The sequence below is a fragment of the Citrobacter sp. KTE151 genome, assembly GCF_000398845.1.
GTDB classification, from domain to species: Bacteria; Pseudomonadota; Gammaproteobacteria; order Enterobacterales; family Enterobacteriaceae; genus Citrobacter; species Citrobacter braakii.
Map to the genome: position 1 here is coordinate 346,030 of NZ_KB976063.1, position 230,686 is coordinate 576,715.

Here is a 230,686-nt window from a genome sequence, read left to right on the forward strand (position 1 = left end):
GGTTTGATCTACCGTGACATCAGAAAATTCCAGCGTACCGGACTGCGGGAATTTAATGCCGTCATTGGTCACCAGTTCGACTTTCGCTTTACCGTTTTCTTGCTTCAGCGTGCCGTTGGCCAACTCTTGTTTCAGGCGCAGGAAATCGTTGCTTGACTGCGTCACGTCCACATAGATGGGATCCAACTGCTGAACGGTTGCCAGTGCGGTTGCCTGACCGTTTTGCACCAGAGCGCCTTCAGTAACGGATGATTTACCAATGCGGCCGCTGATCGGCGACGTCACTTTGGTATAAGCCAGATTGATGCGTGCAGTTTCTACCGCGGCTTTCGCGGCGACAACGGAGGCGTTCGCCTGCTGTGCGTCTGCCAGTGCACTATCGTAATCCTGTTGACTGATGTACTTAGTACCCAACAGTTTCTGATAACGTTTGACCGTCAGTTGAGCGATATTTGCTGCGGCTTGTGCTTTTGCCAGATCGCCTTTTGCGCTTTCATAAGCGGCCTGGTAAGTAGCAGGATCAATCTGATAGAGAGATACACCCGCTTCGATGTCACCACCTTCCGTGAAATTACGCTTCAGGATAATACCGCTAACCTGAGGACGAACTTCTGCAATGCGATACGCACTGGTGCGACCCGGGAGTTCGGTTGTTATCTGTAGAGGTTCAGTTTTGAGCGTAACAACTCCAACCTCTGGCATCTGCTGGCCCCCTTGTTGGGCCTGTTTGTCGTCACATCCTGTTAGCGCTAAGCTGCCTGAGAGCATCAGAACGACTGCCAGAGGCGTTAACCCTCTGTTTTTGTTCATATGTAAACCTCGAGTGTCCGATTTCAAATTGATCAATGGCTGAAAGCCCATAAACCCATTGCTGCGTTTATATTATCGTCGTGCTATGGTACATACATTCACAAATGTATGTAAATCTAACGCCTGTAAATTCACTGACCTATGGCACGAAAAACCAAACAACAAGCACAGGAAACTCGACAGCACATTCTCGATGTCGCTCTGCGTTTGTTTTCGCAACAAGGGGTATCATCCACCTCGCTTGCGGAGATCGCAGCAGCCGCTGGTGTCACGCGCGGCGCGATCTATTGGCATTTCAAAAACAAATCGGATTTATTCAGTGAAATCTGGGAGCTAGCAAAACCTAACATTGATGAGTTAGAGACTGAGTATCAGGCAAAATTCCCCGACGATCCACTATCAGTATTAAGAGAAATTTTAATTTACGTTCTTGAAGCTACCGTGACAGAAGAACGCCGACGTTTATTGTTGGAAATTATATTCCACAAATGCGAATTTGTCGGGGAAATGGCCTCAGTTCAGCTAGCTCAGCGCAGTCTGTGTATTGAAAATTACGACCGTATCGAACAAACATTGCGGCACTGCATGAACGCCAACATGCTGCCGGAAAATCTGAACACGCGTCGCGTGGCGGTGCTGCTGCGTAGTTATGTTACCGGAATTATCGAGAACTGGTTATTTGCCCCTGAATCTTTTGATCTGAAAAAAGAGGCTCGGGAATACGTCGCCGTGCTGCTTGAGATGTGTCTTCTCTGCCCAACCTTGCGGGTTAACGTAGCGGAAACCTGTTAACTCTCTGGGTCTGTACCAGGAATTCTCCTGGTCATTTTGCCTCCTGCTATTCTGCCGGTCACAGCCGTGATATTCTTGCCGCTTGACTATTTTCGGTCACTTTTCCGGTTCAGAAACCTTCATTCTCATGACTATGTTGCAGCTCTATAAACGTTCACAGCATCTTATTGCTATTACCATTCTTTTCTTCATTCTATTGCTATCCTGCCAGTCATCTGCATTTGCGCGGGCGCAACAGAGTGGTGAACTGCCGACGAAAGCGGATATTCAGAGCCAGTTAGACACGCTGAATAAACAAAAAGATCTCTCCGCACAGGATAAGCTGGTTCAACAGGATCTCATCGATACCATTGCCACGCTGGATAAAATCGATCGTGTGAAGGATGAAACCGTACAGCTTCGACAAAAAGTTGCCCAGGCGCCGGAGAAAATGCGTCAGGCGACGGATGCGCTAAATTCGCTTAGCGATGTCGATAATGACGATGAAACGCGAAAAACGCTGAGTACGCTCTCCTTACGACAGCTTGAGTCGCGCGTGTCGCAGGTCCTGGATGACCTGCAAAGCTCGCAAAATGATCTGGCCGCTTACAACAGCCAACTGGTATCGCTGCAGACACAGCCAGAGCGCGTACAAAATGCGATGTACACCGCGTCGCAACAGATGCAGCAAATCCGCAATCGACTCGATGGCACCACTGTGGGAGAGGCGGCTTTACGCCCCAGCCAGCAGGTGCTGCTGCAGGCGCAGCAAGCGTTGCTGAACGCGCAGATCGACCAGCAGCGTAAGAGCCTCGAAGGGAATACCGTTTTGCAGGATACCCTGCAAAAACAACGCGATTATGTGACGGCGCATAGTAACCGCCTTGAACACCAGCTCCAGCTCCTGCAAGAGGCGGTGAACAGCAAACGACTGACGTTAACCGAAAAGACGGCACAGGAAGCGGTAACGCCGGACGAAGCCGAGCGTATTCAGTCCAATCCGTTAGTGAAGCAGGAACTTGATGTTAACCATCAGCTCAGCCAGCGCCTGATTGCCGCGACTGAAAACGGCAACAGCCTGATGCAGCAAAATATCAAGGTCAAAAACTGGCTTGACCGCGCGCTGCAATCCGAACGCAACATTAAAGAGCAGATCGCCGTTCTGAAAGGCAGTCTGCTGCTGTCGCGCATTTTATATCAGCAACAACAAACGCTGCCGTCGGCGGATGAGCTTGCCGATATGACCAACCGGATCGCCGATTTGCGTCTGGAGCAGTTCGAAGTTAACCAGCAGCGCGATACGTTGTTCCAGAATGATGCGTTTGTCGCCAAACTGGAAGAAGGGCACAGCAACGACGTTAACCCTGAAGTCCATGATGCCCTGCTGCAGGTCGTGGATATGCGTCGTGAACTGTTGGATCAGCTAAATAAGCAGCTGGGCAACCAGTTGATGATGGCGATTAATCTGCAAATCAACCAGCAGCAGTTAATGAGCGTGTCGAAAAACCTGAAAGAGATCCTCACGCAGCAAATCTTCTGGGTTAACAGTAACCGTCCGATGGACTGGGACTGGATCAAAGCCTTCCCGCAAACCCTAAAAGACCAGTTTAAGTCGATGAAAATCACGGTGAACTGGGAAAAAGCCTGGCCCGCCGTGTTTATTGCGTTCCTGGCAGGGCTGCCGCTGCTGCTTATCGCCGGGTTAATCCGCTGGCGTTTGAAGTGGCTGAAGGATTATCAGGCAAAATTAGCCGCCGCGGTGGGGAACCTGCGCAATGACAGTCAGCTTAATACGCCAAAAGCGATTCTGATCGATCTCATCAGAGCCTTGCCGGCGTGTCTGATTATCCTCGCGGTGGGTCTGATTCTGCTGACTATGCAGCTGAATATTAGCGACCTGCTGTGGGCGTTCAGTAAGAAGATGACCATCTTCTGGCTGGTGTTTGGTCTGTGCTGGAAGGTGCTGGAAAAAGATGGCGTGGCGATACGTCATTTTGGCATGCCAGCGAAGCAGACCAGCCACTGGCGTCGCCAGATTGTGCGTATTAGCCTTGCGCTGTTGCCGCTTAACTTCTGGTCGGTCATTGCTGAGCTGTCGCCGCTTAATTTGATGGACGATGTGCTTGGCCAGGTGGTCATTTTCCTCAACCTGCTGCTGATCGCCTTCCTGGTATGGCCAATGTGCCGCGAAAGCTGGCGTGACAAAGAGTCGCATGGTCTGCGTCTGGTCACTATTACCGTGCTGTCTATTATTCCGATTGCATTAATGGTGCTGACGGCGACAGGGTATTTCTACACCACGCTGCGCCTGGCGGGCCGCTGGATTGAAACGGTCTATCTGGTTATCCTCTGGAATCTGCTGTACCAGACGGTGCTGCGAGGGTTGAGCGTAGCGGCACGCCGTATCGCCTGGCGTCGTGCGTTAGCGCGTCGTCAGAACCTGGTGAAAGAAGGGGCCGAAGGCGCAGAGCCGCAGGAAGAACCGACTATTGCGCTGGAACAGGTTAACCAGCAAACGCTGCGTATAACCATGCTGGTGATGGTTGCCCTGTTTGGTGTTCTGTTCTGGGCCATTTGGTCTGATTTGATCACCGTGTTCAGCTATCTCGACAGCATAACGCTCTGGCATTACAACGGCACCGAAGCGGGTGCGGCAGTGGTGAAAGACGTCACCATGGGCAGCCTGTTGTTTGCGATTATTGCGTCAATGGTCGCGTGGGCGCTGATCCGCAACTTACCCGGCCTGCTGGAAGTGCTGGTGCTCTCGCGACTGAAGATGCGCCAGGGGGCTTCTTATGCGATCACCACGATCCTGAATTATGCCATCATCGCCATCGGTGCGATGACGGTCTTCGGATCGCTCGGCGTCTCGTGGGATAAGCTACAGTGGCTGGCCGCTGCTCTCTCGGTTGGTCTTGGTTTCGGCTTACAGGAGATTTTCGGGAACTTTGTTTCCGGTCTGATTATTCTGTTTGAACGCCCGGTACGCATAGGCGATACCGTGACCATCGGTACGTTCTCCGGAACGGTCAGCAAGATCCGCATCCGTGCCACCACCATTACTGACTTCGATCGGAAAGAGGTGATCATCCCGAACAAAGCATTCGTGACGGAGCGTTTGATCAACTGGTCGCTCTCCGATACCACCACGCGTCTGGTGATCCGCATTGGTGTGGCTTATGGTTCGGATCTGGACAAAGTGAAGAAGGTGCTGTTGCAGGCGGCGACAGAACACCCGAAAGTGATGCACGATCCGGAGCCTGCAGTGTTCTTTACTGCCTTCGGCGCCAGCACGCTGGATCATGAGCTGCGTTTATACGTGCGTGAATTGCGCGATCGTAGCCACACGGTTGATGAACTTAACCGGGCGGTCGATCGTTTGTGCCGTGAAAATGACATTGATATCGCCTTTAACCAGCTCGAAGTTCATCTGCATAACGCGAAAGGTGACACCGTGACCGAGGTTAAGCGTGACATCATTAAAGGTGACGATCCGACGCCTTCGGTAGGTTAACAGAAATAATCATCAGGCCTGCGAGCTTCGATTCATTCGTAGGCCTGATAAGTGCAATGCCATCAGGATTTCAGTTACCGCTCTTTTTAGATAAATAGAGCAGTTTCTTCTCGTAATCCTGCTTCACAATCTCCAGTGCTTTCAGAACTGTTTCAGGCTCCATCTGATTCTCTTCAAGCAGGACAATCAAATCGACGGCCAGTTTGACTTCATCTGGGGCGTTCTCTAATGACATAAATCCTCCAGGGATTAGCGGGTTAAACGCGCCAGCACGTTATCTATTCTTGCCAGTGCATGACGACAGCGTGCCAGTCGTGCCTCGAATGCCTCTACTTCGCGATGCAGTTTTTGCTGTTCTTCAAAGCCCGTAACCTGTGCCAGGCGTTCTTTACGTTCACGCGTCATTTCAACCAGGCGGCGCTCAAACTCCTGGTGTTGAACTCGCTTACGCTGCCAGCGCGCCAGGCCAGGAGAGGCGCTGTCCCACTCCCGGAGCGACCAACTGGCGGTTTCACGTGAAATCGCCTCTAACTGTGAGGCAAGGTGTTCCGTAAGCCAGGTAATTTGTGGTAGTTGTTGCTGTTCAACTGCGCGACGTAGAGCAGTGAGATTATCATCAGCTTCATCCAGACAGGCCTGTAGCAACGTGCTGCGGGTGTGAAACAGATGCCTGTCAAAGCGGGCGCTAAGCGTGGCATGGTGTGCCAGTGGGGCACAACGCTGCCGCAAGCGGTTAAGCTGGTTTTCGAGCGTCTGAAGCAGCATGACGGTTTTCACGACAACACTCCGATGAAAATGAGAACTGTTATGATAAAGTAGCGATTCTCTGTGTTAAGTATTCATATTATGCAACGCATTATTCTAATCATCATAGGCTGGATAGCGGTAGTGTTAGGAACGCTGGGCGTTGTATTGCCTCTGTTGCCGACAACGCCGTTTATCTTGCTGGCCGCCTGGTGTTTTGCTCGCTCGTCGCCGCGTTTTCACGACTGGTTGCTGTACCGTTCGTGGTTCGGCGGGTATCTGCGCCACTGGCAAAAACACCGCGCGATGCCGCCGGGAGCAAAGCCGCGCGCTATTTTGTTGATCCTGGTAACGTTTAGTATTTCACTGTGGCTGGTCAATATGATGTGGGTACGCGGCCTGCTGCTGGTTATTCTCGCTTGTTTACTGATTTTTATGTGGCGGATCCCGGTGATTGATGAAAAACAACAAAAGCAGTAAAGCGCAATAAACGCTGTTGCAATTGTCTCTCACAGCCAGTAAATTCGACCGTTTTCGAGCACAGGCGCAGGTGGTCAAAGGTTAAGCAAATATAACCTTGGCTCTTATACAGACACAAAATCATTCAAGATACGTCGAGGATGAAGTGTATAGTGCGCCGTGAAGTAATACTGTATTAATCAGGCACAAACTTATGACCGCGACTGCACAGCAGCTTGAGTTTCTCAAAAATAGCATCAAAAGCATCCACGATTACCCAAAACCGGGCATTCTTTTTCGTGATGTCACCAGTTTACTGGAAGACCCGAAAGCCTACGCCCTCAGTATTGAATTGCTGGTTGAACGCTACAAAAATGCGGGTATCACTAAAGTGGTTGGTACCGAAGCGCGTGGCTTCCTGTTTGGCGCGCCGGTAGCGTTGGGTCTGGGCGTTGGTTTTGTTCCGGTACGTAAACCCCGTAAGCTTCCGCGTGAAGTTATTGCTGAGAGCTATGAGCTGGAATACGGCACCGATCAACTGGAAATCCACGTAGATGCCATCAAACCTGGTGATAAAGTTCTGGTTGTGGACGACCTGCTGGCAACCGGCGGCACAATTGAAGCGACCGTGAAACTGATCCGCCGTCTGGGTGGTGAAGTGACCGATGCTGCATTTATCATTAACCTGTTTGATCTGGGTGGCGAGCAGCGTCTGGAAAAGCAGGGACTGACCTGTTATAGCCTGATTCCATTCCCGGGCCACTAATTTCGGGCTATCTTATCTCGGCAGATTAATACCGAGACACACAACCTCGCCGTCGCTGCGAGGTTGTGTTAGCATTATCTCCCTGTGAATCCACCCTCCAGCCTTTCAGAGCCTGCCAATGAGTTATCAGGTCTTAGCCCGAAAATGGCGCCCACAAACCTTTGCTGACGTCGTCGGCCAGGAACATGTGCTGACGGCACTGGCGAACGGCTTGTCGTTAGGGCGTATTCATCATGCTTATTTGTTTTCCGGCACCCGTGGCGTCGGGAAAACGTCAATCGCCCGTTTGCTGGCGAAGGGATTAAACTGTGAAACCGGCATCACCGCTACGCCGTGCGGCGTGTGCGATAACTGCCGTGAAATCGAGCAGGGGCGCTTTGTCGATCTGATTGAAATTGACGCCGCCTCACGCACCAAAGTCGAAGACACCCGTGACCTGCTGGATAACGTCCAGTACGCGCCAGCGCGCGGTCGCTTTAAGGTCTATTTGATCGACGAAGTGCACATGCTGTCGCGCCACAGTTTTAACGCCTTGCTGAAAACGCTCGAAGAGCCGCCCGCGCACGTTAAGTTCTTGCTGGCGACTACCGATCCGCAGAAGCTGCCGGTGACTATCCTGTCGCGCTGTCTGCAATTCCATCTTAAAGCGTTGGATGTCGAACAGATTCGCCATCAACTTGAGCATATCCTCAAAGAAGAGCATATCGCCCATGAACCACGTGCGTTGCAACTGCTGGCTCGCGCCGCGGACGGCAGCCTGCGCGATGCGCTGAGCCTGACCGATCAAGCGATCGCCAGCGGCGATGGTCAGGTCTCGACTGACGCGGTCAGCACCATGCTTGGTACGCTGGACGACGACCAGGCGCTCTCGCTGGTTGAAGCGGTTGTGGCTGCGGACGGCGAACGCGTTATGACGCTGGTGAACGATGCCGCCGCGCGCGGTATTGAATGGGAAGCGCTACTGGTTGAGATGTCGGCTCTGCTGCATCGTATTGCCATGGTTCAGCTTTCACCTGCCGCGCTCGGCAGCGATATGGCCGCTATTGAACAGCGCATGCGCGAACTGGCGCGAATCGTCCCGCCAACCGATGTGCAGCTTTACTACCAGACCCTGTTAATCGGGCGCAAAGAACTGCCGTATGCGCCGGACAGGCGAATGGGCGTTGAAATGACGCTGCTACGTGCGCTGGCTTTTCATCCACGCATGCCGCTCCCGGAACCTGAAGCCCCGCGACAGTCTTTTGCCCCGGTCGCACCCACTGCGGTGATGAACCCGACGCAGGTGCCGCAGCAGCCTGCGGCAGCGCAACAGCAACAGAATGTACCGCTCTCCGATGCTACCAGCCAGGTGCTGGCGGCACGCAGCCAGCTGCAACGCGCTCAGGGAGCAACCAAACCAAAAAAGAGTGAACCGGCAGCCGCTTCCCGCGCGCGGCCGGTGAATAATGCTGCGCTGGAAAGACTGGCTTCGGTGTCGGAACGTGTTCAGGCGCGCCCAACTGTCTCTGCGCTGGAAAAAGCGCCAGCGAAGAAAGAAGCGTATCGCTGGAAAGCGACCAATCCTGTTGCAGAAGTCAAAGAAGTCGTCGCTACGCCGAAAGCGCTGAAAAAAGCGCTTGAGCATGAAAAAACGCCAGAACTGGCGGCAAAGCTGGCGGCTGAGGCCATCGAACGCGACCCGTGGGCCGCACAGGTAAGCCAGCTCTCGCTGCCTAAACTGGTGGAGCAGGTGGCGCTTAATGCCTGGAAAGAAGAGAATGGCAACGTGGTTTGCCTGCACCTGCGTTCCACGCAGCGACACCTTAACTCCAGCGGCGCGCAGCAAAAACTGGCCGAAGCATTGAGTTCCTTAACAGGGTCAACGGTTGAATTGACCATCGTTGAAGATGATAATCCAGCGGTGCGCACGCCGCTGGAGTGGCGTCAGGCCATTTATGAAGAGAAACTCGCGCAGGCGCGTGAGTCGATTATTGCGGATAATAACATTCAGACGCTGCGTCGTTTTTTCGATGCGGACCTGGACGAAGAGAGTATTCGCCCCATTTGATCGTCAGCCATTACGGTTTGACGGTCGTCATCCCTTAACGTGATTGAGAGAGAAGCCTATGTTTGGTAAAGGCGGTCTGGGTAACCTGATGAAACAGGCCCAGCAGATGCAAGAAAAAATGCAGCAGATGCAGGAAGAAGTCGCCAAGCTGGAAGTGACCGGCGAATCTGGCGCGGGTCTGGTAAAAGTAACCATCAACGGCGCGCATAACTGCCGTCGTGTGGAGATCGATCCAAGCCTGCTGGAAGACGACAAAGAGATGCTGGAAGACTTGGTTGCTGCGGCATTCAACGACGCCGCGCGCCGTATTGAAGAGACGCAGAAAGAGAAGATGGCCTCTGTTTCCTCCGGAATGCAGCTGCCGCCTGGCTTTAAGATGCCGTTCTGATGCAAACCAGCCCGCTGTTAACTCAGCTTATGGAAGCTCTGCGCTGTCTGCCGGGCGTTGGCCCGAAGTCTGCGCAGCGCATGGCGTTCACGCTACTTCAGCGCGATCGCAGCGGCGGGATGCGTCTGGCGCAGGCGTTAACGAAGGCGATGTCGGAAATCGGCCACTGTGCCGATTGCCGCACATTCACAGAACAGGACGTCTGCAACATTTGCTCGAACCCGCGTCGCCAAGAAAATGGTCAGATTTGCGTGGTGGAGAGTCCGGCGGACATCTACGCCATTGAGCAAACCGGGCAATTTTCCGGACGTTACTTCGTGCTGATGGGACACCTGTCGCCGCTGGACGGTATTGGTCCTGATGATATCGGGCTGGATCGTCTTGAGCAGCGGCTGGCATCTGAGCAAATCAGCGAACTGATCCTGGCGACCAATCCCACGGTCGAAGGCGAGGCGACCGCCAACTATATTGCTGAGCTTTGCATGCAATATGACGTTGAAGCCAGCCGTATCGCCCATGGCGTTCCGGTTGGTGGCGAGCTGGAAATGGTCGATGGCACCACGCTGTCGCACTCTCTGGCAGGACGACACAAGATTAAATTCTGAACAAACGGAGGCCGCGACGGCGGCTTCCGCTTGAAATCCTTCCCGCTTGTCCCCATTTCACCCTCAACCTGTTTTTACCATTGAAAATGGCATTGTTGAGGTAGACCTACATGAAAGGACAAGAAACTCGTGGTTTTCAGTCAGAAGTAAAACAGCTTCTGCACCTGATGATCCATTCTCTGTATTCCAATAAAGAAATCTTCCTGCGTGAGCTTATCTCTAACGCCTCGGATGCGGCAGACAAGCTGCGTTTTCGCGCACTGTCTAACCCGGACCTGTATGAAGGTGACGGTGAGCTGCGTGTGCGTGTTTCCTTCGATAAAGATAAGCGTACGTTGACCATTGCCGATAACGGCGTGGGGATGAACCGTGATGATGTTATCGATCATCTGGGGACCATTGCGAAATCCGGTACTAAATCTTTCCTTGAATCCATGGGATCCGATCAGGCGAAAGACAGCCAGTTGATCGGCCAGTTCGGGGTTGGCTTCTACTCTGCGTTCATCGTGGCGGATAAAGTCACCGTGCGTACCCGCGCAGCGGGCGATAAACCGGAAAATGGTGTGTTCTGGGAATCTGCGGGTGAAGGTGAGTACACCGTTGCCGACATCACCAAAGACGATCGCGGCACCGAAATCACGCTGCATCTGCGCGAAGGCGAAGACGAGTTCCTTGATGACTGGCGCGTACGTTCCATCATCAGCAAATATTCCGACCATATCGCGCTGCCGGTAGAGATCGAAAAATCCGAAGAGAAAGACGGCGAGACCGTAGTTTCCTGGGAAAAGATCAACAAGGCGCAGGCGCTGTGGACCCGTAACAAGTCGGAAATCAAAGACGACGAGTACAACGAATTCTACAAACATATCGCGCACGACTTCACTGATCCGCTGACCTGGAGTCATAACCGTGTGGAAGGTAAGCAGGAGTACACCAGCCTGCTGTACATCCCGTCTCAGGCTCCGTGGGATATGTGGAACCGCGATCACAAGCATGGTCTGAAACTGTACGTTCAGCGCGTGTTCATTATGGACGACGCCGAGCAGTTCATGCCGAATTACCTGCGCTTTGTGCGTGGCCTGATAGATTCTAACGATCTGCCGCTGAACGTTTCTCGTGAGATCCTGCAGGACAGCACCGTCACCCGTAACCTGCGTAGCGCGCTGACCAAACGCGTACTGCAGATGCTGGAAAAACTGGCGAAAGACGACGCGGAAAAATACCAGACCTTCTGGAAACAGTTCGGCCTGGTGCTGAAAGAAGGCCCGGCGGAAGACAACGCTAACCAGGAAACGATCGCTAAGCTGATGCGCTTCGCGTCCACGCACACTGACTCCTCCGCACAAACCGTGTCGCTGGAAGACTACGTGTCGCGTATGAAAGAAGGGCAGGAGAAAATCTACTACATCACCGCAGACAGCTATGCGGCGGCGAAGAGCAGCCCGCACCTGGAACTGTTGCGTAAGAAAGGCATCGAAGTGCTGCTGCTTTCTGACCGTATCGATGAGTGGATGATGAACTACCTGACCGAGTTCGACGGTAAGGCATTCCAGTCCGTAGCCAAAGCTGACGAGTCCATCGACAAGCTGGCGGATGACGTTGACGAATCGGCAAAAGAAGCGGAAAAAGCGCTGACGCCGTTCGTTGAGCGCGTGAAAACCCTGCTGGGCGATCGCGTAAAAGAAGTGCGTCTGACTCACCGTCTGACCGACACGCCGGCCATCGTTACCACCGATGCGGACGAAATGAGCACCCAGATGGCGAAACTGTTCGCTGCTGCCGGCCAGGCCGTACCGGAAGTGAAATATATCTTTGAACTCAACCCGGACCACGTGCTGGTCAAACGCACAGCGGATACCCAGGACGAAGCGCAGTTCAAAGAGTGGGTTGAACTGCTGCTGGATCAGGCGCTGTTTGCTGAACGCGGCACGCTGGAAGATCCAAACCAGTTCATTCGTCGTATGAACCAGTTGCTGGTGTCCTGATAGCCGTAAGGTAATGCCGGATGATGCTAACGCGTGTCCGGCTTACACCATCTCGTCGATCCCTGGCCGGATACGGTGTTTACACCGCGATCCGGCATTTTCTCTCCTCATTTTTAATTTTCCCACCGTTAACCGTTTCAGCGTCGGGCGTCTTCCTTGAGCCAATTGCGTGATGGTGGTATCGTTTAGCGCTTTTTAAAAAATATCGACAACCTTTAAGGGGATTTTCGTAATGCGTATCATTCTGCTTGGCGCTCCGGGCGCGGGTAAAGGAACTCAGGCTCAGTTCATCATGGAGAAGTATGGTATTCCGCAAATCTCCACCGGTGATATGCTGCGTGCTGCCGTGAAATCTGGCTCCGAGCTGGGCAAACAAGCGAAAGACATCATGGACGCCGGTAAGCTGGTGACTGATGAGCTGGTGATCGCGCTGGTAAAAGAGCGTATTGCTCAGGAAGACTGCCGTAATGGTTTCCTGCTTGATGGCTTCCCGCGTACTATTCCGCAGGCTGATGCCATGAAAGAAGCAGGTATCAACGTGGACTACGTTCTTGAATTCGACGTTCCGGACGAGCTGATCGTTGACCGTATCGTGGGTCGTCGCGTACACGCTGCTTCTGGCCGCGTTTACCACATCAAATTCAACCCGCCTAAGGTTGAAGGCAAAGACGACGTGACCGGCGAAGAGCTGACCACCCGTAAAGACGATCAGGAAGAGACCGTACGTAAGCGCCTGGTGGAATACCATCAGATGACCGCTCCGCTGATCGGCTACTACTCTAAAGAAGCGCAGGCGGGTAACACCAAATACGCGAAAGTTGACGGCACCCAGGCTGTGGCTGACGTTCGCGCAGCGCTGGAAAAAATCCTCGGTTAAGTTTTAGTGCAGTCAATGCCGGATGGCGGTGTAAACACCTTATCCGGCCTACGATTTTATGTAGGCCTGATAAGCACAGCGCCATCAGGCAAATTCTCGTCTTACCTTTCACAGCAATTAGTTCTTCTTTATCGCTTTTCCGCTACAATTATCAACAATTTGAATCGATAAGAGGCGGTAATGCGTCAGACGAAAACCGGTATCCTGCTGGCAAACCTCGGCACTCCCGATGCCCCAACCCCCGAAGCCGTTAAGCGCTACCTTCGCCAGTTTTTAAGCGATCAACGCGTAGTCGATACGTCACCTGCGCTGTGGTGGCCGCTGCTGCGTGGTGTGATTTTGCCGCTGCGTGCGCCACGCGTGGCAAAGCTGTACCAGTCAATCTGGATGGAAGACGGTTCCCCGCTGATGGTCTACAGCAAGGCGCAACAGCAGGCGCTGGCACAACGTCTGCCAAATACGCCTGTCGCGCTGGGGATGAGCTACGGTTCACCGTCGCTTGAAAGCGCGGTCGATGAACTGCTGGCAAGCGGAGTTGAACACATGGTGGTGTTACCGCTGTACCCGCAATATTCCTGTTCTACCGTGGCGGCGGTCTGGGACGAACTGGCGCGAATCTTAGCGCGTAAACGCAGTATTCCTGGCATCTCATTTATTCGTGATTACGCTGATGACAGCAGCTACATTGATGCGCTGGCCAAGAGCGCCCGTGATTCATTTGCTCAACATGGTGAACCCGATTTGCTGCTGCTTTCCTACCACGGCATTCCGCAGCGCTACGCCGATGAAGGCGATGACTACCCGCAGCGCTGCCGCGATACCACTCGTGAGCTGGTTTCAGCGCTTGGCTTGCCCCCGGAAAAAGTGATGATGACCTTCCAGTCTCGTTTTGGCCGTGAACCGTGGTTGACGCCATATACCGATGAAACGTTAAAAATGCTGGCGGAGAAAGGGACCCGACATATCCAGGTCATGTGTCCGGGCTTCGCGGCTGATTGTCTCGAAACGCTGGAAGAGATAGCGGTGCAAAACCGGGAGATTTTCCTTGAGGCAGGCGGTAAGCAATATGAGTATATTCCGGCGCTGAATGCCACACCGGAACATATCGAAATGATGGTTAAACTGACCGCAGCCTACCGTTAAAGCTGCGCTCTGAAGTAACGTGCGCCCTCCCGTAACGCATCGTCGGCGGTTTTCATCATCCGCGAATAGTGCAGGAAGGCGTGCAACGTACCGGGGTACATTTTGTACTGGCAGGGCTGCTGATGCGCCTGTAGCGTCTGGAATAATAAGCGGCTATCGTCAATCAGCGGATCAAACTCCGCACCGGCGATAAAACATGGCGGCACGTCGCGCGTCAGGTCGTTATTAAACAGGCAATAGTACGGTGATTCGCGATCGTCGGCGCTACGCAGGTACGCGTTTTCGTACATCTGCAGATCCTCGCGAGTTAAACCATCCCAGGCGCCGCCCATTAGCCGTCGGCTCAGTGAATCCTGCAGGCCGTAAAGTCCATACCACAACAGCACGCCAGCCACCTTGCCGCAGGCAATGTGTTTATCCCGCAACCACAACGCGCTGGCAAGCGCCAGCATGGCCCCGGCGGAATCGCCCGCAAAACCAATATGATTCACATTAAGGGAATAATCGCCAGCGTGCTGATAAAAGTACTGACACACGGCGACAATCTCTTCGATGGCTTGCGGGTAGCGGGCCTCTGGCGCAAGCGAATAGTCGATGCCAATGATCGTGCACTGCGTATAGCGCGCCAGTAAACGCATAATGCGATCGTGGGTATCCAGATTACCGAGAATAAAACCGCCGCCGTGCAGGTAATATAGCGTCGCCTGGCTATGGGGCTGCGGAGTATAAATTCGTGTGGCAACGGGGCCGCATGCGGTGGAAATAACGCATTCTCGGGTATTCATCTGTGGGGCATCGGCATTCCACAGTTGCCGTTCATGAATGTAGTGTTTACGCTGGGCCACAAAGTCATCGGCAGCGGGCCACGGCGGCAAATCTTCACGATGAAAATTCACCACACTTTTCATTTCATCCGAAATGTTGTCGAGTACGGGGATCTTGTTTTCCGGCTTCATAAAGCGCTCCTTGTGAAGGTGAGTTATTGTAGAAATTCATCCCGGATAAACTGCGATCTCACCGTCCGATATTGAAACTCAGCGCCGCATCGCATGCGCAGCGGGGAATGTGCTACCATGCATCGCTCAGCTAACCACCCGTAAAATCGACCATGAAATTTCCCGGTAAACGTAAATCCAAACACTATTTCCCCGTCAGCGCGCGCGATCCGTTGCTGCAACAAATTCAGCCAGAAAATGAAACCAGCGCAGCCTGGGTGGTGGGTATTGACCAGACGCTGGTGGATATTGAAGCCAAAGTTGATGATAACTTTGTAAAACGTTATGGATTAAGCGCCGGGCACTCTCTGGTGATTGCAGATGATGTCGCTGAAGCGCTCTACCAGGAACTGGTGCGTGAAAATTTGATCACCCATCAGTTTGCGGGCGGTACTATCGGTAATACGATGCACAACTACTCCGTGCTGGCGGATGACCGCTCGGTGCTGCTGGGTGTGATGTGCAGCAATATCGAGATTGGCAGCTATGCGTACCGCTATTTATGCAATACCTCCAGTCGTACCGATCTGAACTACCTGCAGGGCGTAGATGGACCGATTGGTCGCTGCTTTACGCTGATTGGCGAGTCCGGTGAGCGTACCTTTGCAATCAGCCCTGGGCATATGAACAAGCTGCGGGCGGATAGCATCCCTGAATCGGTGATTGCCGGAGCGTCCGCGCTGGTGCTGACGTCCTATCTGGTGCGCTGCGAGCCGGGCGAGCCAATGCCGGAAGCGACCATGAAGGCGATCGAATTTGCTAAAAAACACAATGTACCGGTGGTACTGACGCTGGGCACCAAATTTGTCATTGCCGATAATCCGCAGTGGTGGCAGGCATTCCTGAAAGAGCATGTCTCAATTCTGGCGATGAATGAAGAAGAGGCCGAAGCGCTGACCGGCGAAAACGATCCGCTGCTGGCGTCCGACAAGGCGCTGGATTGGGTGGATCTGGTGCTGTGCACAGCGGGTCCGGCGGGTCTTTATATGGCGGGCTTTACGGAAGAAGAAGTCAAACGTAAAACCCAGCATCCGCTGCTGCCTGGGGCCATTGCCGAATTCAACCAGTACGAGTTTAGCCGCGCCATGCGCCATAAAGATTGTACTAATCCGCTGCGTGTGTATTCGCACATCGCGCCGTATATGGGCGGCCCAGAGAAGATCATGAATACCAACGGCGCTGGCGACGGCGCGCTGGCGGCATTGCTGCATGATATTACCGCTAACAGCTATCACCGCAGCAACGTGCCTAACTCCAGCAAGCACAAGTTCACCTGGCTGACCTATTCGTCGTTAGCCCAGGTGTGTAAATATGCGAATCGCGTGAGTTATCAGGTACTGAACCAGCATTCCCCGCGCCTGACGCGCGGTTTGCCGGAACGCGAAGATAGCCTCGAAGAGTCGTACTGGGATCGTTAAATCATGCACATGCCGGATAAGCGATAGCGCCATCCGGCAACGACATCAGCCTGTAACGACCACCTCACCAGCAGGCGGCGTTTCAATCAGTTCCAGCATGGTACGGGCGATTTCACGCTCACCCATGACGACCTGATTGGCGCCGCGTTCGGTAATGTATTCCACCTCGTCGTCATAATGCGCGCGGGCGATAATTTCAATCGACGGGCACTTCTCGCGTGCTGAAGCGACTATTTCACCCGCTTCATAGCCATTGGGAATGGTCAGCAGCAGCCAGCGTGCGCAATCCAGATGCGCCAGATTCATAATTTCTTCGTTGGCGGCATTTCCCAGCACTGCGCGGATCCCGCGCTCGCGCAGTTCATCCACTCGGGTGCGTGAGGTTTCGATAACTACCAGCGGGATCCCCGCAGCCATCAATTTCTCGCCCAGCAGGCTACCGACGCGCCCAAAGCCAACCAGCAGGGCGTGATTGCAGATATCCACCGGAATTTGCTTCTCTTCTTCAATAGCCTCTTCCAGCGTCTGTTCTTCCAGCGTTTCTGTTTTGGCGAGATATTTTTCTAACACCGCGAACAGCACCGGGTTAAGCATGATGGACAGGATCGCCCCCGCCAGCACCAGATTCTGTCCGGCCTGCGGCAGCAGGTTTAACGCCATGCCCAGACCCGCCAGGATAAAGGCAAATTCACCAATCTGCGCCAGGCTGGTGGCAATGGTGAGCGCTGTGCGTTGGGAGTGACCAAACAGGCGCACCAGGAAATAGGCGGCAAGGGATTTACCAAAGATGATAATCGCCAGCGTGCCCAGCACCGCCAGCGGCTGCTGAATCAGAATCATGGGATCAAAGAGCATCCCGACGGAAACGAAGAACAGTACGGCGAACGCATCGCGCAGCGGCAGGGTGTCATGCGCCGCACGGTGACTCAGTTCAGATTCGTTCAGCACCATGCCGGCGAAGAATGCCCCCAGTGCAAAGGAGACATCGAACAGCTCCACTGCGCCAAATGCGATACCTAATGCGAGGGCGAGGACTGATAGGGTAAACAGTTCGCGTGAGCCGGTTGCGGCGCTGCGGGCCATAATCCACGGTACCAGGCGGCGACCGACCAGCATCATAATTGCGATAAACGCCACTACCTTACCGATGGTAATGCCCATATCTACGGCCAGCGAGGCAAAGCCGACATCTTCTTTTTCCAGCATTCCTGCGACGGCTGGCAGGAGAACCAGCGTCAGCACCATCATCAGGTCTTCGACAATCAGCCAGCCAATGGCGATTTGCCCGCGCTGACTGTCAATGAGCTGCCTTTCTTCAAGTGCACGCAATAGCACCACGGTACTGGCGGTTGAAAGACACAGACCAAACACGATCCCAACCATCAGCGACCAGCCCATCACCGCTGAAAGCGCCATGCCCAGCAGCGTTGCCACCGCTATCTGGGCAATCGCGCCGGGAATGGCGATAGACTTTACCGCCATCAAATCCTTCAGCGAAAAGTGCAGCCCCACGCCGAACATCAGCAGGATTACGCCAAGCTCGGCCAGTTCAGGCGCTAACTTGGTATCAGCAACAAAACCAGGTGTAAATGGACCGGCCAGAACGCCCGCTAACAGATATCCCACCAGAGGAGAAATACGTAGTTTATTGGCAATCATGCCTAATATAAAAGCGAGCACAAGGCCGCCGACAATGGTGGTGATAAGCGGGGTGGCGTGATGCATTCCGTCTCCTTTGGTTGCTGTGATAATCCTGAAAACTCAAACGACGAGTAATAGTTTATGACAATTTTGATGTTTTTGTTTGTGAATAATTATTGAATTTTGATGAAAATAGGATTTTAGACGTAAAAAAGCACGGATCGGAAAAGTACAGCGGTATGTGAGAGGCAAAGGCTGATGGCTACTGTAAGTCTGACGGCCAAAATTTACTTTTGGCCGTCAGGAAATCACGCTTTATGTCGGTTATCAGGTAAGAATATGGTCAGTATCCCCAGTAGTGGCAGGAAAGCACATATTTTGTAGACCAAATCGATACTGGTATGGTCGGCAATCAGCCCTAACACCGCGGCTCCCAAGCCGCCCATGCCGAAGGCAAAACCGAAAAATAGCCCAGAAACCATGCCGATATGGCCAGGAAGCAGCTCCTGCGCGTAGACCAGAATGGCAGAAAACGCCGATGCGAGGATAAAACCAATGATCACGGTTAAAATCCCGGTCCATTCCAGCGTTGCGTAGGGTAAAAAGAGGGTAAAGGGTGCTACACCGAGGATAGAGCCCCAAATAACATATTTTCTGCCAATTTTATCGCCCAATGGTCCACCAATCACCGTCCCGGCTGCGACGGCAAACAGGAAGGCAAACAGGTGAAACTGGGCATTTTGTACCGATAATCCGAATTTTTGCATCAGATAAAAGGTGTAATAGCTGCTGATGCTCGCCATATAGAAGTATTTGGAGAAAATCAGCACCAGCAGGATGCTTACCGCCAGTACCACTTTATTCCGTGGTAACGGATTCACGATGGCGACTTTCGGTTTTCCTTTACTCATCCGGTGCTGCGCAGCATACCAACGGCTGATTTGCGCCAGAACGACAATCGCTAATAACGCAGCCAGCACAAACCAGGCCACATTACCCTTACCATATGGCGCGATGATGACAGCAGCCAGTAACGGTCCCAGAGAGCTACCAAAGTTGCCACCAACCTGGAAAATTGACTGGGCAAGACCGTGACGACCGCCGGAGGCCATTCGCGCCACGCGGGATGATTCTGGGTGAAATACCGAAGAGCCGGTACCAACCAGCGCTGCGGCGAGCAGGACCATATGGAAACTGCCGGCCATGGCCAGCAAAACAAGCCCACTCAGCGTGAAGCACATCCCAATGGGCAGCGACCACGGCATTGGGTATTTATCCGTCCAGTAACCCACAACCGGTTGCAGCAGTGAGGAAGCAAGCTGGAAGGTCAGGGTAATCATCCCTATCTGCATAAACGTCAGTGAGAACTCTGACTGCAATAGCGGATAAATCGCCAGGATCAGCGACTGGATCATATCGTTTAGCAGATGGGAGAGGCTGATTGCCCCTAAAATGCCAAATGAGGTGCGTGCTTTAGCAACCGACGCTGACGCGCCAGCCACTGGCTGGGTTGGTTCACTTATTGCCATAGAAAGTCACTTCTGTTTGGGTTGCGATTATGAGGGTAATCTAATTTGTTATTATTACCTGACTAACATACCTGCGGAAGGTGTTTGAAGGAAGTCTCATTTCTGAAAACATTTTCGGCTATTATTTTCAGTAGCTGTAATTTTATGCCCGAACTAATTCGACTTACAGGTAGGCGGCAAACGCGAGAGTCCCGGGAGCTTACTGCATAAGCGACAGGGGGAAGTGAGCGCAGCCAACGCACATGTAATTTGAAGGATAACGGGTATGGCGGTTGATATTGAGTCAGGGAGTGAAATATGAAGTTTTTAAAACGGGGCGTGGCGCTGGCGTTATTAGCCGCATTTGCGCTGGCAGGTCAACCTGCACAGGCGTACGAAAAAGATAAAACCTACAAAATTACCATTCTGCATACCAACGATCATCACGGTCACTTCTGGCGCAGCGAATACGGTGAATACGGGCTGGCGGCACAAAAAACGCTGGTGGACGGTATTCGTAAAGAGGTGGCTGAGGAAGGAGGCAGTGTACTGCTGCTTTCCGGTGGCGACATTAATACCGGCGTACCGGAGTCCGATCTGCAGGATGCGGAACCTGATTTTCGCGGAATGAACCTGATTGGCTATGATGCTATGGCGGTCGGAAACCACGAGTTTGATAATCCGCTTAGCGTATTGCGCCAGCAGGAAAAATGGTCCAAATTCCCGTTTCTCTCGGCCAATATCTATCAGAAAAGCACCGGCGAGCGTTTGTTTAAGCCGTGGGCCATCTTTAAGCGCCAGGATTTAAAAATTGCCGTACTCGGTTTAACCACTGACGATACGGCGAAAATTGGCAACCCAGAGTTCTTTATCGATATTGAGTTCCGTAAACCTGCTGATGAAGCCAAATTGGTTATCCAGGAACTGAATATGGGGGAAAAGCCGGACATCATTATTGCGACCACCCATATGGGACATTATGACAATGGCAATCACGGCTCGAACGCGCCTGGCGACGTAGAAATGGCGCGCAGCCTGCCGGCGGGATCGCTGGCAATGATTGTGGGTGGTCACTCGCAGGATCCGGTATGTATGGCCGCGGAAAACAAGAAGCAGGTTGATTACGTACCGGGTACGCCGTGTGCGCCAGACAAGCAAAACGGGATCTGGATTGTGCAGGCGCATGAGTGGGGGAAATACGTGGGGCGGGCGGACTTTGAGTTCCGCAATGGCGAAATGAAAATGGTTAACTACCAGCTCATCCCTGTCAACCTGAAGAAAAAAGTGACCTGGGACAACGGTAAAAGTGAGCGCGTACTCTACACCCCGGAAATTGCAGAAAATCAGCAAATGCTTTCTCTGCTGACGCCATTCCAAAATAAAGGTAAAGCGCAGCTCGACGTGAAAATTGGTAGCGTCAATGCGCGCCTCGAAGGCGACCGTAGCAAAGTCCGTTTCGTGCAGACCAACATGGGGCATTTACTGCTGGCTGCGCAAATGGCGCGAACCAGCGCTGATTTTGGCGTGATGAGCGGCGGCGGTATCCGTGACTCCATCGAAGGCGGTGATATTACCTATAAGAGCGTGCTGAAGGTGCAGCCGTTCGGTAACATCGTGGTGTACGCCGACATGAGCGGGAAAGAGGTGATTGACTATCTGACCGCCGTGGCACAAATGAAGCCGGATTCCGGGGCCTATCCGCAGTTTGCCAACGTCAGCTTCGTGGCGAAAGACGGCAAGCTTAACGATTTGAAAATTAAAGGCGAACCCGTTGATCCAGCCAAAACCTATCGCATGGCAACGCTGAGCTTCAATGCCACCGGCGGCGATGGCTATCCGCGAATTGATAACAAGCCTGGCTATGTGAATACCGGGTTTATTGATGCGGAAGTGCTGAAAGAGTACGTACAGAAGAACTCACCGCTCGATGCTGGTGCGTATGAGCCGAAGGGCGAGGTAAGCTGGCAGTAACAGGGCAATTTGGGGCATCATTTTATCCGCTCCTCCGGGCCGCCCTTCATGGCGGCCCAATAATCCTACTTATTACCTTATGCTCCGGTTCCTGCGCGCTGGCCGAGTCCAAACTGTCTTCACCCATCACACCCTGTATCGGACGGTTGGGCGCAATCTCGATATAGAGTTGCGCATATATTACTCATTTTTAGTCAATCCTAACGAGAATTGTGTAATCAGTGGATACGATGCCTGTTATGCCCTATGCTATATGTACATGTTTAACGTACTTATAAGGTGTACCATATGAAAACACTGGCAATGACCGAAGCCCGTAAAAACCTGTTCGCGCTGGGGGATGAAGTGGCGCGGGGGGAAACCGTTATTCTCCAGCGTCGGGGCGGTGAGGATCTGGCACTCGTTACCGCGCGGGAGCTAACGGAGCTGCGCAAGGAGCGTAACCAGCGGAAGATTGATACCTTGCTGGGCCGCATTCATCCGTTAATGGTGGAGCTGGCTGATAAATGAATTACAACTTTCTCGCACCGGAGCTGGTGATCCAGTTGCATGACTCCATCCTTGCGATCACTAAAGGGCTACCAGGCGTGAAAGAGCCGGAACTGGTGGAGGCGGTATGTTCCCGCGTCCTCAATCTGGCGCACTATGAAGGCATTGACGACGTTTACACCCTGGCGGCGATGTATCTGGTAGCCATTGCCCGCGGTCACGTCTTCAATGACGCCAATAAGCGCACTGCCGCCGCTGCCGCGCTATTTTTCCTGGCGGATAACGGGATTGATACGCCGGACTTTATGCGTCTGTCGGAGCCTACCGTATTAGCCGCACAAGGTCTTATGACTGTTGATGATATCGCCGCCGTTCTGCGTACACTTTAATGAATTTCAGAAGATAGGGTATATGGTTCAGGTTATTGTTGCGCCTCCCTCAATTTCTCGGGATTGAACATAGCCGGCTGGTGATGAGTGTCAGTCGTCAAACAGCTATTCAAAATATTTAAATCAAACAAGCGCATGAGGCTGAGCCGGAGACTCCGGGAACTTTTGGCGTTACTGCGCACGGTATGAAACATATCTTTCAGCGTAAGGTGAGAGTCGTAGAAAGACCCTACGTTATAGTAGTAGGCGCAATCGCCGTATCACCGGGCAAAAGACAATTAATCACGGCGTGCGATATCGGCGAATTTCGCATCCAGAATTTTCGCCAAATCGCCTGCTGCCAGTTCAATATCCAGCCCGCGTTTGCCACCGGACACATAAATGGTGTCAAACGTCTGGGCGGGAGCGTCGATGAGCGTTGGCAATCTTTTTTTCTGCCCCAGCGGGCTGATGCCGCCTACCAGATACCCAGTGGTTCGCTGCGCGATCATCGGATCGGCCATATCGACCTTTTTGGCTCCCAACGCCCTGGCGACCTTTTTGAGATCCAGTTGACCGGCTACCGGCGTAACGGCAACCGCCAGGTGCTTCATATCGCCATTCACGGCAACCAGTAGCGTTTTGTAGACCTGGTCCGCATTCAGACCTAACTTGCGTACCACTTCGTCACCAAAGTTCGTCTCGGACGGATCGTGATCGTAGGTGTGGATCTGGAAAGAAATTTTGTTTTTTTCGAGTAATTTAACGGCGGGTGTCATAGCAATTTTCCTGGCCCAGACAAAATACGACACAAGCATACGCCTGATGTCTGTCTAAAAAATAGTACCATCTTGCGCAATAGTGTTGGCAGGATGATGACTTTGAGCGACAATCGAACTACACCGATGCTTTAAGCGTCGGGATCATAATAATGATGAAATTCCTCTTTGACGGGCCAATAGCAATATTGGCCATTTTTTTACCGTAACATCTCCGGCAAATTTCCTTCTCCATACAAATGCAGCGCACCAACGGCCACGACATAGTGCCCGGCGGGCACCGCCCTGAGTCGATCGCGCCAGGCCGCATTACGCTGATGCATCAAAACGTCATACAGCGACTGGCTAAAAGTATTGGGTAGAGTGAGTTCGCTATTGCGTGGCGGCGTTTTAAGCCACCAGCCCATCATCTGTTGTAGCAGTCTGGCATTGGTGTGCCAGTGCGTCAGGGTATCGTCCAGCAGAGCCAGTCCGTTATCGGGTAACTGACACAACAGCTCGATTTGGCTGGATGCGCCTTCCAGCTCGATTATGGGTTTATGCACCTGTTTTGCCGCATTCAGAAGTTGGTAATCAATGCCGTATTCTGCCCGCAACCCCAACTGCTGCGCCTGCGTTGCCTGCAAGACCATGGCGATTTGCCACAGCGGCTGTGTAGACAGCAGGGAAGGGGAAATACCCAGCTCGTCGGTGACTTTGTGCAGATTATCTAGCAGCTCTGGGCTGATGCGCTCTTCCAGTGCGGCAAAGGTCGGAAGGTTGGCAAACGGCGCGTCGTCGCCGGAAACATCGGCTTCGACAATGAGCGCATCGGCACGCTGGAGCTTTTTGAGTAATTTGGCAGGCAGAGGCGCCATATCGCGGCTGCCCATGTGAATACTGCCAATCAGATGAAAATGGCGGTTTCCGGGCAAGGAGATGTCGATGGCAGGCCAGGTATAGTGGTTGCCGCATAGCGCGGTGAAAAATGATTTTACCCGGTACAACAGATCCATACGGCCTCCCTAAGTAGACTTCCATGCTAGCGCGTGGTCCTGGAAGGTGCAAATACACTTCATCATTCCCTCAGCCTCTTTATTGGCAGCGAGCAAAAACCCCAGTCACATAGTTGGCTATGCTCCTGGGGTTTTTATACTTGCCGCCTTAATGCAACGCGAATGATTTGGGGCTCCGTTCAGCGCGACATCCGGTAAAGGCTTACTCTTTAGGTTTGAAGCGCAGCAGTCGGTTAGCGTTGCTCACCACGGTAATGGAGGAGAGCGCCATCGCCGCCCCGGCAACGACCGGGTTGAGCAGTGTTCCGGTGAACGGCCACAAAATCCCGGCGGCAACGGGGATACCGATGCTGTTATAGATAAACGCGCCGAGCAGGTTCTGCTTCATATTGCGCAGCGTTGCCCGGGAGATAGACAGCGCATCGGCAACGCCCATCAGGCTATGGCGCATCAGCGTAATCGCGGCGGTTTCAATCGCCACATCGCTGCCGCCACCCATGGCAATCCCTACATCAGCCTGAGCCAGCGCAGGCGCATCGTTGATACCGTCACCGACCATGGCAACCTGACGCCCCTGGCTCTGCAGACGTTTAATCGCCTCGGCTTTACCGTCAGGCAGAACGCCAGCAATCACCTCATCAATACCCGCCTCTTTGGCAATGGCGTTGGCGGTCGTTGGGTTGTCGCCGGTGAGCATCACCAGACGATACCCGGCGCGGTGCAGACGCTGGAGCGCTGCCACGCTGTCGCTACGCAGAGGATCACGTACCGCTAACAGCGCTGCCGCTTTACCGTCAATCGCTAACAGTACCGGGGTTGAGCCTTGGGAAGCCTGAGCAGTGATTTCAGCCTCCATTTCAGTGGTATCTACCTGCTGTTCATTGAGCAGCGCCTGGTTTCCCAGCAGCAGCGTATGACCTTCCGTTTCGCCACTGACGCCTAAACCGCGCAGCGTACGGAAACCGTTGACCTGCGGCAGCGTGACATCACCTGCTTTGTCCAGAATCGCCCTGGCTAACGGGTGGCTGGAACCCTGTTCAAGGGCCGCTGCCAGACGAATTGCCAGCGCTTCGTCGGTATTGCCAAACGTTTTGATGGCGACAACCTGTGGTTTGCCTTCAGTTAGCGTCCCGGTTTTATCAAACACGATGGTATCGAGCGTGCTGGCGCGCTGCAGCGCATCGGCATCACGTACCAGCACCCCAAATTCAGCGGCACGCCCAACGCCGGAAATAATCGACATCGGCGTTGCCAGACCCAGCGCACAAGGGCAGGCAATAATCAGGACGGTGGTGGCGATTACCAGCGTATAGACAATCTGCGGTGCCGGTCCAAAGAAATACCAGATAGCCGCACTGACCAGCGCAATGGCGACCACGACCGGAACGAACACCGACGAGATGCGGTCGGCCAGTTTGCCTATTTCCGGTTTGCTGCTTTGCGCCTGGCGCACCATACGAATAATGCGCGACAGCGTGGTGTGACTGCCAACAGCGCTGGCGCGGAACAGCACGCTACCGTCCTGTACGACCGTACCGGCGTGGACGCTATCGCCTGCACCTTTTTGCTGTGGAATCGGTTCCCCGGTCAGCATGGCCTCATCCAGCCAGGCTTCACCCTGAGTGATTTCGCCATCAACCGGAACGCGGTCACCGGTGGTCAGGCGCAGTAACATTCCAGCCTGCACCTCTGCCAGCGGCACGTTATTTTCACCTTCGTCAGTGACGACGCGTGCGGTCGGCGGTGTCAGATCGAGCAGTTTTTCCAGTGCTTTAGACGAGCGTTGGCGAGCCCGCGCTTCCAGCATGTGTCCGAGGTTAATCAGACCGATAATCATGGCACTGGCTTCATAATAGAGGTGTCGCGCTTCCATCGGGAACCATTGTGGCCAGAGGTTGACGCTCATGGAATAGAGCCATGCCACCCCCGTACCCAGCGCCACCAGCGTATCCATGGTCGCGGTGCCGTTCATCAGGCTTTTCCACGCATTGCGGTAAAAGTGACCGCCCGCGAAAACCATCACGGCAAGCGTTGCCAGACCAATCATCAGCCACAGGCTGCGGTTGTCGTCGCTCACCATCATGTTGTCGCCAATCATGCCCCATACCATGACCGGGATACCCAGGAGCAGCGCGACGGCTGCCTGCCAGCGAAAACGTTTCATGGTTGCCACGGCGGTTTCTTGCTGACGCTCGCGACGCTTAGCATCATCTTCAATCGCTTCTGCGCCGTAGCCCGCTTTTTCAACCGCCTGTACTAAATCTGCGGCGGAGGCACTGCCCATTACCAGCGCAGTGCGTTCCGCCAGGTTTACCCGTGCCTGCGTGACGCCCGGTACACTTTGCAATGCATTTTGTACGCGGGTCACACAACTGGCGCAGCTCATGCCGTTTAACAGCAACTGTTGGCTGTCATCATCAGCCGTAGCTGCCGGAAGCTCGGAAGGGACCGCTGCCAGTGCTTCCGACGGGATTGATGACTCCGTCAGCGGTTTAGCCTTTGGGTGGCTTAACTCCGCGCCGTAACCGGCTTGTTTAATGGTTTCAATCAGCGCTTCTGCGCTGGCGCTCCCGGTAACATGCGCTTCTGTCACGGTGACATCCGCTTGCTCAACGTCCGGACGTTGTTCCAGACTTTCTTTAACGCGTTTTACGCAGTGTCCACAGGACAGGCCGTCCAGGGTTAGATCGATTGTTTGAGACATAACCAACTCCTTTTTTGCAGGATTAACTGACTGTGATAAAGGTTAAACCTTCCAGCAAGGGGAAGGTCAAGGGCGTTTTTAGAAAAGGTGAAAAAAGGGTGTAAAGGGAGAAAAACGGGAACGCCACGTCAGGGGTTCCCGGTCTGTTATTGATTGAGGACGATAATCGGCGTTCGATGCTCCGGTTCATTTATGACCGTGAGATCGGCACCGTACAGCGCGTTCAGCGACCGTTGCTTCAGAACATCCTGCGGATATCCGTTATCAACTATTCTGCCGCGTTCCATCAATACCACACGGTCGGCATAGCGCGCCGCGAGGTTGAGATCGTGCAGGACGCAGCAGACGTTAAACTGCCGTTCACGCACCAGACGACGTAGCAGACGAAAAAGGTGCTGCTGGTGGTGAATATCCAGCGCGGAGGTGGGTTCATCAAGAAACAGCCATTTCGGCCCAGGCTCGGGCTCCCAAAGCTGAACCAGCAGGCGCGCCAGCTGTACCCGCTGTTGTTCTCCTCCCGAGAGATGCCGGTAATCGCGTGCGGCCAGCGTCTGGCAATCACACAATGCCATGATGTACTCCGTTTCATCGCCCGTGTTGCGCGTACGATACGGATGTCTGCCCATGCGAATGACCTCCTGAACGCTAAACGGGAAGGCCATATGACTATTCTGGCGCATCACGGCACGGGTTTTTGCCAGCTCGGTGATTGACCACTTGTCCAGCGGCTTGCCAAACATGCTACAACGCCCACTGTGGGGCTGCAGATATCCCGTAAGCTGACGTAGCAGCGTCGATTTCCCGGCTCCGTTCGGGCCAAGAATCGCGATGATCTCTCCATCAGGTAGCGTCAGGGAAACGTCGTCGGTCAGTCGTCTTCCCTGAATGTGGTAGACCAGATTTTCAGCGACGATCATGACACCCTCCGGCTACGCAGTATTAACCACAGGAAATACGGTCCCCCGATCAGGCTGGTTAACAGGCCAACGGGCATTTCGGCTGGCTGAACAAGTGTGCGGGCCAACGTGTCGGCAATCAGGAGTAAACAGGCACCGGCCAGCGTAGAGCAGGGAATCAACCAGCGATGATCGGCGCCGGTCGTCATTCTGATCAGATGCGGGATCACCAGGCCAATAAAGCCAATTACGCCGCTGACGGAAACCGCAGCGCCAACCAGGAGCGAACTGAGCAACAGTAACTGCTGACGCTTACGTTTGACGTTTACGCCGAGGTAATGCGCCTCTTCATCACCCAACTGCAGTAAATTAAGCGTTCCCGCCATGCAGATGGTTACAACAATGGCTGGAAGAACAAACGTGCTGGCAACCAACAGCGTTGGCCACTGGGCCTGGCCGAGATTACCCATCATCCACAATGTAAGTTGACGTAGCTGCTGCTCGTCGCCCACATAGCTCAGTACGCCAATAGCCGAACCGCACAGGGCATTGATAGCGATACCGGCTAACAGCAGTTGCATCATTCCACCGTGGTTATGACGCTGGCTTATCAGGAAAATAATCGTGCAGACCACCATGCTGCCTGCGACGGCAAAAATCATCTGCTCATACAGCACCAGCACTACGGGGAACGAAAATGGGATAACTATCGCGATGCCGACCATCAGCGCGGAGCCGCTGCTGACGCCAAGCAGGCCAGGATCGGCCATCGGATTGCGAAAAAGTCCCTGCATGATGACCCCTGCCGTCGCCAGCGCAGCACCGACCAAAACGGCCAGCAGCACGCGAGGCAGGCGGATGTTTAACCAGATATCACGATATTCGTCGTTGAATAGAGCGCTGAAGCTAATGTTCAGCGCCCCCTGGCTGGCACCGAAGAGCATCAGAGCAACCAGCAAAAGAGAAAGACCCGTCAGGATGCTGACGGAAGAAAGCGAGTCCTTAAGCACGTAACGCTCCATAACGTCTTTGCGGCGCGGAGTTCCCGCGCCGTGAGGGGTTTACGCGGGTTTCAGTCCCGGCTCAACCAAACTGTAAATCTGGTTATTAAGTGCTGGCGCAGTGGCCAGTTCGTGAATATGCTTCGCAACATCTGCACGCATCACAAAGCCGTGACACTCCTGAGCCTGTATTCGTTGCGCCTGGCCGGTGGCTGCACCGTTCAGCAAACCGCCGGGGCGGAGAATGGCGTAGTCCAGTCGACTGGTTTGTAGCCAGCTTTCAGCCAGCGATTTTTCCCGTACAGCCTGACCAAATGCGGCCTTTGCGCGTGAAGAAAGAAAAGGCCAACTGTCACCGCAGCCGAGTGAGGTCACCAGAATCATGCGCTTGATCTCCGCTTTTTCTGCTTCATCAATGACGGTTCTGTGCGCCAGATAATCCTGGGCGCCGCCCATGGAGGAGATCACCGTGGCATGTTGACCCGCTGCGCGACAGGCACAGGCGGTGACCTGACTATCGCAGGCGTCGCCGATGAAGACCTGCACACCTTTTTCCTGCAACCCAGCAGCGACCTGTGCGTTGCGAACGACGGCAATCACCGGACGTTGTTCCGCCAGTGCGAGTTCAAGCGTTTTCGCACCGACGCCGCTACCACCCGCACCAAAAATGAGCCATGGAGCCATCAGGCATGTTCCTTTAAAGATGAAGACAACGCGTGAAAGGCGCTGACCTGTTCGGCCAGTAGCTGTCGATGTTCATCCCGACCGAGGAAAATTTTGAACATTGCGCTACCCGCCTGGTTAAAGAAGAGAATGGACGTGGTGTCCATTCCCATAAATTTGCGTTCAATCAGGGCAATATGCGTACAGTTTTCTGCCTTGATATGACCGGTCATGCCTTTTTTACCGCGCAGGTTGAAGTAGCCATGACGGTGGAATCCGGAAGGTAATTCACCGGTGAATTCCAGAATGACATCAGCAGTATGGACCAGGGTGGTGACTTTGCCCCATTCGCTGACGGTTTCCCAGACGGTATCAAATTGATCGCCGGAAACCAGCGTCGGGGAGGGGAGGTTTTTCACCACCTCCAGCAGCGTGGTGTTGTACTGGGCAGCGATAGCTTCCAGCGTACCGTCCGGTTCAGTTTTCAAAAAATCCTGTAAAGAGACATGGCTCATAATTCACTCCTGGTATGGTTGTTCTACCGCAATGCGCGGCGCGTTAAGTGCCTGAATAAGTTCATCAAGAGACTGCAAAATATTGCTCGCCCAAAAACGCCCTTCATTGGTCAGGCGCACACAGGTGCTGGCATCTCGCGTCAGTCCTGCGTGATGCCATTGGGTCAGTAGCGGGGTCAGTTTTTGTGCATGAGGCGTCAGTTCATCCAGCGGAACGCGGGCCGTTTCAATGCCCGCCTGGAGAGTGTGTCGCCACTGGAAACCACGCTCGGCGGTACGCATCATCATCATTAGCGGTTTTTTCCCGGCTGCGATAGATTCATGCCATGTCGTCAGATTGCGCTCGACCATCCAGGAATAGCCATTGACTGATCCCCCGGCGCCTGAGCCGAATGCCAGACAGTCCGCTCCCTGTTTAATCAGCAGGTTGTACAGATTGCGTTCACGCGTGGTACACGCCCAGTGGCTGTTGCTGATGCAGCGCCAGCCCGCGCTGTCCATGAAATCGCAACCCTGAAGATAGAGATCGCGACGTTCGGCGGGAGAGGGGACGGTTGTGCGCCCGGTTTCAACTGCTTTGCCAAGCGGTGTATTGGGGATCAGGTTCAGCGCATAAAGATCTACGCCGTCGAGGCCGATGTCACGGGCAATCGCCAGATCGTCGCCCCACAGTTTTGCATCTTGTCCTGGCAGACCAAACAACAGATCGCATACCACGGCGGCACGATCCCGTTTTACCAGCCCCTGCATAAAGGCAATTGCGGTTGGGCCGTCCGAGGTGCGCGCCATTTTCTTGCGGATCCGGCTGTTAAAAGATTGAATACCGATCGAAAACCGATTGGCACCAGCGTCAAGGCAGGCATCAATTCGCGCATCGTCAAAATTGAGCACTCGTCCCTCAATGGTAATTTCGCAGTCCGGCGCCAGCGGTAACTTTTCACGCAGCGCGGTGATGATTCTGCCCAGATCCCGTGCTGACAGCGCTGAAGGCGTACCGCCGCCAAAATAGACGGCGTGAATTGGGGCTGACTGATGTAACGCGCTATCGGCTTCCATCTCGATTTCGCGCAACAGCGCGTTGGTGTAGCGGGCGCAGTGATCTTCTTCGAACCGGTTTTGATAAAAACCGCAGAAAGTACAATGCGTTGCACAAAAAGGGATATGCAAGTACACCAGCCGTTTACGCGGCGGGGTAGGCTGGCTGATAACATCCTGCCAGGTTTGTGACAATAGCTCTTTGGCAATCGGAATCGCCCCGCGCCATGGCATTGTGGCGCGGCGATCCTTAAAGGGCTGACTTCCCTCAAGCGCAAAATGCGCGGTGAGATCCAGCGAGTGTTCAGTTTTCATTCTTTTTTATAAATCCAGTTAGTGAGGCCAGAATTGCTGGTGCAGGGCTTCAACCGCATCGGCGACGCGAGGCCCCATTCCCAGAATCAGCGCCTGGTCTACCGCCACAATGCGCTGATTTTTCCAGGCCGCAGTGTGGGTAATACCGGCAATCGCGCTCAGACGAGCCAGATCGCCATCCACCATTTGCGACGTCACCACGATCACCTCCGGGTTGGCGGCGATCAGCGACTCTGCGCTGTAACTTTTATACTGCGCGTGGGTGGCGACATTTTGTGCGCCCGCAAGGGTCATAATGGCATCGGCAACGCTGCCCTTGCCGGCGACCTGCGGCGCGCTGCCGCCAGCGGAGAGAATGAACATGGCTTTGACCGGCGCATTTTTCGCCGCCACGCTGTGCTGAACACGATCCAGACGTTGATGCAGGCGATTGACCAGCGCTTCACCTTGTTCCGGAATGCGCAGCGTTTGAGCCAGCTCCCGAATGTTGGCGTACATCTGCTCGACGGTGGCCGGTACGCGCGGCAATGTAACGACGTTAACTTTCTGCGCCCGGAGCTGATCCAAAACGATTTGAGGGCCTGCATCCTGCCAGGTGATAAAGCTGTCCGGGTGCAGCGATAAAATGCCCTCGCTGCTTAACTGCTTCCAGTAGCCGATATGCGGGAGTGCGGCAGTTTCAGGTGGGTACGAGGTGGTTTCATCGACGCCAACCACCCGGTTGCCGACGCCCATGGCGTAAATCAGTTCGCTAAGCGAACCGCCCGCCACCACCAGGCGGTCAGCGGACTGGGCGCTGAAAACACAGGCGAGGCTCAGTAAGCCAATCATGAGTTTTTTCATCGTCAGAAATTCCACGCAAAGCCAACAGCGGCATTGAAACCAGCGTCTGGGATAGATTCATGCGCGGTTCTGTAACGCTTGTCGGTCAGGTTGTTGAGCGCGAGGTTGACCTGATACTGGTCCTGCGGACCAAACTCAGTGTTGAATGCGAGGTTTAGCGTGGCCCAGCCTGGGTAGTTTATTTCCGTGGTGCCGGTATTATCTTTGGCGCGGGACGCCGCGCGAATAAAGACATCGGACGTCACGTTAGCGACATTCATCAACCAGGTATGTTTCAGGCCAACGCGCCCGGTCAGCGTGGGTTCGCCGGTATCCCAGGTTTTTATGGTGTTGCCTTCGTATTGACGGCGAATGAGATTACCGCTCAGGTAGGGGGAAACCGCCCAGCCGTTGTATTCTGCAGTTAATTCCATGCCCCAGGTTTTGGCACGATCGATGTTGTCGTAGTAGTAATAGCCGCCGCGGGAAGAGGTGGTGTTGCCGTTGCAAACGGGTTGGCCTGAACAGGCCAGACTGGCGATATAGTCTTTGGCTTCAGAGTAATAAATGGCGCCGTCAATCAGCCACATATTCCCTTTATACCGCGCGCCCAACTCATAGTTATTCGAGTGTTCAGCCTTCAGGTTTGGGTTGCCGTAGGTAACGCTGCCGCCGGCGGATGTCTGCATGAACAACTGAGTAAGCGTGGGGAAGACATAGCCCTGGGCGTATGCAGCCCGGAGTTCAAGATCTTCAAAGCCGGAATAGCGCAGGCTGGTCGAGGTAACCAGTTCATCATCGTGAACGGAATTTCCCCCGGTGGATTGCCAGGTGGTGCCGCTGCTTTGGATAGTTTGCGTATCGTTGCGATTGAGTTTCGAAGACAGCCAGTACTGGCGTGCGCCCACGGTCCACGTCCAGTCATCGGCAAAGCGCCAGTCGTTTTGCGCGAACAGTGAGGTGTTGCTTTGTTCCGCTTCGTTATATGACAGGGTACGGGTTTGCGTATCGAAGAAGCCGGTAGCCGCGGTCTGGCGTGTACTGCCGTCCGTGTCCTGTTTTATTTTATCATGCTGATACTGAGTGCCAATCACCAGCGTGTTGTTAGCCGGAAGGGAGATATTGCCCTGCAGCGTTACACCCTGGGTATATTGTTTGTCGTTGGTATTGGTTTGATTGCTTACCGTCAGCGCTTTAATCATCGGGCTGGGGATAATCTGGGTCGTTTTGACCCGGTTTTCAAATTTGCGCTCTATTGTCTGGGTGTATGCGTCAAAATGGATGTTCTTCAGGTAATCCCCGTCGGCCGCGTAGTCGTAGAAAAGACCGATTTTCTCGCGTTCCAGCTTAGGAATTTTGACGCTAAAGTCGTCGAACTGACCTTCGGGATCGTCAAACCAGGTTTGAGTGGATAGCTTATAACGGTCGAGTGAGAGTCCAATTTTGTGGCGATCGAGGTTGTAACCAAGCCACACTCCCTGGCCGTTATTACGGAAGTTGGTGTCGGGCAATCTTCCGTCAGGTGTATCGCGATCCCCCTGGTCGGAATAGCTGCCATTGATACGGTAGTCAAAGTTACCGATGCTTCCCCAGGCTGCCGCTGACTCTTCCCATCCTGCCGTTGCGGAGTTATAAACAGCCTTAACGCTACCACCCAGAGGCTTATCGCCGCCTTTTTTGGTAATAAAGTTCACGACGCCGCCAATTGCCTGCGAACCGTAGAGGACAGAATAAGGGCCTTTGACCACTTCAATGCGTTCCAGCGCGGATTCGTCAATAAGTAAACCGGCTCCGTAGTTTTGTCCCGCACGTTGGTAGCTGACGACCTGGCCGTCTATCAAAATCAGCACCCGCGAAGAAGCTTCGCCACGGATACGAATTTGTTTCCGACCTGCGAGAGCGTTATCGGTAACTTCGACGCCGGGGATATCTTGTAAATCATCAGCAAGAGAAACGCTGGTGGAATTTTGTAGCGTCTGGCGATCGATAACCTGAATGGTTGCCGGGCTATCCCAGAGACTACTTTCTGTGCGGTTAGCCGTAACGATCACCGTATCTTCGTCGGACGTTGAACCGTGTGTTGGAGAGGTCGCTGCAAAAGTAGCGCCGGACATGCATAATGTCAGGGCTGAAAGAATAAATGGCCTTTGGTTAATCCGTGGCAACATAAGAGAACCTTTATTGAATGTAAATGATCATCATTATCATTCGCGTTTGTATATAAAATTGTTTCCCTTTGTTCAAGATGAAAGGTGCAGAACCGATACATCTTTTGATTTGAGTCAATTTTGCGTGGTCAATAAATGCTGAAATGTGATCTGAATCGGATATAACAATGTGAATTAAAAGGATTTGTGTATCGCTGTGATGGTGGAAAATGCGCGGGGTTCTTGGGTAAAGGATTACGGCAATGTGGGCTATAATGTGGCTCAGTACCAACAAGATCAGCGGGGGAAATGTGAATATTAGCGATGTTGCGAAAAAAACCGGTTTAACCAGCAAAGCGATACGCTTTTACGAAGAAAAGGGGTTAGTGACGCCGCCGCTGCGTAGCGAAAATGGCTATCGCACATACAACCAACAGCATCTGAATGAGCTTACGCTGTTACGACAGGCACGACAGGTTGGTTTTAACCTGGAAGAGTGCGGCGAGTTGGTGAACCTGTTTAACGATCCGGCGCGTCACAGCGCAGATGTGAAAAAGCGTACGTTAGAAAAGGTGGCGGACATTGAGCGCCATATCAGCGAGCTGCAGGCTATGCGCTTGCATTTGTTGGCGCTGGCGGAGAGTTGCCCTGGCGATGACAGCGCCGAATGCCCGATTATTGATAATCTCTCCGGCTGCTGCCACCATAAAGCGAAGGCTTAACGAAGTGGCGGATTAAGCATAAACACCACCGTGCCGCGGTACCACGGTGATTTCTCAAGTTGCGCTTCAGCCTGCGGGTCCCGGCTACCGTTTTGTACCAGCCCCAGCTTAAATGGAATGCGCAGACGACTGAGGGCGGGCAGATACGCCTGATAATTCGGTACCGTGTGACGTCCCTGATAGCTCTGGACCACCAGTTCATCGACCGCCAGCGCGTTCAGCGTGGCGACGTCGCCCGTTTTTGCCCAATCCAGTAGTCCGGTTACGCCAAGTGCAAACTCGGTCGGTAGCCGTTGGCGTAACTGCTGCAGAAAGTGGGCGTAATCGGCAAGCTGATGGGTCGCCGCGTCAAAATCAACCTGCAGGCCGATGACGTGATTCCCGGCCGCTTGCCAGCGTTGCATCAAGCGTATGATGCGCGCCGGGATCTCCTCCGGTACGTCGAGTGTGGTAAAGCGCACGGTCAACCAGATAGAGGGGAAAGTCAGGCGATTAACCGGCAGTCCGAGACGCTGGAACACCACGTTACCTGAACGAACCAGGACTTCGCCCTGATGCAGATAGACTGTTTGTGCGTTTTTCAGCTCGTCACTGGGCTTCACTCCGGACCATAGCCAGAAGGCCGGATGTTCACGGGCGGCGACGATTTCCGCCGCCTGCGCCTGGCCGAGTAGCAGCGCAGTTACCAGTAGTATTTGAGTTTTTGCGCCCACGGACTTCCCGGATACTGCGTTTTCAGTTGGGTGAACCAGCCTTTACGCTGTAGTTTATCTACTTCCTCACCGCCGCACTCGTTAGAGCCTGACGGCGCATAGCACATGATGGCGCGATACAGCGCAAAGCTCTTATCTTCAACCTCTGCTTTTGGCGATGTGATCACCTGCTGGTAGTAGCTTTGCCTGTCGAACTGGCCGAACGGTTTCTTGCGCGAGATTGCTGATTCAAGCACATCGTTGCCGGAACTGTTTTTCCATAAATCAACGTGGGTTTGCGTAGTGCGGAAAAATTCGCCTAAGCAGTTCAGGGCGTGGGCATCATGCGCTTGTTTGCTCAGAACCGTTACCGTTTCATTGAGGCTGCGACAGGTATAACCGCTCTCGGCAGAGTCGCCGTTCCAGTCGAAAATACTCAGATTAACGTCATCAAACGCTTCGCCAATGACCGGCGGCGTAATGGCGCTGGCCAGTTTTCTGTCATTCAGCCAGTCGTCAAAGCGATGCTCAGTGAGATCCCGCACCAGCAGCGTATGCAGGGCGATGGTACGCTCTTCGTTATTAGGACCGTGGACGGCTTGCTGGCGCAGTAGTTCAGGCGTTGCCTGGGTTTTCAGCACCTGCGAGCGAAAGCGCAGGTTGGTTACTGCGCTTTCTGGGGCGAAAATTGCCGCCACGTCGCCGCTATAAACCAGCGTCGCGGCTAGCTTAGCCTGCACATACTGCTGCTGTTCGTTGTCCTGGCTGAGCTTCAGCAATGTCTGCCAGAAATCACGTGCCGTGGTCCATTTCTTCTGGCCCATCAGCGCTTCGCCGTACAGCACCTGTTCGCTGAAGGCCAGCGTATCGTGGGCCGGAAGTTTCTGCGCCGGAGTAACTGCCGAAATAATCGCCGCGTAGTTGCCCGTTGCCAGCCACAGATTCAGCTGCAGATCGCGCCATAGCGGCAGTTTTTGGCTCTGCTCAAACACCGGTTTGCTGGCGTCAAGCTGGGCCTGCGTCAGCGTTGGTTTATTGTTGTTATCCAGGCGCAATGCGCGCAGCAGTTCGATATAGCTGACAAGCGGCGCATCGGGGAAAGCCTCCACCACGGACTGTTCGTAGAACGCCATGCCGTAGACATTATCGTATTCGATGACGATCTCACGCAGTTGCTGTGCGTCAGCCGATTGCTGAAGCGTCTGCTCATACAACCCCGCCAATTGCGGCCACGCCTGTAAATACCAGTTGATACGACGCAGCATACCGTGCGAGGAAGCGGCGTACAGGCCTTGCGGGTAGTGTTGCAGATAGGCTTGCGCCAGCGTCTGAGCCTGAGAAGCGTCCTCGCGGTTAATTTTTGTGATATCAAAATCGCCGTACTCGCCCACGCTGTTCTGGCTGCTTTTGTTCAACGCCGCACGTATCAGCATGTATTGCGCGGTCTCAGCCAGCCACGGACGATCGCTTTTGGCTAGCTGAGCGAAATCCTGTTCGGCGCTGGCATAATCACCGGCATAAAAACTGGCGGCCGCTGCCAGATAGCTTTTGTAGGACTGAGCTGGAGAATCTGCCGGGAGAGTGGCAAGCGATGACTCAATCTGCTCGCGGGTTGCCCCGGATAACAGTCCTGTACGCGCCTGGGCCAGGGCTTGACGCTGATTTGCCGTTAACGTTGAGTCGGCCAGCAGTGCGGCAAAAAACGCGCTGACGCTCGCGGTATTGTTCGAAACATGACGGTTCTCAAGCTCAGCGTCGTTGACGTTTATTTCGTCTGCGCTAATGTTCAGTTCGGCTATCAGTCGGGACAAGGGGCTGTCTTCGGCAGATACCTGCGCTGCGGCTGGCTGCGGGGCAATGTCATCCCACTGCGGATGATACGCAAAATAGAAATCGCGGGAGCGGGTGATGTCCGCCGGCATCGACTGCACCGGCAGAGCAAATGATTTCTCCTGGCTCAGCAGCCGCAGCAGGTTATCACGGCTGTCGTTTTCCGGATTGAAGGTGGGCGTGCCTTTCAGCAGGCAGCTGTCGTCGCTCCATTTGCAGTCTTCCATATCGAAAGAGGCGAATACCTGCGGGGCGGCGACCAATAATGAGCAAAGGGCAAAGGCAAGGGGTGTCTTCCTGACCATAGTCTTATTTCCTGTCTTTTTAGTGTGATACCGCTGTAATAATCAGGGTAATTCCCTCAACGGCAATAACTTCAACCTGCGTTCCGGCGCTCAAATCGTCGCGGGCGCTGACGGGCCATGAGCTGTCGCCGACGCGCATATGTCCGCGGCCATTGACCAGGGCAGTTTCCAGAATAAATCGACGGCCAACCAACTGTTGCCCGCGCTGGTTAAGATGGCTGTCGGCGGGTTTCTGATCTTGTACGCGCCTTGCCAGCCACTTCCACCACAGCCAGGCCGCCAGCAGGGTGAGTACGGCGAACATCGCCCCCTGCCACGCCCAGTCAAGCGGGATAAGCCACACCACCAGGCCGGTAATCACCGCCGCCACGCCGCTCCACAGCAGATAGCCGTTACCGCCCAGCATCTCGGCGGCGAGTAGCAGACCGCCGAGGCTGAGCCAGAAGATGTGTGGGTGCACCAGAATCATCGCTATCATGATTTTTTCCGTTCGCTGGCGCTGTCTTTCACCAGTTCGGCGATCCCGGCAATGGATCCCATCAGGCTGCTGGCATCCAGCGGCATCATCACCACTTTGCTATTATTCGACGAACCGATGTGCTGCAGCGCTTCGGTGTATTTCTGCGCCACGAAGTAGTTCACGGCCTGAATATCCCCGGCGGCAATGGCCTCCGAAACCATCTGCGTCGCGCGAGCCTCGGCTTCTGCGGAACGTTCACGCGCTTCAGCCTGTAAAAATGCCGACTGGCGTTCACCTTCCGCTTTGAGGATTTTCGACTGCTTCTCACCTTCGGCCTTGACGATTTCTGCCTGACGGATCCCTTCCGCTTCAAGAATATAGGCGCGCTTGGTTCGTTCGGCTTTCATCTGCGCGTTCATGGCGTCGATAAGTTCTGCTGGGGGACGCACATCGCGGATTTCAATACGGGTGATTTTAATGCCCCAGGGATTCGTGGCCTCATCAACGATATGCAGCAGGCGCGTGTTGATGTTGTCGCGCTGGGAGAGCATTTCATCGAGTTCCATCGAGCCGAGAACGGTACGAATATTGGTCATGGTCAGGTTGATGATCGCCAGTTCCAGGTTGCTGACCTCATAAGCCGCTTTTGGCGCGTCGATCACCTGAATAAAGCAGACGGCATCGATCGCGACGTTGGCGTTGTCTTTGGAGATGACTTCCTGAGAGGGGATATCAAGCACCTGTTCCATCATGTTGATCTTACGACCGATGCGGTCCATGAACGGTACAACAAGGTTTAAACCCGGTTGCAGGGTTTTGGTGTAACGGCCAAAACGCTCGACCGTCCACTGATATCCCTGCGGGACGATTTTGACGCCAGCACCGACGATGACCAGCGCGACAAAAATGAGAATAGGAATAAAAATGAGCATTGATGAAACCTCCTGTTGTGTTGTCCTTTACTGCCTCATTAGTCAAATTATACCCGATTTATCAGGGTGGGCTCCCCTATAATAAATTACAGGGATAGACTGTCTGCACGAAAGAGGTAAAAAAGGGATTGGTAATGGAAGAAAGCAGCATTCTGCTTCAGTTAAAAAATGTCGCATGGCAGGCAGGGGCGACGCAGGTTCTCAATAACATCTGTTTTAATCTCCGGGCCGGAGAATTTAAGCTGATTACCGGCCAGTCTGGTTGCGGTAAAAGTACGTTACTCAAGATAGTGGCGTCATTAATTAGCCCGACTGCCGGTGAAATTCTCTTTGAGGGCAAGGAGATAAACACTCTTAAGCCTGAAACATATCGCCAGCAGGTCTCTTATTGTGCGCAAACGCCCGCGTTGTTTGGTGACACCGTTTACGACAACCTCATTTTCCCCTGGCAAATCCGCGATAAACGTCCGGATCCGGATGTGTTTCTTGCCGATCTGGCCCGTTTTGAGCTACCCGAATCGATCCTTAAAAAAAATATCAATGAGCTGTCTGGCGGCGAAAAGCAACGCGTCTCATTAATTCGTAATTTACAGTTTCTGCCAAAAATCCTGCTGCTTGATGAAATTACCAGCGCGCTGGATGAAGCCAATAAACGGAATGTGAACGAATTAATTCACCACTATGTTCGCGATAAGAATATTGCTGTGCTGTGGGTGACGCACGACAAAGATGAAATTAATCATGCGGATAATGTCATAACCCTTCAACCGCACGCCGGGGAAATGCAGGAAGTAAGCAATGAACGAGCATAATATTACCAATGAATCACTGGCGTTAGCGATGATGCTGGTGGTGGTCGCGATACTGATCAGCAACAAAGAAAAACTGGCGCTGGAAAAAGATATTCTCTGGAGCGTTTGCCGGGCGGTGGTTCAGCTTATTATCGTTGGCTATGTGCTGAAATATATTTTCGGCGTTAACCACAGCATTCTGACCTTATTGATGGTGCTATTTATCTGTTTCAACGCGGCCTATAACGCGCAAAAGCGCAGTAAATATATTGATAAAGCTTTTCTCTCGTCATTTATCGCCATCACGGCGGGGGCGGGGTTAACGCTGGCGGTGCTGGTTCTGTCAGGCTCTATCGAGTTTACCCCAATGCAGGTGATCCCAATTTCCGGCATGATTGCAGGCAATGCGATGGTTGCGGTAGGGCTGTGTTACAACAATCTGGGGCAGCGGTTTAGCAGCGAACAGCAGCAAATTCAGGAAAAACTCAGCCTCGGTGCGACGCCGAAAGTGGCCTCCGCACCGTTGATTCGCGACAGTATTCGCGCTTCGCTGATCCCGACGATCGATTCAGCGAAGACCGTGGGACTGGTGAGTTTACCGGGGATGATGTCCGGGTTGATCTTTGCAGGTATTGATCCGGTAAAAGCGATTAAGTATCAGATTATGGTGACGTTTATGCTGCTTTCGACCGCCAGTCTGTCAACCATTATCGCCTGCTACCTGACCTATCGGAAGTTCTATAATTCACGTCACCAACTGGTGGTGACGCATTTGAAAAAAAACTAATGGAGTACCGGATGGCGCGGGCCTACGGGGAGATTGTAGGCCCGATTAGCACAAGCGCCATCAGGCAAATGCAGCGGATTAGTACAACAGCGCGTACAGCTGGCGGCGGTATTTCGAGGCCAGCGCATCGCCGGTGCCCAGTGCGGCAAGGATCTCCTGGAAGGTTTTACGTGCCTGACCGTCGGCTGCAGTGAGATCTTTCTTCAGGTGACTGAACAGCAATTCCAGCGATTCCTCGTTACGTCCGACCTGGTGTAACTGAATGGCCAGTTGAGTTGCCAGCGCCGCATCCTGTGGATTGCTGGCGACCTGCTGCTGCAACTGTTGGATTTCAGGCGTATCAGCCGCCTGCTTCAGCAGTTCAATCTGTGCCACCAGCCCCTGATAACGGGTGTCCTGATCCTGCAATGGGATAGTTTTCAGCACCGCTTCGGCTTCGTCAGAACGGTTCAGGGCGATTTGCGTTTCCGCCAGCAGCAGGCCAATTTCGCTGCTCTGGTTGGAGATCTGCCAGGCTTCTTTCAGCAGCGGCAGCGCATCAGCGTGATTGCCAGCTTCGATGAACTCGATCGCCTGGCGCGCTTTCAACTCTTCTTCGCTCGGCAACACTTTCTCCAGCAGCGCGCGAATAACTTCTTCCGGCTGCGGGCCCTGGAATCCATCTACCGGCTGACCGTTCTGGAACAGATAAACCGTGGGGATCGCGCGCAGACCAAACTGGGAGGCGATCATCTGCTCGGCGTCGCAGTCTAACTTGGCGAGAATAAACTGACCGTTGTACTGAGCAACAAGGCTCTCCAGTACCGGCGTTAATTGCAGACAATGCTGGCTGCGCTCAGACCAAAAATAGAACAGGACCGGCGTGGTCATCGACTGTTCAAGGGTCTGCTGGAGGTTCGATTCGTTAATGTTAACAATATTCTGTGTGGACATGGAGTTACTCTCTTTTGTCGATTTCTTGTTACATGGGGGCTGACGCGCGTGCTTCAACTCAACCCTGTAAAATTTTGTCCATTATGCGGCCTGGCAACAGGCGCTTCAGTAGCATAACTGCCCAGGTCACCAGCGTAACCGGATAACGCAGCTTGGGTTTGTCGCTCTCAAACGCATGACGCACTTTGGCGACAACCGCTTGTGGCCCCAGCGTAAAACGCGCGGCAATTCCGGGGTTTTCCACGGGAGCATCGCTCTGGGTCTGGTTGACGTTTTCGGTAAAGCGGGTGCGAATAGGGCCAGGCTCAATCAGGCTGACCTTAATCCCGCTGTGGCGCAGCTCCATACGCAGCGCGTCGGACCAGGCTTCCAGCGCATATTTGCTGGCGGCATAGGCCCCGCGCCCCGGCGTTGAGATCAATCCCATTACCGACGAGGTCATCACAATTCGTCCTTCGCCGTGGGGTAGCATGGCGGGTAACAGGCGCATGGTAAGCTGATGTGCGCCGAAGAAGTTGGCGGAAAACTGCTGTTCCATCTGCTCGCGGCTGATGGTGGGCAGTGGGCCATATACGCCGTATCCGGCGTTGTTAAAGATCCCATACAAACGATTATCGGTCAGGGCGATCACCTCATCAGCCGCGCGATCTACGCTCTCGGGTGAATCCAGATCCAGCAATATGCCGGTGAATCCCATGCTGTTCATACGCGCCACATCGTCAGGTTTGCGACAGCCTGCCAGAATTTGAAAACCCTGGCGCTTTAGCTCAAGCGCGCTTTCCAGACCGATTCCGCTGGAACATCCTGTTATTAAGACCGATTTTTGCATAACTTTACCTGTCAGGATCTCCGTTGTTTTACGAGTCGTGATTTACTAGAGGTGTGAGATGTTGCGCCATCCAGTCGGCAATAAACGGCTGGGCGTCACGGTTAGGATGAATACCATCATCCTGCATCCACTGGGGTTTCAGATAAACCTCTTCCATAAAAAAGGGCAGCAGAGGTATATCAAACTCTTTGGCGAGTTTTGGATAAATCGCGCTAAAGCTTTCATTATAACGGCGACCGTAGTTTGCCGGCAGACGAATTTGCATCAGCAGCGGTTCGGCATTTGCTGCTTTCACATCCTGCAGAATTGTGCGCAGGGTTTGTTCGGTTTGCGCAGGCGCAAAACCGCGCAGACCGTCGTTGCCGCCAAGTTCGACCAGCACCCAGCGCGGCTGGTGCTGCTTCAGTAATGCAGGCAGACGGGCCAGACCCTGCTGCGAGGTGTCGCCGCTAATACTGGCATTCACCACCGGCGTTTTGGTTTGCCATTTATCATTAAGTAGCGCAGGCCACGCGGCGCTGGCGGACATACGGTATCCGGCGCTCAGGCTGTCACCCAGAATTAATAACGTGTCCGCTGCGGCGGCGCGGAAAGTTAACAGGACCAGGAACAGGAAAGGCCAATGCCAGCGGAAAACATTGTTGAAGTTCATCATCTTAAGAAATCCGTCGGTCAGGGTGATCATGAGCTATCCATCCTTACCGGAGTTGAACTGGTTGTCAAACGCGCCGAGACCATTGCGCTGATTGGCGAGTCGGGTTCAGGAAAATCCACACTGCTGGCGATCCTCGCCGGGCTGGACGATGGCACCAGCGGTGAAGTCAGCCTGGTGGGGCAGGCGCTGCACACCATGGATGAAGAAGCCCGGGCACAGCTGCGGGCGCGACACGTGGGTTTTGTCTTCCAGTCATTCATGTTAATTCCGACCCTAAACGCGCTGGAAAACGTCGAGTTGCCCGCGTTGTTGCGCGGCGAAAACAGCGGAAAAAGTCGCGACGGGGCAAAAACGTTGCTGGAGCAACTGGGGCTGGGAAAACGTCTTGATCATCTTCCGGCCCAGCTTTCCGGTGGGGAGCAGCAGCGCGTAGCGCTGGCGCGGGCGTTTAACGGTCGTCCTGACGTACTGTTTGCCGATGAACCGACGGGCAATCTGGACCGCCAGACCGGAGACAAAATCGCCGACCTGCTGTTTTCTCTGAACCGGGAACATGGCACCACCCTGATTCTGGTGACCCATGATTCTCAACTGGCGGCGCGTTGCGATCGGCGTTTACGCCTGGTGAACGGACAGTTGCAGGAGGAGGCATGATTGCACGCTGGTTCTGGCGCGAATGGCGCTCGCCTTCATTACTGATTGTCTGGCTGGCGCTGAGCCTGGCCGTGGCCTGCGTGCTGGCGCTGGGCAATATCAGCGATCGTATGGAAAAAGGGTTGAGCCAGCAAAGCCGTGAGTTTATGGCGGGAGATCGGTCGCTACAAAGTTCGCGTACCGTGCCGAAAGCGTGGATTGACGAGGCGCGACAGCGTGGCCTGAAAGTGGGCGAACAGCTGACCTTTGCCACTATGACCTTTGCCCGGGATACGCCGCAGTTGGCGAACGTCAAAGCGGTGGATGATGTGTATCCGATGTATGGCACGTTGCAAACCAATCCGCCGGGACTGAAACCTCAGCCAGGCTCGGTGCTGCTGGCTCCGCGTCTGATGGCGTTGCTGAACTTAAAAATCGGTGATTCCATCGATGTTGGCGATGCCACGCTGCGCATCGCCGGAGAAGTGGTGCAGGAGCCGGACGCCGGTTTTAATCCGTTCCAGATAGCGCCGCGCCTGATGATGAACATGGCGGATGTCGAAAAAACGGCGGCGGTCCAGCCGGGGAGCCGGGTGACCTGGCGCTATAAATTTGGCGGGACACCGCAGCAACTGGAAGCCTATGAAAAATGGCTGCTCCCGCAGTTAAAGCCTGAACAGCGCTGGTATGGGCTGGAGCAGGATGAAGGGGCGCTGGGGAAATCACTGGAGCGTTCGCAACAGTTCCTGCTGCTGTCGGCGCTGCTAACCCTGCTGCTGGCGGTCGCTGCGGTTGCCGTGGCGATGAGCCATTACTGCCGCAGTCGTTACGATCTGGTGGCTATTCTGAAAACCCTTGGCGCGGGCAGAGCACAGTTGCGCAGGCTAATTGTTGGTCAATGGCTGATGGTGCTGGTGCTGTCTGGCGTGACCGGAGGGTTATTCGGGCTGTTGTTTGAACGCGTGCTGGTGGTATTACTTAAGCCGGTACTGCCCGGCGAACTGCCGCCTGCCAGTCCCTGGCCGTGGCTATGGGCATTAGGCACCATGACGGTCATTTCTCTGCTGGTGGGGTTACGCCCTTACCGTTTGCTGCTGGCGACTCAGCCACTGCGGGTACTGCGTCGTGACGTGGTGGCAAACGTCTGGCCGCTGAAGTTTTATTTGCCGGTGGTATTGATAGTCGTGATTGCCCTGCTCGCCGGACTGATGGGTGGAAGTCCGCTGCTGTGGGCCGTGCTGGCCGGAGCGGTAGTGCTGGCGCTTTTGTGCGGGGTGCTCGGCTGGATGCTGCTCAACGTGCTGCGTGGCCTGACGCTCACCTCGCTGCCGCTGCGTTTAGCGGTCAGTCGGCTGTTGCGCCAGCCGTGGTCAACGCTCAGTCAGCTGTCGGCATTTTCGCTTTCCTTTATGTTGCTGGCGCTGCTGCTGGTACTGCGTGGCGACCTGCTCGACCGCTGGCAGCAGCAAATGCCGCCGGAAAGCCCGAACTATTTTCTCATCAACATTGCCACCGAACAGGTGGTTCCACTCAAGGCTTTCCTGGCTGAGCATCAGGTGATCCCGGAATCGTTCTATCCGATTGTGCGGGCGCGTCTGACGGCTATCAATGAGAAGCCGACCGAAGGCAATCACGATGAGGCGCTGAACCGTGAGCTTAATCTGACCTGGCAGGATACCCGACCGGATCATAACCCGATCGTTGCCGGAAGCTGGCCGCCAAAAGCGGGCGAAGTCTCGATGGAAGAGGGGCTGGCGAAACGGCTGAACGTCAAGCTTGGCGATCGGGTGACCTTTATGGGCGATACCCAGGATTTCAGCGCCACTGTCAGCAGTCTGCGCAAAGTGGACTGGGAAAGCCTGCGCCCCAACTTCTTCTTTATCTTTCCCTCCGGCGCGCTGGACGCTCAGCCGCAAAGCTGGTTAACCAGCTTTCGCTGGGAGAACGGCAACGGCATGCTGACGCAGCTTAACCGCGAATTCCCGACTATCAGCCTGCTGGATATTGGTGCAATCCTCAAACAGGTGAGCCAGGTTCTGGAGCAGGTGAGCCGGGCACTGGAGGTGATGGTGGTGCTGGTTACCGCTTGCGGTATGTTGCTGCTATTGGCGCAGGTCCAGGTCGGAATGCGTCAGCGTCATCAGGAACTGGTGGTCTGGCGCACGCTGGGCGCGGGTAAGAAGCTGCTGCGTACCACGCTATGGTGCGAGTTCGCCATGCTCGGGATGGTCGCTGGACTGGTGGCTGCCATCGGCGCGGAAACCGCACTGGCGGTGCTGCAAACCCGAGTGTTTGATTTTCCGTGGGAGCCAGACTGGCGACTGTGGGTCGTGTTGCCGCTTTGTGGGGCATTGTTGCTCTCGTTATGCGGCGGATGGCTCGGTTCACGTCTGCTAAAAGGCAAAGCGCTGTTCCGTCAATTCAGTAGTTAATTCATATTAGTGATGATTACGCACCGGTTTTTTAAATCGGTGCGTTTTTTATCTATGTAGCACAAATTGATAACTCATTGATATTTAACAGCACAGAACAATAAAAACCCGACAACACGAGTGTATTAATAAACGTTAATATTTGTATGCTGAATAATTGGCAGGCTATCTATCAAGGTACAAATAATGACTATAAAAAAAACGGCGCTGGCGGTATCGATCGGCGCAGCAGTGGCATTAACGACGTTCGCCTCCCAGGCGGAAATCACGGTCCTGAAACAAGATCCACAGGCGGGCAACCCGCTGAGCCGTCTTAACTTCACCGTTGGCGGGAGTATTCGTCCGCAGTTCCAGAATATGGCCGGTGACGATGGTAAGAATGGCTACAAACGTAATGGTTTCGACGGCGGGACGCGTTTCCGCTTCGCCGCTGATTACTATCTGTTTGATGACATCAGTTGGGTGAGTTATTACGAGCTGGGCGTTAACTTCCCGGCAATGTTCAACTGGGATAATCACTATGCTAACGGCGCCAACGATACCACGCGTCGTATGTTGTACACCGGTCTGAAGAGCGCGACCTGGGGTACGCTGACCTTCGGTCAACAGAACAGCATTTACTATGATGTGGTTGGTGCGAAAACGGATATCTGGGACTACGACATGATCGGTCAGGCACCAGGTAACGGTATCAATGGCGACTATGACGGTTCCTATCGTACGCGTAAATCACTGAAGTATAAGAAAACGGTTGGCGATGTTGATCTCTACGCATCTTATCTGTTCAGCGATGATTACAACCCGAACAACGGTCTGCGCTACAAGCGTAAAGGCGGTGGCTCGCTGGGTGTGGATTATCACATCACCGATGACCTGACCTGGGGTACGGCGTGGAACTACACCCGCGCGGAAATGCGTGGCGACACCAGCAAAACCTACGATCAAAACATCGTCGGTACCGCGCTGAGCTGGAAACCGGACAACTGGACCTTCTCGATGGGCGGCGGTTGGTATCAAAACTTCATGACCACCAAAAAAGTCTCTGTTAACGATTACTTTGCCGGTGATGCCTGGGGTCTGGAATACTTCGCGGGTTACACCTTCCCGGTTGGTCAGTATGCGCTGAAATCCGTTCAACCCTACGTTATGGGCGACCGTATTGAATACGTGAATGGTCGTAACTACCTGCGTACCGACAATGGTGTGGGTATCAGCTTCCAGCTGGACTACGGTTTCCGTGTGGATTACGAACACGTCTTCACCTCCAGCACCGACAATCTGGGTGATATGAACCTGGTTCGTCTGCGTTACGACTTCTAAGTCAATTTCCCTGCCAAAACCGGGTAACCAGAAGGTTATCCGGTTTTTTACTATCCTTTGCTGAAAAACACATTAGTACCTTCAACGTACATTCAACGACATATCCCGCAACATCATGAAATAATTTCAAGGACAGCAGGTTGTGATCTGTGTCATGTTAACAATCAGCCTGTTAACAGGCCAACAAGAACAACGCCGCAAGAACGGCGTGAGACATGACACCACAACGTTAAAATGGAGAAATTATGGGATTGCGTCAGAGTTTACGCGTCGCGACCGGAGCGCTGTTACTGGCCTGTGGATTACAACTTGCTCATGCGAACAGTGACCCGCATACCATCGTGTTTGGCGTCGCACCTGGGCCGTACGGCGATATGGTGAAACAGGCCATTGCCCCTACGCTGAAAGAGAAAGGCTATAAGGTAGTGGTGCGCGAATTCAGCGACTACGTGCAGCCGAACATGGCGCTTTCCAACGGCAGTATTGATGCCAACTTGTTTCAGCACTCGCTCTACTTTGACAAATTCACCGCTGATAAAGGACTGAAGCTGAGCAAGCTGATTGTGGTCCCGACGGCCGGGATGGGTTTTTACTCACATAAAATCAAAAGCCTGGATGAGTTAAAAAAAGGGGATGTGATCACGCTTTCCAATGATCCAACCAATCTGGCTCGCGGTCTGCGTTTCCTGCAGTCTATTGGCCTTATTACCATCAAAGACACTATCGATCCGACTAAAGCCTCTGAGCGCGATATCGCCAGCAACCCGAAAGGGCTGGTGTTTAAACCGCTGGAAGCGGCACAACTGCCGCGTACCCTGGACGGTGTGACCGGCGCGCTGGTCAACGGTAACTTTGCTGTGGCGGCAAAACTGGATCTCGCCAGTGCCATCAAGCAAGAGCATCTGGACGAAAATCTGAAAAATATCATAGCGGTACGCAGTGAAGATGCAGATAAACCGTTCGCGAAAGATATTGTGGCGGCGGTGAAATCTCCGGCGTATCGCGCGGTGATCGACGATCCGCAAAATATCTACAGCGCCTTCCAGAAACCGGAATGGATGTCGGCAGCCCAATAATCGCTGCGCACAAGGTTAACAGGGGCAGCGGCGACTGCCCTTTTCGCATTTCTGAGGTGGCTATGATTGAGATAGAAAAGGTTTGCGTGGATTTTAGCGCAGGCCGTGGACCATCAACCCGGGCGGTTGATGACGTCAGCTTGCGCATAGGCGCAGGTGAGATATTTGGCATTGTCGGGACCAGCGGCGCGGGGAAAAGTACGCTGCTGCGCACCCTGAACGCCTTAACGCGACCAAGCCTGGGAAGCGTAAAGGTTAACGGCGTAGAAATTTCCGCGCTGGAAGGGGCGCAACTACGTAAAGCCCGTCAGCGTATTGGGATGATTTTTCAGCATTTTAATCTGATGCATACCCGTACCGTGGCGCAAAACGTCGCTTTCAGCCTGAAGGCTGCCGGATGGGAGCGCAGTAAAATTGCCCCACGCGTCAGCGAAATCCTGACGCTGGTGGGGCTGTCTGACAAGGCAAACCGCTTTCCTGTGCAGCTCAGCGGCGGGCAAAAGCAGCGCGTTGGTATTGCCCGTGCGATTGCCAATCACCCCGATGTGCTGCTGTGTGATGAACCGACCTCTGCGCTGGATCTGGAAACATCGGCCACTATTCTGGCATTGCTTAAGCAGATCAACCAACAGCTGGGGATCACGATCGTGCTGATCACTCACGAGATGAACGTGATCAAATCGATTTGCGATCGTGTGGCGGTGATGTCCGGCGGCAAGGTGGTGGAGTCCGGTGAGGTGTTTGACGTTTTTGCTCACCCGCAGCACGCTTTCACGCAGCAACTGGTGTCGCATACCCTCAATCTGACGCTACCCGAACGCTTGCGCCAGCATTTGCCTGGCCAGTTGCTGAAAATTCTGTTCATCGGCGATTCGGCGGAACAGCCAGTGTTGTCAGAAGTCGCGGTTAAATTTGGTGTGGCGGTGAACATTCTGCACGGCAAAATTGAATATATCGGCGAGCGTGCGCTGGGGATTCTGGTGGTGCAACTGACCGCGCCGCATAACCCTTCTGCGGTGGATGTCGCCGTGGAACATATTCGTCAACGCACGGCACAGGTGGAGGTGATTCGTGGATGATTTATTGCCTGATTTGACGCTGGCGTTTAATGAAACCTTTCAGATGCTAAGCATCTCTACGGTGCTGGCGATTATTGGCGGTCTGCCGCTCGGTTTTCTTATTTTCGTCACCGACCGGCATTTATTCTGGCAAAACCGTTTTGTGTATCTGCTCAGCTCCGTGCTGGTGAATATCATCCGTTCGGTGCCGTTTGTGATCCTGCTGGTGCTGCTGCTGCCGCTCACCCAGTTTTTACTCGGAAATACCATTGGGCCGATTGCGGCGTCGGTCCCGCTCTCGGTGGCGGCAATCGCTTTTTATGCCCGTCTGGTCGACAGCGCACTGCGCGAAGTCGATAAAGGCATTATTGAAGCGGCGGAAGCCTTTGGCGCCAGCCCGATGCGCATCATCTGCACCGTTCTGTTACCTGAAGCGAGCGCGGGTCTGCTGCGTGGGTTGACGATAACGCTGGTGAGTCTGATCGGTTACTCCGCGATGGCCGGAATCGTTGGTGGCGGTGGGGTAGGCGACCTGGCGATTCGCTTTGGTTATTACCGCTATGAAACCCAGGTCATGATCGTCACCGTGGTGGCGCTGATTATTCTGGTGCAGGTCGTGCAGGTGCTGGGCGACTGGCTGGCGAAACGCGCGGATAAGCGCGACAGACACTGATCACTGTGCGTTAAGCCAGTCGGCAACGTCCTGCCATGTGCCGCGAAAGACGACTTTCGCGGCTTTCTTTTCCAGTTGATAACGATACATCGGGTCGTAATACTCGTTGAGCAACGGCACCAGCCAGCCCATATGGGCGTCGGTACTGCCCGTCGCTTGCTGTTCGCGCAGAGCCACGTCGAGCAGGGCCGTCAGCTCGGCAAAACGTTGTAAACCCAGACGGCGGCGAATAGCAAACAGGCCGTGGTGCAGATACTCGCTATACTCCTGCCAGCCCTGACTCTCGCCATAAGCATGGGTAAAATCGTGGTGCATCCGCACGAAATACTCTTCACGCAGTCGCTCCAGACGACGCTCAAAAGGATCGTCCACCACTGCAATAGATGCCTGGGTCATGCGTTCGCGCAGGCATTCGGGCAGATGATTAGCCCCGATCATGCGGCCTTCATCTTCCAGTACCCACAGACGCAGATCCTGACGGCTGTCGGTTCTGAGCATTTCGACCGCCAGCAGGTTTTCAAAACTCGCCTGACTCAGCTGCGGTTCAACGGTGCGACCAAACGAGGAACCGCGATGGTGCGCCAGACCTTCGAGATCCACGCCGTTCGGCTGCTGTTGCACCAGCTGCGTTTTCCCGTTCCCGGTACAGCCGCCAATTAAGACGATCGGCTTTTGCACTAACTCTTCAGTCAGCTGAATCGCCGCCTGACGCAGGGCTTTGTAGCCGCCGTGTATCAGCGGGTAGTCAATCCCGGACTCGTGCAGCCACTGCTGCACAATGTGCGAACGCTGACCGCCGCGCGCGCAGCATAAATAACCCGCAGGATTTTGACGACAGGCATCCAGCCAGGCCTTCATACGTTGTTGGCGAGTCTCGCCGCAGACCAGTTGATGGCCGAGCGTGAGGGCTGCCTCGGGTCCCTGACGTTTATAACAGGTACCCACGGCGGCACGTTCGTCATCGTTCATCAGGGGAAGGTTGATTGCGCCCGGCATTGCGCCTTGCAGAAATTCGACGGGGGCGCGTACATCGATTATAGGCGTACCAGCGAGCAAAATTGCGCGATAGTCCGTTCCATCGTTCATGTGTGATCCTGAAAATACAAAAACAGCAATGGAGGGGATTTTACGCGCCAGAGGAGGGGCCGGGGAAGGATAAAATCAAATCCCCGGCATTAATGGCTTATTTCAGCGTTGACTGCGCCCAGATAATACCGCTGGCATATTCCGGCGGCAGCAGGGGGATAAGCGCTTCCAGCGTCGCGCTAAGACGCGCGGTATCGCTGTCGCTCAGGTTCAGGTGTCCCACCTTACGCCCTTCACGCACCTCTTTGTCATACCAGTGCAGATGCACCAGCGGAAGCTTCAGCCAGTCATAGTTCAGGTCGCTACCAATCAGATTGACCATCACCGAAGGAGTGTTCACTACCGGCGTGGGTAACGGCAGGTTGGTAATGGCGCGCAGGTGCAGCTCAAACTGGCTGATGCTGGCACCGTTTTGCGTCCAGTGCCCGCTGTTGTGCACGCGTGGAGCCAGTTCGTTAATCAGCAGACCTTCCGGGGTGATGAAACATTCCATCGCCATCACGCCGACATAGCCCAGCTCCTGCATGATGGCAGAGAGCATCGCTTCGGCCTGTTTCTGCTGTTTGCCGTTAGCCTGCGGGAAGACCACGCTGGTGCGCAGAATGCCGTCCTGGTGCAGGTTATGGGTCAGCGGATAGAAGACGGTGCTACCGTCGTGCGCACGAGCGCCAACCAGTGAGACTTCACCAGAGAAGTTGATTCCCCGCTCAACGATGCACTCGCCGTAGCAGTCGTCCGGCAGTTGTTCGGTTTCATTTGCGCGCAAACGCCACTGCCCGCGACCGTCGTAACCGCCGACGCGACGTTTCACGATCGCCAGCTCACCGAGTTTGTCGAATACTGCAGGCCATTCGCTTTTATCCGCCAGCAGTTGCCACGGCGCAGTTGCCAGGCCGAGCTTGTCAAAAAGCTGCTTTTGCGTCAGACGGTCGGCAATAATCGGGAAAACGTCGCGGTTGACAAATGCCGGGTGGCGCGCGAGCTCGCGGGTAAGCGCCGTTTCCGGCCAGCGCTCAATCTCAGCGGTGATCACGCTTTGCTGAAAAGGGACCGCTGCTGGTTCGGCATCCAGCCCGACGGGCCAGACCGCAATGCCCAGCGGCTCACCGGCCTGGCGCAACATGCGCCCTAGCTGACCGTTACCGAGTACGCAGACCTGCTTCATGCCGCACCTCGCGGGTCCGGATTCTCCAGCACCTCGTCGGTTTGTGCTTTGCGCCAGTCGTTCAGACGCTGGTGTAATGCTTTGTCGTGTGTTGCCAGAATTTGTGCTGCCAGCAGGGCCGCATTTGCCGCGCCCGCTTTGCCGATAGCCAGCGTTCCGACCGGAATACCGCGCGGCATCTGTACGATGGAGTAAAGGCTATCTACGCCGCTCAGCGCCGCGCTTTGCACCGGGACGCCTAAAACAGGCACCAGCGTTTTCGCCGCAATCATGCCCGGCAGATGCGCAGCGCCACCCGCACCGGCAATAATCACCTGATAGCCGTTCTCTTCTGCGCTTTCAGCGAAGCTAAACAGCTTGTCAGGGGTGCGGTGGGCGGAGACGACTTCAACATGATGCGGCACGTTCAGAATTTCGAAGATTTCGGCGGCGAACTGCATGGTAGCCCAGTCGCTTTTGGACCCCATCACGATGGCGACACGCGCCGGGTTATTGCGGGAAGACATGCGTCTGAAAACTCCTGTGATGCACTACACTCGACTTTTGAGGCCACAGAGAATAGCATAATTCGCCGTCAAGGAAAACGATTGCGCGCTTTACACTTCACCCTTCAGGCAGCCTCTGTAGTTGGCTGCATCTCAATGAGTTTTGTGTAAAGAGGAACTGGATATCTGCGGAATTAAAACGGAAATGCGATCAGTTCAACGTCATCTGGCGTGACTTTGATCATCGACCCTTCGGTGTGCCATGCGCCTAATACCACGCGGAAAGCGGGTTGCTCATTGGCCGTAAGTTCGTGGACTGCCGGGCGGTGGGTGTGGCCGTGAATTAACCACTGGACCTGATGCTGTTCCATCTCGGTGATGACGGCCTGCGGATTCACATCCATGATCGCCAGTGACTTGCTGCTGTTGGCCGCTTTGCTATTGGCGCGCATTTTCGCGGCGATACGTTGGCGAACGAACAGAGGTAAGGAGAGGAACAGCTTCTGTAGCCAGGGTTGATGTACTTTGGCGCGAAACGCCTGATAGCCTGCATCGTCTGTACACAAAGTGTCGCCATGCATGATCAATACCTTGCGGCCATACAGGTTGAGTACTTTTTTCTCAGGCAGCAAGCTCATGCCGCTTTCACGGGCAAAACGTTTGCCGAGCAGAAAATCTCGGTTGCCGTGAATAAAAAAGCAGGGAACGCCGGAATCAACCAGTGATTTTATCGCCGCGGCTATTTCATGATGCAGTGGGTTTGGGTCGTCGTCGCCAATCCAGGCTTCAAACAGGTCGCCGAGAATGTACAGTGCATCAGCTTTTCGCGCATCACCGGCTAAAAAACGCAGAAAACCGGCGGTGATCGCCGGTTCTTCTGTGCAGAGGTGAAGATCTGCAATAAACAGTGTCGTCACGATTACTCGCTGACGGTCACGTTTTCGATGATGACGTCTTCTTTTGGCACATCCTGGTGCATACCGCTGCGACCAGTGGAAACGCCTTTGATTTTATCAACCACGTCCATGCCTTCAACAACTTCAGCAAACACGCAATAACCCCAACCCTGCATGCTTTCGCCGGAGAAGTTCAGGAAGTCGTTGTCTGCAACGTTGATGAAGAACTGTGCGGTTGCGGAGTGCGGAGCCTGAGTACGCGCCATCGCCAGCGTACCACGGGTGTTTTTCAGACCGTTGTTCGCTTCGTTTTTGATCGCTTCTTTCGTGGCTTTTTGCTTCATGCCCGGTTCAAAACCGCCGCCCTGGATCATGAAACCGTTAATAACACGGTGGAAAATGGTGTTGTTGTAAAAACCTTCGCGGCAGTAGTCCAGGAAGTTTTTAACTGTTTCAGGCGCTTTATCATCAAACGTTTTGATTACGATATCGCCGTGATTAGTGTGGAAAGTAACCATTTTTGCATCCTGTTCCGATAGATTGGTGCTTCGACCCCGTGGAGGGTCAGAGTTAGGGGTGTGTTATAGCATAACCGCAAGCTGCGATCACCTCGCAAAGTGTGCTGCTTCCGGTCTAAATTATGGGTATTATACAGACTTTACTATCCACACACGTCTACACGGAATCTTCGATGTTAAAAATCTTTAATACACTGACGCGCCAAAAAGAGGAATTCAAACCTATTCATGCCGGGGAAGTCGGCATGTACGTGTGTGGTATTACCGTTTACGATCTCTGTCATATTGGCCACGGACGTACCTTCGTTTCTTTCGACGTTGTCGCGCGCTATCTGCGCTTCCTCGGCTATAAGCTGAAGTATGTGCGCAACATTACTGATATTGATGACAAAATTATCAAGCGCGCGAATGAAAACGGCGAGAGCTTTGTGGCGTTGGTCGACAGAATGATCGCGGAAATGCATAGCGATTTCGACGCGCTAAATATTCTGCGCCCGGATCTGGAGCCGCGCGCTACGCACCATATCGCTGAGATCATTGAAATCACTGAACAGCTGATTGCCAAAGGTCACGCTTATGTCGCTGATAACGGCGACGTGATGTTCGACGTGCCGACTGACCCGAATTATGGTCAGCTGTCACGCCAGGATCTGGATCAGCTGCAGGCGGGCGCACGCGTTGATGTGGTTGATGTGAAGCGCAACCCGATGGACTTCGTGCTGTGGAAAATGTCCAAAGAAGGCGAGCCGAGCTGGCCGTCTCCGTGGGGCGCGGGTCGTCCTGGCTGGCACATCGAATGTTCGGCGATGAACTGCAAACAGTTGGGCAACCATTTTGATATTCATGGCGGTGGTTCGGATCTGATGTTCCCGCACCATGAAAACGAAATCGCTCAGTCCACCTGTGCGCATGACGGTGAATACGTTAATTACTGGATGCACTCCGGGATGGTGATGGTTGACCGGGAGAAAATGTCCAAATCGTTGGGCAACTTCTTTACCGTGCGTGACGTGCTGAAATACTACGACGCCGAAACCATTCGCTACTTCCTGATGTCTGGTCATTACCGTAGCCAGTTAAACTACAGCGAAGAGAACCTGAAGCAGGCGCGTTCTGCGCTGGAGCGTCTGTATACCGCGCTGCGCGGCACCGATAAGTCCGTTGCCCCAGCCGGTGGCGAAGCCTTTGAAGCGCGCTTCATTGAAGCGATGGACGATGACTTCAATACGCCGGAAGCCTACTCCGTGCTGTTTGATATGGCGCGTGAGGTTAACCGCCTGAAGGGTGAAGATATGGCGGCGGCTAACGGTATGGCTTCGCATCTGCGTAAGCTTTCCAGCGTGCTGGGCCTGCTGGAACAGGAGCCCGAAGCATTCCTGCAAAGCGGTGCGCAGGCGGATGACGGTGAAGTTGCTGAAATTGAAGCGTTAATCCAGCAGCGTCTGGATGCTCGTAAAGCCAAAGACTGGGCGGCAGCTGACGCCGCGCGTGACCGTCTCAATGAGATGGGTATCGTGCTGGAAGATGGCCCGCAGGGCACTACCTGGCGCCGTAAGTAATGATATTGATTGCCGGATGGCGGCTCGCGCCCTGTCCGGCAATCAATGTACGAATGTCGGTCGGATAAGACGCTTGTCGTATCCGGCAAATTAATATTTCCGATACCACCACAGCACACCCATCATCATAACTCCCGGTAGCCATACCCATATCAACTCCGAAATTATCACCTGGTGCCCGTATGGTGTGGCGTAGCGTGATAGCGCAAACGGGGCGACTTTAATCACCTGCCACGGTGCAAAGAAGCGTTCATCCGACCACGGCCACAGCCAGCCGACGCCTTTGCCGCCAGTGGTGACCGAATCCAACAGGCTGTGCGACAGCAGTGAAACCGTCAGAAATAGCCAGCAGCGAATTAAGCCTGCCTTAAACCATCGTCGACCCATCCATATGCAGAGCAGCGGTACCACGAAGGCGAACAGCAGCGAATGGGTAAAACCACGGTGACCAAACACGTTGCCGTAGGCGACGCCAAGCTTAAACGACAGTACGTCGGCATCCGGCAGTATAGCCAGAATGACGCCAGTAAACAGGAATTGCGGGGGGATGACTTTACGCCCGAGACCTAATCCTAAACAGAGTGGAACGGCAGCGTGGGTAACGATTGTTGGCATGATGATCGCTTCGTGTGGAAAAACAACATGCTAACAGTTCACTGTGAAGTGGTGATGAAGTCATTATCTGAAAAGGAGAGAGGAAGTGGCCGGACAGGGGTTAACCTCATCCGGCTCCTAGGATCACGCCACGACGTTAATGCTGTGGCCTTCAAAGCTGACGGTCTGTCCGGCAACGATTTTGCAGCGTTTACGCGTTTCTACCGCACCATCGACCTTCACTAACCCTTCGCCAATAGCAATTTTTGCCTGGGCGCCGCTTTCGCTCCAGCCTTCCAGCTTCAGTAAATCGCAGAGTTCAACGTGTGGGTGTTTACCCAGTGAAAATGTGGCCATCTTAAACGTCCTTTACATCATGATATTCAACACACGCCTGCAGCGTGTTTTCGATAAGTGTAGCGACCGTCATTGGGCCTACGCCGCCGGGTACCGGCGTGATATATGACGCGCGTGCGGCAGCATCTTCAAAGACCACATCGCCAACAACCTTACCATTCTCCAGACGGTTGATGCCGACATCAATCACAATCGCACCTTCTTTGATCCACTCGCCGGGAATAAAGCCAGGTTTGCCGACGGCAACAATCAGCAGGTCTGCATGCTCTACATGGCGACGCAGATCTTTGGTGAACCGGTGGGTGACGGTGGTGGTGCAGCCAGCCAGCAGCAGCTCCATGCTCATCGGGCGGCCAACAATATTCGACGCGCCAATAACGACCGCATTCAGACCGTAGGTGTCGATATTGTAACGCTCAAGCAGAGTCACAATACCGCGCGGAGTACACGGGCGCAGGCGCGGCGCACGCTGGCACAGGCGACCAACGTTATACGGGTGGAAACCGTCAACGTCTTTATCCGGCGCAATACGCTCGAGAACTTTAACGTTGTCGATACCCGCAGGTAACGGCAGCTGGACCAGAATACCGTCGATGGTGGTATCTGCATTGAGCGTATCGATCAGCTCGAGCAGCTCTGCCTCGCTGGTGGTTTCAGGCAGGTCATAGGAGCGGGAGACAAACCCCACCTCGTCACAGGCTTTGCGTTTACTCGCGACATAAATCTGCGAAGCCGGGTTGCTACCTACCAGCACAACAGCCAGGCCTGGGGCGCGTAATCCAGCCGCTAAACGCGCCTGAACTTTTTGAGCAACCTCAGAGCGCACCTGCTGCGCAATCGTTTTACCGTCAATAATCTTTGCTGCCATCAGAGAGAGGATTCCGTCTGTTACGTTAAATCGAAGGGGATGCCGCTATTTTGTCAGAAGCGGGACGTGCTGTCAGTTTTCGTTTGCATTTTTACGTGCGCCAGGGGGCGTCACGATCTGCGAATGGGGTCAGTACAGAGGCTTAAGCCTTGCGGATAATTAATGAGCATGCTAATCAAAATTAACGTGAATGAAACAACTCATCACCCTGGAATTTTCAGGGGTAATGCGCCACAAACCAGTCTGTTACGGTTAATTATGAGGGATTTTACCTCATTCCCACCCAGATTTTTCCTGGGTCCCATTAAGAATTAGCCAGGGTCATTAAAAGGATTTGCAGGTATTTTTCATTAATTGAAATGTTTAATTTATCGCTGTGACGAATAGTCATATTCGCGAGGAATAATTAGTGAATCAAATACTCAGGAGAGTTGGGGTAAAAGGTTAGCTAATTCTCATGCGATATATATCTTTACAGGATGCAGAGATAATTAGCCTGACATTTAATGTCGATAATGATTCAAACGGATCCCGCAGGATGCCGGAGCCGGATGTGTGTAATTCAAGGGAAATCCATGAAACGTAAATTAATGACCTCTTCTGTTATTGCCAGCCTGATGTTAGTCGCCGGTGCAGCGGTTGCAGCCGATCCGGTAAGCGTTAGCGGCGGTACTGTGCATTTTGAAGGTGAACTGGTCAATGCAGCCTGTGCAGTCAGTACTCAGTCATCCGATCAGGTTGTGACGTTAGGCCAGTATCGTACTGCCAGTTTTGCCGCAGTGGGTGACACTACAGCACAAATTCCGTTCTCTATCGTGCTGAACGACTGTGACCCGAACGTTGCCGCAACCGCAGCCGTTGCTTTCTCAGGCCAGTCCGATATTACCAATAACAACCTGCTGGCCGTCACTTCTGCAGACAACGGTACCACTGCAGGCGGTGTTGGGATTGAAATTCTGGACAATACGTCCACCGCGCTGAAGCCGGATGGCGCAACCTTCTCTACCGCTCAGGCGCTGGTAGAAGGGACCAACACCCTGCGTTTCTCTGCGCGTTACAAAGCCACTGCCGCAAGCGCAACGCCGGGTCAGGCAAATGCCGACGCGACATTCATCATGAAGTACGAATAAGCCGTTTTGATTTGCGCAAGGATGACGTTCGCCTCAATGGATGAGGCAATATCCGGGGATGATGAAGGATGCGGCAGATGATAGGGAAAGGCGTGGCGCTGGCGGGAATGCTGTGCGTAATGCCTGTGCTTTCACATACGGTAATACTGGAAAGTGGCCGTGTTCACTTACGGGGGCAGCTCGTCAACGGCGCCTGTACGGTCGCCACTGACAGTCAGGATATGCGGGTGCAAATGGGGCAGTATCGCACCAATGCTTTCTCTGGGACGGGAAGCTTCGCCTCTACCAGCGTACCGTTTTCACTGCGCTTAACGTCGTGCAGCTCCGATGTTTATGACCATGTTGGGATTGCGTTTGCGGGCGTGACGCCAGCGGAAGATCCGCAGGTTTTTCTTGCCAGCGGCGATGCGTCTGCGGCTTCGGGGATTGGTCTGGCGTTATTTGACGAGCGCCAACGGCAAATTATACCGAATGCCCTGCCGCTTCATTATGCGCCGATTATAACGCAAGAGATGACGTTTCATTTCACTGCCCGCTATCGGGCTGTCTCGGAAAATATAACGCCGGGAACGCTTCGCTCAGACGTGTGGTTTACGTTGGTTTATCCCTGATTTATTTCCCAACGATAATCGCATCAAAGGTATTTTTAGCTATGTTTAATTATCTAAAATCAGGTTTTATCCTTTTATTGGCCTTATTTTCTGCTGCCAGTGTTCAGGCTGCCGGAGGCATTGCATTAGGCGCCACTCGCGTTATTTATCCGGCCGATGCTAAACAAACGTCCCTGTCTATTAGCAATAGCGATACCAAAGAACGTTACCTGGTAAATTCATGGATTGAGAATAGCGCCGGCGCTAAAGAAAAATCGTTTGTGGTTACGCCTCCGCTGTTTGTTAGTGAACCCAAAAGCGAAAACACGCTGCGTATCATCTATGCCGGTGAACCGCTGCCCAAAGACCGTGAGTCGCTGTTCTGGATGAACGTCAAAGCCATTCCGTCAGTCAATAAAAACAGCCTTGAGGGCAAAAACGTTCTGCAACTGGCGATTCTGTCACGCATCAAACTTTTCGTTCGTCCGAATAATCTGCCGCAAATCCCGGAAGATGCACCAGGAATGCTGACCTTTTCCCGCTCCGGCAACCACCTGAAAATCAACAATCCGTCAGCGTACTACGTCACGTTGGTCAATCTCAATGTGGGGAAAACGAAGGTCGATAACGTGATGGTTGCGCCGAAAAGCGATGCGCAGGTCCTGCTACCCACGGGCGTTCAGGGCAACGTCACGTTCCAGACGGTCAATGATTATGGCGCTGTGACCCCGGCCAAAACGGTTAGTGTGCGTTGAGATAACGATGAATAAGACAACGTATTTTCCTGGCCTGTTACCGGGGGTTACGCCACCGCTGGCGGGGGTGGCGTTGTCCACGCTGGCGGCGCTCTTTCCCTCTCTAAGCTATGGGGAAAGCTATTTTAATCCGGCCTTTTTATCTGCGGATACGGCAACCGTGGCGGATTTATCACGTTTTGAAAAAGGCAATCACCAGCCTGAAGGCGTTTATCGCGTGGATATCTGGCGCAACGATGAGTTTGTTGCCACTCAGGATATTCGTTTTACTACCAGTGCGGCAAAAGCCGGGGAGAAGTCCGGTGGGCTGATGCCGTGCTTTGGACTCGACTGGGTGAAGCGCCTTGGCGTCAATATCGCCGCGTTTCCGGCACTCAGTAAGGATCCGAACGATACCTGTATCAATCTACCTGAGGCGATTCCTGGCAGCGAGATTGCGTTTGATTTTTCTACCCTGCGCTTAAACGTCAGCCTGCCACAGGCGTCAATGTTAAACAGCGCGCGCGGCTATATTCCACCGGAAGAGTGGGATGAAGGGATCCCGGCCGCGCTGGTTAACTACAGCTTTACCGGCAGCCGCGGCAGTGATACTGACAGCTATTTCCTCAGTATGCTCAGTGGTCTGAACTATGGCCCCTGGCGGCTGAGAAACAACGGTGCGTGGAGCTACTCCAAGGGCGACGGATACCACTCACAAAGCTGGAAAAACATCGGTACATGGCTTCAGCGCGCAATTATCCCGCTGAAGGGCGAACTGGTGATGGGCGACAGCAACACTGGCAACGACGTTTTTGACAGCGTCGGGTTTCGCGGTGCGCGGCTCTATTCCTCAGACAGTATGTATCCCGACAGCTTACAGGGCTACGCGCCTACCGTTCGCGGCATTGCGCGTACCGCAGCGAAACTGACCATTCGTCAGAATGGCTATGTGATTTATCAAAGCTATGTTTCCCCCGGCGCTTTCTCGATAACCGATCTCAACCCAACGTCATCCAGCGGTGATCTTGAGGTCACGGTGGATGAGAAGGACGGCAGCCAGCAACGCTATACGGTGCCGTACTCCACCGTTCCCTTATTACAGCGAGAAGGGCGTTTCAAATATGACGTTGTCGCCGGGGATTTTCGCAGCGGCAATAGCCAGCAATCTTCACCGTTCTTTTTCCAGGGAACATTAATTGCCGGGTTACCAGAGGGCTATACCGCATACGGTGGTACGCAGTTGGCCTCACGTTACACCGCGGTGGTTTTAGGCACCGGTCGAAACCTGGGGGACTGGGGAGCGGTTTCTGTCGATCTCACCCATGCGCGCAGCCAACTGGCGGATGACAGTACGCACCAGGGGCAGTCTTTGCGTTTCTTGTATGCGAAATCGCTGAACAATTTTGGCACTAACTTCCAGCTGTTGGGGTATCGCTACTCAACGCGTGGCTTCTATACCCTCGACGATGTGGCGTATCGCAGTATGGAAGGCTATGAGTACGAATACGACAGTGAGGGCAATCGCCACGACGTGCCCAATGTGACGAGTTACCACAACCTGAGCTACAGCAAAAAGGGCCGTTTCCAGATCAACATTTCGCAGAATCTGGGGGATTACGGATCGCTGTATATCTCGGGTAGTCAGCAGACGTACTGGAATACCTCAGACACCAATACCTGGTATCAACTGGGCTATGCCAGCGGCTGGCAGGGGATTAGCTATTCACTCTCCTGGTCGTGGAATGAATCGGTTGGCATCTCCGACACCGATCGTATTCTGGCGTTCAATATGTCTGTACCGTTCAGCCTGCTGAGCGGACGGCGTTACTCGCGTGATAACGCCCTCGATCGCACCTACGCCACCTTTAATGCCAACCGTAATAGCAACGGACAGAACAGCTGGCAGAGCGGGATCGGCGGTACGTTGCTGGATGGGCGCAACCTGAGCTACAGCGTGAATCAGGGGCACAGCAGCAGCAATGGCTATAGCGGAAACGCCAGCGCCAACTGGCAGGCGGCCTATGGCACGCTGGGCGTGGGTTACAACTACGACCGTGACCAGCATGACTACAACTGGCAGCTCTCCGGCGGCGTGGTGGGGCATGCGGACGGCATTACGCTCAGTCAGCCTCTGGGCGATACCAACGTGCTGATTAAAGCGCCGGGCGCGCAGGGTGTACGGATAGAGAACCAGACCGGCGTTCAAACCGACTGGCGCGGATACGCGGTGATGCCATATGCCACCGTCTATCGCTATAACCGCGTCGCGTTAGACACCAATTCCATGAACAACAATACCGATGTGGAGAATAACGTCAGTAGCGTAGTGCCAACGCAAGGGGCGCTGGTGCGGGCGGCGTTTGATACACGAATCGGTGTGCGGGCGCTGATTACCGCCAAACATGCCGGTAAACCAGTGCCGTTTGGCTCCGTCGTGCGTGAAAACACCAGCGGCGTGACCAGCATGGTGGGTGAAGACGGGCAAATCTACCTGAGCGGCTTGCCGCTAGAAGGCGAGTTGTTGATCCAATGGGGGGAAGGCGCAAACGCGCGCTGCGTGGCGCGCTATGCCTTGCCAGAGGATAGCCTGAAACAAGCGGTAACGCTCACGAACGTGACGTGCGAATCTCCGTCAGCACGACAGGAATAATACGATGAAACGACAAACGGGTTTGTTACTGGGAAGCGCTTTACTGCTGATAGCCCATTCGTCCTGGGCGACGGTCTGCCAAAACTCGAATGGCACGCCAACGGATGTTTTTTACGATCTGTCGAATGTCTTCAACAGTAGTAACAACCAACCGGGACAGGTGGTGACGTTACCGGAAAAATCTGGCTGGATTGGCGTGAATGCCACCTGTCCGGCCGGGACAACGGTAAATTACACCTATCGAAGCTATGTCACTGAACTTCCGGTTCAAAGTACCGAAGGCGGCTTCCAGTATCTGAAGCTCAATGACTACCTGCTGGGGGCCATGAGCATAACCGATAGCTATGCCGGGTTATTTTATCCCCCGCGTAATTACATTCGCATGGGGACTCACCCTAACGTACCTAAGCAGCAGCCTTTTGGCGTGATGGATTCAAAGCTGGTGTTTAAGCTCAAAGTGATCCGCCCGTTTATTAACATGGTGCCGATTCCGCGGCAGACGATGTTCAGCGTCTATGTCACGACCAGTACCGGAGATGCGCTAAGCGTGCCGGTTTATACCATCAGCTACAGCGGCAAGGTGGAGGTTCCACAAAACTGCGAAGTAAACGCCGGGCAGATTGTCGAGTTTGATTTTGGTGATATTGGCGCATCGCTGTTTAGCAAGGCAGGAGCGGGAAACCGGCCTGAAGGCATCAATCCGCAGACCAAAACGGTAGCGATAAAATGCACCAACGTCGCTGCACAGGCCTACTTAACCATGCGTGTAGAGGCCGAGAAAGCCACCGGGCAAATGATGGTATCTGACAATCCCGATTTAGGTTTTATTGTCGCCGACAGCAGCGGTAAACCGCTGACGCCCAATAATCTGTCCAGCACTATCCCGTTTCAACTGGATGATAACGCCGCGGCGAGCGTGGGTATTCGAACATGGCCGGTTAGCGTAACGGGCAATAAGCCTACCGAAGGACCTTTTACAGCCCGTGGCTATCTGCGAGTGGATTATGACTAACAAGCAAACGCCAGCCGCAGGGAAACGCCTGGTAATGGTGTGCCTGCTGACATTCAGCTCGTTGTGCCATGCCGCTTCGTCGCTGGGGGAAATCAATATTGAACTGCGCGGAAACGTGGTGGACTTTACCTGCGCGGTAATTGCCAGCGACAGCAATAAGTCCGTGGAGCTAGGCACCTGGCCGACCAAGCAGCTTCAGACCAGCGGAGATACCACTCAACCGGTCGCGTTTACGCTGAAGCTAGAAGGCTGCCCGCCGGGTTCCGCTTCGATAACGTTTTCCGGAACTCCGGCCCCGGGCACGACGTTGCTGGCGCTTGATGACGCGGTGATGGCGCAAAAGGTGGCGATCGAACTGCACGACAGCGACCGTACACGATTGCCGCTCGAGCAGGCCAGTCAGACGGTGGGGATTGATGAGAACGGCAATGCCACGCTGACCTTTTTCGCAAACTATATCGCGTTAGCTGCTGGGGTTCAGCCTGGCATTGCCAGGGCTGATGCCACGTTCATGATTAACTATAACTAATCAATGCGCTAACAAAACACTCCCGAACGAAATCTCGCCGGGAGTGTTATTACATTAATTCATGCATTTTTGCGTAATCGATCAGCTCAACGATGGTGTGCAACCCGAGCTTGGAGTAGATATTAGCCTTGTGAGCGCTAATCGTTTTATTGCTGAGTAACAACTGCTCAGCAATTTCCTTATTGGATAGCCCGTTTGCCAGATAACGCAAAACGGTAACTTCACGGTTAGAGAGCGGCATGTCATGTAAGACGCCTTTTTGTGCATTTATATTGTTAATGAAATTAAGGGTATCCGAAGGAAAAAAGGAATATCCCGATAAAATCATTTTTACCGCATTGTAGATATCATTGAGATCCTTTCGTTTACTGACAAACCCATTTGCACCGGCCCGGATAGCACGCCCGGCATAAAATGACTCGGATTTTGAGGACAGAAACAGTACCCGAGTTTTCTCCTGCAATGACTTTATTCTTTTGAGTAATGTAAACCCATCAGAACCAGGCAGTTCAATATCCAGGATGACAAGATCGACCGGGTACGTGCGCAGGTGTTCTATTGCCGTACGGCTGTCATCGGTTTTCAACACTACCTGAATATTACTGTTTTTCTCGAGTAGTACTTCTATCGACATTCTGACAATAGGGTGTTCGTCCATAATGATAACGGATGCTGGTTTCATTGTTGTATGCCTCAAACTGTTTGCGTATCTTGCGAATTTGATAAAACATCAGGCGTTATAATATTGTCAAATAGCCAAGAATTGTTCTGAGGGAGAGCCGAATAAATATTATTTCATCCTTGTTTATTCGGTTGTTCTTCTGCAGAACAATGAATTTGTGGAAAATCCATTTCACACCGGGAAAACTAACAATTAATCAGGAAACTGTGGGGATTATACCTGCTCTGCTCATTCGGAAAAGACTTACAACATCCTGGTTGTTAATGTCAGTTAGGATATTCTGAAAGATCCAGATGTGTTAATGACTATTGGTATTATTTATCTGTGGTTCGAATTATGGCAGATTGAAAATTTTTTTTTAAACAGTAAAAACGACACAATAAACCAATTGTTTAGGTTTTGTTAAGGCTGCAATAGGACTATTTTTTATTGAAATGCACAGGATCAGTAAGGTTAAGTGTGAGTGTGCCTCCAGGCATAATACCAGGAATAGTTGTAAATATTAAATATTTGTAAAAATTAGATCTTTTTTCTTATTAAAGAATAAGTAATTTCCTAAAAAATCTTATAGCACAATGAGTTATGTTGTTAAATTAAATGGAGAGAGGTAACGTTGAGGCGGTGTATCAGATGCAAAAAGCGCTGCCTGCTGGGTAATCCAAGGCGCGTAATCAACTGGTTCAGGCGATAGATGATGCGGTGGTAGGGTTGTGCCTGTAACAATGCAATCTTTTTTAAGGAGTTACCCTGTAATAGTAAGGTAATCAGCTCCCAGTCGAGCTGATTTATGCGCCTGGAATGAATATAGTTAAGAACCGGAGATAATAAGGCATGGCGCATCTCGGGGAGGCGCAAATTGCGTGGCAAGATATAAAATGGACCGGACAGTGAAATAAATGTAGTGAGGTCTTCATCGCGACTGGAAAGCATTATGAAGATTTGGATGTCATTATGCTTCTTAATTAGCTGGCGCAGGCTTTCAAGTATATCGAAATAAGGGATTGTTAAGCTTTCAATGTCAATCACTAACTGGCTAATTACCGGCTCTTGCATGCTGAGCAAAGTCGATTCAACGCTCTGGAAGATCGCCGTGCGAGTACCTGAGAATAAATGTCGACTCAGCGCATAGGCCAGATAGTAGTCTGTCGTAATTATCGCCTGAGATATAGTGCCGTCCGGTAAGGTGTATTCGAGTTTTTGCGCCAGATACTCGATCCGGTCAAATACCTGTGAGGTACAGTGGGGAAATTGCCAGCTACAGTTAGCGTTTCGTATACGGCGATAGCGGTCCCGGCGTTTTGCACTGTGCATCCTTTTCCATTCCATTTCTGTTGCGGCAGGTCTGGATAAATTGCTGACTACAGGCATCCCTGAACCAAACTTTTGTCAGCGCAAAGGTGAGTTGACTTGTGCCGTTGGGTTTCAGTGCTTCAACAATCATCAGACTGGCAATTGCGTACTCCATCAGAATAATCTGCCGGAAGTTTTCTGATGTCTTACTCAATGCCCAAAAGATCGTTTTATCCAGTTCAACCTCTCTCTGAGATTAGATAAAATATTACCGGGTGTGTCTTTCTGTTACCCCGGAAATAGTATGGCCGGATTATTCTCGCAGCCTGAAGCCAGGTACAGTAGGAGCCGATGCTTAATCGATGATGAGATATTTCTCAATAAAAATTAGGCAGAGATACCCCGTCTAATTTTGCAGAAAGTTCAGATGTGCGCGGATGTATCTTAAGAATTGCTGATCGTTTTTCACATGCAGCTTTTTCATAATGCTGCGGCGGGTCGCTTTGGCCTGGATATCACTGACTGAGAGCAGATGAGCCGTTTCGGATAACGTATACCCGCTGGCGAGAAACATTAAGAACTGGCGTTCTTCGATAGAAAAGTTGCGGGTGGTGCAGTAATGGCAGATAGTCGCGGGCACGCTAGTGCGCAGTGCGCGTTTTTGCAGGATGAGGACCAGTTTTTTGGTTATCTCGTCGACGTCATCTTCCCGATAAATCAGTGGCAACATGTACAGGCAGGGGCGGAACATCAGCTTATCTTTGTCGTTTTTGCTACAGATGACCACCCGGTGTTGGCGCCTGGTGTGGACAGGAACCATGTAACAATCGGCGCTGAGCCAATCTTCATCCAGTGAGATAAACGCGATTTCCGCGCGATCGATATCTTCGACAGGTAAAAAGCTAATCTCCTGATGCCACTGATTTGCCAGATGGGAGATGATGATTTTCAGTCCATGTTCGAAGTGACTGTTTTCTTCCTTGATGGCGATACTTAACATTAAAGAGTTCCTGACCACTGGAGAGGGGATAAAGGAATGTTAAGCAAAATCATAAATATTCTAAATACATGTATCCCTAAATCTGACGTTTTGCGGGCTGAGTTGTTACCAGGTGATTTCCTGGATACCTTTGAACGAGCAGAAAAAATCAACATTCGTACACTTCGCCAGCAACCGAAACAAAAGGCATTGACTCAGCAAGCGCTGACCGTATAATTCACGCGTTTCATCTGCATGAAGTAATCACTTCGCAATGCGCCCTTAGCTCAGTTGGATAGAGCAACGGCCTTCTAAGCCGTAGGTCGTAGGTTCGAATCCTACAGGGCGTACCATTTCAACGTCACTTCTGATGTTCAGCTTCGGCTAATCGCGACAAATTTTCTTTTGCCAACCACATTTCCACTTCTGTAAGACTTAGTTGTACTTCCTCTCTGAGTGAAAAATCAGCTAGCGGCTGCTGTTCAAGCGCTGCGCACATCCTGCTGGCAGAACGCATCCCCATGCTGGCGCAGCTGCTTTTTAGCTGATGTGCCAGACGTTTTATCTTCTCGTACTCACATGTTGCGCGCGCTGCGTCAATCTCATCTAATACAGGAAGGCTGTGTTGCTTAAAGAGCGCTAACCATTCGTGCACCTTTTGCCATCCCATTAGCTGGATATCCCCGGCTAATTGCTGGGTATCTAACCGTTGGTTGTCATTTTCTAATGCAACCGGGAGAGGGGCGTTACCGTGCAGATAATGGGTAATGAGCCGACTGAGTTCATCCTGGGGAACCGGTTTTTGAATAACGCCGAGAAACAGGGTGCTGGTTCTTTGGCTTAGCGTTTCGTCGATGACGTGTGCGCTAAAGCCTATTAGCTTTAACGTCGGAAACTCGCGGGTTAACTGTTGCGCCAGCGTGATGCCGTCGATATCCGGAAGATCAAAATCAACCAGCGCGGCATTATACTGGGCGTCTTGCTGCAGTATGGTGAGCGCCGCAGCCGCACTGTCGGCAGCGGTGACCTGAGCGCCATTGAGGGTGAGCATTTCTGTACTGATGCGCTGCGTGAGGGGGTTATCCTCGATTAGCAGTAAGCGTAAACCCTGTAACGATATGGCACGTGGAACGGATTTAGCTACCGGCATCGCGCCAACCCGTAATGGCAGACGCAGACGAAAGCAGCTTCCGACTCCCGGCGTACTGGTGACGCTCAGTTTTCCCTGCATCGCCTGCGCAAGGCTGGCACTGATAGTGAGTCCAAGCCCGGTCCCCCCACGTTTACCGCTAACCTGAACAAACGGCTGAAAAATATCGCGCTGATGGACAGGGTCAATCCCGCATCCCGTGTCCTCAACCTCAATATACCAGTCCTGGTCTTTACATCGGCTACGCAGGGTGATGTGTCCGCGATCGGTAAAGCGCAGCGCGTTGTTTAATAGGTTAGTTATGATTTGCCGAATGCGGCGCGGATCGCCGCGTAGGGAGTCGGGGACATCGTCGGCAAAATCCGTAACCAGCACGACCGGGCGACCCACAACGCGACCGTGCATGAGCTGAAGCGTACTTTCCAGCAAGGGTCTTGGCTCAAAAGGTTCATCGCCGATCGCCACATTTTTTCCGCCCGCTTCGATGGCGGAATAGTCCAGGATATCGTTGAGGATGGTCAGCAGAGACTCGCCAGAGTCGGTGATTGCGCGCAGATTCTCCTGATGCTGCGCCAGAGCGGGATTGTCTGAGAGCAACTGCGCAGTGCCGAGGATCCCATACAGCGGGGTGCGTATTTCATGGCTCATGGCGGCCAGAAACGCCGATTTTGCCTGGTTGGCTTTTTCGGCTTCTGCCCGCGCCTGCCGGTGTTCAGACACCATAGAACGCAGTTCGGCGGTGCGAGCTTTTACCTGAGCGGCCAGATGTTCGCGATGGCTATTAAGGGCGTGAACGCTGCCGCGAAAGGCGTCCATTAACCGACCGATGGTATCCAGTTCGCGAACGCCCGCTGTTTCCGGAAATGGGGAGTCAATATCACCTTCAAGCAGACGCTGTAACGCCTGGGTTTGCTGCGCCAACGGACGCGTGACCGAGCGGTAAACTACGCGCCAAAGAATGAGAATTAACAAGCACAATGACACCGCACCTAACAGCAGCAGCAGCATTTGCCCGCGCTGGCTGGCCTGTTTGAGATGCGCCAGCCCGGTCTGATTGCGTTGGCCAATGATTTCTACCAACTGACTCACTTCGCTACTGAAACGGGTAAATTGCTCGATATTGTTCTGCGATAAGATCTGTAAGCGGGTGGTGATGTCATTATCCTGACGATGCAGGGCCAGCAGATCGACATAACGGCTTATCGAATTTACAGCGCCGGCAACCTGGGTGCGTACCACCGGATCTTCAATGCGTATTTGTCGGCGGTGAAGCACTCTGACGGCGGCATTAAGCTGGGTTTCCAGCGCTGCAAGGTTATTCTGCGCCTGGTTATTCCCCAGATTCATCACCATTTGCTGCACGCGTAGCGCGCTCAGGCGCAGTTCATTCATCTGGTTATAATATTCCAGATCGATATCGATAAGCCTGTCGAGAGCGTGTTCTGCCGCCTGCCCCTGATGGCTCTCAATCAAATCATAAATGCTTGCCTGCGTAGCGCCCGCCGAGGTGGCGGCATTACTGGCCTGACCGCGCGCCATTTCGGCAACGTCGGCGGTAGCCTCAACAATATGTTGGCTGAGCTGTTGCTGCCGATCGCGCAGTTTCAGACGTTCGCCAACCAACTCCCCCTGATGGCTTAACGACTGGGCGATCTCTTTTTCCTGTTGTTCAATGGCCGACGTGTCAAAGCCCTGCTCACGCAGGGTTTTCAGTAATGCGGTTATTTTCAGGCTTTGGGCGGTTAACATACGCCCCTGAGCCAGCCACATATTTTCATTATCTGCGGTGGTCAGATTCTGCGCGGAAAACAGTTCCCAGGCGCTGGCTTCGCTGAGCTGGCGCGCCATGTCCATGGTCGGGATCAGCGCCTGGGTATTGGCCTGTTCAACTTGGCTGACAAAACGCAGGTTATACCAGCCTACCAGCGTACTAATGAGGGTCAGTGCCGCCATCAGCCCGAAGCCTATCCACAGTCGTTTGGTCAGAGATAAATTCACTGTCGGGTCGCCACAGATTAAAAAGGTTGAGTCCAAAAGAGGAAAGCAACTAGGATAAAGCCTTATCAATGTTGAGGCTATCATGCGCGTATTGGTTTTCCTGCTTATCACACTTTTTCCCGGCTTAGGTCACGCGACCGGGTCCGCACTGCTGCGCTGGCAGGATACCCAGCAGGCAGTGCCGGAGCCGCTAACGGACGTTACTGCGAACAAAGTCTGGAAACTGTGTGCGCTGTATCCCAGCCTGAAGGATTCCTACTGGCTTTCCGTGAATTACGGCATGCTGGAGGCGGCGAAAAAATACGGCGTAAGCCTGAAGGTGCTCGAGGCGGGAGGGTATCGCCAGTTCGACACGCAAAAATCACAAATCGCTCAATGCCAGCAATGGGGCGCGGATGCCATTTTGTTGGGCAGCAGCACGACGACTTTTCCGGATTTGCAGGCACAGGTTGGCACGCTACCGGTTATCGAGGTGGTGAATGCTATCCATGACGCAACGGTAAAAGCCCGGGTTGGGGTTCCGTGGTTCCAGATGGGTTATCAGCCAGGCCGCTATTTGGTTAAGTGGAGCGCGGGCAAACCGCTAAAGGTCTTATTATTGCCAGGACCTGATGACGCCGGGGGCAGTCGTGAGATGGTGGCCGGATTCCGTCAGGCGATTGCCGGCAGTCAGGTGCGCATCGTGGATGTGGCGTTGGGCGATAATGATATTGAAATACAGCGTAACCTGTTGCAGGAGATGCTTGAGCGTCACCCGGATGTTGACGTGGTGGCCGGTACGGCAATTGCTGCGGAAGCGGCAATGGGGGAGAAGCGCAATCAGGGCGCGCCGTTAACTGTCGTCTCTTTTTATTTGTCGCATCAGGTGTATCGCGGGCTTAAACGCGAAAGAATCATTATGGCTGCCAGCGATCAAATGGTCTGGCAAGGTGAACTGGCGATTCAGCAGGCTATCAGAGTATTACAAGGACAACCGGTGCCGGAAAATATCAGTCCGCCGATCCTGGTGCTCACCCCGAAAAATGCCGACAGTCAGCATGTAAAGTGCTCGTTGTCACCCGGCGGATTCCGTCCTGTTTATCTGTATCAGTACACGTCAGCCGCTAAAAAATAGCCTTCCCCGTGCTGTGTCACCAGTAAATCAGCCCGCAGCTTGTGGCGTAAACGGCGGATCAGTACGTCCACGGTGCGTAAGTCCGGATTGTCTACCCGTCGCGCCGAAAGCATGCGCAGTAAACGTTCGCGACTGAGAATTTCCCCCGGATTGGTGACAAACGCGACCAGCATTTCATACTCGGCGCGGGTGAGTTTGATTGCCTCGTCGCCCAGTTCCAGAGTATGACGGGAGACGTTCAGACAATACCCGGCAAACTGATAGCAGTTGTCTTTAGCCTCCGGTCGCGCCTCGCGGGCAAGGTCGATACGCCAGAGTAAATTTTTCACTCTCACCACCAGTTCACGTAGCTCCAGCGGTTTGGTGACATAATCATCAGCCCCCATTTCCAGGCCAACGATACGGTCAATTTGGTCACTACGACCCGTTACCAGGATGATCCCCACCGTTGAGCGTTCACGCAGGGCGCGGGTCAGCATTAAGCCATTTTCATCCGGGAGATTGATATCTAACAGAATAAGATCGACAGAGTGTTGTGACATGATTTCACGCAGGCCGGCTCCGCTGGCTGTGACCGAGACGTGATAACCTTCCTGTTCAAAATAAGCCTGTAATCGTGCCTGGGTAACGGGTTCATCCTCAACAATGACAATGTGATGCGACATCCTGGTTGTTGTCTCTTTCTGTTCATATCTGTTCATATTGTGCCGTAAGCCATTCATCCTGACCAGTGTTGCCGTTCACATTTGCGAAATAAGATCCTTTGTAACTAAACCATATATTTACAGGGGCTATTATGCGGAAACTATGGAGGGCGCTGCTCAGACCGAGCGCACGTTGGTCAGTGTTGGCGCTGGTCGTCATCGGGATGGTGGTCGGTATCGCGCTGATCGTCTTACCGCACGTTGGCATTAAATTAACCAGTTCAACCGAATTTTGCGTGAGCTGCCACAGCATGCAGCCGGTTTATGAAGAATATAAACAGTCTGCGCATTTTCAGAATGCCTCCGGGGTACGCGCAGAGTGTCATGATTGCCACATTCCATCCGATATCCCTGGCATGGTGAAACGTAAGCTGGAGGCCAGCAACGATATTTACCAGACCTTTGTTGCCCACTCTATTGATACTCCTGAGAAATTCGAAGCCAAACGTGCCGAGCTGGCGGAGCGCGAATGGGCGCGAATGAAGGAGAACAACTCCGCGACCTGTCGTTCCTGTCATAACTATGATGCGATGGATCACGCGAAACAGCATCCTGAAGCTGCGCGTCAGATGAAGATTGCGGCCAAGGACAATCAATCCTGTATTGACTGCCATAAAGGTATTGCGCATCAGCTTCCCGATATGAGCAGCGGTTTCCGCAAGCAGTTTGACCAATTACGCGCCAACGCAAACGACGATGGCGATACGCTCTATTCCCTGGACATCAAACCTATTTATGCCGCCAAAGGGGATAAAGAACCTGCGGGCTCACTGCTGCCTGCTTCTGAAGTAAAAGTGTTAAAGCGTGACGGCGACTGGCTGCAAATTGAGATTGTGGGCTGGACCGAGAGTAACGGGCGTCAGCGCGTGCTGGCGCAATTGCCAGGTAAACGCATTTTTGTGGCCTCCATTCGTGGCGACATCCAGCAGCACGTGAAAACCCTGGAGCAAACGACCGTCGCGGAAACGAACACGCAGTGGAGCAAGCTGCAGGCCACCGCCTGGATGCAGAAGGGCGATATGGTTAACGACATTAAGCCAATCTGGGCTTATGCCGACTCGCTCTATAACGGAACCTGTAACCAGTGCCACGGCGCACCTGAGAAAGAACACTTTGACGCCAACGGCTGGATTGGCACGTTGAACGGCATGATTGGATTTACCAGTCTGGATAAACGTGAAGAACGTACCTTACTGAAATATCTGCAGATGAATGCCTCTGACACCACGGACAAGCCGCATGGCGATAAGGGAGAAAGCAATGAAAAATAACGATCTCTTTCAGGCATCTCGCCGTCGTTTTCTACTGCAGTTGGGCGGCTTGACCGTCGCTGGTATGTTAGGACCTTCGCTGCTCACACCGCGCAGCGCCAACGCCGCAGAGGTGCAGGGAACTGGCGTCAAAGAGGGGATCCTGACCGGATCTCACTGGGGGGCAATCCGCGCCACCGTGGTTGATGGGCGTTTTATTGAAGCCAAACCGTTTGAGCGTGATAAGTACCCGTCAAAAATGATCGCCGGACTGCCGGATCACGTGCATGGCGGGGCGCGTATTCGCTATCCAATGGTCCGCGTCGACTGGTTGCGTAAACGCCATCAGAGCGATACCACGCAGCGTGGAGATAACCGCTTTGTGCGCGTTTCGTGGGATGAAGCGCTGGACTTCTTCTATCAGGAGCTGGAGCGAATTCAGAAGACCTATGGCCCGAGCGCGCTGCTGACGGCCAGCGGTTGGCAATCAACCGGCATGTTCCATAACGCCTCGGGGATGCTGGCGCGCGCCATTGCGCTGCACGGCAACAGCGTAAGTACCGGGGGCGACTATTCCACTGGTGCTGCCCAGGTGATTCTGCCCCGCGTGGTCGGGTCAATGGAGGTATATGAACAGCAGACCTCATGGCCGCTGGTGCTGAAAAACAGCAAAACGATTGTGTTGTGGGGTTCCGACCTGATTAAAAACCAGCAGGCGAACTGGTGGTGCCCGGATCATGATGTTTATGAATACTACGAACAACTGAAAGAAAAAGTGGCGCGCGGCGAGATCTCGGTTATCAGTGTTGATCCGGTCATCACCTCGACGCACGACTACCTGGGCCGCGACAAGGTTAAACACGTCGCTGTGAATCCGCAGGCCGATGTGCCGCTACAGCTGGCGCTGGCGCACACGCTTTATACCGAGAAGCTCTACGATAAGCATTTTCTCGATAACTACTGCGTAGGGTTTGAGCAGTTTCTGCCTTATCTGCTGGGGGAAAGTGACGGACAGCCTAAAGATGCCCAGTGGGCGGAAAAAATATGCGGGATTGATGCCGATACGATTCGTGAACTGGCGCGGCAAATGGCGGGCGGAAGAACGCAGATTATTGCCGGCTGGTGCGTCCAGCGTATGCAGCACGGGGAACAGTGGGCGTGGATGATCGTGGTGCTGGCCTCAATGCTTGGACAAATCGGCTTACCCGGCGGTGGCTTCGGCTTTGGCTGGCACTACAACGGCGCGGGCACGCCAAGCCGCAAAGGGATTATCCTGAGCGGTTTTTCTGGCTCCACCACCGTACCTCCTGTGCATGACAGCACTGATTATAAGGGGTACAGCAGCACCATCCCGATCGCGCGTTTTATCGATGCGATTCTTGAGCCGGGTAAACAAATTAACTGGAACGGCAAAACCGTCAAGTTGCCGCCATTGAAGATGTGCGTTTTTGCCGGGACCAACCCTTTCCATCGTCACCAGCAGATCAATCGTATTATTGAGGGCTGGCGTAAGCTGGAAACCGTTATCGCCATCGATAATCAGTGGACCTCGACCTGTCGATTCGCTGACATCGTATTGCCCGCGACGACCCAGTTTGAGCGTAACGATCTTGACCAGTATGGCAACCACTCCAACCGCGGCATTATCGCCATGAAACAGTTGGTGCAGCCGCAATTTGAAGCACGTAATGATTTCGATATTTTCCGCGATCTCTGCCGCCGCTTTAATCGTGAAGAAGCCTTTACCGAAGGGCTGGATGAGATGGGTTGGCTGAAACGGATCTGGCAGGAAGGAAGCCAGCAGGGGAAAGGGCGCGGCGTTCATCTCCCCGCTTTTGACGTTTTCTGGAATCAGCAAGAGTACGTTGAGTTCGAACATCCGCAGATGTTTGTACGTCATCAGGCATTCCGCGAAGACCCCGATCTTGAGCCGCTGGGCACGCCGAGCGGATTGATCGAAATTTTCTCGAAAACCATTGCCGGTATGCAGTATGACGACTGCCAGGGGCATCCGATGTGGTTTGAGAAAATCGAACGCTCACATGGTGGACCCGGGTCGCAGCGTTGGCCACTGCATCTGCAATCTGTTCACCCTGATTTCCGTCTGCACTCGCAGCTTTGTGAATCTGAAGCGCTGCGTAAGCATTATGCGGTAAGTGGTAAAGAGCCGGTGTTTATCAACCCGCAGGATGCCAGCGTCAGGGGGATTCGCAACGGTGATATTGTCCGTGTCTTTAACGCACGTGGACAAGTACTGGCCGGGGCGGTTGTCTCCGATCTCTACTCGCCAGGCGTGGCGCGTATTCATGAAGGTGCCTGGTACGACCCTGATAACGGCGGAGAAACTGGGGCGCTGTGTAAATACGGCAATCCAAACGTATTAACAATCGATATCGGTACGTCTCAACTGGCGCAGGCGACCAGCGCTCATACCACGCTGGTGGAAATTGAGAAATATACCGGCAAGGTGGATAACGTGACGGCGTTTAGCGGCCCGATAAAAATGGTGGCGCAGTGCGAATATGTTCCGGCGGAGAAGGTATCGTCATGATAAAACACTCTTCCCTTACAACAGAACAGATGGCCTGCGTTTACGCCTGGCTGGCGCAGTTGTTTTCCCGGGAACGGGACGATGACAGCCTGGCACTTTTGCAGTCCAGCGAAATGGCTGAGTGGTTCGCGGTGCTAAAAGGTGAACCGTCGCTTGAAGCGGAAGTCCTTCAGCTGGAGGAGAAAATTGCTGCGCTTCAGGTGCGTGAGGACGCAACCCTCGAACTGGCGGCTGATTTTTGTAGCCTGTTTCTGATGTCGGAAAAACACGCGGCGTTACCCTATGCGTCGGCCCACCTTGAAGGAGGGCCGAATTACGGGGTCATTAAACGATTGTTAGCCGATGCTGGTATGCAGGTAAGCGAAACGTTTAGCGAGTCAGCCGATCATCTGGCAATTTTTATCGAACTGCTGAGTCATCTGCATTTTTCTCTGGGAGAGTCCGGGCTTAGCCGCCAGCGTATTGATGCGCTGCGCAGAGAAACGCTGGCGGGGCTGTTACGCTGGTTACCGGAATTCACCGCCAAATGCCGCCGCTATGATGACTTTGGTTTCTATGGCGCGCTGAGTCAGCTGTTGCTGGCACTGGTCAGGCTGGATATTCAGAACTGAGTGATGGCCTAAGCCATAGAACAACGGGAATGCATTCGCTCTAATGCTTGTCATTTTAACTAAAATGAATGGCCGTAATGAGTAACTGAGAGTGGGACATCCGGAGGCAATGAATCTGTTGCCTCCGGTATATTGCTACATTTACCACTGAGGTGAACGGAACCCTGAGCAAGCATCACATGTTCTCAAGAATGCTTAACTTATAAACGTTAGTGCAAATTCGCCCCAATTTTGACCCTATCACCGCACAACCAGCACGGGACATTTTGCATGGCGTACTACGGCAGCCGCCGTTGAACCCAGCAGATAAGTGCTAAAACCAGGCTTATGTGAGGCAATAACAATAAGCTCAGCGTCTACCGCCTCCGCCAGTTTGAGGATCTGATCCTTCGGCGGGCCGTAAACGACGTGAGTCTGACTCCTGCCTGCAGGAATATTGAACTGCTTAATAATCTCTTCGAGTTTTTCGCTGGCCTTGGCCTGCAGACCGCTTCTGTCCGGGAATTCTGTTGAGTAAGCCAGCCCCAGCGAGGCATAGAACGGAACGGTAGGAATAACGGCTAAAAAGTGGACCTTAGCGGTTTTGGCATGCGCCAGGACCTGTGGAACAACATGGCGGGTTAAATCGGTTTCAGAGATATCAATGGGCACCAGAATTGAGCGATACATATTCACTACCTCCTGTTTGTTTACCTCTACCCAGAGTGTAGCGAAAATCGAATCTGTATAATAAGTGACCAGATCAAGGTTGCATGCATAAATGCGCGTCAATGATAGGTGTGTGTCACAAGTCTTGTCGTGAATGTATATCTGAGCACAACCACAAGAGGGGTATCTTCATTAATACGTGTTATCTCGTAATAGAAAAGGGTTCGTTTTTATGTTTTTTCATTATATATTTTATTATATAGCGGCTATTGCCAAGGGCATAATTTTAATGCCATTCAGCACTCACCAAACTTTTATTCTGACGTTTCCATAATTAATGGTTAATTAAACCTTGGATTTGGTTTAATTATCTGAATTTAAAAAGGTATTTTATATTTAATTTCGTTCGTATTAATTATGCGAGCGCCTTCAAACTTACCCACATGCTGATTCTCATTTCCCTCTGCGTTTGATGAATATCAATAAGTAGCCGCGTTAGGGTAATTATTGCCTACCTATTAAAGGGTATTCATCTTGTGGGAATAAAAGATGAGAAAAATAAATAAAACCATCCTCGGGACGATGCTGCTGTGCATTGTTCTTGGTACTGTTATCGTTTTGGCAGGGCAATGGACGTTGCACAAAACCTCAAGCACGGAATTCTGTTTGTCGTGTCATACGATGCAGGCACCGTATGAGGAATATACCGGTTCGGTTCACTTTCAGAATCAGAAAGGTATTCGTGCAGAGTGTGCTGATTGTCATATCCCCCAGGGCGGCCTGGATTATCTGGTGGCTAAACTGCGGGCCTCAAAAGATGTTTATCATCAGTTCATAACCAAAAAAATCGATACCCCAGAAAAATTTGAAGAACACCGTCTGGAGATGGCGCAAACCGTCTGGGCACAGCTAAAAGCGAGCGATTCTGCGACCTGCCGTAGCTGTCACAGCATGGACGCGATGGATCTTGCCGCACAAAGCGCGGAGGCCCAGAAAATGCACAAAATGGGCATTGAGGAAAAGCAAACCTGTATTGATTGCCACAAAGGCGTCGCCCATTTCCCACCTGAAATAAAAATGGATGACAGCGCGCTCAAAGGGCTTGAAGCGCAGTCCGCCTCCACCCCTGCTTCGGCAACAGAGCTTTATGCCGTAAGCAACACCGCGCTGGGCGATTTGGGAACCGTTTACCCGGCAACAAAAATGCAGGTTCTGAAAACAACGGACAATACGCGACAGGTCGAGATTCGCGGTAGCCAGATGCAGGGAAATGAACAGGTCATTTACTACGCGGCAGGACAGCGTTTGATTCTTGCCAGCCTGAGTGAAAAAGGTCAGCAATCGCTGAAGATCCTCTCCGACTGGAAAAAAGATGATTACGGCAATGTGTGGCGAGATGTCGTGCTGCAGGGTGAATGGAGCGGTTCCGCTCTCGCCAGCCGTGAACCGATGTGGGATTACGCACGCAAACTCGACAATGTGTACTGCGCGGGCTGCCATGCGCCAATTCCGGCGAATCATTTCACGCTCAACGCCTGGCCTTCAGTAGCAAAAGGGATGGGCGCTCGCACCAATATCAGTGAAAACGAACTGGATATCCTGAGCCGTTACTTCCAGTACAACGCTAAAGACATGAACAAATAAGCGATAAATCAGGAGAAATCATGAAACTCACAAGACGTGACTTTATTAAGACGGCTGGCGCGGCAACCGGGACAATGGCGATTTCTTCGGTGATCCCAATGCCGGCCTGGGCCGAAGGCCAAAATGGCGGAGCGATTCTGACGGCAGCGCGTTGGGGCGCGGTATACGTGGAAGTAAAAGATGGCAAAGTGGTTTCCTCAAAAGGCGCGTTGCCTAAAACGGTGCCGAACTCGTTACAGCAAACCGCGCCGGATCAGGTCCATACCAATATCCGCGTAAAATATCCGATGGTGCGCAAAAGCTATCTGGAAAACCCGGGTAATGCGGATGGTAAACGTGGAAGCGATCCTTTCGTGCGGGTTAGCTGGGAGCAGGCACTGAAACTGATACATGAGCAGCATAGCCGGATCCGTAGCAGCTATGGCCCGGCTTCGATATTTGCTGGTTCTTATGGCTGGCGCTCCAGCGGCGTTCTGCATAAAGCGCAAACCTTACTGCAACGCTATATGAGCATGGCCGGTGGTTACGCAGGTCATACCGGAGATTATTCAACCGGTGCCGCGCAGGTGATCATGCCTTACGTTGTGGGATCGGTTGAAGTCTATGAGCAGCAAACCACCTGGCCGATGGTGCTTGAGCACAGTCAGGTCGTGGTGCTGTGGGGGATGAACCCGCTCAATACCCTCAAGATTGCCTGGAGCAGCACGGATGAACAGGGGATTGAATACTTTAATCTGCTGAAGAAATCAGGGAAAAGCGTCATCGCCATCGATCCGATGCGTTCCGAAACCATTGAGTTCTTTGGTGATAATGCGACCTGGATTGCGCCACATATGGGGACCGATGTGGCGATGATGTTAGGGATCGCCCATACGCTGGTGAAGAAAAATCTCCATGACAAAGCCTTCCTGGAAAAATACACCACTGGATATCCGCAGTTTGAAGAGTATTTGCTCGGCAAGAGCGACAAAATAGAGAAAACCGCCGAGTGGGCTTCCGGCGTGTGCGGCGTGCCTGCGGAGCAACTGGAGAAGCTGGCGGAAATTTTCTCCAGCAATAAAACCATGCTCATGGCGGGTTGGGGGATTCAGCGCCAGCAATACGGTGAGCAAAAACACTGGATGCTGGTGACTCTGGCGGCGATGCTGGGGCAAATTGGTACCGAAGGCGGTGGTTTCGGGTTCTCTTATCACTATTCCAACGGCGGTAACCCAACGCGTACCGGGGGAGTATTGCCAGCCATCTCCGCCCAAATTGAGGGTGGGTCATCTGCGGGTAACGACTGGGCGGTTTCCGATGCGGTGATCAGCCTGCCGGTAGCGCGAATTGTCGAAGCGCTGGAAAATCCAGGCGGCAAATATCAGCATAACGGTAAAGAGCAAACCTTCCCGGATATCAAAATGATCTGGTGGGCGGGCGGCGCTAACTTTACCCATCATCAGGATACTAACCGTTTAATCAAAGCCTGGCAGAAGCCTGAACTGGTTGTCATCTCTGAGTGCTACTGGACCGCAGCGGCCAAACATGCCGATATAGTCCTGCCGATAACCACGTCGTTTGAGCGCAACGATCTGACCATGACCGGTGATTACAGTAACCAACATCTGGTGCCGATGAAGCAGGTCATTGAGCCGCAGTTTGAAGCACGCAGTGATTTTGACGTATTTGCCGATCTGGCGGAGATGCTCAAGCCTGGCGGTAAGGCGGTCTACACCGAGGGCAAAGATGAAATGGCGTGGCTGAAGCAGTTCTATGATGCCGCACAAAAAGCCGCCCGCGCCCAGCGTATCGCCATGCCTCAGTTCAACGCGTTTTGGCAGCAAAACAAACTGATCGAAATGCGTGAGAATGAAAAGAATAACAAATATGTACGCTACGCGGATTTCCGCAGCGATCCGGTGATGAATGCGCTTGGAACGCCGAGCGGTAAGATAGAAATCTACTCAAAAACGATTGAAGGCTATCAATACAAAGATTGTCCGCCGCATGCGTCATGGATTGAACCCGACGAATGGAAAGGAACTGCGGATAAAGATCAACTGCAGCTGCTGACGGCGCACCCGGCACATCGTCTGCATAGTCAGTTGAACTACGCTTCGCTGCGCAAAGAGTACGCGATTGCCAATCGTGAGCCGGTAACGATTCACCCGGATGATGCGAAAGCCAGAGGTATTGCCGAAGGCGATCTGGTACGCGTATGGAACGCGCGTGGACAGGTGCTGGTGGGGGCACACATCAGTGACGGTATCAAACCGGGAATTATCTGTATCCATGAAGGCGCATGGCCAGATATTGAGAACGGTATCTGCAAAAATGGCGGCGCGAACGTGCTGACGGCGGATATCCCAACCTCAAGGCTGGCGAATGGCTGTGCGGGGAATACCAGCCTGGTATACGCAGAGAAATTCACCGGCGAAGCGCCAAAACTCACCGTCTTTGATGAGCCAGCAATCGTCACTCTGTAATGATGGTTGAAAAGCGGGGGCCGTAAGGCTCCCGCTTTTTATTGCTGGTATGGCAATGTCTTATCGCCGTTACTCTGCCAACACAATCACATCTCCCGTTGCCGGGGCGTCAGTTCCCGGTAGCCACAATCGACCCCACGAACCGGTGCAATGACAGCCGAGTAGTTTTTCTGGTTGTTGTTGCTTAATAAATTGTCGGGTTCGCCATAGCTTAGCAGGGGAGGCGGTGCGTAAATGGAACCCACCGACGAGGGCGTAAATTTGGTTAACGCCGGTGATGTTTTGGCAATGGCGTACGATATTCTCTATTCCCCGATGCCCGCATCCGGTAATGATGACTAACCCGCGATCAGATTTATAGATCAATACGCCTTCGTCGCTGATGTAATCCGGTTGAGGTGTTTTCTCGCTAATAACGCCATAGGCCTGTGGAGTGGCGACACTAATTTCCCCGGACCACAAAAATCGATCGCTGATCGCCAACGGTTCACGGGTATATTCCATGATTAGTCGAGAGTAGTCGTTATCACGCGAGAGTTTTTTTATTTTTCTTGGCGTTCCCGCCAGGGTTATTGAGGCGTACCGTTCGCAGGCTATTTGGGGATGGCAAATGATACGACTGTTATTCGCCAGCCATGGCACGCCGCCACAGTGATCGTAATGGCCGTGCGAAAGAACCACGGCGGTCAATTGCGTCAGGTCTACGCCCATTTGCGCGGCATTAAGTATGAAGCTGTCGTCCGGGCCGGTATCAAATAGTATGGTGGTGGTTTCATCCTGAACTAACAGACTTAATCCAGGCTTTACCCGTAATGATTTATCTGCGCTCGCAGCGCGCCTGTTTTCAAGCAATACCGTGAGGGTTAATGCCATGCCTGACTCCAGTATTAAAACGGCATACTGTAATACATGACCGTTGAGAGCGCTGTGATCGCAGCGCTCTTTGTGCTGACTTAGCGGTGATAGTAATGGCCGTCATCATCGGAGTGATGGTGACTATGCCGCCACGCATGCTGGTTCTTCCTTTGCTCGCGCTCCTGGCGTTCATGCTCTTTATCACGGTTGGCTTCACGGTTTTTGTGATTAGCGATCGCCGTGGCAACTGCTGCGGCCCCAATACCAGCAGCGGCTGCAGAAAGATAAGGATGTTCGGCACAGCCCGACAGACTAGCCATAATAACCAACGTGGAAATCAGTTTTTTCATTGTGGCGGTATCCGTTACTCGCGCACAATTTTGCCAGCATTCCCGGCATCGCTGTCATTCCAGCTACCGCGACCATTCGTTTTAATGGTGTAAGTGGCATAGCCGACACGGAAGGTCATCGTATCCTGATAGGTATTTACGTCACGCACTTCATTACCATTGACGTACACGCTGGAACCCTCGACGTGAATATCAACGCTGCGTTGACCATTGGCAAATTTGGCTACGTAATTTCCGCTGAATTTGCCGTAAATATCGGCATTATCGTGGTTATCCCGGTCAGCGGTATTTTGCTGCTCTTCACCATGACGATGATGACGGCTCTGCTGGCTGTTGCCGTTCTCAATAAAGCCATGATCGCGGTTCCACTGAGAGGATTTATTGATATCGCAGCCATTGAGTTCACTCATTTGTGTACAACCTGAATGTTCATACTTTTTCTGCATTGCCGGGGTAATTGCGCATGCTGTTGTGGCCGTTGTCAGGCCGAGGACAAAGAGGGTCAGCAGACGTTTTTTCATTTTTTTGCTCACTATCATCATTAAGTTTATTTATAGGAATACGAACTGTTCGAATGTCATGTTTACGACGACGGCAGTCTCCCATTAAATATTAATGACGCATACCAGGGGGAATCCTAATTTATATTAATGGTGAGGGTGTGGGGGCTGTAATATGCAACATTACAAGCAGGTGAATTACGTAGTTTATACAAGTGAGATAAAACGCTTAATTATATTTACTTTTTAATGAAGTGTTTAAAGAAATATTAATATTGACATTAACGGCAGGAACGCAGGCTTGTAAATGTACAGGCCTGCGTGGCGCGTTTTGTCCGCAATATTCATACATAGCGTATTGATGGACATTTTATTCAACACAGGACAACGTTACCCTTGCGCGGGGATCTGTGCACGGTGCTGCCTGGCCTGAACCTCATGAGCATATGAATGACCGTTATTCACTGACTGATGAACGACCATCGCTTTTTCATGTTTATTCATTTGTGAAAAGGGGCGAGCCTGGGATGGCGTTGACGTTGAATTATTCGTCTGTGCGACGTGTTCTTGCGCCATTTGTTGATGTGCAGGGGCACTGCTGTTATTCATCATTTCATGGGCTGCTGCGGCCTGCTGATGCATTTTGGGTGTGTCTGCCGCATTAACGCCAGCTGAAATAAAAAACGCGATAGCGAAAAAAGAGGATATCTTATTCATCATATTTCTCCTGTTTGGGTTTACGGAAGAAATTATAATTGATGAGGGCTGTCAGCGGCGTGACAGGACTATGACGGTTATGTCAGAGAATCGGTGATGATATATATCGTTCATACTTCAAGCTGCATATGCGCTGGCTGCGCTCGTTCACCCCAGTCATTTACTTAAGTAAGTGACCGGGGATTACCTCTCTTGCCGCCTTCCTGCAACTCGAATTGTTTAAGGTATAAACGCCATTACCATAAATTACATCGCATGCTTGGGCAGCGTCAGAATAAATCGGGTGGCAAGCTGATCGGATGTCACCGAGACTTTCCCCTGATGGGCGATAACAATCGATTTCACAATCGCCAGGCCAATACCGCTGCCTTCGCCTTTACGCTGTCGCGAAGGGTCAACCCGATAAAAACGATCAAATAGCCGCGATAGATGCTGTGGGGGAATGGGGGGGCCGGGATTTTCCACGACTATCTGGACCAGGCCATCCGCCTCTTTCACCCGCACGGTTACCGACTCGCCTTTTGGCGTGTAGCGCATGGCATTTGAAAGCAGATTACTCATTGCCCGGCGTAGCATTAACGGATCGCCTGAAACCCAGCATGCGCGTCCTTCAAAACGTAAGCCCACCTCGCGCTCTTCTGCCCAGGCTTCGAAAAAGTCGAACACTTTACCAACCTCATCGGCCAGATTAAGCGCTGTCTTTTCCGGGATAAGCTGATTGTTGTCTGCCTGCGCCAGAAACAGCATGTCGCTTACCATTTTCGACATACGACCAAACTCTTCAAGATTGGAATACAGCACGTCTTCCAGCTCTTTTTGGCTACGGGTTTGGCTGAGCGCAATTTCCGTTTGTGTGACCAGGTTGGTTATTGGCGTGCGGATCTCATGGGCAATATCTGCCGAGAAGTTCGACTGACGTTTAAATACATCCTCGATGCGTTCGATCATGTGATTAAACGAACTTACCAGTTGTTCCAGTTCAATAGGGACCGCTTGCGGATCGAGGCGCACATCAAGATCTTTTGAGGTGATATTTTGGATGCGCCGACTGACATTACGGATCGGTTCATGGCCTTTATACACAGCGAACAGCACGATAAATACAATCATCATGCTAATCAGCGATGCCGTCATAATCAGTTTGTTTTTCAGGTCGTTAATATAGTGCAGATGAAAATCGATCGATAACGCCAGATACAGCGTATACGCCGCTTTTCCATCAGTCAGCTTTCCTACCGGTAGGCGAATCATTCGCCAGTTAGACGACGTTTTTTGTCCGTGAATATGTTTGGACGTTTGCAGTGTTGGGCCGGATATAATAAAAACATCGCTGGCATGGGCATTTTTATCCGGTCTTGCGCTGGCGATAAATTGCCGGAGATCCGGCGCATTTGGCGAATGAAAAATGGCTTTCTGCTTACTGTCTTCCAGAGAAATAATGACGTTCGAGTAGCCCTCAACCACGTTTTTTAGCGTTTCCAGACGGCGTGATTCCGGCTCGTTGGGTTGGTTAATAATCCTCTCCAGCGTGGCGCTGATCTCTTGTAAATCATTGATGTCCTGCTCGGCGAAATGGACCTTCACGGAGTGGATCATTATCCATGCAAAGGCGAAAAATGAAGCGATCGTCGCCAGACTGATAAAAAAGGTCAGTCGTGTCGCCAGCGAAAAAGGGCGCCGCCATCGTTTACTGGGCATCAGGAACCTCAAGCATATATCCCACGCCGCGTACGGTCTGAATCAGTTTCGGCTCAAAATCGTTATCAATTTTGGCGCGCAGACGCTTAACGGCGACGTCGATGGCATTGGTATCGCTGTCAAAATTCATATCCCAGACCTGGGAAGCGATCAGTGAGCGGGGTAAAACTTCCCCTTGATGACGCAGGAAAAACTCAAGCAGCGTAAACTCTTTGCTGGTCAGGGTAATACGCGTCCCGCTGCGGGTGACTTTTCTGCTGACCAGATCGACCATTAAATCCGCGACCTGAAACTGGCTTTCGACAATCACCGCCGCCCCGCGGCGCAGCAGCGTTCTGACCCGCGCCAGCAGTTCGGCGAAGGCGAACGGTTTGACCAGATAATCATCAGCGCCTAATTCCAGACCTTTAACCCGATGTTCGATGGTACCCAGCGCGGTGAGGAGAAGAATGGGCATCCCTTTGTTAGCGGAACGCAGCATCCGTACGATATCCCAGCCGTTTACATCCGGCAGCATGATGTCGAGTATGAGCAGGTCGTAATCGCCGGTCATCGCCAGGTGGTACCCGTTCAGGCCGTTATCCGCTAAATCCACGACAAAACCCGCTTCCGTCAGGCCTTTCGTCAGGTATTCACCGGTTTTTTTCTCATCTTCGACTATCAACACCTTCATCGCATTCTCCTTCTCACACGGGTTGTGCGGACTTTCAATTCTAGGGAAGCGGGATCGGATAGCAATCGGTTATTGGGAAAATGACAGTTTTGTCATTTTCCTGTCACCGCTTAAACAGAGTCACTTCGTTAAAGTACAACGCTATAAATTCCTACATTTTTTAGGGCCATCAGTCCGGTCAGGACGAGAAGAACTATGAGCAAATTTAAGCTTCTTACCCTCAGCGCTGTATTCGTTCTCGCCGGTTGTTCATTGGCGCCGGACTATCAGCGTCCGACATTGCCTGTGCCGCAGCAATTCTCCTTAAGCCAGAATGCCCTGGTTTCTGCACCGGTGGGATATCAGGACACGGGCTGGCGGAGCTTCTTCGTTGACTCTCAGGTAAAGGCGCTGATTGGCGAGGCGCTGGTCAATAACCGCGATTTACGTATGGCAGTGCTAAAAGTTCAGGAAGCGAAAGCGCAATATGGCGTCACGGACGCTGACCGCTATCCGCAAATCACGGCAGGTTTCAGCGGTACTTACAGCGGCAAATTAAAAGGTGATAGCAGCACCGATCGTGAATTCGAAGCTGGACTCAATCTCAGTTTCGATCTGGACTTCTTTGGTCGGCTGAAAAATATGAGTGAAGCTGAGCGACAGAATTTCTTTGCCAGCGAAGAGGCGCGTCGGGCGGTACACATCTCATTAATCTCCAACGTATCGCAAAGTTATTTCAATCAGCGTCTGGCTTATGCACAACTGCAAATTGCCGAAGAAACGCTGCAAAACTATCAGCGTTCTTACGCTTTTGTTGAGAAGCAGTTGCTGACCGGAAGCACCAACGTACTGGCGCTGGAACAGGCGCGGGGCGTGATTGAAAGCACGCGCAGCGAAATCGCGAAGCGTAAAGGTGAACTGGCGCAGGCGAACAACGCGCTGCAACTGTTGCTGGGTACGTACGGGAAATTACCCAACGACCAGATGCGCAGCAGCGGGGATATTAAACCAGTAACGCTGCCGCCATCGCTCTCGTCGCAAATCCTGTTGCAGCGCCCGGATATTTTGGAAGCTGAACACGGATTAATGGCGGCGAATGCCAATATCGGCGCCGCACGGGCAGCGTTTTTCCCGTCGATTACCTTGACCAGTTCGGTTTCCAGCAGCAGCAGCGATCTCTCCAGCTTATTTAATGCGACCAGCGGCATGTGGAATTTTGTCCCCAAAATAGATATTCCCATTTTTAACGCCGGACGTAATCAGTCCAATCTCGACCTCGCTGAAATTCGCCAACAGCAGTCGGTGGTGAATTACGAACAAAAAATTCAGAACGCGTTTAAAGAGGTGGCGGATGCGCTGGTGTTGCGCCAAAGCATTGCCGATCAAATTAGTGGTCAGCAGCGCTACCTGACGTCATTGCAAATCACCTTACAACGCGCCAGAGCGCTTTATCAAAATGGTGCGGTTAGCTACATCGAAGTACTGGACGCTGAACGTTCTTTATTCTCTACGCAGCAATCGCTGCTCGATCTTAATTACGCCCAACAGGTTAATGAAATTAAGCTGTTTGCTGCCTTAGGCGGCGGTTGGGTGGAGTAATCCTTAATATTAACTTTTCAGGAGCATCAAGTATGAATACTACCGCCAAAGCCGTGTTGTTTAGCTTTTTCTCTGTGGTCATGTTTAACGCTCAGGCCAATGAGCATCAGCATGGCGAGATGATGAACATGCAGCCAGCGGCCCAACAGGAAGACGTCATTAGCGCCACCGGGGTGATTGAAGCTATTGATAAAGAAAGTAAAAAAATCACGATCAAGCATGATCCCATTCCCGCGGTGAACTGGCCTGCCATGACGATGCGTTTTACGCGGGTTGCCGACACCAAGGCTGACGATATTAAACCCGGCGATAAGGTTGCGTTTACGTTTGTTCAGCAGGGAAATATCTCTGTGTTACGCGATATTCACATCAGTAAATAACGTTCTCGCTGGTCTCTTTTATTCTTGCCCGGATTCTTCGAAATTCGGGTGAGACTATCGCGCAATGGAAATCACTATGGCGTCTTTAAATATTAAAAATACCGCGCTTATTCTCGCTGGCATGATTGTCGTTGGGGTTATTTCTGTCGGTATTTATACTTATTATTCATCAGCAAACGTAACGGCTGAAACCGGGCAGGCTTCGCAAAAAGAAGCCAGAAAAGTGTTGTTCTGGTATGACCCCATGTACCCGAACACGCGCTTTGATAAGCCGGGTAAATCACCGTTTATGGATATGGATCTGATCCCGAAATATGCCGATGAAGAGACCGCGAGCGCGTCAGCGCCTGGCGTGCGTATCGATCCTACTCAGACCCAAAATTTGGGTCTGAAAACAGAACCTGTGCGCCGTGGCCCGCTGCACTATGCGCAAACTTTCCCGGCTAACGTTAGCTATAACGAATACCAGTTTGTTATTGTCCAGGCTCGCTCCGCAGGCTTTATCGAAAAGGTTTACCCGCTAACCGTGGGCGACAAAATTAAGCAAGGTGCGCCGCTTATCGATCTGACGATTCCCGACTGGGTTGAGGCGCAGAGCGAATATTTGTTACTGCGGGAGACCGGCGGCAGCGCGACACAGGTGGAAGGGATTCTGGAGAGATTACGTCTGGCCGGTATGCCGGAAGCGGATATTCAGCGCTTAAAATCGACGCGTAAAATTCAGACCCGCTTTACCCTGAAAGCCCCTATTGATGGGGTGATTACCGCATTCGATTTGCGTACCGGCATGAACATTTCCAAAGACAATGTGGTTGCGAAAATTCAGGGGATGGACCCGGTATGGGTCAGCGCGTCGGTCCCGGAATCTATCGCCTGGCTGATCAAAGACGCCTCGCAATTTACCATCACCGTGCCCGCCTGGCCGGATAAGCCTTTCACCATTAGCAAGTGGAATATCTTACCTAGTGTCGATGCCTCCACGCGTACGCTGCAGATCCGTTTGCAGGTCAATAACCCTGATGAGGCGCTCAAGCCGGGGATGAATGCTTACCTGCAACTGAAAGCGCAAAGTGAACCGATGCTGCTGATCCCCTCAAAGGCGTTGATTGATACAGGCACCGAGCAACGGGTGATCACCGTCGATAACGAAGGTCGATTTGTACCGAAGCAGGTTGCGGTATTCCATGAATCTCAAGGGCTGACGGCTATCCGCTCAGGCCTGACTGAAGGTGAAAAAGTGGTGTCCAGTGGTCTGTTCCTGATTGATTCCGAGGCGAATATCTCTGGCGCACTGGACCGTATGCGCGCGCAGAACAGTGGTGCGCAAGACGCATCCGCAAAGCCAGCCCAGGCGACCCATTCACACTGAGGACATGATAAATGATTGAATGGATTATCCGCCGTTCGGTGGCAAACCGTTTTCTGGTGATGATGGGGGCGCTGTTTCTCAGTATCTGGGGAACCTGGACCATCATTAATACCCCAGTTGATGCGTTGCCCGATCTCTCTGATGTTCAGGTGATCGTCAAAACCAGCTATCCAGGGCAGGCGCCGCAAATCGTCGAAAATCAGGTGACTTACCCGCTGACCACCACCATGCTGTCGGTACCGGGCGCGAAGACCGTGCGTGGTTTCTCGCAGTTTGGTGATTCCTATGTGTACGTCATTTTCGAAGATGGCACCGATCCTTACTGGGCGCGCTCGCGCGTACTGGAGTATCTCAACCAGGTTCAGGGGAAATTACCGGCAGGGGTTAGCGCGGAGATGGGACCGGACGCCACGGGCGTCGGCTGGATCTTTGAATATGCGCTGGTCGATCGCAGCGGTAAACACGATCTGGCAGAGTTACGAACTCTTCAGGACTGGTTTTTAAAGTATGAGTTAAAAACGATTCCGAACGTGGCAGAGGTGGCCTCGGTAGGCGGCGTGGTTAAACAGTACCAGGTTGTTATCGACCCGATGAAGCTGACGCAATATGGCATCAGCCTGGCGGAGGTGAAATCTGCACTGGATACGTCGAATCAGGAGGCGGGCGGCTCGTCTGTAGAGATGGCTGAAGCGGAATATATGGTCCGTGCCAGTGGGTATCTACAAACGCTTGATGACTTCAATAATATCGTCCTGAAAACAGGGGCCGACGGTGTACCTGTTTATCTGCGCGATGTCGCGCGTGTGCAGATTGGGCCGGAAATGCGCCGTGGGATCGCCGAACTGAATGGCGAAGGCGAAGTGGCGGGCGGGGTGGTAATTCTGCGTTCCGGTAAAAATGCGCGTGAAGTGATCTCCGCCGTCAAAGCCAAACTCGACACGCTGAAAAGCAGCCTGCCGGAAGGCGTTGAGGTAGTTACAACATACGATCGCAGTCAGCTCATCGATCGCGCTATTGATAACCTGAGCTATAAGCTGCTGGAAGAGTTTATCGTTGTTGCGCTGGTATGCGCGCTGTTCCTGTGGCATCTGCGTTCGGCGCTGGTAGCGATTATTTCCCTGCCGCTGGGACTGTGTATCGCGTTTATCGTGATGCATTTCCAGGGGCTGAACGCCAATATCATGTCGCTTGGGGGCATTGCCATTGCCGTCGGGGCGATGGTCGATGCCGCGATCGTGATGATTGAAAACGCCCATAAGCGGCTCGAAGAGTGGGGACATCAGCATCCGGATGAAAAACTGGATAACGCAACGCGCTGGAAGGTCATTACCGATGCCTCGGTAGAGGTCGGCCCGGCATTGTTCATCAGCTTGCTGATTATCACCTTGTCGTTTATCCCTATTTTCACGCTCGAGGGGCAAGAGGGGCGACTGTTCGGCCCGCTGGCGTTCACCAAAACGTATGCCATGGCAGGCGCGGCGTTTCTGGCTATTGTCGTCATTCCGATCCTGATGGGGTTCTGGATCCGTGGCAAAATACCGGCGGAAAGCAGTAACCCGCTTAACCGTTTCCTGATCCGTATTTATCATCCGCTGTTGTTGAAGGTGCTGCATTGGCCTAAAACCACCCTGCTGGTGGCGGTGCTTTCCATACTGACGGTTATCTACCCGCTGAATAAAGTCGGTGGTGAATTCCTGCCGCAGATTAACGAAGGCGATCTACTGTATATGCCTTCAACCCTGCCGGGGATTTCGGCGGCGCAGGCGGCGGATATGCTGCAAAAAACCGACAAGCTGATCATGACCGTTCCGGAAGTGGCGCGTGTGTTTGGTAAAACCGGTAAGGCGGAAACCGCAACGGATTCCGCGCCGCTGGAAATGGTCGAAACAACGATCCAACTGAAGCCGCAGGATCAGTGGCGTCCGGGGATGACGATGGACAAAATCATCGCCGAACTCGACAAAACCGTGCGCTTGCCAGGGCTGGCGAATCTGTGGGTTCCGCCTATTCGTAACCGTATCGACATGCTTTCTACCGGCATCAAAAGCCCGATTGGGATAAAGGTGTCAGGTAACGTTCTGGCTGATATCGACGCCACGGCGGAACAAATCGAAGAGGTAGCCAGAACCGTGCCGGGCGTCGCTTCGGCGCTGGCTGAGCGGCTGGTGGGCGGGCGCTATATTAATGTGGACATTAATCGGGAGAAAGCAGCCCGCTACGGTATGACCGTTGGCGCGGTACAGCTGTTTGTCACCTCCGCGGTCGGAGGCGCGATGGTGGGCGAAACGGTGGAAGGGATTGCACGTTATCCGATTAACCTTCGCTATGCGCAGAGCTATCGTGATAGCCCGGAAGCGCTGCGTAATCTGCCCATTCTGACACCCATGAAGCAGCAAATCACGCTGGCTGATGTTGCAGATGTGACAGTGGTTTCTGGTCCGTCGATGTTGAAAACCGAAGATGCACGACCCACCAGCTGGATTTATATCGACGCCCGCGACCGTGACATGGTTTCGGTGGTGAACGATCTGAAAAAAGCGATCGCTGAAAACGTACAGTTAAAGCCGGGGACCAGCGTGGCGTTTTCCGGGCAGTTCGAGCTGCTTGAACGCGCCAGCCATAAGCTCAAACTGATGGTGCCGATGACGCTGATGATTATCTTTGTCCTGCTTTATCTGGCTTTTCGTCGCTTTGGTGAAGCGCTGCTGATTATTACCAGCGTGCCCTTTGCGCTGGTAGGGGGGATCTGGTTTCTCTACTGGATGGGGTTCCATATGTCGGTTGCGACCGGAACCGGGTTTATCGCCCTGGCCGGCGTTGCCGCGGAGTTTGGCGTAGTGATGCTGATGTACTTGCGCCATGCTATTGAAGCCGAGCCTGCGCTGGAAAATCCGCAAACCTTTACGGCGGATAAGCTGGATGAAGCGTTGTATCACGGCGCGGTGCTGCGCGTGCGTCCGAAAGCGATGACCGTGGCGGTGATTATCGCGGGCCTGTTGCCAATCTTGTGGGGGACAGGGGCGGGCTCAGAAGTGATGAGCCGCATTGCCGCGCCGATGATTGGCGGCATGATTACCGCGCCATTGCTGTCGCTGTTTATTATTCCGGCAGCTTATAAGCTGATGTGGCTGCACAGGCATCGCAGCCAAAAGTAGTGCCTTGAAGCGCTCGCCTGCGTCGGTTTTGTTGCCGAAGCAGGCGGTGCGTTATGCCGCCAACGCTTTCACGCGTTTGCGGTACTCGCCCGGCGTGCAGCCAAATCCCCGTAAAAAGACTTTGTGAAACGATGATTCGCTGGCGTAACCCACCGACTCGGCAATAACGATCAACGGCTGCGATCCGCGTGACAGCATCTGGGCGGCGAATTGCAGGCGTAGCTCGGTTAACACCGCCAGCGGCGTGGAGTTTGAGACTTCACGAAATAGCTGCGCAAAGCTGGCCCGCGACATATGGGCACGCTTTGCCAGTTCTTCGACAGTCCAGGGAAAAGCCGGTGACTCCAGCATCATGAAGACAACGGCCCCAAGCCTTGGGTGCAGCAGTAAATTCAGCACATTTTTAGCGGGTGTCGGCTGGGCTAGCCACTCGCGAACGGCTAACGCGAACAGCGTAGCGCATTGCTGGCTGCAAACGATGTTGGAGCCAGGCAGATCGTTGATGTATTCCTGCTGCATCAGCGAAATCATGGCCTTCAGCCAGTGGCTAATGGGACTGTCATCTTCTGGTGCCAGTATTAATACTTCCGGAAGGGCGGTTAAAAAATAGCGTGAAGAAGCCTGCAATCGCAGGCTTCCGCAGACAATATGCGTTTGTTCTTCCCCTGTCTGGCACAGCCGATGCGCGGAGTTTTGAGGCAGAATGACTATTGTTCCTGGGCGTAACGTAGAAGACGTTCCGTCTGGCATATCCAGTTGAGCAAACCCCTGGGTTACCGTATGCCAGCGGATAACGGACAGCTCACCCGCCGCATGCGGCAGTTGCCAGTCCCTGCTCAGCAGGCAGTTTTGATCAATCGAGCCCTGCGGGTCGTTAAGCATAAGTAATCGGCTAAGTGCATCCATAAAGACTCCTGAGCAGTTCTTGTTGATGCTTGTCGAGATGAAGTAACGCTGTTACTCATTATTTATTAAATAAATTTATGGTCTTAGTTTATTTCCTCGATGGGTTGAGTGGAAGAGAGAGCGTAGTTATTTAGACGATTTGACAGTAATTTGCGCGATATGGATACATTGTTCATGCATCGTTAAACCTATACTTCAGTTCAACAAACGAACAGTGATATGGCGGAGAGACAGCATGAATCAGTATCAGGCGATTATTATCGGATTTGGCAAAGCGGGTAAAACGCTGGCGGCTACCCTGGCGAAAACGGGCTGGCGAGTGGCGATTATTGAACAGTCAAACACCATGTATGGCGGGACATGTATCAATATCGGCTGCATTCCCACCAAAACCCTGGTACACGATGCTGAACTTCAGCATGACTTTGCTGCGGCGATGCAGCGCAAGGCCTCCGTTGTCAGCTTTCTGCGTGATAAAAACTTCCATAATCTTGCCGATCTGGAAAATGTAGATGTGATTGAAGGTCGTGCTGAATTCATTGATAACCATACGGTGCGGGTCGTGCAGCCAACAGGTGCGATTGAGCTAAGCGGCGAAAAGATCTTTATTAATACCGGCGCACAGGCAACGATGCCAAACGTGGCAGGGTTAATGACTACACCGGGCGTGTTTGACAGCACCGGGTTGTTAAATTTGACGCAACGTCCGGAACGTTTGGGGATTTTGGGCGGCGGTTATATTGGTGTTGAATTCGCATCAATGTTTGCCAACTTTGGCAGTAAGGTCACCATTTATGAAGCCGCCCCACTGTTTTTAGCCCGCGAAGATCGGGATATTGCCGACGCTATCGCCAACATTTTACGCGACAAAGGGGTTGAGATTATCCTCAATGCCAGGGTGCAGGCGGTTTCGTCCCATGACGGCGCGGTGCAGGTGCAAATGCCGCAAGGCGTCCAGACTGTGGATGCGCTACTGGTGGCATCGGGTCGCAAACCGGCAACTGAAAATCTGCAGTTGCAGAAAGCGGGTGTGGATGTCAACGCGCGCGGTGCCATTGTAGTGAATAAATATCTGCGTACTTCGGCAGACAATATCTGGGCCATGGGCGATGTGACGGGGGGGTTACAATTTACCTATATCTCGCTGGATGACTTCCGTATTGTGCGCGACAACCTGTTAGGCGAGGGATTACGTAACACCGGCGATCGCCAAAACGTACCGTATTCTGTCTTTATGACGCCGCCGCTTTCCCGCGTGGGGATGACAGAAGAACAAGCTCGCGCCAGCGGCGCGGCGGTCCAGGTTGTCACCCTGCCTGTCGCGGCTATCCCGCGTGCACGGGTGATGAATGACACGCGTGGCGTACTTAAAGCGGTGGTAAATCGCGAAACGAAACAGATATTAGGCGTATCGCTGCTGTGCGTGGATTCTCATGAGATGATTAATATCATTAAAACCGTTATGGATGCTGGTTTACCTTACACGACATTGCGCGATCAAATATTTACTCATCCGAGCATGAGCGAATCACTGAACGATCTCTTCTCTCTAATAAAATAATAATATAGTTTGCATGATTGCCCCACCTGTGTGGGGCTTTTTTTTATCATATATAAAGAAATACTCATGAACAGTTATTCTGGCGTTATGGAGGAAATAAGATAAGCAACAATGTTTTATTCTATTACGAGTGAAATCACTAGTTAATGGAAATAGAAATGAACATGCTTAAAACTTCATTATTGTTGACTGCTTTACTGACCGCGCCGGTGACATTTTCTGCACTGGCACAGCAGCCAGTCGAAGTAGCCCGCGTCAGTGTGTCGGCAATTGCCGCTGCACCTTCTGTTGTTGAACATGCAATCGCCAGGCTGGCGCAGGAAAAGAAGGCAACGTCCTGGAAAATTACCTCAATGCGCATTGATAGCAGCACTCACGCAACCGCAATTTTGTACAAGTGAGGAGAGTCTGAATGGAAAAGTATCTGCGTTTACTCAGCAAGGGCGATAGAATTGGATTAACATTGATTCGCCTGAGTATTGCCATTGTTTTTATCTGGATTGGCTTATTGAAATTTGTACCTTACGAAGCCGATAGTATTACGCCATTTGTTGCCAATAGTCCGGTAATGTCATTTTTTTATGAACATCCAGAAGAATATAAGCAGCATTTAACCCACGAAGGTGAGTTTAAACCGCAGGAGCGGGAATGGCAGAAGGCGAATAACACCTATACGTTCTCCAATGGTCTGGGCGTAGTCGAAGTGCTGATCGCATTGCTGGTGCTGGCTAATCCTGTTAGCCGTTGGTTGGGATTAATTGGTGGCGTACTGGCATTTGCTACTCCGATTGTGACGTTATCATTTTTAATTACCACACCGGAAGCATGGGTGATGCCACTGGGCGATTTGCACCACGGTTTTCCGTACTTGTCCGGAGCCGGGCGTCTGGTGTTGAAAGACACATTAATGCTGGCGGGAGCGGTGATGATCATCGCAGATTCATCGCGATCAATTATTAAGCAAAAGTATTGAATTTTTAACGTTGTACCCTCTGTAAGACAGTAAGCCTCTATAGTTCGATTCGGTAATTACCGGGCCAGCAGGATGCTGGCCTTTTTTCTGCCCTAAGGTAAATTTGCTTTACAGGTGAAATATAATTATTCACTTTTTCACAATAACTAGTCGGAGCTATATTCCTGGTTAATGATATAGTGCCGTAAGCATTTTCTCTTCTTCTTGCGATAGCACGCCAGTCCGCATACTGCATGGTCCTTCCATCAAAACCCATTCATTTCCCTCTATTTTTTTCTGTGTAGTTCTTGCTATTTGTTATCTCAAAATGACATCTCAAAAAATTTTATTATTCTCTTTTGTTATAGTTAGCCAACAACTTCATGTGGTTTTAGGCATGGCTTCAGCTAGAATTAACTTTGATTAAATGTTTTTACGTATCAATAAATGGCTAAAGATAGTTAAAAACTTAATTTTTAACCAACTGTTCGACATGGAATCCACTATGGTAATTAAGCACCAGGGGTGGATGCTGATCTCGCGTTTTGTGAGCAACCAAAAGCGAGACATCTCTTAAATATGGAAATAAGGGTTTTAGAATGAGCTTTGGATTAGCAAAGGACAACAAGTTTGAAATCATCGCTACCCTTCGTGAAGAGTTGCACAAGAAAACGAAACTTGAAGTTTTATGTGAAAACCATAGTGTTATCACGCAGTTAGAGAAGATTGATTTCGAGCGGTTTGTCATCTCTGGACACGAAGACATTGTTCCTGAAAAGGTCCAGTACTTTATCCTGCACAGTGAGAGTGGGATTGTAAAATTTAGTGCCAGATTCGAACAAACCTTATCAGCAGGTGCACAAGCAGGATTATCCTACTTCATCCCGGATATGATTTTCTTTGCCCAGCAGCGACAAAATCAGCGTTTTTCCTTCCTGAAGGGTTACGACTTTTTCTGTTTTGGTCGTTACAAAAACGGAGAAAACTACTCTCTGAAGATTAAAAACATCTCGCAGGGCGGTTGTGCATTAATTGTTAAAGATGTGAACTCCCGTTTTCTCTATAAAGATGCGGTGATTAAAAATGCCGCGCTGGATTTTGATACGTTTGGCAGTTTACAGCTGGATTTGAAAGTGATCGATGTCGTCATGATCAATGAATTTGATGAGGATAATCAATTGTATGCCTGTCATCAGATCTCATGTGAGTTCGATTTTAAAAATCGTCGTGAAGAGGCTGAGGTCGAAAAGATTATTATTAAATTTTTAATGAGTAACAAGATTTGATGCTGATAAGGAGCGATGAACAGGATGTTGATGTGTGGCAGTGATAATTTTGTGGGCAACGGTTTGTTCGCCTACCTGACAAGCAAACATGTACCGATACAAACATTCCAGTTTGAGGATATGTTGCATCAGTCATCATTATGCCAGCATCAAACCATGGTTTTTAATATCATTGATAACGAACAACCATGTTCAACTATCGTGCAGTTTTTGAATAAAAACCGCTTCAAGTTTTATAATAATGTCGTGGTAATTATTGCTGATAGTTTGGTGGCGAAATTATGTGTAGAGTTATTATATGTTGAAAAAACGATAGTTTTGACGGAGAAATCTTCACTGCGCGATTTCGGTCAACTGGCGTCGTTAACGGCCGGGAAATGGAATCCCCGGCTGTATCGTTCACAGAAAAGATTAACCGAGAGAGAGCAGCAGATTCTGAATTTATTGGTAAACGGATATACCGCCAGAGAAATTTCAGAGTTAGTCAGCCTGAATTATAAAACTATCCAGGCGCATAAAATGAGGGTCGTCACCAAGCTGGGACTGACCAATACCTCGGAATTAAATAAATTAATTGTCAGATTTACCCATCGTATGTCTTTTTTACCCTAACCTGGCCATTCTATTCTGATGTAACACACCTAATAGTAGATACAATTCGGGAGTGATATTGACTGGTTTTTAATTTTTATGATTTGTTGAGGGAGAGAGGAATGTTTAATTCTAGTGAGGTGTTAACCGCGCTTGAAAAGGCATTGAATACCAGTCAGCTTTATATGGTTTATCAACCAATTTTTAATTTGCGTAATCAGCGTATTAGCGGGTTTGAAGCATTAATGCGTTGGAATAGCCCCCAGATGGGGATGATCTCTCCCGATGTTTTTATTACCTTGCTGGAAGACAGCGGCAATATCATGTCAATTGAAGATATGGTTACCCACACTCCCTGGGATGTGGCAACCCGTTGGCCAGAGCCCCTTGTATTGTCCGTCAATATTTCCGCGCTTGAATTCTGCGATCCGCTGTTACCCCAACGCGTCAGAAAAAATCTTACTGTATGTGGTCTCCCGCCCCATCGATGCCAGATAGAGGTCACGGAAACGTCGCCGCTGTGCGACAGTCAGGTCGCGGCTAAAAATATGACGGAGCTGAAGGCGATAGGGGTCAAAATTGCCCTTGATGATTTTGGAACCGGCCACGCCAATCTTAACTATCTGTTGAAATATCCTTTTGATACCTTAAAAATTGATAAGGAATTTATCGCCGGCATTGAACCCGATACCCGCTCAACAAAGATTGTTGAGGGTATAATTTCACTGGCGCACAATTTTGGTATTGAAGTTCTTGCTGAAGGGGTGGAAACCCAGTCCGAACTGGACCGGCTGATGCAGATTGGTTGTGACAAAATTCAAGGCTTTTTCATTTCTCCCCCAGTGTTAGCAGAAGAGATCCCGTTACTCCTGACGCAGTATAATCCTTAATCTTCTCCCTCTCTGTTGTTCCCCTGAACCTCGATTGTTTCGCGTTGCCAGAAGGCCGCTCCCGCGCTTTCTCCGCCAGTCCGTAGGCCTGATATGTGAAGCGATCAGGCAGCCCTGTATCCGGGACAGGCAAAAAAAAGCCCCCTGTTAAACAGAGGGCTAGCGAGTTTATGTCAGCTTAGAACGATTTCTTAAAGCCAATTGATGCATTAACCGGTGCTTCAACCTGCGACTTACTGCCACCGTTACTAAATTGCGTACCCAGTTCTCCGTAAACCTGCAGGTTTCTGTCGATAGACCATGACAGACCGGCTGCAACTTCAGTGCTGGAGTACTGTTGTGAAGACTCAAGCGTGGTGGTGGCTACCGCATTGCTAAAGTGCGTTTTGTCTTTTGAACCCAGACCCTGCCAGACGTTGACCCTGCCGTAAGGCTGGAATTTGCCATGGTTGGTGTCATAGTCAGCGACCAGACGCACGCCCAGACGGGCGGTAAAGGAATCCGCGGTATCCATTTTCACTTTCGTTTGGGTTACACCATCAAGCCGCCCGTTATCAAAGTCGCTGTATTGATAGATCAACTGAGCCTGAGGTTCCAGACTCCATGCGCTGGCGCCTAAACGGAACGATTTACCCACTTCTGTTGACGCCGTCAGCGTGTTGCCTCTGACGGTATACGAGCCGTTGTTACCGGTCGCCGCCAGGCGGGATTTATGGTTACCGTATTGCAGGACGTTATCAACATACATCCCGTCGCCCGAGAACCAGGTGGCGTAGCCGCCGACATAAAACGCGTTGTCGTCGATGTTGCCGCCTTTGCCGTCGCTGCCTGTCTTCGTGCCTTTCACGTTGCTGTCGATATCAAGAATGCTGGTATACATCCCGGCTTTCCAGCTTTCGTTGGCATACATATCGACGCCAACCTGAATCCCCATGGTATGGGAGCTGGTTTGCGTTCCAGCCGCATCATCCAGTTTGGTTTTACCGGAGTAGCCAATCATTCTTGCCCAGGCGCGATTGTCTTCATCAATACCCGGTTTAACCTCGTCCCCCATACGCTGGTGCATGTTGCCTAACAGGCTGATGTCGCCCTGACGAACGACGCTGGCGAGACCAGAATACAGCATAGTTTCTGGACGATATTCGCTTCTCAGATACCAGTTTTCACCCTGACCCTGAGCGTTGCCCGCATGCAGTTGATACTCAAATGCGCCTGCTGCCATACGATCGGCGGCAAGATGGAAGGCGTCTCGTGACGTTTGTGCCGTAGTGGTTGCGCCATTGAGCGCGGTTACCACTTCGATACCATCACCAATAGTTGGTGCGCCGAGACCAGAACCATCGACATCCAATAGCGTACTACCGCTGGCTTTACCGCCATCGATAATCAGACGGTCGGCAATGCCTGCGCCGCTGCCATTTTGTGTGGCCGCCATGTTGATAGTCCCTTTTTCGCCGGTGTAATCCCCTTTGACGGTTAACGTTGTGCCAGTCTGCTGGCCGATGAGTGAAACATCGCCGCCGTTGCTCAGTCCCGCTACCGTCTGGTTGTAACCTTGCGTGTTGAGGGTGGTGTCAGCGACAACGTAGTGGTGTGATGCGCTACTCAGAGTGTTGGTATTACCCGCCTGCAGTACACCGTTGGCAATCAGCGTTGCGCCGCTGTAGCTGTTTTCACCATGCAACTCCGTAACACCGCTGCCGGTTTGATGCAGTTGGCCTTCGCCGCTGATATTACCGGTCAGCGCCAGGGTATCGCCACGATTGACGTTGAGTACGCCGTTATCAACGATATCCCCCTGAATGCTGCCGATATCACCGCCGTTACCCAGCTGTAAAACGCCTTGCTCGATGGTGGTGCCACCGGTGTAGGTGTTATCCAGCGTCAGGGTGAGGGAGCCTTTACCGGTTTTGGTCAACTGACCGTTACCTTCGACTTCTGTCAGCAGAGAAACGTTATGTCCGTTGGTGTCGAATGTCCCGCCGCCGGATTCCAGAGTCACCTGACGAGCGGTATCAAACGCTTCGCCATATTTCAGCGTACCACCATTAAAGGTAATTCCCGTCTCTGGTGCGCCAAGGTTGGTATCACCCGCCACCTGCAGCGTACCTGAGGTGATGGTGGTTCCACCGCTGTAAGTATTGTCGCCAGTGAGGATGAGCGTACCGAGGTCGCCTTTATTCAGGCCGCCGGTGCCGCGGATCACGCTGTCGATAGTCGCGGTGTAGTTAGCGCCGTCAACTGTGCCATCGCCGACGCGAATCAGCGTATTAGCCGTATCGGTGGTAATGGCTTCTCCGCCCACGCGATAACCATCGGTGGCGAACTGTGCGCCACTGATGATGACGTCGCCTTTGCTGTTATCGACGGTTACGTTGCCCGCTTCACCCTGGAAGACGGCGAACGCAGCATCGGTAAACGGTGCATTCAGCGCGCCTTCTGGCGTTGATTCATCCGTTGTCCAGTTGTCATTACCCTGGCTGGATTGCCAGATACCGTCGCCGCCGTTGATGACGCCGTTGTTTTTCAGCTCGCCATTCTCACCGCCGGTGCCGTCCCAGAAACGTAGCGTCAGCCCGGCATGGTTGACCAGGTTAACCTGGTTTTTAACCGAGGTTTGTACGTACAGGCTGTCCGCAGCTTCCGGCGCGTCGGCAATGTCCATCACATTGTTGGTTAGTGTGCCGGTGTAGTTGATGACGCGGTAAACACCAACGTCAAAGCTTCCGCCTGGAGAGGTCTGGATATTGAGCTTACCATCGAGCGTCAGATCGCCATTCACATCTATCAGGTCATTGAAGGCTCCGCCTGGGGTATAGGCCTGACCAAACTGGTAATCAAGCTGTGCGTTATCGCTGAGCGTCAGTGAACCGGTAGTCAGTTTACCCACGCTGTTGATGGCCGCACCCGCGGTAATATGGCCGTCATCCAGTACATCAACCGCGCCGCCGATAATACCGTTCCCGCCGAGCGTTGCCCCAGATTTCACCGTTACCTGACCGGTCGCGGCAGACTGATTACCGTTGACCAGCAGTACGCCTTCATTGACGTCCGTGGTGCCGGTCCAGGTGTTATCGCCGGTCAGCGTTAACGTGCCGTCACCGATTTTCACCAGGCTGCCGTCGTTGCCGCTGATAATGCCGCTGATGGTGTCATCAAGATGCAGATTACCCAGCGACAATTCTTTATTGCCCAGTTCGACATTCCCCGCACCGGACAACGAGCCGATAGATGTTGCGCTGTCGACTGCGCTGATATCGACCTTGCCGCCCGCCAGGTTTTTAACGACGGTATTCTCTGCTAACGCCTGGTCCGCAAAGGTCATCAGTCCGCTGTTATTCACGCTAGCAGAACCACCGCTGGCGTTTTCTTCCAGCGCCAACGTACTGTCTTTTGACACGTTAACCGTCGCCTCGCCCGCGGTGGCGTTATCGGTTAACAGCGCTTTCGCTGTACCCGTCAGGTTCAGTTTTGCGCTCGCGGCGGTGACGTTATCCGCCAGCGTTAACAGACTGTCGGCAATGTTCATGGTCAGGGATTTCAGGCTGGTCTCTGTTCCGCTGACATTGAGCGTTGCCCCGTTATTGACGTTCACGGTGCTGCTTTCATTGCTACCAAAGGCCCCGGTTTTGCTGACGTTGACCGTCACATTGTTGGCATTTCCGGTACCGGCAATTTCTGTGTCGCCTTTATAGCTGTTCGCGCGATTGAGCGACAGGGTACTACCCGCATCGCTTGAGCTGCTGGTGACTTTCAGTTTACCGTCGCCGGTAATCTCACCGGTTGGCGTGAAGTTATGTGAATTGAGGTCAAACACCGCCGCGTTATCATTCGCGCCCAGCGCAATGGTGCGATTGCTGGTTAGGTCCGCGCCCATCTGCAGCGTGGAGCCGTTGTTGATAGCCAGGTCGGTTCCGCTCTGACCGAGGTTGCTGTCGGCGGAAATCTGCAACGTACCGCCATCAATGCGTGTGCCGCCGCGATACGCGTTATCACCGCTGAGGATCAGACGGCCAAGGTCGGTTTTCACCAGCGTCAGCTTGTCAGTCGTGCTAGCTTCGCGGATGACGGACTCAATGGTCGCGGTATAGTTTTGCCCCGCGCCACCCGCGCCAACGCGCAGCAGCAGTTCACCGGTTCCCGGCGTCTGGCCGGCGTGGGTCGCGTTTTCCGTGGTGGCATAAGCGTTAAGTGCGTCGCCTTTAACGACATAGCCATCGGCGTCAAACTGTGCCCCGGAGAAGTTAACTTCTCCCGCGGCGTTATCCACGGTAACGGTGCCACCTTTGGTGGTGAAGACGGCAAAGGACTTCTGCGCCCAAGGTGCGTTACCTTCGCCCGTTGCCGTGGTCCAGTTGTTATCACCCTGACTGCCGATCGCCATCCATTTGCCATCGCCACCGTCAATTTTGCTGTCGCCCTCAATGCCCGACGCGCCGTGGCTTTGACTTACCGTCGCCCCGTCCCAGAATTGCAGGGTAACGCCGTTGGCGTTCACCAGGTTGACCTGTTTGTCGATAGAGGTCTGGACAAAAATATTGCTCTTATCCTGACTGTCCGGTATTGCGCCCAGCTCCAGCGTCTGGTTATCCAGCGTACCGCCGTAATTATAGATACGGTACACGCCCGGTCCGAAGTTACCGCCTTGCGACGTGGTAACATCCAGGGTCCCGTCCAGTTGCAGATCGCCTGCCACGTTCACCAGATCGTTTAGCGCACCGCCTGGCGTAAAGGCCTGCCCCAGTTCAAAAGCGGAGGTCGTTTTGCTGCCAAGCTGCAGATTACCGTTAACAGATAGCGTACCCGCACCGCCGTCACCGGCGCTGATGGTTGTGGCATCGTTCATCAGCACGTTACCGCCGATAATGCCCTTACCGCCAAGTGTGGACGTGCCGCTGACGGTGGTGACGCCGCGCGCCGCGCTTTGATCGCCATTCACCAGCAGAGTGCCGTTAGTAACGGTGGTGTTACCGGTATAGGTATTGTTGCCGTTCAGACGGGTAATGCCGCCGCCGATTTGCTGTAGCGCACCGATACCGGAGATCACACCGTTGAGCAGCACGGTGTTGGCGCGATTAATCGCCAATACGCCGTTGTCGATGATGTCAGAGACGGCGCTCACTTCGCCTTCATTTCCACCGTCACCTAACTGCAGCGTACCGGTTTGATCAATGGTGGTAGAGCCGGTGTAGCTATTGTTGGCGGTAAACACCGTGGTGCCGCCCACCGCACGTTCAAATTTCCCGTCGCCGCTGATGATGCCGTGATAGATCTGTGCTGCTGAGGTATCCCCCTGAGTATCGAAGATAACCTTGCTGTCTGCGCCCTGGGTGGTGACATTGTAATCGCCAATGCTTGCGGCAGTGCTGGTTGGTTCGACGTGGTCACCGGTACGCAGCGTGGCGCCATTGTTTACAGCAAGGGTTTCGCTCGCCAGATTCAGGTTTTCAACGATGCGTACATCTGCATTTGACCCGCTGATGGTCAGTGAATCCCAGCCGGTGCCAATGTTGGTACCGGTATTCAGGTTGTCGCTAGCCAGCGTACCAATCTTCGCATCTTTTGTATCAGTGAAGGTGAGGGCGTTGCCCGTACCCGCTGCGGTGAGAATGTGGCGCGTTTTATCCAGCGTCACATTGCCGATATTGGCTTTATTGTTACCGCCAGTACCCGCGAAATTCACTTCGCCAGCATAAGAGCCACTCCGCCAGTTGAAGGTATCCGTACCTTCGCCGGTGTTGATTACGCCGCTGGTCACACCGCCGCTGATATCGATGGTGTCATTGCCTTTACCAGACTGAACTGCCACGGCCGAGTCGTTGATGGCCTGCAGGGTTCCCGTGTTGGTGATGGCTTTACTGCTGTCGCCGCTGGCGTCTATTACCGGTGAGGTGGTACTGGCAGAGATAATCTTGCCGCTGTTGGTCAATGCACTAACGTTTTTCGCGATGATTGCTGAACCACCTGCGCTGTCATGCACGTTGATGTCGGCATTGGTGGTGATACGACCGTCCGTATTGGCGCGGATACCGCTGCCTTCGCTGTTTAGTACCTCAATGGTATAGCCTTTGCCGATGGTTAGATTGCCCGTCACCGCGTCGCCATTACGTTGTTCAAAGGCGAAGCCGGTACCTTTACCGTTGACGTTGAGGATGTTGTTCAGCCCATCGTTCATGGTCAGCGCCACGCTGGTGCGGATCCCTGGGCCATCGTTGGAGTCGATGGTGACATCACGCAGCGTGATATTGGTGTTGTTGGCATCGTTTTGAATACCGGCACCGGTACCATCAGCGCGGATCATCACGCTTTGCGCGGCCAGAGCGCCAGCGCCTTCGGCCAGGCGAATACCGTCAGCGGAGCCATCGGTGGTAATGCTGTCGCCAGTCATACCGTTAATCAGCAGGCTTGCCCCTTGGGTTAACAGAACGCCAGCGGTGCCATCATCAACCTGAATTTTGCCCAGCTTATTAATCTGCGCGCTGGAGCCTGAGGCGCGTACGCCGATGCCGTTGCTGACATGCAGGGCGAGGGAGGAGTTATTGGTTAAGCTACCGCCTTTTTGAACATCGACACCGATGCTGTCGACGCTGGCCAGATCAATAATCGATTTGGTATCGAGGATCAGGTTGCCCAGATTCCTCGCCACATAGGCGATTACCTTGTTGCCGCTGGCTTCAGAGGTGATCTTCGCGTTTGAGGTGAGGGTCGTGCTCGTGGCATTGCCCTGCGTATTACCATTCAACTGATGCGCCTGACCATCCACAACCCCGGCAACGGTTCTTTCACCGGTTAAATTGATGGTGGTTTTATCGCTGATGGTCCCTTTCGCGCCGCCTTCGATAACCAGCGCCGCAGAGTCAGTACCCTTAACGGTGAACGTTGCTTCACCGGTATCTACGTTACTGCCTGCGCCGGTGGCGAGTACGCCCACGGAATTGTTACCGCTGAGAGTCAAATCCAGGTTGGAGGTGGACTGATCTTTCGGGTTAGTGGTATTACCGGCCAGCAATGCGCCATTGGCGATACGGAAAATGGTGGTGCGATCCTGACCGTTGTCATTCATCACCGCCTGACCAATATTGGCGGTAGCGCCCTTACCATACAGGTAATAACCAATCTGATCGGTGCTGTTAAATGAGGGGCTACTTAAGCTGTCAACGTTAGCGATGGCGTTATCACGCACGTGGACGCCGATGTTACCGGCTTTATCCAGCGTAATATTAGAGTAGACGTTGACCACTGCCTGACCGTTGGCGCCACCTTCCGCCCAGATGGCGTAGTTACGATTACCGACGCCGCCTTCACCGTCCACCACGATAGAGCCTGCAGCGCTGGTGGTGACTTCGGCATTTTTGTTATTGGCGCTAACGTGGATCCCTACGTTGTTGGTGCCATTCACGTTAATCTTGCCGTCGTTACGGATTTCCTGATTATTTTCTGCGCCGCTGTCGTGTACGGAGATGCCGTAGTTTTTACTGCTGCCCCCTTTAGAACCGCCATTGATCACGATATTGCCGGTATTGAGGACGTTGCCCGTGGCATTTCCGACCAAAATCCCTGCGGCGTTACGGACGCCGGTTCCCAGCGTGATAAGGCCGTTGTTAATCACCTCTTTGGCGCTCTTGATCATAATACCGGCGCTCAGGCTGGAACCGCCTGCCATGGTGACATCTTTAGCCGGATCGCTTGCGTCGCGACCAAGAGAAATAGAGGCATTCTGAGCGTTGGTAAAGGTGGCATTCCCGGCGACTTCTACGCCATAAGCGGTGCCGCTGGCAAAGGATGTACCGCTTTTACGTCCGTCTACGACGTTAATCTCGCCATTGTTGACCCCTTGCGCATCGTCAGACAATTGCATACCAATCGCCAGCGTCAGCGAAGAAGCGGGGACGTCTTTGCTCCAGGGATCGGCTGCCGAAGCGGTACCAAAGTTATCGGTGGTGATCGCCTGGTTGATGATGCCGTTGTTAGTGATCTGGCTGGTGCCTTGACCTTGCATACCAAATGCGCCATAGCTGTTGACGTTTTGGTTGCCGTCGCGTCTTTTGCCAGCATGCCAATCGCCAGGCTCTGCCCGGTAGACGTTCGTAATGCGTTCAGTTCGCCAAAGTTTGTGATAACCCCGCCATCAACGGCTTTCATGACGCCATTAATACTGCCGTCAACGGCAAGAATCGCATCTTTGTTCAGGGTGCCGGAGGTGCCTGCGCCGTTGGCGTAAATAGCATGCAGCTCACCGCGGTCAGCGGTCGCGTTATTGGCATGCGATAAGCCGTCTGTCCAGACGTCGTAATCCCAACTGAGCACGTCAGAGGGCTTGCTGGAATTGATCAGACCATCAATCAGCTCGGCATACTTCGTTTGTGCTGCGGTGACGGTAGTGACTTCATTCGCTTCCAGCCACAGTTGGATTTGGCTGACTTTTTCGCCTTCCGGGTTTTCCGCCGCGTCGCTGCTATTGCCCAACAGCCAGTCGTTAAATTCGGCCAACTCCTGCGTGTTGGTGATGTTAAATGTGCGCTCACCCGTTTCGACGACTTTGCCGTCCGTATCATAGCCGTAGGTCATGAGCGTGACATCATCGCCAAACACGGAGGTTTGCGCTGAGCCGGCGAAGGTTTTTTCAGGAATAACCGGGACGGCGTTAAATTTTATAAAGTTATCGGATTGCCAGTAAACCTGGCTACCCGCGTCCTGAGCCTCCAGTAAGGAGGAGTCTTTGGCCAGTAATTCGATGGTATTGGCTTTGGCGCGTACATTGAGCGTGTCGTCGCCCAAATTCAGATTGGCCGTGGAGCCGTTTGTCGCCAGTGCGATGCCAAATTGTTTGTAGATTTTAGACTGCGCCGGATCGTAAGTGTTTAGTGCCGAATCGCCAATCTGTGATTCGGTAAGAAAGTTACTTAACGCGTTAGTATCAAAGACTTTAATGGTTGTTTTTTCGCCGGGGAACGCCGGGTCGTTAATCTCAAATTCTGTGCTCTGCGAAGGCGTTGATGATTGGTTATAAGTCAGGTATTCCGCCAGCTCCTCGGCGGTAGTAATCGTTTTTACGCCCTGGTCAGGGCTGGTGGCCTGCAGGGTGATTTTGCCAGTTTGCAGTAGCTCTCTGATGGTCGTTGATTCAACAACGCCACTTTGACCCGGACTGATGGTTGGGATCGCGCCGCTGATATTGAGCGCCTGACCAGCAGTGATATCTTCATATAAGAATCCGTAGTCGTGGACACCCTCATAATCCCCAACAGAAATACCTGTCTGGTAGTCGGCGAAAATATTATGTTCACCGATGTCGATGATCGGAGTTGCTGAAGCTTGCATTGAAGCAGCGCTTAATGCGCCGGCCGCCAGTACGGCGACAGTTTTACGTGAGCTGCTTTTTTTCTTTCCTTTAGTTAATTCGGAAACGACCACCCAGATACCGAGCACCGCGTTCCAAATAATGCTGTAAACTTTGTTCATATATAACCCTCGTCTACATTCCTGTTATGTGTATTGTTAATACATTGAGTTGTTGGCTATGGTTGGCACGCGGATGTGCTACCCGGTAATAGATTTTTGGAAATAGGATTCCCTTCCGTGCGATGCGGAATTAAAAAGTGAGCCGAAAGAAAATCTTTTAAATAATAACCGTGATAATTGTCCTTAAATAAGTCAGTTACGGCTGGCTATAGTGAGAAATGGTGTACTTGAGTCGGGAGTTATTTTTCCCGAGTTTTCTGGCAATGTTGCTTTTGTACGCCCCGATGGTTTTTTCACTTTTTTGTGATGCCCCAGCGATTTGAGTCAATGACCAACCCCGGGCAAGCATCATCATTACGTTAAATTCGTTTGCTGTGATTTTGTTATTTATTTCTTTGATATTACGTGGTTTTTTGTTTTGTGATATGCACGTCACGGCATGCAGTAACCGATCAAGGCTGGCGTCTTGATCGAGGAACAGCATGTTCCTCCCGCAAACGGTTTGAAAAATAGAAAAAGTAGCTTCATCTGCCAAAACAATAATTTTTGTGGCAGGGCGTAAAGCCATGTTGCGGATAATCCTGGCATATTTTAAAAAATCTGAGTTGTCAGGATTAATAATGATGCAATCCATTTCATAAGGGATTTTGTTGACGGCAGAAAGCGTCTGAGAGGAGTAGTACGCGATATCAATATATAATGATGAACCACGTAGGATTTCTCGCATGCCTAGCCAGGGATAAATTGATTCACCCAAAAAAATAGCCTTAGACATAACGATCTCCTTGAAATTTTGGTGCAAGCGGTCGCCTCTTTTTTTAGGCTAAAAAAAGAGTTTCTTGCGACGCATGAAATGTTAATTAAATCTCGTATGACGTTCTTTGGTGTGAACGCATCCTTATTTATTGCAGATTCAACAGGTATTTTCTGTATTAATTTGAATCATTAACTATTCTTAAAGTAGATATTACACTTTGTTAAAATTTAAGATAAATCGTTTATTTCAGCTCTGAGTAAATGATTGATAGATTTCGCTTATGGATCACGCGAATAATGTTTCAGCCATTTCTATAAAGACAGGGTATTCCTATTTGTACTGGAGGGGATTTATATGAAAAATCTTATATTTCAAACAGATAACCATTCTTCTTAATGGGACTATTGGCAGGTAGGAGAATTCTTAATCAAGGCCAGGATAAAGAGAGAGGGAGAGCGGTGGGAGAGAGAAATATTGTCTTATTTGCAGTTATCGACCTAAAACTCGAGTATTTAAGTTGATAACTCTGACTTATCTTAATAACTAAGCATTTTGTGCCATTTTTATCATTTGGTGCTTAATCTTCAAATCTCGCTTGAAGATGTTATATTTTCTGCTTGCTATCGCTGATAGCGCTTAGCCCGCCAACAGCTCCTGCTCAACCTGTTGCACCTGTTGTTCCAGCGTATTGCGGATTTCCGTAAGCGCCCGTTGTTGATCGGAGAAGTAAGCCTCTTTATCCGTCACGGAGGTGGCAAGGCGCCAGGCGTTCTCAGCTTCCAGTTCGGTAATCTCTTTGAGCAGTGCATTAATTTGTTCTCTGAGCTGCTGTATTTTGCTGCGTAAATGCTGCAGATCGTTCAATCGGTCACTCGCCATCATCGGTTCGAGGCCGCTTTGCAATTGAGTCAGTAGCGCCCGAACGGCAGCAAGGTCGGCATTTTGGCGCGCCTGGTTAAGCTGCACCATCATCTGATGCGCTTTCTCTTTCAGATCGTCCGCCACCACGTCCGGATGACAAAGACGGCTGGCCTGACGCCACAGGCGTTTTAACTCATTACGCTCTTCAGAAGAAAGTCGTTGGTCACGGCTAAAACGATGTTGCGCATCCTGCTGCTGCTCCTGATATTCATCATATTCATGGCTGGCTTCTTCCTGTGCCTGACGGGCTGCGCTGTCGTCCTGGCGAGAAAAGTCGTTTTCCAGCTCACGAATCTCCGCCAGCAGGGCGGTAATAAGCTCCGTTTGTTGCTGAATTCGTTGACGTGTTTCCACCGATTCGCGCGAATCTGAATTCTGGTTCATCCAGAGCTGCTTAAGCCTGGCCAATTGATCAACGGCCTGGGAAATATAGTGCTGGCAGGATTGATAGTCTTGCTCCCGGCGTTTTCGCTCCGCTTCCTGTTTGCGCTGGGCGCTGGCGGCGAGCTGTTTACGCAACTCGAGGATCCGGCTCATCAGCGGCCCAAGGCGAAGATGATACAGATCGTTGAAATCATCGAGGATTTGAATGCGCGTGTTGCGCTTGTCGATCAGGTCACGCAGCTGTGTTTCGAGCGCTTTTAGTTCCAGTTTACTGGCGGCAATGGCAGGATCCTGCCACGTTGAGACTGCCCGTTGAGATTGCAGCCAGGCCGTGATTTCACGTAGGGCATCACTAAAGCGCCGTGCTTCGAGCGCCTGAACGATGGCGCCTGGCAAGACTGACATAGGCTCATTTTTCAGATGATCTACCTGCTGGAAAATAATCTCCTCATCTTCCAGTTCAATAGCGCTTTTGACGATTTCCAGTCGTTTGATGATCTTATTCATGACAGTCGTTGCCTGGCCTGGCTCAAAAACGAGTGGCTGAAACACAGCGGGTTCACCCGTTTGAAAATGTTAGAAAAACAGTAAAGCGCATTCTGTGGCCTGCGATGCCTTTTCGTCCAGAATAATTCACTGTAATTATGAACAAACGCAATGCCACGGGCACAGCGGGTCCTTATTGCGCCTTGCGACAACCAGGTTGAAATGTTAAAAGAAGCCCCTTCAATAAAAACGACACAGGGGAAGGGCGTGAAAAACGCGTCAACTGCATCTGACACCAGCGTGTCTGATGCCGCGTCAACGAATGAGCCGACGCTTCAGCGGGGGTTGCAAAACCGCCATATTCAATTAATTGCGCTGGGCGGCGCAATTGGTACCGGCCTGTTTTTGGGCATTGGCCCGGCTATTCAGATGGCGGGACCTGCGGTGTTACTGGGTTACGGCGTTGCCGGGATCATCGCTTTTTTGATTATGCGTCAACTGGGCGAAATGGTGGTGGAAGAACCCGTTTCGGGATCGTTTGCCCATTTTGCCTATAAATACTGGGGACCGTTCGCGGGATTTCTGTCCGGCTGGAACTACTGGGTGATGTTTGTGCTGGTTGGCATGGCGGAACTGACCGCGGCTGGGATCTACATGCAGTACTGGCTGCCCGATGTCCCGACCTGGATTTGGGCCGCGGCATTCTTCGTGATCATCAACGCGGTTAACCTGGTCAACGTACGTCTGTATGGCGAAACGGAATTCTGGTTTGCACTGATTAAAGTGCTGGCCATTATCGGCATGATTGGTTTTGGCGTGTGGATGCTGTTTTCCGGTCACGGCGGGGAACATGCCAGCATTGATAACCTGTGGCGTTACAACGGCTTTTTTGCCACCGGCTGGAACGGGTTGATCCTGTCGCTGGCGGTGATTATGTTCTCCTTTGGCGGACTTGAGCTTATCGGGATTACTGCCGCAGAAGCGCAGGATCCGCAGAAAAGCATTCCAAAGGCGGTAAACCAGGTGGTGTACCGTATTCTGCTGTTTTACATCGGTTCTCTGGTGGTGCTGCTGGCGCTGTACCCATGGGTGGAAGTGAAATCCAACAGCAGCCCGTTTGTGATGATCTTCCATAATCTTGATAGCAACGTGGTGGCTTCTGCGCTGAACTTTGTCATTCTGGTGGCTTCGCTGTCGGTATATAACAGTGGCGTCTACTCTAACAGCCGTATGCTGTTTGGTCTCTCTGTCCAGGGGAACGCGCCGAAGTTCTTAACCCGCGTCAGCCGTCGCGGCGTACCGGTAAATTCACTGATCCTCTCCGGTGCTATTACGTCTCTGGTCGTACTGATCAACTATGTCCTGCCACAAAAGGCCTTTAGCCTGCTGATGGCGCTGGTTGTGGCGACGCTGCTGTTGAACTGGATTATGATCTGCCTGGCCCATCTGCGATTCCGGGCGGCGATGCGTCGTAAGGGACGTGACACGCAGTTCAAAGCGCTGCTGTACCCGGCAGGGAACTACCTGTGTATTGCTTTCCTTGGCATGATTCTGGTGCTGATGTGTACGATGGACGATATGCGCCTGTCAGCTATCCTCCTGCCGGTGTGGATCCTGTTCCTGTTCGTTGCCTTCAAACTGCTGTGTCGTAAGTCCCGCTAAGTTTCTACCGATCCCATCGTCAGGATGGGATCGGATCTTCTCTCAATGTTTATCGTGACCGCTCTCGCAATTTTGCCTTTGCTGGCAGGATCTTTATTTTGTAATCGATTACTTTTCTATTGAATCTATTTTGTAATCGATTACTTTTTAAGGGTGAGGCAAAAAATGGTGTCAACAACCGAAAGTAGTGGAAAACAGAACGTACAGTACCGGCTGCTGGTACCCCGGCTGTCGCTAATGATGTTCTTACAGTTCTTTATCTGGGGAAGTTGGTCCGTCACGCTGGGGCTGGTGATGAGCCAGCACAACATGTCGCTGCTGATTGGCGATGCGTTTTCAGCCGGGCCCATTGCTTCTATTCTGTCGCCGTTCGTCTTAGGGATGCTGGTAGACCGCTTTTTTGCCTCGCAAAAGGTGATGGCGGTGATGCACCTTGCAGGCGCGGCGATCCTCTGGTTTGTTCCGCAGGCATTGGTGGCGCAAAACGGTGCGCTGTTAATTGGTCTGCTGTTTGGCTACACGTTGTGCTACATGCCAACGCTGGCGCTTACCAACAACATTGCTTTTCATAGCCTGTCGGATAAAGACAAAACTTTCCCGGTGGTGCGGGTGTTTGGCACCATTGGCTGGATTGTCGCGGGGATTTTTATCGGCGTAACCGGAATCTCGGATACTACCGGCATCTTTACGCTGGCGGCGGTTATTTCTGTGATTCTGGCGCTCTACAGCCTGACGTTGCCCAACACGCCCGCACCAGCGAAAGGGCTGCCGGTAAAAGTGCGCGATCTGTTTTGTGCGGATGCTTTCGCCTTACTCAAGATTCGTCATTTTTTTGTCTTCTCGCTCTGCGCGATGCTTATTTCTGTACCGTTGGGAACCTATTACGCATATACCGCGTCGTTTCTTGCTGATGCGGGCGTTGGCGATGTCAGTACGGCGATGTCGTTTGGTCAGATGTCTGAAATTTTCTTCATGCTGGTGATCCCGTTCCTGTTCAGGCGTCTGGGCGTGAAATACATGTTGTTAATCGGGATGTGCGCCTGGTTTGTGCGCTACGCATTCTTTGCCCTCGGCATCAGCGAAGAGGGCCGATTCCTGCTGTATCTCGGCATTCTGCTGCACGGCGTGTGCTACGACTTCTTCTTCGTGGTCGGCTTTATTTACACCGATCGTATCGCCGGGGAGAAAGTAAAAGGTCAGGCGCAAAGCATGATCGTTATGTTTACCTATGGGATCGGTATGCTGCTTGGTTCGCAAATTTCAGGCGCACTTTACAACCGTCTGGTGGCGGGGCAAACGGTGCCTCAGGCGTGGACCACATTCTGGTGGATCCCGGCAGTGGCTGCCGCAGTGATTGCCGTGATTTTCCTTTTCTCTTTCAAGTATGACGACAAAGAGCAGGCGTAATTTTCAGGAGGGGTTATGAAAACCATCAAGGGGCCTGGCATTTTTCTGGCGCAATTTATCGGGGATCGTCCCCCATTAAACACCCTGGAAGGCGTGGCAAAATGGGCGGCGGAGCTGGGCTATAAGGCATTACAAATCCCGTGTAATCACAAGTCTTTGTTTGATGTCGAACAAGCAGCCAGAAGTCAGGCCTATTGTGATGATATTCGTGGGATGCTGGCCGGGCATGGGCTGGTGATTAGCGAACTATCTACCCATCTTGAAGGCCAACTGGTTGCCGTCCATCCGGCTTACGATGACGCTTTTGACGGATTTGCTCCGCCATCTGTACGCGCTAATCCGCAGGCCAGGCAGGCGTGGGCCATCGAAACCCTCCACCAGGCCGCTGCGGCTTCGCAAAGGCTGGGGCTGACGGCGCATGCTACGTTTTCTGGTTCGCTCGCCTGGCCCTTCTTTTATCCGTGGCCACCGCATAACCGTCAGCGCTTTGAAGAGGCTTTTCTGGAGCTGGCGCGCCGCTGGAGGCCCATTCTCGATCGCTTTGATCATCATGGGGTGGATGTTTGCTTTGAGATCCATCCCGGTGAAGACCTGCACGATGGCGTAACGTTCGAGCGCTTTCTGGCGCTGGTTAATCATCATCCTCGCTGCAACATTCTCTATGACCCGAGCCATCTGTTATTGCAGCAGATGGATTACCTTGGGTTTATCGATGTTTACCACTCGCGCATTAAAGCGTTTCACGTCAAGGACGCTGAGTACCACGCCAGTAGCCGCAGTGGTGTCTATGGCGGTTATCAGCCGTGGCTCGATCGCGCTGGGCGTTTCCGTTCCCTGGGGGACGGTCAGGTCGATTTCAAAACCATCTTCAGCAAGCTCACACAATATGATTTCTCTGGCTGGGCGGTACTGGAATGGGAGTGTTGCCTGAAAGACGCGCAAACCGGGGCGCGTGAGGGGAGTGATTTTATACGCCGCCATATTATTCCGGTTTCTTCACGCGCATTTGATGATTTCGCCGCTGGCGATGAGGTACGCAAATGATACTGGTTGGCATTATTGGCAGCGGTTTTATTGGGCCTGCACATATCGAGGCGTTGCGTCGACTCGGCGGTGTGAACGTGGTGGCGCTCTGCGATAGCTCGCTGGCGGTTGCCCAGGAACGTGCAGATGCTCTTCATATTCCTCACGCGTACGGCAGCGTTGAGGCGCTGCTGGCGCATCCCGGACTGCAGGTGGTGCATAACTGTACGCCGAATCATCTGCATGCCGACATCAATCGGCAGATTTTACGCGCGGGTCTGCACGTGTTTTCAGAAAAGCCGCTGTGTATGACGCCTGATGAGGCTCGTGAACTGGAAACGCTGGCGGAGCAGGTAGGAGTGGTACACGGCGTGAGCTTTGTCTATCGTCAGTTTGCGATGGTACAACAGGCTGCCAGTATGGTCAGGCGCGGTAGCGTGGGGCGTCTGTTTGCCGTCCAGGGGAGCTATTTGCAGGACTGGATGCTGCTGGAGACTGACTACAACTGGCGGGTCGATGCCAAACAGGGCGGCAACTCACGGGCGGTTGCGGATATCGGTTCCCACTGGTGTGACACGGTGCAATTCGTCACTGGAAAACGTATTGTCGAGGTGATGGCCGATCTGGCTATCGTCTGGCCGGTACGAAAAGCCAGCATCGCCAGTAACGCTACGTTTGGCCAGCAAACGGCTGACCTGCAATTTGAGGATAAAGCGGTGACGACGGAAGATTGTGGATCGGTGCTGGTACGTTTTGACGATGGTAGCAAAGGCTGCTTTAGCGTTTCACAGGTGAGTGCCGGGCGCAAGAATCACCTGAGCTTTGAAATTAACGGTAGCCAGAGTTCACTGCACTGGGATCAGGAAACGCCGCAACAGCTTTGGGTCGGGCACCGTCAGCAGGCGAACCAGATCCTGACGGATGACCCAGGATTGATGAATGCGGATGTTGCTGCCAGTGCGCACTTTCCGGGTGGGCATATTGAGGGCTGGCCGGATGCGTTCAAAAATATGATGCAGCAGTTCTATCAGGCGGTGCAGGCAGGCAAAATGCCTGCGACGGCGGAGCGTCGATTTGCGTCATTTTCTGATGGTGCGGATGTGATGTATATCATTGATGCGATTATAAAAAGCCATCAGCAGCAGCGCTGGGTATCAGTGCAGCGCTAAACACGCACCCGGTTCGCCGGGCAGTGATTTTATGGTAGCCTCAACGTAAAGCCTAAACCGCAGGACTTGTCGTCGTTATGTCTATTCAAAAAATCGCCCAGCTTGCCGGTGTGTCGGTGGCGACGGTATCGCGTGTGCTGAATCACAGTGATACCGTCAAAGCCAAAAATCGCGAGCGCGTGCTACAGGCTATTAAAGAAAGCAATTATCAGCCCAACCTGCTGGCTCGTCAGCTGCGTACGGCACGCAGTTCGATGATTCTGGTGATGGTTTCCAACATTGCCAACCCTTTTTGTGCAGAGGTTGTTAAAGGCATTGAAGAAGAGGCGGAAAAGAATGGCTATCGCATTTTGCTGTGTAATTCCGGCTCGGATACCGCCCGCTCAAAATCGGCGCTAAAGCTGCTGTCGGGGAAAATCGTTGATGGCATTATCACCATGGATGCATTCTCAAAATTACCGGAACTGACCACGCTGATTGGCGACGCTCCCTGGGTTCAGTGCGCGGAATATGCTGATAAAGGCGCGGTTTCCTGCGTAGGGATTAACGATGTTGACGCTGCGCAGTCGGTAATATCTCACCTGGTGGAAAAGGGCTATCGACGCATTGCGCTAATCAATCATGATCTGAGTTATAAATACGCCCGGTTGCGCGAACGCGGCTATAAAGCGGCGCTGCATGCGCTGTCGCTTGAGTATCAGGCCGTAGAATACGCCAGCGAGTTAAGTTCCAGTGCAGGAATTGCGGCGATGAAAACATTGCTTGCCGCAGAGGTGAAACCCGACGCGGTGTTTGCCGTATCGGACACGCTGGCCGCTGGCGCGATGCGTGCTATTCTCAATGCCGGATTACAGATCCCGCAGGATATCGCCGTCGTGGGATTCGACGGTACGGAACTGGCAGAAATGGTTTCCCCACAGCTTTCGACCATTGAGCAGCCCTCGCGGGATATAGGCCGCAAAGCGGTAGGATTGCTGCTGAATAAAATAGAAAATCCTGACGCGCAGACGGAAAGGGTGATGATGGACTGGCGCTATATTTCACGCGCCAGTACCTGAGCGTTATCGTTGAAACGCGCCTGACAGCGCGCGAATATCATTTCCGGTGGGTGACTGATGAATGCGCAAGCCAAATTCTTCGATCACGGCGAATATATGGTCGAAAATATCAGCCTGAATACTTTCATATTCCAGCCAGACCACCGTATTGGTAAAGGCATAAATTTCGATCGGTAAGCCGTGATCGTCTGGCGCAAGCTGGCGCACCATTAACGTCATATCTTTGCGAATCCGCGGATGATGACGCAAATATTCGTTCAGATAGGCGCGGAAGGTGCCAATATTCGTCATCCGACGGTGGTTTAATACCGATTCAGGCGCATCTAACTGTTGATTCCACTCGTCAATTTCCTGATGGCGCGTGGTCAAATACGGTTTCAGCAGGTGCGCTTTATGCAGCCGCTGACGCTCATCCTCATCAAGAAAATGAATGCTGGTGGCATCAATGCTGATGCTGCGTTTAATGCGTCGCCCACCGGAAGCCGACATCCCACTCCAGTTTTTAAAAGAGTCCGATACCAGTGACCAGGTTGGGATAGTGGTGATGGTGTTATCCCAGTTGCGCACTTTTACGGTGGTTAAGCCAATATCAATCACCGCGCCATCTGCGCCGTATTTAGGCATTTCCAGCCAGTCACCCAACTTCAACATATCGTTGGCTGAAAGCTGTATTCCGGCCACCAGCCCGAGGATCGGATCTTTAAACACCAGCATTAACACGGCGGCCATGGCACCGAGACCGCTTATCAATATTGCCGGTGACTGACCAATCAGCAGGGAAATCATCAATATTCCGACGACAATAGCGCTGATGAGCTTGATGCCCTGAAATATGCCTTTTAGCGGCAATTGCGATGCGGCAGGGAATTTTTGCGACAGATTGAGAATGACGTCCAGCAGGGAAAACAAGGACAACAGGGCGTACATCATGATCCACAGCTGTGCGCAGGTTACTAATATTTCTGCTGCTTCACTGCCTTTCTGTAACCAGAGTGCGGCCTGTATATTAACAATGATACCCTGCAGGGTGAATGCCAGCCGGTGAAATAACTTGTTCTGCGTGATGATTTGTAGCCACAGGCGGGAGCTGGCGTTGGCGCGCTTTTCAAATGCGCGTAATACCACCCAGTGCAAAATAACGTGAACAATAATGGCGGTGATAAAAATAATGCCAAAAATCATCACCAGTGAGGTGGTGTGATTTATTTCAATGCCGAGTTCTTCTACCTGAGATATCAATTCCTGCATAACGTCTCCTTAATAAACAGCGGTCTATGATGACCGCTGTGTAGAGCTTATGCAAATGCGGGGATTAAACTTCCGTCAGTGTTGTTTCCAGCGGCAGACGAGATTTTGGCAGCGCGGCGTTGAAATCTTCTACGCTGTGATGACCCACCGGGACCACAACTACGCTGGTGAATCCTTTTTCTTTCAGGCCAAATTCTGCATCCATCACCGCCGCATCGAAGCCTTCGATCGGCACCGCATCCAGACCCATCGCCGCCACGCCCAGCAGGAAGTTACCGACGTTCAGATACACCTGTTTTGCCATCCAGTGGTTGTCATCTTTCAGCTCTTTGCGATGCATGTCGGCAAAGAAGGTACGGCCTTTGTGGTTTGCGGCTTTGGCTTCAGGGGTGGCAAAACGGCCATCGCGCTCTTCTTGATCCACCACGCGCTCCAGCCAGGCATCGTCCATCGCCGTTTTGGCGCAGAACACCACGACGTGGGAAGCATCCAGCATTTTACGTTCGTTGAATACAAAGCCGCCGGCTGCGGATTTCGCCACGCGCGCTTTACCTTCGTCAGTGCTGGCAACGATAAAGTGCCACGGCTGAGAGTTGGTGCTGGACGGACTAAACTGCAGCAGCGTTTTTAATTTTTCGGCCTGCTCAGCGGTCAGTTTTTTATTCGGATCGAATGCCTTAGTGGAGTAACGTTTTAAGGCGACAGAAACAATATCCATAACTACTCCTGGTGATTTTTCATACCCTGCGGGTGCGTTTTGTTTCAGCAGGGTACAGGGTTAGCAAGAAAAAGATAAGACAGGAAAATGCAAAAACACTTATCGGAGTTAACGATAAATCAACCTGGACGCAGGCGTTTTTGATCCCGCTTCGCCAGGCCGTCTACGACGCGATGCCATGAATCATTTACCAACTCCGTCAGTAATGACTCGGTAATGTCGTCGCCTGGGTAGACCGATATCCAGTGCTTTTTATTCATGTGATAGCCGGGTTCAATGCTGGGGTAGATCTGCTGATTTAACAGTGACTTTTGCGGATCGGCTTTCAGGTTAACCAGCGGGCGTCCGCGAAGCTCTGAGACCAGCATAAAAATTTTGCCGCCGACTTTGAAGACATCGTATTCCGGGCCGAATGGCCAGCAGTGCTCGGTAAAAGGCAGTTCGAGCGCAAGGCGCTTTGCACAGGCATGTAAAGTCTGGCCGTCCATTATTTTTCCTCACGGGTGAGTGCGCGCCACATCGCCTCAAATCCCATCGAAATATATTCTTTTGCGCGAGCCGCGTCGCGGGCGGCGAACTCCATGGTGGTCTCTGCCAGAGAAAGAAACAGCGCGTCGCCAAAGGCGCGATACTCGTCAGACATAAACTCAGGTCGTACGGAGCGATGACAAAGATCGCGCAGTTCCGGGAACATATCGTCAGCCTGCTGTTCCGTTTCTTTGCTGATTTTCTCGCTGACGGCCAACTGACGAATCGTGCGATGCCCGCAGGTATGGTTCAGGCCCCAGCTAATGTAGCTGTTCCAGATGTAGTGAGTCATGGTTTTGGCATCGGTCACCGATCGATCCAGATTTGCCATCATCGACTGACAAAGGTCTTGCTTCAAAAAGAGGTAAAGCTCGTTGATCAAATCATCTTTGGTCGCGAAATAGCGAAACAACGTCCCCTCCGCAACCCCTGCATTGCGGGCTATCACGGCGGTAGATGCCGCAATGCCTGATTGTGCAAATGCTGTGGTTGCAGCTTCCAGTAATGCCAGTTTTTTGTCTTCACTCTTCGGACGAGCCACTACACTTTACCCTTAAGTCTGTAAAAAACATGATTGAATCACGGCCTTTGCAGCACCGCAACGGCGAATGTCAAAGATTGAAAATCATCTTGACGGCGAACTTTCGATTTCTATAATGAGTGCTTACTCACTCATAATCAAGAGTCAGTCGCGCAAACCAGCGGAAAGGGGCGCGTTTAAGGTCAGGATATGAAGCGTCTCACAGTTTGTGTGGTTGTTATTATGCTTATTGCCGCAGCTGCAAGTTTACCGTTTGTACTCAATGCCGGGTTTGGTCAGGCCCCGCAAGGGGCACAACTGAGTTTGGTTGAACAGTCACCTCACTATCGTGATGGACAGTTTCATAACCAGGTGCCGACACCAGGCTATACCGGCAACAAAGGCATGCTGGCGGCCTGGTGGGAGTTTCTGGTCGCTAAGCGTGATAATGCGCGCCCGGCGCAGCCGTTACCGCTGGTGGCAACCGATCTCGCCGGACTTTCGCCACAGCAGGATACTCTGGTCTGGCTGGGCCACTCCTCATGGTATTTGCAGCTGGCGGGTCAACGTATCCTGATTGATCCGGTATTTAGCAATTATGCCGCACCGTTTTCATTCCTGAACAAAGCCTTTGCCGGAGATTATCCGTGGACTGCGCAGACGATGCCGGAGATCGATCTGCTCATTATCTCGCACGATCACTATGACCATCTGGATCTCGCCACTATCAAGGCGTTAATGCCGAAAATTAAGCGGGTGATTACGCCGCTCGGCGTAGGGTCGCATCTGCGTTACTGGGGGATGCGCAGCGAGATAATCGAAGAGCGGGACTGGAATCAGTCCGTCAGAGTGACGGATTCACTGATCGTTCATGTGCTGCCTGCTCGTCATTTTTCGGGGCGTGGTATCAAGCGCAACCAGACGCTATGGGCGAGCTTCATGTTCGAAACGCCGGAGCAGAACGTTTATTACAGCGGAGATTCCGGCTATGGACCGCATTTTAAAGCCATCGGTGAGCAGTTTGGCTCGGTTGACTTGGCGATTATGGAGAACGGTCAATATGACCAGGACTGGAAGTTTATTCACATGATGCCAGAAGAGACGGCGCAGGCCGCGGCCGATCTGCATGCGAAAGCCGTGTTGCCAGGGCATGCCGGCCGTTTCGTTCTGGCGAAACATACCTGGGATGATCCCTACAAACGACTGGCGCTTGCCAGCCGGCGTCAGGATTACCGACTACTGACGCCAATGCTGGGTGAACCGGTAATTCTGTCCGAACCGGACCAACCGTTTACGGCCTGGTGGCAACAGGCGACTCAATGAATACAGGGGAGAGCATGATGACGATTTCTGCTCAGGTCATTGATACGATTGTTGAATGGATTGATGATAATTTGAATCAGCCATTGCGCATTGATGATATTGCACGCCATGCGGGATATTCCAAATGGCACCTGCAGCGTCTTTTTATGCAGTACAAAGGCGAAAGCCTCGGGCGCTACATCCGCGAGCGTAAGCTGCTACTGGCGGCGCGCGATCTACGCGATACCGACCAGAAAGTGTATGACATCTGTTTGAAATACGGATTCGATTCGCAGCAGACCTTTACGCGAATTTTCACCCGTACGTTCAGCCAGCCGCCGGGCGCCTATCGCAAAGAAAATCATAGCCGAACGCATTAACGGCAAAGGGTTCTCGCGGGCCTAATCCGCCAGCGAGAACCAGCGCCGCCAGATAAAACGCAGTACAAAATATTCAATCACCCCCAGCAGTAAAAACCACAGACAAAATAGCAAAGTATAAAATTGGTTGAGATCCATCAGATGAAAGGTGGCGACGAGTTTTTGCGCCAGCACAATGCCCAGTGAGGGGGCGGGCAGCAGCAGGCAAGACAAAAAAGCCAGCAGCAGGATCCCTGCGGCGGTCATCAGTGATTCAAGCGGGTGTTTCATGGCATTGTTAAACTTGAGTTAAAAAGCCATTGTCCGGGATCTCTGTGGGCAACGCAAACGCCACGCTTACAGCCCGCCCCAAATCTCACAATGTTTTTTCACCAGACCGCTCAGTGATCCGCCGTCGGCGACGAAATCACGCATGCTCTGCGCTTCATCATGACCATTTTTAACCTGCAGGCGTAAGGATTCAATCGCGCTGGTCGCGCCCACTTTGTCCGCAGAAGCGGCGACATTCTCCAGTAGCCGTAGCGTGTCATCTGACAGGCGGTGCCCATCGCCAGTATTAACGTCGGTGATGATTCCCGCCATGCCAAAGCGGCAGGCCTGGAAACGGTTAAATTTATACAGCAGGTAATCACGCTCCTGGTGCTTGAATGGCCGTTTAGTGAGCAACCAGTGGGCGATAGCCTGAATAAGTCCCGCCATATTGACTGCGTGTTCAAGGGTTAGCGGAGTGTCCATGACGCGAACCTCTACCGTACCAAAGTGCGGGCTGGGGCGGATATCCCAGTGTAAATCTTTAATGCTATCAATCATGCTGGTGTAAGCCAGTCGACGAAATAACCCCTCGAATTCCTGCCAGTTATTCACCCACGGCATCGGGCCATTATCAGGAAATCCGGAGAAAATATTCAGCCGCGCGCAGGCAAACCGCGTGTCGGACGTTTGCATGTAAGGTGAGGCGGCAGAGAGTGCAATAAAATGGGGAACAAATCGCGACAGGCCGTGCAGGAGGTAAATAGCATCATCGCCGTTTACACAGCCGATATGCACATGTTGGCCGAATACCGTCGCCTGCTGAATAAGATAGCCAAAATTTTCCAGGTTGCGCCGATAGCGTTCGTCATCGCAGACTTCCTGACGTTGCCATTTTTGAAACGGATGCGTACCGCCGCCACAGATGGCGAGGTGATGCTCGGCAGCAACCCGCGAGATTATCTGCTGCATGGCGGATAATTCAGCACTCGCCTGGTCGATATTGCGACAAACCCCGGTCGCCATCTCCAGCATACTTTCAGTGATATCGTGCTTTACTTCTCCGGCGGTGAGCTGCGGCTTTACGGCGTCAATCAGTCGGGAAGAGTCCTGGCTCAGGTCGTAGCCCGGAGGATTGACCACCTGCATTTCCAGTTCAATGCCTAACGTAAAAGGGTCTGAAACATGAAAATCGGGTAGGGACATAGTGTTCTCTTCAGCGTTGATTTTTAATCAGTATAGACGCGTCATCTTGCAAGCAGCAGGTGCGTTGACTGCGCCTGCTCACCCTGGTCATTTACTTGAGAAAGCTCACAGCCGAAGGCAGCCTGCAACTCGAAACCCAAAGAGTATAGAAGGGCCGCTGAATTTCTGTTCGATGTCAGAAATCCCCCCGTGATGCTTTGAAGGCGAAATGGCCGGTGTTATAACTATTTTTTACTTCGCAACAGGGGTTGAATCGTGCCGGAAATTAATCTTTATGGACAGACCGTCGGCGATATTGTGCCTGACTGGAATGGTGCAGCCGTACTGCCGCGGGAAGAACTTGCAGGGCAATATTGTCGACTGGTTCCCCTGGATGCCGATAGCCATGCCGCCGATCTGTTTGATGCTTACGCGCAGGCGCCAGACGATCGCGACTGGACCTGGCTTGCAAGTTCTCGCCCCACGAGCGTTGAGGCCACAGCTTGCTGGGTAGAGGGCAAATCCACGGATGCATCTCTGGTTCCCTATGCTGTCATTGAACAGCGTTCCGGTCGTGCGGTGGGACTGGTGTGCTTTATGGCGATCGAACGGGAGCATGGTTCGGTTGAAATTGGTCATGTAACCTGGTCACCGCGCATGAAAAATACGGTACTCGGCACCGAAAGCATCTGGCTGTTGCTGCGCCAGGCGTTTGCGTTGGGCTATCGTCGCGTGGAGTGGAAATGTGACTCTCTGAACACGGCTTCCCGTCGGGCGGCGGAGCGCCTTGGGTTTATCTTCGAAGGACGTTTTCGCCAGAAGATTGTGCGCAAGGGGCGTAATCGCGACAGCGACTGGTTATCGATGATTGATAGCGAATGGCCCCAGTGCGACGCTGTTTTGCAGCGCTGGCTGGCTGCCGATAACTTCGATGAAAAAGGGCAGCAACGCCGATCGCTGGCGGCGTGTCAGCCGCAGTAGCTCGCTTTTGAAGAATTAACAGTGCGCCCACAGTCAGTTATGGCTGCGGGCGCATTTATCATTAGCGTTGATTTATTAACGGGTTTGCCAACGGGTGCGTTCGACGGCTCCTTGCCATTCATGCCAGCGTTTTTGCAATCTCCCATGGCGCGCCATGTTTGGCTGGAACGATACGTGATCGGGCAGATAATCTCGCAACTGGCTGGTAGATGCACCTTGCAGCTTCTTGCGCGCCAGCAATCCGGCACCGATAGCGGAAAGTTCAGGGATATCGCTGCGCATCACCGGACAGCCCAATAAATCGGCTTGATACTGCATTAGCCAGTCATTTTTTGTTGGCCCGCCATCAACCATTAACGCGCTGAGTCGAAAACCGTTGTGCTGGCGCATCGCTAAAACAACATCGGCAATCTGATAGGTAATCGACTCCAGTGCCGCACGTACCAGATGTGCGCGTTTCACTCCGCGGCTGAGACCGTGAATCAACCCCCGGGCATCTTCATCCCACCAGGGCGCGCCCAGCCCGGTAAGGGCCGGAACAAAATAGACGCCCAGTGTGGAGTCAACCGTGGCGGGCAGCGTATTGAGCTCATGAAGCAGTTGCTCTTCCGGTAATTCGCTAAGACCTGTGCTATCGGCCATCCATGCGACGGCATCTCCCGTATGCGGAATATTACCTTCCAGCCCGTAGACCAGGGTGTCACCGTCATGCCAGGCTATGGTCGTTGCCAGCGCGCTCACCTCGGACTGCGCCGAGAATACGGGTGCCATAACGGAAGATCCGGTGCCATAGGTCGCTTTGACGCAGCCTTCCATACCCAGCCCATGGGCAAAAAGCGCAGCATGAGAGTCGCCAATCATCGCCAGAATAGGGATTCCATCAGGTATCCTCTCCAGACCTTTTGTTACGCCAAAATGGTGGCTGGAAGGGCAAACTTCGGGCAACGCCTGCTGCGGGATACCGAATAGAGCCAACATCTCGTTATCCCATTGTCCGCTGTTGAGATTGAGCAACTGCGTGCGTGAAGCGTTGGAGATATCGCAACGAAATTCCTCGCCGTGCGTTAAGTTCCACAGTAACCAGCTATCGATGGTCCCGAGACATATTTCCCCTTGCTGTGCGAGCGTCATACCGTTGGGAACTGACTCCAGCAGCCAGCGCATTTTAGAGGCGGAAAAGAGTGGGGCAACGGGTAATCCAGTGATGGATTTTATGTACGCCTCGTGCCCCTGTTCACGTAATGCACGGCAAAAATCGGCCGTGCGCGAACATTGCCAGGTGATAGCAGGGCCGAGAGGGCGACCGCTGGCACGATACCAGCCTATCGCCGTTTCACGTTGATTGCTGATCGCCAGCGCTGCGACGCGTTGTGCGCCGACGCAGGTAATGGCTTGTGCCACAACATCCAGTGATGCGTCCAGAAGTGCATCACCTGACTGTTCAACCCAGCCTTCACGGGGCGTGTGGATCGCCAGCGCGCGGGAGAACTTCGCGACCACCTTTCCCTGACCATCCAGCGCTACGGCTTTGGCATTGGTGGTGCCTTCATCAAGCGCAATAATAATGTCTTTTTGTGCTGACATTGTTTTCTCCAGCCCTTCGGTTTCCCTGAGTATTAGCGATGGAAAAAGGTATCCACCCCGAGATAGCGGGTGAAAGCTTCATGCAGTACCTCTGCGCTGGCGGAATGGTTCATTGCCACGTGATGCTCAAAGCCATTACGACAAATCCATGCCAGTAGGTTCTCCAGATGAGGTACCTGGATTACCGCTCGGCAGCCGACAGTGTCCAGCGGATCGTCAACCGATAGTCCTTCGCCGACGTAGGCTTTGATTTCGCCGGTTAAATCGTCGGTACTCAGGCGGAAGTAGGTCAAGGCACCGCTTTTCATACGACCATGAACTGCACCGCAGGTATTCTCTTTACCGACGGTGGTACCGATGATATCCGCCGTCCCCATCTTCGGGCTGTCCAGACTGGCTGATGCGAAATTACCGCAGTGAAAAAGAACGCATTTATCACGATCGTCGCCGAAATTATTGTTCCAGTCGGCAATGGATGCTGGACTTAAGTTGCTGCTGGCGAGGGCGTACATTGACAACGCGCCCATCACATCCACTTCGCAGGCACTGGGCATTAACTGCCCGGACATCACGCTCATGATTGAGCACACGTTGATGCCTAAATTTTCCTGCAGCGAGGTCCAGCACTGGATGGCAGTCGTATCAATATCATTAGCGATGACCCATTCGCTGATAACGACAAACAGTTTTGCCATGGTGACCAGTTTGTCGGCTGGAATGGCGCTGGCGTCGGCGTTATCCATCAACAGGCGGCGTTTTTCATCCACCCGGATATCGTCGTCGCGCAGTCGTTTGATGCGGGTAAAGACTTCAGACAGATCCAGTGTTTCAACGGCAATACCTAGTCTCTCGAGCAATTTTTCGCTGTAGCGGACGGTGTTAAACCCAGCTGGACGTGCGCCGATAGCGCCGACGCGAACTCCGCGCATGCTGGCGACCACGCGACAGATTTGTTCGAAACGTTTCAGGTCTTGTGCAAACACCTCGCCTGACAGGTCGCAAACATGCTGGGTGGTTAGCGTAAACGGAATACCGTACTGGCGCATGTTATTGCACAGGGAGATCTTGCCGCAGAAGCTGTCACGGCGAGTGGCAAGCCCCATTTTATCCAGGTTGTCTTCCTGCGCCTGGATCAGAACCGGGACATCTAAACCGGAAAGTCGCAGCGTTTCCGCTATCGCTTTTTCATCGCCAAAGTTCGGCAGTAGTACCACCACACCGTGAATCTTGTCGCGGTGAGCGCGGAAAAGTTCAGCACAAACTTTCGCATCCTGACGGGTTTCAACACCGCCGAGTTCTGTCTGCGTATCGTTGAGCATAATGGTGTTAATGCCCAGCCGCTCAAAGAGCACGCTGGCTTGTTCGCGGGCTTCAGCAACCAGATAGCTCGGGAAAAATCCCCGATTGCCAATAATCACCGCCATGGTCAACTGATGAGGAATTCGTGACATCGCTTTCTCCAGTAAGTGTTCTGTTGTTGTTATTGTTTTATCGTGTTGCCAGCAACAGTGCGGTGGCGTTTTTCACGACACCCGCCGCGTCAATTTCATGGTGCGCGCGCGTTGCTGCACGATCGGCTGCGATTGCATATTGGCCATCGGCAATCCCCAATCTACGCAGTGGAATAGCACAGCCAGCTTCTGCCAGCACTTCAGCCACCAGACTTCCCACGCCGCCATTAATGTTATGTTCTTCCACGCTAACCACTGCCTTGCAGTGGGTTAAAGCTGCCAGTAACTGTTGGGTATTGCAGGGACGAATTGACGGTACACTGATTACGCTGGCGTCAATACCCGCCTGTTCCAGCACTGTGGCAGCCTCGACAATTTCATGCACAGTTGAGCCCATTGCCACCAGTGCGACATCCTTTCCTTTGCGCAAAATATCGATATTACCCGGCGCGAACTGGTAGTTTTCGTCGTGTAATTCGGGTAAGGCTTTGCCATCCAGGCGAATATAAACCGGACCTATGTGGCTTAAGGCGTAATCGAGAATCTGTCGGCATTCCACCGGACAGGACGGGGCGTAAATCTCAATATTTCCAAAACCGCGTAGCACGGAAATATCATCAATGCTGTGGTGCGTACTGGCGAGCGGTCCATAGCTGGCCCCTGCGTTCAGGCCAATCAACTTCACGTTGGTATTGTTGTAGCAAATGTCGACTTTAATTTGCTCATTGGCCCGTGAAATCAAGAAGGGTGCAGCGTTACAGGTGACGGCGATTTTACCGCCCAGCGCTAGTCCGGCAGCAGCACCGACCAACGTCTGTTCGGCAATACCCACGTTGACCAGACGACCGGGAAATTCCTTCATAAATGGGGCGATTTTTGCTGTTGATGTTGAGTCAGCCACCACCGGCACAACATCCATTCCACGTTTGACCGCGGCAATTAACGTGTTCACCATGACGGTGGCGAGGTGTTCGCTATTACGCATCTTTCAGTTCCTCCAGCGCCAGTTCAACTTCTTCTCCTTTTGGCACGCGATGGTGCCATTCCGGGCGGCCCTGGATAAAAGAGATCCCGGCTCCTTTGGTGGTGTGTGCAATGACGACATATGGCTTGCCTTCAGGGGTTAATCCTTCCAGCGTGCGCACCACATCACTCATATCGTTCCCGCGACACTCTGTGACTTGCATACCGAAGGCTCGCCATTTTTCATCCAGCGGATCGGTGTTCATGATCTCTTTGGTTGATCCGGCAAGCTGGAGGTTATTTTTGTCGTTGATGATAATCAGGTTATCCAGTTTATAGTGGGCAGCGACCAGTGCTGCTTCCCAGTTGCTGCCTTCGGCCAGTTCACCATCACCGGTGACGACAAACACCCGGCGTTTGCTGTTGCTGCGTTTAGCCGCCAGCGCAATCCCTACTGCAACCGGCAGACCGTGACCAAGAGCTCCGGTATTCAATTCAATTCCTGGCGTTTTATGTTTTACCGGATGCCCCGGCAGATGCGAATCAGCGTGTTGATAGGTCGCCAGCCAGTCCACAGGAATAAAACCGGCTTCCGCCAGGACACAGTAGTAACCGCCCACAGCGTGACCTTTTGACTGGATGTAGATATCGCGCTCGTCGCTCTCTTTAATCTCCGGGGAGCAATTCAGGATGCGAAAATAGAGTGCTGTCAGCAGTTCAACCTGCGACAGGTCTGCGCCAGTGTGCCCGCCAGCCGGGCTTTCAGCATTCAACACAATAATGCGGCGACGCACGGCACGTGCTTTCTTTTCTAGCTCAGGTATTGAGAGCGAAAACGGATTCATAAGACACCTCTTGAATGTTTAATCTTGAGTGAATAAATATTCCATGTGAGTGCAGTAGTGCAACTGTCTCTCTACCCACTACGTAATCTGCAGATAAAACAGTCAGTCGTTATTGGTTAGAATAAATATTCACTACTGATTTATTATTCATGATTAAAGATATGCCTTGTCTGGCGGTTTGTCTACGGCTTGTGCCGCCAAATTTTGGAGAAAAGAGAAAAGGATCACACTAACGTGATAACTGGAAAGGTACTGATGACTTGTTATCTATTCAGGTATGAATAAAAATAACAGGCAGTTTATCAGGGGGAATGCCATGTCAAAGCAGGATGAACAGCGGTTGCTGGTTAAGATTGCCACGCTTTACTACGCCGAAAATAAAAAACAGTCTGAAATCGCCACGCTGCTGCATTTGTCGCAGTCCTTTGTCTCCCGTGCTTTAACACGTTGTCAGAAAGAAGGGCTGGTGAAAATCACCGTCGTACAGCCGACCAATATCTTTGTGGCGCTGGAAAAAGCCATTGAAGAGCAGTTTGGTATTCGTCAGGCGATTGTCGTGGATGTCGGCGACAACCCCAGCAATACGCAAATTAAGCATGCTATTGGCAGTGCGGCGGCGCATTACGTTGAAACCCGCTTGCGAGCCGAGGACCTGGTTGGAATTTCCTCCTGGAGTAGCACCATTCGCTGTATGGTCGATGAGATGCACCCGCAAAATATCCGCGCGGCGGGGGTAATCCAACTGCTGGGCGGCGTAGGGCCGAATGGTAACGTGCAGGCCACGATTCTTACGCAACAGTTGGCAGCGCACCTTGGCTGTCCGGCCTGGCTGCTGCCTTCACAAAGTATTGAGCATTCGGTTGAAGAGCGTACACGGTTGGTTAACAGCCCTGACGTTGCCGCGGTGGTTGAAAAGTTTGCTGAAGTGGATGTGGCAATTGTCGGTATTGGCGAACTGGAGCCTTCTCAATTGCTGAAAAACTCAGGCAACTACTACAACGAAGAAATGTTGCGACTGCTCGCCGAGCGCGGCGCAGTAGGCGATATCTGTCTGCATTATTACGATGCAGCAGGTAACCCGGTACTCAGCCATGAGGAAGACCCGGTCATCGGAATGGAGCTTTCGCAGATCCGGGATTGTAACCACGTGATTGCTTTGGCTGGTGGTGTGGAAAAACAGAATGCGATACGCGGGGCATTGCAGGGGAATTATATTGACGTATTGATCACCGACTACCCGACAGCCCGCAGTCTGGTGAAAGGGTGATGTCACGGTGAGTTAAACAATTGACAGCCCCAGGAGACCCCTGGAGCTGTCTGGTTGTGCATATCAGACTTTTCAGAGGGGATTACTGACTTTCCATCGCCGCCTTTTGTGCTACCACCGCGGCTTTTTGCTGCATCCGGTTTTGCATCTGGTCGATGATGACCGCGACGATAATCACGATACCTTTAATCACCATTTGCCAGAACTCGCTGACGCCCATCATCACCAGACCATCGGCCAGAAAACCGATAACGAAAGCGCCAATCAGCGTGCCTAAAATCGTGCCCCGTCCACCGGCCAGTGACGTACCGCCGAGAACCACTGCGGCAATGGCGTTCATCTCAAATGCCGTACCGTTGGCCGGATGGCTGGCGGAAAGCTGTGCCGAGACCACAATTCCAGCAATCGCGGCACACAGTCCGGATAGGGTATACACCCAGATTTTCACCTGTTTTACTTTTACCCCTGACAGCTCAGCAGCGCGTTCGTTATCCCCGATGGCGTAAACGTGGCGACCAAAGGGTAGACGACGAGCGACGTAAGCAATGACCAGTGCCAGCACAATCATCATCCAGATGGCCCACGGAATCCCAAACAGTGTACCGGCACCAATCTCATCAAAACCGGTATTGCCGAGCTGCGGATTGCCGGAAAGCCCGGGAAAGGTTTGCCCATCGGAGGTCAGCATCGCCGCCCCGCGCAAAACGTACATGGTTCCGAGCGTACAAATAAACGGTGCGACGTTATAGTGGGTGATGATCCAACCATTCGCCGCGCCAATCAGCCCACCAATCAACAAGACGACAGGCACAATCACCCAGACGCTGGGGAAAATTGCGATGCCGAACATTGGCAATACAATGCCTTTAGTGATTAGCCATCCTGCGACCATGCCGCACAGCCCAAGCGTAGCGCCAATTGAGAGATCAATCCCGGCGGTAATAATGACAAACGTGATCCCCAGAGCCAGAAAGGCGTTAATGGCGATATGCTTGATCATAATGACCATGCTGCCGCCAGAGAGAAATCCCGGTACGGTGAAGGCAAAGAACCCGACGATTAAAAACAGTGCAATAAAAGTGCGCAGTTTTAGGATTAGCAGCAGGATATTTTCCCGAGAGAAGGCGACTGTGGAGCGAGGCGCGATGGCGGCAGATTGTAGTGTTTTCATATCAGAACCCCTGAGCACTTGCGGTTACCAGCGCCGATTCTTCGGCACGATCGCGGGCGATATCGGCAGTTAGCTTGCCGCCGGACATCACCAGAATGCGGTCAGAAACCGCCATAATTTCTTTTAAATCTGAGGTGGAGAAGACCACAGCAATACCCTGCTGGGAAAGCTGGACCATCATGCGGAACACATCGGCTTTCGCCCCGACATCGATGCCGCGTGTGGGTTCGTCAAGAAATAGAATTTTGGGATTGGTGAGCAGAGAGCGACCAATCACCACTTTTTGCTGGTTCCCCCCGCTCAGCGCCTGAATTTCAACCTCTGGCGAGGAGACTTTTATCGACAGATTGCCAATTGTGCTGGCGACCACGGCCTCTTCATCTTTGCGGGCAATGGCAAAGCCACGTTGCAGACGCCGCCAAAGGCTGGCAATGGTCAGATTGGTGGCGACGGATGAAATGGGGAAAATCCCTGTGCGCTTGCGATCCTCCGGCACCAGACTCATTCCCATACGGATGCGATCGGCGGTGGTTAAGCGCTGCGGGACCGGTTTGCTGTCGAGCCACAGTTTTCCGAGGTAGTTGCGCTCAGTACCTAACAAGCACTCGAACAATTCGGTTCGCCCAGCCCCCATAAGTCCATAGATACCGACAATTTCACCGGCGTGAACGTTAAAGGTGACGTCATTGACGACTGCGCTGCCAGCGGTATTCACGCAGGTGATATGTTCAGCTTCCAGAACCGGAGCTCCAAACGTGCGGCCGGGTTCGAGAAAGTTGCTTACCGGATCACTGCCCAACATCTCACGCACAATCCACGGGACATCGATGTCGATAACCTTGGCTTCGGCTTGAAATTTACCATCGCGTAAAATAGTGATCACATCGCCAATTGCCATCAATTCTTCGAGACGATGGGAGATATAGATTATCGACACGCCCTGGCGAGTAAGTTCACGGATCACGCGAAACAGAATCTCGACTTCAGTTTTACTGAGCGCTGAGGTGGGTTCATCAAGAATCAGGATATCTGCATCTTCAGCCAGTGCTTTGGCGATTTCGACCAGCTGTTGCTGCCCTACTTTGAGATTGCCAACCAGGTCGCGCGGTGATATCGGCTGATCGAGCCGGGTTAATAATTCCGCGGTGCGTTTCTCTTGCTCGGCCTCATTGATGGGGGCCACGCCTTTTTGAATCTCCCGACCGAGGAAAATGTTTTCCGCGACGGTGAGGTTCTCAAACAGGTTTAACTCCTGATGCACCATACCAATTCCATGTGCCGCAGCATCCCGGGTGCTGGCAAAGCGCACGGGATTTCCATTGAGCGACATCTCACCGCTACTGGGTTGCTGAACGCCAGCTAGGATCTTCATCAACGTCGATTTCCCCGCACCATTCTCACCAATAATCACATTCACCTTGCCACGCCAGACCTGATAATCGACGCTGTCCAGCGCAATTGTGCCGGGAAACAGCATTGAAATGGCATGCGTGCGCAGGATGATGTCATCAGCTGAGGTATTGCGCATTAGTGAGCCTCCTGTTCCAGCGTCAGTGCTGCTGCGTTTTCCGCTTTTCCAGCATTCAACGTCACGGCAAACAGCACCGTGGCAGTTTTCCCTTGCCAGCTAGTGTCTACGGCGGGTAACTGTTTCGCCGCTTCACGGTTATAAGCCCGTGACAGTTGGGCAAACTGAACCTGGTTAGTAAAATCTTCAAACTTGAAACCACTGGCATCGCGAATAGCATTGCCACGCATTACCGGGCCAATCTGAATCGTGACGGGCATATCATTGACCCTCACCACGATGGTGTGCTCTCGCCCATTGGTGGTGTCGACGCTATCAATCTGGCTGGTCAGGCGTACAAACACGCTTTCGGGAGCGGGTGAGGGGGCCTTCAGGCGAGTGGTCAGCGCTGAAGCATCCAGAACATGTTGCTGTGCCGCTTCCAGGACGCGGGATTGCCAGGTTTGTTGCGCGATCTGATCGGGAGTCTGGTTGTCGAAACTGGCTTTGGCCTGAGGATCGGCCGGGATAATTGGTTTGCCGTTTTCGTCGAGGTCAACTACCGTACAGGCCGTCAGCAACAGGGTGGCGCATCCAACCAGCGCGGCACCCCATTGTGTTAACGACATAGTGCCTCCGCTTAGTGGCTCAGGTTGAACTTGTTCAGCTTGCTGGCATTGGTTTCGTCAATCAGCACGCAATCCATGAGCTGTTTTTCTTCTTTCTGGGCTTTGCCGTTTTTCAGATAGTAATCCGCCTGCTCAACAGCCATTTGTGCCTGCTGCCAGCCGGGCTGCAGTACTGTCGCTTTAATATTGCTTTTATTAATGATTGAATCGCGGGTGTAGTCGCTGCCATCAAAACCGACCACGATGACATTATTTTTCCCCGCCGCTTTTAATGCGGCTTCTGCACCCAGCGCCATAGTGTCGTTACCTGAGATCACGCCTACGATATCTGGGTTGGTTTGTAGAATGGCTTCCATTCGGGTAAAGGCTTCGGTTTGGCTCCAGTTTGCCGTCTGCTGGGCTACCATTTTCATGTCCGGATAGTCATCGAGTACATCGTGATACCCCTGCGAGCGTACATGGGCGTTGGTGTCGGATTGACGTCCCAGCAGTTCAACGTACTTCCCTTTTCCGTCCAGTAACCTGGCGAACTTCTCTGCGCCGAGCTGTGCGCCTTGATAGTTATTCGACACGATTTGCGCCACCGCGATACCGGTTTTATTGATTTCGCGATCGATCAGAAAAGCAGCTACACCCGCTGCTTTGGCTTTTTCCAGCGGCCCTACGGTGGCATCTGCACCCGCATTATCGAGAATGATCGCTTTTGCTTTACGAGCAATAGCAGTCTCAATCAGTTGGTTTTGTTTATTGACGTCATCATCATGAGAGGCAACCAGCGTGGCGTATCCCAGCTCTTTTGCTTTGGCGACTGCACCGTCGGCTTCGGCTTTAAAAAACGGGTTATCGTGAGAAGGGGTAATAATCGCAATCAGTCCGTTGTCGGCAGCATACAGCGAACCCGATGTGGTAAGGATCGAGGCCAGTAATACGGATTTAATCAAGGTCTTGTTCATCTCTTTCTCCACTTTGAATATTTATTCAAATATGATTTATTATTCAAGTTAACGATAAGTCGAGATAATCGAACTGTCTACGATTTGCGCAGCTAATTTCTTAAAAAGAGAAAAGGATCACGATCCTGATGGTGAGAATGGAAATAACGTCACGATATTTTTATCACGCTGAAACCAATGAACGTTAACTTCTTGATTGCCGAGGTTTGCCGAAAATGACGGCATGATTTGTAATGTTAATTGCTGAGTCGTGAGTGCGGTGATTTTTGCGCTGGTGAAACCTGGTAGCCCCGATGCCTGATTGGAAAACGCCTTATACAGGCTCTCCTTTGCGCTGAATACCAGGGTTAAGGCGAGCGGAAAGGGCAGGCAGGTATGCTGCAAAATCTGATGTTCGTGGTTATCAATAATGCCATCAGCCAGCTCAACTGCGGTTTGTGGTGTAAAAATAGCTTCTATATCCAGCCCAATGGGATGCGTTGATACGACCGCCAGCGCCGTTGTTGCGCTATGGCTGATGCTGCCAAACAGATCCTGCGGCCACAATGGTTGGCGTTGCACACCGATGCCGGGCACGGTTTTGTGGCCAAATTCACACAGTGCGTGGACTGCGGCAATGCGTCCCGCTAAGTGCTCAGCTTTACGTTTACGCCCACTGGAGTGGAGCTGAGTGTGGTGGGGAAGCCAGAGCAGGTCGTGCTCATGGAAAGTGTCGGGATCAAATTCGACAATGTGCAGCGTATGATCTGCGAAAGGGAGCGGGATGTGCGTTGTGTGCATGATTTCTTACGGTTTCCCTCTCCCCGCAGCGAGGAGAGGGAAAAACATTATCAGAAGTGTGTGTTAACGCTCATGAACCACGTCCGGCCCGGTTCGTTATAGGTGTATGCGCCAGCGCCCGCCATGTAATAGCCAGTTTTGTTGTCGCTGGTGGTTTGGGCATTACCTTCACGCCACAGACGTTTGTCGAAGACGTTATCCACGCCGCCGGTCAGGCTGACGTTTTTCGTCACATCCCAGGTCGCACTCAGGCCGACAATGCTGTATGGACTCACTTCCTGGGCTGAACTGCCAGTCACCGGTTTCCCCTGGTAATCGTATTTTTTCGGCTGCTGTTTGCCGTACCAGGTGAAGGTGGATTGCAATGACAGATCTTCGCGTGCCTGCCAGCTCAGGGTTGAGTTCAGCGTGTATTCAGGAATAATCGACAGGCGTTCGCCGGTCTCTTTATTCTTACTTTGCAGCATGTAGGTAATGTTGTTGGTCCAGGTAACGGTCTCGCTAACCGGCACGTTCAACGTCCCTTCCAGACCTTCCACCACCGCTTTAGGCACGTTTTCCCACTGATAGATATCGGTGTAGGTTGTTGTTGTTTTACCTGTGGTCGGGTTTTGCTGGGTAATCGATGTTCTGCTTAACGGTACGGTTCCTGCTTCAATCTTGTTGCGATAATCGTTGCGGAACCAGGTTACTCCGGCCAGCCAGCCATCACGTTTGAACTCCAGACCAATCTCTTTGTTGATACTGGTTTCGGCCTTCAGATCATCGTTGCCCATCATGTAGCAACCAATACCGGTCGCTGAGCCGGTGGCGTAGCAACCCTGACCTTTACTGTACAGAATGTAGTTCGGGTTGAGCTGATACAGGCTTGGCGCTTTATAGGCGCGCGCAATCCCCATCTTCAGGGTGAAGTCATCGCCCAGACCTTGGGACAGGTTCAGGGACGGACTCCAGTTATCGCCCACAATGCTGTGATGATCGAAACGCAAACCTGGCGTCAGCATGGTGCTGTCGGTCAGTTCCATGTTGTTTTCAGCAAACAGAGAGAAAATCTCTGCGTCTGAGTACGGGCTGCGGTTGGTGCTGCTGGACCCTGGAATATCACCGCCCATAAAGGTCTGCGAATTGGACAACATGTCCTTCATGCGCTGCTGGTTCCATTCGGTACCGAGCGTCAGATTTTGGTTAACCAGCAGATCTAACGGAATGCTGATTTCACTGTGCAGCATGACGTCACTCAGGTCGGCGTCGAGGTATTTTTGTGACGCATTCGGGTCGAAAATCCCTTCGGTACCCCCCGCCAGGCCCTCCGGCGTACGGGAGTTGCGCGTATGTTCATACTGCACCCAGTTACTGGTAGTGACGCCGTTATCCCAGCCGCCGTTCCAGGTCAGAGAGTAGTTCTGGCGGTAAAGACGGTTGGTCTCTTTCCCGTAGTTATCTTTCACCAGTTGGTTGGTGTTGGTGTTTTGAGTGTCGCCCGCATACAGGTTGCCCTGACGGCTATAGCCAGCCTCCAGTTCCAGTGACTGGAGCGGGGCGAAATCCCAGCGAACCACGCCGTTAATGTCTTTGTTGATCACCCCTTCACGACCGGCCGGTAAAGTATTTGAATACGTGCCGGTACGTTCTGACTGATGACCCTGGTTGATATCCCACGCGTCGGCCTGGGTTTTATCGAGATTACCGTACAAACGGAAGCTGAAATCCCCGCCCAGCGGACCGTTCAGGCTAAAGTTGGTGCGTTTGGTTGAACCTTCGTCTTTATGTTCCGGGGCGTTGAAATAGGTATCCCAGGAGCCGTGCCATTCGTTGCTGCCTTTTTTGGTGATGATATTCACCACGCCGCCAGCCGCACCGTTGCCATAGCGTGCCGCGGCAGGACCGCGCAGCACTTCAATACGTTCGATCATTTCTGGTGGCACCCAGGCGGTATCGCCGCGGGTATCACGCTCGCCGCGCCAGCCCTGACGCACAGAGTTACGGCTGGTTACCGGTTTGCCGTCGATCAGAATCAGGGTGTTTTCCGGCCCCATGCCGCGAATATCGATTTGGCGGTTGTTGCCGCGTTGACCGCTGGTTGAGTTACCGGTCAGGTTGACGCCTGGCATGGTACGAATGATTTCCGACACATCGCGAGCGGGAGGATTCTTACGAATTTCATCAGCGGTAATGGTTGAAACGCCCGGTGCCTGCAGGTTCTGCTGGGCGGCGGTAACCACGATGGTGTCTTCATGAGAGACAGCGGCGCTATCGGTTTGATCTTCTGCCATCGCTGGCAGGGCTACCCCGTAAATCCCTAAATTGACCAATAAGGCCAGTGAATGAATCTTGTTGTTCATTGTATGTCCTGCTGTTCTTTTAGCCACGAGTACCAATGTGCCGTGGTGCGGCATTTGGTCTGATGTCGCCCGCATCCGCGTAAACCCTCCCTTCCAGAAAAAGTACGCAGTGCCAGGCCGGTTTATAAGTGGTGAAAAACTGTGCGCGCTTCCCACAGCGCGACAATACGCTATTGCAAATGCAAATAGTTATCAATAATATTATCAATATATTTCACGCTAGATCATAAAATTTGACAATAAACATGGGGTTATGGCGGTGACGACGTTAAAGATGGGAAGCGAGGCGTGGTGGCAGTCAAAAAAAGGCCCGGAGTGGGAGCGTGAAGACAACGGAAATTATCGGGTAACCTTCTGGTGGCGCGACCCGCAGGGAACGGAAAAAGAGTCAGCCATTCATCGCGTATGGGTCTATATCACCGGCGTCACCGACCACCATCAAAATGCCACCCCTCAGTCGATGCAACGCATTGACGGAACAAATGTTTGGTGCTGGAGTGTTTCCCTCAGCGCCAACTGGCGCGGCAGTTACTGTTTTATCCCAACAGAACGAAATGATATTTTTGCCGCGCAGACGCCGGGCGAAGCGCCTGACCGAACCGTGCTGCGTGAAGGCTGGCGGCAATTGTTGCCGCAGGCTATTGCCGATCCCCTCAATCCGCAGAGTTGGCAGGGCGGTCGTGGCCATGCGGTGTCTGCGCTGGAAATGCCTGATGCACCCGTACAACCGGGATGGGATCGACCTGAAAACCCCGACTCGCCCGCAGTTTGCCTGCAATGGCGTAGCGCCAGACTCGGCAATACACGCCGCGTGTGGGTGTTTACCACTGGTGAAGCCCAACCGGAAGCGCGTCCGCTGGCCATCCTGCTGGACGGACAGTTTTGGGCACAAAGTATGCCGGTCTGGCCTGCGCTGACTTCACTCACCCATCGCGGACACCTCCCGCCCGCCGTTTATCTCCTGATTGATACCATCGACACGGCTCACCGCAGCCGCGAATTGCCGTGTAATGCGGATTTTTGGTTGGCGGTACAGCAGGAGTTATTGCCGCTGGTGAAGACCACGACCGCGTTCAGTGACGACCCGCAGCGTACCGTCGTCGCCGGGCAAAGTTTTGGCGGGCTGTCATCGCTGTATGCCGGGCTTAACTGGCCCGCGCGCTTTGGCTGCGTGCTCAGCCAGTCAGGCTCTTATTGGTGGCCGCATCGCGGTGGTCATCAGGATGGGGCGATCGTTGAGCAACTGAAGAGCGGAAAGATAAGCGCCCAGGGGCTGCGTATTGTCCTGGAAGCCGGGATCCGCGAGCCCATTATTTATCGCGCAAATCAGGCGCTATATGCCCAGTTACCCTCTGCACCACAGTCTATTTTCTGGCGTCAGGTTGATGGTGGACACGATGCGCTTTGCTGGCGCGGCGGACTGATGCAAGGGCTGATCACGCTCTGGCAACCGCTTACCGACACGATTTAACCGGACGATGTTCCACGACAGGAGTTGAGTATGGAATTCAGTAACCCCTTCGATAATCCGCAGGGCCAGTTTTACATTCTGCAAAATCCCCAACGTCAGTTTAGCCTTTGGCCGCAGCAATGCTCACTTCCTGCTGGCTGGACGGTCGCGTGCGAACCCCAATCACAGGAAGCCTGCCAGCAATGGCTGGATGCAAACTGGACCACGCTGACGCCAGCGAACTACGTCGATGTGCAGGAGGCTCCATGACTCAACGTTTACCGTTAGTTGCGGCTCAGCCGGGGATCTGGATGGCGGAAAAACTCTCCACATTGCCCTCAGCGTGGAGCGTGGCGCACTACGTAGAATTAACCGGCGAACTGGACGCACCGTTGCTGGCGAAAGCGGTAGTGGCGGGTCTTGAGCAGGCCGATACCCTACGGATGCGGTTTAGCGAAGATAACGGCGAGGTCTGGCAATGGGTAGACTCTGCGCTTGCCTTTGCGCCACCAGAAATTATCGATCTGCGCGAAAAATCCGATCCGCATGCGGCAGCGCGCGCCTTGATGCAGGCAGACCTGCAGCAGGACATCCGTGCTGATGGCACTAAGCCGCTGGTTTTTCACCTGCTCATTCAGGTGGGAGAAAAGCGTTGGTATTGGTATCAGCGTTACCATCATCTGCTGGTTGATGGCTTCAGTTTCCCGGCCATTACCCGCCAGATAGCCGCAATTTACCGCGCATGGCTGCATGGCGAGCCCACGCCGGAATCACCTTTTACGCCATTTTCTGAGGTGGTGGAAGAGTATCAACAGTATCGGCAAAGCGATGCCTGGCAACGCGACGGCGCCTTCTGGACCGAGCAGCGAAAGCAACTCCCACCTCCGGCTTCGCTGTCTAACAAACCCCTGCCAGGGCGGTCGGCCAGCGCGGATATTATTCGTCTGAAGTTAACCGCGCCTGAAGGGGAGTTTCGCCGGCTTGCGGCACGTATGCCAGACGTTCAGCGTTCGGATCTGGCCCTTGCGCTGGTGGCGCTGTGGCTCGGACGTTTATGCAGCCGAATGGAATATGCCGCCGGGTTTATCTTTATGCGGCGTATGGGGTCGGCGGCGCTCACGTCCACCGGACCGGTTTTAAACGTCCTGCCATTTGGCGTGCAGTTGAATGCGGCAGAAAGCTTGCCTGCACTTGCCCAACGACTGGCCGCACAGTTGAAGAAAATGCGCCGACATCAGCGATATGATGCTGAGCAAATTGTTCGCGACAGTGGGCGCGCAGCCGGTGCCGAACCGCTGTTTGGCCCGGTACTGAACGTGAAAATATTCGACTATCAACTGAATATTCCTGGCGTTCAGGCGCAAACCCATACGTTGGCGACAGGTCCAGTGAACGATCTGGAGCTGGCGCTGTTCCCGGATGAAAACGGCGGGCTGAGTATTGAAATCCTGGCCAATAAACAGCGCTACGATGCCGCGACGCTGGCGCAACATGCATCACGTTTAACCGCGCTTATCGCGCAGTTTGCCGACAATCCGTCGCTATGCTGCGGCGATGCCGGGATGCTGTTGCCGACAGAACATGAGCGGCTGGCGAAGATTAACGACACGACCGTGGCGATCCCGTCCACCACGCTGAGCGCGCTGGTAGCACAGCAGGCCGATAAAACGCCGGATGCCCCGGCGCTGGCTGATGCCCGCTATCAGTTTAGCTATCGTGAAATGCGCCAACAGGTTGTGGCGCTGGCGCGCCGCCTGCGCGAGCGTGGCGTACAGCCTGGTGACAGCGTTGCCGTGGCATTACCGCGTTCCGTGTTCCTCACGCTGGCGCTGCACGGTATTGTTGAGGCGGGAGCCGCCTGGCTGCCATTGGATACCGGATACCCGGACGATCGCCTGCGGATGATGCTCGAAGACGCGAAGCCAAAATTGTTGATCGCGACCGAAGAGCAACTGGCGCGCTTTAGCGATATTCCGGAGCTGGAAAGTCTGTGCTACAACGCGCCGCTGCCAGAAGAGGATGCTGCACCGCTGGCGCTATCTCAACCTAATCATACGGCCTATATTATTTTTACTTCCGGTTCTACCGGCAGACCAAAAGGGGTGATGGTTGGGCAAACAGCCATCGTTAACCGTTTGCTGTGGATGCAAAATCACTATCCTCTGACCGCGGATGATGTGGTGGCGCAAAAAACGCCGTGCAGTTTTGACGTCTCGGTATGGGAGTTTTTCTGGCCGTTTATTGCCGGGGCAAAACTGGTCATGGCAGAACCTGAAGCGCACCGCGATCCGCTGGCGATGCAGCAGTTCTTTGCGCAGTCAGGGGTGACGACCACGCACTTTGTTCCCTCTATGCTGGCCGCTTTTGTTGCTTCACTGACGCCGGAAACCGCACGGGAGAGCTGTGCCTCGCTGAAACGGGTATTCTGCAGCGGCGAAGCCTTACCTGCAGATTTATGCCGCGAATGGGAACAGTTGACTCATGCGCCACTGCACAATTTATACGGGCCAACGGAAGCGGCAGTCGATGTGAGCTGGTATCCGGCCTGGGGGGACGATCTCGCTGCCGTAACGGGCAATAGCGTGCCGATTGGCTATCCGGTATGGAATACCGGTTTACGGATCCTGGACGCCATGATGCGCCCGGTGCCCTTTGGCGTGGCAGGTGATCTCTATCTGACGGGGATCCAACTGGCGCAAGGATACTTGGGGCGAGCGGATCTAACCGCGAGCCGCTTTATCGCCGATCCATTTAACCCTGGTGAACGCATGTACCGTACCGGGGATGTGGCGCGCTGGCTGGAGAATGGCGCAGTGGAATACCTCGGGCGCAGCGATGACCAGCTTAAAATTCGCGGACAGCGCATTGAGCTCGGTGAGATTGATCGGGTGATGCAGCAACTGCCAGATGTCGAACATGCCGTTGCCCACGCCTGCGTATTCAACCAGGCGGCGGCGACAGGCGGCGATGCACGACAGTTGGTGGGGTATCTGGTGTCGGAATCGGGGTTACCGCTGGATACGTCTGCATTGCGAGAAACTCTGCGTGAAAAACTGCCTGCGCATATGGTGCCGACGGTATTGTTGCAACTGGCGGAGCTGCCGCTGAGTGCAAACGGTAAACTGGATCGTAAAGCGCTGCCGATGCCGCAGTTGACGTCGCGTACGTCAGGACGTGCGCCGCGAGCAGGGACTGAAACCGCCATCGCGCAGTCTTTTGCGGCTTTGCTGGATTGCGAGGTTAATGACGTAGAGGCTGACTTCTTTGCGCTTGGCGGACATTCGCTGCTGGCGATGAAACTGGCAGCGCAGTTGAGCCGGATTTTTGAGCGTCAGGTAACGCCTGGGCAGATAATGGTGGCTTCTACTGTTGAACAACTGAGTGCACTGCTGGAGAGCAATGATGATGAACAGTCGCAGCGTCTGGGATTCGAGACGCTGCTGCCGCTGCGTGAAAGTCATGGACCAACGCTGTTTTGCTTCCATCCGGCGTCGGGTTTCGCCTGGCAGTTTAGCGTGCTGTCGCGTTACCTCAGTCCGCAGTGGTCGATTATTGGCATTCAGTCGCCGCGACCGGATGGCCCTATGCAGACGGCGGAAAACCTTGATGCGGTATGCGAACATCACCTGGCAACGCTGCTCAGCCAGCAGCCTCATGGTCCCTATTATTTATTAGGCTACTCGCTAGGGGGGACGTTGGCGCAGGGAATCGCCGCACGCTTACATGCCAGAGGAGAGACAGTTGCATTCCTGGGGCTGCTGGATACCTGGCCGCCGGAAACGCAAAACTGGCAGGAAAAGGAGGCCAATGGGTTGGATCCCGCGGTACTGGCCGAGATCGAGCGTGAACGTGAAGCGTTTCTGGCAGCGCAGCAGGGGAATGCGTCAGAGGCCTTATTTAATGCTATCGAAGGCAACTACGCCGATGCGGTTCGCCTGCTCACCACGGCACACAGCGTGCCGTTTGCTGGTCACGCCACGCTGTTCGTCGCTGAGCGCACCTTAGTGCCGGGGGTCAGTCCTGAACGCAGTTGGTCACCGTGGATATCCAGTCTGGATGTATATCGTCAGGATTGCGCGCATGTTGATATCATAACCCCTGAAGCGTTTGAGAAGATTGGGCCTGTCATGCGTGACCTGCTCCAAAATATCCAATAAACGTCATCGGGTCAGCGTGTTAAACGCTGACCCGTGTAGTCATCCCTATAGAGATGACTGGGTATGAATTTTCGGTGTACGCCCAAGCGGCACCACTAACGGCGTTCCGGCAACCGGATCGTCGATAATCATACAGCGCAGACCATAGATTTTTTCAATAAGCTGCGCGGTGACGATCTCTTTCGGCGCACCCTCGGCAACAATTTTTCCGTCACGCAGCGCAATCAGATGCGTCGCATAGCGACATGCCTGATTAAGATCGTGCAGAACGGCGGCCAGCGTATACCCTTTCTCCCGGTTTAGCTCACTCAGCAGCTCCAGCAGATCGATCTGATGGCTGATATCCAGCCATGTGGTAGGTTCGTCGAGCAGCATAATCGACGTTTCCTGCGCCAGCACCATCGCAATCCATGCGCGCTGGCGTTGTCCACCGGAAAGGGTATCCACACTTTGTGACGCAAGATGAGTGATTCCCGTCGCCTGCATTGCGTTTGAGACCGCGATTTCATCCTCATTTCGCCAACGGGTAAACAATGGCTGGTGCGGGTAGCGCCCACGGGCAACCAGCTCCTGTACCGTAATATCACCCGGCGTGGTGGCGTTCTGCGCCAACAAACCTATTCTGCGAGCAACCTCTTTGCTGGCATAGTGCTGGATATGCTCGCCGTCGAGCCAGACCTTACCGTGCGCGGGCGTCATCAGACGACTAAGCGTGCGCAGTAGTGTTGATTTTCCGCAGCCGTTTGGCCCGATAATTGCGGTGAAGTGACCGTCTGGAATCGACACATTGAGGTTTTCCGCTACGGTAAATTTGCCATAACCCAGCGTTAACTGGTCGCCACGCAAACGGGCTACTGATTCGATCATTTTTTGCGGGACTCCTGAATTAACAAGACGATAAGATAAATACCGCCGAGGCTTACGGTGACAACGCCCACCGGAAGCTGATAAGGCATAAACAGCTGTTGGGCGCATAAATCCGCCATCAACAGCAGCAACGCGCCACACAGCGCCGACAGGGTTAATCCCCAGCGCGATGTGCCGCTAATCCGCCGCGCGATATGTGGGGCGACAAGGGCAATAAACGAGATAGGGCCAGCCAGCGCGGTGGCGGCAGCGGTCAGTACAACCGCAACCAGCATCATCATCAGACGTGAGCGCTCTACGCTGACGCCAAGCGCACAGGCGCTGTCATCACCCATTTCCAGTAAACGCATTCGGCGCACCAGCAGCGTGGCGCACACCAGCATAAGGATAATCAGTGGGGCAGAAGGCCAGGTTTTGGCCCAGGTCAGGCCATTGAGCGATCCGGCGTTCCACAGTCCGGCGGTCAGCGCGGTTTCTAATGATGCCTTCAGCAGTAGCCAGGTGTTGAACGCAACCAGCATGGCGCGTATGCCGATCCCAATAATAATCAGCCGGAAGGTGTCGATACCATTGCGCCAGGCGAGCGCCCAGACCACCAGAGACGTCAGGACCCCGCCAACCATGGCCGCAAGCGCGATAGCGGTGAGATGCTGTCCGAACAGCACCATTGCCACCAGCACACCGCTCCAGGCACCGGTATTGAAACCCATCACATCCGGGCTGCCCAGCGGGTTGCGCATCAGCGACTGGAATATTGCACCGCTCACGCCGAGCGCCGCGCCTATCAATAGCGCCATCAGCACGCGTGGCAAACGCCATTCGGTCACCACCAGCGTAATACTGCGCGGCGCATCGCCAAGCAGAGCGGCAATAATTTGCTGGGTTTCCAGCGTCACGACGCCGCTACGCAGGCTCCACAAGCCAACGGCGAGACAACCTACAACCAGCAGCAGGCTGCTGACTATCAGGCGGCGGGAGAGGTGCATCATGCGCCACCCCCGCGCGGTTTCCGGCGTACCAGAAAGATAAGCACCGGCGCGCCGATAAATGCGCTGACCACTGAAACGCGCAGTTCGCCGGGGACAATCAGGCGACCGATGATATCGGCAATTAGCAACAGAGAGGGGGTTGCCAGCAGGGTAACGGGCAGCGACCAACGGTGATCTGCCCCCACCAGCCAGCGCGCCATATGCGGCATCATCAGGCCGATAAAGGCGATAGGGCCGACAATCGCGGTCGCACTGCCGCACAGTACGGTAATCACCAACAGGCCAATAAACTGCGTGCGAGCGACTTTGCTGCCAAGCGCGGTGGCGGTGTCGCTCCCGAGGCTCAGGCTATTCAGAGCACGGCTAAGGAACAACGCGACAGCCGCGGCAATCAGTACCGGCACCAGGACGACCTTCAGCGTTTGCAGGCTGCGGATATCCAATGAACCGGCCTGCCAGAAACGCAACTGATCGTAGACATCCGGGTTGAGCAGGGCGATTCCGGTGGATAATCCTTCCAGCACCGCGCCCAGCGCAACGCCCGCCAGCGTCAGACGCACCGGGCTTAACTGCCCGCCGCCCTGGCTGCCGGTAAAGGCCACTATAAGCGACGCGGCCAGCGCCCCGGAAAAGGCCATCAGCAGTTGCTCTTGCGCAGAGGAAAAGCCGAACAGTGCGGCTCCCAGCACAATAGCGAAGCTGGCACCGGAGTTAACGCCCAGAATACCGGGATCGGCGAGAGGGTTACGCGTGAGCGTTTGCATTAATGCACCAGCCAGACCCAGCGCCCCACCGGCGAGCAGCCCCGCCAGCGTGCGCGGCAGTCGCGCGTCCAGCACGATGGTGCAATCAGCGCTTTGACAACTGCCGGTAAGTGCATCCAGCACCACGGAGGCAGGTAGCGACTTGGCGCCAATAACCAGACTTAATACCGTGGTGAGAACAAGTAATAACAATAGTCCGGGCACGGCGAAGGCACGTGTCGCGGAAACAGAGCATGACATATCAACTTCCCTGATAATGATAGTAATTATCGTTATCGATCTTATTTGGATATGTTAGCATGTGCAGCCATCGAATGGATATTGAAAAAGTACCTGGTAAGGCTCTGTAATGAATCGACAATCCTGGCTGCTCAATCTCAGCCTGTTAAAGACCCACCCTGCATTTCGCGCCGTCTTCCTCGCCCGTTTTATTTCCATTGTCTCTCTGGGGCTACTCGGCGTGGCGGTTCCGGTACAGATCCAGATGATGACCCAGTCGACCTGGCAGGTCGGTTTGTCAGTAACGTTGACCGGCAGCGCAATGTTTATTGGTCTGATGGTGGGCGGGGTGCTGGCCGACCGCTATGAGCGTAAAAAAGTGATCCTGTTGGCTCGTGGAACCTGCGGAATCGGCTTTATTGGTCTGTGTCTGAATGCGCTGCTGCCCGAACCGTCGTTACTGGCGATTTATTTGCTTGGCTTATGGGACGGTTTCTTTGCCTCGCTGGGCGTGACCGCGTTGCTGGCGGCTACACCGGCGCTGGTTGGGCGGGAGAATTTGATGCAGGCCGGGGCGATTACCATGCTGACGGTACGTCTGGGTTCGGTTATTTCGCCGATGCTTGGCGGAGTATTGCTCGCTACCGGTGGCGTGGCCTGGAACTACGGTCTGGCGGCGGCGGGCACTTTCATTACCTTGCTGCCGTTGCTGAGCCTTCCCGCGCTGCCGCCTCCGCCGCAGCCGCGCGAGCATCCGCTAAAATCGCTGCTGGCAGCATTTCGCTTTCTGCTTGCCAGCCCGCTGATTGGCGGCATTGCGCTGCTTGGCGGTCTGTTGACTATGGCGAGCGCCGTGCGCGTGTTGTATCCCGCGTTGGCGATTAACTGGCAAATGTCGAGTGCGCAAATAGGTCTGCTGTATGCGGCCATTCCTCTTGGCGCGGCGGTGGGCGCGTTGACCAGCGGGCAACTGGCGCACAGCGTGCGTCCGGGACTGATCATGCTGGTATCGACCGTGGCTTCGTTCCTGGCTATCGGTCTGTTTGGGTTGATGCCGGTCTGGGAGCTTGGCGTTGTCTGCCTGGCGCTGTTCGGCTGGCTGAGTGCGGTCAGCTCTTTGTTGCAGTACACCCTGTTACAGACGCAGACGCCAGAAGCGATGCTCGGGCGAATTAACGGTTTGTGGACTGCGCAGAACGTTACAGGAGATGCGATCGGCGCGGCGCTGTTAGGGGGATTGGGGGCGATGATGACACCGGTTGCTTCGGCAAGCGTAAGTGGGTTTGGGCTGGTGATTGTCGGTCTGCTACTGCTGCTGTTGCTGGGAGAAGTGCGCCGATTCCGACAAATGCCTGTGAATGCCGGATAGCGTTGTCCTCTACGGTTTGTAGGCCGGATAAGGCGTTAGCCGTATCCGGCGCTGGCGATTAAAAGAGAGCTGACAGACGTTGCAGCAGCAAGGTCGCGCTGTAGTAGTCGAGACGGAAGGTTTCCGTACCCAGGGCGTAAACACGTTTATTCTGCACGGCAGGCAGATGCGCCAGCAGCGGATTAGCATAAATGGCGTCGGCATCTTTGTTGTCGCCAGCGAACAGGAACAGCGCTTCGCCGTTCAGGCCTGCCGCCAGGTTCTCACCGCCAAGCTGGATGATATCGTGGCGTTTGCCCTGACTCTGGCTGGTGTGCAATCCGGCAGGCAGCGGTGCCAGGGTGAAACCTAACTGCTCCATCAGCTTGCCCTGCGCCGACTCAGGCGTCCACAGGTTGGCGCTGTGCGCTGCAGCGGTGTACACCAGCGCGCTGACCGGTTGCGGCGGCAGGGTAATACGCTGCTTGACCGCCTGCAGTTGCTTATCAAACTCGGCAATACGCGCAGCAGCCTGTTGCTCCTGACCGGTAATTTCACCTAACTGCGTCAGCAGAGACTGCCAGCTTTTGTCGTCGTAATTAATGATTAGCGTTGGCGCAATGGTGGACAACTGATCGTATAGCGCGAGGGCTGAATCTCCCCCGGTGGCGCTGATCAGAATCAGATCCGGCATTTGCGCTGCCACGGCCTCAGCGCTCGGTTCGCCGATATACAGGCGGCTCAGTTTGCGCGCTTTTGCCACTTCGCTCCACTGGCGTAAAAAGCCCTGTGCATCGCCGATGCGATTGTTCGGCGTAGTAGCGCCGCTGGCGATGACCGGGGCATCAATTGCCAGCAGCGAGCCGGTGAGGGTGACGCTGGTGGAGACAATTCGCTGCGGCTTATGTTCCAGCGTATGCGTACCACGACTGTCGGTAACCTGACGCGGCCAGTCGGCGGCATAACCTGAAGAAATTCCTGAAATAGACAAACCTGCCAGTAAGAGCACGGTGCGGCAAAAAGAGGGGAGACTCACGAATCAGCATCCTGTTATCAGTATAAGTAATGCTTCTCATTTTCATTGTTAGTGGACAAGGATGCAAGCCAAAGTCGCACATTGTGCTGCCACAAGAGTTGACATACCGCCGCTTTGCTTTTAGGTTAGCGACCGAAAATATAAATGATAATCATTATTAGAGCTTTTATCATTTTTGGAGGATGATATGGAAACGTCACTGGCTGAGGAAAAAACGCAGACTATGCCGACGCTCGCTCCCGACAGTTTTTTCTTTATGTCGCCGTACCGTAGTTTTACGACGTCAGGATGCTTCGCCCGCTATGCGGAACCGGCAATTGATGGCGATTCGCCAGACAGCCCTTTCCAACAGAAAATGCATGCACTGTTTGCTGATGCCAAAGCGCAGGGTATCGCTAACCCCATCATGGTCGGGGCGATTCCTTTTGACACCCGCCAGCCGTCATCGCTGTTTATTCCCCAGTCGTGGCAGACGTTCTCCCGAACGGCGAAGCAGCAATCATCTCGTTACTTTAACGCGCATCAGTCGCTGAACGTTGTTGAACGTAAATCGATCCCGGAACAGAACTTCTTTGAAGATATGGTCGCTCGCGCGGCTGCGCTGACGGCAACCCCGGAAGTCGACAAAGTGGTGTTGTCACGCCTGATCGATATCACCGCTGATGCCAATATTGACAGCGGGGCGCTGCTGGAGCGCCTGGTGGCGCAAAATCCGGCGAGCTACAACTTCCACGTCCCCCTTGAAGACGGTGGCGTATTGATTGGCGCCAGTCCGGAACTGCTGTTACGCAAAGAAGGCGATCGTTTCAGCTCATTACCGCTGGCAGGCTCGGCACGTCGTCAACCGGACGATGTGCTGGACCGTGAGGCGGGCATCCGCCTGCTGGCGTCCGAAAAGGATCGCCATGAGCACGAACTGGTGACGCAGGCCATGAAAAATGTCCTGCGCGATCGCAGCCGTGAACTGCAACTCCCTTCTTCTCCGCAACTGGTCACCACGCCTACGCTCTGGCACCTCGGCACGCCGTTTGAAGGTAAAGCCAACGCGCAAGAAAACGCCCTGACGCTCGCGTGCCTGCTGCATCCGACGCCTGCGCTGAGCGGCTTCCCGCATCAGGTTGCGCGCAAACTGATCGCCGAGCTGGAGCCGTTCGATCGCGAACTGTTCGGTGGCATTGTCGGCTGGTGTGATGCCCAAGGCAACGGCGAATGGGTGGTGACGATCCGTTGTGCGAAGCTGCTGCGTAATCAGGTACGTTTCTTTGCCGGTGCCGGGATTGTTCCGGCTTCGTCCCCGGTTGCGGAATGGCGTGAAACGGGAGCCAAACTCTCCACGATGTTGAATGTTTTTGGACTGCATTAAGAGCCTTATTGACCAGGCCTCTAAGGAGCGATAATGAGTATTCCTTTCACCCGTTGGCCGGAGGAGTTTGCCCGCCGCTATCGTGAAAAAGGTTACTGGCAGGATTTGCCGCTGACCGACATTCTTACCCGTCACGCCGACAGCGATCATACAGCGGTGATCGATGGCGAACGCCACCTGAGCTATCGCCAACTGAATCAGGCCACTGACAATCTCGCCTGCAGCCTGCGCCGTCAGGGGATCAAACCCGGCGAAACCGCGCTGGTGCAACTGGGCAACGTGGCTGAGCTGTATATCACTTTCTTTGCGCTGCTCAAGCTGGGTGTAGCCCCGGTGCTGGCATTATTCAGCCATCAGCGTAACGAACTTAACGCCTATGCCAAACAGATTGAACCGGCGCTGCTGATTGCCGATCGTCAGCATGCGCTGTTTAGCGGAGACGATTTTCTTAACGCTTTTGTGGCTGAACACAATTCAGTGCGCGTGGTGCAACTGCGCAATGATGAAGGTGAACACAACCTGCAAACGGCGATAAGCCAGCCTGCGACTGATTTTTCCGCCACGCCATCGCCTGCTGATGAGGTGGCCTATTTCCAGCTTTCTGGTGGGACTACCGGGACGCCAAAGCTGATTCCTCGTACCCATAACGATTACTACTACAGCGTGCGTCGCAGCAATGAGATTTGCCGCTTCACCGGGGAAACGCGTTATTTATGCGCGATCCCGGCGGCGCATAACTACGCGATGAGTTCGCCTGGCGCGTTGGGGGTATTCCTGGCTGGCGGCACCGTCGTGCTGGCGGCTGACCCGAGCGCCACCCTGTGCTTCCCTCTGATTGAACAGCATCAGGTTAACGTCACGGCGCTAGTGCCGCCAGCGGTGAGCCTGTGGCTGCAGGCAATTGCGGAGTGGGGGAGCAATGCGCAATTGGCTTCGCTGAAGCTGCTACAGGTCGGTGGGGCTCGGCTTTCCGCCTCGCTTGCGGCGCGTATTCCGGCGGAGATTGGCTGCCAGCTGCAGCAGGTCTTCGGCATGGCGGAAGGGCTGGTGAACTACACCCGTCTGGACGACAGTCCTGAACGCATCATTAATACCCAGGGCCGCCCGATGTGTCCCGATGATGAAGTCTGGGTAGCAGACGCTGACGGCAACCCTTTAGCCGAGGGAGAAACCGGGCGCCTGATGACGCGTGGCCCATACACCTTCCGCGGTTACTTCAAAAGTCCTGAGCACAATGCCAGCGCCTTTGACGCCAACGGTTTTTACTGCTCTGGCGATCTGATCGCCATCGATCGAGATGGCTACATCACCGTCCAGGGACGTGAGAAGGATCAGATCAACCGCGGTGGAGAAAAGATCGCTGCAGAAGAGATTGAAAACCTGCTGCTGCGCCACCCGATGGTGATCCATGCCGCGCTGGTCAGTATGGATGACGAACTGATGGGCGAGAAAAGCTGTGCCTGGTTGGTGGTAAAAGAGCCGCTGCGAGCGGTGCAGGTGCGTCGTTTTCTACGCGAACAGGGCGTAGCGGAATTTAAATTACCTGACCGCGTGGAGTGCGTTGAGTCGTTACCGCTGACTCCGGTTGGGAAAGTAGATAAAAAACAATTACGTCAGTGGCTGGCATCACGTTCACTGGCCTGAAGGAGAATAAGAGATGGCAATTCCTAAACTGCAGGCTTATGCGCTACCCACGGCGCTTGATGTTCCGGTGAACAAAGTGGACTGGGCGTTTGACCCCGAACGCGCCGCACTGCTGATCCACGACATGCAGGACTATTTTATCGGTTTTTGGGGCGATAACTGCCCGATGATGGAGCAGGTCGTCGCTAACATCGCCGCACTGCGTCAGTACTGCAAAGAGCATAACATTCCGGTGTATTACACCGCTCAGCCGAAAGAACAGAGTGATGAAGACCGCGCTCTGCTCAATGATATGTGGGGACCGGGACTGACGCGTTCGCCGGAACAGCAGAAAATCGTTGAGGCGCTGGCGCCGGATGAAGCGGATACCATTCTGGTGAAATGGCGTTACAGCGCATTTCATCGCTCCCCGCTGGAACAGATGCTTAAGGAAACCGGACGTAATCAACTGATCATTACCGGCGTGTATGCACATATTGGCTGTATGACCACCGCAACGGACGCCTTTATGCGCGACATCAAGCCGTTTATGGTTGCCGATGCGTTGGCAGACTTTAGCCGTGACGAACATCTGATGTCGCTGAAATACGTGGCGGGACGCTCCGGGCGTGTGGTGATGACTCAGGAATTATTACCGACGCCGGTACCGGCCAGCAAAGATGCGTTACGCAGCATTATTCTGCCGCTGCTCGATGAGTCCGAAGAACCGATGGATGACGAAAACCTGATCGACTACGGACTGGATTCCGTGCGCATGATGGCGCTGGCGGCGCGCTGGCGTAAGGTTCATGGCGATATTGACTTCGTGATGCTGGCGAAAAACCCGACCATTGACGCCTGGTGGACGCTGCTCTCTCGCGAGGTGAAGTAATGTCAGGATTTGACTTCGCAGGGAAAACCGTCTGGGTAACCGGCGCGGGAAAAGGGATTGGCTACACCACCGCGCTGGCGTTTGTGAAAGCGGGTGCTGAGGTGACAGGATTCGATCGTGAATTTTCTCAGAATAACTACCCGTTTGCCACCGAAGTGCTGGATGTGGCGAATGCTGAACTGGTGGCTGAGGTGTGTCAGCGCGTCCTGCAAACGCGCGAGCGGTTGGATGTGTTGGTCAATGCGGCGGGTATTTTGCGTATGGGGGCCACCGATGCGCTGAGCATTGAGGAGTGGCAGCAGACGTTTGCGGTTAACGTTGGTGGGGCGTTCAATCTGTTTCAACAGACGATGGCGCAGTTTCGTCGCCAGCAGGGCGGGGCAATCGTGACCGTCGCGTCGGATGCGGCGCACACGCCGCGTATCGGTATGAGCGCATACGGTGCGTCAAAAGCCGCGCTGAAAAACCTGGCACTGACCGTCGGACTTGAACTGGCAGGCAGCGGTGTGCGTTGCAATGTGGTTTCGCCAGGCTCGACCGATACCGACATGCAGCGTACGTTGTGGGTCAGCGATGATGCGGAGCAACAGCGCATTCGTGGGTTTGGCGAGCAGTTTAAGCTCGGCATTCCGCTGGGGAAAATCGCTCGTCCACAGGAAATCGCTAACACGATTTTATTCCTCGCTTCCGATCTGGCGAGCCACATTACGCTTCAGGATATCGTGGTGGACGGCGGCTCCACGCTGGGGGCATGACGATGATCTGGAAACGTCATTTAACGCTGGATGAACTGAATGCCACCAGTCAGAACACGATGGTGGCGCATTTAGGCATGGTCTATACCCGACTGGGGGATGATGTGCTGGAAGCAGAAATGCCGGTGGATAGCAGGACGCATCAGCCGTTTGGTCTGCTGCACGGCGGCGCGTCGGCGGCCCTGGCGGAAACATTGGGTTCGATGGCGGGTTATCTGATGACTCGCGACGGACAGTGTGTGGTGGGTACGGAACTGAACGCCACGCACCATCGGGCGGTTGCGCAGGGGAAAGTGCGCGGCGTTTGCCAGCCGTTGCACCTCGGGCGTCAGAGTCAAAGCTGGGAAATCGTCATCTTTGATGAGCAGGGACGACGCTGTTGTACCTGTCGTTTAGGCACTGCGGTGATGGGGTGAGTCGCCCGACAAAGTAAAATGAAATTGCAGGGTTAACGGCTAAATGAAGTGATCCAGTTAACAATGCAATGTAAATACTCAGTGATACTTCGGGTTTACATGGTTGTCAGGTTGTTAAATTCAGAAAAGATGTTATAGAAACAAAATGTAACATCTCTCTGACCAGGACAACGGAAAACCAAGTATGAATAAATCAGGGAAGTACCTCGTCTGGACAGTGCTCTCCGTTATGGGAGCATTTGCCCTCGGCTATATCGCATTAAATCGTGGCGAACAGATCAACGCGTTGTGGATAGTCGTGGCGTCGGTCTGTGTCTACCTTATCGCTTACCGTTTCTACGGCCTGTACATCGCGAAAAATGTACTGGCGCTGGACCCGACGCGTATGACGCCAGCTGTGCGTCATAACGATGGTCTGGACTATGTTCCTACCGATAAAAAAGTGCTGTTTGGCCACCATTTCGCGGCGATTGCTGGAGCGGGTCCATTAGTTGGACCGGTGCTGGCGGCGCAAATGGGCTATCTGCCGGGTATGATCTGGCTGCTTGCCGGGGTGGTACTGGCGGGGGCGGTGCAGGACTTTATGGTGCTGTTTGTTTCTACCCGTCGCGATGGTCGTTCCCTTGGCGAACTGGTGAAAGAAGAGATGGGCCCAACGGCGGGCGTCATTGCGCTGGTGGCCTGTTTTATGATCATGGTGATTATCCTCGCGGTACTGGCGATGATCGTCGTGAAAGCGCTGACCCACAGCCCGTGGGGAACCTACACCGTCGCCTTTACTATCCCGCTGGCGATCTTCATGGGGATTTACCTGCGTTATCTGCGCCCGGGCCGCATTGGTGAAGTGTCGGTCATCGGTCTGGTATTCCTGGTGTTTGCTATTATTTCCGGCGGCTGGGTGGCTGAAAGTCCGACCTGGGCACCGTACTTTGACTTTACCGGCGTACAGTTGACCTGGATGCTGGTGGGATACGGCTTTGTCGCCGCTGTGTTGCCGGTGTGGCTGCTGCTGGCACCGCGTGATTATCTCTCTACCTTCCTGAAAATCGGTACCATTGTTGGTCTGGCGGTAGGGATTCTGATCATGCGTCCGACGCTGACCATGCCTGCGCTGACCAAGTTTGTTGACGGTACAGGCCCGGTCTGGAGCGGTAACCTGTTCCCGTTCCTGTTTATTACCATCGCCTGCGGTGCGGTCTCTGGTTTCCACGCGCTGATTGCCTCCGGCACCACGCCGAAGATGCTGGCGAATGAAGGTCAGGCCTGTTTTATTGGCTACGGCGGGATGCTGATGGAATCCTTTGTCGCCATTATGGCGCTGGTGGCGGCCTGCGTTATCGACCCGGGCGTCTACTTTGCGATGAACAGCCCGATGGCTGTACTGGCACCTGCCGGAACCACCGATGTGGTTGCGTCAGCGGCACAGGTTGTGAGCAGTTGGGGCTTTGTTATCACGCCTGATACGCTGCATCAGATTGCGAACGATGTCGGCGAACAATCCATTATCTCCCGCGCAGGCGGTGCGCCGACGCTGGCGGTGGGCATGGCGTATATTCTGCATGGTGCGCTGGGCGGCATGATGGATGTGGCGTTCTGGTATCACTTCGCCATTCTGTTTGAAGCCCTGTTTATTCTGACGGCGGTAGACGCCGGTACCCGTGCCGCACGCTTTATGCTGCAGGATCTGCTGGGCGTGGTGTCACCGGGTCTGAAACGTACTGATTCCCTGCCTGCGAACCTGCTGGCAACGGCGCTGTGCGTGCTGGCCTGGGGTTACTTCTTGCACCAGGGCGTGGTGGATCCATTGGGTGGTATTAATACCCTGTGGCCACTGTTTGGTATCGCCAACCAGATGCTGGCCGGTATGGCGTTGATGCTTTGTGCGGTGGTGCTGTTCAAGATGAAACGTCAGCGCTACGCGTGGGTGGCGCTGGTGCCAACGGCCTGGCTGCTGATTTGTACCCTGACCGCCGGCTGGCAGAAAGCGTTTAGCCCGGATGCGAAAATTGGCTTCCTCGCCATCGCTAACAAGTTCCAGGCGATGATCGACAGCGGTAATATTCCGGCGCAGTACACTCAGTCGCAGCTGACGCAGTTGGTGTTTAACAACCGCCTGGATGCGGGTCTCACTATCTTCTTCATGGTAGTCGTTGTGGTGCTGGGTCTGTTCTCCATCAAAACTGCACTGGCAGCACTGAAAGAGGACAAACCTACGTCGAAAGAAACGCCATACGAACCGATGCCTGAGAATGTCGAAGAGATCGTGGCGCAGGCGAAAGGCGCGCACTAATATTCTCTTAACCAACGAGCCCTCTCCTGAATGGGGAGGGCGTTTGTTCGACAGGGAACCACTATGTTTGAAACGCTCTCTAAAGCCGGGAAGTATTTAGGTCAAACCGCCCGATTAATGATAGGTGTGCCGGATTACGACAACTATGTTGAGCATATGCGCGTCACGCATCCGGACCTGACACCAATGACCTACGAAGAATTTTTCCGCGAACGCCAGGATGCGCGCTACGGGGGGAAAGGCGGCGCACGCTGCTGTTAATGTTCTTCATTATTCAAGCTGCAGGCGTGTTCACCCTGGTCACATACTCTAGTAAGCACCAGGGGGGCGCTGCGTTGCCGCCATCAGGCATCCCACACCATAATCACACCGTAAACGATTCTACCTTTTCGAAGGCTGCGCGCAGCGTCTGTGGCGTTAACGTTACCGGCAGCGCATGAATGGACTCCACCGGGCGCAGGGTGTGCGCAATCACGTTGTCGATTTCGGCGCGGTTGTTGATGTCCACTTCCAGTTGAGCCAACCGGGTTGGCAGGTTGAAGCGCTGATAGGCGGTAATTAACTGCGCCAGCACATCATCTTGTCCCAGCAGCGCGCTCTGCACCAGTATGCCGTACGCCACTTTGGTGCCATGCAAAAACTTCTCGGTCTGCGGGAGCACGGTCAGGCCATTATGTACCGAATGCGCTGCCGCCACGCGGGTGTAGCGCTCACCCAGACCGCCGACCATGCCGCCTCCGGCAATAATTGCATCCACTACATCGCAAAACGTGCGGCTTAACGTACCTTGTTGCTTATCGACCAGCGCCTGCTCGCTGCTTTCCAACAGGACGTCGCGGATCGTCTGCGCAGCATGGATACCCAGACGTACGGTCAGAGGCAGGTTTTCCGGCTCAGGCGCGAGCACGACGGCCTCGTACCATTTCGCCAGCGTGTCGCCGATCCCCGCCAGTAAGTATTCTTCAGGCGCATTGAGAACGATCTCTGGCTCGACCAGCACGAGGAAATTGGCGTCAGCGAAAATTTCGAAATGCAGCGCCTGGCCTGCATCGTTGTACCAGACGGAGAGCGGTGTCCATGCGGCGCAGGTCGCTGCGATAGTAGGAATACCGACAAAAGGCAGACCCAGACGACGAGCCAGCGCTTTGGCCGTGTCGAGCAATGTCCCGCCGCCCACACCAATCACCACGCTGCGATTCTCTCCTGACTCTTTTGCCAGTTGAGTAACATCGGTTTCGCTGCAATGTCCCGTAAACAGCAGGTGTCTGGCATCGGCAAGATGAAATGCCTCAGGCAGATAAGGGCGGGCCGCGTCGATGGCGCGTTCACCGTACACCCAGACGGCGCGTGAGAGTTGCTCTGCGGTGAAAAAATCGTTGAGTCTTGACAGGCTGCCGGGATGGGAAAAATAGTTGGCCGGGCCGGTGACGACGCGAATCTCGGTATTACTCATGTTGTGTTGTCCTTTTGGCTGTCCTGTCAATGTAGGTTATTTTTATATAGACGTCTGAACGTCTTGATTGCCAAATACTAGCATCGTGCTATAGTGGCTTCAACCACAACATCACACGCTGGGATAACAATAATGAGTAATAACCCGCTGATTCCGCAAAGCAAACTGCCTAATCTTGGCACCACTATCTTCACGCAAATGAGCGCGCTGGCGCAGCAGCATCAGGCCATTAACCTCTCGCAGGGATTTCCTGATTTTGACGGGCCACTCTTTTTGCAGGAACGTCTGGCGTATCACGTCGCGCATGGCGCAAACCAGTATGCGCCGATGACGGGCGTACAGCCGTTGCGCGAAGCCATTGCGGATAAAACCGCGCAGTTGTACGGCTATAAACCTGATGCGAATAGTGAAGTGACCGTGACGGCGGGGGCCACAGAAGCGCTGTTCGCCGCAATTACGGCGCTGGTGCGTCCTGGCGATGAGGTGATTTGTTTTGACCCGAGCTACGACAGCTATGCGCCCGCGGTCGAATTATCCGGCGGCGTAGTTAAACGTATCGCGCTGCAACCGCCGTCATTTCGCGTCGACTGGCAGGAATTTAGCGCTGTACTCAGCGAACGTACCCGACTGGTGATCCTTAACACGCCGCACAATCCTTCCGCCACCGTATGGCATCACGCCGATTTTGATGCCCTGTGGCAGGCAATTAAAGAACGCGAGATCTTTGTCATCAGCGACGAAGTTTATGAGCACATTTGCTTCGCCGGACAGGGACATGCCAGCGTGCTGGCGCATTCACAGCTGCGCGAACGCGCCGTTGCCGTTTCATCGTTTGGGAAGACCTACCATATGACCGGCTGGAAAGTCGGCTACTGCGTTGCGCCTGCCGCCATTAGCGCTGAATTACGCAAGGTACACCAGTATCTGACGTTCTCAGTGAATACGCCGGCTCAGCTGGCGCTGGCGGATATGCTGCGGGAGGATCCAACACACTATAGTGAGTTGCCAGCCTTTTATCAGAAAAAACGCGATGTGTTGGTGAACGCGCTGCGAGACAGCCGGCTGGAAATTTTGCCGTGTGAAGGCACCTATTTTCTGCTGGTCGATTACAGTGCCGTCTCCACGCTTAACGACGTCGAGTTTTGCCAGTGGCTGACCAAAGAAGTGGGCGTTGCCGCGATCCCGTTGTCGGTTTTCTGCGCCGATCCTTTCCCGCATAAGCTGATTCGCCTATGTTTTGCCAAGCAAGAATCGACGCTGCTGGCGGCAGCCGAACGTCTGGTTGCGCTGTAGTTATTTTACTGTCCAGGCTTTGGAGAAGCGACGGTCGGCAAATAACTCTTGCAGACCGTTAATTTGTTTCAGACGTAAAACCTCATCGTCGTCCATACCTAACTCTTTACTGATTTTCTCTGCGCTCCATCCCAGTAGCGATAATTCACGAACGATTTCCGACATGGCATGAATTTTATGCCGCCCGCGGGCACGGTTATGACGAATTGTCGCTGCCATGCGTTCATGGCGTTCACGCTGTAAACAGGTGACCGGCAGGTAGCCATGTAGGCGTGATTTCAGCGACGGTTTGCTTTTACCTAGCTCATGACGGTGGAAACCATCGACAATTTCGTATTCTTCCGCCGTGGAGTGAACTACCACGATGGGCTGCGTGAATCCGTCTGCTTCGAGGGATCTCTGCAGCAGCTTTTTCTCCGGAGGCGCAACGTTATTAGGGTTATAGTCATTGGGTGAGATATGCTCGTTTTTAATCCATAGTACACAGTCTACTGGCTCTTCACGAAAAGGGCTGACGCTGTGGATAGCCATTCTGAATTGGTTGATTGCTTCAATTCGTTCTTCTTCTGACAGCCCAGAAAGAAAACCAGTGAGTTCTTGAGTTAGTCGGTGTTGCATAAGATTCCCCATTGCTGGCGTTTTATTTTCATGCGTTCATTATAACGTTGGTAGTTTTTGGGTTTTGTGGGGCTGAATGACAGCGCCCGGCACCAGTAGTCGTTATTCAGCAGGACTTTACAGATACGCCGCCACGACGGAATATCCGCTGAGCCAATATCTTTTTCCTGAGTTTGCGGGATATTGTCCATGCCCTTTTTCTTATACCACTGCAAATAGATGGCGATTTTATTGCGATAATGCTCAGCGGTCGTTTCCGGCATGCTATTGAGTAGCAGCATGGCGTATTCCTGCCAGTTTAAATGTTCGGGTTTTAATATTTTGCGGTGCCCGTAAAAATGGTTGTCCTGACCGGCATAAATTCCGCCACTTTTTACACCGCTGACACGGGCGCACATGGCTGCCCAGCGCTCGGGGTCAATGACGTGATATAGCCATAATCCCTGACGCTGTTCCGGGCCAAAAGGTTCACAAATACGCATGTAACGTGTCGGGACACCGGCCTGATACATGAGATTGTATAAGGGATTGCACGACATTCTGGTTTTTGCGAACCAGGTCCAAATATCGGCAGTTTTCCAGTCATAAATCGGGTAAATATACCAGGTATGCCCGCCGGGGGCGCTGGTGGTCCAAGGTTTATCATCGGCAAAGCGCTGCTTTTGCGAATTGGCAATGGCGACAAAACGATTATATGACTCATCGGCGCGGATCCCGACCATCATGCCGGCTGGACGTTTCTCTGAATACCAGTCAGCGAACTCGCGAACAAATTGTTCAAAGGTCATGCCGGGTTGATAGAAGGAGAAATACTCTGGATCGGTTATGGCATCCGTGGGAGGCTGGCGAACCCACGGAGTACCTGGTTCCCAACACTGCCATTCTGGCTGAAATTGAGAGAGGGAATTCTGGGTGGTGAGCGGTAAAGCCACCCAATAAAAGCGCTCGATGACATCAGAATAACGTGCACGAAGCGCCTCAACATAATCAATAGTGCAGGAAAACTGGGCTTCCCAGTCGATAAATACTACGTCAATTTTTTTATGCAGTTGGCGTGCAAGCATAGCTGTCAGATGTAACATCAGTCCTGAATCTTTCCCGCCGGAGAAAGAGACACAAACCCGAGGCAGAGTTTCCAGCGCCCAGGTTATGCGCTCCAGAGCGGCGTCCAGCACGTTTTGATCAAGCGGGATTTTATAAATAGACATATTAAACTCATATCAGAATTATTATTTAAAACAATAACAAATGCTGACAATAAGATATGCTAATTTTTTTCATGTGCAACGTTTTAATACATTCATAATTGTTTTGAATTGCCTTCATTCATAAAAATACAAAATGAATAGGTAAGCTCTATTTGTTAGTCCTTTGGTCATTTTTATCATTTATTTTATTGATTAAATTAACGAAACCAGTATTGTTGAGTGATGCTCTGTTATACATCAAAAATAAATTTATTTTGGGTAATGGGATATCGATACAGATCTCTTTTAAATTAAATGAGCCGGTATATTGTTCGTAAACATCTCTTGGTAACAGACCTATGATATCTGTGTTTGAAATAATATTAATGATCGTTATTAATGAGTCGCTGCGGAAACCAATATCTCGATTAGCCAGCAATGTGCTGGTTTTTTGCCAGTATTCTTTAACGCCAGGATCTTCAGAGATAAGTTGCGTGAACTGTTCTTTTAATATTGTTTCAAGCGTGCTTTCTCCATTAATTCTTGGATGGTTTTTGTTGCAAACTAATATTGTTTCAGCAGTTTTAAATGGTGAGCATATTATCGAGCGATTACTCACTGGGGCGGTAGCAATGACTAAATCTGCTTTTCTGTAAGCCAACAGATTTTCCGTACTTTCAGCAGTGATGAGTATGTTATGGTGCTCAATTTCGACATGCGAGTCTTCTCTGAGAAAATGAATAACTTCCTCAATGTTTATAATGGTTGGCAGTTGTGGACAGTAAATAATGAATTTTTTCTTCAGACTGGAGTTATTCATGATGTTTATTGTCTGCTCCAGACTGTTGAGGTTTTTCTCAAGATGATGATGGAGGTTAATCCCCATAATCGTTGGCGTTAGGCCTTTTCCGGAGCGGATAAACAGCGGGTCATTAAATTGTGTGCGTAGCCGTTGCAGTGACTGGCTAACGGCAGAGGGGGTAATATACAAAGTTTCAGCAGCTTTAGTGATACTCAAATGTTGATAAATACACTCAAAGATAACCAACAGATTGAGATCGAACTTTTTGAGGTCATAGAGGTTAGCCATGCATACCTTCCTGTGATGGTCATGTTTTGAAAGATTTAATTTTGAAATATTTTAAGTTGTGATTATTCTTGTGATTTATGTTTGTGTGCTTAATGAATTATTAATTTAAACTAAAATAGCACATATTGCATAATTTTGACCAAAAAAGTTAATTTAAATGAGTGATTGACATGAAAATGATAACAACCACTCATTTTGTTACTTTTATTTATTACCCATGATAATGTTTAATTTCTCCTTATCCGGTAAGCCGACTTCCTGTTGTAACGTATCGTCTTTACTCATGTAATAGATAGCCGGCGTGACGTTGGCGCCTAAATCATCCATCAACTTTTGATTGATATTCAATACCTTCATCTGCTCCGGTGAGACGGAGGTCGGGATTTGTAGCTTCATTTTCCCACCGGATGCCTCATAGTCATGCCAGGTCTTGGCCGGATCTTTTGCGGCCAGAATCGCAGCGGCGGTAGCCGGGCTTTCGGGTTTAATTACGCCAACCAGTATTGTGCGCAACTGAACTTTACCTGAGTCTACCCACGGGCGAGCCTTTTGCCAGAACTGTTTGCAATAGGGACAGAAGGGATCGGCAAACACATAGACAATGACTGGAGCCTCTTTTTTCCCGTCCAGAATCCAGGATGTTTTTTCCATTCGCTGCCACATTTCGCGCCCGGCAGGGGCGTAGATCTCTTTTTCTATCAGCGTATTACTGAGGTTTTCACCTTTTTCGTTATACATATAACCGGAAATGGCGTGTTTACCGTCAGGCGTAACATAAATAGTAACGCCCATATCCTGGTATTTTCCCAGGTAGCCCTTCATTCCACCCGGCGCGTCGAAGGGTTTCAGAATAGTAATGCCCTGTTTCTCAATAGCTTTAACGGGAGCAGGAAGTTCTTCGGCGTGCACCACGGCAGGAAGCAGGGTTAAGAGTAAGGTACGTTTAAACATTGATTTTCCTTATAAAATCAGAAGGAAAGGGGACTAAGTTGCAAAACCTATCGCAGCCATAGGTAAGATCGACCGTCTGTCGATTGCCCTTTCTTGAGTGGGGTGATGTAATCCCAATCGCTGTTACGACCTTTGTTAAGGTAATGTAGAGCGCAACACATAGCCAGCCCTGCTGGCACTGACGTTACCTGCGGGTAGCTCGGGTAATGAGGCTCCCTGCAAAGGGGGCCTTTTTTACTTTTATCTTTAGGTTCACAACATGAGTTTGAGTGGGTTGTTAGTTAACGCTTATTGATTTGATAAAGGAAACGCATTAGCCCTGCGAAGAGATTTTCGTTAACTTATCTCTCAACGAAAACACGGAGGAAGTACAGATGTCTTTGATTAATACCAAAATTAAACCTTTCAAAAACCAGGCGTTCAAAAACGGTGAGTTCATCGAAGTAACCGAGAAAGATACCGAAGGTCGCTGGAGCGTCTTCTTCTTCTACCCGGCTGACTTTACTTTCGTTTGCCCGACCGAGCTGGGTGATGTGGCTGACCACTACGAAGAACTGCAGAAACTGGGCGTAGATGTCTATTCCGTATCTACTGACACCCACTTCACCCACAAAGCATGGCACAGCAGCTCTGACACCATCGCGAAAATCAAATACGCGATGATCGGCGACCCGACTGGCGCCCTGACCCGTAACTTCGACAACATGCGTGAAGATGAAGGTCTGGCTGACCGCGCAACCTTCGTTGTAGACCCGCAGGGTATCATCCAGGCAATCGAAGTTACCGCTGAAGGTATCGGCCGTGATGCGTCTGACCTGCTGCGTAAAATTAAAGCCGCACAGTACGTTGCCTCTCACCCAGGTGAAGTTTGCCCGGCGAAATGGAAAGAAGGCGAAGCGACCCTGGCTCCATCCTTAGATCTGGTCGGTAAGATTTAAGTCGCATAGTTTGTTGGCCGGATAAACGCAGTGCATCCGGCCATTCCACAGGCGCAAGTTTGCGCCTGTTTCATTCCAGCACCATGACGCAAGTTGCATTAATGCAGTCCCGCAAAGTCGGCTTGCATGATGATGTTTTCAGAGAGGGAAGAAGAATGCTCGACACAAATATGAAAACCCAGCTCAAGGCTTATCTTGAGAAACTGACCAAACCTGTTGAGCTGATTGCTACGCTGGATGACAGCGCTAAATCGGCAGAAATCAAGGAACTGCTGACTGAAATTGCTGAACTGTCAGAAAAAGTCACCTTTAAAGAAGACAATACTCTGGCGGTACGCAAGCCATCGTTCCTGATCACCAATCCAGGTTCTCACCAGGGGCCGCGCTTTGCCGGTTCTCCGCTGGGCCATGAGTTTACCTCCCTGGTGCTGGCGCTGCTGTGGACCGGTGGTCATCCGTCAAAAGAGGCGCAGGCGTTGCTGGAGCAGATCCGCGATCTCGACGGTGATTTTGAGTTTGAAACCTATTATTCGCTTTCCTGTCATAACTGTCCGGACGTGGTACAGGCGCTGAACCTGATGTCGGTACTGAATCCACGCATCAAGCATACGGCGATTGACGGCGGTACATTCCAGAACGAAATTACCGATCGCAACGTGATGGGCGTTCCGGCGGTGTATATGAACGGCAAAGAGTTCGGTCAGGGGCGTATGACGCTGACTGAGATCGTGGCGAAAGTAGATAGCGGCGCAGAAAAACGTGCGGCACAAGAGCTGAACAAACGTGATGCTTATGACGTGCTGATTGTCGGTTCCGGTCCTGCGGGGGCGGCAGCGGCAGTGTACTCTGCACGTAAAGGTATTCGCACCGGTCTGATGGGCGAACGTTTTGGCGGTCAGGTTCTTGATACCGTTGATATTGAAAACTACATCTCGGTACCGAAAACCGAAGGCCAGAAACTGGCGGGCGCGCTGAAAGCACACGTTGATGACTATGATGTTGATGTGATCGACAGCCAGAGCGCAAGTAAACTGGTTCCGGCGGCGCAGGAAGGCGGTTTGCATCAGATTGAAACGGCATCCGGTGCGGTGCTCAAAGCACGCAGCATTATCATTGCCACCGGTGCGAAATGGCGCAACATGAACGTTCCGGGTGAAGATCAGTATCGCACCAAAGGCGTAACCTACTGCCCGCACTGCGATGGCCCGCTGTTTAAAGGCAAGCGCGTTGCGGTGATTGGTGGCGGCAACTCCGGTGTTGAAGCTGCTATTGACCTGGCAGGCATTGTTGAACATGTGACGCTGCTGGAGTTCGCACCTGAAATGAAGGCTGACCAGGTGCTGCAGAATAAGCTTCGCAGTCTGAAAAACGTCGATATTATTCTGAATGCGCAAACGACAGAAGTGAAAGGCGATGGCAGCAAAGTCACCGGCCTGGAGTATCGCGACCGCGTGAGTGGCGATGTTCACAGTGTGGAACTGGCGGGTATCTTTGTACAGATAGGTCTGCTGCCAAACACCAACTGGCTGGAAGGTGCCGTCGAGCGTAATCGCATGGGTGAAATCATCATCGATGCCAAGTGCGAAACCAGCGTGAAGGGGGTTTTCGCCGCTGGTGACTGCACCACCGTACCGTATAAGCAGATCATCATCGCGACCGGTGAAGGCGCGAAGGCCTCATTGAGTTCGTTTGATTATCTGATTCGCACGACAGTAGCATAAAAAAAGTAAGATACACCTGCAATGCCAAAACCGTCAGCCATCCGCTGGCGGTTTTTTATTTCCACGCTTTCAGATTGTCAATTCTTGAAACAATAAACCGCGTAACACATTTATTTAATGAGTCTGACCATTAGTTTCATCAAAGAAAGATGAGGCGTTTTCTTTATTATATCAACCTGCGTTACGTTTTCATTTGTTTTATGAATAAATGGTTGGTTAATTCATGGGTGAAATATATGAAACCCTGACGATCTTTGAATCGACAGGGTTATTGTTGCGTGATTTTTTTATTTCTCACGATAGTCACACGCTGAAAGCGGCTTATTCAGCTCTGGAAGCACATGCCTCGAGGCTAACAGAACAGGAGTGGTTGGACGCGGAGTACGACTTCAATGCGCTATTTGTTGGGCCACAGACGTTAAAGGCTGCGCCGTTCGCTTCGGTTTATCTCGAAGAAGATGCCCTCGTAATGGGTAAATCAACTTTGAGCATTCGGGAATTCATGGCAAATATAGGTTTATCTATAAACCACAAAAATAATATACCGGATGATCATATTTCATATGTATTGGAATTGGCGGTTTTATTATCGGCTAATGCCAGAACATCAGCTAAATACCAGGTCGCCTTCACTCGATATGTAAGTGAGTATATATCGCTGTGGGTGCCCGAGTATATCGAAAAAATAAATATAAATGCACAAACCGCCACGCTGAAAACCGTAGCGGGAAGGTTGTCTTCTTGGCTTAATGAATTAAACACGAGAGTATCAATATGAGTAATGAACCGGGAGTTCTGAACAGACGTTCATTTTTGAAAGGGTTAGTTGCCCTTGGAACCGTGGCTGCCTTGCCTGGGGGGTTGCTGACTTCACGCTGCGCATTGGCGCAACCGCCAATTCCGTTTAACCCTAAAACTTACAAAATTTCTCGCAACGCCTGTCCGCGTAACTGCTATGACACCTGTAGCCTGAAAACCTGGGTGAAGGATGACGTCATTACCTTTGTGGAAGGCGCGCCTGAGTCAACGTTTACGCATGGAACACCCTGTGTAAAAGGTCTGACTTATCCTCGCCGGGTGTATAGCCCGGATCGCATTAAATATCCGATGGTTCAGGATGTTCGCGGCAGCGGTAACTGGCGTCGTATCTCCTGGGACGAAGCAATGCAGCGCATTGCGACCAAGATGCTGGAGATTAAAAAGAAAGACGGCTCAATGCTGGGGCTGGCGCTGTCAAAATACTCAGGCAACCTTGGGGTGATGGGTTATGCCGTTGAAGGGATGATGTCTTCGCTGGGTTACACCACCCGTTTTGCCGGGACACCTTGCTGGCCAGCCGGTATCGACGCCCAGAACTATGATATGGGGGATATGTGGTGTAACGACCCGGAAGATTTTGTAAAAGCAAAATATATCATCATCTGGGGCGCGAATCCGGCCTGGTGCTCTATGCACACTATGAAATACATCTATCAGGCGCGGGAGAAAGGCGCAAAAGTTGTCGTTATCGATCCGCTGTTAACGCAGACCGCCGCGAAAGCCGATCTTTATTTACGTGTTCGCCCAGGCTCAGATGGCGCTCTGGCGCTGGGCATGGCGCGTCACCTGGTGGATAAAGGTTTAGTTGATCAGGATTTCGTCAATAACTATTCCCACGGATACCCGGAATTCGAAGCTTATCTGCGCAGCAGTGTGACCGTCGAGTGGGCCGCTGAAATTTGCGGTCTGTCGGCGGATGCCATTCGCCAGTTAGCGGAAGAGTTTACGGCGGTTAATCCTGCCACCGTGTGGATTGGCTACGGCATGCAGCGCCATGTTAACGGCGGCGCTAACGTACGGGCGATCGATGCCTTTGTGGCAATGACCGGCAATATTGGTATTGAGGGCGGCGGTGCCCGCTACGGTCATCTGCAGACATGGGGTTATAACTACCATGGAATGATGCAGAAGCCTCCTGCAGGTTCTGTCGGAATAAAAGGCGCAGGTGGTCCGGTGGGTGAGTTTGTCAGCGATAGCGGTGAGAAGAGCGAATACTCCGATCGTGCGCTGAATATCAACCAGACGGCGCAAGGGATTCTGGACGCCAGTGAACCACCGGTACGGATGCTGTGGGTGGCCTCTAAAAACCCGTTTGCTCAGGATTTCGACCGCAACAAGATGATCAAAGCGTTTGATAAACTGGAAATGGTGGTTTGTGTCGACCAGTTCTTCAACGAAACCGTCCAACATGCGGATATCGTGCTGCCTGTCACTACCACCTTTGAACAATGGGATGTCTCTTCGTCTTATTGGCACTACTGGTTATCCGTCAACGAGCCGGCTATCAAACCGCTGTATGAGTGCAAGAGCGATCCGGAAATCGCGGCGCTGCTGTCCAAAACCATCAATAAACTGGAACCCGGTTCATGTACCTTCCCGCAGGCGTTTGATGCCAAACGCTGGTTGGATCAGGAATTTAATGAGGGGATGGGGAAACAGTTTGGCATTGCGGGCTGGGATGACCTGCTGGAAGGACCACGCAAAGCAAAAATGGTCAGCACCGCGGCCTGGTACGATCGCAAGTTCAAAACGCCGTCAGGCAAGTACGAGTTCAAATCAGAACGATGTGCGGAAAATGGTCACACGGCTTTGCCGGAATATAAAGCGGGTGCACAGGGTGCGCTGCCGTTCCACCTGTTTACACCTCATCTTCAGTACGGTCTGCACTCGCAGTTTGTCAATCTGGACTGGATGCAGGTTTTCTGGCCAGAACCCTTTGTTTATATCCACCCGCTTGCTGCACAGAAAAAGGGCATCACTGAGGGCGCTCACGTCAAAGTCTTCAACGAGGTGGGCCATGTTGAGTTGCGAGCCAAAATTACCACTAATGTGCCGGAAGATTTTCTTGTGATGTACGAATCCTGGTTCAACAAGCTTAGTTACAACGTACAGAATGTGGTCAAAGATACGCCCGCCGATATGGGAAAAATGGCGACAGGCGCGCCCGGTGCGGCCATACACAGTCAATTTGTAGATATTACTCTGTCAGAAAATGAAGGAGCTGCGGCATGAGACGCGCGTTTTTAGTCAATAGCGATAAGTGCATCGGCTGCCGTGGCTGTGCGATGGCGTGTAAGAGTTTTAATCAGCTGGAGCCTGAACGTTTCTGGCGCTATGTCTACCCGCTGGATAAAGAAATTTACCCGCATGAGGAGCGAGCGTTCTACTCGCTGGCCTGTAACCACTGCGAAAATCCGGCCTGCCTGGCGGCTTGTCCGGTAGAGGCGTACACCAAACGCGAGGATGGTGTTGTGGTGCATAATCCGGAACGTTGTATCGGATGCAAAAACTGTATCCGCAATTGCCCATACGGTGCGCCGCGCTTTAATGAAGAGACGAAAAAAGCGGAAAAATGCAGCATGTGCTACGAGCGTCTTGATGTCGGTATGCGGCCGGCGTGCGTGAGTGCCTGCCCGGTAGGCGCCCTGACGCTTATCGATCTGGATGCCGATCCGATCCCCAACAATGCCGTACAGTATCCGCCGGGATTCCCACGTATGCCGCAGCTTAATCCTGGCACACGTTTTATCCTCGCGCGTCAACCGAAGCAACCGGAGGGCAAGTAATGGAAAAGTATGAATTCCCTCTGGTTATTTTTACCGTATTGAGCCAGATGTCGGTCGGTATAACGCTCATTCTGACGCTGCGCACGCTGCAAGGGAAACTGGAAAGCAAGCGCCTGTACTGGCTGGTAAGCGGGCTGGTTCTGGCGGCTGCTTCCGTGGCGGCGGTATTGCACCTGGCGCATCCGGATCGCGCCTACAATGCCCTGATTAACCTCCAGCATGCCTGGCTGAGCCGTGAGATTCTCGGCGCAACTTTATACGGCGCGGCGGTGGGCGTGACGTTTTTGGCAAAAGGGCACAAAGCGCCGGCCGTTCTGGCCTCTGTTCTCGGGATCGCGCTGGTGGCGGTACAGGGGATGACCTATGCCGCCCCGGCGATGGTGGCGATCGCTAACGGTCTGACGATGCTGCTGTTCTTCATCACGGTGTGGGTTATGGGTTGTGCGGCGATTCCGCTGCTTAACCTCGCGCCTGCCGTTGCCGCATTGCGCCAGGGGATTGTCGTTTGTATGGCGGTCATGATTGCCGCGCCCATTATCTGGCTAAGCGGTGGCACCATTATGCAGATGACGGCGCATGCCTGGCTGACGTCGCCGCTTTATCTGGCAAGTCTGGTGTGTCTGGCGATGGGCTTTGTCCTCAGCCGCCAGGGCGAGCGTCGTGCAAAAGCGCTCTTTGTCCTGCTGTTTGTTGGCGTATTCCTGAGTCGTCTGACGTTCTTTGGCGATACGGTTAGTACCATCGTGAATATCGGTCATTTGTACTGATCGTCAGGCAATAAAAACCCCTGTCAGGCGTTAACCTGGCAGGGGTTTTCTTTAGCAAATTAGAGACTATTAACGTACAACCAGCACTGGCAGAGTAGCGTGGCGAACAACGCTGGAAGCGTTTGAGCCGAGCAGATGAGTGCTGATTGATGGGTTGCGCGATCCAATGACGACCACATCCGCATTCAACTCTTCACCCAACTCGTTGACGACGTCACGTACGCTGCCAAAGCGGACGTGTTGTTTAATACGGGAAGGATCGATGCTGAAGTGACCGACCATCGTTTGCAGACGAGTTTCCGCTTCGTGTTGTAGATGCTCTTCAAAACGACGGACATCGGCTGCAAAGCGGTGCAGGCTTAAGCTTGCTGAGCCTGGCAGCACATGCAGCAGATGAATAACCCCGTTTTCCTGTGCCAGAAATTCTGCATGGCGAATAGCCTTGTCGCTCAGTTCCATTTCGAATACATCAACAGGCATTATGATTGTGTTGTACATAAACATTCTCCTTGTCATTACATGAACACATATCAGCATAGTATTAAAAATGATTCTGTCAGTCACGACACAGATTTATGTTTTGCGAACAGGAGATAAGGTGAGAGTCAGGAGCAGAGGACTAACCGGAAAGAGGATGCGGATGCATCCCCTGTAAGATAAAGCGAGTGGCTTTGATAAGACAGAGTTAGCGCAGGTAGTCGCCTGCAGCTTCAGGTTGGTACTCAAGCTCAATGACTTCGAGGTGTGTTGAGGTCCCGCCTGGTAGTTCCCAGTGAATGGTGTCGCCAACGCGCAGGCCCAGAAGTGCAGCGCCAACAGGTGCCATTACCGAAAGCTGTGTGCTGCTGTCAGTCATATTGGCCGGATACACCAGGGTACGCACACGGACTTCGCCATCACTCAGATTGCGGAATTTCACGCGGCTGTTCATGGTCACGACATCGTGCGGCATGGTTTCTGGTGAACACATTTGGGCACGATCCAGCTCGGCGTTCAGGGCGTCGGCAATCGGTAAACCAGCAAACGCAGGTTGCTCCAACAGGCGGTCAATGCGTTCCGCATCGAGGTCGTTAATGATGATAGTTGGTCTGGACATTTGTTACTCCATGTCGTCGATACTGCGGGTGCGCAGGTAAATAATCCCAAAAGAAAACCCTCACCGTCAGGCGGCAAGGGTTTAGCTTTTATGATGATACTGAGACTTACCCCTGGTTTGAAGTGATTTAGTTCACATTCAGGCAAATCATTAATATTGTTGCGTATGGTGTGATTTTAGCCGAAAAACGCGATCGTTCTCCAATTTGCATTATGCTTTTTAAGCGCTCGCTGCGGGCGCGTCAAACAACTCAGTGTTCCGCGACAGGAGATCTCATGAGCCAGTACGACAAACTTACCTTGAAAGACGGCAGCTATTTGCATTTTAAAGATTGGGGAAGTGGGCAGCCTATCGTCTTTAGCCATGGCTGGCCGCTGACGGCAGATGCGTTTGAGGATCAGATGCTGTTCCTCGGGTCGAAAGGATTTCGGGTGATCGCCCATGACAGGCGTGGGCATGGGCGTTCAGCCCAACCCTGGGATGGTCACAATATGGATCAGTATGCTGACGATCTGGCTGAACTTACCGCGCATCTCAATCTTAAAGATGCCGTACATGTCGGACACTCTACCGGGGGCGGGGAAGTGGCGAGGTACATTGGTCGCCATGGAACGCAGCGGGTAGCCAAAGCGGTGTTAATCGGCGCGGTGACGCCCATAATGATCAAGACCGACTTTAACCCAAATGGTGTGCCGAAAGAGGTGTTTGATGGCATCCGTGAGGGAGTGATAAACGATCGCGCTGCCTTCTTCTATGAACTGACCGCTGCATTCTATGGCTACAACCGCCCGGGCGTAAATGCGTCGAAAGCCGTTCGTGAAAGCTTTGTTGAACAGGGCTTACAAGGTTCCATCAAAGCGTTGTACGACTGTATTCACGCGTTTTCAGAAACTGACCTGCGTGAGGATCTCAAAAAGATGACTATCCCGACGCTGGTGATCCATGGTGATGACGATCAGATTGTCCCGTTTGAAACCTGCGGAAAGGTTGCGGCGGAAATACTGCCTGACGCGCAGTTGAAGGTGTATGTTGGCGGTTCGCATGGCATTTGCACTACCCATAAACAACAGATCAACGGCGATCTGCTCAACTTTATTCAATCGTAATCTTTAGCGGATTGTTCTACGCTGATCTTCTTTTTCCAGGGAGATGAGCGAAGCATAATTTGTGCTGCGCTGATGTTAACTTCAACAGAGAACGCTATGTATTTCTATCAACCATCACAAGGACACGGTTTACCGCATGACCCGCTGAATGCCATCATTGGACCGCGCCCTATTGGCTGGATTGCCTCCCGCGACAGCGACGGTCGGCATAACCTTGCACCGTACAGTTTCTTTAACTGCTTTAATTATCATCCGCCGATTATCGGTTTCGCCAGTAGCGGCTGGAAAGATAGCGTGCAGAATATTATCGACACCGGTGAGTTTGTCTGGAATCTGACGACTCTAGAGCTGGCCAGCGCGATGAACGAAACGTCAGCCAGCTTGCCTCACGGCGAGGATGAGTTTTTTGCCGCCGGGCTTAGTAAGGCAGATAGTCGGATAGTCAGCGTGCCGCGGGTGGCGCAAAGCCCGGTCAATTTTGAGTGTCGTTTATCGCAAAGTCTGCAACTGACCACCGCTGATGGTTCGCCTGTTGAAACCTGGCTGGTGCTGGGAGAAGTGGTGGGCATTCATATTGATGAAACGCTATTGGAAGACGGCATCTACCAGACGGCGAAAGCAAAACCGGTACTGCGTGCGGGCGGGCCAACGGCGTATTATTCGATCAGTGAAACACACCGCTTTGATTTAGTTCGCCCGGATGCCCGTTCAAAACGCTAACCATATGGACCGACGCCAGCTTGCCGCGCCGGTCGTTATTTTCAGTATCCCACTTTGTCGATAATAAACTGTTTACCGCAGTTACCCGGATGCGGTTGCGGTAATAATGACTGTGCGGATAACGTCTGGTTAATGGTGTCGGCTTTCAGGGACAACTGGATTTCTGTGAGATAGGCCGGATTGCCGTGGCAGCTTAGCTTCACGGCTTTAACGTTCTCTCTGCCCCAGCTTTTAGCGACGGCGGCGTCAAATGCGCCGCGGCTGACGGTTTTGCCGTAGTTTTCCGCGAGGAATTTGCCAGCCTCGCTGTTCTTAACCTCATTATTCATCCGTACCATCGTGCCGAAGTATGCGTCGGGATCAAAACCGAAACAGGCGCCATGTTTGGCATATTCGTAACGTTCCAGACAGGATCTCCCGCCGGCACCGGGCATTACGGCACTGAGTTTTGCCGCGCTTTCCAGCGACAGGCCCGTTTCGGGAGCCGCGCATTTACGGCTGGCGCGCGCTTCAGGCAGGTTGGGAATAGGGCGAGTCGCGCAGCCAAAGCGCATCCAGCGGCGGTTGTCTACTCCACGGGCGGCGATGGATTTTGGCAGGCTGGGCCATAAACCGTGAACGGTCAGGAAATCTGCTTTGTCCGCGCTCTCTTTTTGCAGACGACATTCGTCGGGCTCTTGACGATTTCTCTCGTGTTGGCTCTGACAAAATCCGGTTTGCCAGGAGAGGGCCAGCACGTAGCTGTCAAAATCAGCGTACTGTTTTGCCTGAAGTTCGTCGGCCTGAGCTACAGAAACTGGGAGCAGAAGTGCTGCCAGCAGCGAAGAATAACGCCATGTTGATGTCATGATGATTTCGGATACTTATATAAATTCTGAATATCATCTATTTAATCATAAAAAATGCCAGTCAGGTTTAGCTGACTGGCATCATTTTCATCAGGCGGGAACCCGAATGATTAGCTCCACATTGCCAGAATCGGCCAGCCGACCAGCAGAAGCATAGAGATGTAGATAACGCCGAAGATAGCACCCAGACGCCAGTAGTCTTTGGACTTCACATAACCGCAGCCGTAAATAATAACGCCAGGGCCAGTTGCATACGGAGTCAGACAGCCCATGATACCGATGGACAGTACCAGCAGGATACACAGGTGTTCCATCGGAACGCCCGGGATGCCTTTGCCGACGGCCAGAATAACCGGCAGCATGGTGGCGGTGTGTGCGGAAAGGCTGGCAAACAGGTAGTGAGCAAAATAGAACACCAGCACCAGAACGATCACGGTCGCGTTAGGCGAGAAGCCTTCCAGGTGCGAGCTCATCGTGTTGGCGAACCAGTCGATGAAGCCTGAGCGGGTTAAACCATTCGCCATAACGACCAGCGTGGCGAGGTTAACCAGGGTGTTCCATGCGCTGTTATAACGGGTGATGTCTTTCCACGGGACAACGTGCAGCGCCAGCATCAGCGAGACTGCCAGCAGACCCACAGCGGTCGCATCAATCAGTTTACCGCCAAAGACCCACAGACCCAGGCTGAGCAGAACCAGACCGATCAGGGTCAGCTCTTTACGCGTCAGTTTACCCATGGTTTTCAGTTCATCACCAGCCCACGCGGCAACTTCAGCACTGTGAGTAACTTCTGGCTTGTACAGAACATAGGACAGCCACGGAGCAACGATCAGCAAAATAATACCAACCGGCAGGAAGCTGAGGAACCATTGCAACCAGCTGATTTGAATACCGGCAATTTTATTGACGAATTCCAGACCCAGCACGTTAGGTGCAGCACCGGTAACGAACATAGAGGAGCTCAGGCTGGTACTGATTACCATCATCCACATCAGATATCCGCCGATACGGCGCGCGGACGGATCGTTCGGGAATGATTTAAACAGCGGCGGCAGGTTTTTGATAACCGGGAATACGGTACCACCGGTACGCGCGGTGTTGGACGGTGTAAACGGCGCCAGCAGAATGTCGATGATGACAATCGCGTAGCCCAGCGTCAGGGTGCGTTTACCCATGAATTTTACCAGGAACAGCGCGATACGACGACCCAGACCGGTGACTTCATAGCCCAGCGCGAAGATAAACGCGCCAAACACCAACCACACGGTAGTGCTGGAGAAGCCTGCCAGACCCCATTTCAGCGCTTGCTTACCCGCTTTAAACGCCGGGTCGGCCAGCTCTGAAGCATCAAACAGCAGATAGTTGCTGCCGATGACGCAGATCGTTACGGCGATAAAGCTTATCGCTGTTGCCGGGATTGGCTCCAGGATCATCCCAACAATCATTGCCACGAAAACGGCAAAATAGTGCCAGGCTTGCGGGGGCATTCCATCAGGGACAGGGATAAGAAACATGACGCCCATTACGACCAATGGGGCCAGTAATTTCCATATTTTATCTTTTGCTAAAGACATGTGTGTGATTCTCCGGAAAGGATCTTTAATTGTGATAATGATGAACTTGTGAAATCTGAGCTAAGAACCAGGTGACGATCAGCAGATCGGCGCAGCCTCCTGGGCTGAGGTTGCGTTCAATGCACTGTTGGTCGAACTGGCGCAGGTATTCGAGATCGGCTGGGGTGCGAATCCCCCCTTGCTGCAATAGAGTTGTGGCCTGCTGCTGTAGCCAGCGCAGACCTTCTGCGCCGCCACGTGAAGCCACGTTGGTGTCGCCATTGATAGACATCAGCAGCAATAATGTGTCGAGTAGCGCCAGTTCAGGATCGCGGCCCTGAGTCAGCAGTGCGCGGTAGTGCGGCAGGGCATGCTGGATGACTAGCGGGTATCCCGCTTCGGCTTCGCCCCGTGCGCCGGTTAATCCCAGTTGTTGATAAAGACGTTGGCCAGCCGTGAGTTGTTGATTGTTCTGGCGCAGTTCGCGCTCGGTCAGGCCACGGCAAAATGTTGCTGCCGTAGAGCAAAGGGTTTCAGCGGTAACAGTTAGTTGGAGCTGGTGCAGGCGGCCAATGGCGGCACACAGCAGCCCCAGTGAAAAGATGCTCCCTTTATGGGTGTTTACCCCTTCGGTGGCGCGAAACATATCGGCTTCGCAGGCCATGCCCAGTGGGCGCAGTCCTTTCAACACATCTTCGGGCGACAGCTGTGCGCTAAACGCCCCATATTCAATAAAACGCGGCAGCCAGGCCTGAATTGCCTCAGCGCTGCGATGAAAATCTTCCAGCGCCATATCTTTATGTGCGCCGTTGTTAATACGATCCACCAGACCCGGTTTGGGCGACAGGTTGACTTCAGTCAACATGGCCCGCCACGCAAGCGTTGCGTAAGCGTCAGGCAGATCCAGAGGAAGGACTGCGTTATTGGTTGATGTTGCAGGAATCGGCATCATGCAGCAGAGCCTCCATCTGAGAGAGTAAGTCGGAAAGCGCGTGGGTTTTACCTCGCGCGCATTCGGCAGCGCTTTGCTCGCACAGCAGACAGCGGCGGGCAGGGAGTGCGAAATGACGCCGGGACAGAATTTCCCCTTCAGGGGTCAGGACATCGATGTCCCATAACCGTCCCAGCGGATGTGAATGCTCAAGTTCAATCGTGGCGAGCTTGAGATCGTGGGCCGGGGCCTCAATAGACAAAAGACCTTCCGGACCGCTGGCAGAAACCAGCGCCGTTTGCTCCCTGATAATCCAGGTGGATTTTTCCGCCAGCGCGAGCAGGGCGGTGACGCCGTGATTAAAGATGCGACGGGTTAATGCGCTGTCTTTAATCGGGCCCGGTGCGACCACGGTAAACGAGACCAGTGGCGCGTGATGACGCGTCAGCCAGGCATGTTGCCTTGCTTGTCTCTCATCCCGGCTGGCGAGCAGCTCGGGAATCGAAACCGCGTGTTGGGGGGCGTGTTCAGGGAGCAGGCGCATGGCTTATTCCTTCACCTGATGCACAACGTCAATCACCGAGCCATCGCGGTAACGCACAACGGCAATCACGCGGTCGGTGAATTCGATAGCGCGTGGCTGACCGGTGAGCTGCTGTGCACGTTCGCGCAGCCATTCAATGGACACCACTTTCATACCGGCTTCTTTCAGACGTTCAGCCAGTTCCGGACGCGCAGGGTTAACGGCGATACCGTGGTCAGTGACCAGGATGTCTACGCTGGAGCCTGGGGTTACGCAGGTCAGGACGTTATCAACCAGCGTCGGGATGCGTCCGCGAACCAGCGGAGCGACAATGATGGAAAGCGCAGCGGCAACCGCAGTATCGCAGTGACCGCCGGATGCGCCGCGCAGTACGCCGTCAGAACCGGTCAGTACGTTAACGTTGAAGCTGGTATCAACTTCCAGCGCACTCAGCACCACGACGTCCAGACGATCGACGGAGGCGCCTTTTGAGCCCCAGTTGGCATACTGGTTGGCACTGATCTCAATGTGGTTTGGATTGCGGGCCAGCGACTCAGCCGCGTTACGGTCAAAGCTCTGTACGTCCAGCAGTTTGCGAATCAGGCCTTTTTCGTGCAGGTCAACGATGGTAGCGGTGATGCCGCCCAGCGCGAAGTCAGCACGGATATCGCGGCTGCGCATCTTGTCTTCCAGGAAACGAGTAACGGCCAGAGAAGCGCCGCCGGTTCCTGTCTGCAGTGAGAAGCCTTCATTAAAGTAACCGGAGTTAGCAATGACGTCTGCCGCGCTACGGGCGATTAACAGTTCTCGCGGGTTGGTGGTCATGCGTGTCGCATCAGCACCGATTTTGTCCGCATCGCCGACCTGATCGATCTGTACAATCAGATCCACCTGATCCTGCGTAATGCTGGCCGGGTTATGCGGATAGGTCAGCAGCTGTTCAGTCAGCAGGACAACCTGTTTTGCATTTTCGGCATCGACGCGGGCATAGCCCAGTGAACCACAGCACGCTTTACCGGTATAGCCGTTAGCGTTACCAAACTGGTCGCAGGACGGTACGCCGAGGAACGCCACATCAATGCTGAGTTCGCCACTTTGCACCAGGTGTACACGGCCGCCGTGGGAGTGGACCTGCACAGGCTCGGCCAGCAGGCCACGGGAGATCTCTTCCGCCAGCGGACCACGCAGCCCGGAGGTGTAAATACGGCTGACCACGCCCTGACGGATGTGCTCAACCAGCGGAGCATGGCAGTCGCTCAGGGAGCTGGAGGCCAGCGTCAGATTTTTAAAGCCCATTCTGGCGATGGCGTCCATCACCAGGTTAATCGTCAGATCGCCACCGCGAAAAGCGTGGTGGAAAGAGATGGTCATGCCATCCTGTAAACCTGAACGACGAATGGCGTCTTCCAGGTTAGCGCACAGCTTTTTGTCGCGCGGTTTTTGCGCCTGTAATTCTACTTTTGCGGTGCTCTGATAAGCGGAAAGCTCACTTTCTGCATGACGGCTCCAGGTCGCCACGCGATCCTGGCGTTGAGACTGTTCGATTTTCTGCGTCATTTTTTTGCCTTATTCTTCGCGAATGCCGGAAAGTTCTGCACGGGAGATAACCAGAAGGGCGCGCTCGATAACCGGGCTGTCGACCATTTTTCCGTTCAGGGAAACTACGCCACGGCCTTCGCGAGCGGCGGCTTCAGCGGCTTCCACGACCAGGCGCGCGTGAGCCAGCTCTTTGCGTGTCGGCGCGTACAGGTTGTGCAGGAGCTCGATCTGGCGCGGGTTAATGAGCGACTTACCGTCGAAACCCAGTTGCTTGATGTGTGCGGCTTCATGCAGGAAACCCGCTTCGTTGTTGGCATCGGAATAAACGGTGTCGAACGCCTGAATGCCGGCAGAGCGTGCCGCCTGCAAAATAGAGCAGCGGGCAAACAGCAGTTCAGTCCCTTCCGGAGAGCGCTCAGTGCGCAGGTTACGCACGTAATCTTCCGCACCCAGTGCAATACCGATCAGGCGCTCGGAAGCGTGGGCAATTTCTACCGCGCGGGTAATGCCTAACGGCGATTCGATGGCGGCTAACAGACCGGTACTGCCGGGCTCACGGCCACAAGCTTTCTCGATACGCAGGATTTCGCTTTCGATGTCGATGACATCCTGCGCGGTATCGGTCTTCGGTAAACGCACGATGTCAGCGCCGCCGCGTACCACGGCTTCGAGATCGTTAATGCCCCATTCGGAGTCGAGGGCGTTTACGCGCACGATAGTTTCAACGTCGTGATACAGCGGATGCTGCAGCGCGTGGTACACCATACGGCGAGCTGTATCTTTCTCGCGCAGCGCGACGGAGTCTTCCAGGTCGAACATCAGCGCATCTGCCGGATAGATGAACGAGTTGCTGACCATGGCGGCATTGGCGCCCGGTACGAACAGCATGCTGCGGCGGGTACGGGGTTTACGTTGCTGCAAAGATTCACTAATCACTGGCAATCCTCCCATGGCAGTGCAGGAATACCGCCAGCGCGGGCCAGTAGTGCTTCCAGTCGCGCACGTAAAATGCAGTCCAGTGCGCCTTTATCATCAACATTTAATTGCACGCCGCGTACGTTGTAGCGGGACAGAACGTCCAGAATGGTGGCCCGGATGGCATCACCGAACTGCTTTTCGACGCTACTGTTAACCTGCAGGTCAATATCCTGCGAATCGAGTGGGGCGATGCGAATCATCACATCACCGGACTCGAGTGTGCCTGCGACGGCTGCCTGGTTTATTTTCATTTTTCACCTGTTGCTAATGCGGGGGTATTTTGGCGGACTGCCGCACCCGATGAGGCTCGCTCAACCATGCTTTGCAGATAGTGCAGCGTGGCGTCAGGGACCAGGGATGCGATAGCCGTGAGATCTTTTTTAACCAGCAGCTTGCGCACCCAGGAGGCAGAAATCGGCATCTCCTGGAAGCACAGCCGCTCAATTTCCACCAGTTCAATCGGTGGGGCGGGAAGCGTTGGGGTCTCCAGCCAGTAGCGCATATCGTTGTTGTACTGGGAGGTGACGGTGCAATACGGCTCGGTACCGACGAAGCGGTGCGTGACGCCGAGAGCCGGGGCCAGATACTGGCGGAAGATTTTCAGGTCTATTTCGGTATAGCAGTGGTTAATAACGCTCTGCTCTTTGATGAAGTAGCACGGGAATGTTGCGCGGGAAATGATGTATTCCGAACCGCGATGAACGGTTAAACGTGGAATGTCTTTTGTCCCTTTAAGCACCAGATCCAGTCGGTCTTCATACGGAAAACGCGAGGTATCTTCTTTCACCAAAAACAGATGCAGCCAGTCACATTGCGCGGCTGCTTGTTGGATCAGAAAACGATGTCCGTTGGTGAAGGGGTTGGCGTTCATGACGATACAACCAATTTTTTTCCCTTCATGGCGCTGTTTCGCCAGTGATTCAGCGTAGCGTTTCAGACGTGTGGTGCTGTTTTCCATCAGCACCATAATGCCGGGAACGCTGGTTAGCGTAGAAAAACCGCACTGCTTAAACAGCGACTCGTACTCGGTTTTGGTATAGATGAAGAGGTGCGTACAGTGGCGCTCATAGGCGAGGTTGATTAACTCGGTCGCCAGCGTCAGCGCTAAGCCTTCACCCCTTACGGATTCGCAGATGGCGACGCACTTTATGATATTGCCGGCAATGCCGCCGCAGGCAATCAGGCGGTCATCACGGGTGACGGTGATAAATACTTCGACAGTTGTATCAACGCTCAAATCATTCTCTTTCAGAAATTGCGCGATAGCCGCCATCTTTTTATTTTCTGAGCGTTTAACTTGCGTGAATATATTATTACCGAACATAGTGAATAGAGCCCCGATGCTATATTTGTTACTGGGTTTCTGTTTTTGTTGCTCCGTTTAGCAACCTGATAACTTTTTGTTTGCAATTGAAGGGAATATTTTTTTATTACGGAGTATTTCTTTTTTTCCCTGCTGCATACATCGTAAGGAGTATTTTGGAGGTAATTTTTGATTTATTTCACAATAAGTTAGAAGGTTTTAATGTGTTTTATGGTTTTAAGTTTTTTAATTAATTTAACTCCGAAATAGCGTGTGGTTTTAATTTGTTTAATTGATTTAAGGTGGGGAATCTGCAACGATCCTGTTTTATACCGCGACTTGCAAATAAAACATTTTTATTACAACTACAATGAGAAATAAGTTTCGGGTAACGTCGCTGAGGAAGAAATATGGCAGAGCAGAAAAATAAAACACGGTTTCCTTTTTTTCGCAGTCTGGCGTTTCCATTGCGTATCTTTCTGCTTATTTTGGTCGTTTCTGTTTTTATTATCGCCGCGTTAGCACAATACTTTACCGCCAGTTTTGAAGATTATCTGGCAACGCATGTCCGCGATATGGCGATGAACCAGGCCAAAATCATCGCCTCTAACGACAGTATCATCGCGGCGGTGAAGCATCGTGATTACAAGCGTCTGGCGACCATTGCCGACAAACTGCAGAGCGGGACTGACTTCGACTATGTGGTGATCGGGGATACCAACTCTGTCCGCCTTTACCACCCAAATCCGGAAAAAATTGGCTACCCGATGCAGTTCACCAAACCCGGCGCGCTGGAAAGAGGGGAAAGTTACTTTATTACCGGCAAAGGGTCGATTGGGATGGCGATGCGCGCCAAAACGCCCATCTTTGATGACGATGGCAAAATCATTGGCGTGGTCTCAATTGGCTATCTGATCAGTAAAATCGATAGCTGGCGATCGGACTTTTTACTCCCAATGGCAGGGGTGTTTATCCTGCTGTTGCTGGTACTTATGCTGCTCTCCTGGTTATTTGCCGCCCATATTCGCCGACAGATGTTGGGGATGGAGCCTAAGCAAATTGCGCGGGTAGTGCGTCAGCAGGAAGCGCTATTCAGCTCGGTATATGAAGGTTTGATCGCCGTGGACCCTGATGGGTATATCACCGCAATAAACCGCAGCGCGAGGAAAATGCTGGGGCTGTCTTCGCCTGGACGAAAGTGGCTTGGAAAACCGGTTAGTGAGGTGGTTCAGCCGACTGACTTTTTCACCCAGCAGATTGCGGAAAAACGACAGGACGCGATGGTGAACTTTAATGGCCTGAGCGTTATCGCTAACCGTGAGGCGATTCGCTCCGGCGATGAACTGCTTGGGGCAATCATCAGTTTTCGTAGTAAAGATGAAATTGCTACTCTTAATGCGCAATTAACGCAGATCAAACAGTATGTAGAGAGCCTGAGAACGCTGCGTCATGAACACCTTAACTGGATGTCGACCATTAATGGCCTGCTGCAAATGAAAGAGTATGACCGGGTGCTGGCAATGGTGCAGGGGGAATCGCAGGCGCAACAGCAACTGATTGACAGCCTGCGCGGCGCGTTTGCCGATCGTCAGGTAGCCGGTCTGTTGTTTGGCAAGGTGCAGCGTGCGCGTGAACTGGGCCTCACTATGACTATCGTTCCTGGCAGTCAACTGCATCAACTCCCCGAGGGGCTGGATAGCACAGAGTTTGCAGCAATTGTTGGCAATCTGCTTGATAATGCATTTGAAGCGAGCTTGCGCACCCAGCAAGGCAACAAGATCGTCGAACTCTATTTGAGCGATGAAGGGGATGACGTGATCATCGAAGTTGCCGATCAGGGATGCGGTGTACCGGAAGCATTGTGTGAAAAAATATTTGAACAGGGTGTGAGCACCCGTACCGATGAACCAGGTGAACATGGCATCGGTTTGTATCTGATTGCAAGTTATGTGAGGCGCTGTAACGGGGTGATTACACTCGAAGATAACTCCCCCTGCGGCACCTTATTTTCTTTATTTCTTCCGAAAGTGAAAAAAAATAATGACGGAACCATTAACGCTATTGATCGTTGAGGATGAAACGCTACTGGCGGAAATGCATGCTGAATATATCCGCCATATACCCGGCTTCAGCCAGATTTGGCTGGCGGGTAATCTTGCGCAAGCGAGGATGATGATTGAGCGTTTTAAGCCCGGTTTGATTCTGCTCGATAACTACTTGCCGGACGGCAAGGGAATTACGTTGTTGCATGAGCTAACCCAGACGCGTTATCCGGGCGGCGTGGTGTTTACCACGGCGGCCAGCGACATGGAAACGGTCTCAGAGGCCGTGCGCAGCGGCGCGTTTGATTATCTGGTTAAACCCATTGCCTACGAGCGCCTGGGACAGACGCTGACGCGTTATCAACAGCGCAGACGCATGTTGGCCGGTAATGACAGCGCCAGTCAAAAGCAGATTGATGAAATGTTTAATGCTTATGCGCGCGGCGAACCGAAAGGCGATTTGCCGACCGGAATTGATGCGTTAACGCTGAATGCGGTGTTGAAATTATTTGCCGATCCGACGGTACATCATACTGCGGAAACGATCGCTCAGGCGCTCACTATCAGCCGTACCACCTCCAGGCGCTACCTGGAGTACTGTGCCAGCCGTCATTTGATTATTGCGGAGATTATTCACGGTAAGGTGGGGAGGCCGCAGCGTATTTATCACGGCGGCTAATTCACGTCATCCTTGAAGCTGCCTCTTTGTGGGCTGCGTGAAGAAACCCCAGTCACATAATTATCTATGTACTGGGGATGTCTTCACTTGCCGCTTTGATGCAGCTTAAATGATTTTGCGTATCAAGGTCAGATACTGACAGTTATCGTTAACCGCCGATCAGGGCGGACGTCGCCGGCACCATCACTTCAGTTGCGATAATCACAACCAGCAGTCCAACCAGTACCGGAACCGAGGTACGTTTCACTACTTCGAACGGAGAGATCTTTGCCATCCCTGCGACAGCGACAACCACACCGGAGACCGGAGAGATTGTGCGTCCAAGGTTTGATGCCTGCAGCATCGGGATAGCAAGGTAAGCCGGGTTAATGCCAGAAGAGTGCGCCAGTTTCGGGATCATCTCAACGAAGGCATAGAACGGTGCGTTACCGGACCCCGTGGTCATTGCCGCCAGCATAGTCAGGATCACCAGTACCAGCATCAGAATAATGCTCGCGGAGCCAAACGAGGTGGCGATAGAAATCAGACTCTGAATAAAGCCGATTGTGCTCAGACCCTGGGCAAAAACGCCCGCCGCGACTAACAGCATCACCACGTTAGCAAAGGCATCCGCCATACCACGGTAGGCGACTTCCAGACCCGAGAAAACCTTCTGGGTGTTGAATCCTCGTACGAACTCCAGTACAGCAGCGATGAGCATGCACAGCACCAGAATCGTAATGATATGCAGCTGTGGGCCCCATTTTCCATCGAAAATCAGGACGCCAACGATCGGGGTAAATGGCAAGATGGCGTAAAACGACGGGGCGGTAGTGGTAATTTCAGCCACATCTAACATTTCATGAGAAATGTTCTCTTTTTTATCCAGATAACGCTGCCAGAAAAAGTGGGCAATCGCCATAGCAATGATGGCGGCAATGGAAATTGGCAGCGTGGTTTTAAACGCGAAATCGATCAGCGGCATTTCCGCGGCTTTTGCAGCCAGCACTACATCACCGGATGTTGGCGAAAGAATAATAGCGGCTGGGGAGGCGCAAATGGCCGCTGCGGCGCCACGGCTAATCCCAACGTTAACCATGACCGGGAACAATGTCGCCATCAGCAATACGCCCAGACCGGTTGCTGAAGAGACCGCCAGGGACATCAGGCAGGCGACAAAATAGGCGGCAATCATAAGCAGATAAGGTGAATTGATATACTGCAGCGGCTTAGAGGCCAGCTTAACCACCATATCATTCGCGCCAATATGCGTCATGTAGGCGGCAAAACCACACAGCATCATAATCATCATGCCGAGATCGCCGCCACGGCTCATCAGCAAAATTTTAATATATTCAACAATGTCTGTTGCCGTATAGCCCGTCGTTGCCGCGCTAGACGGCAAAACTTTATGGCCCATCAACGCACTGATAATCAGCAAAACCAGACCGCCGACAAACAGTACGCCTGTCGCGGAATAACCTTTAATGATGTAGCGCGCTACACCCACAATAACCACAACTCCAATAAGGAGTTCAATAAATGTCAACATTGTTTCCCCTGTCGCATTGCTGCCCAGAAAGTTAAAAAACTAAAAAAAGTAAAAAGTGGTGACAGAATGTGCCTAATAAACCGATAACTCTTGCTGATTGAAATCAATAAAAATACGGATTCAAGCGATGGCTAAGCCGTTTTTTCAGCATCGCGATTAAAAAAAGAATATCACAATAAAAAACTGTGAAGCGCAGCGTTGGTGTGTGTTTTTTGTGGTGATATTGATGCTTTATTGTTAATTTATTGTGGTGTTATTTAACTCTCGCCGCAGGAAAGCACAATTTATTGGCAATAAAGAGAAAATAGTTCCTATGAAATGGCTCAGTAAATAAAGGGATAACTTATAGGCTGAGGAATATTCTGATTTTTTATTTGCGCATTTTTGTTAAGCTGACATTAAGGTTGGGTTTGCTAAAATTAATAATAAATCCCAGGATGGTAATTAAGTTGTGATTTTCGCTAAACGATATTTTCTCATTTTTTCATTTATTTTTATTCAGTTAGCTTTCACCACCCAGGTGGCTGCTGAAGATAAAGGCTGGTTTGCTACTTTTAAAGATAATGTCAGTGAAACCTGGCAGCAGCCGGAACATTATGATCTGTATGTACCTGCTATTACCTGGCATGCGCGTTTTGCCTACGATAAAGAAAAAACGGATCGCTACAATGAACGGCCGTGGGGTGCAGGATTTGGTCAATCCCGTTGGGATGATAAAGGTAACTGGCACGGACTTTATATCATGGCGTTTAAGGATTCCTACAATAAATGGGAACCCATTGGCGGCTATGGCTGGGAAAAAACCTGGCGACCGCTGGCTGATGAAAACTTCCATACAGGTCTCGGCTTTACCGCCGGTTTCACCGCGCGTGATAACTGGAACTACATTCCGGTACCGGTGCTGTTACCGCTGGCATCAATTGGTTATGGTCCGGCAACGTTTCAGATGACCTACATTCCTGGAACGTATAATAACGGCAACGTCTACTTTGCGTGGATGCGGTTCCAGTTTTGATGGACTACCTGTATTGTCAGGTGGTTTATTGGAAAGTCTTTTAAAAACATAGTGATAGGAAGTTTAACTGAAAAATAACGCGACATTTATCACTTTTTGATAAAGTTCGACTGGACAAAGTGCACCACAATTGTTGTACTGATACCCGACACAGCATTTGTGTCTATTTTTCATGTAAAGGTAATTTTGATGTCTAAGATTAAAGGTAACGTTAAGTGGTTTAATGAGTCCAAAGGATTCGGTTTCATTACTCCGGAAGATGGCAGCAAAGATGTGTTCGTACACTTCTCTGCAATCCAGACCAATGGTTTTAAAACTCTGGCTGAAGGTCAGCGTGTAGAGTTCGAAATCACTAACGGTGCCAAAGGCCCTTCTGCTGCAAACGTAATCGCTCTGTAAGCATACGACAGCAAGCATTCAAAACCCGCTTAATTGCGGGTTTTTTTCGCTTCAATGTGCGGGAGAAGCAGATACCAACCAGAATGCCAGGGCGGTCATCGCGAATGATCCCAACAGATTAACCAGTACATTCACCATAGCCCAACCAAAGCGTCCTTCCTGCAGTAAAAACACTACCTCAGCAGAGAAAGTGGAAAACGTTGTCAGTCCCCCGCAAAAGCCAGTAGTAATCAGCACCTTCCACATTGGGTCAATATTTGTCATGCGATTAAACCATGCCAGACCCATACCAATGATAAATGCGCCAAGTAAGTTTGCAGCCAGCGTACCGAATGGAATGGCCTGATGCAGCGGGTTAAACCGCATACTCAACATCCATCTTGCTACGCTACCTGTACCACCACCGATAAAAACCGCTAAAAGGAGTTGTAACACTGCGTAATCCTGCTATTTGATTGTATAGAGGGTGAGTGTAACGCTGAATAATTGTTGTTGGCGAGCTTAACAAAGTTTTCTGGAGGGAATATGTTCGTTGCAGCAGGGCAATTTGCCGTGGGACCTTCATGGGAAAAAAATGCAGAAACCTGCGCCTTACTGATGTCTCAGGCTGCAGAAGAGGGGGCGTCGCTACTGGTATTACCGGAGGCATTGCTGGCGCGTGACGATTTTGACCCTGACTTGTCAGTGAAATCAGCTCAGCTTTTGGAAGGTGGGTTTCTGACGCGTTTGTTGCGAGAAAGCGCACAAAATGAGATGACGACAATCCTGACGATTCATGTTCCCTCTGTGCCAGGCCGGGCATTTAACATGCTGGTGGCGCTACGGGCTGGTCGGGTAGTGGCCCATTACGCTAAATTACATCTCTATGACGCCTTTTCGATTCAGGAGTCACGTAATGTCGATGCAGGGGACGCCATAGCGCCGCTGCTGGACGTAGGCGGATTAAAAGTAGGGCTAATGACCTGCTATGACCTGCGCTTCCCTGAGCTGGCGCTGGCGCACGCGTTGCAGGGGGCTGAGATTCTCGTTTTACCTGCGGCTTGGGTGCGGGGATCGTTAAAAGAGCATCATTGGGCCACGCTTTTGGCGGCAAGAGCGCTGGATGCCACGTGTTATCTGGTTGCGGCTGGAGAATGCGGTAACAAGAATATCGGCCAAAGCCGGGTCATCGATCCCTTTGGCGTGACTATTGCGGCGGCGGCTGAAACGCCCGCGCTCATTATGGCCGAGGTTTCCGCCGAGCGGGTGAGGCAGGTCAGGGCACAACTTCCGGTGTTAAGTAACCGACGCTTTGCGCCACCGCAATTATTATGACGTTTTTTTAAACAAGGCTTGATTCACCTTGTTACAGATTGCTATTGTGTGCGCGCGTCGAAAGGCCGTTAATATTCTCAGGTTAATATGGCGCTTTATGTAGCCTGGTTTAAGTCAAGAAGGTATCTATGGGTGAGATTAGTATTACCAAACTGCTGGTGGTTGCCGCACTGGTTGTTCTGCTGTTTGGTACCAAGAAGTTACGTACTCTGGGTGGAGACCTGGGGACGGCAATCAAGGGCTTCAAGAAAGCAATGAACGACGATAATGCCGATGCCAAGAAAGAGGCTGATGGTAGCGTTCAGGCTGAGAAGCTTTCTCATAAAGAGTAATACTGCAAACTCTGCATGAAAAAAAACCGGCGATTTGCCGGTTTTTTATTGCTGATATGTAAGTGAGTATTACACGATTACTTCACTTCCAGCCCTTTGGCCTGCATGTCAGCATGGTATGAAGAGCGCACGAATGGACCGCAAGCAGCGTGGGTAAAGCCCATAGCCATGGCTTCTGCTTTCATCTCATCGAACTCATCCGGGCTTACATAGCGTTGAACCGGGAGGTGATGGCGGCTTGGCTGTAAATACTGCCCCAGCGTCAGCATGGTCACGCCATGGCTGCGCAGGTCGCGCATGACCTCAATGATTTCAGCATTAGTTTCACCCAGACCCACCATCAGACCCGATTTTGTCGGAATCTCCGGGTGCGCTTCCTTGAAGCGTTCCAGAAGCTTCAGCGACCAGTTGTAGTCAGCCCCAGGGCGTACATTACGATAAATACGCGGTACGTTTTCGAGGTTGTGGTTAAACACGTCCGGCGGCGTGGCTGTGAGGATATCCAGCGCGCGATCCATACGACCACGGAAGTCAGGCACCAGCGTTTCGATTTTAATCGACGGGCTTTTCTCACGAATCGCGGTGATGCAGTCAGCAAAGTGCTGAGCGCCACCGTCACGCAGATCGTCGCGGTCAACGGAGGTAATCACGACATAGCGCAGCGCCATGTCCGCAATCGTCTGAGCCAGTTTTAACGGCTCGTTGGCGTCAGGAGCAACCGGACGGCCATGGGCAACGTCACAGAATGGGCAACGGCGAGTACAAATTGCGCCGAGGATCATAAAGGTTGCTGTTCCGTGATTGAAACATTCAGCCAGGTTAGGGCAGGAAGCTTCTTCGCAGACAGAGTGCAGGCCATTTTTGCGCATTGCCGCTTTGATGCCCTGGATGCGAGTGGAGTCCGCTGGCAGTTTTATTTTCATCCATTCCGGTTTACGCAGCAGGGCTTCACGCTCTGTTGCCACATTTTTTACCGGGATAAGAGCCATCTTATCGGCATCGCGGTATTTAACACCGCGTTCCATCACAATGGGTTTACTCATAGCTTGCGTGTTCCAGTTGCGAATTACGAAGGAAAGCGTTTCAATTCAAGGGAATGTTGCATTTATCAACTATTTTTGAATTAGTGATACGCAGTATATCATTGAAACGGGCCAGAAAGCAGCCTGACAGGCTGGCAAAATGTAAAATAGTTGTTGTTTTGTGCCATTTGCCACAACATATGCCGTGGCAAAGTATGACCGTATTTTCAGTCCGCGATGTACTCGTGCGGTGGGTTACCCAACAGCGCGAAGATGTTGGCCAGCAGGCGGGGGCGAATGCTCTCGGTCGTGGCTGTGCTATCCCACTGCGATACTTTCGCCATCTCCATCCCGGCATAACCGCAAGGATTGATACGCAGGAAAGGCGACAAGTCCATATCCACGTTGAGCGCTAAGCCGTGAAATGAACATCCTTTACGGATACGTAATCCCAAAGAGCAGATTTTCTTCTCACCCACGTATACGCCAGGCGCATCGGCTCGCGGGTGGGCATCAATGCCGATTTCCGCAAGGGTATTCACGACGGTTTGCTCCAGCAACGTAACCAGTTCGCGCACGCCAAGTTTACGACGCTTCAGGTTCAACAGCACATACATAACCTGTTGGCCTGGCCCGTGGTAGGTCACCTGACCGCCACGATCGCTCTGGATCACCGGAATATCTCCCGGCATCAATACGTGCTCAGCTTTACCTGCCTGACCTTGGGTAAAGACAGGATAATGCTCTACCAGCCAGATTTCATCATGACTGTTTTCATCACGGGTATCGGTAAATTCATGCATGGCCAGAGAGACTGGCTCGTAAGGTTGAAGACCGAGCTGGCGGACCAGAATTTTATCCTGATACAAAACGGCATCTCCGTAGAGAATGTTAAAGAGGGGAAAAGTATATCACAGGGGGGAGGGGTTACCCGAGCGGGGATGCAGCGGGTAACCGACAGGTTTTTACAGCACCATGCGTACGATATCGATATTGCCTAATTCTTCGTACAGCGTTTCAACCTGCTCAATGTGTGTAGCAGTGATGGTGATTGAGACCGAGTGGTAGTTGCCTTTGCTGCTCGGTTTTACCGTCGGAGAGTAATCACCTGGCGCATGGCGCTGTACCACTTCAACCACCTGATCAACCAGCTCAGGCAACGCCTGCCCCATTACTTTGTAAGTAAATGGAGTAGGGAATTCAAGCAGTTCGTTAAGTTTGGTTTTCATGTCAGCTCCGGCGTTACATCAAAAAATAATAACTCCCACTGCGCGTGGGAGTTATCTGGATACCTAGTATATGGGGACGTAAATCACACTTTCAAGTGTTCGATTTTTAGCCAAACCAGTGATGGAACATTAATTTAATGTAATCAATGATTTTCCCAAAGAAGTTGCCTTCAGGGATTTCCTGCAGCACCACCAGCGGGCGCTGTTCAATGGTTTTGCCATCCAACTGGAAGTTGATAGTGCCGACAACCTGGTTTTTCTGCAGCGGGGCGTGCAGTTCAGTGGTGTTCAACACATAGCTGGCTTTCAGGTCTTTCATGCGGCCGCGCGGAATGGTCAGGTAGACGTCTTTATCAACGCCTAACGACGCACGATCGGTGTTACCAAACCAGGCGGGTTCTGAGGCAAATTCTTTACCCACTTTCAACGGGTTCACGGTTTCGAAGAAACGGAAGCCCCAAGTCAGCAGTTTTTTACTTTCGGTTTCTCGGCCTTTATAGGTGCGACCACCCATAACGGCGGAGATCAGACGCATCTGGCCTTCGGTTGCGGATGCAACGAGGTTATAGCCAGCCTTATCGGTGTGACCGGTTTTGATACCGTCGACATTCAGGCTGTTATCCCACAGCAGGCCGTTGCGGTTTAACTGACGAATGCCGTTAAAGGTGAACTCTTTTTCTTTATAGATAGAGTATTCGTTAGGCACGTCGCGAATCAGAGCCTGACCAATCATCGCCATGTCGCGAGCCGAGCTGTACTGACCGTCAGCATCGAGACCATGAACGGTCTGGAAGTGGGTGTTTTTCAGGCCCAGCGCATTCACATAGCTGTTCATCAGGCCGACGAAAGCATCCTGGCTACCGGCTGCGAAGTCTGCCATCGCCACGCACGCGTCGTTTCCGGATTGCAGGTTAATACCACGGATCAGCTGAGAAACAGGAACCTGCATGCCTGGCTTGAGGAACATCAGCGATGAACCTTTGAAGACCGGGTTGCCCGTAGCCCATGCGTCATTGCCGACGGTGACCAGATCGGTTTCTTTGAATTTCCCGGCTTTCATCGCCTGGCCGATGACGTAGCTGGTCATCATTTTGGTCAGACTGGCGGGGTCGCGGCGAGTGTCTGCGTTCTGTTCTGCCAGAACTTTACCTGAATTGTAATCAATCAGGATATACGACTCCGCATCGATCTGCGGAACACCCGGGATCATGGTTTTAATATTCAGGTCATCGGCATGGGCAGCAGAGAGAGAGGCTGCGCAGAGAGCCGCGGTGAGCGCCATACGCTGCACGAAACGAGCGGAAAAAGTGGTCTTCATGGTCTGAACTACGACGTCCGTGATGAAATTAAAAAAAGTGCCCTACTATAGCAAATGCATAACTGGCAGGCATCTGACTTTCCGCGTGACTTTGTTAATGTCATTTACAGAAACTGACAGTTCAGATACCTGATTTACGTTATTACACGCCGGTGATGAAGGACTGTAATTGCGCCTCGGATTGAAGACGCTGCTGCAATGTGGAGGCTTCAGCTTTGCTGGCAAACGGCCCCATCTGGATACGCCAGACTGCGCCGTTTTGTACCACCCGGCCAGGAACGCCAAACTGCTGGCTTAAACGCTTTTGATACTGCTGCGCGCGCGACTGCTCGCTGACTGCGCCAACCTGAACCACATAGCGTCCGTTGGCAGTTGCCGCAGGCGCAGGGGCTGTGACGGCTGCTGGTGTTGTTGCCGGCGCGGTTGACGTGACCGGTGCGGTGGTTGTCGATTGCGGCACCGGAGTCGGCTCGCTGCTTTCCAGCACGCCTGATGCGAGCGTGGTTGGCGCACCGAGGAATCCACTGCTGTTTACTGGCGCACCGGTTGGATCATCGCTTTTCAGCGTGGAATTGCTGATCGGACGAATATCGCCTTGCGGCTGACCTGCATCCGATGGCGAAGGCATGCTTCCCATATTGCCGCCACCGCTTAAATCAGGACGCGCAGGCAAGGCATAAGTTTGTTTCGCGACCGTGGTACAAGCCATACCCGGTCCGGACAATGAACCATCCTGGGCGACGATGATTGGGTCGATACGCACTTTAGTGTTGTTGGAGGTGTTCAGACGATCGGCTGCGGCGCGCGAAAGTGAAATCACGCGATCGTTGCCATAAGGCCCGCGATCGTTAATGCGCACGACGATCATCCTGCCGTTCGCCAGATTGGTAATTCTGGCATAGCTGGGGACTGGCAGCGTCGGATGCGCAGCGGTCAGCTGCATCGGATCGAACGCTTCGCCAGACGCGGTTAAGTTGCTTCCTGGTTCCGCATCATAGATAGCGGCAAGACCGGCCTGGCTAAAGCGGGAGGGATCCTGCACGATTTTGTAGCTTTTACCATCACGCTGGTAGTCCTGATTCGCCGTTGGGTTCAGGGGTTCAAAGCGCGGATCGGCCCCGCTGATTTCAACAATCGGACCATTACACACCGCAGGCTGCGGCGCGACAGCAACCTGTTGCTGACCATCATCACTCGAACACGCCGCGAGCATTCCTGCTGCGATGCAGATACCAAGCCACTGCTTACGCATTGCGTACCCCTTACACGCTTTTCGACAACATTTTTCTATGGGTGTGGATCGACATAACAATCCCGAACCCGGCCATCAGCACGATAAGTGCCGAGCCTCCGTAACTGACCAGTGGGAGTGGAACCCCAACCACGGGCAGAATACCGCTCACCATACCAATATTTACGAAGACATAAACGAATAATATCAACATTAAGCCACCCGCCATGACGCGACCAAAGGTGGTTTGCGCGCGGGCAGCGATCCATAATCCGCGCATAATCAGCAAAATGTAGAGCGTCAACAGAATCAAGATCCCCACCAGACCCAGCTCTTCCGCTAAGACAGCAAAGATAAAGTCGGTGTGGCGTTCGGGTAAAAACTCAAGCTGCGACTGTGTACCATGCAGCCAGCCTTTGCCGCGTAACCCGCCGGAGCCAATAGCAATTTTAGACTGAATTATGTGATAACCCGCGCCCAGCGGATCGGTTTCCGGGTCGAGCAGCATCATGACGCGCTGACGCTGGTAATCATGCATCAAGAAGAACCACAGTATCGGGATAAACGCCGCGACCAGAACCACCGCAACGCCGATTAAGCGCCAGCTCAAACCAGAAAGGAACAAGACAAACAGACCGGAAAGGGCGACCAGAATTGAAGTGCCGAGGTCAGGTTGGGCGGCGACCAGCAGCGTGGGCATAAAAATCAGCACCAGCGCAATGGCGGTATTTTTTAGCGATGGTGGGCAAACGTCACGGTTAATAAAGCGCGCAACCATCAGCGGCACGGCGATTTTGGCAATTTCAGAAGGCTGAAAACGCACGATACCCAAATCCAGCCAGCGCTGCGCACCTTTGGAAATGGCGCCGAAGGCGTCTACCGCTACCAACAGAATGATGCAAAAGATATAGAGATAGGGCGCCCAGCCCTCATACACCCGGGGGGGAATTTGCGCCATCACTACCATGATGACCAGACCCATTGCGATCTGGCCGACTTTGCGCTCCATCATGCCAATATCCTGGCCGCTGGCGCTCCAGATGACCAGTGAGCTGTAAACCAGCAGAGCCAGCAAAATAAGCAACATTGTGGGATCGATGTGGATTTTGTCCCAGAATGTTTTTTTGTTCGGATTATCCGTCACGATTATTGGTCCTCCGCTGCTGCAACCGCTGGGTTTTCCGCAGGCAGATTGGTGTTGTTGTCGCCCAACATAATATGGTCAAGGATCTGGCGCATAATGGTACCCACCGCCGGACCCGCACCGCCGTTTTCAAGGATCATGGCGACAGCGACCTGGGGTTTATCATAGGGGGCGAAGGCCGTCATCAGCTTGTGGTCACGTAAACGCTCGGCGATCTTATGTGCGTTATAGGTTTCATTAGCTTTCAGGCCAAAGACCTGCGCGGTACCGGATTTCGCCGCAATTTTGTAAGGCGCGCCAGCAAAATACTTATGCGCAGTTCCGTTAGGGCGGTTCGCAACACCGTACATACCGTCTTTCGCGATTTCCCAGTAACCAGAATGAATATCGCCAACGGGCGGTTCGTGCGGCTGTACCCACGGCACCTGCTTGCCGTTTTCTGCCGTGCTCATCAACAGATGCGGGACTTTTATCAAACCGTCGTTGATAAGGATCATCAGCGCTTTACTCATCTGGATTGGGGTTGCTGTCCAGTAACCCTGGCCGATGCCGACGGGAATGGTATCACCCTGATACCATGGCTTTTTAAACCGTTTTTGCTTCCACTCGCGGGTTGGCATATTGCCGGAGCGCTCTTCGGCAAGATCGATGCCCGTATATTTGCCGTAGCCAAATTTGCTCATCCACTCTGAAAGCCGGTCAATCCCCATATCATAGGCGATTTGATAGAAAAACGTATCCGCGGACTCTTCCAGAGAGCGGGTGATGTTCAGATGGCCGTGCCCCCACTTTTTCCAGTCGCGGTAACGTTTTTCAGAGCCCGGTAGCTGCCACCAGCCCGGATCGAACAGGCCGGTATTGCGGGTGATGACGCCTGCGCTTAACGCAGAAACCGCAACGTAAGGTTTAACCGTCGAAGCAGGGGGGTAAACACCCTGTGTGGCGCGGTTAACCAAGGGGGTGTTCGGGTCATTGAGCAACCCGGAGTAATCTTTACTGGAGATACCATCCACGAACAGATTCGGGTCATAGCTCGGCATAGATACCAGCGCCAGAACGCCACCGGTACGCGGATCGGTAACCACCACGGCGGCACGGCTGCCCGCCAGCAGCGTTTCAATATACTGCTGGAGTTTCAAATCAAGGGTGAGATAGATATCGTGCCCGGCCTGCGGCGCCACTTCTTTCAGCTGGCGAATGACGCGACCGCGGTTGTTTACTTCAACTTCTTCATACCCGGTTTGGCCGTGAAGCACGTCCTCATAATAACGTTCAATACCCAGCTTGCCGATGTCATGCGTTGCCGCGTAGTTAGCCAGTTTGCCGTCTTTGTCCAGGCGGTCTACGTCTTTATCGTTGATCTTCGATACGTAGCCAATTACGTGGGTCAGCGCAGAGCCGTATGGGTAATAGCGGCGTTTATAGCCTTTAACTTCGACCCCAGGAAAGCGATATTGATTCACGGCAAAGCGTGCGACCTGAACTTCAGTCAGGTTGGTTTTTACCGGAATTGAGGTGAAACGGTGTGAACGGGCGCGCTCTTTTTTAAAGGCAGCAATATCGTCGTCCGTCAGGTCTACGACGTTACGCAGCGCGTCGAGGGTATCCTGAATGTTGTCTACCTTTTCCGGCATCATTTCTATCTGATAAATGGTGCGGTTAAGGGCGAGAGGAATTCCGTTGCGGTCATAAATGATGCCGCGACTCGGCGCGATAGGCACCAGTTTGATGCGGTTTTCGTTCGAACGGGTCTGATAATCAGTGAAGCGAACGATTTGCAGATTATAAAGGTTGGCGATCAGCACGCCGGTTAGCAGCAAAATCCCCAAAAAAGCGACCAGCGCCCGGCGCACAAACAGCGCGGACTCAGCCGAATAGTCGCGAAAAGAATTCTGTAGTTTCATCCGCTGCTTAATCTACTCAAGAATCAATGATCACTCACGGTGATAAGGATGGTTGGTGGTAATGCTCCACGCCCTGTACAGACTCTCCGCAACCAGAACCCGAACAAGAGGGTGTGGAAGGGTTAATGCAGAGAGTGACCAGCTTTGTTCCGCTGCGGCTTTACAGGCAGGAGAGAGACCTTCCGGCCCGCCAATTAACAGGCTGACGTCACGACCGTCCAGTTTCCAGCGCTCCAGTTCGGTCGCCAGCTGCGGCGTGTCCCAGGGTTTACCCGGGATATCAAGGGTGACGATGCGGTTTTTGCCTGCGGCAGCCAGCATCTGCTCACCCTCTTTGTCGAGAATGCGTTTAATGTCCGCGTTCTTGCCGCGCTTTCCTGCCGGGATTTCGATCAGCTCAAAGGGCATATCTTTCGGAAACCGACGGAGATACTCGGTAAATCCGGTTTGTACCCAGTCAGGCATTTTCGTACCCACAGCGACAAGTTGCAGCTTCACGCATTAACTCCAGAGTTTTTCCAGTTCATACAGGCGACGACTCTCTTCCTGCATCACGTGGACAATCACATCGCCGAGGTCAACGACGATCCAGTCAGCGACATTCTCGCCTTCCACGCCGAGCGGCAGCAGGCCAGCAGTGCGGGACTCCTGAACCACGTGGTCTGCAATAGACATAACGTGACGGCTGGATGTACCGGTGCAGATAATCATGCAATCAGTGATGCTGGATTTGCCCTGAACGTCTAAGGCGATGATGTCTTGACCTTTCAGGTCATCAATTTTGTCGATTACAAAATCCTGGAGTGCTTTACCCTGCAAGTGTTCCCCCTGGGTGAAAAGAGTTAAAAACGTCTGTTAGTATACCTGAACCAGAGGCGATATCGGGACAAATGTCTCCGAATGCGCTTGTGAAGTGCGCTATCATCCCACCCCACGCCACAGAATGCATCGCCATTTTTGTAAAACAATTTCTGCAAAGCTCTGAAGGGCGGGAAAAGTCAGGCTGCGGAGAATAACAGCCTGTCATGGGGTGTCAATGGGAGAGAGGCCCTTCGGCATAAAAAACAGCGCTTTCACTCCCCGTCGCGCCATACGGCCCGGCTGTTAAGCACTTTCAGAACCGCAAAATCGTCACAAAAATCAATTGCGCTCCAGCAGCCTTGTTCGACGCGGAAATGCCACATTGCCGCAGCGGGCATGGACAGCAGACGGGCGATCAACACGCTCAGCACGCCTTGATGACTCACCACCAGCAGATTTTGGCTCGCTTTATAATCAGCAAGCTGGGCAATGAAACGTTCCACTCGCTGGGAAAACGCCTGAAAACCTTCGCCATTGGTGGGCGTCGCATTCTGCCAGTCGTTACACCACACGGCGTAATTTTCGGCGTCTTCGCGCGCCAGATCGCGATGGTGACGCATTTCCCAGTCACCAAAAAACATCTCATTAAGCTCAGGCATGTTGCGCACAGGAACTTCGCGTTCCGCCAGAATCAACTGCGTTGTATGGCGGGCGCGTTCCAGTTCGCTGCACAGAACGTTGTCGACAGGGACATTGCGTAACAGCGTACCCAGCGTTTGCGCCTGAGCGATCCCCCGTTCCGTTAGCGGTGTGGGGGCGTGGCCGCTATATAAACCAGCGACATTGGCTTCGGTTTCGCCATGACGTACTAACCAGAGTCTCATGTTTTCCTCGTGAGGCTATTCGCACAAAATATGATGTTTACCCTGATTGCGCAGTGATTTTTCACTAAAATACCCTTTTTTACGTGGAGCGGCACGATGTCATTATTGAAGAGCGCACATGGCGGTAACACCCGAGAAGCCGCCGAATTGTTGGGCATCTTGCCTGAGCAGTTGCTGGATTTTAGCGCGAATATTAACCCGCTGGGTATGCCAGTAAGTTTAAAACGGGCGATTATCGACAATCTGGACTGCACGGAGCGTTACCCGGATGTCGATTACGCGCAACTGCATGCCGCGCTGGCGGAGCATCATCAAATTCCGTCCTCGTGGATCCTGGCCGGGAACGGTGAAACCGAATCCATTTTTACCCTGGTGCATGGCCTGAAGCCACGCCACGCGATGATCGTGACGCCCGGGTTTGCGGAATATCGTCGGGCGCTGCAATGGGGAGAGTGTACGATCCATGAGTTTGCGCTGTGCGAAGACGATGGCTGGCAGCTTACCGATGCGATCCTCGATGCGTTAACGCCTGAGCTGGACTGCCTGTTTCTCTGTACGCCCAATAATCCCACCGGGTTGTTGCCCGAAACCCGCCTGCTGCGTGAAATTGCCACGCGCTGTGAGTCGCTGGGGATCGCCCTGATCCTTGATGAAGCGTTTATCGATTTTATTGCCGGGGAGTCGGGGTTTATCCCGTTACTGCACGAGAACCCGCATATTTGGGTGCTGCGTTCGCTCACCAAGTTCTATGCGATCCCGGGACTGCGTCTGGGGTATCTGGTCAATAGTAACGAACAGGCCGTTGCACAGATGCGCAGCCAACAAATGCCGTGGTCAATTAATGCGTTTGCTGCCCTGGCAGGCGAGATTATCTTACGCGATAGCGCATATCAGCGGGCGACGTGGAAATGGCTGGAACAAGAGGGGGAGCGGTTTGATCAACAACTGCAAGATCTGCCCGGCCTGACGGCGTATCCCGGCCGGGCAAATTACCGTTTATTACGCTGCGATAATGCGGATATGGATCTGCAACTCGCGTTGCTGAAACAGCATGTCTTGATTCGCAGTTGCGCCAATTATCCGGGGCTGGATGCGCGCTATTATCGGGTAGCCGTTCGCAGCCAGGAAGAGAATAACCACCTGCTGACGGCCTTACGCAAGGCGCTTAGCGGTACAGTCCCTGTTGATTGATATAGTCAAGCACCGCGTCTGGCATCAGGTCGTCGCACGGCTCGCCCTTTTCCAGGCGCTCACGGATGAGCGTTGCGGAGATGTTAAACCACGGTGTTTCGGCCAGGTAAATCTTCCCGCAAGGCAGGTTGTGCAGGTCATCTGCTGAATGGGTCAGATGATCCTCCAGCCATTGCTGGTGTTTTTCCTGCGCCATTTCGAGTGGATAGCCCGGACGTCGGCACACGATGAGATGGGTATTACCCAGAATCGTGTGGTAGTCATGCCAGGAAGGGAAGGTAAGCAGCGAATCCTGACCAATGATAAACGCTAACGGCACGTTCGGGCCTTGCTCCTCGCGCCACTCTTTTAGCGTTTGCGCGGTGTAGGAGGCGGTATCGCGTTTCAGCTCGCGTTCATCCAGGGAAAACAGCGGCTTATCAGCAATGGCCAGTTCAACCATACGCTTACGTTGCTCACCGGACGCTTCGGGCTGCGCACGATGTGGCGGCACGTTATTGGGCATGATGATGACCCGGGAAAGGCCAATCAGATTCGCCAGAATTTCAACCGGTTTAAGATGACCGTAATGCACCGGATCAAAGGTGCCACCGAACAGAGCCTGCAATGATTTCATATCAACCATCAATAAAAACATCGGCCAGCGATTTATGACAGAGCAAAAGGGAAAGCCCCTCAAGTTCCGCCCACACTGACTGACCATAGTCTTGTTTAAGCGTAATTTCCGTACGCGTTAAAAGCGTAACAGCCTGACGCAGTTGCGCCGGGTTCAGCCGGTTTAACGCATCTCCCATCATGCCCCGGCGATTTTGCCACACCCGGTGTTTATCAAACAACGTGCGCAAAGGCGTATGGGCCGACTGCCGTTTTAAGTTAACCAGCAACAGCAACTCACGCTGTATTGTACGCAGCAAAATAACCGGCTCGCTACCTTCCAGGCGTAGCTGCTGCAGAATGTGCAGCGCGCGTTTGCTTTTGCCCATCAGCAGCGCGTCTACCCAGTGGAATGGGGTAAAGTGCGCGGCATCGTTAACCGCTTTCTCCACGCGAGGCAGCGTTAACTTGCCGTCAGGCCAAAGCAACGCTAATCGTTCCAGCGCTTGCGCCAGTGCTAACAAATTACCTTCATAGCAATAGCACAAAAGCTGATTGGCCGCGTCATCCAGTTGCAGGTTGTTAAGTTTCGCCCTGGCGGCAACCCAGCGAGGAAGCTGTGCTTGTTCCGGCGTCTGGCAGCTTACCTGAACCGCATTATTTGCAAGCCCCGTATACCATGCGGCGTTTTCCTGTGCCCTGGTGAGTTTGTTGCCGCGAACAATCAGCAGCAGGTCGTTATGTAGCAGTGTGACGAGTGAAGCGAGCTGTTCGTTAATGGCAACATTAGGGCCATTTTCAGGCAACTGCAGGAGCAGAGTTTGGCGGCTGGCAAACAGGCTCATCGCCTGGCAGAGTGAAAAAATCTCTCCCCAGTCGGTGCTGTTGTCCAGAGTGAAGGCGTGGTGTTCTTCGAATCCTTGTGTTGCGGCAGCCTGACGGATGGCATCCTGGCTTTCCTGCAATAAGAGGGGATCGTTGCCCAATAGTAAATACGCCGCGCGCAGCCCTTCATTGAGCTGTGCGCGGAGTTGTTCAGGGTACAACTTGAGCATCAGTTACCCAGCGTGGTGGAGACACGCGCCGGAGATGACGCAGGCGCTGCGGTTTTATTCACCGCAGGCTCAGCATCAGCATTGGATGACTGAGTATCGGCCAGATGTACGCTTGGCAACTTACGAATCAACTGTTCAGCCGCTTTGTCATACATCTCTTTTATGATCATGTCCTGCTCGTTATCCTTCGCCAGTGCAGCCTGTGGGTTGTCAAAGAACGAACGATAAACTTTGGCGCTGATTGGGTAAATATCATGACCTGGAATCAGCACAGTAGCACTTACGGACATCACCATCTGGTATTCAGCCGTTTGACCGTTCTGGAATACCGATGCCGTATCTTGCGAAAGGCTGACCGCACCCAGACGTAAGGACGTCACATCTTTACGCATGGTACCGTCTTCAAGCAGCGTAACGCCGTTCAGACGCAGCTGATTACGCACCGCGCGGCTTAACGGGCCGTTCGGATCGCCAGAGTTCAGGATCATGGTTTTCATTGAGGGTGGAACCTGCGTAGTACTACGCAGATGCCAGCCACACCCGGCGGTGACAAGCACCGCCAGCGATAACAACAATGTTGTCAGAAGTCGCACGCTTCCTCCCGCGCTTAGCCAACGACCAGATTGAGGAGTTTACCCGGTACATAAATCACTTTACGTACGGTAACGCCATCAAGATATTTTGCCACCAGATGCTCCTGGCCAGCACGTTCACGAACCTGCTCTTCAGTGGCGTTTACCGGAACGGTGATTTTGCCACGTACTTTGCCGTTTACCTGAACCACAACCAGCGTTGAGTCTTCAACCATTGCTGCTTCGTCCGCCACCGACCACGGCGCGTTGTCGATATCGCCTTCGCCTTTCAGCGCCTGCCACAGGGTGAAGCAAACGTGTGGGGTGAACGGGTTAAGCATGCGTACAACAGCCAGCAATGCTTCCTGCATCAGGGCTCTGTCCTGCTCGTCTGCCTGCGGTGCTTTCGCCAGCTTGTTCATCAGCTCCATAATCGCCGCAATCGCGGTGTTAAAGGTCTGACGACGACCGATATCATCGGTGACTTTAGCAATGGTTTTATGCACGTCGCGACGCAGCGCTTTTTGATCTTCGGTCAACACATCAACGTTCAGGGCAGCAACATCTCCCTGGGACGTATGTTCGTAAACCAGTTTCCAGACACGTTTCAGGAAGCGGTTCGCCCCTTCAACGCCGGACTCCTGCCATTCCAGCGTCATATCAGCCGGAGAAGCGAACATCATGAACAGACGTACGGTGTCGGCGCCGTAGCGTTCAACCATGACCTGCGGGTCGATACCGTTATTTTTCGACTTGGACATCTTGCTCATGCCGGTATACACCAGTTCATGGCCTTCTGCGTCCTTAGCCTTAACGATACGACCTTTTTCGTCACGCTCAACGATGGCATCAACCGGAGAAACCCAGTTACGTTCGCCGTTGGCACCAACGTAGTAGAACGCATCGGCCAGAACCATCCCCTGACACAGCAGCTGTTTAGCTGGTTCATCAGAGTTGACCATGCCTGCGTCGCGCATCAGTTTGTGGAAGAAGCGGAAGTAGAGCAGGTGCATGATGGCGTGTTCAATACCGCCAATGTAGATATCAACCGGCAGCCAGTAGTTCGCCGCGTCGGAATCCAGCATACCTTCCTGATACTGCGGGCAGGTGTAGCGCGCGTAGTACCAGGACGACTCCATAAAGGTATCGAAGGTGTCTGTTTCGCGCAGCGCAGGCATACCGTTAACGGTGGTTTTCGCCCACTCTGGATCGGCTTTGATTGGGCTGGTAATGCCGTCCATGACTACGTCTTCCGGCAAAATAACCGGCAGTTGGTCTTCTGGCGTCGGCAGGACGGTACCGTCTTCCAGCGTCACCATCGGAATCGGCGCGCCCCAGTAACGCTGACGGGAAACACCCCAGTCACGCAGACGATAGTTAACTTTACGCTCACCCACGCCTTTAGCTACCAGCTTGTCAGCAATAGCGTTGAAGGCCGCTTCGAAGTCGAGGCCGTCAAACTCACCGGAGTTAAACAGCACGCCTTTTTCGGTCAGCGCTTGTTCAGACAGATCCGGCTCTGCGCCTTCAGTGGTCAGAATTACCGGCTTGATGGTCAGGCCATATTTGGTCGCAAATTCGTAATCGCGCTGATCGTGACCCGGAACGGCCATAACTGCGCCTGTACCGTATTCCATCAGCACGAAGTTTGCCGCCCAAACCGGGATCTCTTCGCCAGTCAGCGGGTGAACGGCTTTGAAACCAGTGTCGACGCCTTTCTTCTCCATGGTCGCCATTTCGGCTTCAGCAACCTTGGTGTTGCGACATTCGTCAATGAAGGCAGCCAGTTCTGGGTTATTTTCAGCGGCTTTCTGCGCCAGCGGATGACCTGCAGCAACGGCCAGGTAGGTCGCACCCATAAAGGTGTCCGGGCGTGTGGTGTAGACGGTCAGCGTGTTGTCGTAATCGTTCACATCGAAGGTGATTTCCACGCCTTCAGAGCGGCCAATCCAGTTGCGCTGCATCGTTTTCACGGTGTCAGGCCAGTGATCCAGATTATCCAGATCGCGCAACAGTTCGTCAGCGTAAGCGGTGATTTTGATGAACCACTGCGGGATCTCTTTACGCTCAACTTTGGTGTCGCAACGCCAGCAGCAGCCGTCGATAACCTGTTCGTTCGCCAGTACGGTCTGGTCGTTCGGGCACCAGTTAACGGCAGACGTTTTCTTGTACACCAGCCCTTTTTTGTACAGCTCGGTGAAGAACTTCTGTTCCCAGCGGTAGTATTCCGGGGTGCAGGTCGCCAGCTCACGGCTCCAGTCGTAACCGAAACCCAGCATTTTGAGCTGGTTTTTCATGTAAGCGATGTTGTCGTACGTCCAAGGCGCTGGGGCGGTATTGTTTTTGACCGCTGCACCTTCCGCCGGCAGACCGAACGCATCCCAGCCGATTGGCTGTAATACGTTTTTGCCCAGCATACGCTGATAGCGAGCGATCACGTCACCGATGGTGTAGTTACGTACGTGGCCCATGTGTAGTCGACCAGAAGGATAGGGAAGCATAGACAGGCAGTAATACTTCTCTTTGCTCTCGTCTTCGGTAACTTCAAATGTGCGCTTCTCATCCCAGTGAAGCTGTACTTTGGATTCTATCTCTTCCGGGCGGTATTGCTCTTGCATGGCAGCCAGTGGTCCTGTTTTCAATACAGCTACAAACGTAGCTCTAGATGTGGTGTTTTAGATCCGCATAGCATAGCCCAAACGCCCGCGCCAAAACAGCCTTTCGCGCATTCAACGTTGAATTCCCGTAAGGATAATTCTTGCACGAATTTACACACTCTGTGGACAGTCTTGCAAAGCGTAGCGTAAATAACGTCTATTATTATAGACAGTTAACGACCCAGGAGGCGAAGCGATGAACAAGGTTGCTCAATATTACCGTGAACTGGTGGCTTCACTGAGTGAACGCCTGCGTAATGGCGAACGCGATATTGATGCGTTGGTGGAACAGGCGCGTCAGCGCGTTATGCAGACCGGGGAGTTAACGCGCACCGAGGTGGAAGAGCTCACCCGGGCCGTCAGACGCGACCTGGAAGAGTTTGCTCTGAGCTATGAAGAAAGCCTCGATGAGGAGACCGACAGCGTCTTTATGCGGGTAATCAAAGAGAGTATCTGGCAGGAACTGGCCGATATTACCGATAAAACGCAGCTCGAATGGCGCGAAGTGTTCCAGGACCTCAGCCATCACGGGGTTTATCACAGCGGCGAGGTGGTCGGGTTGGGCAATCTGGTGTGCGAGAAGTGCCACTTCCATTTGGCGGTGTACACTCCTGATGTGCTGCCGCTATGCCCGAAATGCGGACACGATCAATTCCAGCGTCGACCGTTTGAGCCGTGATAATGTTGCCGGATGCGACGCGCTGCGTCTTATCCGGCCTACGCATTAGGCGTAAAACTTCAACCGTTCTGCCAGCAGATCGACAAAACCTTCGCGATCCACGTCCACCATTACGGTGGCGTTTGGCTTATTGCCGCTCAGGAAGTAGTAGTCAACCACGGTCATTCCCTGGGTGTATTTGCCCTGAGTTTCCACACCAACCCAGCGTTCAACGGTGGTAAACAGTTCAGGTTTCAGCAGCCAGGCAATGGTGCATGGATCGTGCAGCGGCGCGCCAATAAATCCCCATTTTTCATCTTTGTGATATTCAAAGAAGAAGTCGAGTAGTTCAGCAACGATTGTCGAAATGGGATTGCCGATAGCGCGGAACCGTTCGGTATCTTCACGATGTATTTGCGCTTTATGCGTGACATCCAGTCCAGCCATCACCACCGGAATGCCCGACTGGAACACGATCTCAGCGGCTTCTGGATCCACGAAGATGTTGAACTCAGCGGCGGGCGTCCAGTTTCCGAGGCCCATTGTCCCACCCATGATCACGATACGGGCGATTTTGGGGTGCAGTTCAGGATGGCTATTCAGTAGCAATGCCACGTTAGTTTGCGGCCCGGTGGAGACAATCGTCACCGGTTCCTGACTGTTACGCAGGGTTTTCGCCATCAATTCCACGGCGGTACAGTCCTGTGGAGCAAAAGCGGGTTCAGGCAGCGCCGGGCCATCAAGCCCGCTCTCACCGTGGACGTTATCGGCAATTATCAGGTCGCGCATCAGCGGTTTGACTGCGCCACCGGCCACTGGGATATCCGTACGGTTGAGCAACGTTAACATACGCAATACGTTACGCAGCGTTTTGTCGGGGGTCTGGTTACCGGCAGAGGAGGTTATCGCTTTCACATCCAGTTCAGGTGAAGCGAGGGCGAGAACAATTGCGATAGCGTCGTCATGACCTGGATCGCAATCAAACAGGATAGGAAGTGCCATTGTTGCTCCTTGTAAGTGGGACTTTGTGACAAGGTTAACGCTGGGCTGTGCCTGTTTCGAGAAGTGAAGAGATAAATCGTGAGGTGGCGCGCACATGGAGGTGCGCGCCAGCAAAATTAGTGCAGGATTTTCGCGAGGAAGTCTTTGGCACGGTCTGATTTTGGATTAGCGAAGAACTCTTCTTTCGGTGAGTCTTCAACAATCTTCCCTTCATCCATGAAGATCACCCGGTTCGCCACTTTACGCGCAAAGCCCATTTCGTGGGTAACCACCATCATGGTCATCCCTTCATTGGCCAGTTCAACCATGACGTCCAGTACTTCGTTGATCATTTCTGGGTCGAGCGCTGATGTCGGTTCGTCAAATAACATGGCGATAGGATCCATGCACAGCGCCCGGGCGATGGCGACACGCTGTTGCTGGCCCCCGGAGAGCTGAGCTGGAAACTTCTCGGCATGCGCTGACAGACCAACGCGTTCCAGTAACTTTTGCGCTTTGTCGCGGGCCGGCTTTTTATCGCGTTTAAGCACTTTTACCTGCGCCAGAGTCAGGTTCTCAATAATCGACAGATGCGGGAACAGTTCAAAGTGCTGGAACACCATGCCAACGCGAGAGCGCAGTTTGGCCAGATCGGTCTTTTTATCATTCACCACGGTACCATCAACGGTGATGACGCCCTGTTGTACCGGCTCCAGCCCGTTCACCGTTTTGATAAGCGTTGATTTACCTGAACCTGACGGGCCGCAGACCACCACCACTTCACCTTTTTTCACTTCCGTGGAGCAGTCGGTCAGCACCTGAAAGTGACCATACCATTTAGAAACATTTTTCAGGGTAATCATTAAACTGTCCTTTTCTTCAAATAGCTGACCAACAACGATGCGCTCAGACTGAATACAAAATAAACGGCGCCAGCAAACAGGATCATTTCAACCTGCGTGCCGTCACGCTCGCCAATGGTGGAGGCGGTACGGAAGAAGTCTGCCAGACTCAATACATAGACCAGCGAGGTATCCTGGAAGAGCACGATGCCCTGGGTAAGCAGCAGCGGCACCATCGCGCGAAATGCCTGCGGCAGAATGATGAGCTTCATCGACTGCCAATGGGTCATCCCCAGCGCCAGCGCGGCACTGGACTGCCCGCGAGAAATACTCTGGATACCGGCGCGGATAATCTCGGAATAGTACGCGGCTTCAAACATCGAAAATGCGACCATCGCTGAGATCAGGCGAATATCGGTTTTTGGCGACAGACCCAGCACGTTTTGCAGGAAGCCGGGCACAATCAGGTAGAACCACAGCAGCACCATCACCAGCGGAATGGAGCGGAATACGTTGACGTAACCCTTCGCAAACCAGGCAATCGGCGCGAAGCTGGACAGACGCATTACTGCAAGGATGGTCCCCCAGACGATACCAATGACGACTGCCGTGACGGTGATTTTCAGCGTGATGATCAGCCCATCCAGCAGATACGGCAGGGAAGGGACGATAGAACTCCAGTCAAATTCGTACATTATTTGCCTCCCAAATTGCCAGGCAGGCGGATTTTGCGTTCGACGAGATTCATCACCAGCATGATGACGGCGTTAATCAGTACGTAGGCCAGAGTGATGGCCGTAAACGATTCCCATGCGTGGGCGGAGTAATCCAGTAGTTTACCCGCTTGCGCAGCCATATCGACCAGGCCGATAGTGGAGGCGATCGCGGAGTTCTTTACCAGGTTCATCATCTCTGAGGTCATTGGCGGAACAATCACGCGGTAAGCGTTTGGCAGCAGAACATAGCGGTAGGCCTGCGGCAACGTCAGCCCCATCGCCAGCGCGGCATTTTTCTGCCCGCGAGGCAGAGACTGAATAGCGGCACGAACCTGTTCGCAGACGCGCGCAGCGGTAAACAGCCCCAGACAAAGCATGGATGAGAGGAAGAACTGAATGTTGGGATCCAGTTCTGACTTAAACCACATCCCGATGTTTTCCGGCAGCAGTTCAGGAATGACCAGATACCAGGTAAAAAACTGGACGATGAGCGGAACGTTACGAAACAGCTCGACGTACAGCGTGCCGATCCCGGAAAGGAAACGATTTGGTACGGTACGTAAGATGCCGAATAAAGAGCCGATGAGGAAAGCGATAACCCAGGCGGTGATAGATAACGCGACAGTGACCTGGAAACCACTCCAGAGCCAGCCGAGATAGGTGGTGTTGCCGAACGGGGCTTGTTGTAAAAAAATACCCCAGTTCCAGTCTATAGACATAAATCTACTCCAGAAAAAAAAGGGTAGCATCGCTACCCCCGAAGATTGTTATTCAGCGTTTTGCGGTTTTCAGGCCTGATGGGGAACGACCATCAGGCTTATAGTCTGTCCGTGCTGAGTAGCAATCGAGAGGGAGGGGAAGCCTCCCTGATTACACTTCATCCTTCAAGATATCTCGTTGTTGGCTGCCTTTATTCATCCCGGTTACTTACTCATGTAAGCGCCCGGGAATTCGCTCAGTTGCCGCCTCGATATAACTTGAAAGGTTTTGTGTACTCTTCTAATTAATTAGTTAAGCGCTTTATCATTCGGTTCTTTGAACAGGGCTTTCATCTCGTCTGACAGTTCGAAATTCATGTTCAGGTTCTTCGGTGGAATTGGATTTTTAAACCACTTATCAAACCATTTCTCAGCTTCGCCTGAGGTCTGCGCCTTGGCGATAGTGTCATCCATCAGCTTTTTGAACTGAGGGTCATCTTTACGCAGCATGCAGCCGTAAGCTTCCTGAGACTGCGGCTTGCCGACGATCTCCCAGTTGTCTGGTTTCTTCGCCTTCGCGCGCTCGCCAGCCAGCAGGGCGTCATCCATCATAAAGGCAACGGCGCGGCCGCTTTCCAGAGTACGGAAAGAGTCACCGTGGTCTTTCGCGCTGATGATGCGCATATCCATTTTTTGTTCTTCATTCAGCTTGTGCAGCAGCACCTCTGAGGTGGTACCCGAAGTCACGACTACGGCTTTACCTTTCAGATCGGCGAAATCTTTGACGTCGCCGCCTTTTTTCGCCAGCAGACGAGTACCAACAACGAAAATGGTGTCAGAGAAAGCCGCTTGTTTTTGGCGCTCGACGTTGTTGGTGGTGGAGCCACATTCAAAGTCGAAGGTGCCGTTTTGCAGCAGCGGGATACGGTTTTGTGAAGTAATCGGGATCAGTTTCACCTGCAGGTCAGGCTTGTTCAGCTTTTTCTTCACGGCTTCAACGATCGCGTTGGAGTAATCCTGTGAATAACCGACCACTTTTTGCTGGTTATCGTAGTAAGAAAACGGTACCGATGATTCACGGTGGCCGACCACAATCACGCCGTTTTTGGCGATCTTGTCCAGCGTGCTGCCTGCCGCTGGTGCTGCGTCTTCTGCGTGCGCCAGACCGGCGGACATTCCCATGACCAGCATGGCAGTGGCGAGCTTACGTAATTGCATATCCAACTCCTTTAATCGTCTGCGCCAGGGACGCATTGATACCCATTGTGATGTTGTTATTGTTTGCTACTAAAACGTGCAGTCTTGTATGTGTTTGTTAACATTTAGTTTGGATGAATGTAAAGAATTTGCTGTTTTATTGTTTATTTTTGCGAGGTGCGCCGCACCATTTGGGGGCAAAAATATCTTGTTGCACTTTTCAGGTGCTACCGGCGCTCAACGTTGGTGCGACCAGGTTGCACATTCAGCCAAAACTGCATTTGTCTTGTAGAACAAAGCAATAGACGTGCCAGAATGGGGAACGGGAAATGTTTTGTGGGCCGGATAAGCGAAACGTTATCCGGCCGGGAAAGGAAGGTTACTTACGACGTTGGCGCAGGCTCATTACCACCGCACCAAAGCCAAACAGCGCGGTAAGCAGCCAGAGCGGCCAGTTACCGGTACGGGCATAAGGGGTTAAGCCCGTCGTTGGCGTCACGCTGGTGGTCAGGACCTGGCGGGTAAACTGCGGGATCATCGCCTGAATCTCACCCTGTGGACCAATCACCGCCGTAATACCGTTGTTGGTGCTACGCAGCAGAGGGCGCGCCAGCTCGAGGGAACGCATACGCGCCATCTGGAAGTGCTGCCACGGGCCGATGGATTTACCAAACCATGCATCGTTGGAAATCGTCAGCAGGTAGTCCGTATCCGGGCGGAAATTATCCCGTACCTGTTCGCCAAGAATGATTTCATAGCAGATGGCAGCCGTCAGCTTAAAGCCGTGCGCATGCAGCTGTGGCTGCACATAAGGCCCACGGCTGAAAGACGACATTGGCAGGTCAAAGAACGGCGCTAACGGGCGCAGGATCGATTCCAGCGGGACGAACTCGCCAAACGGTACCAGATGGTTTTTGTTGTAGCGGTTGCTGGAGTCGTAACTGTACGGGCTGTCTTTACCCAGCGTGATGATGGTGTTGTAGGTGTCGTAACGATTCTGCTTGTTCAGACGTGCGTCAACGATACCGGTAATCAGCGTGCTGTTTTTCGATCTCAGCAGGTCATCCATCATGCTCAGAAAACGCTGCTGATTAATTTCCAGGTCCGGAATAGCGGATTCTGGCCAGATGATCAGCTGTGATTTGCCCATCTCAGGCTGGGTGGCGTCGAGATAAATCTTCAGGGTGTTGAGTAACTGACCTTCATCCCATTTGAGCGACTGCGGAATGTCACCTTGCACCATCGAGACCTGAGTGGTTTTTTCCGGCTCAAGCGTGTACCACTGGATATAGCGCAGCGGAAAGGGCAGAGCAAAGAGCACTAGCGCGGCAATCAGCGGCTTCCAGTTACGCGTCACCAGCGCCAGCGCCAGCAGGCCGCTAACCACCATCAGCAGGAAGTTAATCGCCTCAACGCCCATCACCGGAGCCAGCCCTTTTAACGGACCGTCGATCTGACTGTAGCCGAACTGTAGCCACGGGAAGCCGGTCAGTACCCAGCCGCGCAGGAATTCGGTTATTTGCCAGACGACCGGCGCGGCAATCGCCACGCGTATCCAGGTGGTTTTCGGCCACAGACGCGCCAACACGCCGGCAAACAGGCCGGTGTAGAGGGAAAGGTATGCGGCAAGCAGAACCACGAGGAACACATTAATGGGGCCCGGCATACCGCCAAATTGCGCGATGCTGACGTAAACCCAGTTGATGCCGGAGCCAAACAGCCCCAATCCCCAAAAGTAGCCGATTGCGGCAGACTGGAGCGGGCGGCGATTGAAGGTAAGAGCCTGCAGGCCCATCAGCGAAACGATCGCAGCGGGCCAGATGTCATACGGAGAGAAAGCCAGCGTCCCGCAGGCACCGAATAATAACGCCAGCAGCAGGCGAATGCGCTGGCGTTCAATTAATGGGGCAAATGCCATGTAGTCTTAGATCCAGTTTCGGGTTTATTCGTCCAGTTTGGGCTGGGGTGAGTCGTCCGGAATTCTGACATGAACCTGAATAATACGACGGCTGTCGGCCATTGCCACTTTGAACTGGTAACCATCAATGTCGATAGTCTCCCCGCGCGCGGGCAGATGACCAAAGGCCTGCATGACCAGCCCGCCGATGGTATCTACTTCTTCGTCGCTAAAATGGGTACCGAAAGCGTCGTTGAAGTCTTCGATCGGCGCCAGAGCGCGAATGGTCCAGGTGTGGCGACTGAGCTGACGGAAATCGATATCGTCTTCTTCGTCGTACTCATCTTCAATTTCACCCACGATCAGTTCAAGGATGTCCTCAATGGTCACCAGACCTGAGACACCGCCGAATTCGTCGATGACGATAGCCATATGATAACGCTGGGAGCGGAACTCTTTCAGCATGCGGTCAACTCGCTTGCTTTCAGGTACGACAACCGCCTGGCGTAACACTTTCTCCATGCTGAAGGCTTCGGCATCGCTGCGCATAAACGGCAGCAGATCTTTGGCCATCAGAATCCCTTCAATGTGATCTTTGTCTTCGCTGATCACCGGGAAACGCGAGTGGGCAGACTCGATAATGACATCGAGACATTCGTCCAGGGTCTGGTTGCGTTTCAGGGTAATCATCTGAGAGCGAGGGATCATGATGTCGCGCACGCGTTGGTCCGCAATATCCATCACCCCTTCGAGCATATCGCGCGTATCTTCATCGATAAGGTCGTTTTGCCCGGAATCACGGATCAGCTCCAACAGTTCGTCGCGGTTTTTTGGTTCACCGTGGAAAAGTTGGCTCAGTAACAGGGAGAAAAATCCCTTTTTGCTGTTTAAGGTGTCACTACTGTGTGAATTGTCGTCGCTCATGGCGTCGTATGGGTTCTCATGTTAGTTAATACAAAGCTCGTCATGCGTATATTCAGCTGTTGACGGCATGTCTCTTCATCGTACTTCAAACCAGGTAAGCCGGATAAGGCGCAATACCTGATGGCGGCTGCGCCTTATCAGGCTTACAAGATTTCGAAATGCTTATTCTTTCTCGGCAATGTACGGATCCTCATAGCCCAGAGCAAGCATAATCTCTGTTTCGAGGGATTCCATCTCTTCCGCTTCATCGTCTTCGATATGGTCGTAACCGAGTAAATGCAGGCTACCGTGCACCACCATGTGCGCCCAGTGGGCCTCAAGCGGTTTGCCTTGTTCCTGCGCTTCTTTCTCGACTACCTGACGGCAGATGATCAAATCGCCCAGCAGCGGCATTTCAATGCCCGGCGGGGCTTCAAACGGGAAAGAGAGTACGTTGGTTGATTTATCTTTCCCGCGATAGGTCAGGTTCAGCTCGTGACTTTCCGCGTCATCGACCAGACGAATGGTAACTTCAGACTCTTCCTGAAACTGTGGGATCACCGCATCCAGCCAACCCTGAAACTGACTTTCTGTTGGTAAACCGGATTCGTCTTCACATGCCAGCTGTAAATCGAGAATAACCTGACTCATTTTTGTTCCTGCTCCTGAGCTTCGCGCTTGCGTTCTGCAGCCAGCTCGGCTTTGCGTTTCTGTTCTGCTTCTTCCCAGGCTTCATACGCCGTGACGATACGGGCGACCACCGGGTGGCGAACCACGTCTTCGCTATGGAAGAAATTAAAACTAATTTCGTCGACTTCAGCCAGCACTTCAATGGCATGACGCAGACCGGATTTGGTGCTTCGCGGCAGGTCAATCTGGGTGATATCGCCGGTGATAACCGCTTTGGAGTTAAAGCCGATACGGGTCAGGAACATTTTCATCTGTTCGATGGTGGTGTTCTGGCTCTCATCAAGAATGATGAACGCATCGTTTAATGTACGACCGCGCATGTAGGCCAGCGGCGCAACTTCAATGACGTTACGCTCAATCAGCTTTTCGACCTTCTCAAACCCGAGCATTTCGAACAGTGCGTCATACAGCGGTCGTAAGTAGGGATCGACTTTCTGGCTGAGGTCACCCGGCAGGAAGCCGAGTTTTTCGCCCGCTTCCACTGCCGGACGGGTCAGCAGAATTCGACGGATCTCCTGACGCTCAAGCGCATCAACCGCAGCGGCAACCGCAAGATACGTTTTACCCGTACCCGCAGGGCCAACGCCAAAGGTGATGTCGTGGTCGAGGATATTCGCAATGTATTGTGCCTGGTTCGGCGTACGCGGCTTAATTACCCCGCGCTTGGTTTTGATGTTCACCGCTTTGCCAAATTCCGGCACGCTGTCTGCGCTTTGCTCAAGCACTCGCGCTTCTTTAATTGCCAGATGAATTTGTTCAGGCTCAATGTCCTGCGTCTGACCACGCATTGGGGCAGTATCGACGTACAGGCTACGTAAAATATCTGCCGCCGCGGTGACGCAAATTGGGCGACCGGTCAGCTTAAAGTGGTTATCACGGCGGTTAATTTCGATGCCGAGGCGACGTTCCAGCTGCTTGATGTTGTCATCAAATGGGCCGCAAAGGCTCAACAGGCGGGCATTGTCTGCGGGTTCAAGGGTGATTTCACGAGTGTCTATGTTCAAACTGTTCCTCTTTTGCATGTCTTGCCGGACGCTGAACATTTACCGGCATCTAAGGAAATTATTCACGCCATGGGGGAAAGGCGCAAGCATTGCGATAAATATGGGGATGATGAGGTAGATTACAAGGCCCGCCGGGGCAGCGAGCCCAGAAGAGTAAGCCCGATAAGCGTAGCGCCATCGGGCATTGAAGATTAAGGCTGATAAATACCGACGCCCAGATCGTTTTCTTTGCGGGTACGCGCAATAACCGACTCAGGGGATTCAGCGATGCGCAGGCCCATTTCGTCTTCGGTGCGCACCACTTTACCGCGCAGGGAGTTCGTCCAGACATCGGTAATTTCTACATCCACGAACTTACCGACCATCTCCGGGTTGCCTTCAAAGTTCACCACTCGGTTATTTTCGGTACGGCCAGACAGTTCCATGATGCTTTTACGCGATGTGCCTTCAACCAGAATGCGCTGGGTCGTGCCGACCATGCGACGGCTCCAGGCCATAGCTTGCTGGTTAATACGCTCTTGCAGAATATACAGGCGCTGTTTTTTCTCTTCTTCCGGCACGTCGTCAACCATATCGGCGGCAGGGGTGCCTGGACGCGCAGAGAAGATAAAGCTGTAGCTCATGTCAAAATTGACGTCTGCAATCAACTTCATGGTCTGCTCGAAATCCTGCGTGGTTTCGCCTGGGAAGCCAACGATGAAGTCGGAGCTAATCTGGATATCCGGACGCGCTGCACGCAGTTTGCGGATGATCGCTTTATATTCCAGCGCGGTATGGGTGCGTCCCATCAGGTTCAGTACGCGATCTGAACCGCTCTGTACCGGCAGGTGCAGGAAGCTCACCAGTTCTGGCGTGTCACGATACACTTCAATGATATCATCGGTGAATTCGATCGGATGGCTGGTGGTGAAGCGGATACGGTCAATGCCATCGATCGCCGCGACCAGCCGCAGCAGATCGGCAAAAGATCCGATCGTGCCGTCGTAGTTCTCACCGCGCCAGGCGTTCACGTTTTGTCCCAGCAGGTTCACTTCACGCACGCCTTGCGCCGCAAGCTGGGCGATTTCAAACAGGATATCGTCCGCCGGACGGCTTACTTCCTCACCGCGGGTGTATGGCACCACGCAGTAAGTACAATATTTATTACAACCTTCCATGATTGACACGAATGCGCTTGGACCTTCAGCACGCGGTTCCGGTAGGCGGTCGAATTTTTCGATCTCCGGGAAACTGATATCAACCACCGGGCTACGGGTGGTGCTTCCACGCACTTTGTTGATCATTTCCGGCAGACGATGCAGGGTTTGCGGCCCAAAAATAATATCGACATAGTGCGCGCGTTGGCGAATATGGTCGCCTTCCTGAGACGCAACACAGCCACCGACACCGATGATCAGTTTGGGGTTTTTCTCTTTTAACAGCTTCCAGCGGCCCAACTGATGGAAGACTTTTTCCTGAGCCTTCTCACGGATAGAGCAGGTATTCAGCAGCAGCACATCCGCTTCTTCGGCCACGTCGGTCAGTTGATACCCATGGGTGGCATCCAGCAGATCGGCCATCTTCGATGAATCGTATTCGTTCATCTGACAGCCCCAGGTTTTAATATGGAGTTTTTTGGTCATCGACTTGCTCTTGCGAAATTGTGGCTGAAATGCAGGGCGCATAGTGTACTGCTTTGGCGCGGTTGTGACCAGTATGACGGATGTCAGCCTCAAGGGGTAAAAAATCCTGTAAACTTACACAATACATGTAACAGGATAATTGACCATGACAAATCAACCAACGGAAATTGCCATTGTCGGCGGGGGGATGGTCGGCGGCGCGCTGGCGCTAGGACTGGCGCAGCATGGATTTACGGTAACGGTCATTGAGCATGCCGTTCCCGCGCCGTTTGTGGCTGACGGACAGCCTGATGTCAGAATTTCGGCCATCAGCTCCGCCTCCGTGTCGTTACTGAAAGGGCTGGGCGTCTGGGATACGGTTCAGGGGATGCGCAGCCATCCTTACCGTCGTTTGGAAACGTGGGAATGGGAAAATGCCCATGTGATGTTTGATGCCGCCGAGCTTAAGCTGCCCTTGCTGGGCTATATGGTGGAAAACACGGTCCTGCAACAGGCGCTCTGGCAGGCTCTGGACGTTCACCCCAAAGTCACGCTGCGCGTGCCTGCGTCGCTGATCTCTCTGCATCAACATAACGATCGGCATGAGCTTGAGCTGGCTGGTGGCGAAAAAATCAGCGCGAAGCTGGTCATCGGCGCCGATGGCGCAAATTCTCAGGTGCGGAAAATGGCCGGGATTGGTATCCATGCCTGGCAATATGCGCAGTCCTGTATGTTGATAACCGTACAATGCGAGAATTCGCCGGGAGACAGCACCTGGCAGCAATTCACCCCTGACGGTCCGCGCGCATTTTTACCGCTGTTTGATAACTGGGCCTCGCTGGTGTGGTACGACTCACCGGCGCGTATCCGTCAGTTGCAAGGTTTGAATATGTCGCAACTGCAGGCGGAGATCGCCAAACATTTCCCATCGCGACTCGGTAACGTTACGCCTGTGGCAGCGGGGGCATTCCCGCTAACGCGCCGTCACGCGCTGCAATATGTGCAGCCAGGACTGGCGCTGGTGGGTGACGCCGCGCATACCATTCATCCGCTGGCGGGGCAGGGCGTTAATTTGGGGTTCCGTGATGTGGATGCGCTGATTGACGTGCTGGTGAATGCGCGCAGCTACGGTGAGTCCTGGGCCAGTCAGCCGGTGCTGAAGCGCTATCAGAACCGTCGCATGACTGACAATTTCATCATGCAAAGCGGCATGGATCTGTTCTACGCAGGATTTAGCAACAACCTGCAGCCGCTGCGTATCATGCGTAATCTTGGGCTAATGGCCGCAGAGCGCGCCGGTATGTTGAAACGCCAGGCACTCAAGTACGCGTTAGGATTGTAATTCAGACAGGCCTACAGAGAACGTTGTAGGCCTGGTAAGCGTAGTGCCATCAGATAATAAATGCAGAAAAGCAAAAAGCTCGCCGAAGCGAGCTTTTTTAATATGGCTGGGGTACGAGGATTCGAACCTCGGAATGCTGGTATCAGAAACCAGAGCCTTACCGCTTGGCGATACCCCAACGGGTGCATCCACAGAATGGACGGCTTTTTGAAATTGGCTGGGGTACGAGGATTCGAACCTCGGAATGCTGGTATCAGAAACCAGAGCCTTACCGCTTGGCGATACCCCAACGGGTGCATCCACAGAATGGACGGCTTTTTGAAATTGGCTGGGGTACGAGGATTCGAACCTCGGAATGCTGGTATCAGAAACCAGAGCCTTACCGCTTGGCGATACCCCATCCGTGCAACGCTTACGGGTGAATGGTGCGGGAGGCGAGACTTGAACTCGCACACCTTGCGGCGCCAGAACCTAAATCTGGTGCGTCTACCAATTTCGCCACTCCCGCAAAAAAGATGGTGGCTACGACGGGATTCGAACCTGTGACCCCATCATTATGAGTGATGTGCTCTAACCAGCTGAGCTACGTAGCCATCTTTTTTTCGCGTAACCTTATCGGCGTTGCGGGGCGCATTATGCGTATTGAGCCTTGAAGCGTCAACCCCTTTTTCATTGAAAATAGCTGGAATGTGACTGTTTGGTTAGGTTGCGAACAGCATGACGCAATATTCGGCAATTATTAGTTATTAATTGTTTTTTTGCACAGAAAACAGACATAAAAAAGAGCCCCGCAGGGCCCTTTTCTAAGGATTAACTTATTTATAAGCGGACTGATGTACGCCAACCGCACGACCAGAAGGATCGTTCATGGTTTTAAACGCCTCATCCCATTCGATTGCTTTGGCAGAAGAACAGGCAACAGACGGCCCGCCAGGCACACATTCCGCAGCGCTCGCAACCGGGAACAGCTCTTCGAAAATCTCACGGTACAAATACGCTTCTTTAGAAGATGGCGTATTGTAAGGGAAACGGAAGCTGGCGGTTTCCAGTTGTTGGTCAGAAACTTGCTCAGCGGCCACCTCTTTCAGGGTATCAATCCAGCTGTAACCGACACCATCGGAGAACTGCTCTTTCTGACGCCATGCAACGCTTGCTGGCAGGTAGGACTCAAAACATTCGCGCAGAACATGTTTTTCCATTTTGCCGTTGCCGCACATTTTGTCCTGTGGGTTGATGCGCATCGCCACATCAAGGAATTTCTTATCCAGGAAGGGCACGCGAGCTTCCACGCCCCAGGCCGACATAGCTTTGTTGGCACGGGCACAGTCGAACATATGCAGCGCCTGCAGCTTACGCACGGTCTCTTCGTGCAGCTCTTTTGCATCTGGTGCTTTGTGGAAATAGAGATAGCCGCCAAATACTTCGTCAGAACCTTCGCCCGACAGCACCATTTTAATGCCCATCGCTTTAATTTTACGCGACATTAAGTACATCGGGGTCGAGGCGCGAATCGTCGTAACATCGTAAGTTTCGATGTGATAAATCACGTCGCGGATAGCATCCAAACCTTCCTGCACGGTGAAGTGGATCTCATGGTGTACAGTACCCAGATGGTTCGCCACCTCTTGCGCGGCTTTCAGGTCCGGTGCGCCTTCCAGGCCTACGGCGAAGGAGTGCAACTGCGGCCACCAGGCTTCGCTACGTTCCTGATCTTCAACACGACGCGCGGCGTATTTTTTGGTGATTGCGGAAATGACGGATGAATCCAGACCGCCGGACAGCAATACACCATAAGGAACATCTGACATCAGGTGGCTTTTCACTGCATCTTCCAGTGCCTGACGCAACTCGTTTTTATCGGTAACGTTGTCTTTTACCGCATCGTATTCAAACCAGTCGCGCTGGTAGTACTGACGAATTTCGCCGTCTTTACTCCATAAATAGCTACCGGCCGGGAATTCTTTGATCGTGCGACACACGGGAACCAGGGCTTTCATTTCAGACGCAACGTAGAAGTTACCGTGCTCGTCGTAACCCATATACAGCGGGATGATCCCGATATGATCGCGACCGATCAGGTAAGCGTCCTGCTCGCTGTCGTACAGAGCAAAAGCAAACATGCCTTGCAGGTCATCCAGAAACTCTGGGCCTTTTTCCTGATACAGCGCAAGGATAACTTCGCAGTCGGAACCGGTCTGGAACTGATAGCGATCGCCGTATTCAGCGCGCAGCGCCTGATGGTTATAAATTTCACCGTTAACCGCCAGGATATGCGTTTTCTTCACGTTGTACAGCGGCTGAGCACCGGCGTTGACGTCGACGATGGACAGACGTTCGTGCGCCAGAATGGCGTTATCACTGGCGTAAATACCCGACCAGTCCGGGCCGCGATGGCGCATCAGACGAGACAATTCCAGGGCTTTTTTACGCAGTTCAACTGCGTCAGTTTTAATATCGAATACGCCAAAAATAGAACACATAACCTTCTCCGTTAACCTGTTGTGTGATGCTTTTTATGTTTGCTTGATAAAGAAAATGCCGCAAAGCTGGAGAGGGCGCAAGTGAATTACGGGTCAGAAAATAAAAAACGCAATGGTCATTGTGGATTGGTGAAAAAAGATTACAGAATAGACGGGTTTATTAATGAATCGATAATGTTATGGCGGTTTTATTAAATGGAAGGGTTTCTTCTGGCCGGATATGACGCGGGGGCGTCTTATCCGGCTTACGCATCAAATCACATCAATTTCCGCAACGGACGGGTAAATCCAGCTTGGTCTGAACGGCATGCTGTCAATGTCGTCGAGCGTCGAAACGCCAGACAATACCAGGATGGTTTCGAGACCCGCCTGGAAGCCCGCCAGAATATCGGTACGCAGGTTATCGCCCACAATAACGGTCTCTTCCGAATGCGCCTGCATTTTGTTGAGCGCCGCGCGAATAATCCACGGGCTGGGTTTGCCCACATAAAATGGCTTGCGGCCAGAGATTTTTTCGATACCGGCGCACAGCGCACCACAGGCGGGATAAAAGCCGCGTCCGTGAGTATCCGGGTTTGTGGCGATGAAACGCGCGCCATTGGCCACAAAATATGCTGCTTTATGCATCATGTCCCAGTTATAGGATCGCGTCTCGCCAACAATCACAAAATCGGGGTTCACGTCAGTAATAGTAAACCCGGCTTTATACAGCTCGTGAATTAACGCACCTTCACCTACCACGTAGGCCTTTTTCCCTTCCTGGCGGCGAAGAAAATCAGCGGTAGCCATGGCGGAAGTATAAAAGACGCTATCAGGGACATTCACACCCGCAGTGGCGAAGCGGTTTGCCAAATCTTGCCCGGTCTGTGAAGGATAGTTAGTCAGCAAAACTAACGGCAGGCCTTTTTCCAGGATCCCAGTCAGAAATTCTGCCGCACCCGGTACGGCAACATTGTCGTGCATCAGCACGCCGTCGATATCACAAATTACATTCTTAATGGCCATGGACAATCCGACATCAAAAAAAGAAGGCATTACTATACACAAAATACACTAAATCATTCGAGTTGCATCAAGGCGGCAAGTCTGAGAACCCTGGAGCTTACTGAAGTAAGTGACTGGGGTGAGCAGATGCAGCTAACGCAGAGGCTGCTTGGTATTAGCTTTCCAGCAAACGTTGCAGCAATGTACCGTTGAGCATCGCACGCTTCACCAGCGCAAAGGCGCCAATAGCTGAACGGTGATCCAGCGTGGAACGAACCACCGGTAAATTGTGGCGAAATGCTTTCAACGCCTGCGTGTTGATACAGCTTTCTATAGCAGGCAGCAGCACTTTATCAGCCTCGGTAATTTCGCCCGCAATGACGATTTTTTGCGGGTTAAACAGGTTGATAGCGATGGCGATGGTTTTCCCCAGGTGGCGACCAACGTGCTCAATGACTTCTGATGCCAGGTTATCGCCTTTATTAGCCGCCTTACAGATGGCTTTAATGCCGCAATCATCCAGCGTGAGTCGGCTTGGATAACCCTGTTTCAATAAGTTCTGCACGCGGTGTTCAATGGAGGCATTAGCGGCAATTGTTTCCAGACAGCCGAAATTACCGCAGTGACAGCGCTCACCCAGCGGCTCTACCTGAATATGGCCAATCTCACCCACGTTGCCATTGCGACCAATAAAAATTCGGCCATTGGAGATGATTCCCGCCCCGGTTCCGCGGTGAACACGCACCAAAATGGAGTCTTCGCAATCCTGGCTTGCCCCGAAATAGTGCTCGGCCAGCGCCAGACTGCGAATATCGTGACCGACAAAGCAGGTGACCTTAAAGCGTTTTTCGAGTGCTTCGACCAGCCCCCAGTTTTCGACCTGAATGTGCGGCATATAGCGGATGACGCCGCTTTCAGGATCAACAAGGCCTGGCAGAATGACGGAAATCGCAACCAGCTCGCGGATTTTCCGCTGGCAGTTCTCAATAAAGGTGGCAATGGTGTTGAGCAGCGCATACTCCAGCGTTTCCTGGGTGCGCTCCGGGAGAGGATAATGCTCTTCAGCGACCACTTTACTGCTCATATCATAGAGCGTGAGCGTAGTATCGTGGCGACCCAGGCGTACGCCAATCGCGTGGAAATTGCGGGTTTCAGTGACGATAGAGATAGCGCGGCGGCCCCCGGTGGAAGCCTGCTGATCGACTTCTTTGATCAGCCCGCGTTCGATCAATTGACGCGTAATTTTCGTTACGCTGGCGGGGGCAAGCTGGCTTTGCTCGGCAATTTGAATTCGCGAGATTGGCCCATGCTGGTCAATCAGGCGATAAACCGCCGCGCTGTTAAGCTGTTTTACGAGATCAACATTACCTATTTGAGCTTGTCCGCCTGGTGTCATTCTTTCTCTTACTCAGTAACGACCTCGTTGCCATTAACGATGGTCTTGATAATTTTAAAGTCGTGCGTGAACGCAGTCAGGTTGGCTACTTTGCCTGGCGCGATGCTGCCGAGTTGTTTGTCGACGCCAATGGCGCGAGCAGGGTAGAGCGTTGCCATACGTAAGACTTCGTCGAGAGCGATATTCGCATGTTCGACCAGATTGCGTACGCCTTCAATCATGGTTAATGATGAGCCGCTCAGTGTACCGTTCTCATCAACGCACAATCCATTACGGTAGTATATTGTTTTACCAGCGAAAATGAACTGTTCAATGTTTGCACCTGCTGGTGCGGTTGCGTCGGTGACCAGGCACAGCTTGTCGCCTTTCAGGCGTTTGGCATTACGAATGTTCACGTAATCAACGTGGAGGCCATCGGCGATGATACCGCAATAGATATCGGCTTCATCAAGAATAGCGCCCGCCAGACCAGGTTCGCGACCGGTAATGTACGGCATCGCGTTGAACAGATGCGTCGCAAAGGTGATGCCTGCGCGGAACCCGATTTTTGCTTCTTTTACCGTTGCATTTGAGTGACCCGCAGAAACCACAATACCCGCATTCACCAGTTTGGTAATGACCTCTACCGGGACCATTTCTGGCGCCAGCGTTACTTTGGTGATCACATCGGCATTATTGCACAGGAAATCAACCAGCGCAGCGTCCGGTTGACGGACAAATCCCGGATTATGGGTGCCTTTTTTCACCAGATTCAGCCACGGGCCTTCCAGATGAAGTCCTAGTGCCTGATTCGGGTGTTTCGCCAGGTATTCACGCATGACGCGGACGCCTTGTTTCATCAGGTCATCGCTGGTGGTGATAAGCGTTGGCAGGTAGCTGGTGCAGCCAGATTTTTCATTGGCTTTCTGCATGATTTCCAGCGTTTCAACGGTCACGGCTTCTGCCGTATCGTTAAATTGTACGCCGCCGCAGCCGTTTAGCTGTACATCGATAAAACCGGGGGAAACAATGGCCCCATTCAGTGAGCGCTGTTCAATTCCTGACGGTAACTCAGCCAGTGGGCAAACGCTGTCAATCAGGCCATTGGCGACAACAATCGCATGGTCATCAAGAATTTCGTGACCGGTAAAAATCCGGCCCTGGGTTAAAGCATACATTCCGACCCCCGATTTCAAAAAATGCCGCCCTGCAACTTATCGACAGGGCGGAGACATCAATTACAGACCTTTAATATTTTCCGCTTCTAACTCGTTAAAGTATTTCAGCGTCTTCACTTTCAGTTCCATGGTGGAAGGCTCATCGCAGACCACAACGGCTTTCGGATGCAGCTGCAGACAGCTGATGGTCCACATATGGTTAACGTTGCCTTCAACGGCGGCTTGCAGCGCCTGCGCTTTCTGGTGGCCCAGTACCAGGATCATCACTTCTTCAGCATCCAGCAGGGTGCCCACGCCAACGGTCAGCGCATATTTAGGCACCTGGCTTACGTCGCCGTCAAAGAAGCGTGAGTTCGCAACACGCGTGTCGTGAGTCAGCGTTTTGATGCGGGTACGGGAAGCCAAAGAAGAGGCTGGTTCGTTGAACGCGATGTGACCATCGTTGCCTACGCCGCCCATAAACAGGTGGATTTTACCGTAAGAACGGATTTTTTCTTCATACTGACGGCATTCTGCATCAATATCCGGTGCGTTACCATTGAGGAGGTTGATGTTTTCTGCTGGAATATCAACGTGATCAAAGAAGTTGCGATGCATGAAGCTATGGTAGCTTTCCGGATGCTCTTTCGGCAGGCCAACATATTCGTCCATATTGAACGTTACAACATGTTTGAAGCTTACCTGGCCCGCTTTGTGCATTTCAACCAATGCTTTGTAGGCTGTCAGCGGAGTACCGCCAGTCGGCAGGCCCAAAACGAACGGACGATCAGCCGTTGGTTTGAACGCGTTAATACGGTTAACGATATGGCGAGCAGCCCATTTGCCGACTTGTTCAGCGGTATTCAGGGGGATCAGTCTCATTCTTCACCTCAAAAGTAAATGTAAGCAATTGGCGGATTGAGTCTCTGTGCAGTATTAAGCGTAACCTGGTTTTGCATCGGTAAGGATCAATCCGTTTCGATTTTTTGAATGATAAAATAAGTTTTCGTAGTTAGCCAGTGGAAGGGAGGGTTAATAACGATATTTGGTGACTGGAATCACAAAAAACACGCATTTAATTTGCGATACGAATTAAATTTTCACACACTCTGAATGTAGATGAATGGTTAATATTGTTGTTCCAGAATCTTGCTGTCAGGAATGGTCGCACAATAAAAATATGGCTTCAAAGAAGCCTAATCGGGGTCTCGTAGGGGGAATAAAATGAATATTTTAGGTTTTTTCCAGCGGCTGGGTAGGGCGTTACAGCTCCCCATCGCTGTGCTGCCAGTCGCGGCACTGCTGCTGCGATTCGGCCAACCAGATTTACTTAACGTACCCTTCATCGCGCAAGCGGGTGGGGCCATCTTTGATAACCTGGCGTTAATTTTCGCTATCGGTGTGGCTTCCAGCTGGTCAAAAGACAGCGCGGGTGCTGCAGCGCTGGCGGGTGCGGTTGGTTATTTCATATTGACCAAAGCAATGGTTACCATTAACCCGGCCATCAACATGGGCGTGCTGGCAGGTATCATCACTGGTCTGGTCGGCGGTGCGGTATATAACCGTTGGTCTGGTATCAAACTACCTGACTTCCTGAGCTTCTTTGGCGGCAAACGCTTCGTGCCGATCGCCACTGGCTTCTTCTGTCTGGTGCTGGCTGCTATCTTCGGCTACGTGTGGCCGCCGGTGCAGAACGCCATCCATGCGGGAGGTGAGTGGATCGTGGGCGCTGGCGCGCTGGGTTCCGGTATCTTTGGTTTCATCAACCGTCTGCTGATCCCAACCGGTCTGCATCAGGTGCTGAACACCATCGCCTGGTTCCAGATTGGTGAATTCACTAACGCTGCAGGTACCGTATTCCACGGTGACATCAACCGCTTCTACGCGGGTGACGGCACTGCGGGTATGTTCATGTCTGGCTTCTTCCCGATCATGATGTTTGGTCTGCCGGGTGCGGCGCTGGCAATGTACTTCGCCGCTCCGAAAGCACGTCGTCCGATGGTTGGCGGTATGCTGTTGTCCGTTGCGATCACCGCGTTCCTGACCGGTGTTACCGAGCCGCTGGAATTCCTGTTCATGTTCCTGGCGCCATTGCTGTACCTCCTGCACGCACTGTTAACGGGTATCAGCCTGTTCGTTGCAACACTGCTGGGGATCCACGCGGGCTTCTCCTTCTCCGCAGGTGCTATCGACTACGTGTTGATGTACAACCTGCCGGCGGCAAGTCAGAACGTCTGGATGCTGGTCGTGATGGGCCTGGTGTTCTTCGTCATTTACTTTGTGTTGTTCAGCGCGGTTATTCGCATGTTTAACCTGAAAACGCCGGGCCGTGAAGATAAAGAAGACGATATCGTTACTGAAGAAGCGAACAGCAACACTGAAGAAGGTCTGGCTCAACTGGCAACCAACTACATTGCAGCAGTTGGCGGTACCGATAACCTGAAAGCGATTGATGCCTGTATCACTCGTCTGCGTCTGACCGTTGCCGACTCCGGTCGCGTAAACGATGCGATGTGTAAACGTTTAGGCGCCTCTGGAGTGGTTAAGCTGAACAAGCAAACTATCCAGGTCATCGTGGGTGCGAAGGCCGAATCTATCGGCGACGAAATGAAGAAAGTTGTCGCGCGTGGCCCGGTGGCTGCAGCGTCTGGTGAAAGTGCGCCAGCAGCAGCGGCTCCGGTTGCTAAACCGCAAGCTGTAGCGAACGCTGTAACCGTTGAAACTTTAGTTTCTCCGATTACCGGTGACGTGGTTGCGCTGGAGCAGGTACCTGATGAAGCCTTCGCCAGCAAAGCTGTAGGCGACGGTGTGGCGGTGAAGCCAACGGATAAAATCGTGGTTGCTCCGGCTGCCGGCACCATCGTGAAAATCTTCAACACTAACCATGCGTTCTGCCTGGAAACCGTTAAAGGCGCGGAAATCGTGGTCCACATGGGCATCGATACAGTAGCGCTGGAAGGTAAAGGCTTTAAGCGTCTGGTTGAAGAAGGTGCGGAAGTGACTGCAGGTCAACCGATTCTGGAAATGGATCTGGAGTTCCTGAACGCCAACGCACGTTCCATGATTAGCCCGGTTGTGTGCAGCAACAGCGATGATTTCGGTGCTCTGGTCATTAAAGCCGAAGGTCATGTGGTTGCTGGTCAAACACCACTGTATGAGATTAAAGGTAAATAACTGCTCCTGAGTAAAGTGAGTTAAGTGCCTTAAGCGGCGGGGGATATTCCTCCGCCGCTTTTTTTTGCAGCAAATACCCTCATATATCCTGTTGAAACACCTTTTTTGTGCAACTAATAGTTGTCTCCTGACGTCGCTTATAAGATCATGTTCCGTTATACGTTGTTTACGCTTTGAGGAATCCACGATGAGTGAGGCTGAAGCCCGCCCGAGTAACTTTATTCGTCAGATCATCGATGAAGATCTGGCCAGTGGTAAGCACACCACTATCCATACACGTTTTCCGCCGGAGCCAAATGGCTATCTGCACATTGGCCACGCGAAATCCATTTGTCTGAACTTTGGCATTGCGCAAGATTACCAGGGCCAGTGCAACCTGCGTTTTGATGATACGAACCCGGTTAAAGAAGATATCGAGTACGTTGAGTCGATTAAAAACGACGTTGAATGGTTAGGTTTCCACTGGACTGGCGATATTCGCTACTCTTCGGATTACTTCGATCAGCTTCACGCCTATGCGGTAGAGCTTATTAATAAAGGCCTGGCGTACGTTGATGAACTGTCAGCGGAGGAGATCCGCGAATACCGCGGCACTCTGACGCAGCCGGGTAAAAACAGCCCGTTCCGCGATCGTAGCGTCGAAGAGAACCTGGCACTGTTCGAAAAAATGCGTACCGGTGGTTTTGAAGAAGGTAAAGCCTGCCTGCGCGCGAAAATCGATATGGCTTCGCCGTTTATCGTGATGCGCGATCCGGTGCTGTACCGTATTAAGTTCGCCGAACACCACCAGACCGGCAACAAGTGGTGCATCTACCCGATGTACGATTTTACCCACTGCATCAGCGATGCGCTGGAAGGCATTACGCATTCACTGTGTACGCTGGAGTTCCAGGATAACCGTCGTTTGTACGACTGGGTGCTGGACAACATCACCATTCCGGTTCACCCGCGCCAGTACGAATTCTCGCGCCTGAATCTGGAATATACCGTGATGTCCAAACGCAAGCTGAACCTGCTGGTGACCGACAAGCACGTTGAAGGTTGGGACGATCCGCGTATGCCGACGATTTCTGGCCTGCGTCGTCGTGGTTATACTGCTGCCGCTATTCGTGAGTTCTGCAAACGCATTGGCGTGACCAAGCAGGATAACACCATTGAGATTGCTTCTCTGGAGTCCTGCATTCGCGAAGATCTGAACGAAAACGCCCCGCGCGCGATGGCAGTTATCGATCCGGTGAAACTGGTTATCGAAAACTACCCGCAGGGCGAAAGCGAGTTGGTTACCATGCCTAACCATCCGAATAAACCGGAAATGGGCAGCCGTGAAGTGCCGTTTAGCGGTGAAATTTGGATCGATCGCGCAGACTTCCGCGAAGAAGCGAACAAGCAGTACAAGCGTCTGGTGATGGGCAAAGAAGTACGTCTGCGTAATGCTTACGTGATCAAGGCTGAACGTGTAGAGAAAGATGCAGAAGGGAATATCACCACCATTTTCTGCACCTACGATGCCGACACCCTGAGCAAAGATCCGGCTGATGGTCGTAAAGTAAAAGGTGTTATTCACTGGGTGAGCGCGTCCCATGCGCTGCCGATTGAAATCCGTTTGTACGATCGTCTGTTTAGCGTGCCAAACCCAGGTGCGGCGGAAGACTTCCTGTCCGTTATCAACCCGGAATCGCTGGTCATTAAGCAGGGCTACGGTGAGCCGTCACTGCAGGCTGCGATTGCAGGTAAAGCGTTCCAGTTTGAGCGTGAAGGCTACTTCTGCCTGGACAGCCGCTATGCAACGGCTGACAAGCTGGTATTTAACCGCACTGTAGGTCTGCGCGATACGTGGGCTAAAGTCGGCGAGTAATTGCTGTCACACTGCCTCAAACGCCGCCAACGCGATGTTTGAGGCGGATTTTTCTGTTTTACTTATGCTGCATTAACGCCTGAACCCGCTGCTGGCTGCGTTCCAGCACCACCGATGTCTCCTGCTTACCCACCGTCGCCTGATTGACCATTTCACTGAGGATCATGGAGCCGGTAATATCCCCCATCCGCGTAAAGTTCTTCTCGCCGACCGATCCAAAGACCTGCATATTCGGGTACTGGGCAATCAGCTGTTCAGGGAGAGTTCCAAAGACTTTGACGGCAGGGTTGTCCTTCCAGCTGACGTTTTGCGCGGCGGCCTTCGTCACCGGCAGCATCGCCCCCGGCGACATCAATACCCAGTCAGCCGCGTTCTGCGCCTGTCCCATAAAGCTGACAAATTTTTCGGCGGCTTTCGTTTCTGCCTCAGTCTGACCGGCTGTGAGCGTTAATGATGTGATAACGCCAAATACGGCAGGTGATTTTTCGCTCGGCACGACAAAGCCTAAATCCGCCAGTGAACCATCCTGATAAATCGCTGGCAGGATATAGGTCGAATAGACCGCCATCGGCGCGGTGCCGTTCATAAAGGCGTCTTTGATCTCTGTTACGTTGTTCGAGCCAGGCATGGTATAGCGGGCCAGTTCGCGATAATAGTTCAGCGAGGCCTGCATTTCCGCTGAGTTAACCGTGATGTCGCCGTTTGCGTTGAACACATTGGCACCGTTTGAAAGTGCGAACTGAGAGAAGGTTTGTTCGCTCATGACGCTTTCAGCCGTCGGCAGCGCGATGCCATATTTTTTACCGGCGCTGTCGGTCAGCCTGCGCGCCGCCTCCAGCAGCTGCGTCCAGTTTTTGGGTTCGTCGATTCCCGCTTTAGCCAGTACCGATTTCCGATACCAGACCCCCTGCAGCCAGGCGCTGATCGGCACGCCGGTATAGGCCGTTCCGTCTTCGGTACGAACAATGCGCAGCACGCCGTCGTAGAAGGCGCTTTCGCCTTGCCTGTCGATCAGCGTTTTCACCGCTTTGTGGTCGATAAGCTGCTCTTTATCCATGACTTTGGCATAGTCATGGCTGACCTCGACGACCTCCGGCAGTGATCCTGAGCGGGCAAGGGTAATGATTTTGGTATTATAGGCATCCTCTTCGACGGGAACCTGCTTCACAATAATATCCGGATTCTCTTGCTGAAAGCGGTTGATGATCCCGGCAATGACGGTCTGGCGCTCCTGCTCAACGGCGGAGTGCATAAATTCGATGGTCACCTGCTGCGGTTTATCCTCACAGCCTGAAAGCAAAACGGCGGTCATCAGCGCCAGCATTGTTTTTGATATTTTCATTTTTAATCCCTTGTTGTCGTCCATTTCCGTTGATTAGCAACTGGCGCTGATATGGATAGCGTCCGTCGACAGCGCACCTGCACAAATCAGTAAACCGATCCCGCCATCTATAAAGGCTTCGCGTTCAGCGTCCTCCACGCGCAGCGTTTTACCGTCAACGGTCGCGGAGATAATCTGCCCGTTGACGGCGATATCGAACGACACAGGGCGCTCGTACACGTCGGACAAAGCCGCTTCTGCCAGAACTTTGGTGCTGGTGTCGCGCACGCGGACGATCTGTAATTTTCCGTCGCGCAGGATGCGTGCGGCGTAATAGCGCCTCATCCCCTGCACCCGAAAAGCCAGACCGCCGTACTCCCCTGAATGCAGCGTAATGTCACTCTGAACGCGGTAGTTATCCCACTGCCGCGTTCCGTGAATAATCAATCCCTCGTCGTACTCTTTGGAGATGCGAAAGCTGGTGGGATAGTGGCGTGAAAAGAGATCCACGCCGTTTACCCAGGCTCGCCACCAAAAATTAGTTTCCCCTGTGGGTTTACGCAGGGTCAGCTCAGGTGCGCCGTCCCAGCGCATACTGTCGATGAGCAGGCGACCGCGGGCAACGCGGGCATCGGTGCTGATTGTTACGCCAATCTCGCCGATCGGTTGGCCCTGGCAGTCCGGGAGATCCAACGCCAGCGTTAGCGATTCACCCGGGGCTATGATCTGCGCGTCGCCGTACTGAGGCGTCAGCTGATTGTTGTCATCATAAACCCGGTAGCAGAGCCGCACGTTTAACGCGGATGTGTTATCCGGTGGCGCAATCAGGGTGGCCTGAAGACGCTGACCTGGGTAGATAAGTGGGGTAGCCATTAAATCGTAGCTGCGCATTTCCACGATTTCAGGCGGGGTAAAGGTTTGCGTGGTCACGCTGGCGTGAAGTCCGGGCGCAAGATGGCGATAGTGCAGACTCAACATCTGCCACCCCAGGTGCGCCTCATTCTTAACCTCAACCGCGGCCGCATTTTCTTCATTAAGGCAGCGGAAACCCTGCACGCTGCCTGGTAGTGAGAAATGGTACTGCGCGCCGGATTTTTTGGCTTCAGGGCGCGGCAGACCGGCAATCTGGTGTCCCAGCCCGACCAGGTAATCGGTGATCCGCACGGCGTTGTTTATCGAGAACCCCCCGTCGGCTGAGGAGATCAGCATTCTGTCCGCCAGCGGCCCGCGCCAGTCCGGGCCTGCGTCAATACCCTGGAGTCCCAGCATAATGCCGGACAGACAGCCGACATTCCCCGCATTGCAGTCAGTGTCCCATCCTGACGTATTGACAATGCACTGGGCCTGCTGGAAGTCGTCCGGCGCGTAAAGGATCGCCATAATCATCAGCGCATGATTAGGAATGATGTGGCAATTGCTGGGATATTTGTGATAGCCATAGTTGTCGTCGATTCGCTGGCGGGTCGTCTGCCAGTCGTTATCTTCCCGTCGCCAGCGACGGATATCGCCAACCAACTGGGCTATTTGCGACTCAGCCGGGATCACGGATAATCCGACGTCAATAAGCTGTTCGATCTCCTGGCAAATAAAGGCCTGTGACTCCATCGCCGCCCAGAGCATAGCGGCATACACCGCTTCACCGTCATGGCTCACGCTGGCGGCATTTTTGGCAAGTTCTGCCGCCATGCGGGGTTGTCCCGGTGCGACAAGCGCCCAGCTATCAATAAAGATTTGTGCGCCAATCTGTTCGGCAATCGTTTTCCCGTTGGTCGCAATGGCTCCGCTTAGCGGAGCCGGAATGCCTTTTTTGAGATTCAGCCAGGCGGTGTGTTCCGTCGAATTACCGTTGCCGCCCCACCAGAGAATGGTGCGCTTATCAATGATGTAATTAAGCCAGCAGTGACCCATCTGTTCCGCGCTCAGATCCGGCGGCAGGGCATAATCTTCCAGGGCGCGGATAAAGGTAAAGGTTCCGGCGACATCATCGTCGGTGACAACCAGCGGACGCTTAAATTTTTCGTGGACGTAATACTGGATCGGCCCCAGCTCCTGCATAATTTTTTCGTAGGTCCACCCTTCGAAAGGGCGGCCAAGGTAAACGCCGATTAATTTCCCTAACACCCCTGCATAAACGCGCGACTCATAATCTGAAGGCAATTCCATCTGTTTGATCCTTGTGTGGTGTTTTATCAGCCGTTCAGGCGGATTCTCTTTTTACCAGGCCCCAGGGCATTTCTGTGGTGCTGCCCTGGAGCGGCGCGGTGATATCGGTTTGTGTCAGGAGGAGGGCGGCCGCTTTTTGCCCAAGCTGCTCCGGGTACTGGGCGATAGTGGTCAGGGAAGGGGTCACCAGCCCG

General features: G+C 52.7%; 202 protein-coding genes, 6 tRNA genes, 1 pseudogene and 1 other annotated feature (2 of these 210 running past the window's edge). Of the genes and pseudogenes, 88 read left to right on the plus strand and 121 right to left on the minus strand.

Annotated features, from left to right (window positions below; genetic code table 11):
- Nucleotides 1-810, minus strand: partial view of a multidrug efflux RND transporter periplasmic adaptor subunit AcrA gene (acrA, locus tag WC7_RS19650; RefSeq protein ID WP_016152074.1) — the 5' portion only. 384 nt of this gene lie to the left of the window's left edge; the window shows 810 of its 1,194 coding nt (coding positions 1-810); it begins with the start codon at nucleotides 808-810; its stop codon lies beyond the left edge, outside the window.
- 141 nt (nucleotides 811-951) lie between these two features.
- On the opposite strand from acrA, the gene acrR reads away from it, so the two are divergent.
- Nucleotides 952-1,602, plus strand: a complete 651-nt coding sequence (gene acrR, locus WC7_RS19645; protein WP_016152075.1) for a multidrug efflux transporter transcriptional repressor AcrR — start codon at nucleotides 952-954, stop codon at nucleotides 1,600-1,602.
- 127 nt (nucleotides 1,603-1,729) lie between these two features.
- On the plus strand, nucleotides 1,730-5,095 hold the full coding sequence (gene mscK / locus WC7_RS19640; protein WP_016152076.1) for a mechanosensitive channel MscK: 3,366 nt from the start codon (nucleotides 1,730-1,732) through the stop codon (nucleotides 5,093-5,095).
- Nucleotides 5,096-5,165: 70 nt separating this feature from the next.
- Here the strand turns inward: mscK and rsmS are convergent, their stop codons facing one another.
- Both rsmS and priC read right to left on the minus strand, forming a co-directional pair.
- Nucleotides 5,166-5,330, minus strand: a complete 165-nt coding sequence (rsmS, locus tag WC7_RS25175; protein ID WP_016152077.1) for a pleiotropic regulatory protein RsmS — start codon at nucleotides 5,328-5,330, stop codon at nucleotides 5,166-5,168.
- A gap of 14 nt (nucleotides 5,331-5,344) precedes the next feature.
- Nucleotides 5,345-5,872, minus strand: coding sequence for a primosomal replication protein N'' (gene priC / locus WC7_RS19635; protein WP_016152078.1), 528 nt, complete (start codon nucleotides 5,870-5,872; stop codon nucleotides 5,345-5,347).
- 69 nt (nucleotides 5,873-5,941) lie between these two features.
- On the opposite strand from priC, the gene WC7_RS19630 reads away from it, so the two are divergent.
- The 8 genes from WC7_RS19630 (at nucleotide 5,942) to hemH (ending at nucleotide 14,109) form a co-directional block, all read left to right on the plus strand.
- Nucleotides 5,942-6,319, plus strand: a complete 378-nt coding sequence (locus WC7_RS19630) for a DUF454 family protein (protein ID WP_029139439.1) — start codon at nucleotides 5,942-5,944, stop codon at nucleotides 6,317-6,319.
- 193 nt (nucleotides 6,320-6,512) lie between these two features.
- Nucleotides 6,513-7,064: an adenine phosphoribosyltransferase gene (apt, locus tag WC7_RS19625; RefSeq protein ID WP_016152080.1), complete on the plus strand. Its 552-nt coding sequence runs from the start codon at nucleotides 6,513-6,515 to the stop codon at nucleotides 7,062-7,064.
- A gap of 118 nt (nucleotides 7,065-7,182) precedes the next feature.
- Nucleotides 7,183-9,111 carry a DNA polymerase III subunit gamma/tau gene (dnaX, locus tag WC7_RS19620; RefSeq protein ID WP_016152081.1) on the plus strand — a complete coding sequence of 643 codons (1,929 nt, stop codon included), beginning with the start codon at nucleotides 7,183-7,185 and terminating at the stop codon, nucleotides 9,109-9,111.
- Nucleotides 8,444-8,508: a sequence feature (DnaX frameshifting element), on the plus strand. (Overlaps the previous gene by 65 nt.)
- Nucleotides 9,112-9,169: 58 nt before the next feature.
- On the plus strand, nucleotides 9,170-9,499 hold the full coding sequence (locus WC7_RS19615; RefSeq protein WP_003021764.1) for a YbaB/EbfC family nucleoid-associated protein: 330 nt from the start codon (nucleotides 9,170-9,172) through the stop codon (nucleotides 9,497-9,499).
- The gene (gene recR, locus WC7_RS19610) at nucleotides 9,499-10,104 is read left to right on the plus strand and encodes a recombination mediator RecR (RefSeq protein WP_016152082.1); all 606 of its coding nucleotides are present in this window, start codon (nucleotides 9,499-9,501) and stop codon (nucleotides 10,102-10,104) included. The genes WC7_RS19615 and recR overlap by 1 nt, the downstream gene beginning before the upstream one ends.
- A gap of 110 nt (nucleotides 10,105-10,214) precedes the next feature.
- A complete protein-coding gene (htpG, locus tag WC7_RS19605; protein WP_016152083.1) occupies nucleotides 10,215-12,089 on the plus strand; it encodes a molecular chaperone HtpG in 1,875 nt (624 codons plus the stop codon).
- A gap of 232 nt (nucleotides 12,090-12,321) precedes the next feature.
- On the plus strand, nucleotides 12,322-12,966 hold the full coding sequence (gene adk, locus WC7_RS19600) for an adenylate kinase (protein WP_003021773.1): 645 nt from the start codon (nucleotides 12,322-12,324) through the stop codon (nucleotides 12,964-12,966).
- Nucleotides 12,967-13,146: 180 nt separating this feature from the next.
- Nucleotides 13,147-14,109, plus strand: a complete 963-nt coding sequence (hemH, locus tag WC7_RS19595) for a ferrochelatase (protein ID WP_016152084.1) — start codon at nucleotides 13,147-13,149, stop codon at nucleotides 14,107-14,109.
- On the opposite strand, the gene aes is transcribed toward hemH, so the two are convergent.
- Entirely contained in the window at nucleotides 14,106-15,065 is a 960-nt protein-coding gene (aes, locus tag WC7_RS19590) for an acetyl esterase (protein WP_016152085.1), read from the minus strand. The genes hemH and aes overlap by 4 nt on opposite strands.
- A 152-nt stretch (nucleotides 15,066-15,217) precedes the next feature.
- Here aes and gsk point away from each other — a divergent pair, with 152 nt between their 5' ends.
- Nucleotides 15,218-16,522, plus strand: coding sequence for an inosine/guanosine kinase (gsk, locus tag WC7_RS19585; RefSeq protein ID WP_016152086.1), 1,305 nt, complete (start codon nucleotides 15,218-15,220; stop codon nucleotides 16,520-16,522).
- Between the two features lie 45 nt (nucleotides 16,523-16,567).
- Here the strand turns inward: gsk and ybaL are convergent, their stop codons facing one another.
- Nucleotides 16,568-18,247 carry a YbaL family putative K(+) efflux transporter gene (gene ybaL / locus WC7_RS19580; protein ID WP_016152087.1) on the minus strand — a complete coding sequence of 560 codons (1,680 nt, stop codon included), beginning with the start codon at nucleotides 18,245-18,247 and terminating at the stop codon, nucleotides 16,568-16,570.
- A gap of 224 nt (nucleotides 18,248-18,471) precedes the next feature.
- On the minus strand, nucleotides 18,472-19,692 hold the full coding sequence (locus tag WC7_RS19575) for an MFS transporter (RefSeq protein WP_016152088.1): 1,221 nt from the start codon (nucleotides 19,690-19,692) through the stop codon (nucleotides 18,472-18,474).
- Nucleotides 19,693-19,989: 297 nt separating this feature from the next.
- Between WC7_RS19575 and ushA the strand changes: the two genes are divergently transcribed.
- The 3 genes from ushA (at nucleotide 19,990) to WC7_RS19560 (ending at nucleotide 22,520) form a co-directional block, all read left to right on the plus strand.
- On the plus strand, nucleotides 19,990-21,642 hold the full coding sequence (ushA, locus tag WC7_RS19570; RefSeq protein WP_016152089.1) for a bifunctional UDP-sugar hydrolase/5'-nucleotidase UshA: 1,653 nt from the start codon (nucleotides 19,990-19,992) through the stop codon (nucleotides 21,640-21,642).
- Nucleotides 21,643-21,930: 288 nt separating this feature from the next.
- Nucleotides 21,931-22,152 (plus strand): type II toxin-antitoxin system prevent-host-death family antitoxin, encoded by a 222-nt coding sequence (locus WC7_RS19565; RefSeq protein ID WP_016152090.1) that lies wholly within the window; start codon nucleotides 21,931-21,933, stop codon nucleotides 22,150-22,152.
- Complete coding sequence (locus WC7_RS19560; protein ID WP_016152091.1) at nucleotides 22,149-22,520, plus strand: type II toxin-antitoxin system death-on-curing family toxin; 372 nt, start codon at nucleotides 22,149-22,151, stop codon at nucleotides 22,518-22,520. Before WC7_RS19565 ends, WC7_RS19560 begins: the two co-directional genes overlap by 4 nt.
- Nucleotides 22,521-22,798: 278 nt before the next feature.
- Here WC7_RS19560 and ybaK read toward each other — a convergent pair whose 3' ends face one another.
- From ybaK to WC7_RS19510, 10 genes are all read right to left on the minus strand, one after another.
- Nucleotides 22,799-23,278, minus strand: a complete 480-nt coding sequence (ybaK, locus tag WC7_RS19555; protein ID WP_016152092.1) for a Cys-tRNA(Pro)/Cys-tRNA(Cys) deacylase YbaK — start codon at nucleotides 23,276-23,278, stop codon at nucleotides 22,799-22,801.
- 200 nt (nucleotides 23,279-23,478) lie between these two features.
- Nucleotides 23,479-24,273, minus strand: coding sequence for a TraB/GumN family protein (locus tag WC7_RS19550; protein ID WP_016152093.1), 795 nt, complete (start codon nucleotides 24,271-24,273; stop codon nucleotides 23,479-23,481).
- A 202-nt stretch (nucleotides 24,274-24,475) separates the two neighbouring features.
- A complete protein-coding gene (gene copA / locus WC7_RS19545) occupies nucleotides 24,476-26,977 on the minus strand; it encodes a copper-exporting P-type ATPase CopA (RefSeq protein WP_016152094.1) in 2,502 nt (833 codons plus the stop codon).
- Nucleotides 26,978-27,123: 146 nt separating this feature from the next.
- Entirely contained in the window at nucleotides 27,124-27,894 is a 771-nt protein-coding gene (locus WC7_RS19540; protein ID WP_016152095.1) for a heme ABC transporter ATP-binding protein, read from the minus strand.
- On the minus strand, nucleotides 27,891-28,883 hold the full coding sequence (locus WC7_RS19535; RefSeq protein WP_016152096.1) for a FecCD family ABC transporter permease: 993 nt from the start codon (nucleotides 28,881-28,883) through the stop codon (nucleotides 27,891-27,893). Before WC7_RS19535 ends, WC7_RS19540 begins: the two co-directional genes overlap by 4 nt.
- 51 nt (nucleotides 28,884-28,934) lie before the next feature.
- Entirely contained in the window at nucleotides 28,935-29,558 is a 624-nt protein-coding gene (chuY, locus tag WC7_RS19530) for an anaerobilin reductase (RefSeq protein ID WP_016152097.1), read from the minus strand.
- The gene (gene hutX, locus WC7_RS19525) at nucleotides 29,558-30,052 is read right to left on the minus strand and encodes a heme utilization cystosolic carrier protein HutX (protein ID WP_016152098.1); all 495 of its coding nucleotides are present in this window, start codon (nucleotides 30,050-30,052) and stop codon (nucleotides 29,558-29,560) included. Before hutX ends, chuY begins: the two co-directional genes overlap by 1 nt.
- 3 nt (nucleotides 30,053-30,055) lie before the next feature.
- Nucleotides 30,056-31,402, minus strand: a complete 1,347-nt coding sequence (gene hutW / locus WC7_RS19520; protein WP_016152099.1) for a heme anaerobic degradation radical SAM methyltransferase ChuW/HutW — start codon at nucleotides 31,400-31,402, stop codon at nucleotides 30,056-30,058.
- An 18-nt stretch (nucleotides 31,403-31,420) separates the two neighbouring features.
- Nucleotides 31,421-32,245 (minus strand): heme/hemin ABC transporter substrate-binding protein, encoded by an 825-nt coding sequence (locus WC7_RS19515; protein WP_016152100.1) that lies wholly within the window; start codon nucleotides 32,243-32,245, stop codon nucleotides 31,421-31,423.
- 2 nt (nucleotides 32,246-32,247) lie between these two features.
- Nucleotides 32,248-34,392 (minus strand): TonB-dependent receptor plug domain-containing protein, encoded by a 2,145-nt coding sequence (locus WC7_RS19510; RefSeq protein WP_016152101.1) that lies wholly within the window; start codon nucleotides 34,390-34,392, stop codon nucleotides 32,248-32,250.
- 290 nt (nucleotides 34,393-34,682) lie between these two features.
- Here WC7_RS19510 and cueR point away from each other — a divergent pair, with 290 nt between their 5' ends.
- A complete protein-coding gene (gene cueR / locus WC7_RS19505) occupies nucleotides 34,683-35,093 on the plus strand; it encodes a Cu(I)-responsive transcriptional regulator (protein WP_029139441.1) in 411 nt (136 codons plus the stop codon).
- On the opposite strand, the gene WC7_RS19500 is transcribed toward cueR, so the two are convergent.
- Genes WC7_RS19500 through WC7_RS19485 form a run of 4 tightly spaced genes read right to left on the minus strand, consistent with a single transcriptional unit; the run spans nucleotide 35,090 to nucleotide 39,312 of the window.
- Nucleotides 35,090-35,806 carry a DUF3142 domain-containing protein gene (locus WC7_RS19500; RefSeq protein WP_016152103.1) on the minus strand — a complete coding sequence of 239 codons (717 nt, stop codon included), beginning with the start codon at nucleotides 35,804-35,806 and terminating at the stop codon, nucleotides 35,090-35,092. The genes cueR and WC7_RS19500 overlap by 4 nt on opposite strands.
- Nucleotides 35,776-37,920 carry a PA5441 family protein gene (locus WC7_RS19495; protein ID WP_016152104.1) on the minus strand — a complete coding sequence of 715 codons (2,145 nt, stop codon included), beginning with the start codon at nucleotides 37,918-37,920 and terminating at the stop codon, nucleotides 35,776-35,778. Before WC7_RS19495 ends, WC7_RS19500 begins: the two co-directional genes overlap by 31 nt.
- Before the next feature lie 19 nt (nucleotides 37,921-37,939).
- On the minus strand, nucleotides 37,940-38,398 hold the full coding sequence (locus WC7_RS19490; protein ID WP_016152105.1) for an NfeD family protein: 459 nt from the start codon (nucleotides 38,396-38,398) through the stop codon (nucleotides 37,940-37,942).
- Entirely contained in the window at nucleotides 38,395-39,312 is a 918-nt protein-coding gene (locus WC7_RS19485; protein ID WP_016152106.1) for an SPFH domain-containing protein, read from the minus strand. Before WC7_RS19485 ends, WC7_RS19490 begins: the two co-directional genes overlap by 4 nt.
- A 134-nt stretch (nucleotides 39,313-39,446) precedes the next feature.
- On the opposite strand from WC7_RS19485, the gene fetA reads away from it, so the two are divergent.
- Complete coding sequence (gene fetA / locus WC7_RS19480) at nucleotides 39,447-40,124, plus strand: iron efflux ABC transporter ATP-binding subunit FetA (RefSeq protein ID WP_016152108.1); 678 nt, start codon at nucleotides 39,447-39,449, stop codon at nucleotides 40,122-40,124.
- Complete coding sequence (fetB, locus tag WC7_RS19475) at nucleotides 40,111-40,890, plus strand: iron efflux ABC transporter permease subunit FetB (protein WP_016152109.1); 780 nt, start codon at nucleotides 40,111-40,113, stop codon at nucleotides 40,888-40,890. The genes fetA and fetB overlap by 14 nt, the downstream gene beginning before the upstream one ends.
- Before the next feature lie 78 nt (nucleotides 40,891-40,968).
- On the opposite strand, the gene WC7_RS19470 is transcribed toward fetB, so the two are convergent.
- Genes WC7_RS19470 through tesA form a run of 3 tightly spaced genes read right to left on the minus strand, consistent with a single transcriptional unit; the run spans nucleotide 40,969 to nucleotide 43,307 of the window.
- The gene (locus WC7_RS19470) at nucleotides 40,969-41,823 is read right to left on the minus strand and encodes a co-chaperone YbbN (protein ID WP_016152110.1); all 855 of its coding nucleotides are present in this window, start codon (nucleotides 41,821-41,823) and stop codon (nucleotides 40,969-40,971) included.
- A gap of 58 nt (nucleotides 41,824-41,881) precedes the next feature.
- Nucleotides 41,882-42,652 carry an SDR family oxidoreductase gene (locus tag WC7_RS19465; RefSeq protein WP_016152111.1) on the minus strand — a complete coding sequence of 257 codons (771 nt, stop codon included), beginning with the start codon at nucleotides 42,650-42,652 and terminating at the stop codon, nucleotides 41,882-41,884.
- A gap of 28 nt (nucleotides 42,653-42,680) precedes the next feature.
- The gene (tesA, locus tag WC7_RS0124380; protein WP_085951033.1) at nucleotides 42,681-43,307 is read right to left on the minus strand and encodes a multifunctional acyl-CoA thioesterase I/protease I/lysophospholipase L1; all 627 of its coding nucleotides are present in this window, start codon (nucleotides 43,305-43,307) and stop codon (nucleotides 42,681-42,683) included.
- Between tesA and ybbA the strand changes: the two genes are divergently transcribed.
- The 6 genes from ybbA (at nucleotide 43,275) to WC7_RS19435 (ending at nucleotide 50,499) form a co-directional block, all read left to right on the plus strand.
- Nucleotides 43,275-43,961 carry a putative ABC transporter ATP-binding protein YbbA gene (gene ybbA / locus WC7_RS19460; protein WP_016152113.1) on the plus strand — a complete coding sequence of 229 codons (687 nt, stop codon included), beginning with the start codon at nucleotides 43,275-43,277 and terminating at the stop codon, nucleotides 43,959-43,961. The two genes, tesA and ybbA, sit on opposite strands and share 33 nt — an antisense overlap.
- A complete protein-coding gene (gene ybbP, locus WC7_RS19455; RefSeq protein WP_016152114.1) occupies nucleotides 43,958-46,372 on the plus strand; it encodes a putative ABC transporter permease subunit YbbP in 2,415 nt (804 codons plus the stop codon). The genes ybbA and ybbP overlap by 4 nt, the downstream gene beginning before the upstream one ends.
- A gap of 186 nt (nucleotides 46,373-46,558) precedes the next feature.
- Nucleotides 46,559-47,692, plus strand: coding sequence for a porin (locus WC7_RS19450; protein ID WP_016152115.1), 1,134 nt, complete (start codon nucleotides 46,559-46,561; stop codon nucleotides 47,690-47,692).
- A gap of 245 nt (nucleotides 47,693-47,937) precedes the next feature.
- Entirely contained in the window at nucleotides 47,938-48,768 is an 831-nt protein-coding gene (locus WC7_RS19445) for a MetQ/NlpA family ABC transporter substrate-binding protein (protein ID WP_016152116.1), read from the plus strand.
- A gap of 62 nt (nucleotides 48,769-48,830) precedes the next feature.
- Nucleotides 48,831-49,847: a virulence-associated ABC transporter ATP-binding protein SfbB gene (gene sfbB, locus WC7_RS19440; protein ID WP_016152117.1), complete on the plus strand. Its 1,017-nt coding sequence runs from the start codon at nucleotides 48,831-48,833 to the stop codon at nucleotides 49,845-49,847.
- A complete protein-coding gene (locus WC7_RS19435) occupies nucleotides 49,840-50,499 on the plus strand; it encodes a methionine ABC transporter permease (protein WP_003831085.1) in 660 nt (219 codons plus the stop codon). Before sfbB ends, WC7_RS19435 begins: the two co-directional genes overlap by 8 nt.
- Here the strand turns inward: WC7_RS19435 and mnmH are convergent, their stop codons facing one another.
- The 5 genes from mnmH to ppiB all read right to left on the minus strand — a co-directional run bounded on the left by mnmH (nucleotide 50,500) and on the right by ppiB (nucleotide 54,649).
- On the minus strand, nucleotides 50,500-51,585 hold the full coding sequence (gene mnmH / locus WC7_RS19430) for a tRNA 2-selenouridine(34) synthase MnmH (RefSeq protein WP_016152118.1): 1,086 nt from the start codon (nucleotides 51,583-51,585) through the stop codon (nucleotides 50,500-50,502).
- A gap of 97 nt (nucleotides 51,586-51,682) precedes the next feature.
- On the minus strand, nucleotides 51,683-52,750 hold the full coding sequence (gene purK / locus WC7_RS19425) for a 5-(carboxyamino)imidazole ribonucleotide synthase (protein WP_016152119.1): 1,068 nt from the start codon (nucleotides 52,748-52,750) through the stop codon (nucleotides 51,683-51,685).
- Nucleotides 52,747-53,256, minus strand: coding sequence for a 5-(carboxyamino)imidazole ribonucleotide mutase (gene purE / locus WC7_RS19420; RefSeq protein ID WP_016152120.1), 510 nt, complete (start codon nucleotides 53,254-53,256; stop codon nucleotides 52,747-52,749). Before purE ends, purK begins: the two co-directional genes overlap by 4 nt.
- Before the next feature lie 173 nt (nucleotides 53,257-53,429).
- The gene (gene lpxH, locus WC7_RS19415; protein WP_016152121.1) at nucleotides 53,430-54,152 is read right to left on the minus strand and encodes a UDP-2,3-diacylglucosamine diphosphatase; all 723 of its coding nucleotides are present in this window, start codon (nucleotides 54,150-54,152) and stop codon (nucleotides 53,430-53,432) included.
- Between the two features lie 2 nt (nucleotides 54,153-54,154).
- Entirely contained in the window at nucleotides 54,155-54,649 is a 495-nt protein-coding gene (gene ppiB / locus WC7_RS19410; RefSeq protein WP_003021875.1) for a peptidylprolyl isomerase B, read from the minus strand.
- 173 nt (nucleotides 54,650-54,822) lie between these two features.
- Between ppiB and cysS the strand changes: the two genes are divergently transcribed.
- Nucleotides 54,823-56,208, plus strand: a complete 1,386-nt coding sequence (cysS, locus tag WC7_RS19405) for a cysteine--tRNA ligase (protein ID WP_006685638.1) — start codon at nucleotides 54,823-54,825, stop codon at nucleotides 56,206-56,208.
- A 90-nt stretch (nucleotides 56,209-56,298) separates the two neighbouring features.
- Here the strand turns inward: cysS and WC7_RS19400 are convergent, their stop codons facing one another.
- The 3 genes from WC7_RS19400 to folD all read right to left on the minus strand — a co-directional run bounded on the left by WC7_RS19400 (nucleotide 56,299) and on the right by folD (nucleotide 58,027).
- The gene (locus WC7_RS19400) at nucleotides 56,299-56,823 is read right to left on the minus strand and encodes a metal-dependent hydrolase (protein ID WP_016152123.1); all 525 of its coding nucleotides are present in this window, start codon (nucleotides 56,821-56,823) and stop codon (nucleotides 56,299-56,301) included.
- Between the two features lie 123 nt (nucleotides 56,824-56,946).
- Nucleotides 56,947-57,159 (minus strand): ribosome-associated protein YbcJ, encoded by a 213-nt coding sequence (ybcJ, locus tag WC7_RS19395; RefSeq protein ID WP_016152124.1) that lies wholly within the window; start codon nucleotides 57,157-57,159, stop codon nucleotides 56,947-56,949.
- 1 nt (nucleotide 57,160) lies between these two features.
- Complete coding sequence (gene folD, locus WC7_RS19390; protein ID WP_003021887.1) at nucleotides 57,161-58,027, minus strand: bifunctional methylenetetrahydrofolate dehydrogenase/methenyltetrahydrofolate cyclohydrolase FolD; 867 nt, start codon at nucleotides 58,025-58,027, stop codon at nucleotides 57,161-57,163.
- Nucleotides 58,028-58,602: 575 nt separating this feature from the next.
- Here folD and fimA point away from each other — a divergent pair.
- From fimA to sfmF, 6 genes are all read left to right on the plus strand, one after another.
- Nucleotides 58,603-59,157, plus strand: a complete 555-nt coding sequence (gene fimA, locus WC7_RS19385; protein ID WP_032946983.1) for a type 1 fimbrial major subunit FimA — start codon at nucleotides 58,603-58,605, stop codon at nucleotides 59,155-59,157.
- Nucleotides 59,158-59,234: 77 nt separating this feature from the next.
- Nucleotides 59,235-59,768 carry a type 1 fimbrial protein subunit FimI gene (gene fimI, locus WC7_RS19380; RefSeq protein WP_016152126.1) on the plus strand — a complete coding sequence of 178 codons (534 nt, stop codon included), beginning with the start codon at nucleotides 59,235-59,237 and terminating at the stop codon, nucleotides 59,766-59,768.
- Nucleotides 59,769-59,809: 41 nt separating this feature from the next.
- Nucleotides 59,810-60,502: a type 1 fimbria chaperone FimC gene (gene fimC / locus WC7_RS19375; RefSeq protein WP_016152127.1), complete on the plus strand. Its 693-nt coding sequence runs from the start codon at nucleotides 59,810-59,812 to the stop codon at nucleotides 60,500-60,502.
- 7 nt (nucleotides 60,503-60,509) lie between these two features.
- Nucleotides 60,510-63,131: a fimbrial biogenesis usher protein gene (locus WC7_RS19370; RefSeq protein WP_016152128.1), complete on the plus strand. Its 2,622-nt coding sequence runs from the start codon at nucleotides 60,510-60,512 to the stop codon at nucleotides 63,129-63,131.
- 4 nt (nucleotides 63,132-63,135) lie between these two features.
- Nucleotides 63,136-64,143 (plus strand): type 1 fimbria D-mannose specific adhesin FimH, encoded by a 1,008-nt coding sequence (gene fimH, locus WC7_RS19365; protein WP_016152129.1) that lies wholly within the window; start codon nucleotides 63,136-63,138, stop codon nucleotides 64,141-64,143.
- Nucleotides 64,136-64,672: a fimbria assembly protein gene (gene sfmF, locus WC7_RS19360; protein ID WP_016152130.1), complete on the plus strand. Its 537-nt coding sequence runs from the start codon at nucleotides 64,136-64,138 to the stop codon at nucleotides 64,670-64,672. The genes fimH and sfmF overlap by 8 nt, the downstream gene beginning before the upstream one ends.
- A 49-nt stretch (nucleotides 64,673-64,721) precedes the next feature.
- Here the strand turns inward: sfmF and fimZ are convergent, their stop codons facing one another.
- From fimZ to fimW, 3 genes are all read right to left on the minus strand, one after another.
- Nucleotides 64,722-65,354, minus strand: coding sequence for a fimbria biosynthesis transcriptional regulator FimZ (fimZ, locus tag WC7_RS19355; protein WP_016152131.1), 633 nt, complete (start codon nucleotides 65,352-65,354; stop codon nucleotides 64,722-64,724).
- A 588-nt stretch (nucleotides 65,355-65,942) separates the two neighbouring features.
- A complete protein-coding gene (locus WC7_RS19350; protein WP_016152132.1) occupies nucleotides 65,943-66,665 on the minus strand; it encodes a fimbria biosynthesis regulator FimY in 723 nt (240 codons plus the stop codon).
- A 385-nt stretch (nucleotides 66,666-67,050) separates the two neighbouring features.
- Nucleotides 67,051-67,644 carry a fimbria biosynthesis transcriptional regulator FimW gene (gene fimW / locus WC7_RS19345; protein ID WP_016152133.1) on the minus strand — a complete coding sequence of 198 codons (594 nt, stop codon included), beginning with the start codon at nucleotides 67,642-67,644 and terminating at the stop codon, nucleotides 67,051-67,053.
- A 36-nt stretch (nucleotides 67,645-67,680) separates the two neighbouring features.
- Here fimW and WC7_RS19340 point away from each other — a divergent pair, with 36 nt between their 5' ends.
- Nucleotides 67,681-67,860 (plus strand): hypothetical protein, encoded by a 180-nt coding sequence (locus WC7_RS19340; RefSeq protein WP_016152134.1) that lies wholly within the window; start codon nucleotides 67,681-67,683, stop codon nucleotides 67,858-67,860.
- Between the two features lie 39 nt (nucleotides 67,861-67,899).
- Nucleotides 67,900-67,976 (plus strand) — tRNA-Arg (locus WC7_RS19335).
- An 8-nt stretch (nucleotides 67,977-67,984) separates the two neighbouring features.
- Here the strand turns inward: WC7_RS19335 and torS are convergent.
- Complete coding sequence (gene torS / locus WC7_RS19330) at nucleotides 67,985-70,771, minus strand: TMAO reductase system sensor histidine kinase/response regulator TorS (protein ID WP_071601755.1); 2,787 nt, start codon at nucleotides 70,769-70,771, stop codon at nucleotides 67,985-67,987.
- An 82-nt stretch (nucleotides 70,772-70,853) separates the two neighbouring features.
- Here torS and torT point away from each other — a divergent pair, with 82 nt between their 5' ends.
- The gene (torT, locus tag WC7_RS19325) at nucleotides 70,854-71,885 is read left to right on the plus strand and encodes a TMAO reductase system periplasmic protein TorT (protein ID WP_016152136.1); all 1,032 of its coding nucleotides are present in this window, start codon (nucleotides 70,854-70,856) and stop codon (nucleotides 71,883-71,885) included.
- Here torT and torR read toward each other — a convergent pair.
- On the minus strand, nucleotides 71,858-72,550 hold the full coding sequence (gene torR, locus WC7_RS19320) for a two-component system response regulator TorR (protein ID WP_016152137.1): 693 nt from the start codon (nucleotides 72,548-72,550) through the stop codon (nucleotides 71,858-71,860). The genes torT and torR overlap by 28 nt on opposite strands.
- A 131-nt stretch (nucleotides 72,551-72,681) precedes the next feature.
- Here torR and torC point away from each other — a divergent pair, with 131 nt between their 5' ends.
- From torC to torD, 3 genes are read left to right on the plus strand one after another with little or no spacing between them, the layout of a single operon-like run.
- The gene (torC, locus tag WC7_RS19315; RefSeq protein WP_016152138.1) at nucleotides 72,682-73,860 is read left to right on the plus strand and encodes a pentaheme c-type cytochrome TorC; all 1,179 of its coding nucleotides are present in this window, start codon (nucleotides 72,682-72,684) and stop codon (nucleotides 73,858-73,860) included.
- Nucleotides 73,850-76,390: a trimethylamine-N-oxide reductase TorA gene (gene torA / locus WC7_RS19310; RefSeq protein WP_016152139.1), complete on the plus strand. Its 2,541-nt coding sequence runs from the start codon at nucleotides 73,850-73,852 to the stop codon at nucleotides 76,388-76,390. The genes torC and torA overlap by 11 nt, the downstream gene beginning before the upstream one ends.
- Nucleotides 76,387-77,001, plus strand: a complete 615-nt coding sequence (torD, locus tag WC7_RS19305) for a molecular chaperone TorD (RefSeq protein WP_016152140.1) — start codon at nucleotides 76,387-76,389, stop codon at nucleotides 76,999-77,001. The genes torA and torD overlap by 4 nt, the downstream gene beginning before the upstream one ends.
- 240 nt (nucleotides 77,002-77,241) lie before the next feature.
- On the opposite strand, the gene uspF is transcribed toward torD, so the two are convergent.
- Nucleotides 77,242-77,670 (minus strand): universal stress protein UspF, encoded by a 429-nt coding sequence (gene uspF, locus WC7_RS19300; RefSeq protein ID WP_016152141.1) that lies wholly within the window; start codon nucleotides 77,668-77,670, stop codon nucleotides 77,242-77,244.
- 528 nt (nucleotides 77,671-78,198) lie between these two features.
- Here uspF and WC7_RS19295 point away from each other — a divergent pair.
- The gene (locus WC7_RS19295; RefSeq protein WP_016152142.1) at nucleotides 78,199-79,293 is read left to right on the plus strand and encodes a NapC/NirT family cytochrome c; all 1,095 of its coding nucleotides are present in this window, start codon (nucleotides 78,199-78,201) and stop codon (nucleotides 79,291-79,293) included.
- Between the two features lie 20 nt (nucleotides 79,294-79,313).
- On the plus strand, nucleotides 79,314-81,758 hold the full coding sequence (locus tag WC7_RS19290; RefSeq protein ID WP_016152143.1) for a trimethylamine-N-oxide reductase 2: 2,445 nt from the start codon (nucleotides 79,314-79,316) through the stop codon (nucleotides 81,756-81,758).
- 69 nt (nucleotides 81,759-81,827) lie between these two features.
- Here the strand turns inward: WC7_RS19290 and WC7_RS19285 are convergent, their stop codons facing one another.
- From WC7_RS19285 to cusR, 6 genes are all read right to left on the minus strand, one after another.
- On the minus strand, nucleotides 81,828-82,631 hold the full coding sequence (locus tag WC7_RS19285; RefSeq protein ID WP_016152144.1) for an MBL fold metallo-hydrolase: 804 nt from the start codon (nucleotides 82,629-82,631) through the stop codon (nucleotides 81,828-81,830).
- 80 nt (nucleotides 82,632-82,711) lie between these two features.
- The gene (locus WC7_RS19280; RefSeq protein WP_016152145.1) at nucleotides 82,712-82,963 is read right to left on the minus strand and encodes a membrane lipoprotein lipid attachment site-containing protein; all 252 of its coding nucleotides are present in this window, start codon (nucleotides 82,961-82,963) and stop codon (nucleotides 82,712-82,714) included.
- 14 nt (nucleotides 82,964-82,977) lie between these two features.
- Nucleotides 82,978-83,484, minus strand: a complete 507-nt coding sequence (locus tag WC7_RS19275) for a hypothetical protein (RefSeq protein WP_016152146.1) — start codon at nucleotides 83,482-83,484, stop codon at nucleotides 82,978-82,980.
- A gap of 369 nt (nucleotides 83,485-83,853) precedes the next feature.
- Complete coding sequence (locus WC7_RS19270) at nucleotides 83,854-84,180, minus strand: hypothetical protein (RefSeq protein WP_016152147.1); 327 nt, start codon at nucleotides 84,178-84,180, stop codon at nucleotides 83,854-83,856.
- Between the two features lie 246 nt (nucleotides 84,181-84,426).
- A complete protein-coding gene (locus tag WC7_RS19265) occupies nucleotides 84,427-85,878 on the minus strand; it encodes a Cu(+)/Ag(+) sensor histidine kinase (protein ID WP_016152148.1) in 1,452 nt (483 codons plus the stop codon).
- Nucleotides 85,868-86,551, minus strand: a complete 684-nt coding sequence (gene cusR, locus WC7_RS19260) for a copper response regulator transcription factor CusR (protein WP_016152149.1) — start codon at nucleotides 86,549-86,551, stop codon at nucleotides 85,868-85,870. The genes WC7_RS19265 and cusR overlap by 11 nt, the downstream gene beginning before the upstream one ends.
- Before the next feature lie 195 nt (nucleotides 86,552-86,746).
- Here cusR and WC7_RS19255 point away from each other — a divergent pair, with 195 nt between their 5' ends.
- The 4 genes from WC7_RS19255 to WC7_RS19240 all read left to right on the plus strand — a co-directional run bounded on the left by WC7_RS19255 (nucleotide 86,747) and on the right by WC7_RS19240 (nucleotide 93,033).
- A complete protein-coding gene (locus WC7_RS19255; protein ID WP_016152150.1) occupies nucleotides 86,747-88,129 on the plus strand; it encodes an efflux transporter outer membrane subunit in 1,383 nt (460 codons plus the stop codon).
- Between the two features lie 32 nt (nucleotides 88,130-88,161).
- On the plus strand, nucleotides 88,162-88,509 hold the full coding sequence (gene cusF / locus WC7_RS19250) for a cation efflux system protein CusF (RefSeq protein WP_016152151.1): 348 nt from the start codon (nucleotides 88,162-88,164) through the stop codon (nucleotides 88,507-88,509).
- 76 nt (nucleotides 88,510-88,585) lie between these two features.
- Entirely contained in the window at nucleotides 88,586-89,878 is a 1,293-nt protein-coding gene (locus WC7_RS19245) for an efflux RND transporter periplasmic adaptor subunit (protein ID WP_016152152.1), read from the plus strand.
- Between the two features lie 11 nt (nucleotides 89,879-89,889).
- Entirely contained in the window at nucleotides 89,890-93,033 is a 3,144-nt protein-coding gene (locus WC7_RS19240; RefSeq protein WP_016152153.1) for a CusA/CzcA family heavy metal efflux RND transporter, read from the plus strand.
- Between the two features lie 51 nt (nucleotides 93,034-93,084).
- Here the strand turns inward: WC7_RS19240 and rclR are convergent, their stop codons facing one another.
- The gene (gene rclR / locus WC7_RS19235) at nucleotides 93,085-93,939 is read right to left on the minus strand and encodes a reactive chlorine-specific transcriptional regulator RclR (protein ID WP_016152154.1); all 855 of its coding nucleotides are present in this window, start codon (nucleotides 93,937-93,939) and stop codon (nucleotides 93,085-93,087) included.
- A 235-nt stretch (nucleotides 93,940-94,174) separates the two neighbouring features.
- Here rclR and rclA point away from each other — a divergent pair, with 235 nt between their 5' ends.
- The 6 genes from rclA to WC7_RS19205 all read left to right on the plus strand — a co-directional run bounded on the left by rclA (nucleotide 94,175) and on the right by WC7_RS19205 (nucleotide 99,219).
- Nucleotides 94,175-95,500: a reactive chlorine resistance oxidoreductase RclA gene (gene rclA / locus WC7_RS19230; protein WP_016152155.1), complete on the plus strand. Its 1,326-nt coding sequence runs from the start codon at nucleotides 94,175-94,177 to the stop codon at nucleotides 95,498-95,500.
- Between the two features lie 164 nt (nucleotides 95,501-95,664).
- Nucleotides 95,665-95,901 carry a reactive chlorine resistance periplasmic protein RclB gene (gene rclB / locus WC7_RS19225; RefSeq protein WP_029139445.1) on the plus strand — a complete coding sequence of 79 codons (237 nt, stop codon included), beginning with the start codon at nucleotides 95,665-95,667 and terminating at the stop codon, nucleotides 95,899-95,901.
- Nucleotides 95,902-95,912: 11 nt separating this feature from the next.
- Nucleotides 95,913-96,473, plus strand: a complete 561-nt coding sequence (gene rclC, locus WC7_RS19220; RefSeq protein WP_016152157.1) for a reactive chlorine resistance membrane protein RclC — start codon at nucleotides 95,913-95,915, stop codon at nucleotides 96,471-96,473.
- 578 nt (nucleotides 96,474-97,051) lie between these two features.
- Nucleotides 97,052-97,738, plus strand: a complete 687-nt coding sequence (locus tag WC7_RS19215) for a flagellar brake protein (RefSeq protein WP_016152158.1) — start codon at nucleotides 97,052-97,054, stop codon at nucleotides 97,736-97,738.
- 24 nt (nucleotides 97,739-97,762) lie between these two features.
- Nucleotides 97,763-98,350, plus strand: coding sequence for a helix-turn-helix domain-containing protein (locus WC7_RS19210; protein ID WP_019076223.1), 588 nt, complete (start codon nucleotides 97,763-97,765; stop codon nucleotides 98,348-98,350).
- A gap of 101 nt (nucleotides 98,351-98,451) precedes the next feature.
- The gene (locus tag WC7_RS19205) at nucleotides 98,452-99,219 is read left to right on the plus strand and encodes a putative bifunctional diguanylate cyclase/phosphodiesterase (RefSeq protein ID WP_016152160.1); all 768 of its coding nucleotides are present in this window, start codon (nucleotides 98,452-98,454) and stop codon (nucleotides 99,217-99,219) included.
- Nucleotides 99,220-99,397: 178 nt separating this feature from the next.
- Here the strand turns inward: WC7_RS19205 and WC7_RS19200 are convergent.
- The 3 genes and pseudogenes from WC7_RS19200 to WC7_RS19190 all read right to left on the minus strand — a co-directional run bounded on the left by WC7_RS19200 (nucleotide 99,398) and on the right by WC7_RS19190 (nucleotide 111,250).
- A pseudogene (locus WC7_RS19200) lies at nucleotides 99,398-108,681 on the minus strand (autotransporter outer membrane beta-barrel domain-containing protein).
- Nucleotides 108,682-108,877: 196 nt separating this feature from the next.
- Complete coding sequence (locus tag WC7_RS19195; RefSeq protein WP_016152163.1) at nucleotides 108,878-109,456, minus strand: helix-turn-helix transcriptional regulator; 579 nt, start codon at nucleotides 109,454-109,456, stop codon at nucleotides 108,878-108,880.
- Between the two features lie 618 nt (nucleotides 109,457-110,074).
- Nucleotides 110,075-111,250 (minus strand): coiled-coil domain-containing protein, encoded by a 1,176-nt coding sequence (locus tag WC7_RS19190; protein ID WP_016152164.1) that lies wholly within the window; start codon nucleotides 111,248-111,250, stop codon nucleotides 110,075-110,077.
- Nucleotides 111,251-111,496: 246 nt separating this feature from the next.
- Between WC7_RS19190 and pheP the strand changes: the two genes are divergently transcribed.
- The 5 genes from pheP to WC7_RS19165 all read left to right on the plus strand — a co-directional run bounded on the left by pheP (nucleotide 111,497) and on the right by WC7_RS19165 (nucleotide 117,548).
- Nucleotides 111,497-112,891 carry a phenylalanine transporter gene (gene pheP, locus WC7_RS19185; RefSeq protein ID WP_032931079.1) on the plus strand — a complete coding sequence of 465 codons (1,395 nt, stop codon included), beginning with the start codon at nucleotides 111,497-111,499 and terminating at the stop codon, nucleotides 112,889-112,891.
- A 165-nt stretch (nucleotides 112,892-113,056) separates the two neighbouring features.
- Nucleotides 113,057-114,298: an MFS transporter gene (locus tag WC7_RS19180; RefSeq protein ID WP_016152166.1), complete on the plus strand. Its 1,242-nt coding sequence runs from the start codon at nucleotides 113,057-113,059 to the stop codon at nucleotides 114,296-114,298.
- A gap of 15 nt (nucleotides 114,299-114,313) precedes the next feature.
- Nucleotides 114,314-115,342, plus strand: coding sequence for a sugar phosphate isomerase/epimerase family protein (locus WC7_RS19175; RefSeq protein WP_016152167.1), 1,029 nt, complete (start codon nucleotides 114,314-114,316; stop codon nucleotides 115,340-115,342).
- A complete protein-coding gene (locus tag WC7_RS19170) occupies nucleotides 115,339-116,490 on the plus strand; it encodes a Gfo/Idh/MocA family protein (RefSeq protein ID WP_016152168.1) in 1,152 nt (383 codons plus the stop codon). The genes WC7_RS19175 and WC7_RS19170 overlap by 4 nt, the downstream gene beginning before the upstream one ends.
- Before the next feature lie 77 nt (nucleotides 116,491-116,567).
- Nucleotides 116,568-117,548, plus strand: coding sequence for a LacI family DNA-binding transcriptional regulator (locus WC7_RS19165; RefSeq protein ID WP_016152169.1), 981 nt, complete (start codon nucleotides 116,568-116,570; stop codon nucleotides 117,546-117,548).
- Between the two features lie 3 nt (nucleotides 117,549-117,551).
- Here WC7_RS19165 and WC7_RS19160 read toward each other — a convergent pair whose 3' ends face one another.
- From WC7_RS19160 to WC7_RS19145, 4 genes are all read right to left on the minus strand, one after another.
- On the minus strand, nucleotides 117,552-118,796 hold the full coding sequence (locus WC7_RS19160; protein ID WP_016152170.1) for a mechanosensitive ion channel family protein: 1,245 nt from the start codon (nucleotides 118,794-118,796) through the stop codon (nucleotides 117,552-117,554).
- A gap of 64 nt (nucleotides 118,797-118,860) precedes the next feature.
- Nucleotides 118,861-119,514 (minus strand): oxygen-insensitive NAD(P)H nitroreductase, encoded by a 654-nt coding sequence (gene nfsB, locus WC7_RS19155; RefSeq protein WP_016152171.1) that lies wholly within the window; start codon nucleotides 119,512-119,514, stop codon nucleotides 118,861-118,863.
- Nucleotides 119,515-119,633: 119 nt separating this feature from the next.
- Nucleotides 119,634-120,002, minus strand: a complete 369-nt coding sequence (locus WC7_RS19150; protein WP_016152172.1) for an MmcQ/YjbR family DNA-binding protein — start codon at nucleotides 120,000-120,002, stop codon at nucleotides 119,634-119,636.
- Complete coding sequence (locus tag WC7_RS19145; protein WP_016152173.1) at nucleotides 120,002-120,583, minus strand: TetR/AcrR family transcriptional regulator; 582 nt, start codon at nucleotides 120,581-120,583, stop codon at nucleotides 120,002-120,004. Before WC7_RS19145 ends, WC7_RS19150 begins: the two co-directional genes overlap by 1 nt.
- Nucleotides 120,584-120,772: 189 nt before the next feature.
- Between WC7_RS19145 and WC7_RS19140 the strand changes: the two genes are divergently transcribed.
- Together WC7_RS19140 and WC7_RS19135 are read left to right on the plus strand one after the other, a co-directional pair.
- Nucleotides 120,773-121,885, plus strand: coding sequence for an MBL fold metallo-hydrolase (locus WC7_RS19140; protein ID WP_016152174.1), 1,113 nt, complete (start codon nucleotides 120,773-120,775; stop codon nucleotides 121,883-121,885).
- Between the two features lie 17 nt (nucleotides 121,886-121,902).
- Nucleotides 121,903-122,244: a RamA family antibiotic efflux transcriptional regulator gene (locus tag WC7_RS19135; RefSeq protein WP_003021996.1), complete on the plus strand. Its 342-nt coding sequence runs from the start codon at nucleotides 121,903-121,905 to the stop codon at nucleotides 122,242-122,244.
- Between the two features lie 21 nt (nucleotides 122,245-122,265).
- Here the strand turns inward: WC7_RS19135 and WC7_RS19130 are convergent, their stop codons facing one another.
- Both WC7_RS19130 and WC7_RS19125 read right to left on the minus strand, forming a co-directional pair.
- The gene (locus WC7_RS19130) at nucleotides 122,266-122,514 is read right to left on the minus strand and encodes a DUF1158 domain-containing protein (protein ID WP_016152175.1); all 249 of its coding nucleotides are present in this window, start codon (nucleotides 122,512-122,514) and stop codon (nucleotides 122,266-122,268) included.
- 66 nt (nucleotides 122,515-122,580) lie between these two features.
- On the minus strand, nucleotides 122,581-123,699 hold the full coding sequence (locus WC7_RS19125; RefSeq protein WP_016152176.1) for a YbdK family carboxylate-amine ligase: 1,119 nt from the start codon (nucleotides 123,697-123,699) through the stop codon (nucleotides 122,581-122,583).
- A gap of 255 nt (nucleotides 123,700-123,954) precedes the next feature.
- Between WC7_RS19125 and WC7_RS19120 the strand changes: the two genes are divergently transcribed.
- Nucleotides 123,955-124,659, plus strand: coding sequence for a GNAT family N-acetyltransferase (locus tag WC7_RS19120; protein WP_016152177.1), 705 nt, complete (start codon nucleotides 123,955-123,957; stop codon nucleotides 124,657-124,659).
- 75 nt (nucleotides 124,660-124,734) lie between these two features.
- On the opposite strand, the gene WC7_RS19115 is transcribed toward WC7_RS19120, so the two are convergent.
- Genes WC7_RS19115 through WC7_RS19100 form a run of 4 tightly spaced genes read right to left on the minus strand, consistent with a single transcriptional unit; the run spans nucleotide 124,735 to nucleotide 129,502 of the window.
- Nucleotides 124,735-126,243: an FGGY family carbohydrate kinase gene (locus WC7_RS19115; protein WP_016152178.1), complete on the minus strand. Its 1,509-nt coding sequence runs from the start codon at nucleotides 126,241-126,243 to the stop codon at nucleotides 124,735-124,737.
- Nucleotides 126,244-126,275: 32 nt separating this feature from the next.
- Nucleotides 126,276-127,694 (minus strand): L-fucose/L-arabinose isomerase family protein, encoded by a 1,419-nt coding sequence (locus tag WC7_RS19110; RefSeq protein ID WP_016152179.1) that lies wholly within the window; start codon nucleotides 127,692-127,694, stop codon nucleotides 126,276-126,278.
- A gap of 37 nt (nucleotides 127,695-127,731) precedes the next feature.
- The gene (locus WC7_RS19105; protein WP_016152180.1) at nucleotides 127,732-128,679 is read right to left on the minus strand and encodes a transketolase family protein; all 948 of its coding nucleotides are present in this window, start codon (nucleotides 128,677-128,679) and stop codon (nucleotides 127,732-127,734) included.
- Entirely contained in the window at nucleotides 128,672-129,502 is an 831-nt protein-coding gene (locus WC7_RS19100; protein WP_016152181.1) for a transketolase, read from the minus strand. Before WC7_RS19100 ends, WC7_RS19105 begins: the two co-directional genes overlap by 8 nt.
- A gap of 316 nt (nucleotides 129,503-129,818) precedes the next feature.
- Between WC7_RS19100 and WC7_RS19095 the strand changes: the two genes are divergently transcribed.
- Complete coding sequence (locus WC7_RS19095) at nucleotides 129,819-130,769, plus strand: sugar-binding transcriptional regulator (protein ID WP_016152182.1); 951 nt, start codon at nucleotides 129,819-129,821, stop codon at nucleotides 130,767-130,769.
- 82 nt (nucleotides 130,770-130,851) lie between these two features.
- Here WC7_RS19095 and WC7_RS19090 read toward each other — a convergent pair whose 3' ends face one another.
- From WC7_RS19090 to WC7_RS19065, 6 genes are all read right to left on the minus strand, one after another.
- On the minus strand, nucleotides 130,852-131,940 hold the full coding sequence (locus tag WC7_RS19090; protein WP_016152183.1) for an ABC transporter permease: 1,089 nt from the start codon (nucleotides 131,938-131,940) through the stop codon (nucleotides 130,852-130,854).
- Between the two features lies 1 nt (nucleotide 131,941).
- Nucleotides 131,942-133,468, minus strand: a complete 1,527-nt coding sequence (locus tag WC7_RS19085; protein ID WP_016152184.1) for a sugar ABC transporter ATP-binding protein — start codon at nucleotides 133,466-133,468, stop codon at nucleotides 131,942-131,944.
- Nucleotides 133,468-134,076: a DUF2291 family protein gene (locus WC7_RS19080; RefSeq protein WP_016152185.1), complete on the minus strand. Its 609-nt coding sequence runs from the start codon at nucleotides 134,074-134,076 to the stop codon at nucleotides 133,468-133,470. The genes WC7_RS19085 and WC7_RS19080 overlap by 1 nt, the downstream gene beginning before the upstream one ends.
- Nucleotides 134,077-134,087: 11 nt before the next feature.
- Complete coding sequence (locus tag WC7_RS19075) at nucleotides 134,088-135,029, minus strand: D-ribose ABC transporter substrate-binding protein (protein ID WP_016152186.1); 942 nt, start codon at nucleotides 135,027-135,029, stop codon at nucleotides 134,088-134,090.
- Nucleotides 135,030-135,146: 117 nt separating this feature from the next.
- On the minus strand, nucleotides 135,147-135,809 hold the full coding sequence (gene entD, locus WC7_RS19070; RefSeq protein WP_016152187.1) for an enterobactin synthase subunit EntD: 663 nt from the start codon (nucleotides 135,807-135,809) through the stop codon (nucleotides 135,147-135,149).
- Between the two features lie 50 nt (nucleotides 135,810-135,859).
- A complete protein-coding gene (locus WC7_RS19065) occupies nucleotides 135,860-138,151 on the minus strand; it encodes a TonB-dependent siderophore receptor (RefSeq protein WP_016152188.1) in 2,292 nt (763 codons plus the stop codon).
- Nucleotides 138,152-138,404: 253 nt separating this feature from the next.
- Between WC7_RS19065 and fes the strand changes: the two genes are divergently transcribed.
- The 3 genes from fes to entF are packed head-to-tail and all read left to right on the plus strand — an operon-like array spanning nucleotide 138,405 to nucleotide 143,758.
- Nucleotides 138,405-139,622, plus strand: a complete 1,218-nt coding sequence (fes, locus tag WC7_RS19060) for an enterochelin esterase (RefSeq protein ID WP_016152189.1) — start codon at nucleotides 138,405-138,407, stop codon at nucleotides 139,620-139,622.
- Nucleotides 139,623-139,652: 30 nt separating this feature from the next.
- On the plus strand, nucleotides 139,653-139,871 hold the full coding sequence (locus WC7_RS19055) for an MbtH family protein (RefSeq protein WP_016152190.1): 219 nt from the start codon (nucleotides 139,653-139,655) through the stop codon (nucleotides 139,869-139,871).
- Entirely contained in the window at nucleotides 139,868-143,758 is a 3,891-nt protein-coding gene (gene entF / locus WC7_RS19050; protein ID WP_016152191.1) for an enterobactin non-ribosomal peptide synthetase EntF, read from the plus strand. The genes WC7_RS19055 and entF overlap by 4 nt, the downstream gene beginning before the upstream one ends.
- A 45-nt stretch (nucleotides 143,759-143,803) precedes the next feature.
- Here entF and fepC read toward each other — a convergent pair whose 3' ends face one another.
- The 3 genes from fepC to fepD are packed head-to-tail and all read right to left on the minus strand — an operon-like array spanning nucleotide 143,804 to nucleotide 146,618.
- Entirely contained in the window at nucleotides 143,804-144,625 is an 822-nt protein-coding gene (fepC, locus tag WC7_RS19045; protein WP_016152192.1) for an iron-enterobactin ABC transporter ATP-binding protein, read from the minus strand.
- Nucleotides 144,622-145,614, minus strand: a complete 993-nt coding sequence (fepG, locus tag WC7_RS19040) for an iron-enterobactin ABC transporter permease (RefSeq protein WP_016152193.1) — start codon at nucleotides 145,612-145,614, stop codon at nucleotides 144,622-144,624. The genes fepC and fepG overlap by 4 nt, the downstream gene beginning before the upstream one ends.
- On the minus strand, nucleotides 145,611-146,618 hold the full coding sequence (fepD, locus tag WC7_RS19035; protein ID WP_016152194.1) for a Fe(3+)-siderophore ABC transporter permease: 1,008 nt from the start codon (nucleotides 146,616-146,618) through the stop codon (nucleotides 145,611-145,613). The genes fepG and fepD overlap by 4 nt, the downstream gene beginning before the upstream one ends.
- A 109-nt stretch (nucleotides 146,619-146,727) precedes the next feature.
- Between fepD and entS the strand changes: the two genes are divergently transcribed.
- Nucleotides 146,728-147,966, plus strand: a complete 1,239-nt coding sequence (gene entS, locus WC7_RS19030) for an enterobactin transporter EntS (RefSeq protein ID WP_016152195.1) — start codon at nucleotides 146,728-146,730, stop codon at nucleotides 147,964-147,966.
- A gap of 58 nt (nucleotides 147,967-148,024) precedes the next feature.
- Here entS and fepB read toward each other — a convergent pair whose 3' ends face one another.
- Nucleotides 148,025-148,981, minus strand: coding sequence for a Fe2+-enterobactin ABC transporter substrate-binding protein (gene fepB / locus WC7_RS19025; RefSeq protein ID WP_016152196.1), 957 nt, complete (start codon nucleotides 148,979-148,981; stop codon nucleotides 148,025-148,027).
- 187 nt (nucleotides 148,982-149,168) lie between these two features.
- On the opposite strand from fepB, the gene entC reads away from it, so the two are divergent.
- The 7 genes from entC to WC7_RS18990 all read left to right on the plus strand — a co-directional run bounded on the left by entC (nucleotide 149,169) and on the right by WC7_RS18990 (nucleotide 156,581).
- Entirely contained in the window at nucleotides 149,169-150,344 is a 1,176-nt protein-coding gene (entC, locus tag WC7_RS19020) for an isochorismate synthase EntC (protein ID WP_016152197.1), read from the plus strand.
- A gap of 33 nt (nucleotides 150,345-150,377) precedes the next feature.
- Nucleotides 150,378-151,988: a (2,3-dihydroxybenzoyl)adenylate synthase EntE gene (entE, locus tag WC7_RS19015; RefSeq protein WP_016152198.1), complete on the plus strand. Its 1,611-nt coding sequence runs from the start codon at nucleotides 150,378-150,380 to the stop codon at nucleotides 151,986-151,988.
- 13 nt (nucleotides 151,989-152,001) lie between these two features.
- The gene (locus tag WC7_RS19010; RefSeq protein ID WP_016152199.1) at nucleotides 152,002-152,859 is read left to right on the plus strand and encodes an isochorismatase; all 858 of its coding nucleotides are present in this window, start codon (nucleotides 152,002-152,004) and stop codon (nucleotides 152,857-152,859) included.
- Nucleotides 152,859-153,614 (plus strand): 2,3-dihydro-2,3-dihydroxybenzoate dehydrogenase EntA, encoded by a 756-nt coding sequence (entA, locus tag WC7_RS19005; protein WP_016152200.1) that lies wholly within the window; start codon nucleotides 152,859-152,861, stop codon nucleotides 153,612-153,614. The genes WC7_RS19010 and entA overlap by 1 nt, the downstream gene beginning before the upstream one ends.
- 2 nt (nucleotides 153,615-153,616) lie before the next feature.
- Entirely contained in the window at nucleotides 153,617-154,030 is a 414-nt protein-coding gene (entH, locus tag WC7_RS19000; RefSeq protein ID WP_029139447.1) for a proofreading thioesterase EntH, read from the plus strand.
- Between the two features lie 184 nt (nucleotides 154,031-154,214).
- Nucleotides 154,215-156,320 (plus strand): pyruvate/proton symporter CstA, encoded by a 2,106-nt coding sequence (cstA, locus tag WC7_RS18995; protein ID WP_016152202.1) that lies wholly within the window; start codon nucleotides 154,215-154,217, stop codon nucleotides 156,318-156,320.
- A gap of 63 nt (nucleotides 156,321-156,383) precedes the next feature.
- Nucleotides 156,384-156,581: a YbdD/YjiX family protein gene (locus tag WC7_RS18990; RefSeq protein WP_019076244.1), complete on the plus strand. Its 198-nt coding sequence runs from the start codon at nucleotides 156,384-156,386 to the stop codon at nucleotides 156,579-156,581.
- A gap of 103 nt (nucleotides 156,582-156,684) precedes the next feature.
- On the opposite strand, the gene WC7_RS18985 is transcribed toward WC7_RS18990, so the two are convergent.
- The gene (locus WC7_RS18985) at nucleotides 156,685-157,773 is read right to left on the minus strand and encodes an oxidoreductase (protein ID WP_016152204.1); all 1,089 of its coding nucleotides are present in this window, start codon (nucleotides 157,771-157,773) and stop codon (nucleotides 156,685-156,687) included.
- Nucleotides 157,774-157,905: 132 nt separating this feature from the next.
- Here WC7_RS18985 and WC7_RS18980 point away from each other — a divergent pair, with 132 nt between their 5' ends.
- Nucleotides 157,906-159,066 carry a pyridoxal phosphate-dependent aminotransferase gene (locus WC7_RS18980; RefSeq protein ID WP_016152205.1) on the plus strand — a complete coding sequence of 387 codons (1,161 nt, stop codon included), beginning with the start codon at nucleotides 157,906-157,908 and terminating at the stop codon, nucleotides 159,064-159,066.
- On the opposite strand, the gene WC7_RS18975 is transcribed toward WC7_RS18980, so the two are convergent.
- The 4 genes from WC7_RS18975 to dsbG form a co-directional block, all read right to left on the minus strand.
- A complete protein-coding gene (locus WC7_RS18975; RefSeq protein ID WP_016152206.1) occupies nucleotides 159,067-159,684 on the minus strand; it encodes an IbrB-like domain-containing protein in 618 nt (205 codons plus the stop codon). It abuts the gene before it with no gap.
- Nucleotides 159,669-160,892: a phosphoadenosine phosphosulfate reductase gene (locus WC7_RS18970; RefSeq protein WP_016152207.1), complete on the minus strand. Its 1,224-nt coding sequence runs from the start codon at nucleotides 160,890-160,892 to the stop codon at nucleotides 159,669-159,671. The genes WC7_RS18975 and WC7_RS18970 overlap by 16 nt, the downstream gene beginning before the upstream one ends.
- Nucleotides 160,893-161,040: 148 nt before the next feature.
- Nucleotides 161,041-161,961, minus strand: coding sequence for a DNA-binding transcriptional repressor CitR (locus WC7_RS18965; protein WP_016152208.1), 921 nt, complete (start codon nucleotides 161,959-161,961; stop codon nucleotides 161,041-161,043).
- A 204-nt stretch (nucleotides 161,962-162,165) separates the two neighbouring features.
- Nucleotides 162,166-162,912, minus strand: a complete 747-nt coding sequence (gene dsbG, locus WC7_RS18960; protein ID WP_016152209.1) for a thiol:disulfide interchange protein DsbG — start codon at nucleotides 162,910-162,912, stop codon at nucleotides 162,166-162,168.
- Between the two features lie 374 nt (nucleotides 162,913-163,286).
- Between dsbG and ahpC the strand changes: the two genes are divergently transcribed.
- The 6 genes from ahpC (at nucleotide 163,287) to WC7_RS18930 (ending at nucleotide 169,943) form a co-directional block, all read left to right on the plus strand.
- Nucleotides 163,287-163,850: an alkyl hydroperoxide reductase subunit C gene (gene ahpC / locus WC7_RS18955; RefSeq protein ID WP_004859485.1), complete on the plus strand. Its 564-nt coding sequence runs from the start codon at nucleotides 163,287-163,289 to the stop codon at nucleotides 163,848-163,850.
- 155 nt (nucleotides 163,851-164,005) lie between these two features.
- Nucleotides 164,006-165,571 (plus strand): alkyl hydroperoxide reductase subunit F, encoded by a 1,566-nt coding sequence (gene ahpF, locus WC7_RS18950; protein WP_016152210.1) that lies wholly within the window; start codon nucleotides 164,006-164,008, stop codon nucleotides 165,569-165,571.
- A gap of 223 nt (nucleotides 165,572-165,794) precedes the next feature.
- Nucleotides 165,795-166,349, plus strand: coding sequence for a TorD/DmsD family molecular chaperone (locus WC7_RS18945; RefSeq protein ID WP_016152211.1), 555 nt, complete (start codon nucleotides 165,795-165,797; stop codon nucleotides 166,347-166,349).
- Nucleotides 166,346-168,622 carry a molybdopterin-dependent oxidoreductase gene (locus WC7_RS18940; RefSeq protein ID WP_016152212.1) on the plus strand — a complete coding sequence of 759 codons (2,277 nt, stop codon included), beginning with the start codon at nucleotides 166,346-166,348 and terminating at the stop codon, nucleotides 168,620-168,622. The genes WC7_RS18945 and WC7_RS18940 overlap by 4 nt, the downstream gene beginning before the upstream one ends.
- Entirely contained in the window at nucleotides 168,619-169,176 is a 558-nt protein-coding gene (locus WC7_RS18935; protein ID WP_016152213.1) for a 4Fe-4S dicluster domain-containing protein, read from the plus strand. The genes WC7_RS18940 and WC7_RS18935 overlap by 4 nt, the downstream gene beginning before the upstream one ends.
- Nucleotides 169,176-169,943: a dimethyl sulfoxide reductase anchor subunit family protein gene (locus WC7_RS18930; RefSeq protein ID WP_016152214.1), complete on the plus strand. Its 768-nt coding sequence runs from the start codon at nucleotides 169,176-169,178 to the stop codon at nucleotides 169,941-169,943. Before WC7_RS18935 ends, WC7_RS18930 begins: the two co-directional genes overlap by 1 nt.
- Nucleotides 169,944-170,012: 69 nt before the next feature.
- On the opposite strand, the gene uspG is transcribed toward WC7_RS18930, so the two are convergent.
- The gene (gene uspG / locus WC7_RS18925) at nucleotides 170,013-170,441 is read right to left on the minus strand and encodes a universal stress protein UspG (protein WP_016152215.1); all 429 of its coding nucleotides are present in this window, start codon (nucleotides 170,439-170,441) and stop codon (nucleotides 170,013-170,015) included.
- A gap of 187 nt (nucleotides 170,442-170,628) precedes the next feature.
- Entirely contained in the window at nucleotides 170,629-171,039 is a 411-nt protein-coding gene (gene rnk, locus WC7_RS18920; protein ID WP_005120853.1) for a nucleoside diphosphate kinase regulator, read from the minus strand.
- Nucleotides 171,040-171,314: 275 nt separating this feature from the next.
- On the opposite strand from rnk, the gene WC7_RS18915 reads away from it, so the two are divergent.
- Together WC7_RS18915 and WC7_RS18910 are read left to right on the plus strand one after the other, a co-directional pair.
- A complete protein-coding gene (locus WC7_RS18915; protein WP_016152216.1) occupies nucleotides 171,315-172,145 on the plus strand; it encodes an alpha/beta fold hydrolase in 831 nt (276 codons plus the stop codon).
- Between the two features lie 96 nt (nucleotides 172,146-172,241).
- Nucleotides 172,242-172,865 (plus strand): flavin reductase family protein, encoded by a 624-nt coding sequence (locus tag WC7_RS18910; protein WP_016152217.1) that lies wholly within the window; start codon nucleotides 172,242-172,244, stop codon nucleotides 172,863-172,865.
- Between the two features lie 41 nt (nucleotides 172,866-172,906).
- Here WC7_RS18910 and rna read toward each other — a convergent pair whose 3' ends face one another.
- The 8 genes from rna to citC form a co-directional block, all read right to left on the minus strand.
- Entirely contained in the window at nucleotides 172,907-173,713 is an 807-nt protein-coding gene (rna, locus tag WC7_RS18905) for a ribonuclease I (RefSeq protein ID WP_016152218.1), read from the minus strand.
- Between the two features lie 110 nt (nucleotides 173,714-173,823).
- Nucleotides 173,824-175,287 (minus strand): citrate/succinate antiporter CitT, encoded by a 1,464-nt coding sequence (citT, locus tag WC7_RS18900; protein WP_016152219.1) that lies wholly within the window; start codon nucleotides 175,285-175,287, stop codon nucleotides 173,824-173,826.
- A gap of 25 nt (nucleotides 175,288-175,312) precedes the next feature.
- The gene (citG, locus tag WC7_RS18895) at nucleotides 175,313-176,218 is read right to left on the minus strand and encodes a triphosphoribosyl-dephospho-CoA synthase CitG (protein ID WP_016152220.1); all 906 of its coding nucleotides are present in this window, start codon (nucleotides 176,216-176,218) and stop codon (nucleotides 175,313-175,315) included.
- Nucleotides 176,187-176,741 carry a citrate lyase holo-[acyl-carrier protein] synthase gene (gene citX / locus WC7_RS18890; RefSeq protein ID WP_016152221.1) on the minus strand — a complete coding sequence of 185 codons (555 nt, stop codon included), beginning with the start codon at nucleotides 176,739-176,741 and terminating at the stop codon, nucleotides 176,187-176,189. The genes citG and citX overlap by 32 nt, the downstream gene beginning before the upstream one ends.
- A gap of 3 nt (nucleotides 176,742-176,744) precedes the next feature.
- Entirely contained in the window at nucleotides 176,745-178,277 is a 1,533-nt protein-coding gene (gene citF / locus WC7_RS18885) for a citrate lyase subunit alpha (RefSeq protein ID WP_016152222.1), read from the minus strand.
- A 9-nt stretch (nucleotides 178,278-178,286) separates the two neighbouring features.
- On the minus strand, nucleotides 178,287-179,195 hold the full coding sequence (locus tag WC7_RS18880; RefSeq protein WP_016152223.1) for an aldolase/citrate lyase family protein: 909 nt from the start codon (nucleotides 179,193-179,195) through the stop codon (nucleotides 178,287-178,289).
- The gene (citD, locus tag WC7_RS18875) at nucleotides 179,192-179,488 is read right to left on the minus strand and encodes a citrate lyase acyl carrier protein (RefSeq protein ID WP_003831276.1); all 297 of its coding nucleotides are present in this window, start codon (nucleotides 179,486-179,488) and stop codon (nucleotides 179,192-179,194) included. Before citD ends, WC7_RS18880 begins: the two co-directional genes overlap by 4 nt.
- Nucleotides 179,485-180,561, minus strand: coding sequence for a [citrate (pro-3S)-lyase] ligase (gene citC / locus WC7_RS18870; RefSeq protein WP_016152224.1), 1,077 nt, complete (start codon nucleotides 180,559-180,561; stop codon nucleotides 179,485-179,487). Before citC ends, citD begins: the two co-directional genes overlap by 4 nt.
- Before the next feature lie 389 nt (nucleotides 180,562-180,950).
- On the opposite strand from citC, the gene dpiB reads away from it, so the two are divergent.
- Nucleotides 180,951-182,612, plus strand: a complete 1,662-nt coding sequence (gene dpiB, locus WC7_RS18865) for a sensor histidine kinase DpiB (RefSeq protein WP_016152225.1) — start codon at nucleotides 180,951-180,953, stop codon at nucleotides 182,610-182,612.
- Nucleotides 182,581-183,261 carry a two-component response regulator DpiA gene (gene dpiA, locus WC7_RS18860; protein ID WP_016152226.1) on the plus strand — a complete coding sequence of 227 codons (681 nt, stop codon included), beginning with the start codon at nucleotides 182,581-182,583 and terminating at the stop codon, nucleotides 183,259-183,261. The genes dpiB and dpiA overlap by 32 nt, the downstream gene beginning before the upstream one ends.
- Before the next feature lie 148 nt (nucleotides 183,262-183,409).
- On the opposite strand, the gene dcuC is transcribed toward dpiA, so the two are convergent.
- Nucleotides 183,410-184,792, minus strand: a complete 1,383-nt coding sequence (gene dcuC, locus WC7_RS18855) for an anaerobic C4-dicarboxylate transporter DcuC (RefSeq protein WP_016152227.1) — start codon at nucleotides 184,790-184,792, stop codon at nucleotides 183,410-183,412.
- 451 nt (nucleotides 184,793-185,243) lie between these two features.
- Here dcuC and pagP point away from each other — a divergent pair, with 451 nt between their 5' ends.
- Complete coding sequence (gene pagP, locus WC7_RS18850; RefSeq protein WP_016152228.1) at nucleotides 185,244-185,807, plus strand: lipid IV(A) palmitoyltransferase PagP; 564 nt, start codon at nucleotides 185,244-185,246, stop codon at nucleotides 185,805-185,807.
- Nucleotides 185,808-185,996: 189 nt separating this feature from the next.
- Nucleotides 185,997-186,206, plus strand: a complete 210-nt coding sequence (gene cspE, locus WC7_RS18845) for a transcription antiterminator/RNA stability regulator CspE (protein WP_000034825.1) — start codon at nucleotides 185,997-185,999, stop codon at nucleotides 186,204-186,206.
- A gap of 51 nt (nucleotides 186,207-186,257) precedes the next feature.
- On the opposite strand, the gene crcB is transcribed toward cspE, so the two are convergent.
- Nucleotides 186,258-186,641 carry a fluoride efflux transporter CrcB gene (gene crcB / locus WC7_RS18840; protein ID WP_003831281.1) on the minus strand — a complete coding sequence of 128 codons (384 nt, stop codon included), beginning with the start codon at nucleotides 186,639-186,641 and terminating at the stop codon, nucleotides 186,258-186,260.
- A gap of 90 nt (nucleotides 186,642-186,731) precedes the next feature.
- On the opposite strand from crcB, the gene WC7_RS18835 reads away from it, so the two are divergent.
- Together WC7_RS18835 and tatE are read left to right on the plus strand one after the other, a co-directional pair.
- Entirely contained in the window at nucleotides 186,732-187,520 is a 789-nt protein-coding gene (locus tag WC7_RS18835; protein ID WP_016152229.1) for a deaminated glutathione amidase, read from the plus strand.
- Between the two features lie 128 nt (nucleotides 187,521-187,648).
- Nucleotides 187,649-187,852, plus strand: a complete 204-nt coding sequence (gene tatE / locus WC7_RS18830) for a twin-arginine translocase subunit TatE (protein WP_016152230.1) — start codon at nucleotides 187,649-187,651, stop codon at nucleotides 187,850-187,852.
- Between the two features lie 77 nt (nucleotides 187,853-187,929).
- On the opposite strand, the gene lipA is transcribed toward tatE, so the two are convergent.
- The 10 genes from lipA to WC7_RS18780 all read right to left on the minus strand — a co-directional run bounded on the left by lipA (nucleotide 187,930) and on the right by WC7_RS18780 (nucleotide 197,385).
- Nucleotides 187,930-188,895, minus strand: a complete 966-nt coding sequence (gene lipA / locus WC7_RS18825) for a lipoyl synthase (RefSeq protein ID WP_003022702.1) — start codon at nucleotides 188,893-188,895, stop codon at nucleotides 187,930-187,932.
- A 206-nt stretch (nucleotides 188,896-189,101) separates the two neighbouring features.
- Entirely contained in the window at nucleotides 189,102-189,743 is a 642-nt protein-coding gene (lipB, locus tag WC7_RS18820; RefSeq protein ID WP_016152231.1) for a lipoyl(octanoyl) transferase LipB, read from the minus strand.
- Nucleotides 189,744-189,839: 96 nt separating this feature from the next.
- Nucleotides 189,840-190,103: a DUF493 family protein YbeD gene (gene ybeD, locus WC7_RS18815; protein ID WP_003022706.1), complete on the minus strand. Its 264-nt coding sequence runs from the start codon at nucleotides 190,101-190,103 to the stop codon at nucleotides 189,840-189,842.
- 106 nt (nucleotides 190,104-190,209) lie between these two features.
- Nucleotides 190,210-191,421 carry a D-alanyl-D-alanine carboxypeptidase DacA gene (dacA, locus tag WC7_RS18810; RefSeq protein WP_003022711.1) on the minus strand — a complete coding sequence of 404 codons (1,212 nt, stop codon included), beginning with the start codon at nucleotides 191,419-191,421 and terminating at the stop codon, nucleotides 190,210-190,212.
- 142 nt (nucleotides 191,422-191,563) lie between these two features.
- Nucleotides 191,564-192,673: an endolytic peptidoglycan transglycosylase RlpA gene (gene rlpA, locus WC7_RS18805; RefSeq protein ID WP_016152232.1), complete on the minus strand. Its 1,110-nt coding sequence runs from the start codon at nucleotides 192,671-192,673 to the stop codon at nucleotides 191,564-191,566.
- A gap of 10 nt (nucleotides 192,674-192,683) precedes the next feature.
- Nucleotides 192,684-193,796 carry a peptidoglycan glycosyltransferase MrdB gene (gene mrdB, locus WC7_RS18800; RefSeq protein ID WP_006685529.1) on the minus strand — a complete coding sequence of 371 codons (1,113 nt, stop codon included), beginning with the start codon at nucleotides 193,794-193,796 and terminating at the stop codon, nucleotides 192,684-192,686.
- Between the two features lie 2 nt (nucleotides 193,797-193,798).
- Entirely contained in the window at nucleotides 193,799-195,700 is a 1,902-nt protein-coding gene (mrdA, locus tag WC7_RS18795) for a peptidoglycan DD-transpeptidase MrdA (RefSeq protein ID WP_016152233.1), read from the minus strand.
- 30 nt (nucleotides 195,701-195,730) lie between these two features.
- Nucleotides 195,731-196,198, minus strand: a complete 468-nt coding sequence (rlmH, locus tag WC7_RS18790; protein ID WP_003022725.1) for a 23S rRNA (pseudouridine(1915)-N(3))-methyltransferase RlmH — start codon at nucleotides 196,196-196,198, stop codon at nucleotides 195,731-195,733.
- 3 nt (nucleotides 196,199-196,201) lie between these two features.
- On the minus strand, nucleotides 196,202-196,519 hold the full coding sequence (gene rsfS / locus WC7_RS18785; RefSeq protein WP_003022728.1) for a ribosome silencing factor: 318 nt from the start codon (nucleotides 196,517-196,519) through the stop codon (nucleotides 196,202-196,204).
- 254 nt (nucleotides 196,520-196,773) lie between these two features.
- Nucleotides 196,774-197,385, minus strand: a complete 612-nt coding sequence (locus WC7_RS18780; RefSeq protein WP_016152234.1) for an adenosylcobalamin/alpha-ribazole phosphatase — start codon at nucleotides 197,383-197,385, stop codon at nucleotides 196,774-196,776.
- A gap of 96 nt (nucleotides 197,386-197,481) precedes the next feature.
- Between WC7_RS18780 and cobD the strand changes: the two genes are divergently transcribed.
- Nucleotides 197,482-198,576, plus strand: coding sequence for a threonine-phosphate decarboxylase CobD (cobD, locus tag WC7_RS18775; protein WP_016152235.1), 1,095 nt, complete (start codon nucleotides 197,482-197,484; stop codon nucleotides 198,574-198,576).
- Here cobD and nadD read toward each other — a convergent pair.
- Genes nadD through leuS form a run of 4 tightly spaced genes read right to left on the minus strand, consistent with a single transcriptional unit; the run spans nucleotide 198,551 to nucleotide 203,415 of the window.
- Complete coding sequence (nadD, locus tag WC7_RS18770; protein ID WP_087121840.1) at nucleotides 198,551-199,192, minus strand: nicotinate-nucleotide adenylyltransferase; 642 nt, start codon at nucleotides 199,190-199,192, stop codon at nucleotides 198,551-198,553. The two genes, cobD and nadD, sit on opposite strands and share 26 nt — an antisense overlap.
- A 1-nt stretch (nucleotide 199,193) precedes the next feature.
- Nucleotides 199,194-200,225: a DNA polymerase III subunit delta gene (gene holA / locus WC7_RS18765; protein WP_016152237.1), complete on the minus strand. Its 1,032-nt coding sequence runs from the start codon at nucleotides 200,223-200,225 to the stop codon at nucleotides 199,194-199,196.
- On the minus strand, nucleotides 200,225-200,818 hold the full coding sequence (gene lptE / locus WC7_RS18760) for an LPS assembly lipoprotein LptE (RefSeq protein ID WP_016152238.1): 594 nt from the start codon (nucleotides 200,816-200,818) through the stop codon (nucleotides 200,225-200,227). The genes holA and lptE overlap by 1 nt, the downstream gene beginning before the upstream one ends.
- Before the next feature lie 14 nt (nucleotides 200,819-200,832).
- Nucleotides 200,833-203,415 carry a leucine--tRNA ligase gene (gene leuS, locus WC7_RS18755; RefSeq protein ID WP_016152239.1) on the minus strand — a complete coding sequence of 861 codons (2,583 nt, stop codon included), beginning with the start codon at nucleotides 203,413-203,415 and terminating at the stop codon, nucleotides 200,833-200,835.
- Between the two features lie 235 nt (nucleotides 203,416-203,650).
- Between leuS and WC7_RS18750 the strand changes: the two genes are divergently transcribed.
- Entirely contained in the window at nucleotides 203,651-204,133 is a 483-nt protein-coding gene (locus tag WC7_RS18750) for a zinc ribbon-containing protein (protein ID WP_003022748.1), read from the plus strand.
- 45 nt (nucleotides 204,134-204,178) lie between these two features.
- Here the strand turns inward: WC7_RS18750 and rihA are convergent, their stop codons facing one another.
- From rihA to miaB, 10 genes are all read right to left on the minus strand, one after another.
- Nucleotides 204,179-205,114, minus strand: coding sequence for a pyrimidine-specific ribonucleoside hydrolase RihA (gene rihA / locus WC7_RS18745; protein WP_016152240.1), 936 nt, complete (start codon nucleotides 205,112-205,114; stop codon nucleotides 204,179-204,181).
- Nucleotides 205,115-205,230: 116 nt separating this feature from the next.
- Nucleotides 205,231-205,956: a glutamate/aspartate ABC transporter ATP-binding protein GltL gene (gltL, locus tag WC7_RS18740; protein ID WP_003022754.1), complete on the minus strand. Its 726-nt coding sequence runs from the start codon at nucleotides 205,954-205,956 to the stop codon at nucleotides 205,231-205,233.
- Nucleotides 205,956-206,630, minus strand: a complete 675-nt coding sequence (gene gltK, locus WC7_RS18735; protein WP_003022757.1) for a glutamate/aspartate ABC transporter permease GltK — start codon at nucleotides 206,628-206,630, stop codon at nucleotides 205,956-205,958. Before gltK ends, gltL begins: the two co-directional genes overlap by 1 nt.
- A complete protein-coding gene (gltJ, locus tag WC7_RS18730) occupies nucleotides 206,630-207,370 on the minus strand; it encodes a glutamate/aspartate ABC transporter permease GltJ (protein ID WP_016152241.1) in 741 nt (246 codons plus the stop codon). Before gltJ ends, gltK begins: the two co-directional genes overlap by 1 nt.
- Before the next feature lie 288 nt (nucleotides 207,371-207,658).
- Nucleotides 207,659-208,567, minus strand: a complete 909-nt coding sequence (gene gltI / locus WC7_RS18725) for a glutamate/aspartate ABC transporter substrate-binding protein GltI (protein ID WP_016152242.1) — start codon at nucleotides 208,565-208,567, stop codon at nucleotides 207,659-207,661.
- A 358-nt stretch (nucleotides 208,568-208,925) separates the two neighbouring features.
- Complete coding sequence (gene lnt / locus WC7_RS18720; protein ID WP_016152243.1) at nucleotides 208,926-210,464, minus strand: apolipoprotein N-acyltransferase; 1,539 nt, start codon at nucleotides 210,462-210,464, stop codon at nucleotides 208,926-208,928.
- Between the two features lie 24 nt (nucleotides 210,465-210,488).
- The gene (gene corC, locus WC7_RS18715; protein ID WP_005121418.1) at nucleotides 210,489-211,367 is read right to left on the minus strand and encodes a CNNM family magnesium/cobalt transport protein CorC; all 879 of its coding nucleotides are present in this window, start codon (nucleotides 211,365-211,367) and stop codon (nucleotides 210,489-210,491) included.
- 162 nt (nucleotides 211,368-211,529) lie between these two features.
- Nucleotides 211,530-211,997: an rRNA maturation RNase YbeY gene (gene ybeY, locus WC7_RS18710; RefSeq protein WP_003835559.1), complete on the minus strand. Its 468-nt coding sequence runs from the start codon at nucleotides 211,995-211,997 to the stop codon at nucleotides 211,530-211,532.
- On the minus strand, nucleotides 211,994-213,040 hold the full coding sequence (locus WC7_RS18705) for a PhoH family protein (protein WP_019076268.1): 1,047 nt from the start codon (nucleotides 213,038-213,040) through the stop codon (nucleotides 211,994-211,996). Before WC7_RS18705 ends, ybeY begins: the two co-directional genes overlap by 4 nt.
- Before the next feature lie 191 nt (nucleotides 213,041-213,231).
- The gene (miaB, locus tag WC7_RS18700; protein WP_016152245.1) at nucleotides 213,232-214,662 is read right to left on the minus strand and encodes a tRNA (N6-isopentenyl adenosine(37)-C2)-methylthiotransferase MiaB; all 1,431 of its coding nucleotides are present in this window, start codon (nucleotides 214,660-214,662) and stop codon (nucleotides 213,232-213,234) included.
- A gap of 145 nt (nucleotides 214,663-214,807) precedes the next feature.
- On the opposite strand from miaB, the gene ubiF reads away from it, so the two are divergent.
- A complete protein-coding gene (ubiF, locus tag WC7_RS18695; protein ID WP_016152246.1) occupies nucleotides 214,808-215,983 on the plus strand; it encodes a 3-demethoxyubiquinol 3-hydroxylase in 1,176 nt (391 codons plus the stop codon).
- A gap of 103 nt (nucleotides 215,984-216,086) precedes the next feature.
- On the opposite strand, the gene WC7_RS18690 is transcribed toward ubiF, so the two are convergent.
- The 10 genes from WC7_RS18690 to nagB form a co-directional block, all read right to left on the minus strand.
- A tRNA-Gln gene (locus WC7_RS18690) sits at nucleotides 216,087-216,161 on the minus strand.
- Nucleotides 216,162-216,197: 36 nt separating this feature from the next.
- A tRNA-Gln gene (locus WC7_RS18685) sits at nucleotides 216,198-216,272 on the minus strand.
- Between the two features lie 36 nt (nucleotides 216,273-216,308).
- Nucleotides 216,309-216,383, minus strand: a tRNA-Gln gene (locus WC7_RS18680).
- A gap of 23 nt (nucleotides 216,384-216,406) precedes the next feature.
- A tRNA-Leu gene (locus WC7_RS18675) sits at nucleotides 216,407-216,491 on the minus strand.
- An 8-nt stretch (nucleotides 216,492-216,499) separates the two neighbouring features.
- Nucleotides 216,500-216,576, minus strand: a tRNA-Met gene (locus WC7_RS18670).
- 222 nt (nucleotides 216,577-216,798) lie between these two features.
- Nucleotides 216,799-218,463, minus strand: a complete 1,665-nt coding sequence (gene asnB, locus WC7_RS18665; protein WP_003835552.1) for an asparagine synthase B — start codon at nucleotides 218,461-218,463, stop codon at nucleotides 216,799-216,801.
- 252 nt (nucleotides 218,464-218,715) lie between these two features.
- Nucleotides 218,716-219,468, minus strand: a complete 753-nt coding sequence (nagD, locus tag WC7_RS18660) for a ribonucleotide monophosphatase NagD (protein WP_005121413.1) — start codon at nucleotides 219,466-219,468, stop codon at nucleotides 218,716-218,718.
- Between the two features lie 154 nt (nucleotides 219,469-219,622).
- The gene (locus WC7_RS18655; protein WP_016152247.1) at nucleotides 219,623-220,843 is read right to left on the minus strand and encodes a DNA-binding transcriptional regulator NagC; all 1,221 of its coding nucleotides are present in this window, start codon (nucleotides 220,841-220,843) and stop codon (nucleotides 219,623-219,625) included.
- Nucleotides 220,844-220,851: 8 nt separating this feature from the next.
- Nucleotides 220,852-222,000 carry an N-acetylglucosamine-6-phosphate deacetylase gene (gene nagA / locus WC7_RS18650; protein ID WP_032931096.1) on the minus strand — a complete coding sequence of 383 codons (1,149 nt, stop codon included), beginning with the start codon at nucleotides 221,998-222,000 and terminating at the stop codon, nucleotides 220,852-220,854.
- 60 nt (nucleotides 222,001-222,060) lie between these two features.
- Entirely contained in the window at nucleotides 222,061-222,861 is an 801-nt protein-coding gene (gene nagB, locus WC7_RS18645; protein ID WP_003022803.1) for a glucosamine-6-phosphate deaminase, read from the minus strand.
- A 342-nt stretch (nucleotides 222,862-223,203) separates the two neighbouring features.
- On the opposite strand from nagB, the gene nagE reads away from it, so the two are divergent.
- Together nagE and glnS are read left to right on the plus strand one after the other, a co-directional pair.
- Nucleotides 223,204-225,153, plus strand: coding sequence for a PTS N-acetyl glucosamine transporter subunit IIABC (nagE, locus tag WC7_RS18640; RefSeq protein WP_016152249.1), 1,950 nt, complete (start codon nucleotides 223,204-223,206; stop codon nucleotides 225,151-225,153).
- A 187-nt stretch (nucleotides 225,154-225,340) separates the two neighbouring features.
- A complete protein-coding gene (glnS, locus tag WC7_RS18635) occupies nucleotides 225,341-227,008 on the plus strand; it encodes a glutamine--tRNA ligase (protein WP_016152250.1) in 1,668 nt (555 codons plus the stop codon).
- Nucleotides 227,009-227,066: 58 nt separating this feature from the next.
- Here glnS and WC7_RS18630 read toward each other — a convergent pair whose 3' ends face one another.
- The 3 genes in view from WC7_RS18630 to WC7_RS18620 are tightly spaced (at most 34 nt apart) and all read right to left on the minus strand, a layout consistent with a single transcriptional unit that may run on beyond the window.
- Entirely contained in the window at nucleotides 227,067-228,350 is a 1,284-nt protein-coding gene (locus tag WC7_RS18630) for an ABC transporter substrate-binding protein (protein ID WP_016152251.1), read from the minus strand.
- Nucleotides 228,351-228,383: 33 nt separating this feature from the next.
- Complete coding sequence (locus tag WC7_RS18625; RefSeq protein ID WP_016152252.1) at nucleotides 228,384-230,492, minus strand: ADP-ribosylglycohydrolase family protein; 2,109 nt, start codon at nucleotides 230,490-230,492, stop codon at nucleotides 228,384-228,386.
- 34 nt (nucleotides 230,493-230,526) lie between these two features.
- Nucleotides 230,527-230,686: the final stretch of a LacI family DNA-binding transcriptional regulator gene (locus WC7_RS18620; RefSeq protein WP_016152253.1), read on the minus strand. Its footprint extends 842 nt past the window's final position; the window shows 160 of its 1,002 coding nt (coding positions 843-1,002); its start codon lies beyond the right edge, outside the window; its stop codon occupies nucleotides 230,527-230,529.

Excerpts from the sequence above, each read along its gene's own strand:
- acrR (WP_016152075.1), top strand. The coding sequence starts at position 952 with ATGGCACGAAAAACCAAACAACAAGCACAGGAAACTCGACAGCACATT.
- mscK (WP_016152076.1), top strand. The coding sequence starts at position 1,730 with ATGACTATGTTGCAGCTCTATAAACGTTCACAGCATCTTATTGCTATT.
- rsmS (WP_016152077.1), bottom strand. The coding sequence starts at position 5,330 with ATGTCATTAGAGAACGCCCCAGATGAAGTCAAACTGGCCGTCGATTTG.
- WC7_RS19630 (WP_029139439.1), top strand. The coding sequence starts at position 5,942 with ATGCAACGCATTATTCTAATCATCATAGGCTGGATAGCGGTAGTGTTA.
- apt (WP_016152080.1), top strand. The coding sequence starts at position 6,513 with ATGACCGCGACTGCACAGCAGCTTGAGTTTCTCAAAAATAGCATCAAA.
- dnaX (WP_016152081.1), top strand. The coding sequence starts at position 7,183 with ATGAGTTATCAGGTCTTAGCCCGAAAATGGCGCCCACAAACCTTTGCT.
- WC7_RS19615 (WP_003021764.1), top strand. The coding sequence starts at position 9,170 with ATGTTTGGTAAAGGCGGTCTGGGTAACCTGATGAAACAGGCCCAGCAG.
- recR (WP_016152082.1), top strand. The coding sequence starts at position 9,499 with ATGCAAACCAGCCCGCTGTTAACTCAGCTTATGGAAGCTCTGCGCTGT.
- htpG (WP_016152083.1), top strand. The coding sequence starts at position 10,215 with ATGAAAGGACAAGAAACTCGTGGTTTTCAGTCAGAAGTAAAACAGCTT.
- adk (WP_003021773.1), top strand. The coding sequence starts at position 12,322 with ATGCGTATCATTCTGCTTGGCGCTCCGGGCGCGGGTAAAGGAACTCAG.
- hemH (WP_016152084.1), top strand. The coding sequence starts at position 13,147 with ATGCGTCAGACGAAAACCGGTATCCTGCTGGCAAACCTCGGCACTCCC.
- aes (WP_016152085.1), bottom strand. The coding sequence starts at position 15,065 with ATGAAGCCGGAAAACAAGATCCCCGTACTCGACAACATTTCGGATGAA.
- gsk (WP_016152086.1), top strand. The coding sequence starts at position 15,218 with ATGAAATTTCCCGGTAAACGTAAATCCAAACACTATTTCCCCGTCAGC.
- ybaL (WP_016152087.1), bottom strand. The coding sequence starts at position 18,247 with ATGCATCACGCCACCCCGCTTATCACCACCATTGTCGGCGGCCTTGTG.
- WC7_RS19575 (WP_016152088.1), bottom strand. The coding sequence starts at position 19,692 with ATGGCAATAAGTGAACCAACCCAGCCAGTGGCTGGCGCGTCAGCGTCG.
- ushA (WP_016152089.1), top strand. The coding sequence starts at position 19,990 with ATGAAGTTTTTAAAACGGGGCGTGGCGCTGGCGTTATTAGCCGCATTT.
- WC7_RS19565 (WP_016152090.1), top strand. The coding sequence starts at position 21,931 with ATGAAAACACTGGCAATGACCGAAGCCCGTAAAAACCTGTTCGCGCTG.
- WC7_RS19560 (WP_016152091.1), top strand. The coding sequence starts at position 22,149 with ATGAATTACAACTTTCTCGCACCGGAGCTGGTGATCCAGTTGCATGAC.
- ybaK (WP_016152092.1), bottom strand. The coding sequence starts at position 23,278 with ATGACACCCGCCGTTAAATTACTCGAAAAAAACAAAATTTCTTTCCAG.
- WC7_RS19550 (WP_016152093.1), bottom strand. The coding sequence starts at position 24,273 with ATGGATCTGTTGTACCGGGTAAAATCATTTTTCACCGCGCTATGCGGC.
- copA (WP_016152094.1), bottom strand. The coding sequence starts at position 26,977 with ATGTCTCAAACAATCGATCTAACCCTGGACGGCCTGTCCTGTGGACAC.
- WC7_RS19540 (WP_016152095.1), bottom strand. The coding sequence starts at position 27,894 with ATGATCGTCGCTGAAAATCTGGTCTACCACATTCAGGGAAGACGACTG.
- chuY (WP_016152097.1), bottom strand. The coding sequence starts at position 29,558 with ATGGCTCCATGGCTCATTTTTGGTGCGGGTGGTAGCGGCGTCGGTGCG.
- hutX (WP_016152098.1), bottom strand. The coding sequence starts at position 30,052 with ATGAGCCATGTCTCTTTACAGGATTTTTTGAAAACTGAACCGGACGGT.
- hutW (WP_016152099.1), bottom strand. The coding sequence starts at position 31,402 with ATGAAAACTGAACACTCGCTGGATCTCACCGCGCATTTTGCGCTTGAG.
- WC7_RS19515 (WP_016152100.1), bottom strand. The coding sequence starts at position 32,245 with ATGAAAAAACTCATGATTGGCTTACTGAGCCTCGCCTGTGTTTTCAGC.
- WC7_RS19510 (WP_016152101.1), bottom strand. The coding sequence starts at position 34,392 with ATGTTGCCACGGATTAACCAAAGGCCATTTATTCTTTCAGCCCTGACA.
- WC7_RS19495 (WP_016152104.1), bottom strand. The coding sequence starts at position 37,920 with ATGGTCAGGAAGACACCCCTTGCCTTTGCCCTTTGCTCATTATTGGTC.
- WC7_RS19490 (WP_016152105.1), bottom strand. The coding sequence starts at position 38,398 with ATGATAGCGATGATTCTGGTGCACCCACACATCTTCTGGCTCAGCCTC.
- WC7_RS19485 (WP_016152106.1), bottom strand. The coding sequence starts at position 39,312 with ATGCTCATTTTTATTCCTATTCTCATTTTTGTCGCGCTGGTCATCGTC.
- fetA (WP_016152108.1), top strand. The coding sequence starts at position 39,447 with ATGGAAGAAAGCAGCATTCTGCTTCAGTTAAAAAATGTCGCATGGCAG.
- fetB (WP_016152109.1), top strand. The coding sequence starts at position 40,111 with ATGAACGAGCATAATATTACCAATGAATCACTGGCGTTAGCGATGATG.
- WC7_RS19470 (WP_016152110.1), bottom strand. The coding sequence starts at position 41,823 with ATGTCCACACAGAATATTGTTAACATTAACGAATCGAACCTCCAGCAG.
- WC7_RS19465 (WP_016152111.1), bottom strand. The coding sequence starts at position 42,652 with ATGCAAAAATCGGTCTTAATAACAGGATGTTCCAGCGGAATCGGTCTG.
- ybbA (WP_016152113.1), top strand. The coding sequence starts at position 43,275 with ATGCCAGCGGAAAACATTGTTGAAGTTCATCATCTTAAGAAATCCGTC.
- tesA (WP_085951033.1), bottom strand. The coding sequence starts at position 43,307 with ATGATGAACTTCAACAATGTTTTCCGCTGGCATTGGCCTTTCCTGTTC.
- ybbP (WP_016152114.1), top strand. The coding sequence starts at position 43,958 with ATGATTGCACGCTGGTTCTGGCGCGAATGGCGCTCGCCTTCATTACTG.
- WC7_RS19450 (WP_016152115.1), top strand. The coding sequence starts at position 46,559 with ATGACTATAAAAAAAACGGCGCTGGCGGTATCGATCGGCGCAGCAGTG.
- WC7_RS19445 (WP_016152116.1), top strand. The coding sequence starts at position 47,938 with ATGGGATTGCGTCAGAGTTTACGCGTCGCGACCGGAGCGCTGTTACTG.
- sfbB (WP_016152117.1), top strand. The coding sequence starts at position 48,831 with ATGATTGAGATAGAAAAGGTTTGCGTGGATTTTAGCGCAGGCCGTGGA.
- mnmH (WP_016152118.1), bottom strand. The coding sequence starts at position 51,585 with ATGAACGATGGAACGGACTATCGCGCAATTTTGCTCGCTGGTACGCCT.
- purK (WP_016152119.1), bottom strand. The coding sequence starts at position 52,750 with ATGAAGCAGGTCTGCGTACTCGGTAACGGTCAGCTAGGGCGCATGTTG.
- purE (WP_016152120.1), bottom strand. The coding sequence starts at position 53,256 with ATGTCTTCCCGCAATAACCCGGCGCGTGTCGCCATCGTGATGGGGTCC.
- ppiB (WP_003021875.1), bottom strand. The coding sequence starts at position 54,649 with ATGGTTACTTTCCACACTAATCACGGCGATATCGTAATCAAAACGTTT.
- cysS (WP_006685638.1), top strand. The coding sequence starts at position 54,823 with ATGTTAAAAATCTTTAATACACTGACGCGCCAAAAAGAGGAATTCAAA.
- WC7_RS19400 (WP_016152123.1), bottom strand. The coding sequence starts at position 56,823 with ATGCCAACAATCGTTACCCACGCTGCCGTTCCACTCTGTTTAGGATTA.
- ybcJ (WP_016152124.1), bottom strand. The coding sequence starts at position 57,159 with ATGGCCACATTTTCACTGGGTAAACACCCACACGTTGAACTCTGCGAT.
- folD (WP_003021887.1), bottom strand. The coding sequence starts at position 58,027 with ATGGCAGCAAAGATTATTGACGGTAAAACGATTGCGCAGCAGGTGCGC.
- fimA (WP_032946983.1), top strand. The coding sequence starts at position 58,603 with ATGAAACGTAAATTAATGACCTCTTCTGTTATTGCCAGCCTGATGTTA.
- fimI (WP_016152126.1), top strand. The coding sequence starts at position 59,235 with ATGATAGGGAAAGGCGTGGCGCTGGCGGGAATGCTGTGCGTAATGCCT.
- fimC (WP_016152127.1), top strand. The coding sequence starts at position 59,810 with ATGTTTAATTATCTAAAATCAGGTTTTATCCTTTTATTGGCCTTATTT.
- WC7_RS19370 (WP_016152128.1), top strand. The coding sequence starts at position 60,510 with ATGAATAAGACAACGTATTTTCCTGGCCTGTTACCGGGGGTTACGCCA.
- fimH (WP_016152129.1), top strand. The coding sequence starts at position 63,136 with ATGAAACGACAAACGGGTTTGTTACTGGGAAGCGCTTTACTGCTGATA.
- sfmF (WP_016152130.1), top strand. The coding sequence starts at position 64,136 with ATGACTAACAAGCAAACGCCAGCCGCAGGGAAACGCCTGGTAATGGTG.
- fimZ (WP_016152131.1), bottom strand. The coding sequence starts at position 65,354 with ATGAAACCAGCATCCGTTATCATTATGGACGAACACCCTATTGTCAGA.
- WC7_RS19350 (WP_016152132.1), bottom strand. The coding sequence starts at position 66,665 with ATGCACAGTGCAAAACGCCGGGACCGCTATCGCCGTATACGAAACGCT.
- fimW (WP_016152133.1), bottom strand. The coding sequence starts at position 67,644 with ATGTTAAGTATCGCCATCAAGGAAGAAAACAGTCACTTCGAACATGGA.
- WC7_RS19340 (WP_016152134.1), top strand. The coding sequence starts at position 67,681 with ATGTTAAGCAAAATCATAAATATTCTAAATACATGTATCCCTAAATCT.
- torT (WP_016152136.1), top strand. The coding sequence starts at position 70,854 with ATGCGCGTATTGGTTTTCCTGCTTATCACACTTTTTCCCGGCTTAGGT.
- torR (WP_016152137.1), bottom strand. The coding sequence starts at position 72,550 with ATGTCGCATCACATTGTCATTGTTGAGGATGAACCCGTTACCCAGGCA.
- torC (WP_016152138.1), top strand. The coding sequence starts at position 72,682 with ATGCGGAAACTATGGAGGGCGCTGCTCAGACCGAGCGCACGTTGGTCA.
- torA (WP_016152139.1), top strand. The coding sequence starts at position 73,850 with ATGAAAAATAACGATCTCTTTCAGGCATCTCGCCGTCGTTTTCTACTG.
- torD (WP_016152140.1), top strand. The coding sequence starts at position 76,387 with ATGATAAAACACTCTTCCCTTACAACAGAACAGATGGCCTGCGTTTAC.
- uspF (WP_016152141.1), bottom strand. The coding sequence starts at position 77,670 with ATGTATCGCTCAATTCTGGTGCCCATTGATATCTCTGAAACCGATTTA.
- WC7_RS19295 (WP_016152142.1), top strand. The coding sequence starts at position 78,199 with ATGAGAAAAATAAATAAAACCATCCTCGGGACGATGCTGCTGTGCATT.
- WC7_RS19290 (WP_016152143.1), top strand. The coding sequence starts at position 79,314 with ATGAAACTCACAAGACGTGACTTTATTAAGACGGCTGGCGCGGCAACC.
- WC7_RS19285 (WP_016152144.1), bottom strand. The coding sequence starts at position 82,631 with ATGGCATTAACCCTCACGGTATTGCTTGAAAACAGGCGCGCTGCGAGC.
- WC7_RS19280 (WP_016152145.1), bottom strand. The coding sequence starts at position 82,963 with ATGAAAAAACTGATTTCCACGTTGGTTATTATGGCTAGTCTGTCGGGC.
- WC7_RS19275 (WP_016152146.1), bottom strand. The coding sequence starts at position 83,484 with ATGAAAAAACGTCTGCTGACCCTCTTTGTCCTCGGCCTGACAACGGCC.
- WC7_RS19270 (WP_016152147.1), bottom strand. The coding sequence starts at position 84,180 with ATGAATAAGATATCCTCTTTTTTCGCTATCGCGTTTTTTATTTCAGCT.
- WC7_RS19265 (WP_016152148.1), bottom strand. The coding sequence starts at position 85,878 with ATGCCCAGTAAACGATGGCGGCGCCCTTTTTCGCTGGCGACACGACTG.
- cusR (WP_016152149.1), bottom strand. The coding sequence starts at position 86,551 with ATGAAGGTGTTGATAGTCGAAGATGAGAAAAAAACCGGTGAATACCTG.
- WC7_RS19255 (WP_016152150.1), top strand. The coding sequence starts at position 86,747 with ATGAGCAAATTTAAGCTTCTTACCCTCAGCGCTGTATTCGTTCTCGCC.
- cusF (WP_016152151.1), top strand. The coding sequence starts at position 88,162 with ATGAATACTACCGCCAAAGCCGTGTTGTTTAGCTTTTTCTCTGTGGTC.
- WC7_RS19245 (WP_016152152.1), top strand. The coding sequence starts at position 88,586 with ATGGCGTCTTTAAATATTAAAAATACCGCGCTTATTCTCGCTGGCATG.
- WC7_RS19240 (WP_016152153.1), top strand. The coding sequence starts at position 89,890 with ATGATTGAATGGATTATCCGCCGTTCGGTGGCAAACCGTTTTCTGGTG.
- rclR (WP_016152154.1), bottom strand. The coding sequence starts at position 93,939 with ATGGATGCACTTAGCCGATTACTTATGCTTAACGACCCGCAGGGCTCG.
- rclA (WP_016152155.1), top strand. The coding sequence starts at position 94,175 with ATGAATCAGTATCAGGCGATTATTATCGGATTTGGCAAAGCGGGTAAA.
- rclB (WP_029139445.1), top strand. The coding sequence starts at position 95,665 with ATGCTTAAAACTTCATTATTGTTGACTGCTTTACTGACCGCGCCGGTG.
- rclC (WP_016152157.1), top strand. The coding sequence starts at position 95,913 with ATGGAAAAGTATCTGCGTTTACTCAGCAAGGGCGATAGAATTGGATTA.
- WC7_RS19215 (WP_016152158.1), top strand. The coding sequence starts at position 97,052 with ATGAGCTTTGGATTAGCAAAGGACAACAAGTTTGAAATCATCGCTACC.
- WC7_RS19210 (WP_019076223.1), top strand. The coding sequence starts at position 97,763 with ATGTTGATGTGTGGCAGTGATAATTTTGTGGGCAACGGTTTGTTCGCC.
- WC7_RS19205 (WP_016152160.1), top strand. The coding sequence starts at position 98,452 with ATGTTTAATTCTAGTGAGGTGTTAACCGCGCTTGAAAAGGCATTGAAT.
- WC7_RS19195 (WP_016152163.1), bottom strand. The coding sequence starts at position 109,456 with ATGTCTAAGGCTATTTTTTTGGGTGAATCAATTTATCCCTGGCTAGGC.
- WC7_RS19190 (WP_016152164.1), bottom strand. The coding sequence starts at position 111,250 with ATGAATAAGATCATCAAACGACTGGAAATCGTCAAAAGCGCTATTGAA.
- WC7_RS19180 (WP_016152166.1), top strand. The coding sequence starts at position 113,057 with ATGGTGTCAACAACCGAAAGTAGTGGAAAACAGAACGTACAGTACCGG.
- WC7_RS19175 (WP_016152167.1), top strand. The coding sequence starts at position 114,314 with ATGAAAACCATCAAGGGGCCTGGCATTTTTCTGGCGCAATTTATCGGG.
- WC7_RS19170 (WP_016152168.1), top strand. The coding sequence starts at position 115,339 with ATGATACTGGTTGGCATTATTGGCAGCGGTTTTATTGGGCCTGCACAT.
- WC7_RS19165 (WP_016152169.1), top strand. The coding sequence starts at position 116,568 with ATGTCTATTCAAAAAATCGCCCAGCTTGCCGGTGTGTCGGTGGCGACG.
- WC7_RS19160 (WP_016152170.1), bottom strand. The coding sequence starts at position 118,796 with ATGCAGGAATTGATATCTCAGGTAGAAGAACTCGGCATTGAAATAAAT.
- nfsB (WP_016152171.1), bottom strand. The coding sequence starts at position 119,514 with ATGGATATTGTTTCTGTCGCCTTAAAACGTTACTCCACTAAGGCATTC.
- WC7_RS19150 (WP_016152172.1), bottom strand. The coding sequence starts at position 120,002 with ATGGACGGCCAGACTTTACATGCCTGTGCAAAGCGCCTTGCGCTCGAA.
- WC7_RS19140 (WP_016152174.1), top strand. The coding sequence starts at position 120,773 with ATGAAGCGTCTCACAGTTTGTGTGGTTGTTATTATGCTTATTGCCGCA.
- WC7_RS19135 (WP_003021996.1), top strand. The coding sequence starts at position 121,903 with ATGACGATTTCTGCTCAGGTCATTGATACGATTGTTGAATGGATTGAT.
- WC7_RS19130 (WP_016152175.1), bottom strand. The coding sequence starts at position 122,514 with ATGAAACACCCGCTTGAATCACTGATGACCGCCGCAGGGATCCTGCTG.
- WC7_RS19125 (WP_016152176.1), bottom strand. The coding sequence starts at position 123,699 with ATGTCCCTACCCGATTTTCATGTTTCAGACCCTTTTACGTTAGGCATT.
- WC7_RS19115 (WP_016152178.1), bottom strand. The coding sequence starts at position 126,243 with ATGTCAGCACAAAAAGACATTATTATTGCGCTTGATGAAGGCACCACC.
- WC7_RS19110 (WP_016152179.1), bottom strand. The coding sequence starts at position 127,694 with ATGTCACGAATTCCTCATCAGTTGACCATGGCGGTGATTATTGGCAAT.
- WC7_RS19105 (WP_016152180.1), bottom strand. The coding sequence starts at position 128,679 with ATGCGTAATAGCGAACACCTCGCCACCGTCATGGTGAACACGTTAATT.
- WC7_RS19100 (WP_016152181.1), bottom strand. The coding sequence starts at position 129,502 with ATGAATCCGTTTTCGCTCTCAATACCTGAGCTAGAAAAGAAAGCACGT.
- WC7_RS19095 (WP_016152182.1), top strand. The coding sequence starts at position 129,819 with ATGTCAAAGCAGGATGAACAGCGGTTGCTGGTTAAGATTGCCACGCTT.
- WC7_RS19090 (WP_016152183.1), bottom strand. The coding sequence starts at position 131,940 with ATGAAAACACTACAATCTGCCGCCATCGCGCCTCGCTCCACAGTCGCC.
- WC7_RS19085 (WP_016152184.1), bottom strand. The coding sequence starts at position 133,468 with ATGCGCAATACCTCAGCTGATGACATCATCCTGCGCACGCATGCCATT.
- WC7_RS19080 (WP_016152185.1), bottom strand. The coding sequence starts at position 134,076 with ATGTCGTTAACACAATGGGGTGCCGCGCTGGTTGGATGCGCCACCCTG.
- WC7_RS19075 (WP_016152186.1), bottom strand. The coding sequence starts at position 135,029 with ATGAACAAGACCTTGATTAAATCCGTATTACTGGCCTCGATCCTTACC.
- entD (WP_016152187.1), bottom strand. The coding sequence starts at position 135,809 with ATGCACACAACGCACATCCCGCTCCCTTTCGCAGATCATACGCTGCAC.
- WC7_RS19065 (WP_016152188.1), bottom strand. The coding sequence starts at position 138,151 with ATGAACAACAAGATTCATTCACTGGCCTTATTGGTCAATTTAGGGATT.
- fes (WP_016152189.1), top strand. The coding sequence starts at position 138,405 with ATGGCGGTGACGACGTTAAAGATGGGAAGCGAGGCGTGGTGGCAGTCA.
- WC7_RS19055 (WP_016152190.1), top strand. The coding sequence starts at position 139,653 with ATGGAATTCAGTAACCCCTTCGATAATCCGCAGGGCCAGTTTTACATT.
- entF (WP_016152191.1), top strand. The coding sequence starts at position 139,868 with ATGACTCAACGTTTACCGTTAGTTGCGGCTCAGCCGGGGATCTGGATG.
- fepC (WP_016152192.1), bottom strand. The coding sequence starts at position 144,625 with ATGATCGAATCAGTAGCCCGTTTGCGTGGCGACCAGTTAACGCTGGGT.
- fepG (WP_016152193.1), bottom strand. The coding sequence starts at position 145,614 with ATGATGCACCTCTCCCGCCGCCTGATAGTCAGCAGCCTGCTGCTGGTT.
- fepD (WP_016152194.1), bottom strand. The coding sequence starts at position 146,618 with ATGTCATGCTCTGTTTCCGCGACACGTGCCTTCGCCGTGCCCGGACTA.
- entS (WP_016152195.1), top strand. The coding sequence starts at position 146,728 with ATGAATCGACAATCCTGGCTGCTCAATCTCAGCCTGTTAAAGACCCAC.
- entC (WP_016152197.1), top strand. The coding sequence starts at position 149,169 with ATGGAAACGTCACTGGCTGAGGAAAAAACGCAGACTATGCCGACGCTC.
- entE (WP_016152198.1), top strand. The coding sequence starts at position 150,378 with ATGAGTATTCCTTTCACCCGTTGGCCGGAGGAGTTTGCCCGCCGCTAT.
- WC7_RS19010 (WP_016152199.1), top strand. The coding sequence starts at position 152,002 with ATGGCAATTCCTAAACTGCAGGCTTATGCGCTACCCACGGCGCTTGAT.
- entA (WP_016152200.1), top strand. The coding sequence starts at position 152,859 with ATGTCAGGATTTGACTTCGCAGGGAAAACCGTCTGGGTAACCGGCGCG.
- entH (WP_029139447.1), top strand. The coding sequence starts at position 153,617 with ATGATCTGGAAACGTCATTTAACGCTGGATGAACTGAATGCCACCAGT.
- cstA (WP_016152202.1), top strand. The coding sequence starts at position 154,215 with ATGAATAAATCAGGGAAGTACCTCGTCTGGACAGTGCTCTCCGTTATG.
- WC7_RS18990 (WP_019076244.1), top strand. The coding sequence starts at position 156,384 with ATGTTTGAAACGCTCTCTAAAGCCGGGAAGTATTTAGGTCAAACCGCC.
- WC7_RS18985 (WP_016152204.1), bottom strand. The coding sequence starts at position 157,773 with ATGAGTAATACCGAGATTCGCGTCGTCACCGGCCCGGCCAACTATTTT.
- WC7_RS18980 (WP_016152205.1), top strand. The coding sequence starts at position 157,906 with ATGAGTAATAACCCGCTGATTCCGCAAAGCAAACTGCCTAATCTTGGC.
- WC7_RS18975 (WP_016152206.1), bottom strand. The coding sequence starts at position 159,684 with ATGCAACACCGACTAACTCAAGAACTCACTGGTTTTCTTTCTGGGCTG.
- WC7_RS18970 (WP_016152207.1), bottom strand. The coding sequence starts at position 160,892 with ATGTCTATTTATAAAATCCCGCTTGATCAAAACGTGCTGGACGCCGCT.
- WC7_RS18965 (WP_016152208.1), bottom strand. The coding sequence starts at position 161,961 with ATGGCTAACCTCTATGACCTCAAAAAGTTCGATCTCAATCTGTTGGTT.
- dsbG (WP_016152209.1), bottom strand. The coding sequence starts at position 162,912 with ATGTTTAAACGTACCTTACTCTTAACCCTGCTTCCTGCCGTGGTGCAC.
- ahpC (WP_004859485.1), top strand. The coding sequence starts at position 163,287 with ATGTCTTTGATTAATACCAAAATTAAACCTTTCAAAAACCAGGCGTTC.
- ahpF (WP_016152210.1), top strand. The coding sequence starts at position 164,006 with ATGCTCGACACAAATATGAAAACCCAGCTCAAGGCTTATCTTGAGAAA.
- WC7_RS18945 (WP_016152211.1), top strand. The coding sequence starts at position 165,795 with ATGGGTGAAATATATGAAACCCTGACGATCTTTGAATCGACAGGGTTA.
- WC7_RS18940 (WP_016152212.1), top strand. The coding sequence starts at position 166,346 with ATGAGTAATGAACCGGGAGTTCTGAACAGACGTTCATTTTTGAAAGGG.
- WC7_RS18935 (WP_016152213.1), top strand. The coding sequence starts at position 168,619 with ATGAGACGCGCGTTTTTAGTCAATAGCGATAAGTGCATCGGCTGCCGT.
- WC7_RS18930 (WP_016152214.1), top strand. The coding sequence starts at position 169,176 with ATGGAAAAGTATGAATTCCCTCTGGTTATTTTTACCGTATTGAGCCAG.
- uspG (WP_016152215.1), bottom strand. The coding sequence starts at position 170,441 with ATGTACAACACAATCATAATGCCTGTTGATGTATTCGAAATGGAACTG.
- rnk (WP_005120853.1), bottom strand. The coding sequence starts at position 171,039 with ATGTCCAGACCAACTATCATCATTAACGACCTCGATGCGGAACGCATT.
- WC7_RS18915 (WP_016152216.1), top strand. The coding sequence starts at position 171,315 with ATGAGCCAGTACGACAAACTTACCTTGAAAGACGGCAGCTATTTGCAT.
- WC7_RS18910 (WP_016152217.1), top strand. The coding sequence starts at position 172,242 with ATGTATTTCTATCAACCATCACAAGGACACGGTTTACCGCATGACCCG.
- rna (WP_016152218.1), bottom strand. The coding sequence starts at position 173,713 with ATGACATCAACATGGCGTTATTCTTCGCTGCTGGCAGCACTTCTGCTC.
- citT (WP_016152219.1), bottom strand. The coding sequence starts at position 175,287 with ATGTCTTTAGCAAAAGATAAAATATGGAAATTACTGGCCCCATTGGTC.
- citG (WP_016152220.1), bottom strand. The coding sequence starts at position 176,218 with ATGATGCCGATTCCTGCAACATCAACCAATAACGCAGTCCTTCCTCTG.
- citX (WP_016152221.1), bottom strand. The coding sequence starts at position 176,741 with ATGCGCCTGCTCCCTGAACACGCCCCCCAACACGCGGTTTCGATTCCC.
- citF (WP_016152222.1), bottom strand. The coding sequence starts at position 178,277 with ATGACGCAGAAAATCGAACAGTCTCAACGCCAGGATCGCGTGGCGACC.
- citD (WP_003831276.1), bottom strand. The coding sequence starts at position 179,488 with ATGAAAATAAACCAGGCAGCCGTCGCAGGCACACTCGAGTCCGGTGAT.
- citC (WP_016152224.1), bottom strand. The coding sequence starts at position 180,561 with ATGTTCGGTAATAATATATTCACGCAAGTTAAACGCTCAGAAAATAAA.
- dpiB (WP_016152225.1), top strand. The coding sequence starts at position 180,951 with ATGGCAGAGCAGAAAAATAAAACACGGTTTCCTTTTTTTCGCAGTCTG.
- dpiA (WP_016152226.1), top strand. The coding sequence starts at position 182,581 with ATGACGGAACCATTAACGCTATTGATCGTTGAGGATGAAACGCTACTG.
- dcuC (WP_016152227.1), bottom strand. The coding sequence starts at position 184,792 with ATGTTGACATTTATTGAACTCCTTATTGGAGTTGTGGTTATTGTGGGT.
- cspE (WP_000034825.1), top strand. The coding sequence starts at position 185,997 with ATGTCTAAGATTAAAGGTAACGTTAAGTGGTTTAATGAGTCCAAAGGA.
- WC7_RS18835 (WP_016152229.1), top strand. The coding sequence starts at position 186,732 with ATGTTCGTTGCAGCAGGGCAATTTGCCGTGGGACCTTCATGGGAAAAA.
- tatE (WP_016152230.1), top strand. The coding sequence starts at position 187,649 with ATGGGTGAGATTAGTATTACCAAACTGCTGGTGGTTGCCGCACTGGTT.
- lipA (WP_003022702.1), bottom strand. The coding sequence starts at position 188,895 with ATGAGTAAACCCATTGTGATGGAACGCGGTGTTAAATACCGCGATGCC.
- ybeD (WP_003022706.1), bottom strand. The coding sequence starts at position 190,103 with ATGAAAACCAAACTTAACGAACTGCTTGAATTCCCTACTCCATTTACT.
- dacA (WP_003022711.1), bottom strand. The coding sequence starts at position 191,421 with ATGAAGACCACTTTTTCCGCTCGTTTCGTGCAGCGTATGGCGCTCACC.
- rlpA (WP_016152232.1), bottom strand. The coding sequence starts at position 192,673 with ATGCGTAAGCAGTGGCTTGGTATCTGCATCGCAGCAGGAATGCTCGCG.
- mrdA (WP_016152233.1), bottom strand. The coding sequence starts at position 195,700 with ATGAAACTACAGAATTCTTTTCGCGACTATTCGGCTGAGTCCGCGCTG.
- WC7_RS18780 (WP_016152234.1), bottom strand. The coding sequence starts at position 197,385 with ATGAGACTCTGGTTAGTACGTCATGGCGAAACCGAAGCCAATGTCGCT.
- cobD (WP_016152235.1), top strand. The coding sequence starts at position 197,482 with ATGTCATTATTGAAGAGCGCACATGGCGGTAACACCCGAGAAGCCGCC.
- nadD (WP_087121840.1), bottom strand. The coding sequence starts at position 199,192 with ATGAAATCATTGCAGGCTCTGTTCGGTGGCACCTTTGATCCGGTGCAT.
- holA (WP_016152237.1), bottom strand. The coding sequence starts at position 200,225 with ATGCTCAAGTTGTACCCTGAACAACTCCGCGCACAGCTCAATGAAGGG.
- leuS (WP_016152239.1), bottom strand. The coding sequence starts at position 203,415 with ATGCAAGAGCAATACCGCCCGGAAGAGATAGAATCCAAAGTACAGCTT.
- WC7_RS18750 (WP_003022748.1), top strand. The coding sequence starts at position 203,651 with ATGAACAAGGTTGCTCAATATTACCGTGAACTGGTGGCTTCACTGAGT.
- rihA (WP_016152240.1), bottom strand. The coding sequence starts at position 205,114 with ATGGCACTTCCTATCCTGTTTGATTGCGATCCAGGTCATGACGACGCT.
- gltL (WP_003022754.1), bottom strand. The coding sequence starts at position 205,956 with ATGATTACCCTGAAAAATGTTTCTAAATGGTATGGTCACTTTCAGGTG.
- gltK (WP_003022757.1), bottom strand. The coding sequence starts at position 206,630 with ATGTACGAATTTGACTGGAGTTCTATCGTCCCTTCCCTGCCGTATCTG.
- gltJ (WP_016152241.1), bottom strand. The coding sequence starts at position 207,370 with ATGTCTATAGACTGGAACTGGGGTATTTTTTTACAACAAGCCCCGTTC.
- gltI (WP_016152242.1), bottom strand. The coding sequence starts at position 208,567 with ATGCAATTACGTAAGCTCGCCACTGCCATGCTGGTCATGGGAATGTCC.
- lnt (WP_016152243.1), bottom strand. The coding sequence starts at position 210,464 with ATGGCATTTGCCCCATTAATTGAACGCCAGCGCATTCGCCTGCTGCTG.
- corC (WP_005121418.1), bottom strand. The coding sequence starts at position 211,367 with ATGAGCGACGACAATTCACACAGTAGTGACACCTTAAACAGCAAAAAG.
- ybeY (WP_003835559.1), bottom strand. The coding sequence starts at position 211,997 with ATGAGTCAGGTTATTCTCGATTTACAGCTGGCATGTGAAGACGAATCC.
- miaB (WP_016152245.1), bottom strand. The coding sequence starts at position 214,662 with ATGACCAAAAAACTCCATATTAAAACCTGGGGCTGTCAGATGAACGAA.
- ubiF (WP_016152246.1), top strand. The coding sequence starts at position 214,808 with ATGACAAATCAACCAACGGAAATTGCCATTGTCGGCGGGGGGATGGTC.
- asnB (WP_003835552.1), bottom strand. The coding sequence starts at position 218,463 with ATGTGTTCTATTTTTGGCGTATTCGATATTAAAACTGACGCAGTTGAA.
- nagD (WP_005121413.1), bottom strand. The coding sequence starts at position 219,468 with ATGGCCATTAAGAATGTAATTTGTGATATCGACGGCGTGCTGATGCAC.
- WC7_RS18655 (WP_016152247.1), bottom strand. The coding sequence starts at position 220,843 with ATGACACCAGGCGGACAAGCTCAAATAGGTAATGTTGATCTCGTAAAA.
- nagA (WP_032931096.1), bottom strand. The coding sequence starts at position 222,000 with ATGTATGCTTTAACCCAGGGCCGGATTTTTACCGGTCACGAAATTCTT.
- nagB (WP_003022803.1), bottom strand. The coding sequence starts at position 222,861 with ATGAGACTGATCCCCCTGAATACCGCTGAACAAGTCGGCAAATGGGCT.
- nagE (WP_016152249.1), top strand. The coding sequence starts at position 223,204 with ATGAATATTTTAGGTTTTTTCCAGCGGCTGGGTAGGGCGTTACAGCTC.
- glnS (WP_016152250.1), top strand. The coding sequence starts at position 225,341 with ATGAGTGAGGCTGAAGCCCGCCCGAGTAACTTTATTCGTCAGATCATC.
- WC7_RS18630 (WP_016152251.1), bottom strand. The coding sequence starts at position 228,350 with ATGAAAATATCAAAAACAATGCTGGCGCTGATGACCGCCGTTTTGCTT.
- WC7_RS18625 (WP_016152252.1), bottom strand. The coding sequence starts at position 230,492 with ATGGAATTGCCTTCAGATTATGAGTCGCGCGTTTATGCAGGGGTGTTA.